Here is a 230686-nt window from a genome sequence, read left to right as displayed (position 1 = left end):
CATTTCCGATTCGATCAGATTCGGCGAGATCGCGCCGCAGTTGACGGCGAGGAACGCGTGCTTGCGGCGCAAGCTCAGTTCATGCAGCGTCTGCGCGGCGACTTCCTTACCGGTGCCCGACTCGCCCACCAGCATCACGGAGGCCGCGGTCGGCGCGACGCGGCCGATCTGGTCGTAGACCTCCTGCATCGCCGGCGAGTTGCCCAGCATCAGCCCGAAGCGTCCCATGCGGCGCAGCTCGCCACGCAACGTGCCGATTTCCGCCTTCAGGTCGCCGGCGCGCGGCAAACGCGACAGGATCGCCTTCACGCGCTGCATGTTGATCGGCTTGACCAGGTAGTCGGTGGCGCCCATCTTCAGCGCGTTGACCGCCGACTCCACCGTGGCGTGGCCGGTAATGACGATCACCTCCACGCCGGAGCGCGGATCCAGATCTTCGAACAGATCGACCCCGCTGCCATCGGGCAGCTTCAGGTCCGTAAAAACGACGTCCGGCATCTGCCGGACCAGTTGAATGCGCGCTTCGCGCAAATCGCCCGCGGTGGCGGTGGTCAGACCGTCTTCCCCGATGATGGCGGAAAGCGCCTCGCGGGTACCGGCATCGTCGTCGACAATCAGTACATGTGGCATCGCGTCTCGAAAACCTGCAAGCGTGGGTAGGGAAGCATGCCAATGCGCATGCTGAAAAGCGGGCCGGCGGTGGCGCGCCGTACCGCGGCGCGCGCTGGATATGACGAACGCACTGACTTTCCGCGCGCGCACCCGCCGGTGACTTCATACAATATTGCAACAATAACCAGGGAATTCCCGATTATCACCGCAGCATTGTTGTGTATTTGCCCATTATACGGCTTTATCCAAACAAATTAACCTTTTGGCCGGGCGCGCCGCGCGTCGATGTGAGATGGCGGCGATACGGGGCAGCCACCGCCTTAACTGCGCGGAAACGGCCACGCCCGGCCATCGCCATTCGTATGCGCCGAGCCGTTCGCTGCGTGCGCGCCCGGGCTCGCACTTGCCGTTGTCAGGTCGGCTGTGGGGGATGCGGGCGTGGCGACAGCGCCGCCCTCGTCTTCCCAGCGGCTCAATTCCCGCGCGGACGGGAACTTGGCCGTGCGCTTGCTCTGTACATAACGGACTGCCAGAAAGCCGCCCAGCGCCATCAATGCACCGAAGATGCCAATTGGTCGTGCCATCGTGAACTCCTTGTGGTCGTGAAGCGGATAAGAGCCGGACCGCGCTCGCCACTCAGCGCGCGGTCAGGACGCCCAGCAGAAAGCCTACACCCGCCGCGATACCGATCGCGCGCCATGGGTTGTGCCGCACGTAGCGCTCCGCGCTGACGGTGGCTACCCGGTAACGCCGCTGCGCGTTGTGCTGCGCATCGCCCAGCGCGGACTGCAACGTCTCTACATGCGTGCCCAGCCTGTCGCGCAGCGCGTCCACGCCCTCGCCCGGGACGTTGGCGGCGAGCCGCAGCATTTCCTCCGAGTCCTTCAGCAGCACCCGCAGATCCTCGACAATCTTCTGGCCGCCGAGTGCAAGTTGTTGCGTGGTGTCAGTCATCATTCACTCCTCGTCTAGATTCGGCGTTCGTGTGCGCACCGGGGCATCAAGGGGCTTCGCACCCTCCGTCGATGTTCGCCGCGGAAAAGCACACGCGTGTCGGGCCATTGACGCAAACGGTGTGCCCGGTAAATGGGGCCCTCCAGGACGCCCTGCTCGTTGCGTCACGCACATTCGACCGATCGCGCGAATGTCCGTCGCACTGTGTCAGTTAGATTGCCGGAAACCGTGTCGAAGTGGTTAAATCGACTTCTGCGAGATATCGGCTGGACCAGTCTGTCTCGCGTCCAAGGCCTGCGCGCCGTAACAACACACTCATTTGCACAGGACCGTCTATGGCGTCAATCGATCTGGACTCGCCCACCGTCTCCGCCGGCGGCAATGCTTCGGCACAGGCGAAGCAGCGCGTCGCGGACGGCGTCGCGGGACTGAAATCGTACGGGCTGCTGTACGGCTCGTCGCCGATCATGCTGGATCTGTACGAGCAGATCGAGCGCGTCGCCAGCACCGACGCGACCGCGCTGATCATCGGTGAATCCGGCACCGGCAAGGAACTGATCGCCCGCACGATTCACGATCAAAGCAGCCGCAAGGACGCCGCGTTCGTCGCCGTGAACTGCGGCGCGATTCCCGACGAACTCATCGAAGCCGAGCTGTTCGGCCACGAAAAAGGCAGCTTTACCGGCGCGGTCCAAGGCCGCGTCGGCTACTTCGAACACGCGAACGGCGGCACGCTGTTCCTCGACGAAATTACAGAAATGGCGCCGGTGCGCCAGGTCAAACTGCTGCGCGCGCTCGAAACGGGCACCTTCTACCGGGTCGGCGGCACCGACCTGATCAGCGGCAACGTGCGCGTGATCGCCGCCACCAATCGCGACCCCGCGGTGGCCGTGAAGGAAAACGGCTTGCGCGAAGACCTGATGTACCGGCTCGCGGTGTTCCCTTTGCGCGCGCCGCCACTGCGCGAGCGCGACGGCGACCGCGAACTGCTCGCGCAACACTTCCTCGTGCAATTGAATCAGCAGGAAGGCACGAGCAAGAGCTTCAGCAAACGGTCGATCGAAACGCTGCGCACCTGGTCGTGGCCGGGCAACGTGCGGGAGTTGAAGAACGCGGTGTACCGCGCGTTCATTCTCGCGGAGAAGACCGTCGAGCTGCCGCATCCGCATCTCGCGTCGCGGGTTAAAAAACCCGTCACGCAGGGTGACGCGATGAGCGTGTGGATCGGCACGCCGCTCGCCGATGCGCAAAAGCAGATCATCCTCGGTACGCTCAAGTATTGCGGCGGCGACAAGCGGCGCGCGGCCAAAGCGCTCGGCGTGAGTTTGAAGACGCTGTACAACCGCCTGAGCGCATACGGCGACGAAGGCGCGGAAGAAGAAGCCGAACAGTAAGCGTTTTGCAAGACGTGCCCCTGCGCAAAACTGAACCAGCTGCCTTGCCTGGTACTCACGCGATCCCGACAATGTGGATGCATCGGGCGAAGCAGCCGGCTTCGCATTGCTTCGTGCATTGCTTCGCATTACCAGGCAAATTCCTGGTTTCGTTCACCAGAAACCGGTTTGGTCTGCATCATGTTTTGCAATTTCTTGCACTTTGCCACTGCCAATTACAAAACGCATCCTGCAAAATGCGGCAGCGTATTGGAACGACGTGCCGCTCGTTCGCTCTCGCGTGAATGAAAGGCACTTGCACGAGCAGAGACAGGGAAATGCAAAAGAACACGGTGTGGGCCGGCAGGGCAAAAACAACGGCCAGATGCGCACGTCAGCGTGCAACGGCGCTCGTCGCATTCGCGCTCGTTGCGTCGTCGGCATTGAGCGGCTGCAGCTCGCTTTACTCCGAAGGTGCCGTGGCAGGCGCCGGTATCACGGGCGCGGCGGTCGCGACGAAAGTCACGAGCAACGCGGCAGTCGCCACCGGCATCGGCCTCGGCGCAGTGGCGGCGGCCCGCGCCGGCGTGCAGTACTCGGAACGCGTAGTCCATCGGAATACGCAGGACAGCATCGCCAGAGCGGCCGGGCCGCTCGAGGTCGGCGCGGTCGCGCCATGGGGCGTGACCCACTCCTTCCCGATCGAAGACGATCAGCACGGACGCGTCACCGTCAGCCGCGCGATCAGCACGGGCGCGCTCGACTGCAAGGAAATCGTCTTCTCCGTCGACGAGACCGCGACCAAAAACGTCCCCGCGAGCAGCGCGTTCTTTGTCGCGTCGGTCTGCCGTGACGGCGAGAACTGGAAGTGGGCGTCGGCCGAACCCGCCACCGAACGCTGGGGCGCGCTGCAATGAAGACGCTCTCGCTTCGCGTCTCGCGCGCGGCGGCTCGCGCACGTGTCGCGCGATTGTCCGGCAACCGTCTGCGGCTGATCGCGGCCGGCGCGCTCTGCGTCGGCGCAAGCCTGCTGACGAGCGGCTGTTCGTCCGTCGGCGCCGCGAGCGGTGCGGCGGCGGGCGTTGCATCGGGTCTTGTGACCTCGAACCCGGCCGTCGCGATCGGCGTCGGTATCGCCGTGCAGGCCGCGACAGACGAAGTCGTCGGTCGCTACATGCGCAGCATGCACAAGGACCAACAGGACCTGATCGCCGCGTTGGCAGGCGCGATGCCGGTCGGCGAGACGCGGCCCTGGTCGGTCAAGCACACGCTGCCCATCGAGAACGGGCACGGCGAGGTGCGCGTGACGCGCGCGTTCGGTTCGGCGCTCGCGCTGTGCAAGGAGTTCGTGTTCTCGGTGAAGGACGGCGACGGGCCGAACGCGCCGCAAGCCTGGTTCACGGCGAGCGCTTGCCAGCAGGACAAAGGCTGGAAGTGGGCTTCGGCCGAACCGGCGGTCGAACGCTGGGGCAATCTGCAATAAAAAAGCGGCGGGGTCTCCCCTGCCGCTTTCGCATGAACCGCCTTGTCTGTCTGAATCAACCAGACCCGCTACGCCTCAAGACTCCACGTCTTCCAGACTGAAGATTTCGGTCTGGTCGTTGTACGAGAAGATCTCGCCATAACGGCCCCAGTTGATCACCGCGTCGAGCGTTTCTTCCGCCGCGCTGTCCGACAGAAAATCTTCCAGCTCCTGCTCGAAGCGCACGCGCGGCGCGCGATGCCCCGGCCGCTCGTTCAACACCTTCTTGATCCGCGCGGCGAGCGGCACGTGCCGCAGCAGATGCTCGGCGAACATCATCTTGCGTTCCTGCGTGCCGAATTCGGAGAACACGCGCGCGGGCGGCGTCAGGAAAATATCGCCTTCGCGCACGTCGGCAAAACCCAGATGCTGCAGCACTTCGGCCACCGGGAACAGGTCGTCCACCTCCAGATGCAGCGAGCGCGCGATTTCCGGCATGTCCGCGCGGCCGTGATACGGCGCGGCGGCCAGCGTCTCGATCAGACCGGCCATCAGGTTAGTCGACACATGCGGCAGCCAGCTATGCAGCTCCAGCCCCTTCTTGGTCTTTTCGTCGGTCTGACGCGCGGTCATCTTCGCGTAGATGTCGTCGACCAGACGCCGGAACGCCGGGTCCAGCCGGTTGCGCGGATGCTTGAACGGCACCTTGATCTCGGCGATCACGCGGCCCGGATTCGACGACAGCACCAGAATCCGGTCGCACATGAACACCGCTTCCTCGATGTTGTGCGTGACGATCAGCACCGCCTTGATCGGCATGCGGCCTTGCGTCCACAGATCGAGCAGGTCGGTGCGCAGCGTTTCGGCGGTCAGCACGTCGAGCGCGGAGAACGGCTCGTCCATCAGCAGCAGCGTGGGGTCGACCACCAGCGCACGTGCAAAGCCGACGCGCTGCCGCATGCCGCCCGACAACTCGCGCGGATACGCGTTTTCGAAACCGTCCAGACCGATCAGGTCGATCGCGGCCAACGCGCGCGTGCGCCGCTCGGCGGCGCCGACGCCTTGCGCTTCGAGACCCGCTTCCACGTTCTGCAGCACGGTCAGCCACGGGAACAGCGCGAAGGTCTGGAACACCATCGCGACGCCCTTCGCCGGGCCGTCGAGTGGCTTGCCCATATACGTGACTTCGCCGTCGGTCGGCTCGATCAGACCGGCGATGATGCGCAGCAGCGTCGACTTGCCCGAGCCCGAACGGCCCAGCAATCCGACGATCTCGCCTTCGCGCAACGACAGGTTCGCGTCGTCGAGCACGAGCAGCTCGCCCTGCGTCTTGTTGAAACCACGGCACACGTCCTTGACACTCAGGATCTCTTCGCCGAGGCGCGGCGGCTTCGGCGGCGTCTGGGTCGGCGCGGCGGTCATAGCAGCTTTGGGATTTTGCATCGCGTTATGCCTTCATATCTCAATCGAGCCGGAGCTTAGCTTCGGCGTAGGCGTACATCGGACGCCACAGCAGGCGGTTGAACAGGGTCACGAACAGGGACATCACGGCGATGCCCACGATGATCTTCGGATAGTCGCCCGCCGCGGTGGTCTGCGCGATGTACGCGCCCAGCCCGTGAGCGGCCACCTTCGTATCGCCCCACTGGACGAATTCGGCCACGATGCTCGCGTTCCATGCGCCGCCCGACGCGGTGATCGCACCGGTCACGTAATAAGGGAAGATGCCCGGCAGCATCGCCTGACGCCACCACTGCCAGCCGCGGATGTGGAAATTCTTGGCCGCCTCGCGGTAGTCGTTCGGATAGGAGCTCGCGCCGGCGATCACGTTGAAAAGGATATACCACTGCGTGCCGAGCACGATCAACGGCGACAGCCAGATGTCCGGGTTCAGATGGAAACGCACGATCGCGATCACGAACACCGGGAACAGCAGGTTCGCCGGGAACGCGGCGAGGAACTGCGCGAGCGGCTGGATCTTTTCCGCCAGCGCCGGGCGCAGGCCGATCAGCACGCCGACCGGCACCCAGATCACCGAGGCGATCGCGATCAGCACCACCACCCGCAGCAGCGTGATGAGCCCGAGCACGAGCACGTGGCCGACCTCTTCGAGCGTCACGCCGGTGCGCACATAGAGGAACACGCGATACACCACGTAGACGGTAGCGATCAGCACGAACGCCGCCCACAGCATGTCGCCGAGCTTCGAACTCTTCTCGCGCTGCGGAATCTGGAAGCGCGGCGCGCTGAACGCCGGCAACTGGAAGCGCACCCGCGCGGCCTTCGCGAACATCCAGCCGATCGGCACCAGCAGGCGGTGAATCAGGCGCGTGCGGCGAATCAGGTCGAGCAGCCAGGACTCCGGCGCGTCGCCCGAACTGGTGGTTTCCATGCGGAACTTGTCGGCCCACGCGACGAGCGGACGGAACAGGAACTGGTCATACGCGAGGATCACGACCGTCATCGCGAGGATCACCCAGCCGATCGCATGCAGGTTCTTCTCCGAGATCGCCTGCGCCAGAAACGCGCCGATGCCCGGCAGCGTGATCGTGTTGTTGCCGACCGTGATCGCTTCGGAGGCGACCACGAAAAACCAGCCGCCCGACATCGACATCATCATGTTCCAGATGAGGCCCGGCATCGAGAACGGCACTTCGAGCTTCCAGAAGCGCTGCCACGAGGTCAGATGAAAACCGCGCGACACTTCGTCCAGATCGCGCGGCACCGTGCGCAGCGACTGATAGAAGCTGAACGTCATGTTCCACGCCTGGCTCGTGAAGATCGCGAAGATCGCCGCGAGTTCGGCGCCGAGCACGCGGCCCGGAAACAGCGCGAGGAAGAACGTGACCGTAAACGAAATGTAGCCGAGCACCGGCACCGACTGCAGGATGTCCAGAATCGGCACCAGCACGAGGCCGGCGCGGCGGCTCTTGGCCGCGAGCGTGCCGTAGACCAGCGTGAAGATCAGCGAGGCGACCATCGCCGCGAGCATGCGCAGCGTGGTGCGCATAGCGTACTCGGGCAGGTTCGCCGGATCGAGCGAGATCGCCTGGGTCTTGAGCGTCGACATCGGCGCAAGGGTTTCGTGAAAGCCGATCGCCGCCATCGCGATCATGCAGATGATCAGCGGAAAGGCGACGAAGTCCCAGCGATTGGGCAGCACCCGCCATGCCGACGCATTGGCGGTGCGCTTCAGGTTAAAACTGAAATCCATCAGATGCCCTCCCCTTCGATGCAGGCACTGGTTCGCTCGAAGGAGGCCGCGGCTTCGGCGCGGCGGTCTGAAGATCGGTCCGGAAAGCGGAAATCATGCATGGCAAAACGCGTGTGCGCGGTAAATCGTTAGCGTTGGAGACACGTGGGCCGGTAACGGACGTGCCATGGACGAGCCGTCCAGGACCACCTCATCACGCCGGACTCCTGTCGCCGCAGGCGCCGCCCGAAGGCTGGCGAGCTTTCCTTGTTTTGGACGGCACGACAGTACACCATCCTATGTTTCAGGCACAACCTTTCACGGCAAATCGTGATGAATCGCCACCGGCCCCCGCCACGCCGGCCTTGGCCGGCGCCGCGGCACGTTGGCGCGAACCGTCGATCGTGGTGCGTGAGCCACATCGCGGCTCATCGCAGCCACGCCGACCACACGCGGCGAACCACCCAGACGACCCACGCAGCCATCAAGAATCCGGCTCGCGTGCCGTTAAGAGCCAGACGGCCTTCGTTCATGCACTTCGCATTCCCGCAATAACGGTGGCGTCTGGCCCCATGCCGGTTAAAATCAGAGCATGTTTGTCAGCGCGCGGTTTATCCCGGGCCGCAGCGGCGGCGCGGTAGCCGCTTCCTAAGGGTCGACACAGCGCCTGCGCGCTGCCACGAATGAGCTAGTTGCATGTCACAGCCAGACGGATCAGAGGGTCGATGAACGGGACAACCTTGCGCCAGGTAACCGGGCCGGTCAGCTTCGTGCTGATCGTACTGGTTTGCTGGTTTGTGGCCGGCATGGTCGCGGACCGGATGGTACAGCAAGAGCTGGACGCGGCGCTGCGCGCGCAGCGGCAAATGTCCGCGTCGATCGTCGACAACATGGCCGAGGTGATTGCCAGCGACCTCGCCATGTCCCGCGCCATCCCCGCAACCATGGCCGAAATGGACGTGGTCCAGCGCGCCCTGGTGCAATCCCAGAATTATGCCGCGAACAGCGAGGCGGCGGAACCCGCCCTGCGCGCCGCGCTGCTAAAAGATGCGCAAATGACCACGGTCAGCCGCTTCCTGCACGACGCACAAGGTTTCTCCGGGCTCGACCAGGTCTGGCTCGTGAACGCCAACGGCATCTGCGTGGCGTCGAGCAACGCGATCGACAACCCGCTCGCGGCGGAGCACTCGTTCGTCGGCGTCGACATGCGCATGCGCGGCTATCTGACGAGCGCGCTGCTCGGCGCGTTCTCGGAAGCCTATGGCGTCGGCCGCACGAGCGGCGAGCCGGGCATCTTCATCGCCGCGCCGGTTTACGCGGAGGGGTTGCTGGTCGGGGCGGTGGTCGCCAAAGTGGGGATCGCGCGGCTGCGCCACTGGGTTGCGCACGCGGGCACCTTCGTCGCCGACGACAACGGCGTCATCATCATGGCGCACAACAGCGAACTCGAAGGCCATACGCTGCCGAACTCGCGCGTCACGCAGATGAGCCCCGCCGAGCGCAGGCTCGTCTACCACCGCGAAACTTTCCCCGGCATGCAGATTCGCGTCGCCGCCCAGGTGCGCGAACAGGCGCCGTGGGTGCCCGCGGCGGTCGCCGGCCAGTTGTTCGGCACGAGCGAGCAGCGGACGCCGGCGCTGTATCAGGACCGCGTCGGCCTGAATTCGGGGCTCTCCGCGCATCTGGTCGACCCGCTCGCGGCCTGGCCGGAACTGCTGCGCAATCACAAGCGCGACCATCTGCTGGTGTTTCTGACGCTGGCTGGCACGGTCGCGCTGGCGTGGGTGATCACCGTGTCGTATGTGCGCGAGCGGCGCCACCATCGCGCCACGCGCGACCTCGCCGAGCAGTTGCAGGCGGCCAATACGCTGCTCTCGGCCGAAGCGCGCCACGACGTGTTGACCGGCGCGCTGTCGCGGCGCTATTTCCTCGATCTGCTGCGCCACGAGATCGAACGCGCGCATGCGAACAACGAGCCGCTGTGCATGGCGATCGCCGACCTCGATCACTTCAAGCAGATCAACGACCGCTTCGGCCATGCCGCCGGCGACCGCGCGCTCGAACATTTCGTCGACACCTGCCGCGCCGAACTGCGCGGCGCCGACGCGATCGGCCGGCTCGGCGGCGAAGAGTTCGGCCTGCTGCTGCCGGCCACCGGCCTCGCCAGCGGCCGCGACGTCGTGGAACGCTTGCGTCTGCGTCTGAAAGCGGTGCCCTCGCCGAAGCTGCCGCCCTCGGTGGGCTTGAGCGTGAGCATCGGCATCACCGAACTTTCGCCGGACGATCTGCCCGAGCGCCTCATGAGTCGTGCCGACACCGCGCTCTATGCCGCGAAAACCGGCGGCCGCGACCGCACCGAAGCGCTGCCGCCCGACGACACCGCACCGCCCGCACGCACGGTAGCGAACGTCTGGTAAAGCGCCGGCTGGCGCCCTCCTTGCGCCCTTCTCCCCTGCCGCTCCCGCGCGCCGATGTGTGCTTCGACTGACATAGCGCAAGCGCGCAGCGCGGGGCTTTCCGTAGCGAAGCAGGTATGATCGACTCTGACATCGAGGTTGACGCTACCGCTTTAACGGGAGATTCGCATGAAGGGAAATTTGGTCATCGTCTGTCGCGATCAGGATGCTGACGCGTTCGATCATCTGCTGGCGGAATACGGTGCGTTCCAGACGCGTCTGTCGTCTACCGCGTGGTACCTGAAGCTGGACGTCGCGCCGGAGCTGATTCAGGAAGAGATCCTGGCGCGCCTTGGCAAATACACGACGCACTACATTTTCGAAGCCGAAACGGTGACATGGAACACGGTGGACAGCGACGCGGCAAATGCATTGAACACGCTGTTCTCGGACTAGTACCCGCTTGACCGCCACGCCTCCGAACGTTGCGTCCGGGGTTCATCAAATCGACTATCAATACGGTGCAGACGCATCGCGTCCGCACCGCCTGGCATTGACCAGAGAACTACCACGCGCTTTCCGAAGCCGCCGCCACGCGCGGCAACGCCTCGAACGGAAAGCTCATCAAAACCCGCAAGCCACGGCCGCCGTGGTTGCCGATCTCCCACTCCCCGCCCGCACGCCGCACCAGCCGCTCGACGATCGCGAGCCCGAGTCCGCTATGGCCGTTGCCGCCGCGCGCCGGATCGAGCCGCACGAACGGCCGGCTCGCGTTGAACAGATCCTGAGCGGCGATGCCGCTGCCGTTGTCGCTCACCGACAGCGTGAAGCCTTGCGCCGTGCGCGCGGTGGCGACGGTGACCGGCGGCGCGCCGTACGCGTGCGCGTTGTCGAGCAGGTTCGACAGAATCCGGTCGAGCGTGGCGGCGGGCAGCAGGAACGCCGGCCCCGCGTTCAGTTCGGTCAGCACGCTGGGCGCACCGGCGGCCACCGCGCGATAGCTGCGCACGACCCGCTCGCACTGCGTGTCCACTTCGACGGCTTCGCTGCGATCGGCGCCGTCATGCGCGAACACCAGAAACTGTTCGACGATATGCGTCATCGAATCGACGTCGCGCACCACGCCGTCGCGCATCTTGACCTCGTCCATCATTTCCGCGCGCAACCGCAAACGCGCCAGCGGCGTTTTCAGATCATGCGCCACACCGGCCAGCATCACCGCGCGGTCGTTCTCCGTGCGCGCCACTTCCTGAACCATCTGATTGAAGCCGTGCGTGAGTTGCCGCAATTCGCGCGGACCGCGCTCCGGCACCGGCGGCACCGGCAGGCCGCGGCCGAAGCGCGCCACCGCCTGAGCCAGCGAGCGCAGCGGCTGCTGCAACGCCCAGGCGGCGAACAGCGCCGCCATCACCGCGAACGAGAAGATGATGACGAGCCACAGCACCGTACGGTCGAGCGAGCGCGGCATGCGCAACGGCTGCATCGGCACGACGATCCAGCTGTGATCGTTGGCCGCGCGCACCCATAGCGTGGGCGGGCGGCCCGGCATGCCGACCCGCACCTGGGTATCGGAAGGCATGCGCTCACGCACGTCCTCGACGAAACGTTCGAGCGGCGGCGGCATCTCCGTACTCTCGGGCGGCACGTCCGGGCTCGCCGGGTCAACGAGTTTGACGCGCGACGGCAACGGCTGGTCCGGCGTACGGGCGACATGCTGGCGCACCGCGTCGACGAGGAAGGTCGCTTCCTCGACCGCGTAGCGCGTTTGCAGTTGCGAGCGTTCGAGCCGCATCAGCGCGTACCACGCGAAGTGCGACAGCAACAGCACCGCGACGACTAGCAGCGCGAGTCGTCCGAACAGCGAATCAATGGGCCGGCGCATGTTGCTCGCCGTCGGGCACGAACACGTAGCCGCGCCCGCGCACGGTCTGAATGAAGCGCGGTGTGGACGGGTCGGTTTCGAGGATACGGCGCAGGCGCCACACCTGCACGTCGATGCCGCGGTCGGTGCCGTCGTATTCGGGACCGTGCAGCAGTTCGAGCAGGCGCTCACGCGTGAGCGTGCGCATCGGGTGATTGACGAAGATCTTCAGCAACGCGAACTCGCTGCCGGACAGCGTGAGCGGCTTGTCTTCCAGATGCAGCGTGCGCGACTGGAAGTCGAGCGTGAAGCGACCGAAGGTGAACGGTTCGCGCTGCTCCGGCGCCGCCGCCGACGGCAACGTACGGCGCCGCCGCAGCACCGCCTGCACGCGCGCGAGCAACTCGCGCGGATTGAACGGCTTGCCGAGGTAGTCGTCCGCGCCGAGCTCGAGGCCGACGATCCGGTCGACGTCGTCCGCGCGCGCCGTGAGCATGATCACGGGAATGTCGTCGCCCGACGCGCGCAGCTTGCGCAGGGCCGTGAGTCCGTCGACACCGGGCATCATCAGATCCAGCACGATGAGATCGGGACGTTCGCGTTCGAGCCTGCGCTCGAGGGAGCCCGCGTCGTGCAGCACCGACACTTCGATGCCCTGGCGGGCCAGATAGTCGCGCAGCAGGTCGCGCAATTCGACGTCGTCGTCGACAACAAGTATTTGAGTAGCCATGGAATGAAGTTTAACGCGCAGCAGGAAGGGTTTTCGTTAACCGATGCCCCTCAAGGGTTACTGGGTGTTACCGTGAAAGGCACACGTAATGGTCCGTAATAGCCGCATCAAGCCACGTAACACAGCGATCAGCGAGCTTCTCTACGCTGTGCCTTACCGAATGCACGCAGTCCACATGAGCGGTTGCATCGTCGGCTATTCCATTACAAGGAGCCTTATATGTCCATCAAAAAGATGTCGCGCGTTCTCGCCGTTGCCACCACCGCCCTCGCCATCGGCACGGGTGCCGCCTTTGCCGCACAACCCGCCTCGCCTGACGGCCACGGTGGTCCCGGCGGCTGGCATGGCCACTTCATGAAGCAGCTGACGCAACTGCACGACCAGTTGAAACTGAACGCGGATCAGGAAAAGCAATGGCAAACCGCGCTCGACACGATGAAGCAGGGCCACGAAGCGATGCGCGCCAATCACGAGCAGATCAAGAGCCAGTTCAAGGCTGCGCAGCAACAGCCGATCCTCGATCTGAACGCGATGGCCGCCGCGCATCAGCAAGTCGAGCAGAAGGACGCGCAACTGCGTCAGCAAACCACCGACGCATGGCTCAAGTTCTATGACGGCTTGAACGATCAGCAGAAGACCACCGTCAGCACGGCGCTGAAGCAGCGCTTCGCGAAGATGGAATCTCGCCACGAGAAGATGCGCGATCGCTGGGAGCATCACAAGGGCGCGGCGTCGGCGCCGGCCGCGAATCAGTAAGCGGCGCGAGCGAGCAGCGAGGCGGGCCTGTGCGGCCGTCTTGTTCCTGACGATGCAAATAGAAACGCCACGGAAAATATCCGTGGCGTTTTTGCGTGGTGCTGCCGGCTTCTGTTTTGCGACGGCAAGCTCGTTGCACTTCCATTCATTAGCGCAACGAAGACCCGCCGAAACGATCCGTCGCTCAGCCGTTCAACTCAGTTCAGTTGACCGAGATCAAACAGCAGCACTTCGGCGTTCTCGCCCTTGTCGAGCGTCACCGTATCGGTTTCGCTGAGCTTTGCGGCATCGCCCGCCTTAAGCGCTTGCCCGTTCACCGTCAGCGCACCGCGCGCCACGTGTACGTACGCGAGACGCCCCTTCGGCAACGCGAACGTGGCCGCTTCCGCACCGTCGATCAAACCCGCATAGATCGAGGCATCCGCGTGAATCGTCACCGAACCGTCACGGCCATCGGGCGACGCGACCACACGCAGACGGCCGCGCTTGTCGGCGGCGTCGAAATGCTTTTCCTCATAGCCGGGCTGGTCGCCCGCGCGCTTCGGGATCACCCAGATCTGCAACAGATGCGCGGGCTCGTCCTGCGATGCGTTGAACTCGCTATGCTGCACGCCGGTGCCCGCGCTCATGCGCTGCACGTCGCCGGGACGGATGGTCGAGCCGTTGCCCATGCTGTCGCGATGGGCGAGCGCGCCTTCCAGCACATACGTGACGATCTCCATGTCGCGATGGCCGTGCGTGCCGAAACCCTCGCCGCCGGCGATGCGGTCTTCGTTGATCACGCGCAGCGGGCCGAAATGCACGTGCTGCGGGTCGCGATAGTCGGCAAACGAGAAGCTGTGATACGAGTCGAGCCAGCCGTGGTTGGCGTGGCCGCGTTCTTCGGAACGGCGAATCTCGATCATGGAAATACTCCCGGTATGTAAATAGCGATGACGAGAATGTAGGGGCAGCGCGGCCGCCAAACAATCGGGCGCGAGTGCACCGGATCGTTCCATAAATACGGGCAATCGGACGCGGGCGGGGTGGGCGGACGTTCGGGCCAGGACTGCGACGGCTAACGAGCCGCCCTCGCCGCGAAACCGCCAAGCCGCCAAGCCGCGCGAGACCCGCAAACCTCGCGCAGATCCCATACGCGAGCCGGAGCCCGGCCGGCGCAAACGCAAATCCGCACAGGAGCAAATCCACGCGGGGCACAAACCTGCCCAAAACCAGCCTACGCGAAAAGGACCGCGCCATCGCCACGCTCGCGCAACCGGGCAAACCGCCCCGCAACGTCGCGCACGCACAACGCCAACAACGGCCAGTTAGCCGTCATCGGCGTCCCGGCCTGACGCCTTGCCTCTGTTCGGGTAAAATACCGCGCTTTTCAAGATGCGTGGGCGCCCAAGTGCGCCAGCGGACCCGGCACGGTTGGCCGCGAGGCGCTCGCGGCAGGCTTCAGGTCCGCGCCGGGTTTCCTCGACGCCTCGAAAATGCCGCCCGCCAAAGCGCAGCAGCATCCCGCGCGGCGCAACAATTTTGACCGCCTAGAATAGCGACGGCCGGCCCAGCGCCGGCGGTCGCCGGGTCACCCACGACGATCAGTTTGATCCAGGAGAAACATGAAGAAGTTCGCACTGTGCGTGGCGCTTGCGCTCATGGCCACCGGCGCGATGGCGAAAGAGTGGAAGACCGTGCGCATCGGCGTGGACGCCAGCTACCCGCCGTTCGAATCGAAAGCGCCGAGCGGTGAGGTCGTCGGCTTCGACGTCGATCTGACCCGCGCGCTGTGCGCGAAGATGAACGTGAAGTGCGTTTGGGTCGAACAGGATCTCGACGGCATCATTCCCGCACTGAAGGCCCGCAAGTTCGACGCGATCGTGTCGTCGCTGACCGTCACGGACAAGCGCCGCGAACAGATCGACTTCTCCGACAAGATGTTCGACGCCCCCGCCCGCATGATCGCCAAGGCTGGCTCGCCGCTCCTGCCCACGGTCGAGTCGCTGAAGGGCAAACGCGTCGGCGTCGAGCAGGGTTCGACTCAGGAAGCCTATGCCAAGGTCTGGTGGGAGCCCAAGGGCGTGATCGTGGTGCCTTACCAGAACCAGGACCAGGTGTACGCCGATCTCGGCTCGGGCCGCCTCGACGCCGCGCTGCAGGACCAAATCCAGGCCGACGCCGGCTTCCTGAAGACGCCGCGCGGCAAAGGCTTCGGCTGGGCCGGTCCGGCGGTGCAGGATCCGAAGACGATCGGCGACGGCACGGCCATCGGCCTGCGCAAGACCGACGCTGATCTGAAGGCGATGTTCAACAAAGCGCTGGCGCAGGTCCACCAGGACGGCACCTTCAAGAAGCTCGAAAAACAGTACTTCGACTTCGACATCTACCCGGGGCATTAAGCCGGGGCGCCGGGCGGTTGCCGCGCAAGCGGCCCGCAGCGGGTAGCAAGCAGCACAACATAAGCAGCACGCAGCATCCGCGAGACTCGGGGCTCGCCCGCATGGGCTTTCCCGGGGCTTCGTACTAGAGTCGGAAAGTCAGTCAGTCGGCAGTAGATTCAAAACGTTTCGAGACAAGTTTCCCAAAAAGCGCGCTGCAAGGCCGGCAACGTCCATGCAGTCATGATTTGCACAGCGGTGCGCTGTGCGCCGCAGGTCACAGCGAGCATTCGGCTCGCGGCAAACGCGGCGCAGAGCTGGCCGCGTCTTTCGCGGTGCGTCGCAAACGCATCGTCAAGGACCCCATATGTTTCTTCAAGGCTACGGCCCGCTGCTTCTCAACGGCACCTGGCAAACCGTCAAACTGGCGGTGTTGTCGCTGGTGTTCGCCTTCGTGCTGGGCCTGCTCGGCGCGGCGGCGAAACTGTCGAAGAACCGCCTTTCCTACGGCGTCGGCACGGTGTACACGACGCTCGTGCGCGGCGTGCCCGATCTGGTGTTGATGCTGCTGCTGTTCTACAGCATCCAGATCTGGCTGAACAACCTGACCGACATGCTCGGCTGGGACCAGATCGACATCGATCCGTTCGTGGCGGGCGTCGCGGTGCTCGGCTTCATCTACGGCGCGTACTTCACCGAGACCTTCCGCGGCGCGTTTCTGGCGGTGCCGCGCGGCCAGCTGGAAGCGGGCTCGGCCTACGGCATGACGAGCTGGCAGGTCTTCAGGCGCGTGATGTTCCCGCAGATGATGCGCTTCGCGCTGCCCGGCATCGGCAATAACTGGCAGGTGATGGTCAAGGCCACCGCGCTCGTGTCGATCATCGGTCTCGCGGACGTCGTCAAGGCTTCGCAGGATGCCGGCAAGGGCACGCTGCGGTTCTTCTTCTTCACTTTGCTCGCAGGGGCGATCTACCTCGCCATCACCACCGTGTCCAACTTCGTGCTGATGTACCTCGAAAAGCGCTACTCGACCGGCGTGCGAAAGGCGGATCTATGATCGCGATCATTCAGGAATACTGGCGCAACTATCTCTTCACCGACGGCTACCGCTTCACCGGCCTCGCGATCACGCTGTGGCTGCTGGTGGTGTCGATCGGTTTGGGCTTCTGTCTGTCGATTCCGCTCGCGGTCGCGCGGGTGTCGAAGAAGAAGTGGCTCGCCGGCCTCGTGTGGCTGTACACGTATATCTTTCGCGGCACGCCGCTCTACGTGCAGCTGCTGCTCTGCTACACCGGCCTGTACAGCCTCGAAATCATCCGCAATAACGAGCTGACCAACGCGTTCTTTCGCGACGGCATGCATTGCACGCTGCTCGCCTTCACGCTGAACACCTGCGCGTACACCACCGAGATTTTCGCCGGCGCGATCAAGGCGACGCCGTATGGCGAGATCGAAGCGGCGCGCGCGTACGGGATGTCGTCGTTCACGCTGTACCGGCGCGTGATTCTGCCGTCGGCGCTGCGCCGCGCGCTGCCCTATTACAGCAACGAAGTGATTCTGATGCTGCACGCCACCACGGTCGCCTTCACCGCGACGGTGCCGGACATCCTCAAGATCGCCCGCGACGTGAACTCCGCGACTTATCAGTCGTTCAACGCGTTCGGCATCGCCGCACTGCTCTATCTGTGTATTTCTTTCGCGCTCGTATGGCTGTTCCGCCGCGCCGAGCGCCGCTGGCTCGCTTACCTGCGGCCGCAAGGCAAGTAAAACCGGGCACCACCGTGCCCCTGGCAAGTAAGCTCGTCAAGGATCCTGATGAACACCAAGAAGCAAAAGCTCTTCGTCGACGAGCTTCACAAGCAGTACGGCGATAACGAAGTTCTCAAAGGCGTGTCGCTCAAGGCCAACGCCGGCGACGTGATCAGCGTGATCGGCTCGTCCGGCTCGGGCAAGAGCACGATGCTCCGCTGCATCAACTTTCTCGAACAGCCGAACTCGGGGCGCATCTTCGTCGACGGCGAGGAAGTGCGCACGCAGATCGGCAAGGCCGGCGCGCTGCGCGTGTCGGACCCGAAGCAGTTGCAGCGCGTGCGCACCAAGCTGTCGATGGTGTTCCAGCACTTCAACCTGTGGTCGCACATGAACGTGCTCGAGAACATCATCGAGGCGCCGGTCAATGTGCTGGGGTTAAAGCGCAGGGACGCCGAAGAGCGCGCCCGCGAGTATCTGGAGAAGGTCGGCCTCGCGCCGCGTCTGGAAAAACAGTATCCGTCGCATCTGTCGGGCGGCCAGCAGCAGCGTGTCGCGATCGCGCGCGCACTGGCGATGCATCCCGACGTGATGCTGTTCGACGAACCCACCTCGGCGCTCGACCCGGAACTGGTGGGCGAAGTTTTGAAGGTCATGCAGACGCTCGCCGAAGAAGGCCGTACGATGATCGTCGTCACGCATGAAATGGCATTCGCGCGCAACGTGTCGAATCACGTAATGTTTTTGCATCAGGGCCGCGTCGAAGAAGAAGGCCATCCCGACGAGGTATTCAAAAACACGAAAAGCGAACGCCTCAAACAGTTCCTTTCCGGAAGTCTCAAATAATGACCGCTCAAAGCCCGATATTTGGGCTTTAACCGCATTAGCATTACAAGGCGCTTACGAGCGCTTTTTTTGCTTTTCGCCGCGCATTTTTGCCGTAGGGGCCGCGAAACCCGCTTCGCACCGGCCTCGCCCCTCGCCAGACCGCCCTACTCTGCCACTTTAAAAGCGTCAATAGTGGCAATCCTTAATCTTGCCCCCGCCGAACCATGATTCCCTTGCCGGATAAGGGTTTGCACGCTTTTCCCAGCCTACGCAACGAGTCATTGCACACATTCTTATTGCAATTTGGAGACACCACCAAATGCCGGTACTAATTTCTTCTCCCACTCCAGGGTATTTTTGATAAATTAGTAACCAAAGTAGCAAAACAAAGTTGATTAAAAGTAGTTTCACTTCAAAGCACAGAGGAGAACCGGTCGGCGAGGGATCGGCATGACGAGCAGATAGCCCGAAGGCTACACGTCACGGCAGGAGACCCAATCCACCCGCTAATCTCCCTGGTACCACCGATTTCTGTTCGGCACGGCTCGTGTCCGAACACCATTCGCAGTACTGGGTTTCATTTTTTGACAGGGTATGGAGGAGAAGATGAAGAAAGCTTTGCTCGCCGCTGCGCTGATGTCGGCCGGGGTTGTCGCACACGCTCAAAGCAGCGTCACGCTGTATGGCCGCCTTGATGCGGGCATCGAATACATGTCGGGTGTTCCGTCCGGTTCCAATGTCAACGGCGCGGCAACCCAGAGCAACAGCCGCTGGAAAGCAGAAAGCGGCGACTGGGGTACCAGCCTGTGGGGTTTGAAGGGTGTTGAGGACATCGGTGGCGGCAACAAGGTCCTGTTCCAGTTGGAAGGCTCGTTCAACACGATGACGGGCGCAGGCCCTGGCGGCGGCGGTCTCTTCAATCGTTGGGCAACCATCGGTCTGGCGAACGACCAGTACGGTACGTTCACGATGGGCCGCATGCTCTTCATCTCGAACGGCGTGTGGGACTTCGACCCGTTCGGTCAATCGAACTGGTCGTCGGCATCGCTGGTGCGTGGCCGCAATTGGCCGCAATCGAGCAACAACTTCGCGTACCAGTCGCCGAAGATCGCGGGCTTTGACTTCTACGGCCAATACGCACTGTCGAACGCGACGAACTGGAACGGCAACGGCACGACCGCACAAGGTCGCGAAGCCGGCGCACAGATCACGTACACGACCTCGCTGTTCCAGATCCGCGGCATGTACGACGAAATCCGCAACCCGGCTAACGGTAACCTGTACGGCCCGCAAGTCGGCACGATCAACACGGGCAACGCGGACGGTGGCGTGTTCTCGGCATCGCGCGAATACTCGGCGATGTTCAACGTCTTCCTCGGCCAGTTCAAGATTCAGGGCGCTTACCAGGCGGTCCGTTCGGCGAGTGCAACTGGCGTTCTGCCGGGCCAGCCGACCACCCTCGATCACGAATGGGGCGGTGTGACGTGGCAAGCAACGCCGGCTGCAGCGCTGATTGCTGCGGTCTACCACGTGAACGGCAACAATGGCGCAGGCAATGCGACGATCTACACGGTCGGCGGTTCGTATAACCTGTCCAAGCGCACGTTGTTCGACCTCCAGGTTGCATCGGTGCGTAACAGCAGGAACGCGAACTTCGGTTTGAATGCGAACAACCCGGGTCTCTCGGCCGCAACGGATAACCCGCTGCCGGGTCGCGCACAAACCGGCGTGTACGCAGGTATTCAACACTCGTTCTAAACGAAACGAAGCCCCCCGAAAGAATTTCCTTCGGGGCGCATTCAAGAGTACTTCAAGAGAATCTTTTTCACGCTGCTGCGAGAGGCGCGTATCGGTGCGATATCCGCAAGGGTATTGCACCGTTTTTTATTTGTGCGCGCGGTATTGCCGTGGTCCCGACGCACCGGCTCGGTGCGTGCGTGGATCAGAGAGGGCAAGACCGGCGTTTGCTACCTTGTTCTTCGATACGACGATTTTGCGAAGCCGCACGCCTGCCTCAGACCGCCGCTTCGTTTTCTTCGCCGGTACGGATACGGATCACGCGCTCCACGTCCGCGACGAAAATCTTGCCGTCGCCGATCTTGCCCGTGCGCGCCGCGCCGATGATCGCGTCGATGACCTGGTCGCACTGATTGTCCGCGACCACCACTTCGATCTTCACCTTCGGCAGAAAATCGACCACGTACTCTGCACCACGATAGAGCTCGGTATGGCCTTTCTGCCGGCCGAAGCCCTTGACCTCGGTCACGGTCAGCCCCGTGAGGCCGACTTCAGCGAGCGCCTCGCGCACTTCGTCGAGTTTGAACGGTTTGATGACTGCAGTGATGCGCTTCATGGCGGACCTCGTCTCGTGATTGGAAGAGTGAAAGGGAATGGATGATTTTTATTCTACGCCGCGCCGGATGCATTGCGGCATTCCGGCGTGCTTCGGATTTGCTTCGCGTGCGGCAGCAGTGCTGCGCCGCATCTCACTCTACCGGCTCGGTATAGCGTGAGGTGATCGGATAGCGCCAGTCGCGGCCAAACGCGCGATGCGTGACGCGAATGCCGATCGGTGCCTGACGGCGCTTGTACTCGTTGATCTTGATCAGGCGCGTGACGCGTTTCACGTCGTCGGCGGCATAGCCCGCGGCGATGATTTCAGCGAGCGAGCGATCCTCCTCCATGTACATGCGCATGATCGCGTCGAGCACTTCGTATTCGGGCAGGCTGTCCTGATCGGTCTGGTTTTCGCGCAGTTCCGCCGACGGCGCGCGCGTCAGAATCCGCTCGGGAATCACATCGCGCTTCTCGAACGTCGTCGCTTCGTTGCGATAGCGGCACAGGCGGTACACGAGCGTCTTGGCGATGTCCTTGATGACCGCGAAGCCACCGGCCATGTCGCCGTACAACGTGCAGTAACCGACCGCCATCTCGCTCTTGTTGCCGGTGGTCAACACGATCGAGCCGAACTTGTTCGACAGCGCCATCAGCAACGTGCCGCGAATGCGCGCCTGAATGTTCTCTTCGGTGGCGTCTTCAGCGCGGCCCGCGAATTCCTCGGCGAGCGAGCCGCGGAACGCGTCGAACATCGGCGCAATCGCGATTTCGTCGTAGCGCACGCCGACACGGCGGGCCATGTCGGCGGCGTCGGTGGTCGAGATGTCGGCCGTATAGCGCGAGGGCATCATCACCGCGCGCACGCGATCCGCGCCGAGCGCGTCGCACGCAACGGCCAGCACCAGCGCCGAATCCACCCCGCCGGACAAGCCGATCAACGCGCCAGGAAAACCGTTCTTGTTGATGTAGTCGCGCACGCCCATCACGAGCGCCGCATATACCTGCGCTTCGAGCGACTGCTCCGCGGCGATCGCGCCAGGCACCGGCACACCGTTGTCAAATTCGACGATCGCGGTCGCTTCCTCGAACTGCGCCATCTTCGCGATCAACGCGCCTTGCGCATCCAGCACGAACGAACCACCGTCGAACACCAGCTCGTCCTGCGCGCCGACCATATTCACGTAGACCATCGGCAGGCCGGTTTCGCGAATCCGCGCACGCAGAATGTCGAAGCGCACCGCTTCCTTGTTCAGGTGATACGGCGAGCCGTTCGGAATCAGCAACACTTGCGCGCCCGCCGCCTTCGCCATCTGCGCGGCCGATGCATGCCACGCGTCTTCACAGATCACCACCCCGTACTTCACGCCGTCGAGATCGAACACGAACGGCTGCGGGTCGGACGCGAAGTAGCGCTTCTCGTCGAACACTTCGGTATTGGGCAAATCCTGCTTGCGGTAGGTGCCCTTCACTTCGCCGTCGACGATCAGCGACGCCGCGTTGAACGTATCGACCGGCGGCACGCCGCGCTCGATCGGCGCGTTTGCATTACCATGGCCGTGCGCTGCGTCGCGTGAAGGATGGCCGACGATCACATGCAAGCCGCTGAACGGTTTGAGTTGCACAGCGAGATCGGCCAACGCCGCCGCGCTCGCGGTATAAAACGCGGGACGCAGCAACAGGTCTTCGGGCGGATAGCCGGATAGCGCGAGTTCAGGCGCGATCAGCAGCTTCGCACCATCGTTGTGCGCCGCGCGTGCGGCGGCGACAATCTTGGCGACGTTGCCGGCGAAGTCGCCGACAGTGACATTGATTTGAGCAAGAGCGATTCGGGTCTTCATGGCAGGATCGACAGGCAAGCCAGGTGGCTTGCGAGTACCGCGGCTGGTTGGCTCGACGGAACGGACAAATCGGATAAACAAACGACGCGGTCATCACGACACCGCGCCGCTCATTGGGAACAGTCACACAGATTGAACCAGGAACGCTTCGATTATCGCACGGGCATTCTGGCGTCGCCCTCCGAGGTGGACGCCGCCGAATGGAATGCCCTCCTCGCGCAGCAGTCGCAACCCACGCCGTTTCTGCGGCACGAGTTTCTGAGCGCGCTGCATGCGAGCCAATGCGCGGTCGCCGATACCGGTTGGGCGCCGCAATTCGTCACGCTCACCGACGCCCGTACGGGCAAGCTCGCGGCCGCCGCGCCGGTGTATCTGAAGGGGCACTCGTACGGCGAGTATGTGTTCGATTGGGCATGGGCCGATGCGTACAAGCGCAATGGCTTGCCGTATTACCCGAAGCTGCTGTGCGCGGTGCCGTTCACGCCGGTGCAGGGCAACCGCTTGCTATCGACGGATGCGCACGCCTTGCGGCATCTTGCGGCCACGCTGATGGCGTTCGCGGAGCAGGCCGACGTGTCGTCGCTGCACGTGCTGTTTCCCACCGAGACCGAAGCGGACGCGCTTACCGGCATGGGCATGATGCAGCGCGAAGGCGTGCAGTTTCATTGGCTCAACGACGGCTATCGCGACTTCGACGACTTCCTCTCGACGCTCGAACAGAAAAAGCGCAAAAACATTCGCGCCGAGCGCCGCAAGGTTCACGAGGCGGGTGTGACGATGCGCCGGATTCGCGGCGAGGACATCCAGGACGCCGACTGGCGTTTCTTCAGCAAGTGCTATCGGCAGACGTACCGCGAGCATTTTTCGAGTCCGTATCTGAACCTCGATTTCTTCCGCATGATCGGCGCGACGATGCCGGAGAATCTGCTGCTCGTGATCGCCGAATACGCAGGCAAGCCGATTGCGAGTTCGCTCGTGGTGTATCAACGCGACGCGGCAACTGGCGGCGCCTTGTATGGCCGCTACTGGGGCGCGTTGGAACACGTACCGTGCCTGCACTTCGAAACCGCGTACTACCAGCCGCTTGAATTTTGCATCGAGGAGAAGCTCGGCGCGTTCGAAGGCGGCGCGCAAGGCGAACACAAGATGGCGCGCGGTTTTCTGCCGACGGTGACGCGCTCCGCGCATTGGCTCGCGCATCCCGCCTTCGCCGATGCGGTCGGCCATTTCCTCGACAACGAAAAGAACAGCATCCACGCCTACGTGGATGAGCTGCGCGAACACAATCCGTTCAAAGGGTAAAGCGCGTTTATGGCGTGGTTTCTTTATCTGCTCGAATGCTCGGACGGCAGCGTCTATACCGGCATCGCCGTCGATGTGCAGGCGCGTTTCGACAAGCACATGAGCGGCATGGGCGCGCGTTATACGCGCTCACGAAAACCGGTGCGGGTGCTGGCGTCGTTCGAACTCGCGGACCGCTCGAGCGCGTCGCGGGCGGAGTATTGGGTCAAGCGCTTGTCGGCGGTCGATAAGCGCGCGCTGGCGGCGGGGTTGCGGACGATCGAATCGGTGATGCCGGTGGCGGAGCCGGTCGCTGAAGAGACTGAAGAGACGCGTGAGGAAAGCGACGCCGCGTGATGACGCTGATTTGACGTATTGCCGCGCCCTCACCCACTACCCCCTCGCCTCCCGCATCCTCTCGGTCAACAATCGCTGCATCCGCGCCAGCTCGCCCACTGCATCGGCTTCGAGCGAAGTCAGCGTATCCCGCGCGGGAAGCTCATGCCGAACCGGCCGCAAGGTCCGGTTTAACGCCGCATCGATATCGGCGCTCACCTGCGCGACCCATTCTCCAAGTCCATCGTGCCGGTCGCGCCGGTTCGTGCTCAGACGCAACTGCGTCGCGGTGCCGGCCATTCTGCGCAACAGGCTCAGAACCGTCAGCGTCACCGTATCGACCATCGTATCTTCGAGTTTTTCGAGGCGAATCCGTCCGATCGCTTCTTCGGCGTTATTGCTGCCAAGACCGGCCGCGCGGCGCAAACGCTCCATGTCCTTCGCGCTGCGATGTGGCGACTCCAGTGCGGCACGCAGATATGCCACATTCGCACGCACCGCCTCGCTCAGATAGGCGCGGTAGTCGGCCTTTTCACGCGTCGGCCACAGATAAAAAGTCGCGAGCAGCGCGAGCACGCAGCCGAGCACGTTATTGCCGAGCCGCGTGAGCGCGAATGAGAATTCGTTGGCGCCCGGCGTCGCGAAGTCGGCGACGAGCACGAAGGTCGGCGTGAGAAACAGCACGAAGAGGCTGTAGCTGACGGGCCGCAATGCCATCGTCGCGATCACCAACGGAAAGACCGCGAGCGATATACCGAGCGGCGAATGAATCGCGTAGCCGATCCCCGCCGCCAGCACGCCGCCGACGATGCTGCCCGCCGCGCGCTCGATGCTGCGCGGCCACGTCGCGGCAATCGACGGTTGCAGGATCAGCAGCGTCGCCATCGTGGCCCAGTAGCCGAACGGCATGCCGAGCGCACGGATCACCAGAAAACCCGTCGTGGTCGTCACACCGACGCGCGCCGCGTGGCGCAAGCCAACAGACTGACTCGACAGATTGGCCTTGAACGTCGCCCACGCGCGCGCCGCGAGACGGGTCGCGCCCTCCGTCCAACGTTCGGGCTTTGCATAGCGCGGCGCGAAGTCGACCAGCTCGAAATCGGACTGCAGCTTCACGGGTTCCATCAGCGCGCTTTCGAGGCGCGTCGCAAGACGGCGCAAGCGCGCCTGCAAATCCGCGAGACGCTCCCAGCGCGCGTCATTGGCCGCCGTGGCGATGCCGCGCAACACCTCGCCGAGCGCGCTCAACAGGCGGGCTGCGCGCTTCGCGCGCCAGGCGTCGTCGGGGACTTTCTCACTCGCGCCGGACACGGCGATCAGATACGCGAACAGCGCTTCGCCATCGGTCAGCAGGCCGAGCAGCGTGTCGTAGGCCGGCCGGCCGTTCGTGCGCGACGCGGGCACCTTCGCCAGCGCCTCGCGCGAGCGCTCCAGCGCGGCGCGCGCATCGGCGCGGAATTTCGCGGCATGCGTGGCCCAGTCGCGCGGCGGCGCGCGACGCTCCAGCAAACGCGCGCTGTCCAACGCGATGTCGGCGAGCCGCAGATACACGGCGCGCAGCGTCGAACGGCTCGCGCCGAACGGATGAATGCGCCACACGCTCAAACTGAGCGCAACGGCAAACAGGCAGCCGACCAGGTAGACGCCGAGAAACGCGATGCCGGCGCGCACGTCGTGCATCGGCCGGTCGACCATCACCACGCAGGCGGTCGCGGCGAGAATCGTCACCTGCGCGGTCGCCGCGCCCCAGATGCGGCCGAATGCGCCGAGCGCCGTGAACACGAGCACCGCGAGCGCCGCGAACTGCGCCCCGGCGCCGGAGGCGAACGAGGTGAGGCCGCCGCACAAAGTCGACAGCAACGCGAAGCCCATCATCGACGCAAAGCGCGCACGGTTGGAACCGGCGGCGTCGGCGAGACAGGTCCAGAAGGCGCCGATCGCGGCCCACGCGAAGACCGGATCGTGCAGCACGTTGCCCACCGCCAGCATCGCCGTGGAGGCGCACGCTGCTCTCAAGCCTTCCGACAGACTGGCCTCGCTCGTCGCGAACGACACCATCCAGACCGGCCGCTTGCGATAGATCGCAGTGACGATCGCATACAGCCGGCTCGACCAGCGTGGCGACGACGGGTAGGACTTGCGGTTCACCATCCGGACGATGTGCTCCTGAAAACGCTCATCAAGCGTTGCGTTTGGCGCGAGGTCCGCGCTTCGATCCAGCCGAGCGCAATTGCACACGGAAGGTGGTCAATGTTACGGGTTAACACCTAAATATGAAAATGCCTTCGCCTCATCCCCGCGATGCACTGCGTCTATACGCTCGGCCATGCCATCAAGATCGATCTGCCTGCTTGGACCATCGTGTGGCGGGATGAGCCGAGGCTCGCTGACGCTTGCGGGGTAGAACATTCAATTGCCTTTCGGCGTCATCGTCTTTAGTGGATTCCGCTTGGATTGTGGCGTCTTGCTTTGAAAATCCGCGGAGCAACGTCTAGTGTTCAGCAATAGGTCGTGATACTCGACAAGCAATGCCGACGTTCGAAGCAACGAACGACTGCAGACAAACCATAGTATTTTTTCGCCGTGCCCTATACGGCGAGCTTCACTTAACGAGCTTCAATAACAATTCGAGTGAGGTTTTCGTGAGACATGCTCTGATGCTGACGGTTGGTCTGGCAGGCGCCCTCTTCGTCAATTCAACCCGAGCCGCTGACATTAGCGGTGCAGGCAGCACCTTCGCCGCGCCCATCTACACCAAATGGGCAAGCGCTTACTTGGGCACGGGCGGCGGCAAGGTGAGCTATCGCGGTATCGGCTCAACGGACGGTGTCAGACAAATCGTCGCAAGTCAGGTCGACTTTGCCGGTACGGACGCACCGCTCAGCGCAGCCGAACTCGCAAAGAACGGCTTGTTTCAGTTCCCAACGGTTATCGGCGGCGTCGTTCCGGTCGTTAATCTTCCCGGTATCAAGTCCGGCGAATTGACGCTCACTGGCCAGGTGCTCGGCGACATCTTCCTCGGCAAAATTATCTACTGGGATGACCCTGTCCTCGTTGCACTCAATCCCAAAGTGAAAATGCCCGATACGCCGATAGCCGTGGTCCGCCGTCTCGACGGCTCTGGCACGACACTTATCTGGACGCATTTTCTCTCGCAGGTCAATCCCGAATGGAAGAGCAAGGTCGGCGAGGGAACTTCGGTGCACTGGCCTCGCGGAATAGGAGGCAAAGGTAATGAAGGCGTAGCGACCTTCGTGAAAATTCTGCCGGGGGCAATTGGTTATGTTGCATGGGACTTCACGAAACAGAACCACATGTCCTATGTCGCCATGGACAATGCGTCCGGCGTGGCGGTTCAACCCGGGCCGGAAACATTCAAAGCGGCTGTCGCCAGTGCCGATTGGTCGAAATCACTCGTCCCGATTCTGACTAATGAACCGGGAAAGAACGCGTGGCCGGTCGTCGGTGCGACGTTTGTATTGCTTCACAGTACGCCGGCGATGTCGCAGCGCGGCGATGAAACGTTGAAATTTTTCGACTGGGCACTCGCGAACGGCCGACAGGCCGCGGAGGATCTGGACTACGTTCCACTTCCCGCAGCTGTCGTCGACGAGGTCCGTGCTCAACTACGCAGCAAGATCAGAAGCGCGTCGGGCAAGGCAATTAGCGCGCAGTGACTTTCCCTGGGCGTTCATTCGATTGAGGAGCAAGAAAATCAGTGACGAACTTTACACTCGAATTGTTGACGTGCGTCACCCATGTGGGTATGTTCCAGCCCTCAAAATTACCAGGAGCCGCGTCGATGGTCGAAGACTATGAAACAACACAGGAAATCGAGATTGAATTCAACGGCGTCTGGTTTCGAGGTCGATATCGCGTCATGAATGGTACCGTTATCGTTTATTTCGAGAATGAAATAAAGTTTGCCAGTCACGACATGAACCGACCCGATATGGTCGCCAGATGGCTGCTGACCGACCTGGCGCGCCGCGTCGAGTCAAGGAAGCGCAAGGCAGTCAGTGGCGGACACTCGTCCTGAGTAAGAGGCGCGGCGTGCGCGATTGTCCTCCGCAGTCGTTGCTGCTCCTCGCGTGGCTCCTCCAAATAGTGAACTGCCTTCTTCAACGTATGCGGCTCGTACGCGCCACTTCCGCATTTTCTTTAACGCGGCCAGTACACTCGTCGCAACCCGTGCGTCCCGAAACGCATCTGGCTGGCGACGCAATAGCTTTCGCTGGTCACTTCAACCGCTTCTGAATCCTTTTGCCCCTTTGCAGACTTAGGTTGCTTCTTCGACAGTTCCTGTTATGAAGCAGCGTTTCAGTGCGTGATGCCACAAAAATGTCACATGAGAAAATCATCATTGCCCGTGGGCCACCGGCAGCCGATGAACTGCATGGCGGCAGCGGCATACTGCGTGTCGCAGGCAACTCCCAGGAATACACAGAATTCGCGAAAAAACGCGGAACCCAAGCGCTTCAGAAGGCAAATCAAAGAAGCGCTTACTCATGGAAGAGACGATGTGAAGCAGCGAGCAACCGTTGTGTGTCAGCTTGGCACAAGAATTCTGCTGGTTGGCAAGGAAGGCTCGCGGTGGTCGTTGCCGGGCGGCAAAGCCTCGGCCGGCGAAGGCCTGCACGAAGCCGCAATCCGCGAGTTAAAGGAAGAAACGGGTCTGAATGCGGCATGCATGCGGTATCTGTTTAACTTCACAGGCGTGCGCACACGCCATCATATTTTTTCGGCGCAGATTGAAGACCGGCAGACGCCTGTGCCTGGCAACGAGATTTCACGCTGTCGCTGGGTCAAGGTGACGGACGTGGCTCACTACGAGACAAGCACCTGTACCCAGGGAATTATCGAAATTCTGTCCATGGGTGCGCTTCGGCCCGCTCAGGCGGCGAGTCGCTATCAGCGGAGGCAGGCCTTCGTTCTGAACCTGCGAGCGGCCTACCCAGACTCAATTTTCTGCGGATAGCGAGCGATCGCAACTTCAGCAACTGCACGGCGCGACGGCATCCAGACCTGTGGATGCCATGGCCGCTGTTTCACCGGGGTGAAGTGTGTCGATAGTCGGCGCGATTGCGCGCGCCGCTGTCAGGTAGCGAGGAAGCTCCACGAAGAGGCCGATCCGGCGAACCATCTGCCGGAAGACTTGTTCGAACGAGCGTTCGCGCTCGCGTTGAGTCATCCCTTCGGCGAGCGGGTCGGCGAAATGCCACGTGCAGAATGAAGGCGCACCCGGGAAGGATGGTGCGTGGTACTCGTCGAGGCGCTCGTCCAGTGCAACGATGAGGTCCATCGTCGGTGCCCGCTCGCCGATAAATTCCATCCAGTTTTTGGGGATAAGTGTGGCCAGCGTCGAGATGCCGGGCCGCAGCTGCGCAATCGTCAACGGATGCAATCTGGTGGCCGGCCTGTCGCCAGCGCTGAATGCATTGAACCGCTCTCCGGCCAATTCCCGAAGAAGTGCTTCAGCCATCATGCTTCTGGCCGAATTTTCCCGGCACAGAAACAACACGTTATATTTCCTCCACATCGACATCCCCGTACTATGCTTTTTGACTAGCCGTGGATTTTGACTGGCGAGTCTTGCACGTCTGTGACGGACGCCGGTCTGCGCCCCTGCGCTTTCGGCGCGACGCCAATCCCAACCTATCTTTCGAGTCGCCGCTAGATGTCTGACAAATCGCACCAGCCCGGGCGGTCCCCCGAGGCCATCGACCAAGACTTTGCCGACCTGATGGCATCGAAGATGCCAAGCGCGGTTGCGCGCGACAAATTCGAAAGGCTCTGGGACGAGGTTAATGCGATTGCAGTGAAAACCGTTCACACGGCTGAAGGGCAACGATACATCTCGCTGCTCAAGCGAATGCACCAGACATTCGAAGATCGCTATCCCGTTGGTGGCGTCGTGAACGGTCACGGCAAGCGAGGCTCGTAGCAGTCGACGAACCCTTAAACTTGCCCGCTCCTCGCAGGAGAGTCGCTTCTACGCGACTCATGTCCTGCGACGAGTGAGGCGAGTGCGACGACCTTTGACGACAGTCGCACTCAGCCGGCTCAGGATTTTGCTGGCCGCCCGGTCTTGACTTGCTCCACCGCGGACACGGCGGCCAGCAGTCGCTTGGGTGCCGCCGATTCGAGCATCAGCAGACCCGCGCGCAAGAGTTCGCTCTTCTTGATAGAAACGCCCGCCGCCAGGCACTTGAGCTTAAGCGCTGCGATTTTCTCGTAGTCGGACTGGGGCATGGTGAAGCTGTCGCGTACGACCTTATCCTTTTTCGCCCGCTTGGCTTTGACCTCAGCATTGGCTTTGGACGGCTTGGTCTTCACTGTCGCGCTGGGCTTGGTCTTAGCTGTCGCGCTGGGCTTGGTCTTCGACGATTTTTTGACCGTTGCCGCCTTTTTCGGTGCGCTCACCTTCGGCGCTGCCGCTACCGCCTCGTCCTCAACTGCGGTAGTGCTATCAGCGGCCTTGGGGAAATGAAATGCTTTCTTGGTTGCTTTTTTAATGGTGGGTTCGCTCATGCTCGTCTTCCGTTTGATGTTCGGTATAAACAGTATATACGGTTTCTGAGGGATAACCTGCTTTGGGTCAGGTCACCATGCGGACCGCGCCCTCCATCAAAACCGGAGCGCAAAACTAAAAAGCCGCAGGAAATCAAAGGCAAAGAAAACGCTCCCGAGGGAGCGTTCTGTCAGCAAACCAAGTTTTCTGATTGCCGGACTTTACTTCGAGAAGTTCGCAACGCCTTCGCTGATTTCCTTATGCGCGGCTTCGATGCCCGCCCAGCCCTCGACCTTCACCCACTTGCCCTTCTCCAGCGCCTTGTATTGCTCGAAGAAGTGCTTGATCTGGTCTTTCAGGTACGCCGGGACGTCGTCGATCGACTTGAGGTCGGTGGTCATCGGGCAGACCTTGTCGTGCGCGACGGCGACCAGCTTCGCGTCCACGCCCGATTCGTCGGTCATCTGCAGCATGCCGAGCGCGCGGGCGCGCACCACCGAGCCTGCCAACAGCGGGAACGGCGTGATGACGAGCACGTCGACCGGGTCGCCGTCGCCCGACAGGGTTTGCGGAATGTAACCGTAGTTCGCCGGATAGCGCATGCCGGTGCCGATGAAGCGGTCGACGTGAAGCAGGCCCGTTTCCTTGTCGGCCTCGTACTTCACCGGATCGCTTTGCGCCGGGATTTCGATGATGACGTTGAAATCGTGCGGAAGGTCTTTGCCTGCGGGGACGTGATTGAAGCTCATGAGCGCTCTCTGATCAGGATGGAAGTCGGGACACGGCGTGCGGCGCGCAGGCTCGAGTTTACAGGTCCCGCGTGAATTTCGTGTGGACCTTGCGTCGAGCGGCATTGCGCACCGAACAGTGCGGAATGCGCCATTATAGCCGCTCGGCCGTTGCCACCGGGCCGGGGATCGGCGCGATAATCGTTCTGCGTCTACCGTTCGCTTCAACCATTTGCGTCACCGGTTAGCGTCACCCGTTAGCGTCTCTCGCTTGTGCCTCACTTGTATCTCTCGTTTGTGAACACCGCGTCGCCGGACACGGCTCGCGCGAAACATCAAGGAGCATGCATGGAAGAAGCCCGACACTTCATCGGCGGCGAGTGGTCCGCCGCATCCGGCGGCGACACGATCGCCGTGCTCGATCCCTCGGACGGCCAGCCGTTCACGCGCATCGCACGCGGCACCGCGGCCGATATCGACGCCGCCGTGCACGCCGCCCGCCGCGCCTTCGAAGGGGCGTGGGGCGCGGCGAGCGGGGCCGAACGCGGACGCGTGCTGTACCGGCTATCGATGCTGGTGGCCGCCCGCCAGGAAGAACTGGCGCAGCTCGAAGCACGCGACACCGGCAAGCCGCTCAAGCAGGCGCGCGCCGATTCGGCCGCCCTCGCCCGCTATTTCGAGTTCTACGCGGGCGCCGCCGACAAGCTGCACGGCGAAACGCTGCCTTATCAGAACGGCTACACGGTACTGACGATCCGCGAGCCGCACGGCGTGACCGGCCACATCGTGCCGTGGAATTACCCGATGCAGATTTTCGGGCGCAGCGTCGGCGCGGCGCTTGCCACCGGCAACGCGTGCGTCGTCAAACCGGCCGAGGACGCGTGCCTGTCCGTGCTGCGCGTCGCCGAACTGGCCGCCGAGGCGGGCTTGCCGGCCGGCGCGCTGAACATCGTCACCGGCTATGGATACGAAGCGGGCGCCGCGCTCGCGGGCCATGCGGGCATCGATCACATTTCGTTCACCGGGTCGCCGGAAACCGGCAAGCTCGTCGCGCAAATGGCCGCCGAAAACCACGTGCCCGTCACGCTGGAACTGGGCGGCAAGTCGCCGCAAATCGTTTTCGCCGACGCCGACCTCGACGCGGCGCTGCCCGTGCTGGTCGCGGCGATCGTGCAGAACGCCGGGCAAACCTGTTCGGCGGGCAGCCGCGTGCTGATCGACCGAGCGATTTACGAACCTCTGCTCGACCGCTTGAGCGGCGCATTCAATGCGCTGCGCGTCGGCCCTTCGCAGGCCGATCTCGACTGCGGTCCGCTGATCAACGCGAAGCAGCAGCAGCGCGTGTGGGACTTCCTCTCCGATGCGCAGCACGACGGCATCGCGATGGCCGCGCATGGCGAAGTGATTCCCGAGGCGCCGGAAAGCGGCTTCTATCAAGCGCCCACGCTGCTGCGCGACGTGCCTGCGAGCCACCGCCGCGCCCGCGACGAAGTGTTCGGCCCGGTGCTCGCCGCCATGTCCTTCAGCGACGAAGACGAAGCGCTCGCGCTCGCCAACGGCACGCAGTACGGACTCGTCGCCGGCATCTGGACCCGCGACGGCGCACGCCAGATGCGACTCGCGCGACGCGTGCGCTCCGGCCAGGTGTTCATCAACAACTATGGCGCGGGCGGCGGTGTCGAATTGCCGTTCGGCGGCGTTAGACATTCGGGCCACGGACGCGAGAAAGGCTTCGAGGCGCTGTACGGCTTCACCGTGCTGAAGACCATCGCGATCCGGCACGGCTAAGGGCATCCCGATTCGATTCGATTCATGCAGACAGGCAACACCATCCACAACAAGCAACGGAGACATCATGCGGTTGACAGGTAAAACGGCCATCGTCACGGGTGGCGGCTCGGGTTTCGGCGAAGGCATCGCGAAGACCTACGCGCGCGAAGGCGCGAACGTCGTGGTCAACGATCTGAACGGCGCGGCCGCCGAGCGTGTGGCGAGCGAAATCGCGCTGGCCGGCGGCAAGGCCATCGCGGTGGCGGGCAACGTCGCGCAGCAAGACGACTGGCGCACACTGCGCGAGGCCGCGCTCGAAGATTTCGGCAGCGTGCAGATCGTCGTCAACAACGCGGGGACCACGCATCGCAACAAGCCGGTGCTCGAAGTGACCGAAGCCGAGTTCGATCGCGTCTACGCGGTGAACGTCAAAAGCATCTACTGGAGCGTGCAGGCGTTCGTGCCGTATTTCCGCGAGCAAGGCGGCGGCTGCTTCATCAACATTGCGTCGACGGCCGGCGTGCGGCCAAGGCCGGGGCTCGTCTGGTACAACGGCAGCAAGGGCGCGGTGATCATCGCGAGCAAGTCGCTTGCGGTCGAACTCGGCCCGGACCGGATTCGCGTGAACTGCGTGAATCCGGTGATCGGCGAAACGGCGCTGCTCTCCGAGTTCATGGGCGTCGAAGATACGCCGCAAAACCGGCAGCGTTTTCTTGCGGGCATTCCGCTCGGACGATTTTCGACGCCGCAGGATATTGCGAATGCTGCGTTGTATCTGGCGTCGGACGAGGCGGAGTTTATTACCGGCGTGTGCCTCGAAGTGGATGGCGGGCGCTGCGTGTAACGGCGTGCGGGCCTGACGTGAGCCGGTCCGTTCGCGCGGGCCGCTCATGTGTGGCCGCGCGGGCGTCAGTGTTTTCCCCCGGTATTGATTCGTCATGCAAAGCACCGGGCGCGGCTAGAATCGGTCCCAGTCGTTAGCGCTTCAATTCCACAAGAAAAGAGGAGACATCATGGCTAGTCCCGCAAATCCGCTTCAGCATCCCGGCGCAGAGGCGCCGTCCACCTTCGAAGAGGCCACCTACCGCAAGGTCAGCTGGCGGCTCGCGCCGCTTCTGATGCTCTGCTACGTGGTCGCGTATCTGGACCGCGTGAACGTCGGCTTCGCCAAGTTGCAGATGACGAGCGACCTTGGCCTGAGCGATGCGGTGTACGGCTTCGGCGCGGGGATTTTCTTCGTCGGCTATTTCATCTTCGAAATTCCGAGCAACGTGATCCTGCACAAGGTGGGCGCGCGGGTGTGGATTGCGCGGATCATGGTGTCGTGGGGCGTGATCTCGATGCTGACGATGTTCGTCACCACGCCGACCATGTTCTACGTGATGCGCTTTCTGCTTGGGCTGGCCGAAGCGGGGTTCTTTCCTGGGATCATCCTGTATCTCACGTACTGGTATCCGGCGCATCGGCGCGGGCGCATGACGACGTGGTTCATGACGGCGATTGCGCTGTCGGGGGTGATCGGCGGGCCGGTGTCGGGTTATATCCTGAAGAGCTTTAACGGCATGAACGGATGGCATGGCTGGCAGTGGCTGTTTCTGCTCGAAGGGATTCCTTCGGTGATCGTCGGGATCATGGTGTTTGTGATGCTGGATGATCGGATTGCGAATGCGAAGTGGTTGACGAACGAAGAGAAGCAGTTGCTGGAGCGGCAGGTGTCGACGGAGGAAGCGACCAAGCATGACATGCCGATTCGTCAGGTGCTCACGAATGGGCGTGTGTTGATGTTCAGCCTCACGTACTTTTCGTTCGTGATGGGCTTGTATGGGGTGAGCTTCTGGTTGCCGACGATTATCAAGGCGACTGGGGTGACTGATGCGTTCATGATCGGGCTGTTGTCGGCGATTCCGTTTGCGGCGGCTGTTGTCGCGATGGTGCTGGTTGCGCGTAGTGCGGATCGGCAGCGCGAGCGGCGCTGGCATATTGCGTTGCCGGCGTTTGCGGGGGCTGTGGGCTTGGTGCTTTCTGTCGTGTGGGCGCATAACACCGTGCTGGCGATGGCGTCGCTCACGCTCGCTACGATGGGGATTCTCACTACTCTGCCGCTGTTCTGGAGTTTGCCTACGGCGATTCTCGCGGGGACGGGGGCGGCGGCTGGGATTGCGATGATTAATTCGATCGGAAATCTTGCCGGTTTCTTGAGCCCCTATGCCGTTGGGTGGTTGAAGCAGGCTACTGCGGCTAATGATTCGGGGATGTATACGTTGGCCGCATTTATGATTCTTGGTGGGCTGCTTGCGATTAGTGTGCCGGCTAGGATGGTTAATAAGTGAGGGTAATCTTGGCCGTGCTCGGTAGTTGGAGCTTTACATTCGTGCCAGCTAATCAAGCGTCCAAGTTTCGGCGGCTACCGCCTTAAATTGTGGCGACGTTGGCACTCGTCGGACCATGTAATCGCGAAGCGGTTGTTGAACAATTATCCTCTTCGACGCGCTTCGCTTTCAAACTTGTTGCCGATAAAGTCGTAGCGTCGCGACAGGCGTGCGAGGCAACGCAGATTTGTACTCAAGCGGCCTTGATGTGCCTTAGGATCTGAACCGGCAGAAGCGCATGCCTTTTTCTGCAAGTTCGAGCGGGGGATCCGGCATGCCCGTCACAATTGTCCACAAGATTTGACGCCCTTCCTTAGACCCTGCCTCCGAACGTAGGCCACTCACCTTAGATTTTGACGTTGCACGTAGAAATCAAGTTTTTCCAAATGCCAGCTTGATTGAAAACTCACTTCTCGGTTCTATCGGACATTAGCCCCTTGGGTTTCGCTAGTGCGCAAAATTCCTCTGCGGAGTACTTCATGGTCAGGGCCGCAATTCCACTGGCAAGGAGCGGCACTCCGATCTTAAAGTCGCCCATTGTCGTCACAACTGCTGCCGAAAAATAGCCTTCATTGAATACCTTCGGCACTTTTTTCGACCAAAGCACATAAATCGGGCTAGACGGCTTGCAGAATGTTTTCCATGCAATGCGCCGAAGAAGTGCAAATGTGGTACGACCGATCTGCTTTGGCTCCGCGGCCTTTTCAGGTGCTGGCAACAGCTTTCTATCAGCGGCAGGAAGTTGTTTTACTGAAAAAGAACGTACATCGCTGAGCAAATTCAAGCTTGCGACTGGTACGCTATTGCCGATGAATTTAAATATTTCATCGTCGCTACTATGTTGCAGGAGAAATACAGCTTTCGCCTGAATTTCAGCGGGATTCATCGCCTGATCGCCAAATCCAATAAGCTCAGCAAATACGCACTCTTCTTCGATTCGCTCAACGAAAATTTTCTGAAAGCGGTGACGCGTTCGATCCGACTTAATGTTGTTAAGCTTCGAAACAACTTCTTTTATTAATTTCTTTGAATCATCGACTTTTTTTAGTCGAAGGAGGCAAATCGCGAGTAGAGAACTCGCCTCCAAATAAAGCCGCGTGTCTGGATTAGATAGCTTTCTCACGCCAATCAGTCCGGTTTCTGCGTATGTCAGGCGATTAGCGTCAACGCACGCTTCAAATGCCCATAATTTCGCTTGCAAAAGACGATGATGAGCTCGGTCATTTGGAAACAACGCTTGAATTTCGGTTGCAATTTCAACCGCCAATTCCGACTCGGCTTCGCGAACGGCCTGCTCTAGTCGCTTCTCCAGTGGCCTCAGCTTGGCAAGTTGCTCATCACTCAGTTTCGAATTCGACATTTTCATATAAGGAAGGCAGGGACGGCGCAAATTATGAGGTTTGCGGTCGAGGCCCGCAAGGGCAGTATTTCACAACCACCTGCGGCTGAGATCTCGCAGGAGGACTGAGAGAAAGCGAGGTCAGTCCTGCACTCGCCGCTAACTCGACCTTTAGCGAATCGCCATCGGAGAGAACGTCAACAATTGTGTCGGCCAATCCATCGTCGCCAATTTGCTCGTGAAGTCGGACGAAACACCGAGCCGCCCTTCGTTCAGAGTCGTCTGATTTTCGAGAGTCGGACATCTAAGTATGCTGCATCGTCGAAATTCGACGCAACGAACGGAGGATTGAATGCCAAACAGTGGTCGATCTGAATTTCTATTTGCCACTGTCGGCTCGCTCAGTGAGCGCGGCGGACGCATTACCTGCGTGTCCACCAGCGCAACCATTGACGACAAGGGCCTTGCTGTCGTCGGCGATATCGTGACGTATCAAGATGGAACAGAAGCAACGATCATCGACGGCGCTGGCTTCGCGGCGATGTGGAGCAACAAGCCATTCGCGCTCGTTGGCTCACGCTTGAGTAACGGCGACAGGATCATCTCCGCACCTCAGGATTCTTTCGGCATCACCGTGCGGGACGGGGAAGATATTCCCGGTCTTTTCGATCCCTTGTATGTACCGCCTGAGCAGATTGACGACAGATGTGGGGAGGACCGACGTGCGTAAGGCTGCGGTATGTAGTGGTCTAATTTCCTCGGACAGGTCGATAGGGGGACAATCCGGAATCGACGAGGAAAAAGAGCAGGATGACAAGAAGGCGCCGACAATTTGACACCAGCTTCAAGCTGGAAGTGGTACGGATGGTACGGGACCAGGGGTTATCGGTCAGCGAAGTCTGCCGGTCGATGGACCTTGTTGAGACAGCCGTGCGGCGCTGGGTGGCCCAGTACGACGCAGAGCGTGCGGGCGGCCCCGGCGAGGGCAAGCCGTTGACGGCGGAACAGCAGCGCATCCGGCAACTTGAAGCGGAGAACCGGCAATTGCGCGAGGACAATGCGCTGCTAAAAAAAGCGTCGGCCTTCTTTGCCCGGGAACTGAAGTGAGTTACCGCGTGGTAACTCACTTGCAACAGGAGGCCGTATCGGTCAGTCACGCCTGCCGGGTGTTGGAGGTGAGTCGCTCTGGCTACTATGCGCACCAGCGCGCTAAGCCGAGTGCAAAGAGTCTGCAGGAGCGGACCCACGTCAAGGCAGCATTCGTCGCCAGTGGCGCGAGCTATGGCAGCCGCCGTGTGATGCATGCGCTGCGGGAGCATGGGCTGCATATTGGTCGCTACCGGGTGCGGACGCTGATGCGCGAAGCGGGCCTGCGCACGAGCTGGAAGCGCAAGTTCGTCTCGACGACCGACAGCAGGCATACGCTACCTGTCGCGGAGAACGTGCTCGACCGGAAATTTGAGGTCGCCGAGCCCAACCGCGCGTGGGTTTCGGACATCACGTATATCCGCACGGCGCAAGGCTGGCTGTATCTGGCGGTCGTACTGGACCTGTACTCACGCAAGGTGGTCGGCTGGTCCATGGCGCCGACCATGCCGGCCGCACTGGTCATTTCGGCACTGACCATGGCGCTGCAGCAGCGTCGGCCAGCGTCAGGCCTGCTCCTGCATTCGGACCGGGGCAGCCAGTACGCGAGCGATGAATACCAGGCCTTGCTCAAGCAGCATCACGTGGTTTGCAGTATGAGCCGCAAAGGAAATTGCTGGGACAATTCGGTAATGGAGCGGTTCTTCCTGAACCTGAAAATGGAGCGCGTGTGGCAGCGTCAGTACGCCAACCACGATGAAGCACGGCGCGACATCAACCAGTACATCGTCGGTTTTTACAACGCAGTACGCTTGCATTCGACTTTGGGCTATCTGTCGCCCGTTGCCTACGAGGCAAAACCGACAGTAAAAGAACCTATCAGCCTGTCCGAAATAACTTGACCACTACAGTACGACATGGCGATCCGACCACGACACACGGATTTGTCATCGCCTTTTCTTCCACGATCTATGACGACAGCAAGAACGTGGCACTAAGCGGAGACGAGGCGACGTGTGGCAACTGCAAGGGCACGTTCAAGATATTCGGCACAGGGCAAGGAATGTCTGAAAAGGGACGAGTTGTCGTAGTTGACGGCGATCTTGTGCTTTGTCCTTGCAACCGGAATCGCGTGATCGTCGGCAACAATCCCGGCATCTTTCTCCAGTGCGACGATGGCCAATCTAGCGGTACACACATCCGCAAAACCGCCACGGTCGTAGCTTCGTCATCGGCAGTGTATGACGAACAGGTATGCGCCACCGCGCCGGGCACCCTACTCGCTGGCTACCCGTATTACGTTGAAGTCGCAGATGGGCGTATCGAGTCCGGCCGGATCGACACAAGCGGCCGGTTGCCACGTATCGTCACCGGCAACAACTCGGACAGCTACACCGTCTTTTGGGGCGATGAAGCTCTCGCAAAACAGTTTGGAGTTTGAGTTGTGCCGAACACAAAAACTGTGGTTAGAACCAACTCTACGCCGAACTCAATCAAACGGGTTCAGTTAAATGCGGTGACATTCCAGCAACTATGGAATAACTACCCATCGCGCGATCCGTACGACAATCCAGACTACCCTGACCAGTGCGCCATTCGCATGAGTGTGACCTTCCATCGTGCTGGTGTCGAGATGAAGTCGTTTTCATCAAAGCTGGTCAAGCCGCTTGGAGGACAGGCGAGCATCGGGCGTATCCTTCTCGACGGATACGTAACGGCGACGCGAGCCAACGAACTTGGAGAGTGGTTGAAGCTTCAGCCTATCGCCGGCATCGGTAAGCCCGAGAACGTTACCGGGGCCGACTGGGTATCCAAGGTCAAAGGTCGCACCGGCATCATAATGTTTGACGGCTATTGGGCACGCGACGGCGAGACAACTGGTAATGCAAGCGGCGGGCACATCGATCTATGGAACGGCGATAAACTGACCGGCACCGGCACAGGGTTGCGAGTTACGTGGAACATTGTGATCCCCGGCATCTGGTCAGATTTTCGAAAGTCAAAAACGATTCTTTTCTTTCCCGTGAAATGAAACTAATGCGGATCGCCGTTGGAATCACAGCTGGGGCAGTCCTGGCTACTGCCGTTGCTTTGGTTGGCCTGTATCTGTTCGGTGTTCTCGTGCTGCACGGCAAAGGGAGTTTGTTCGACGCGTCCCGCTCGGCAGAAAACACCTTCTTTGTTATCTGGGTTGCATTGACAGCCGCCTTCGCAATTTTGGGCGGATATGCAGGCTACGCAAATGACGCCAGCCGAAAAAAGAAATAAGCGATAGGACGATCGGATTGCGAAGGCCAAGTGGTTGACGAACGAAGAGAAGCAGTTGCTGGAGCGGCAGGTGTCGGCGGAGGAAGCGACCAAGCATGACATGCCGATTCGTCAGGTGCTCACGAATGGGCGTGTGTTGATGTTCAGCCTCACGTACTTTTCGTTCGTGATGGGCTTGTATGGGGTGAGCTTCTGGTTGCCGACGATTATCAAGGCGACTGGGGTGACTGATGCGTTCATGATCGGGCTGTTGTCGGCGATTCCGTTTGCGGCGGCTGTTGTCGCGATGGTGTGGGTTGCGCGTAGTGCGGATCGGCAGCGCGAGCGGCGCTGGCATATTGCGTTGCCGGCGTTTGCGGGGGCTGTGGGCTTGGTGCTTTCTGTCGTGTGGGCGCATAACACCGTGCTGGCGATGGCGTCGCTCACGCTCGCTACGATGGGCATTCTCACTACCCTGCCGCTGTTCTGGAGTTTGCCTACGGCGATTCTTGCGGGGACGGGGGCCGCGGCCGGGATTGCGATGATTAATTCGATTGGCAACCTTGCCGGGTTTCTTAGTCCTTATGCGGTGGGGTGGTTGAAGCAGGCTACTCAGGCTAATGATTCGGGGATGTATATGCTTGCGGCGTTTATGGTGCTGGGTGGGTTGTTGGCTATTAGTGTGCCGGCTAGGATGGTTAATAAGTGAGGGGGTGCCCTTGAGCTTGACGGGTAACTACCGCTGACCCTTGAAGGAGCGACCGTTAACCGCAATTGAAAGCGGCCGTCTACCCGAACAAGCATCGAGCGACGGATGCGGGCCGACTACTGCTAAGGTTATGAAGCAGTAGCCGGCCAGGGACGACCCTTAGAGTTTTTGCTTCGTAGCGACCCATTCACTCACACAACCTGAAATAGAGGCGAGGAACTTCGCACCGACCCATCTATTTTTTCGATGTGGCCCCCAACGTTACCGGTGCGTACTATCATTGCTCGTGTCGACATCTGTTTAAGCATGAAGTCGAGCGATGTGTTTTCTTGGCTGATGTGTTTTCCGATTACCTATGACCGGACCTCCAGCTCTGCGAGATAACAATTTTGATGCCAAATTAGAGAGGATGTGATTCGTGGCTGAAAACTTACCGTATAGCACGTCAGTGGGCACACTCGAAAATATGCTTGAAAAGATCAAGTCCGCTTCCGTGCCCGAAAGATTTACCCAAGACTTCGTGTCAACCAAACTCGCAATGAAGGGTGGCACTGCTGCATCATGCATCCCATTTCTTAAGAAAATGGGATTTGTAGCCAGCGATGGAACGCCAACTGATCTGTATAAAGAGTTTAGAAATCCGAAAAAATCGAGGCTAGCAGTCGGCAAGGCTTTTAAAAAACTTTACCATAAACTTTATGAAATGAACGAATATGTTCACGATGCCAAAGATCAAGACGTATTGGGGCTAATTGTCGAATGCACGGGTGGTGAGAAGGATTCGGCGACGACAAAATACACTTTATCGACATTGAACATGCTTCGACGAATCGCAGACTTCGATAGCGAAAGCGAGGTAGATGTTGAAATGCCTGACTCGTCGAATGGTCATGCTGCGCCCATACAACCGAACATCCAAGCTACGCCTCAGTTCCAGATCGCCCCACGCGGTCAGGTTGGAGGAAAAGGAATAAACCTCTCTTACACTATAAATTTAAATCTTCCATCGACCAAAGATATTGAAGTTTTCAATGCAATTTTTAAAAGTCTAAAAGAGCATCTCCTTGGAGATTGAGCATGGCATTCGAGGACAAAGTAAAGGCATTTGGCATGACCAATATGCTGATTGAATCAGAAATCGACCAACTGGAGCGCGACCTATCTATCGAGTTACGTAGCGAATCCAATAAAGAGGCATCCGAAAACGCCATTGAACGAGCCTACTTCCCTCAATTTGCTGAGAACTTGCGACAAGAGGCTGCTCAGATGGCTCGAAGCTACGAACTTTTCTATTGCCTCGAAAAGACAATCAGAAGGCAAATTGCCGAACTTTTGGAATCAAACAAAGGTTCTGATTGGTGGACTGATAGCGTAATTCCGCAGCAGATATTTTTAGACGTAAAAAAAAGAATTCAAAGAGAACGTGAATCGGGCATCACCCCCCGTTCAAGCGACCAGCTTGATTACACGAACTTCGGAGAACTTGGAGAAATAATAAAAGCGAATTGGCAAATATTCGCAAGCATTTTCAACAATATAAAGGCAGTCGAAAAAATCATGTCCAACCTAAACTCGCTGAGAAATCCAATTGCACATTGCAGCATGCTCGCCGAGGATGAAAAACTCCGGCTGGAGCTAAGTCTTCGGGACTGGTTTAGGTTGGCGGAGTGAATCTCGCAGTTGGACACGGTCAGTCTGCTTAATAATCCCGATCCTGGGGCGTACGTTTTTGCAACCGGACTGGGTCCGCTCACAATCGATTTTTGTCCTCCCAATTGTCTGATCGCGGCTATTCACGAGGTTGCGATCGGGTGGAGCACCACAGGTCACAGCGACCGATCAGTCGTCTATCAAATTGTGTCGGAAATGAGCAAAGCGCCGACCGATCACCCTCTTGCCCTACTCGCCCTTATCCGTTCGGCCAACCGTCAAACATTTAACAAACAAGGTTAAATGCGAGATAGCCCGCTCCCTTATAATTACCAAGTCGCCGGGAAACACCCAGCGATCAGGTTTGACAGCCTGTCCACTAAACCCGCACGCCTGCTCAGTCAGGCCGTGCGTCTGCCTCTGCGCGTCCATCTTCTATGGGCGGGTCGTGGTGGGAGAGCCGCAAGGCTCGCTGGTTTGGTTTAGTGCCAGTCTGTCAATCCCGCCACGTGCCCGCTCACCCCTTCCGCAAACAAGGCAAGTGTCCGGGCGACCCCAAGAACCAACAGGGAGATCACCCCATGCCCAGGCCCATCAAAAATCAACCGGCTTCGCGTCCGCCAGTCGACGCACTCCAGTACGAAAAGCTTGCCCTATCCGCGTTCGATTTATGCGACCGGCAGGTGGGTCAACTGGACACCTTGATCACGCTCGCGTCCTCAATAGTTAGAAATCCTGCCCTTACGCGCGACGAAAGAAAGCGCCGCCAAACGCTGCTCGAATTGCTGCTGGACACGGCCGAGCAGTATCAACAGGAACTCGAATGCGACCGCGAGTTGTTCCAGGTGATTGCACTCGACGCGAAGGGCGTCCCGCGCAGCCGCATGACGGCGCAGCATGCGACGAAGTTGCTGGCCGAAGCATCGCAGAGAGCAAAAGCGCCCATCGAAGAAGCCAACGCTTCGCCCCGCAAAAAGCCCTCCGCGAAAAGCACGATCACGTTGACCTCAACCGCCCTGCACCAACCGTCCACCGCCCCACACTAAGCAATCAAATCAGGCACCCCACAACAGGCAACAGCCAGCACAAAAACAAATGGCCGCAGCATCAGCTGCGGCCATCGACTATCGCTTCGAGAGGCTTAAAACAGTGCGCCAGAAATCAAGAACGAACGCACAAACGCACGCACCACCACCAACCCCTCAAACAATATTCATCGCCAACGCACTCTCCCGATAATGCTGGCTAGCCTTATCGCTATCGCCAAGCTGCTCATGCAACCGCGCCAACGCACGATGCGAGCGAATCCTCAGCGTCTCGTTATCGGCCAGCTTCAACGCCCGCTCAAGGAACGACTGCGCCTTCCCCCACAACTGCTGATGCAGGCACAACCGCCCCAACGCAAACATCAAATCCGCATCTTCCGGCCGATCCTTCTGCCACCCCTCAGCCTTCTGAATCAGCGGCAACGCATCGCCCGCCGTCGTATCCGGATAACGCCGCAACAACCGCGCATCCCAATTCTGCGCAAGCGCTTCCTCGACGATCTTGCGCGCTTCCTGCGGCCGGTTCAGCGCCACCAGCAATTCAGCGGCGAGATCCGCAAGACGCGGCGAATGACGCTCGGTCGCCGACAGCGAATTCCACAACTCCAGCAACGCATCGGCGTTATGACGCCGGTCGCGCAACAGGTTCTCCGCCGCCAGTTGACGCAGACGCACCGCCACCGCCGGATGAATCGCCTCGCGCTTTTCCAGCGTCTTGACGAGCTTGAGCACTTCGCCCCAGTTCTTCAATTGCTGCTGCGCGCGCAACATGATCTGCTGCGCGTGAATGCGCCGCGCGCCCTGCGATTGCATTTCGGTCAGCGCGGTCAAGGCGCCGTCCGCGTCGCGGCCGTCGGCGCGCATGTCGGCGGTGGCCATCAGGCGCGCGTCCTGCCAGTCGGCCTCGTCGATCTTCGCGAGCCATTCGTCGCGCCGCGCATATTCATGCATCCGATGCGCTGCCGTGGCCGCGATCAAACCGGCCGCGCCCTTGTTGTCGCCGTTCGCGAGCGCATCCTTCGCGGCTTTTTCGGCGCGCGAAAAACGTCCCGCGTACAGGTTGCCGATCGCGTCACGCAGCGCGGCGTGCGCCTTCGCGACACGCGCACGCGCACGGTACGCGGCCACGCGCTGCGGCATGCGCCAGATATTGCGGATGATGCGCAACAGCGCATACAGCAGGATGAACAGCACCACCAGCCCGACCACGAACAGATTCAACGAAATGTCGACGCGGTACGGCGGATAGATCAGCAGCACCTGTCCGGTGTCGAAGCGCCCCGCCACCGCCAGCACCACCGCGATGGCGAACAGAAACGCGAGCCATAGAAGTCCCCGGATCGCCATGATTAACCCCGGCTCCGGTATTGATTGACGGCCTGCAGGCTCGTGTCCAGATTCGGCAGCGCGACCGCGGCCGAACCGGCATCCACCTGCTTGACCAGATCGAGCACGGTCTGCGTCTGTTTCGACGAGTTGTCGAAGTAGCGCGTGAGCGCGTTTTGCGCCGCCAGCAGGTCCGACTTCAGCGTGGTCTGGTTGCGCGAGAGCAGTGCGAGTCGCGCGGACAGCAAACGCAGCTTCACGTTCTGCCGCACGAAGTAGCCTTGATCGGGCGCGGTCAGCATCGCGTCGGCGTTATCGATGCGGCGCACGTGCACGAGGCTCGTCAACTGGTCGCCGATGCCGGCGGTCACTTCCTTCAACCACACTTCCCAGCGCGGCTTGCCGGTGGCCGCGGCCACCTTTGCGGTGTCGGCCCACGTGGCCGCGCGCGGCGTCGCGTGCGGGATCGGCGCTTCGCCGGAGAGCGGCAGGTCGTCGATGTGGTCGATCGCGTCGTCGAGCTTGATCGCGAGACCGGTGAGGTCGGTGGAAGGCGCGGCCTTCAGCTTGTCGATGTCTTGCGCGATGGCCTTGCGCACGGCGACCGCCTGCGTGCTGTCCGACGCGGCGAGGCGCGTGTCCGCGCTTTGCAGCGCGAACAGCGCGAGCTGCGTGTTGCCGGTGAGCTGCAACTGCTGGCTCGCGGCCGACAGCATCTGCGCGACTTCGGCGAGCGTCCAGTCGTCGCGATTGCGCGCGAGGTCCGTGTACTGCTGTTGCAGCGCCTGCTGCGCGGCTTGCGTATCGGCGAGCTTGCCGGTCACCTGCGCGACCTGCGAATCCGCCTGATGCACGGCCGCGAGCGCCTGCTCGATCTTGATGCGCAGTTCGTTGGCCTGGGTGTCGTTGGCTTGCTGGCGCTGCGCGAGCTGCTGCTCGGTGCGCTCCAGCTTGCGGTTCAGCGCAAAGCCCGCCACGCCCACCGCGCAAGCGATGATCACCACCACGAACCACAAGAGCGGCATGCTCGCGTTGCGGCGCTTTTGTGCTTCGTATGGCGTGAAGGGTTGATTCGGCGGCAACGGGGTGCTCGCGGCCGGCTGGGGAGAAGCGTTCTTGGATTCGTTCGTTTCAGTCATGCGTGATTTAGCCGGTGATTGAGCCGGGTTGGACGGTACCGGTTGAACTACGGGCGGAACGGCGGCAAGCAACGCGCGGACAATGCGCTCGTCGCCCGCACCGGACACCGTCATCCTATCAAAACCCAATGCCCGCGCGGTTTGCGAGATACGGGGATGCGGCGTGACGAGCGGCGCGTGTTTTAGTTGCACGATTTCGTCGGCGGTCAGGTGCTCCTGCGCGAGTTCGTGCAGGTTGCGCACACCTTCCGAACTGGTCAGCAGCCACGCATGCGGCGCGCCCGCGAGCAACGCGTGCACGCGCGCCCAGCCGCCGATCGACGGTTCCGGCACGATGCGCCGGTAGGCGGCGACCGCTTCGACTTCGGCGCCCGCTTCGCGCAGACGGTCGGCGAGCCATTCGCGGCCGCCGTCGCCGCGCACGATCAAGACGCGCTTGCCTTCGAGACTCGTTGCGCCGAGCGATGTCTCGATCGCGGCATAGAGACCTTCGGAGTCGAAGCTCGTCGATTCGTCGTCGGTGGCGGAAGCGGGGCTGATCACCTGATGCGCCGGGGCCGCGACGCCATGGCGTGCCAGTGCCTGCACGCTGCCCGGCCCGACCACGCCGACCGGCAACGCATGCGGCCAGATGCCGTCGCGGCGCGCGAACGCTTGATCGACGGCGTTCGGCGACACGAACACGACCAGCGCATAGCGTTCGAGCGAGGCGAGCGCCGCGCGCAAGGGGGCGTCGTCTGCCACAGGTGCGATGTCGATCAGCGGGAATTCGAGCGAGGCGACACCCGCAGCGGCGAGCAGTTTGATCAACTCGCTCGACTGACCGGCCGGTCGCGTAATCACGACCGTGAACGCCGCCTTGCCGGCGGAGGAAGTCGCGTTGCCCGGGATGTCGGCTGCCATCACGCGCCGGTCGCCGCGCTGTCGTCGCGTGATGCGGCGGCGGGCCCGCTGGCGGTGCTGAGCGCGCGCACGATGTCCATCGCGCCTTGCCGTTCAAGCTCGCTCGCCACTTCCTGGCCGAGCGCAAGCGCACGTTCAACGGTAGGCGCGCTCGCCGAGGCCTGCGCACTCAACACGCGCTGCCCATCCGGCGTAGCGACGATGCCGCGCAGATGCAGCGCGCCGTCGTGCCAGCTCGCGTACGCGGCGAGCGGCACTTCGCAACTGCCGCCGAGCGCACGCGACACCATGCGCTCCGCTTCGACGGCCGCCGCCGTGTGTTCGTGATGCAACGGCGCGAGCCACGCGGCGAGGTCCGCGCGATCGGCACGAATCTCGATGCCGAGCGCGCCCTGCCCCGCTGCGGGCAAGCTGTCTTCAGGATCAAGCAGCGCACGGATGCGATCGCCGAGACCCAAGCGCTTCAAACCGGCCGCAGCAAGAATGATCGCCGCGTAATCGCCGCGATCGAGTTTCGACAGACGCGTATCCAGATTGCCGCGCAATGGCCGCACTTCGAGATGCGGATAACGCATGCGCAGCATCGCCTCGCGCCGCAGGCTGGAGGTGCCGACCACGGCACCAGCGGGCAGCGCGGCCAGCGCGTCGTATTCGTTGGACACCAGCGCGTCGCGCGGGTCTTCGCGCTCCATGATGGTGGACAGCGCAAAGCCCTCGGGCAACTCCATCGGCACGTCTTTGAGCGAGTGCACCGCGAGATCGGCGCGGCCATCGGCCAATGCGGCTTCGAGTTCCTTGACGAACAAACCCTTACCACCGACTTTCGACAAGGTGCGATCGAGAATTTGATCGCCACGTGTCGTCATTCCGAGGATTTTTACATCGCAAGATGGATATAATTTGTGCAGCGCACCTCGCACATGCTCCGCTTGCCACATGGCCAGGCGGCTTTCTCTCGACGCAATCACAAGCGTGTGGGGTGGCGTGGAAAACGTCTCGGTGTTCATTAGCTTGCTGATCGAATGACGGGATGTAATAACAATCAATGTTAGCACGCGCCCTGGTGTCTTCCTTGCCTCTCAAGACACGGCAGAGCGCCGTGCCGGCACGGTATCGATGGAGGAGACGGGCTTCGCGCGGCGCGCGCCTGCCCCATCCCGCTTATGTTCACGCACGGTCGTTCGCGCACCGTGCCCCGGCATGCGGGATGATGCAATGCGGCGCAACCTGCGTCGCCTGCATGCGTACATGTCTTCGCGCGTGGCGCGTAGCGTGGGGTGTACTCAGCGAGTGCGCCTCGCGTGGTTCGTGCAGTTCTTGCGAACGCGCGGCTCCCTCTCCGGCGTAGTGCCATCGGTCCAGACCGGTTCGTGCAGTTCACGTTGCAGTTCCAATGCAGTTCCGCAGTAGCAGTTCATCACTTAACAGACCCTGGCTTCCCTGAGGAAACCCATCGTGACGTCTTCCGGATCGGCGCGCCCTGCCCGCCGCAACACTGCATCGCCCAACGCACGCGCGGCCGACGCCGCTGCGCCCTCGAATTCCGCCGCCACCGCTGCCGAGATCGGCAGCGCAGCCCAGGCTGCGTCGACAGCCGGCCAACGCGCCGGCAAAACCGCGTTGGCCGCCAAAGCCCCCAAGGCCGCGAAGACCTCCACACCGGTCAAGGCGAACAAAGCGCTGAAGACCGTCAAGGTGAATAAAGCAGACAAAGCGGCCAAGCCGGCCAAGGCCGCCGCGTCCGCGAAAGTGAAAGCGGTGGCGACCAGCGCCGTCGCGGAACCCGCGAGCGCGCCGGCATTGCAAGCCGTGTCGGCCGACACGCCCATAGCCGCGCCGAAAAGCAATGGCCGCACGCGTGAGAACAAGGACCATCCGCTGTTCCAGGACATTCGCTATCTGGGCCGCCTGCTCGGCGACGTGCTGCGCGAGCAGGAAGGCGACGAGGTGTTCGACATCGTCGAAACGATCCGTCAGACCGCCGTGCGTTTTCGTCGCGAGGACGACAGCGCCGCCGCGCAGACGCTCGAGAAGAAGCTGCGCTCACTGAGCCCGGAGCAAACCGTCAGCGTGGTGCGTGCGTTCAGCTACTTCTCGCATCTCGCGAACATCGCCGAAGACCGTCACCGCAACCGCCGTCACCGGATTCACGCGCTGGCCGGTTCGACCTCGCAGCCGGGCACGATCGCCCATGCGCTCGAACGCCTGGTCGAAGCGGGCGCGGCCGCCACGCCCGTGCTGCAGCAGTTCTTCAACGACGCACTGATCGTGCCTGTGCTGACCGCTCACCCGACGGAAGTCCAACGCAAGAGCATTCTCGACGCGCAGCACGACGTCGCGCGTCTGCTCGCCGAGCGCGACCAGCAGTTGACCAGCCGTGAACGCGCGCACAACGAAGCGATGCTGCGCGCGCGCGTCACGTCGCTCTGGCAAACGCGGATGCTGCGCGGCTCGCGTCTGACCGTCGCCGATGAAATCGAAAACGCGCTGTCGTATTACCGCGCGACCTTCCTCGAAGAAATCCCGGCACTCTACGCCGACATCGAAGAGTCGCTCAAGGAGCACGGTCTCGAAGCGCGACTGCCGCCGTTCTTCCAGATGGGCAGCTGGATCGGCGGCGACCGCGACGGCAATCCGAACGTCACCGCCGAGACCCTGGAAAACGCGATCACGCGCCAGGCTGCGGTGATCTTCGAGCACTACATGGAGCAGGTGCACAAGCTCGGCGCGGAGTTGTCGGTATCGAACCTGCTCGCCGGCGCGAGCGACGCACTCAAGGAACTCGCGGCCACCTCGCCCGACCAGTCGCCGCATCGCACCGACGAGCCGTACCGGCGCGCGCTGATCGGCATGTACACGCGGCTTGCGGCGAGCGCGCGCGTGCGTCTGGGCGAAGGCAGCGTGCCGGTGCGCAGCGCGGGCCGCGGCGCGGCGCCCATTCGCGCGAAGCCCTATGACGACTCGTCTGAATTCGTACGCGACCTGCACGTGCTGATCGATTCGCTCGCCGAACATCATGGCGCGCCGCTCGCCGCACCGCGTTTGTCGCCGCTCGCACGCGCCGCCGAAGTGTTCGGCTTCCATCTCGCGAGCATCGACTTGCGGCAAAGCTCGGACATCCACGAAGCGGTGATCGCGGAACTGCTCAAGCACGCGGGCGTCGAGAACGACTACGCGGCGCTCTCCGAAGAAGACAAGCTCAAGGTGCTGCTCGCCGAACTCGCGCAGCCGCGCCCGCTGCGTCTGCCGTACGCCGAGTACTCGGACCTCGTGAAGAGCGAACTCGGCGTGCTCGAAGAAGCGCGCGTCACACGTGAGAAGTTCGGTGCGCGCGCGGTGCGCAACTACATCATTTCGCACACGGAGACCGTCAGCGATCTGGTCGAAGTGATGCTGCTGCAAAAGGAAACCGGTCTGCTGCGCGGGCGTCTGGGCGACGCGAACGATCCGGCTCACGCAGGCCTAATGGTGATCCCGCTGTTCGAAACGATCCCCGACTTGCGGAATGCGCCGCACATCATGCGCGATCTGATCGCGCTGCCGGGCGTCGATGCGCTGATCGAACATCAGGGCAACGAGCAGGAAGTGATGCTCGGCTACTCGGACAGCAACAAGGACGGCGGCTTCCTCACGTCGAACTGGGAGCTGTATCGCGCGGAACTCGCACTGGTGTCGCTGTTCAACGAACGCGGCGTGACGCTGCGTCTGTTCCATGGACGCGGGGGCACCGTCGGCCGTGGCGGCGGCCCGACCTATCAGGCGATTCTGTCGCAGCCGCCGGGCACCGTCGATGGCCAGATCCGCTTGACCGAGCAAGGCGAAGTGATCGCGAGCAAGTTCGGCAATCCGGACATCGGCCGGCGCAATCTGGAAACGGTGGTGGCCGCGACGCTCGAAGCGTCGCTGCTGCCGCACGGCAATGCGCCTGAGCAACTGCCCACCTTCGAGGAAACGATGCAGCAGTTGTCCGACGCGGCGATGGCTTCGTATCGCGCGCTGGTCTACGAAACGCCCGGCTTCAAGGAGTATTTCTTCGAGTCGACGCCGATCGCGGAGATCGCCGAGCTGAACATCGGCAGCCGGCCGGCTTCGCGTAAATTGCAGGACCCGAAGCAACGCAAGATCGAAGACCTGCGTGCGATTCCGTGGGGCTTCTCCTGGGGGCAATGCCGTTTGCTGCTGACCGGCTGGTACGGTTTCGGCAGCGCGTTGGCCGCGCATCTCGACAGCGCGCCGAGCGACGCTGAACGCGCACGCCGTCTCGCGCTTCTGAAGAAAATGCACAAGACGTGGCCGTTCTTTTCGAACCTGCTGTCGAACATGGACATGGTGCTCGCCAAGACCGACCTCGCGGTTGCGTCGCGCTATGCGGCGCTCGTGTCAGACAAGAAGCTGCGCAAGCACGTGTTCGAGCGGATCGTCGCGGAGTGGGAGCGCACGTCGAAGGTGTTGTCGGAGATCACCGGCAAGAGCGAGCGGCTCGCGGAAAATCCGCTGCTCGCGCGGTCGATCAAGAACCGCTTCCCGTATCTCGATCCGTTGAATCACTTGCAGGTGGAACTGCTCAAGCGGCATCGCGCGGGCGATACCAATGAGCGCGTGCGGCGCGGGATTCATTTGAGCATCAACGGGATCGCAGCGGGGTTGCGCAATACGGGTTGAGTCCGCGCACTACCGTCTAAGCGGCGTGCGCTGATTGGGCGCCGCGCAGGGTCAAGGTGGTTCGCTGCGGCGGAATGTCGGTTTGTCGGCATCCCGCCGCTTTCGTTTTTTCGTTTTTTTGTTTGCGGCGGCGCTTACTGCGCGGCGATCATCAATGCGTCGAGCTTGAAAGAGTGATCCGCCTGCACGTCGAAATACTGCCGCACTTCATCGGGCGCACCGTCCCACAGCGAGTGGATCGCCACCACACGCGGCTGCGGCGTGCGCATGCGCGCGACCCACGAAGCGAACTCGATATCGATGCGCCAACGCTCGCGAATCGCCGCCTTGAACCCCGCCGCTTCGAACAACGCAACCCATTCGTCGGCGCGGTAATCGCGGATATGCGAGCCGTCGCGCAGCAACTCGATCGCCTGGATATGCGTGTCGAGCAACGGATGATCGATCCCGGCGATATCGACGAACAGCACCTTGCCGCCCGGCTTCAGCACGCGCCGCACTTCGGCGAGGGCGGCCGGCACATCGTGCCAGTGATGCGCGCTCATGCGGCTGATCACCCAGTCGAACGAATGGTCGTCGAACGGCAGCGTTTCGGCCGCGCCTTGCTGCGTGCGGATGTTGGCAAGGCCGCGCTCCTTCGCCGCGCCGTCGACTGTCGCGAGCATTTGCGGCGCGATATCGTAGGCGACCACATCCTTCGCATGGGGCGCGACGGCAAAACTCGCATGCCCCGCGCCACAGCCCATGTCGAGCACCGTCGCGCCCGGCGTCGCGGCAATCGACTCGGCCAGCATCCGCAGATCGGCGCCGGTTGCATGGGTTTGACTCGTCAAATACGCGGCGGCGGTCGAGCCGAAGGCGTCGGCGACCTGATCGTGATGCTTCATGGGGAGGCTCCGGTTATGAGTTGAAAAGCGGATTGGAAACCGCGCCGCAAGCATGCTGGGAGGCGGTTTGCCGTTCCAGTCGCTACAATAGGCCCCGTCGTGTACCAGTACAAGTTGAGCAAGTATTCTGGTATATCTATTACTACCCCGAATCCACGCCCTACTCGCCACCCGATCAGCATGACCACGCCGTCTTCCGCCGACCACCCGCCGCCGCTCGACGCCACTCCGGCCCGCGCGCTCGGCGACTTCATCCGCGCGCATCGCGAACGGCTCTCGCCGCAAGCGGTCGGCCTGCCGCCCGGGCCGCGCCGCCGCACGCCCGGCTTGCGGCGCGAAGAGGTCGCGCAGTTGTGCGGCGTGAGTCCGACCTGGTACACGTGGATCGAGCAGGGCCGCCCGGTTTCGGCCTCCGCCGACGCGCTCGCGCGTATCGCGGTCGCGCTGCAACTGTCGCGCGCGGAGCGGGCTTATCTGTTCGAGCTGGCCGCGCAGCGCGACCCCGCCGAGCCCGACCCGGCCGCCGCCGACGCGCCCGCCACACTGCTGGAAACGGTGCAACTCGTGAACGCGCCGGCCTATGTGCTCGACCGGCAGTGGAACGCGCTCGCCTGGAACGAGCGCGCCGCCGATCTGTTCGTCGGCTGGCTGGACGGCGCGCACGACCGCAATTTGCTGCGCTATACCTTCACCGAGCCGGCCGCGCGCGCGTTGATCGTCGATTGGGAAACGCGGGCGCGGCGGCTCGCCGCCGAATTCCGCGCCGACTCGATCCGCCATCTGAGCGACGCGCCCACGCGCGCGCTGATCGACTCGCTGAGCGCCGCGAGCGACGCGTTTGCGCGTTTCTGGGCGTCGCAGGATGTGGGCGGTCGCGAGGGCGGGCGGCGCGAGTTCAACCATCCGCGCGATGGGCGCATCGTCTACGATCAGATCACCTTCAAACCCGCGCACCGCGAGGATCTGAAGCTGGTGGTGCTGGTGCGTGAATAGCGGCGAGGCGTCTTGAACGCCCATGGCCAGTGTTAAAATCCCTGTCTTTCCTCGCTTCGGCGCCACCTTTGCACCGTACGTGGCGTGCATGACGCGCCGACAGCCTGTTCACCGCTCGCTCAACTGCCGCTTAACTGCCCAACACCATGACGTCCCAACTGCACAAAAAAGGCGAAGCCTGGTCGGCTCGCTTCTCGGAGCCGATGTCGGAGCTCGTCAAACGCTACACGTCGTCGGTTTTCTTCGACAAGCGTCTGGCGCTCGTCGATATCGAAGGGTCGCTCGCGCACGCCTCGATGCTGGCCGCGCAGAAGATCATCGCCGCCGACGACCTCGCCGCGATCCAACGCGGCATGGCGCAGATCAAGGGTGAAATCGAACGCGGCGAGTTCGAGTGGCAACTCGATCTGGAAGACGTGCACCTGAACATCGAAGCGCGCCTGACCGCGCTGATCGGCGATGCGGGCAAGCGCCTGCACACCGGCCGCTCGCGCAACGACCAGGTCGCGACCGACATCCGTCTGTGGCTGCGCGGCGAGATCGACCGGATCGGCGGCTTGCTGACCGAGCTGCGCACCGCGCTGCTCGACATGGCGGAGAAGAACGCGTCGACCATCATGCCGGGCTTCACGCATCTGCAGGTCGCGCAGCCGGTCACGTTCGGCCATCACCTGCTCGCCTACGTCGAAATGTTTTCGCGCGACGCCGAACGCATGCTCGATTGCCGCAAGCGCGTGAACCGCCTGCCGCTCGGCGCGGCGGCGCTCGCCGGCACCAGCTATCCGATCGACCGTCATGCGGTGGCGAAGACGCTCGGCTTCGACGGCATCTGCGCGAACTCGCTGGACGCGGTCTCCGACCGCGACTTCGCAATCGAATTCACGGCGGCGTCGGCGCTCGTCATGACGCACGTGTCGCGCTTCTCGGAAGAACTCGTGCTGTGGATGAGCCCGCGCGTCGGCTTCATCGATCTGGCCGACCGTTTCTGCACCGGTTCGTCGATCATGCCGCAAAAGAAAAACCCGGATGTGCCCGAGCTCGCGCGCGGCAAGACCGGCCGCGTGAACGGCCATCTGATGGCGCTGCTCACGCTGATGAAAGGCCAGCCGCTCGCGTACAACAAGGACAATCAGGAAGACAAGGAACCGCTGTTCGACACCGTCGATACGGTGGCCGATACGCTGCGGATCTTCGCTGAAATGGTCGCCGGTATTTCCGTGAAGCCGCAGGCGATGCGCGACGCCGCGTTGCAAGGCTTCTCCACGGCGACCGACCTTGCCGACTACCTGGTCAAGCGCGGCCTGCCGTTCCGCGACGCGCACGAAGCGGTCGCGCTGGCCGTGCGTATCTGCGCGGATCGCGGCTGCGATCTCGCGGACCTGACGCTCGAAGAAATGCGCGCCGAGTTGCCGAACGTCGCGCATCTGATCGGCGAGGACGTGTTCTCGTACCTGACGCTCGAAGGCTCGGTCGCGAGCCGCAATCATCCGGGCGGCACTGCGCCGGAGCAGGTGCTCGCGGCGGTGGAGGCAGCACGTGTGGCGTTGAAGTAACGAAAGTGGCAGGCGGCGCGGCAGGTTAGCGAGCGCCGCTTACCATTTGCATCGCGCATGCTTGAGGAAGGCGGGCCCGTCAGCGGGTTCGCCTTTTTTATTTGCCGGGCCGGGTCGGCCCGCAGCAGTCTGTGCGAACGCGTCGCCGCGCAAAAAAATAAAGCCCGCACGAAGCGGGCTAAAAAAAGACTTCCACCGATGCCTCCCGAAGGAGGCCATCGAAGTGTAGGCGTGTTCGGTCCGCCGACCAACCCGCCTCATATTTCCGGCTATTACACGTGAGCGCGGCGGTACGTCGACACCCGCTGCGGGCGAACGCCAATTGCATCCTGGCAGGTTTTGACTACCATCAAATCGGGTCCTCTCCATGCTTCTCGCCGACCATGTTCACCCGCTCGCTTCACCCTCTCCGCCTGACCGGACGCCGCGCAGCCTGCGTGGGCGCGGCGCCATCGCGCATGCGACAGGCGCTGCTCACCATGGCGCTGGCCGCCGCCGTGGGCGGCTGCACGATCACGCTGCCGCCGCACGAGGCCGCCGTCAAAACACCGGTGGCCGCAATCAACAGCGTGACGCTCGATCAATATCGCGAGGCGGTCGCGCGGCGCATCACGGACCGCAATCCTTCTTACGTGCTGCGCGGCACGCCGCAGGCGATGCTGCGTTCGCTGGTGGTGGTGTCGTTCACGGTGGATAGCAACGGGCACATCGTGGAGTCGTCGGTGTATCGCACCAATGGCGACGACGAAACCGAGAGCACCGCGCTCGCCACGCTGCGGCGCGCCGCACCGCTGCCGCAACCGCCCGGCAAGCTGCTGAATGGGCGCGGTCAGCTCGAACTGTTCGAAGACTGGCTGTTCAACGACGACGGCAAGTTCCAGTTGCGCGAACTTGCATCGCCGCAAGCGCAGACGATCGATTGAAGGCGAGTGGCCTTGCGGCGCGCGGCGCGACTGTGCACGTCAGACCGACGTCGTAACGACTGCGTCGCCTGGCCACCGCCTCGCACAATTCAACCGCACACGGCGATCCTCACGCCGCCATTGCTGCTCGACGCCCGCGCTCGCTATAATTTTCCGATTCCCTGCGCCGGAGCCTTCCGGCATGGCTCACGCCGCCCGCCTACCCGCCGGCGCGGCGCGACGCCCGATTGCAACGCCGCCGCGCCATCCGCGCGCGCCGTCTGCTTGATGTGCGATGCACGCGACGCCTGATGCTCAGGTTTGACGCCCGGCGGCTCATACCGGCAGTCAACGCGTCGTGCCGCACCGGCCGCCTCGTCATCCGCACGCGTCACGCAACCCACCTGGTTATTCCCCTGGTAGGGCCACTGTCGCGCGCGACCCGCGCGGGCTGCCGTTGTAAGCTGTCGCTTCATCGCCCGCGACGCACGTGGCTTCACTCAGCCAGCGAACGGCGCCGGGCTGGCGAACCCCAAAAAGATGCCGCCCGGCACGCGCCGTCGCGCTTCGACGTATTTCGACGCACGGCGCCCCGGCGGCCCTACGACACCTGGAGACCCTGCATGTCCACATCGCCGATTTCCTCGGCCCAGCCCAACGCAAGCGGGCAGAACAGCAGCGCGCGGATCATCTTCGCGAGCTTCATCGGTACCGCGATCGAGTTCTACGATTTCTACGTCTATGCGACCGCTGCCGCGCTCGTCATCGGACCGGTGTTCTTCCCGCATAGCTCGACGACCGCCCAGGCCTTGTCGGCCTTCGTCACGTTCGGCATCGCGTTCATCGCGCGGCCGATCGGCTCGTTCCTGTTCGGTCACTTCGGCGACCGCATCGGCCGTAAATCGACCTTGGTCGCCTCGCTGCTGGTGATGGGCCTATCGACCACGCTGATCGGCTTCGTGCCGGGCTACGACTCGATCGGCAGCCTCGCGCCGATCCTGCTGTGCGTGCTGCGCTTCGGCCAGGGCATCGGCCTTGGCGGCGAATGGGGCGGCGCGGCGCTGCTCGCCACCGAAAACGCGCCGGCCGGCAAGCGCGGGTGGTTCGGCATGTTCCCGCAGCTCGGGCCGTCGATCGGCTTTCTCGCATCCAACGGCCTGTTCTTTGCACTGGCGACGTCGTTGAGCGACGAGCAGTTCCGCAGCTGGGGCTGGCGCGTGCCGTTCATCGTCAGCTCGGTGCTGGTCGTGCTCGGCCTGTACGTGCGCCTGAAAATCGCTGAGACGCCGGCCTTCCAGGCCGCCATCGAGCGCAAGGAACGCGTCAAGGTGCCGATCGCCACGCTGCTGTCCCAACACTGGGTGCCGACCGTGCTCGGCGCACTCGCGATGGTGGTCTGCTACACGCTGTTCTACAACGCCACCACGTTCTCGCTCTCGTATGGCGTGTCGGTGCTGCATATTCCGCGGCAAACCTTCCTCGGCCTGCTGTGCATCGCGGTCGTGTTCATGGCGCTCGCCACGCCGCTGTCGGCGCGTGCGAGCGACCGCTTCGGGCGCAAGCCGGTGCTGATCGTCGGCATCATCGCGGCGATTCTCTCCGGCTTCACGATGGCGCCGCTGCTCGGCAGCGGAGAAACGCCGCTGGTGCTGCTGTTTCTCGTGATCCAGCTGTTCCTGATGGGCGTCACCTTCGCGCCGATGGGCGCGCTGCTGCCGGAGCTGTTTCCAACCAACGTGCGCTATACCGGCGCGGGCGTCGCCTATAACCTGGGCGGGATTCTCGGCGCCTCGGTCGCGCCGTATATCGCCCAGCTGCTGTCCGCGCACGGCGGGCTGCCGTGGGTCGGTATGTATGTGTCGGTGGCTGCGGCGGTCAGCCTGATCGGCGTACTGTGCATGCGCGAAACGCGCGACACGCGCCTGATGTAATGCCGTAGCCGGTATCGGCGCGCCGATCCTCTGCCGATGCCCCCGAATGCAACGCCGCCAGGCGCGTGATGAATGCGCCGTGGCGGCATCCGTTGCCCCTTCCGCTCAAGCTCGGCTTTCGTTCTGCTTACCGGGCATTCTCTGGGTAAATTCCCTGCCTTGCGCCTTTTTGACTTGCCTATACTCAGCTTGAATAACCCTAAGGCAAGCAGGGAGGCTCGGATGAACATTCATCTCCACAACTCGGACATTGTGATGATCATCGCGCTCGCGCTGCTCGGTGCGCTGCTGCTCGCGTTGCGTTTTCGTCCGGCGACATGGAAGGGTGTCGTCGTCGAAGCAGTGGCTGCGAACGCGGCTGCCATTGCCGCGGTAGTCGCGTTCGAAATGCTGATGGCTTGAGCGGCGTATCCGAGGTGGCTTACCGGTAGTAATAGCCGCCGTGATGGTAGTAGCCGCCGCCGTAGTAGCCCGGCGCCGGGGCAACGATGCAGCCGCCAAGTGCCGTTGCGAGGAGCGTGCCGGCGGCGAGGGTCAAGATCAGGCGTTTCATATTGTTCTCCATCGAGTCGAGATTCATTCGAGCCAAATCCCCGAATGACCCGATTGGACACGACCTCGACCCGCAGGAACGTTGCGATTTGTAAGGGAACATCACGAACGCGTTACAGGAGCGGTGCGAGAAACTCGCCCGCTCCGAAGCATCGGAGGATCGCTTCAGGCCGCCGGAAAACAGCGCCTATACTGCGTTGAACGTGTTCAAGAAGTGCGCGCCCCCGCTGGCGTGGCGTAGGCTGTTCAAGGCGCTGCGGGTGTGACGGGGTTTGCGCTGCGGCGGCGCACGCGAGGCCAAAGTCAAAGCCGCCGGACATGTGAACCCAGCCGGTATAAGCAATGAGGCACTCAACGAAAAGCGACAGATTTAACAGGCGTGTAATGTGCGAGGAGCACTGCGAATCTCACGCAGACCGACATTGAGATCGGAACGTGTAGCCGGACCGCTGCGTCAGGCAGCCAATGCAGGCTCAGATTTTTTGCAACGATTTCCTCTCCGCCCGCTGTTCCCCGACGCGGGCGTTTTCGGAGGCGTTACGTGGCAGCGCCCGTTTGACTGGGCGGATGCGCGTCACGCCTCTTTTCTTTTTGAGCAAACGATTGCGCATCAGCAGGACGCCGCCGCGCCACGCTCATGCTATGGCTGCATGCGGCTCGCTGGGGCGCTCATGGGCCTTGCCGTGCACGTAGTCGATCGCGTCGAGTGCGGCGCTGACCGGCGGCACCGACTGGCCGTCACCGATCGAGATGGAGCGATTCGGCGATTCGACGCCGCAATGCGACGGCGACGTCGCCACGAAGATCATCACAGTGCGCTTCTGCAATGCGTGAGCAAGATGGACGAAGCCCGTGTCGGTGCCGACCACCAGCGCGCACGCGTCGATCATCTGCGCGATTTCGGTCACGCTCATTTTCGGCAGCACATTCGCGCCTGGCACCTGCGCGGCGATCTTCTCCGCCTCGACGCGCTCGGCGTCCGAACCCCACGGCAAGACCACGCGAAAACCGCGTCCCGCGAGTTCGAGGCCGACCGCGACCCAATGGCTCAACGGCCACTTCTTGTCGTCTTTGGAGGTGGCGTGGAAAAACGCCGCGACCGGCGCGCTGTCGGCGGCGAACGGCGGGCTGGCCGGTTCAGGCAGGCGCAGATTGTAGACAGCCGGGCCGTCCACCTCGTAGCCGAGCGCCTCGCCTGCGCTGATGCGCATGCCGTGCCAAGCATTGCCTTGCGGACGCGGGCCGAATCGCCCGGTGTACGCGAAGGCAGCGCCCCGCTCGCCCAGATCCTGGGACTGATAGCCAATACGCCGCGACGAGCGCGCGAGGAACGCGATGATCGCGCTCTTGTAGACACCGTGAATGTCGATGATGGAATCGTAGCGATACGCGCGCAACTCGGCGATGGACGCCCAGATGGCCTTGAGGTCGCTCCAGTTGCGCGCTTTCTTGAAGCGGCGCAACGGCGCGCACAGCACGCGGTCCACGCTTTCGCTCCAGTGCACGAGTTCGGCGAAAGCCTCGTCTGCCGCCCAATCAACCTGAACGCCCGGAAACGCGCGCTTGATATCGGCGACGACCGGCAGCGCCTGCACGATGTCGCCGAGTGAGGTGACCTTGACGATGAGGACTCGCTTCATTGAAGACCTGTTAGTTGTTCAAAAATGACATCATTTTAGCCGACGATTGATATTTCTTGCCAAATCGCCTTGGCCCGCACGCCGCATTCGCAATATCGCGCATTACGTCGCGCGTCTGGGACGCGGCGATTCTGCGGCATTCAAAAAAACTTCCATACGCGTTTGCACGCCCGCCGCGCTCTATACTTTACGCTTTTGCGCCGGCCCGCCATGCCCAAGCTCTTCACTCTCCAACCTTCCGTCGTCCTGCGTCGCGCGAGACGCCTCTGGCGGCAGTACGGCATTTTCTGGCTCGGCGCGATCGCCGTCGGCCTGATTGCGGTGCTGTATGCCCGCCTGATCGATTGGGGCTACGCCGAATTCCGCACCTTGCAGAAAGGGTACGCGTGGGCCCCGCTCATCGTCACGCCCGCGGTCGCGGCGCTCGCCGTCTGGCTCACGCGCACCTTCTTTCGCGGCGCCGAGGGCAGCGGCATTCCGCAAGTGATTGCCACGCTGCATTCGAAACCCGGTCCATACGGCGAGCGGCTGTTGTCGTTCCGGATTCTGTTCGGCAAGATCGCCGTGTCGTTTCTGGGGATTCTGGGCGGCTTCACGATCGGCCGTGAAGGACCGACCGTGCAGGTCGGCGCGGCGCTCATGTTCAATCTACGGCGGCTCTATCCACGCTCGAATGCGCTGATCGAGCGGCAACTGGTGCTGGCCGGCGCGGCCGCAGGCTTGTCCGCCGCGTTCAATACGCCGCTCGCCGGCGTCGTGTTCGCCATCGAGGAACTGACGCGCAGCTTCGAGGCGCGCGCGAGCGGCGTGCTGATCACCGCGATCATCATCGCCGGCGTGGTCGCGCTTGGGTTGAACGGCAACTACACGTATTTCGGCACCATCCAGATTGGCGTGCACTTCCCCGACCTACTCGCGCTCGCGGTGCTGCTGACCGCGGTCGTCACCGGTATCGCGGGCGGTGTGTTCGGTTGGCTGCTGCTGAACACCGCGCGCTGGATTCCCGCGCCGTTGCGTCAATTGCATCGCGAACGGCCGGTCGTGTTCGCCGCGTTGTGCGGTTTCACGATCGCGGTGGTCGGGCTGATTTCGGGCGGCACGACCTTCGGCAGCGGTTATGCGGAAGCGCGCGGATTGCTCGACGGCCATGAGCGCCTGTCGGTCTTCTATCCGTTCCTGAAGATGATCGCGATGATCGGCTCTTACCTGCCCGGCATTCCGGGCGGCATCTTCGCGCCCTCGCTGTCGATCGGCGCGGGCTTCGGCAATCTGCTGCACATGGTGTTCGATTCGATGCAGTTGCCGATGCTGATCGCGCTCGCGATGGTCGGCTATCTCGCCGCCGTCACGCAGTCGCCGATTACGTCGTTCGTGATCGTGATGGAGATGATCGACGGCCACGCGCTGGTCATTTCGCTGATGGCCACGGCGTTGATCGCGAGCCGCGTGTCGCGCCTGTTCGCGCCGCCGCTATACGAGTCGCTGGCGGAGCGTTATATCGCGCCGCTGCCGCAGCCGATGCCCGCACCAACGCCCGAGGTACCCGAGGTGCTCGACGTGCCCGGGCCGGCAACGGCGCCGGTCGACGGCGGGCCGCCTGCCGAAGACAGCGCCGACACGCCGCGTCAATAAACAACGACGCGCGGCGCGTGCACGTACAACGGCCGGGCCGGCACGATGACACAGCCGGCCAGCATCACGGCCAGCGCGGCAAGCAGAAGTAGATTCTTTTTCATCACGTGTTTTCCTGAAGCCACGGGCGCGCGCTACGCGGCGCCCGTGTTGTCGAGCTGGTGAAGGCGGCGCGAGCGATATCGAACGCGCCGCGCTTGCCAAACGCTCTCGCGTTACGCCCAGTGCCCTTGGACCCAGCGGTAGTTCGGACCGTGCGAGACCCAGTGGCCCGGCACCCAGTGATAGCCGACGCGCTCGGCCTGCCAGTGTCCCGCGACCCAGACGTAGCGGCCATGATCCCAGCGCCAGTGGCCGTGGTCCCACACGTAGCCGGCTCGCGCCGCGGGCACGGCTTCGTAGCGCACAGGCGGCGGCGCGGACGGTGCGATCACGACCACTTCCGCGGCCGACGCGGACGCCACAGCGGCGGCACCGGCCGCGATCAACACGGTATGGGCAAGCAGCAAGCGAAAGGTTCTGTTCATGATTTCCCTCTGTGATTGAACACCGGATACGGCGTTATCCATTTAATGCGCGAGGGCTGCGACCGGCTGACGGTGGGCGTGTAACGGCGCACGCTGAAGTGCAACGGTTTATTTCGACGCAAGGACTGCGCATGGGAAAGCGTCATGACGGGCTTGCGCGACGCGTAGAGACGCGGCTCGGCACAGCGACGCAGCGCGGCTCGCGCCGCCCGAAGAAAACGAGGGAGGGAAATGAAACGGCAGGGAAACGACGGGGCAGCCGCGCACTCGACAATCACGCAGCGAATACCGCACGGCGTCGCGTCATCTCAACGCAGCACCGCGCGGCGCACATCGGCTGAAACCAGCCGCACAACAGAACCGCTTCCGGCCGATCAGGCCTGCGGTATTTCGATCTTGACCTCGAGCACTTCGAGATCGTCCTGACGCTCGAGACTCACGCGAATATCGTCATCGGAAATCTTCACGTACTTCGAAATCACGGCTACCAGTTCACGTTGCAACGCAGGCAGATAATCGGCGGGCGCGTGGCCGCCGGCGCGCTCGTGCGCGATGATCAACTGCAGGCGTTCCTTCGCTACCGACGCGGACTTCTTTTTCTCGCCCAGCAAAAACGAAAGAATCGACATTACGTGCGCTCCCCTTACTTGGTGCCGAAGAGGCGCTGCAGCAGCCCGGGCTTCTGGTAATCGGTAAAGCGAAGCGACTTCTGCTCGCCGAGGAAACGCGACACGACGTCCTTATAGGCTTCGGCCACATCGGTGCCGTCCAGATGCACGGCGGGCAGACCCTGGTTCGACGCATGCAGCACCGCTTCCGATTCCGGAATCACGCCGATCAGATCGATGCGCAGGATTTCCTGGATGTCGGTGAGCGACAGCATTTCGCCTTCGCTGACGCGCTTCGGGTTGTAGCGGGTGATCAGCAGGTGTTCCTTGATCGGCTCCTTGCCTTCGATCGCGCGCTTGGTCTTCGACGACAGGATGCCGAGGATGCGGTCCGAGTCGCGTACCGACGACACCTCGGGATTGGTCACGATCAGCGCTTCGTCGGCGAAGTGCATCGCGAGCAGCGCGCCCGATTCGATACCGGCCGGCGAATCGCAGACGATGTATTCGAAGTCCATCGCGATCAGGTCGTTGATGACCTTCTCGACGCCTTCCATCGTCAGCGCGTCCTTGTCGCGCGTCTGCGAGGCCGGCAGGATGAACAGGTGCTCGCACTTCTTGTCCTTGATCAGCGCCTGGTTCAGGTTGGCTTCGCCCTGGATCACGTTGATCAGGTCGTACACCACACGACGCTCACAGCCCATGATGAGATCGAGGTTACGCAGGCCGACGTCGAAGTCGATCACGGCGGTTTTGCTGCCACGCAGTGCGAGGGCCGATGCAAAGCTCGCGCTCGTGGTCGTCTTGCCCACGCCACCCTTGCCCGAAGTCACCACAATGATTTTTGCCATTACCCTTACCTTGTGTTCGTCAAATTCATCAATTATGTGCGGCCATATTTGCCGTGAAACGCCGCGCGCCGGATTCGTTCAGCGCCGCATCCGTTTCCCGTCGCTTACGTGAGCCGCAGCGGTTCGATCATCAGTTTTTCTTCTTCGAGCCAGATCTGCACCGGCTTGCCGAGTACATCGGACGGCAGCGGGTTCTCGGTCGTTCGATAGATGCCCGCGATCGAGATGAGTTCCGGTTCGAGACACGTGCAGAAAATGCGCGCGTCGTGATTGCCCTGCACGCCGGCCAATGCGCGGCCACGCAGCGGCGCGTAAATATGGATGTTCCCTTCCGCGATCACTTCCGCGCCGTAGCTCACGAGACCGAGCACGACCAGATCGCCCTTTGCGTAGATGCGCTGGCCGGAGCGCAACGGCTTCTCGACCACCATCGTTTGCGACGACGTGGCGAGGCGCACGGGTTCAGCCGCGACAGCCGGCTCGAGCGCAGCGGGGGAGCCGGATTCGGGGACGTCGGGCGGAAGCAGGCTCGCCTGGGCCGGCGCGTCTGCCGTCGGCGCAGCGCCGCTCGTGCCGCTCGCCGCGTCGGTGCTGCCTTCGTCGGCAGGCTTCGACACCGCGCCGCGACGATCGCGCGCTTCGAGCAACGGCAGCGCCGATTGCGCCGCCCACGTCTGCTGCGCGTTGGCGACCACGCCGACCGGACGCATGCGCACGCTGTCGAGCAGTTGCGCGATGTCGGCGAGCCGCACGCGTTCGTTGTCGGCGAGACGCCGCACGTCGATCGCGACGACGTCGTTAGCGAAAAACTCGGGGGTCGCCTCGAAGCGCCGGGTCAGCTCGGCACGCATGGCATCGAGGTCGGTAGTCTTGACCACGAACAGGAGCGTATCGACCGAGCCGCTGCGGAGTTCGAAAAAAGGCGATTTCTTGGGCGACATAGCGTTCGGCAAAAAATTTTGCGTATTTTACAGGCGTCCACGCGCGCGGCCAGCTTTTTTGCCGGTGAATGCACGACCTCGACGAGCCACCTCGATCGACGCAACCACGCACAGGGCATTCAGGCCGCGCCATGGCCAACGATCGGGCCGCTCGCAAGACCGGCGAGCCGGCCACGATTGCTGGACTGACGCGGAGGGGAGTCGAGCGGCAGACTGTTGCGCCGCTCGCGAGATCACTGCTGGAGCGCCTGTGATGTGCTCGGCACGTGGCGCACCAGCAGACTTTCGACTTGCTCGGGCGCGCGTTCGACACGCCGGTGTTCGCCGGTCGGACCGAAGCCGAGCGCCTCGTAAAAGCGCATGGCGTTGCGGTTGGCGTCGGCGACCCACGCGTAGATTTCCGTCGCGCCTTCGCCGGCGAGCCAGTGTCCGGCCGTGTCGACCAGCAGCTCGCCGCCGCGCAGATGACGCACGGCCGGCGCCACCCACAACTCGCAGACGAACGCGCGGCGCGCGGCGGTGTCGTCGAAATGCGCTTCGATCAGGCCGGCCGGATGGCCTTCGGTGTAGAGGATGAAAGTGGCGACGGAGAACGAAACCGCGCGTTCCGTGGCGGTGGTGTCGAAACTGGCTGCATCGGCCGACAACGCGTCTTCGAGCGTCGCGCCGAAGGCATAGGGCGCCTCCCGTAGCGACGCAGTACGGAGTTCGCGAAAAACGGCGCCCTGATCAGCGGCGATACGGCGAACGGTCAATGACGGACTCATGCAGACGGAAACCCCTTGAAACCCTAAGGCGTAGCTTTAACCGAACCGGCGCGCGAGTCAATTCATTATTGACCAGACCGCGCCATCGCTCGACGTGTTCGTACGCGGCACGCACAAAGCCACGGCATGGCATGCCGGCGGCATGGGTTGCTAGCTGCAAGCAGCCCGATGTTGCGCGCGCTGCGTGCTCACGGCGCTTCGTAGCTACCGGTGCCATCCGGCCACGGCGTCAGCAGTTCATAACCGTCGTCCGTGACGGCAATCATGTGCTCCCATTGCGCGGACAGCGAGCGGTCTTTCGTGACCACCGTCCAGCCGTCGCGTTGCACGCTGGTGCCGGCGCGGCCCGCGTTGATCATGGGCTCGATCGTGAAGACCATGCCCGGCTTAAGGCGCACGCCTTGCCCCGGCTGGCCGTAATGTAGCACCTGCGGGTCTTCGTGATAGACCTTGCCGATGCCATGCCCGCAGTAGTCGCGCACGATCGAGAAGCCGTCGCGCTGCGCGACTTTCTGGATTGCGTGGCCGACGTCGCCGAGCGTCGCGCCCGGCTTCACTTCGCGGATGCCGGCGAGCATCGCCTCGTAGGTCGTGTCGATCAACTGGCGCGCCACCGTGCTCGGCTGGCCCACGCAATACATGCGGCTGGTGTCGCCGAAGTAGCCGTCCTTGATGATCGCGACGTCGATGTTGATGATGTCGCCGTCCTTCAGAATCTCGCCGCGATTCGGGATGCCGTGGCACACCACCTGGTTGACCGACGTGCAGACGGTCTTGGGAAACCCCAGATAGCCCACATTGGCCGGAATCGACTTTTGCGTGTTGACGATGTAGTCGTTGCACAGCGCGTCGAGTTCGTCGGTGGAGACGCCGGCCTTGACGTGCTCGCCGATCATCGCCAGCACGTCGGCCGCGAGGCGGCCGGAAATGCGCAGTTTGGCGATGTCGTCGGGAGTCTTGTAAGTAATGGCCATGAATTCAATCGGTGTGATTCGGATGGGGTTCGAGGTTCGGCGCAAGACGCCGAGCCGCCGTAAGCGGCACGGCGAAAACAGGCTCACGCCGGCGATCGATCCGGCCAATTGTACAGAGGATCGCCGCCCGAGCCCGGCAAAATGGGCCGAACGGGCTAGCCGGGCGATTGTGTGGCGGCGGTGGATGGCTGGTGAAATCCATCGCGCCGCCCGTCCGCGCTTCATGCGACGAGTCTCGCACGTCGTATGTCACTTCGCCAATCGGCACACGCGCTGCTCGCCCACAGTACCGGCACGAGAACCGCCGAAAGCGCGCAGGTCAGTTGGCTTTGGCGAGTGCGAACTGCAGCACGTCGGTGCGTCGTTCGTCGAAGCCCGCTTCGCAATACGCCAGATACAGCACGCCACGTGCGCACGAAAATCTCGTCGAAGCCTTGCGCGCGGATCGTATCGAGTTGCGCTTCGAACGCGCCGCGCCAGCGGCGCAAGGTCTCCGCGTAATCGTGGCCGAATGCCAGCGACGTGCACGCCATCAGCCTGGCACGCCATGCCGCGTCGGGGAAACGCTGTGGGCTCGGCAACATGCCCCCGGGAGAATGAACTCACGGATAAAGTCGCTCGTCGCGCGATAAGCGGCGAAGTGCGAGTAGTCGATCGTGATGATTTGCATCAGCGCGCCCACCGGGACGCAGACACTCGCGCAGCATGCCGAAGTACGTCGGCCAGAAGGTCTCGCACTGCCGTGCCGAGGCGGACATCGTCGAGCGTGCTCGTCATGCACCTCACGTACTCCCGGCCGCCGCCGACCACGATGCGCCATTGCGGCCGGCGATTCACCTGCAGCAACGCGTGATTCAGAAAGAAACACAGGAAAGTGGTCGCCGGGAACACGAGGATGTCGGCGGTGGCGCTTGAGCAGATGGCGGCCGCCGGCAGTTCGCCCATCGACGCGCGCGTTTGCATCGCGATTTCGAGGTTGTGCTCGGCGCCGCTGTTAAAGCGCACGATGTCGCGCAGCATGCCGATGAAGGTCGGCGAAAACAGGTTGCGGCGCTGCGCGAAGACGGTGTTCAGGCTCGTGCCGGATCATTCGAGACGGCCTTCGTCGAGCGAGACTGAGATGCTCATGTCGCTCGGATGCGACTGGACGCGGAGTTCGCCGAACAGCGCGATCAGTTTCGGGTAGGTGCGGTCGTTGAACACCAGGAAGCCCGGTATCGACGGGATGCATGTGGTCGTCGAACGTGACGTCGACGGTGTTGGTATGGCCGCCCGCGTAGGCGGCCGATTCGAATAGCGTGACGCGGTGGTGGCGCGCCAGCAGGTACGCGCTGGCCAGGCCAGAGATGCCGGCGCCTATGACCGCGACCCGCGAGCCGCGCGGTAGTGAGGAGGTCGATGCGGGGGTGAGGCATGGCGCGTCTCCTGGGGGACGCGCCGGGGTCGCGTGTCCTTGAGGGGATTTGCGCAGCGGGAGCGGGAATGGATGCCTGTTGCGTTAGGCCACAGGGCACGGTCGAAACAGTCGAACGTCCCCAACTTCCAAAAAGCAAAACCCCCGCAGAACTTCCGTTCAGCGGGGGTTTTAAATTTGGCGGAAAGGGTGAGATTCGAACTCACGGTACCCCTAAAGGTACACTGGATTTCGAGTCCAGCGCATTCGACCACTCTGCCACCTTTCCGTGATTTCCAACTCACAGCGATGAAGCTGCGTCGTCAGAACCAAGCGGGTCGTTGCTTGGGAGAGAAAGATTATAGAACAGCTAAGCCCATTTTCCAAGCCCCTCGTCAAAAAATTTTCAAAGAGGCTGGGCAACCACATGGCGCGCCGCGGCGTCATTGCAGGCAGATCAGCCCGCCGTTACTTCCAGCCGCTCCACACCGCCGAGGTACGGCCGCAACGCCGTCGGCACCGTCACCGAGCCATCGGCATTCTGGAAGTTCTCCAACACGGCCACGAGCGTGCGGCCCACCGCCAGCCCCGAACCGTTCAACGTATGCACCAGCTCCGGCTTGCCCTGGGCGTTGCGATAACGCGCCTGCATGCGCCGAGCCTGGAACGACTCGGTGTTCGAGCAGCTCGAAATCTCGCGGTAGGTGTTCTGCGCCGGCACCCACACTTCCAGGTCATAAGTCTTCGCGGCCGAGAAGCCCATGTCGCCCGTGCACAATGTGATCACGCGATACGGCAGTTCCAGCTTCTGCAAAATCGCCTCGGCGTGGCCGACCATCTGCTCCAGCGCGTCGTACGACGCTTCCGGCGCGACGATCTGCACCATCTCGACCTTGTCGAACTGATGCTGGCGGATCAGGCCGCGTGTGTCGCGGCCATACGAGCCCGCTTCCGAACGGAAGCACGGCGAATGCGCGGTCAGCTTGATCGGCAATGCGTCCGCTTCGACGATGCTCTCGCGCACCGTATTCGTCAGCGAAATCTCCGACGTGGAGATCAGATACTGCGTGACCGTGTTCTCGTCGCCGCCCTTCTCGACGCGGAACATGTCGTCGGCGAATTTCGGCAGCTGGCCGGTGCCGTACAGAATCTCCGGATTGACGATGTACGGCGTGTACACCTCGGTATAGCCGTGCTGTTGCGTGTGCGTGTCGATCATGAACTGCGCGAGCGCGCGATGCAGCCGCGCAATCTGTCCGCGCAGCAGCGTGAAGCGCGCGCCCGACAGCTTAGCGCCGGTCTCGAAGTCGAGCCCGAGCGGCGTGCCGACATCCACGTGATCCTTCACCTCGAAATCGAACTGGCGCGGCGTGCCCCAGCGGCGCACTTCGATGTTGCCGGCTTCGTCGTCGCCGACCGGCACGCTTTCGTGCGCGAGGTTCGGCACGCCGAGCAGCAGGTCCGACAGACGCTTCTGGATATCGTCGAGCTTCGCGGCCGACGCCTTCATCTCGTCGCCGATGCCGCCGACTTCGGCCATCACCGCCGAGGTGTCCTCGCCCTTGCCTTTCATCGCGCCGATCTGCTTCGACAGACTGTTGCGGCGCGCCTGCATTTCTTCGGTACGGGTCTGGGTGTCGCGGCGTTCCGCTTCGAGCGCGGTGAACGCTGCCGCGTCGAAGGTATAGCCGCGGTCGGCGAGGCGTTTGGCGACGCCGTCGAGGTCTTTGCGCAGCAGCTGAATGTCGAGCATGGGATGGGACGGGTATTCGTTGTATGAAGGTGGGATTTTAGCGCACCGACGCGCGCGGCCGGTGCGTTCGATGGTCGACGCGCGCGGATCGCCGCTCGGCCGACACCGCCGCGAGCGCAATGGCGCAACTGGGCCGCGCCGGAAAACGGCAAGGCTCAGCTCTTCTTGCGCTTGTTCTCGCTGCGCCATTGCGCATCCAGTTCGGCCAGACGCGCCATCTTGTCGCCGATCTTGCCTTCGAGCCCGCGCGGCGTCGGCTCGTACCAGTGCGGATCGCGCATGTTCTCCGGCAGATAGGTCTCGCCGGCCGCATACGCATCGGGCTCGTCGTGCGCGTAGCGATACTCGTGGCCGTAGCCAAGCTCCTTCATCAGCTTGGTCGGCGCGTTGCGCAGATGCACCGGGACGCCGCGCGACTGATCCTTGCCGACGAAGCGACGCGCTTCGTTGTACGCGTTGTACCCGGCGTTCGACTTCGGCGCGACCGCGAGATAGATGATCGCCTGCGCCAGCGCCAGCTCGCCTTCCGGCGTGCCGAGGCGCTCGTAGGTTTCGGCGGCGTCGAGCGCGATGCGCGCGGCGCGCGGGTCGGCGAGGCCGATGTCCTCCCACGCCATGCGCACGATGCGGCGCGCCAGATAACGCGGGTCCGCGCCGCCGTCGAGCATCCGGCAGAACCAGTACAGCGCGCCGTCGGGGCTGCTGCCGCGCACCGATTTATGCAGCGCGCTGATCTGGTCGTAGAATGCGTCGCCGCCTTTGTCGAAGCGGCGCAGGTTTTCCGCGAGCGCGCTGCCGAGCAACGCGCCGTCGATCTCCGTGGTCTTTTGCTGCGCGGCCGCGCGCGCGACGATTTCGAGGTTGTTCAGCAGCTTGCGGCCATCGCCGTCGGCGGAACCGATCAGCGCGTCGCGTGCTTCGTCGGTGAACGTGAGGCCGCCGAGTTCCTGTTGCGCGCGCTCGAGCAGTTCGCGCTGTTCTTCGTCGGTGAGGCTCTTGAGCACGTAGACCGCGGCCCGCGAGAGCAACGCGCTGTTCACCTCGAACGACGGATTCTCGGTCGTCGCGCCGACGAACACGAACAGCCCTGACTCGACGTGCGGCAAGAACGCGTCCTGCTGGCTCTTGTTGAAGCGATGTACTTCGTCGACGAACACCAGCGTCTGATGGCCGTTCGCGCGATGAATCTGCGCGGTCTCGACGGCTTCGCGGATATCCTTCACGCCCGAGAGCACCGCCGACAACGCGATGAACTCGGCGTGAAACGCATCGGCCATGAGCCGCGCGAGCGTGGTCTTGCCGACGCCCGGCGGGCCCCAGAGGATCATCGAATGGGCTTCGCCGGATTCGAACGCGACCCGCAACGGCTTGTTCGGGCCGAGCAGGTGCTTCTGGCCGATCACTTCGTCGATATTGCGGGGCCGCAGGCGTTCGGCGAGCGGAACATTGGCACGGGTTTCTTCAAACATGACGTTTTGGGGATAATCTCGGCTTTTCCGGACGCGGTCCGTGGGAAGGCGGCGTGCTGCCGGACGAGCGCAAAGCCGGCACGTGAAGGTGCGGGCAACGTCCTGCATTATGACAGTGACGGCGTGCGCACGAGGATCGCGCGGCGCGGCGGCATGCCCCGGGCGGCAACGCGCGCCGGAAGTTCGGCCATGAAGACCGCAGCCGCGCAGGCAACCGCGGCGTGACAGACAAATGCAAACATAACAGGACAGGACAAGCCGCCCGGCACGCACGCCGCCGGGCGGCATGGCAAGCAACACCGCAACACCAACAGGGACAACTACAGATGGCACACGATCCACTCGCCGGCGACGCCGGCTCCACCTACGCGCCGCTCACGCCGGTGCCCGACGCGCGCCGCGCGTTCCGCACCGGCGACGCGTTCGCGCTCTGGTTCTCGCTCGGCATCGGCCTGCTGGTCGCGCAGGCGGGCGCGCTGCTGGTGCCGGGATTGTCGCTGCCGCACGCGCTGCTGGCGATCTTGATCGGCAGCGTAATCGGCGTGGTGCTGCTGGCGCTGGCCGGCGTGATCGGCACCGACACGGGGCTCGCGGCGATGTCGTCGCTGCGCCCGACGCTCGGCGTGCGCGGCGCGTCGGTGCCGGCGGTGCTGAACGCGGTGCAACTGGTCGGCTGGGGTTCGTTCGAAGTGATCGTGATGCGCGATTCCGCCGACGCCCTCGCCAAACAATCCTTCGGCCTTTCGATGCCGCTGATCTGGACCGTCATGTTCGGCCTGCTGGCGACGCTGCTGGCGATCAGCGGCCCGCTGTCGTTCGTGCGGCGCTTTCTGCGCAAGTGGGGCATCTGGCTGCTGCTCGCGGGCGCCGCATGGCTCACGTGGAATCTGCTCGCGCGCCACAACCTGGCCGAGCTGATGCGCCGGCCGGGCACCGGCGAGATGTCGTTCGGCGGCGCGATCGACCTCGTGGTGGCGATGCCGCTGTCGTGGCTGCCACTGATCGCCGACTACACCCGCTTCGGCCGGCAACCCGGCGAGACGTTCCGCGGCACGCTGCTCGGCTACGGCATCGCGAACATCTGGTTCTACGCGCTCGGCGCGGTCTACGGCCTCGCGGCCGGCGGCGGCGACGCGCTGCTCACCAGCGCGCTGGCCCAGGCGGGCGGCGGCCTTGCGCTGCTGCTGATCCTGACCGACGAAATCGACAACGCGTTCGCCGACATTCACTCTGCCGCCGTCTCGACCGGCACGTTCTGGACGCGCGGCAGCGTGCCGTTGCTGTCGGCGGCGTTCGGCGCGCTATGCACGCTGATCGCGCTGCTCGTGCCGATGGCGAAGTATCAGAACTTCCTGCTGCTGATCGGCTCGGTGTTCGCGCCGCTGTTCGGCGTGGTGCTGATCGATCACTTCATCGTGCGCAAGCGCCGTATCGAGGCCGCCGTGCTCGCCGACGTGCGTGGCCGTTACGGCTTCTCGGGCGGCTGGCATCTGAGCGCGTTCATCGCGTGGGCGATCGGCATCGCCTCGTATCAGGTGATCAATCAATGGCTGCCGAATCTCGGCGCGACCTTGCCCTCGCTCGTGATCGGCGCGGTGTGCTACTACCTGTTTGTGTCGGCGCGCAAGACGGCTTACGCCTGACACATCGGGCGTGTTGTCAGCGCGAGTCGGTTGACGAAGAAAAAGCCTGCATTTGCAGGCTTTTTCTTTTGCGCATGACGCTCCACGCGTTCAGTTCAGTGCAGTTCACTTCAACGCGCGGCGGCGCGATATTCGACACCCGGCAGCACGCATAGCAGCTCAAACGCGAGATTGGCGCCGAGGAGCGCGGTCGTGCCGAACGGATCGTACGGCGGCGCCACCTCGACCAGATCGCAGCCGACGATGTTCAAGCCGCGCGCACCGCGAATGATCTCCAGCGCCTGCGGCACCGTCAGCCCCGCGATCTCCGGCGTGCCCGTGCCCGGCGCGAAAGCCGGATCGATCCCGTCGATGTCGAACGTGATGTACACCGGGCCATCGCCCATCCGCTCGCGAATGCGCGTCATCAGCGGCGCCAGCGACTGATTCCAGCAGGCCTCCGCCTGCACGACCTCGAAGCCCTGATCGCGGCACCAGTCGAAGTCTTCCGCCGCGTAACCGGTGCCGCGCAAACCGATCTGCACGACCCGCTCGCAATCGAGCAGCCCCTCCTCCACCGCACGGCGAAACGGCGTGCCGTGTGCAATCTTCTCGCCCATCATCGTGTCGTTGACGTCGGCGTGCGCGTCGACGTGAATCAGCCCGACCTTGCCGTGCTTGCGATGAATCGCGCGCAGGATCGGCAGTGCGATGGTGTGATCGCCGCCGAGCGTGATCGGCTTGCAATCGTGCTGGAGGATTTCGTCGTACGCGGTTTCGATCCGCGCGATCGAGTCGTGCAGGTTGTACGGATTGATCGCGACGTCGCCGAGGTCGGCCACGCGCAGCGAATCGAACGGCGCCGCGCGGGTCGCCATGTTGTACGGGCGCAGCAGCACCGATTCGCTGCGGATCTGGCGCGGCCCGAAGCGGGCGCCCGTGCGGTTCGACGTGCCGAGATCGAACGGCACGCCGACGAAGCACGCGTCGAATCCGGCAGCCGAGCCGACGTTCGGCAGCCGCATCATCGTCGCGATACCGCCGCAGCGTGGCATCGCGTTGCCGGATAGCGGTTGCGGCCGTTCGCCGGCGTCGGGGGAAATGAAGGAGGAAGTATTCATCGTGGCTCGGCAATGAAAGAAATTCGGCACAAAAAATGGGCGGAAATCGGCCAAAACACGGGCAGAACAGCGCGCCTTCAAAGGAACTCCAATTCTTGAGCCATTTCCCGCCAACGTAAATACCGGTGGCGCATCCTTCACATTGATCTACAGCGATGTATGCTGAAGCATGTTCTCCCAACTCACCGATCTTGACCTGCGGCTGATCCGCGTCTTTCTCGCCATCGTCGACGCGGGCGGGGTTTCACCCGCCCAGGCGACGCTCAACATCGGCCAGTCGACCATCAGCACCCAACTGGCGACGCTCGAAACGCGCCTCGGCTACCGCCTGTGCGAGCGCGGCCGCAGCGGCTTCAGTCTGACCGCGCGCGGCGAGCAGTTCATCGAGGCCGCCCGCGCGATGCTGTCGGCCGTCGACACCTTCGGCATGCAGGCGCGCAACGTGGGCCGCAAGCTGGTCGGCACGCTCGACATCGGCATGATCGGCCATACGCCGGTGTCGGCGAGCGCGCGCATCAGCAACGCGATCGGCCGTTTTCGCGCGCGGGATCAGTCGGTGCGTTTTTCGATTCTGGTGCGCTCGCCGGGTGAGTTGGAAGAACTGCTGCTCAATGGGCGGATTCAGATCGGCATCGGCTATTTCTGGCATCGCGTGCCGTCGCTGGAATATATCGAGGTGTTCGCCGAGGAGCAGTTTGCCTACTGCGCGAAAGGTCACCCGTTGTTCGCGCAGGCGGGCAACGTGTCACCCGAAGAGGCCGCGCAACACGAATGGGCATGGCGCAGTTATCCGTTGCCCGAAGCGCAGAGTTCGGCCATGCCGCAGAACGTCACCGCGGTCGCGGACAACATGGAAGCGGTTGCGATGCTGGTGCTGTCATCGCATCACCTCGGTTATTTGCCGGGGCATTTCGCGGCGCCGTTCGTCGCGCAAGGGCTGCTCGCCGCGTTGAATCCGGTGCAGATGCGCTACCGCGTCGCGTTTCACATGGTCACGCGCACGCGTCAGCATCGGTCGGAGATCGTCGAAGCATTTATCGACGATATGAAAGCCGCACATGCGCTACAAGTTCCGATGGGGGACGAGTAGCGCGTCCTCGAGCGCTCGTACTCGCGACGAGCACCCGGAAATTAAAAAGCCGCGCCCGAAGAGCGCGGCTTTGTTGTTGCCTGCGTGCAAAGCTATGTCAATCAGCAGGGCTTATCCGTTGATCACATCCGCGCCCTTCGGCACCGTGAACTTGAATGCATCGGCGGGCAGCGGCGGGTTTTTCTGGATGTTCGAGAACGTCAGCAGCGTCACGTTGCCGAACACGTCGTGCAATTCCATCGCTTCGAGATTGCCGTCCTTGAAGCCGATGCCGACGCGTTGAAACTGCGTGTCCTTCGCCTTCGGCGTCAGTTCGAGCCAGTCGATGCCGGCCTTCACGCCCGCATCGTGCAGCGTGAAATTCTTGTCCAGATCGTTGCTGCCGAACAGGATCGCCGCCGGACTCGCGCCGAGCGCGCCGCCGAGCGCACGCACCGTCACCTGGTTCAGATCCTTGTCGTACACGTAGAGCTTGTCGCCGTCCGCTTGCAGCAGTTGCGCGTAGGGCTTCTCGTATTGCCAGATGAACTTGCCGGGGCGCGCGAACGTAAAGGTGCCGCTCGACGTGCCGGTCTTGCCCGCGCCGCCGGTGGACAGCGCGCCGCTCGCGCCCTGCGCCTTGCTCGGCGCGCGCACTTCCTGCTGCACGAAGGTGCCGCGCGCGGAGTGCACCTGCGCGACGAACGCCTTCAGTTGCTCGGTGCCGCTCGCGAATGCCTGCGACGCGACGAGCATGGACGCGCCGATCGCCACGCTGCCGACGCTACGCGCGATAGTCCGCGCGAGTTGGCCGAAGCGGCTGGCTTGAGCGCTGTGTCGAGTGCGCTGCTGCGCGAATAGCTGCATGTAGTTTTCTCCCTTGATTGAATTCGATGAGCGGGGGGCGGACGGCGGTGAGGCCGGGCGATGGTCGCTTTCGGTGGCAGGACCGCGCTCGATGCATTGCCCGACACGTCGAGCGGTCGACCTTTAGGGCGCGTTGCAAACCTTCTGCAGCGAGCGCTTGCCCGCAGACTGGCCCGCCGCGCACCTCACCGCCCGGCTTCGCCACGCGATAGCGCCATCCGCCTATTCCGCTTCCCGCGCCGGCGCCAGGATCTCGCGATTGCCGTTCGACGACATCGCCGACACCACGCCCGAGTTTTCCATCTGCTCGAGCAAACGCGCCGCCCGGTTGTAGCCGATGCGCAAATGCCGCTGCACCAGCGAGATCGACGCGCGACGGTTCTTCAGCACCACGTCGACCGCCTGGTCGTATAACGGGTCCGACTCCCCATCGGCCGATCCGGTTCCCGCCGAGCCTTCGTCGCCCTCGCCGGTCACGCCGCCTTCGAGAATGCCCTCGATGTAGTTCGGCTCGCCCTGCTCCTTGAGTTTGTCGACGACGCGATGCACCTCTTCGTCCGACACGAACGCGCCGTGCACCCGCACGGGCAAGCCGCTGCCCGGCGGCAGATAGAGCATGTCGCCCATGCCGAGCAGCGATTCCGCGCCCTGCTGGTCGAGAATGGTCCGCGAGTCGATCTTCGACGACACCTGGAAGGCCATCCGCGTCGGCACATTGGCCTTGATCAGACCGGTGATCACGTCGACCGACGGACGCTGTGTGGCGAGAATCAGATGGATGCCGGCCGCGCGCGCCTTCTGCGCGATCCGCGCGATCAGCTCTTCGACCTTCTTGCCGACCACCATCATCAGGTCGGCCAGTTCGTCGATCACGACCACGATATTCGGCAGGCGCGTGAGCGGCTCCGGCTCTTCCGGCGTGAGGCTGAACGGATTCGGCAGCTTCTCTTCGCGCTTGGCCGCTTCGTCGATCTTGTTGTTGTAGCCGGCGAGGTTGCGCACGCCGAGCTTGCTCATCAGCTTGTAGCGGCGTTCCATTTCGGCGACCGCCCAGTTCAGCGCGTGGCCGGCCTGGCGCATGTCCGTGACGACCGGACACAGCAGATGCGGAATGCCTTCGTAGACGCTCATTTCGAGCATCTTCGGATCGATCAGGATCATGCGGACCTGCTCGGCGCTCGCTTTGTAGAGCAGCGACAGGATCATCGCGTTGATACCGACCGACTTGCCCGAACCGGTCGTACCCGCGACCAGCAGGTGCGGCATTTTCGCGAGGTCGGCGCATACCGGCTTGCCACCGATGTCCTTGCCCAGGCCCATGGTCAGCGGCGACGCGGCGTCCGCATAGACCGCCGAGCCGAGAATCTCCGACAGGCTCACGGTCTGGCGGCGCTGATTCGGTAACTCCAGCGCCATGAAGTTCTTGCCCGGAATCGTTTCGACCACGCGGATCGACACGAGCGACAGCGAGCGCGCGAGGTCCTTCGCCAGATTGACGATCTGGCTGCCCTTCACGCCCGTGGCCGGTTCGATTTCATAGCGCGTGACGACCGGACCCGGATAGGCGGCCACCACGCTCACTTCGACGCCGAAGTCCTTGAGTTTTTTCTCGATCAGACGCGACGTGAATTCCAGCGTGTCCGCGGAGATGGATTCCTGCGCGGCGGGCGCGGGGTCGAGCAGCGCAATGGGGGGCAACGTCGAGTCGCCCGGCAGGTCGGTGAAGAGCGGTACTTGCCGTTCCTTCTCGACGCGCTCCGATTTGGCCGGCGTGACGACCGGCGGCACGATCACGACCGGCTCGTGCTCCTCGATCCGCACGCGGCCCTTCTCGACCTTGCCTTCGCGCTTCACCGCGGCCGCTTCGCCGAGCTTGCGGTCGCGCCCGGCCTCGCGGCGCAGCTTCGCGAAAGTCACCGCCGAAATGATCGACTCGCCGACTTTCTCCGACACCGACAGCCACGAGAAACGGAAGTACAACGACAAGCCGATCGCGAGCGCGATCAGCAGCGCGAGCGTGCCGCCGGTGAAGCCCAGCGCATGCGACACCCCGCGCGCGACGGCTTCGCCGACCACGCCGCCCGGCGCGCGCGGCAACTGCACTTTGAGCGACCACATGCGCAGCGCTTCGAGGCCGTTGCACGCGAGCAGCACGAGCAGGAACGCGGACGCATCCGCGAGCCAGCTCACGCCGCGCGGCTCCTCGTCCTGCTCGTCTTCGTGACGGGTGATGCGCTTGTAGTTGCGGGAAATGTGACGGCCGAGCAGCACGATCCACCAGTAGGCGGACAGACCGAACAGCAGCAGCAGGATGTCCGAGGTCCACGCGCCGACGCGGCCCGCCCAGTTGGAGATGTGGTCGACCTGCGCGGCATGGGTCCAGCTCGGGTCGCGCCTGCTGTAGCTGACGAGCGCCATGAGCAGGAATACGCCGAGCGCCACCTGCAGGATCCAGCGGATTTCGGTGAAAAGGCGCGACATGCGGTGCGGCAACGCCTGCGCGCTCGCGGAATAGGGAGCTTTTGCCATTGATCCTGTTGCGTGGGTAGCCGGTTGCCGACCGGAAGCGCGGCCAGAGCCTCGCCCAGCGTGGCTTCGGGTCCGATCCCGGCGACCGGAAACGTCGATCCGGGCTATTGTAAACGCACTGTCCCGCGCAAGGCTGTAAATGACGGTAACTTGGCCGATTGGCCACAGAGCGGCACCCCGAATGGGCCACGGCGCTATCGCGGCGATCGGAAAGCTTCATGGAGCAGCCTCGCGCCACGCCCTTTATAATGCCGCACTGGCACCCATCTACAGTGACAGCTTAAGTCGCACGGCCTCGCATGGGCGAGCCCGGCGCCGTACAAGGATTCAATCATGCCCGCAACTTCAACGAAACACGCCAAGGTTCTGATTCTCGGTTCCGGTCCGGCCGGCTACACGGCTGCGGTCTACGCGGCGCGCGCCAACCTCGCGCCGGTGCTCGTCACGGGTCTCGCCCAGGGCGGCCAGCTGATGACCACGACCGACGTCGAAAACTGGCCCGCCGACGCCAACGGCGTGCAAGGCCCGGAACTGATGGCGCGCTTCCTGGAGCACGCCGAGCGCTTTAACACCGAGGTCATTTTCGACCACATCCATACGGCCAAGCTGGATGAGAAGCCGATTCGCCTGATCGGCGATTCGGGCGAGTACACCTGCGACTCGCTGATCATCTCGACCGGCGCATCGGCGCAGTACCTCGGCCTGCCGTCCGAAGAAGCGTTCATGGGCAAAGGCGTGTCGGCTTGCGCGACCTGCGACGGCTTCTTCTACAAGCAGCAGCACGTGGCCGTGATCGGCGGCGGCAATACCGCGGTCGAAGAAGCACTGTACCTGGCCGGCATCGCGAAGAAAGTGACCGTGATCCATCGCCGCGACAAGTTCCGTGCCGAGCCGATCCTGATTGACCGGCTGCTCGCGAAGGAAAAGGAAGGCGTCGTCGAAATCAAGTGGAACCATACGCTCGACGAAGTGACCGGCGACCAATCCGGCGTGACCGGCCTGCGTATCAAGCACACGCAAACCGGCGAGACCACCGACATCGCGCTGCAAGGCCTGTTCGTCGCGATCGGCCACAAGCCGAATACGGACATTTTCGCGGGCCAGCTGGAGATGAAGAACGGCTACATCATCACCAAGGGCGGTCTGAACGGTTTCGCGACCGCCACCAGCGTGCCGGGCGTGTTCGCTGCGGGCGACGTGCAGGACCACGTGTACCGTCAGGCGATCACCAGCGCGGGCACCGGCTGTATGGCGGCCCTGGACGCGCAACGCTACCTGGAAACCATCAACGAGATGGTCGGCGAGCATGCGATGAGCCAGGAAGCCGAGCGCTGATCGGCGGCGCCGAACTGCGACGTTGGGCGCGACGGTAAAATAGCGGCTGGGCGCGACCCGGCCGCTTGCTTCAGAGAAGGCCGCGGCTGAAAAGCCCGCGGCCTTTTTTGCGTTCAGGCGGTTGGTGTGGGGGGGTGGCTTTGCCTTGCGGGTTTGCAAAGCTTTGCAACGCGTCAGCACCACCCACGTTTGCATCGCGCCCCGGCGGACCGTTTTGCAGTGCATCCGCTGCGGGTCCACGCGCTGTCGGGCGCTTCACCGCACGCCAATCTCACTACCCGTTTCGCAGCCCCTAGAAAAACCCGTCGCGCGACCGATCCACATTTTCTGCGTGTATTACCGATATGCCGAAGAATCAGCCCCACCCAAGCGAACCGAAGCGCGCGCGCGCCGTCGCCACGCCCGCGCCCGAACCGGCCGCGCCCAAAGCCAAACCGAAGCTCGATCCCGCAGCGGGTCTCGCCGGACTCGGCGCATTGCGCGACGCATTGAAGGTCGATACGCAACGCCGCGAGCGCGAACGCGCGGCCGCGGCGGCCGCGCAGCGCGAAGCCGCGGCGGATGCCGATCTGTTTCGGCGCGAGATCGGTTCGGTGGCTCCCCTCGTGTCTCCCCCGCGCGCGAGCTTGCCGCGCAACCCCCCGCCGCCGCTGCCGGTGCAAACCCTGCTCGACGAGGAAGCCGTCCTGCACGAAGCGATTTCCGACGAGTTCGACCCCGAAGTGCTGCTCGAAACCGACGAAACGCTCTCCTATTGCCGCCCCGGCGTGAGTCAGGAAGTCGTGCGCAAGCTGCGGCGCGGCGACTGGATCGTGCAGGCGCAAATCGACCTGCATGGGATGAGGCGCGACGAAGCGCGCGAGGCGCTCGCCGAGTTCATCCGCGAATCGGTGAAGCGGGGCTTGCGCTGTTTGCGCGTGATTCACGGCAAGGGCTTGGGATCGATCGGCAAGGAACCGGTGCTCAAGGGCAAGGTGCGCGCGTGGCTGGTGCAGAAGGCCGAGGTGATCGCGTTCTGCCAGGCGCGTGCGCACGACGGCGGCGCCGGCGCGGTGGTCGTGCTGCTGCAGCCGGGCGTGTTGCCGCCTCACGCCAAGCCCTGACGGAGTCACAGTGATCCATCCGAGGCTGACACTGGCGCTGACCATCATGGAAGCGCTGGCTATTTTCGCGTACGCCATTTCCGGCTTCATCGAAGCCCGCAGCCGCCGGCTCGACGCGGTGGGCACGTTCCTCGTGGCGATCGCCACGGCGTTCGGCGGCGGCACGTTGCGCGATGTGTTGCTGGAGCGCCGGCCGTTCTACTGGGTCGAGCATCAGGTCTATCTGATCGCGATCTTCGTGATGTCCCTGTTCGCGCCGACACTGCTGAAAATGACCTCGCGCCTGCTCTCCGAGCGGGTGCTGCTGGTGGCCGATGCCATCGGGCTGGGCCTGTTCAGTATCGCGGGGACGTCGATCGCGCACGACGCGCAGATGCCGTGGTTCACGTCGGTGATGATGGGCGTGCTGACGGGGGTGTTCGGCGGCGTGATCCGCGACGTGCTGTGCAACGAGGTGCCGTTGATCCTGCGCGATTCGCGCCCCTACGCGACCTGTGCGTTCGTCGGCTGCTGGCTGTATGTGTTGCTGGACTATGTGAACTTCGACACCGTGTATAGCGTGCTGGTCGCGACCGCGTTTATTCTGCTCGCAAGGCTGGTGACCTACCGGTTCGATGTGCGCTTGCCGCATTGAGCGCGCAATGGTGTGGGTGTTCGGGCTGGGTGCGCAGGCTCGTGGATGCCGATTCGCGGAGGTCGTGGCGTTAGCCGCACCGCACCCCTGCCCCATGACTGTCGATTTTCACCAGCGTCGTTCGTCGTGAGGTAAACGGCCCTTGCGGCCGTCGTTGCGCCACGGCGCGCCCTGCAACCGTCAAAGGTGACCGCGATGCCCCTGAAGCTTTATGCCCACCCGTTCTCTTCGTACTGCCAGAAGGCCCTGACGGCGCTTTACGAAAACGGCACACCGTTCGAGCTGCGCCTGCTGGCGCACGACGACCCGCTAATCATGGCGGAGTTCGCCGCGCTCTGGCCGATCAAGCGCTTTCCGGTGCTGGTGGACGGCGAGCGGACCGTGGTCGAGGCGAGCATCATCATCGAATACCTCGGCCTGTATCATCCGGGGCCGGTGCCTCTCTTGCCCGCCGACGCCCGCGCCGCGCTGGAAGTGCGCAGCATGGACCGCTTCTTCGACAACTACATCTCGACGCCGCAGCAAAAGATCGTCTACGACCACATGCGCCCCGAGCCGGAGCGCGATCCGCGCGCGGTGGCCGACGCGCGGGCGATGCTCGACACCGCCTACGGCTGGCTCGACAAGGTGATGGCCGAGCGCGAATGGGCCGCCGGCGACGCCTTCAGCCTCGCCGACTGCGGCGCCGCACCGTTTCTCTTCTACGCCGACTGGACGCATCCGATCGATCCCGCCTTCACGCATGTGCGGGCCTACCGTCAGCGGCTGCTGGCAAGGCCGTCGTTCGCACGCGCGGTCGACGAAGCGCGGCCGTATCGTCCGCTGTTTCCGCTCGGTGCGCCGGAGCGTGACTGACAGCGACTGAGCGACACTCACGCACGCAAGCCTCGCGCGCGCACCGGCGCAATGTGCCGTGCGCCACGCGAGGCGGCCTGGCGGAATCCGCAAACAGGCTTTCCCGCCCGCCCGTTCGGGCCATCGGCCGGAATCCGCCCCAAACAGAACCGCGCAACACCGCATCCCCCCAGCGCGACAACAACATTTCCACCCTGTAAACTCCACCTCAAAAGCCACTTCCGGCCATCACTCATAAGGCACACCATGGACCGTTTGGAAGCGATGGAGATATTTACGCGTGTGGTCGAGGCGAACAGCTTCACCAAGGTATCCGAATCGCTCGACCTGCCCCGCGCCAAAGTCAGCCGCACGATCCAGGCGCTGGAGGAGCACGTCGGCGTGCGCCTGCTGAATCGCTCGACGCGCCAGGTGAGCGTCACTGAAGACGGCGCGTCGTTCTACGAGCGCTGCGTACAGATCCTCGCTGAAGTCGCCGACGCCGAATCGTCACTGTCGAACAAGCGCGAAAATCCGGCCGGCACGATCCGCGTCGATACGTCCGGCACGCTCGCCCGCGCGCTGCTCCTGCCCGCGCTCGACGACTTCTACCGGCAATACCCGGAGATCGACGTGCGGCTCGGCCTCGCCGATCGCAACATCGATCTGATCCAGGACGCTGTGGATTGCGTGATCCGCATGGGCACGCCGGAGGAATCGAGCCTCGTCGCGAAACGCATCGGCGAGGCGCGCATCGTCACGTGCGCGTCGCCCGCGTATCTGGAGAAATACGGCACGCCGACCACGCTGGAAGAACTCGCGGAACATCGCGCCGTCAACTATGTGTCCGCACGCACCGGCCGGACCTTCCCGTTCGAATTCCAGGTGGACGGCGAGATCGCCAAGGTGACGATGAAAAGCGTGCTCGCGGTCAACGACGGCTCGGTCTACATCGGCGCGGGCGCGCTCGGCCACGGCATCATCCAGCCGTCGCGCTTCATGGTCGCCGAGTTGATCGAGCAAGGCGCGCTGAAGGAAATTCTCACCAACTACACGAGTCCCGGCACACCGCTGTCGGTCCTCTACGCGCACCGCCGCAATCTGAGTTCGCGGCTGCGCGCGTTCATCGACTGGGTCAGCGAGCTGTCACGTAACAATCCGGACCTGCGCATCCCGGACGCGTAAGCGGCCACAAAGCAGGCGCCCAAAACAAAGCCCCATGCGTAACGAAACGCATGGGGCTTTTTTCAAAGCGTCAAACTACGCGGCGAAGCACTCGCCTCAGGCAATCCGCTCTTCGTTCGACGGATCGAACAGCACCGCCTTCGACGTATCGAACAGCAGCGTCGTGTTCGTCATCGGCTGCGGATTCGACGCCGGGTGCACACGGCTCACGATGCGCTTGCCGTTGACCTGCGCGAACACCAGCGTATCCGGGCCGGTCGGCTCGATCACGTCGACCTTCACTTCGATCGGCTGCAGTTGCACGTTGTCGCCGTGCGCGCCGCGCGCGTCGGTGATGCGTTCCGGGCGCAGGCCGAGAATCACTTCGCGGCCCACGTGCGACCTCACCTTCGCCGAGTCGAACGGCAGGTTCAGCACCTTGCGCGCAACGCCCGTATCCAGTTCGACGCCGACGCCCGCGCCCTGCTCCACCAGCTTGCCTTGAATGAAGTTCATCGGCGGCGCGCCGATGAAGCCGGCCACGAACAGATTCGACGGCGAGTCATAGATTTCCTGCGGTGCGCCGAACTGTTGCACGATGCCGTCCTTCATCACCGCAATGCGGTCGCCGAGCGTCATCGCCTCGATCTGATCGTGCGTCACGTAGACGATCGTCGTGCCGAGGCGCTGATGCAGCAGCTTGATTTCCGAACGCATCTCGATACGCAGTTTCGCGTCGAGGTTCGACAGCGGTTCGTCGAACAGGAACATCACCGGATCGCGCGCGAGCGCGCGGCCCATCGCCACGCGCTGACGCTGGCCGCCGGACAGCTGGCCCGGCTTGCGGTCGAGCAGGTGCGTGATCTGCAGCGTGTTCGACACGCGATCGACGATCTGCGCCTGCTCCTGCTTCGGCACCTTGCGGATGTTCAGGCCGAACGAGATGTTCTCGCGCACCGTCATCGACGGATACAGCGCGTACGACTGGAACACCATCGCGATATCGCGATCTTTCGGCGACAGGTTGTTGACCGTCTTGCCGTCGATCTGGATCTCGCCCTTGGTCACGGTCTCGAGGCCCGCGATCATGTTGAGCAGCGTCGACTTACCGCAGCCCGAGCCGCCGACCAGAATCAGGAACTGGCCGTCTTCGATGTCGATATCGACACCCTTCAGAACCGGCACCCCGTTCGGGTAGGTCTTGTACACGTCACGGATGGAAAGGCTTGCCATGCTGTGAATCCTCTTGTCTCTGGTACTGCCTGAAAACGTCTTGTCGGGTGACGGCGGCGCATTTTCTTGAAGCGCCGCCGCGCTCGGATGGTTTGGCCCGCGGCCCGGGGTTTAGCCCTTGACCGCGCCGGCCGTCAGGCCGCGCACGAAATAGCGTCCAGCGATGATGTAGACCAGCAGGGTCGGCAACGCGGCGATAATCGCGCCGGCCATGTCCACGTTGTATTCCTTCACGCCGGTCGAGGTGTTCACGAGGTTGTTCAGCGCCACCGTGATCGGCATCGAATCGACGCCGGAGAACACGATCCCGAACAGGAAGTCATTCCAGATCTGCGTGAATTGCCAGATCAGGCACACCATGAAGATCGGCAACGACACCGGCAGCAGGATCTTCGTGAAGATCGTGAAGAAACCCGCGCCGTCGATGCGCGCCGCCTTCACGAGTTCAGCCGGAATGCTGACGTAGAAGTTGCGGAAGAACATCGTGGTGAACGCGATACCGTAGATCACGTGCACCAGCACCAGACCGGTCGTCGTGTTCGACAGGCCCATCATGCCTTCGAAGCGCGCCATCGGCAGCAGGATCGCCTGGAACGGAATGAAGCAGCCGACCAGCAGCATCGTGAAGATCGGGTCTGCGCCGCGGAAACGCCAGTGCGTGAGCACGTAACCGTTGAACGCGCCGATGATCGACGAGATCAGCACGGCGGGAATCACCATGCGCACCGAGTTCATGAAGAACGGCTGCATGCCGTCGCAACGCACGCCGGTACAGGCGCCGCTCCATGCCTTGATCCACGGATCGATACTCCAGTGCGTGGGCGGCGTGAGCAGGTTGCCGGTGCGCAGCTGGTCGATGTCCTTGAAGGACGTCGACAGCATCACGTACAGCGGGAACAGGAAATACAGGGCGAAAAGAAGCAGGGCCGCGTAAATGACGGCACGGCTGATCGTCATCTTAGGCTGCATTGCGGGTGCTCCTCGATTCCAGATACATCAGCGGCACGAGCACGGCTACAACGGTGGCGAGCATCATTATCGACGATGCCGCGCCGACGCCGAGCTGCCCGCGATTGAACGAAAACGTGTACATGAAAATAGCCGGCAGCGAAGACGACGTGCCCGGACCGCCCGCGGTCAACGCGACGACCAGGTCGAAGGTCTTGATGGTGATGTGGCAAAGAATCAGCAGCACGGAGAAGAACACCGGGCGCATGCTCGGAATCACGATCTTGCGGTAGATGGTGGGCAGGTTTGCGCCGTCCATCTGCGCGGCCTTGAAGATTTCACCGTCGACACCGCGCAGGCCCGCGAGGAACAGCGCCATCACGAAGCCGGTGGATTGCCATACGGCCGCGATCACGACGCAGAAAATCGCCCGGTCCGGATCGCCCAGCCAGCCGAACGAAAAGCTCGTCCAACCCCAGTCGTGGAACACCTTTTCGAGGCCGACGCTCGGCGTCATGATCCATTGCCATGCCGTACCCGTCACGATGAACGAGAGCGCCATCGGGTACAGGAACACGGCGCGCAATGCGCCTTCGTTGCGAATCTGCTGATCGAGCAGGATCGCGAGAAAGAGACCGAGGCCGATACAGATCGCGATGAACGGAATGCCGAACCAGCCGAGGTTGGCCGCCGAAGTCCAGAACACGTCGTTGTCGAACAGTTCCCGGTAGCGGTCCAGACCGGCAAATTCATACCGGGGCATCAGCCGCGACGTGGACAGCGACAGAAAACCGGTGATTGCGATGAAGCCATACACGAAGATCAGGCTGATCACGACGCTGGGTGCGAGCACCAGCTTCGGAATCCAGCGATCGGCAAGGGCCGCCATGGGCGACGCGCGGCGGGCGGCGCTGGCCGTTTTCCCGTTTCCGCTGATAGAAGCAGTCACTACTCGACTCCTGCTGAAACTGTACCGCCGGGATGCTCGCGCACGAATGACGCGAGGCGGCGACGGCATAGGTGTGACTCGATGAAACCAGGGTGAAGCCGCCTGCAAGCCGCACGCAACGCACGAGCGGCAACCGGCGGCCTGAAGAACACGCCCGGCGCTTCCTCAGGAAGCCACCGGGCGCGCCGCTTCGCTTACTTCACTTACTTGGTCTTCGCTGCCTTCGCGAGCGCCTGGACCGCGCTCTTCGAATCTTCCTGCGAGTTCATGAACTTCGTGACCACGTCGGAGATCGCGCCGGCTGCTGCATCCGGTTGCGCCATGCCGTGCGCCAGCGACGGCACATAGCCGCCCGCCTTGATCGCGATCTGCTCATCCGCGTACGACTTCTTCGCGCAGTCGTCGAACTTGTCCATCGACACGCCCAGACGAACCGGGATCGAGCCCTTGTACAGGCTGAACTGTTCCTGGAATGCCGGCGACATGATTGTCTTGGCGAGCGCCAGCTGACCCGGCGTGGCGGTCTTCTGGCCTTTCTGCTGGAAGAACACGAACGAGTCGACGTTGAACGTGTAGGCCTTCTCCGTGCCCGGCACCGCGGCGCAGATGTAGTCCGAGCCCGACTTCTTGCCGGCGTTGGCGAATTCGCCCTTCGCCCAGTCGCCCATGAACTGCATGCCGGCCTTGCCGTTGATGACCATTGCCGTAGCGAGGTTCCAGTCACGGCCCGTGCGGCCCGCGTCGAAGTAACCCTGGATCTTGCGGACCGTGTCGAACACGCCGACCATCTTGTCCGAAGTCAGCGTCTTTTCGTCGAGGTCGACCAGCGCCTTCTTGTAGAAGTCCGCGCCTTGCGACAGCACGACGTCTTCCCACAGCGTCAGGTCTTGCCACGGCTGACCACCCATCGCGATCGGCTGGATGCCCGCGGCCTTCATCTTGTCGGCCACCGCGAAGAACTCAGGCCACGTGGTCGGCGCCTTGCCGCCTGCCTTGTCCAGCGCTGCCTTGTTGATGTACAGCCAGTTTACGCGGTGCACCGAGAACGGTGCGGCGACATAGTGACCGCCCGCGTGCATGATCTTGTCGATCTCCGGCGGCAGATTTTTCTTCCAGTCGCCCGCGACCGAATCGATCGGCACCAGCACGCCCTGCGAAGCCCAGTCCTGGATCAGCGGACCCTTGATCTGCGCGGCGCTCGGCGCATTGCCCGAGATCACCTGCGTCTTCAGAGCCGTCATGGCTGCCGCGCCGGCGCCACCCGCAACCGCGAAGTCCTTCCACGTGTAACCCTGCTTCGTCATGTCGTCCTTGAGGACGCCGACGGCTTTCGATTCGCCGCCCGAGGTCCACCAGTGCAACACTTCGACCGACTCGGCAGCCTGCACCGCCGAGACGCCACACATCAGACCCGCAGCGCACAAAGCGCCCATGATCGCGCGAAATTTCATTGCTTATCTCCTCCAGACACCTGAACAAAAAACAAATGGCCCCTGATGTCGCCAGGGTGCTGTGGTTGGTTCAAACAGGCAAAACACTGGGCGATCGAGCACGGTCGGGCGCATGCGCGAGGCATGTGCCGGCGGACCGTTGTCCGGCCGCTAGAAGCTCAAGAGATGAGTGGTTTGGGATGCAACTGTCTGTCTCCTCTTTTGATTTTTGCCTGCCCGCGTCGCGCGCGGCAGACTCGAGGTGCCTTGCAAGTCAACCCGGCCAGCCACCCGCCAGCCGCTTCACTACCCGGACTTCCGTCAGGGCTGCCGGGCAGGCTGGCACGTGCCGACAGGCAATGTCCGTTAACATGCAGGGACGCCCGCCGATTCGAAAAACCGCGCAAGTTGCCGAACAGCGCACGCTTTTTTCATCGAATTAGCGCTACCTCTTGATTTGGATTGTAGTTAAACTACAATTCAGTGTCAAAAAATATTTTATCGGACTACGGTCGCCCTTTTCGAACACTGCGCGCTCGGCGCGGCGGCCCCCAGGACATCGACGGAGACTCATGCAAACCGATTCAAGCTTCACCTTCGTTCTCTTCGGCGGAACCGGCGATCTGTCGATGCGCAAGATCCTTCCTGCACTGTTTGAAGCGCACCGTGCGGGCGGCATGCTCGCGGACAGCGGCAAGATCGTCGCGGTGGCGCGTCACGCGGCGAATCGCGATGAGTATCTGCAGTGGGTGAACGAACACGTCAAGCCGCATGTGTCGAAGGACGGTCTGGACGAAGCCGCATGGACGAGCTTCCTCGCGCGCATCGAGTTCGTGAAGATCGATCTCGGCAACCCCGAAGACTTCGTGCAATTGCGCGATGCGATCAAAGACCTGCCCGGCATCCGCGTGTTCTATCTGGCCACGGGTCCGTCGCTGTTCGTGCCGATCTGCCACGCGCTCGCGTCGGTGGGGTTGAACGAGAACGCGCGCATCGTGCTGGAGAAACCGCTCGGCTACGACCTGAAGTCGTCGAATGCGATCAACGACGCGGTCGGCGAAATTTTCGCGGAAGAGCAGATCTACCGGATCGACCACTACCTCGGTAAGGAGCCGGTGCAGAACCTGCTCGCGCTGCGCTTTGGCAATGCGCTGTTCGAGCCGCTGTGGCGCCGCGAGTGGGTCGAGAGCATCCAGATCACGATCGCCGAGGAACTCGGCGTCGAAGCGCGCGGCGACTTCTACGACAACACCGGCGCATTGCGCGACATGGTGCAAAACCATTTGCTGCAGCTGCTGTCGATCGTCGCGATGGAGCCGCCCCATTCGATGGACTCGGATTCGGTCCGCGACGAAAAGCTGCGCGTGCTGCGCGCGCTCAAGCCGATCGATCCGAACGAAATCGGCAAGGTTGCGGTGCGCGGCCAGTATCATGCCGGCGGCATCCGCGGCAGCACGGTGCCGGGCTACGCGACCGAAGCCGGCGTGAAGCCGGACAGCACCACCGAAACCTTCGTCGCGCTGAAAGTCGAGATCGAGAACTGGCGCTGGGCCGGCGTGCCGTTTTTCCTGCGCACCGGCAAGCGCCTCGCCGATCGCGTCGCCGAGATCGTGGTGAATTTCCGCCCGGTGCCGCATTCGGCGCTGGGCGCCTCCGCGCTGCGCGCCGGCGCGAACCGTCTGGTGATCCGCCTGCAGCCGAACGAAACGATTCGCCTTTACTGCCTCGCGAAGCAACCAGGCGAAGGCATGAACCTCGCGAGCGTGCATCTCGACCTCGCGTTCGACAAGTTCTTCCGCGAAGGGCAGATGGAGGCGTATCAGCGGCTGCTGCTCGATGTGATCCGCGGCCGCCTCGCGCTGTTCGTGCGGCGCGACGAGCAGGAAGCCGCATGGCGCTGGGTCGAACCGATCCTGAACGAATGGAAGGCCTCGACCAAGCCGCCGAAGCCGTACGCGGCGGGCACGTGGGGACCGGCCGCGGCGAGCGCGATGCTCGCGCAGCACGGCACCTGCTGGCTCGAAGAAGAGAATTGATGCACGGCGCGTGTGAGCTTCGAGCGAAGCTCACACGCGCCCGAGTAAGACCCACCGACGAACTGAACGGAATGGCGCCGGTATCGCGAAGGCGCCTGCAAGTCATCCCACTTGCAGGCGATGTGCGAGCGCAGTACGGCAGATTCCGCAGATCTAACAAAAAAGCAGCACGGAGGAGAAGTGATCGAGCTTCACGCTTTCGACGATCAACGCGCCCAATCCGACGCGTTGGCGAAGGCGGTTGGCGACGCGTTACATGCGTCGCTCGCCGCACAGGCGGCCGCGACCGGCGCGCCCACTACTAGCGCACGCCCCGCCATGCTTGCCGTGTCCGGCGGCAGCAGTCCGCGTCCGTTCCTGCAAACGTTGTCCACGCAATCCTTCGACTGGTCGCGCATTGCCGTGACGCTGGTCGACGACCGCTGGGTGCCCGAGACCGACAGCGCGAGCAATTCGCAACTGGTGCACGCGACGCTGTTGCAGAACGCCGCGAAGGACGCGACCTTCTGGCCGCTCGTCGACACCGCGCAGGATCTGCACGCGCATGTCGCCGCGCTGAACGCCGACGCACGCTTTAGCGCCGTGCCCGACGTCGCGATTCTCGGCATGGGCGAGGACGGCCACACGGCGTCGATCTTCGCGGACGCGCCCGAATGGGATCACGCCATCACCACCGCCGAGCGCTTCGTCGCGGTGCATCCGGGCAGCGCGCCGCATGCGCGCGTGAGCTGGTCGCTCTCCGCGCTGAAGGAAGTGAAGCACCTGTTTTTGCTGATCGCAGGACCGCGCAAGATGGACGTGCTCAATGCAGCCGCCGCTTCGCTACAAAAAAATGCCATCTCGCAGTTGGCAAACGACAAGGGAGTGAGACTCGATGTCTACTGGTGTGCAAACTAAGGCTGTACCGGGCGCGGGCCAGCACGCCGACGGACCGAGGCTTCTGGCCGACATCGGCGGCACCAATGCGCGCTTCGCGCTGGAGACGGGCCCGGGCGAAATCGGCTCGGTGCAGGTCTATCCGTGTGCGGACTATCCGGGTGTCGCCGAGGTCATCAAGAAGTATCTGAAGGACACCAGGATCGGCCGCGTGAATCATGCGGCGATCGCGATTGCAAACCCGGTCGACGGCGATCAGGTGAGCATGACGAATCACGACTGGAGCTTCTCGATCGAAGCGACGCGCCGCACGCTCGGCTTCGACACGCTGCTGGTGGTGAACGATTTCACCGCGCTGGCGATGGCGCTGCCGGGCCTCACCGACGCGCAACGCGTCCAGGTAGGCGGCGGCGCGCGTCGTCCGAACAGCGTGATCGGCCTGCTCGGGCCGGGCACCGGCATGGGCGTATCGGGCCTGATTCCCGCCGACGACCGCTGGATCGCGCTCGGCAGCGAAGGCGGCCACGCCACCTTCGCACCCGCCGACGAACGTGAAGACATCGTGCTGCAGTACGCGCGCAAGAAGTGGTCGCACGTGTCGTTCGAACGCGTGGCCGCGGGCCCCGGCATCGAAGTGATCTACCGCGCGCTCGCGGGCCGCGACAAGAAACGCGTGGCGGCCAACGTCGAGACGATCGAGATCGTCAAGCGCGCACTGGACGGCGAGCCGCTCGCGGCCGAATCCGTCGACGTGTTCTGCGGCATTCTCGGCACCTTCGCGGGCAACATCGCGGTGACGTTGGGCGCGCTGGGCGGCATCTACATCGGCGGCGGCGTCGTGCCGCGCCTCGGCGAATTCTTCGCACGCTCGTCGTTTCGCCAGCGCTTCGAAGCGAAGGGCCGCTTCGAGGCGTATCTGCAGAACGTGCCGACCTATGTGATCACCGCCGAATATCCGGCCTTCCTCGGCGTCTCCGCGATTCTCGCCGAGCAGTTGTCGAATCGCGCGGGCGGCAGTTCGTCGGCGGTGTTCGAGCGGATTCGCCAGATGCGCGACGCGCTGACGCCGGCCGAGCGCCGCGTCGCCGATCTCGCGCTGAACCATCCGCGCTCGATCATCAATGATCCGATCGTCGATATCGCGCGCAAGGCCGACGTGAGTCAGCCCACGGTGATCCGCTTCTGCCGTTCGCTCGGCTGCCAGGGCCTGTCGGATTTCAAGCTGAAACTCGCGACCGGTTTGACCGGCACGATTCCGGTGAGCCACAGCCAGGTGCATCTCGGCGACACGGCGACGGACTTCGGCGCGAAGGTGCTGGACAATACCGTGTCGGCGATTCTGCAGTTGCGCGAGCATCTGAACTTCGATCAGGTCGAACGCGCGATCGATCTGTTGAACGGCGCGCGCCGCATCGAGTTCTACGGGCTCGGCAATTCGAACATCGTCGCGCAGGACGCGCACTACAAGTTCTTCCGCTTCGGCATTCCGACCATTGCGTACGGCGATCTGTACATGCAGGCAGCCTCCGCTGCCTTGCTCGGCAAGGGCGATGTGATCGTGGCGGTCTCGAAGTCGGGCCGCGCGCCCGAGTTGCTGCGCGTGCTGGATGTCGCGATGCAGGCCGGCGCGAAGGTGATTGCGATCACGTCGAGCAATACGCCGCTCGCCAAGCGCGCCACCGTCGCGCTCGAAACCGATCACATCGAAATTCGCGAGTCGCAGTTGTCGATGATTTCGCGGATCCTGCATCTGGTGATGATCGATATTCTCGCGGTCGGCGTGGCGATTCGTCGCGCGGTGCCTGCAGCGGATGTCGCCGAGACGGTCGCCAAGGCGCGCGAGGGCGCCGACGACGACGCCACTGCCGTGCTGGACTGGCTGAGCCACGGCGCGGCCCCGTCCGCCCGCGATTGAGCCGGTGAAGGTGAATGGCCCACGGCGTGCGTATCGAATGTGATGCGCGCGCCGTAGGCCATCTTCGTCGTTGCCCGCTTCATCGCCCGCATTGCGTCAGGTCCGCCTGAAGCGCGTGCCCGCACGGCGCCCCTGTCCGGACAACAAGCGATAATAGACGCTCTATCGCTCGAGACCGACGGCTCAACCCAATGATCATCCGCCCGCATCTCCATTGGTTCCGCATGCTGCTCGCGTGGCGGGGTTCGGTTCTTCCACAGTTGCTGCCGCGGCTCTCGCTGATCTTCTGCATCTCGATCGTCGCACTGGCCGCCCACGATCACCTGCTGCCGATCTCGCTGAACCTCAACACGACCGCGCCCTTCTCGCTGATCGGCATTGCGCTCGCGGTGTTCCTCGGCTTTCGCAACAACGCCAGCTACGATCGCTGGTGGGAAGCCCGCAAGCTGTGGGGCCAACTGCTCAACGAGTCGCGCTCGCTCACGCGCCAGGTCTTCACGCTGCCGTCCGGGCCGTTGCCGAAAGAAGACCTCGAAGCATTTCTCGCCGCGCTCGGCGCGCTGCCTCACGCGCTGCGTCACCAGCTTCGCAAGAGCGATCCCCACGACGACCTCGCCGCACGCTTGCCCGCGCCGCTGTTCGAGCGCGTCATCGCCTCGCGCTACAAGCCGGCGACCTTGCTGCTGTATCTCGGCGAATGGGTACAGCGCCAGGCACAGGCCGGCGCGATCGAGCCGATGGCGGTGCTCGCCTTCGACCGGAACCTGAATGGACTATCGGATGTGATCGGCGGATGCGAGCGCATCGTCTCGACGCCGCTACCGTTCGCGTACTCGGTGATGATTCACCGCACGGTGTATTTCTTCTGCGCATCGCTGCCGTTCGGGCTGGTCGACAGCATCGGCGTTTTCACGCCGGTGTTCGCGGTATTTGTCGCTTATACCTTCATGGCGCACGAAGCCATCGCATCGCAGCTCGAAGAACCCTTCGGCACCGACGACAACGACCTCGCACTCAACACGATGTCCGCCATGATCGAGGATGCGCTGCGCGATCTGCGCGGCGAGCCGGCACGCACGTTGCCGAGCCGGCAAGCGGAAGACTATCTGTTCGATTGACCGTGCGCGAGGCGCAGGCGAGATGCGCGCTCAGTCGTTGCCGACCGTCTCCGACAACCGCTTGAGCGTCGCCACCCGCGCGCCGATGATGTCGATGCGCCCGCGCTCGTCGACCACCGGCGTGGTGGCGGTGAGATACGCAGTCCAGGCTTTTTGCGCACGCACGAGCGTGGCACGCGAATGCACCGGCATCTTCGACTGCAAGCGGCGGTAGTAGCGGTTCAGATCGAACATCGCGTGCTCGCATTGCGCGTCGGCCCTACAGGCGCGCGGACGACGCGGCGGCGGGCTCCCGGCGTTGCCCACCGCGCTGCGCAGCGCGAGCGCGCGGTCGCGCACCGGCTGCAACTGCATGTCGGCCTCGGCCAGCACGTACATCGTGCCGCGCGTCGTCGCGAACACCGCGGCCAGCAACTGCTTCTCGGCCTCGCGCGAGGCGAGCCAGCTTGTCTGGCTCTTTTCCCACAGCTTGCGCCGCGCGGGCGGCAACTTCGCCTGAAGCTGCTGCCACGCGCTGTCCAGAGCGGCCTTCCAGCCGATCCGCGCGTTGTCCATGCACTGCACCTGTCCCACCGTCGTCGACATGTCGCTGCGCGCGAGACATGAGCGCATCGACGCATCGATCGGATCGGCGGCCGCGACCTCGGCATGCGCCGCGGGCGACAGCGCGCCGAAGAGCGCCGCCGACGCCAGCGTCATCGTCAGCGCGCCGGCTATGCGCCGCCAACTAGCGGCGCCCACCCAGGACTTCAGACCTCCCATCGTCAGGCGCGAACGCAATCGACGAAATATTCGATGCGCCCGTTGATCATTTCACCGACCAGCCCGTGGATGTCCGTATGGAAACCAGGGAAGCGCTCGTTGAACTCGCGCGCGAAACGCAGATAGTTGACGATGGTCTTGTTGAAGCGCTCGCCCGGAATCAGCAACGGAATGCCCGGCGGGTACGGCGTCAACAGGATCGACGTGACGCGGCCTTCGAGTTCGTCGATCGGTACCCGGTCGATCTCGCGGTGCGCGAGCTTGGCGAACGCGTCGGACGGCTTCATCGCCGGCTCCATGCTTGACAGGTACATCTCGGTCGTCAGGCGCGCGATGTCGTTCGCGCGGTAGACGCTGTGAATCTGCTGGCACAGATCGCGCAAGCCGACGCGCTCGTACATCGGATGATGCGCGACGAACTCGGGCAGCACACGCCACAGCGGCTGGTTGTTGTCGTAATCGTCCTTGAACTGCTGGAGTTCGGTGACCATCGAGTTCCAACGGCCCTTGGTGATGCCGATCGTGAACATGATGAAGAACGAATACAACCCGGTCTTCTCGACGATGATGCCGTGCTCGGCCAGGTACTTCGTGACGATCGCGGCCGGAATGCCGGTCTCGCCGAAGCCGCCGTCCATGTCCAGACCCGGCGTGACGATGGTCGCCTTGATCGGGTCGAGCATGTTGAAGCCTTCGGCGAGCGGGCCGAAGCCGTGCCACGCGTCGTTCGGACGCAGCATCCAGTCTTCGCGCGAACCGATGCCCTCTTCCGCGAACTGGTCCGGGCCCCACACCTTGAAGAACCAGTCGTCGCCGTATTCGGCGTCGACCTTGGTCATCGCGCGGCGGAAGTCGAGCGCTTCGGCGATCGACTCTTCGACGAGCGCCGGGCCGCCGGGCGCTTCCATCATCGCCGCGGCCACGTCGCACGACGCGATGATCGCGTACTGCGGGCTCGTGGACGTGTGCATCAGATAGGCTTCGTTAAAGCGGTGCTTGTCGAAGCGGCTGTTCTTCGAATCCTGCACGACGATCTGCGAGGCCTGCGAAATGCCGGCCAGCAGCTTGTGCGTGGAGTGCGTCGCGTACACCATCGCGCCGATGCGCGGACGGCCCGCGCCGATCGCGTGCATGTCCTGATAGAACTCGTGGAATTCCGCGTGCGGCAGCCAGGCTTCGTCGAAGTGGAGCGTGTCGAGCCAGTCGCCCAGCATCTCCTTGATCATTTCGACGTTGTAGATCACGCCGTCGTACGTGCTTTGCGTGATCGTCAGAATGCGCGGCTTGAGGCCCGGGTTCTTCGCGAGTGCTTCGCGCGCGAACGGGTTCGCCTCGATCTTCTTGCGGATGTTTTCCGGCTCGAACTCGCTGCGCGGAATCGGGCCGATGATGCCGAAGTTGTTGCGCGTCGGCGTGAGGAACACCGGGATCGCGCCGGTCATCGTGATCGCGTGGAGGATCGACTTGTGGCAGTTGCGGTCCACCAGCACGATGTCGCCCGGCGCGACGGTGCCGTGCCAGACGATCTTGTTCGACGTCGACGTGCCGTTGGTCACGAAGAACACGTGGTCAGCGCTGAAAATGCGCGCGGCGTTGCGCTCCGAGGCCGCCACCGGGCCGGTGTGGTCGAGCAGCTGGCCGAGTTCGTCGACCGCGTTGCAGACGTCGGCGCGCAGCATGTTCTCGCCGAAGAACTGATGGAACATCTGGCCGAGCGGGCTCTTCAGGAACGCGACGCCGCCCGAGTGGCCGGGACAGTGCCACGAGTACGAACCCTCTTCCGCGTACTGCACCAGTTCCTTGAAGAACGGCGGCGCGAGCGAGTCCAGATACACCTTGGTCTCGCGGATGATGTGACGCGCGACGAACTCCGGCGTGTCCTCGAACATGTGGATGAAGCCGTGCAGTTCGCGCAGGATGTCGTTCGGCAGGTGGCGCGAGGTGCGCGTCTCGCCGTACAGGAAGATCGGAATGTCCGCGTTGCGACGGCGCACTTCGGTCACGAACGCGCGCAACGCGACGATCGCCGCGGCCAGCTCCGGCGTCTCGCCTTCCACGACCACGTTGTCGACGTACGGCAGCAGTTCATCGTCGTCGATCGACAGGATGAAGCACGACGCGCGGCTCGATTGCTGCGCGAACGAAGTCAGGTCGCCATAGCTCGTCAACCCGAGCACTTCCGCGCCTTCTTTCTCGATAGCTTCGGCCAAAGCCCGGATGCCGGAACCCGAGATGTTCTCGGAGCGGAAATCTTCGTCGATGATGACGACGGGAAAACGAAACTTCATGGGCGATTCTCCAAAAAGAACGACCGCTGCATTCTGAAAATTGCAGCGGTCACCCGAATAGCTGATGGGTCAGTGCGCTGCCGACGTCACGTCCTGGGCAACGTGACGCCGTGCTGACCTTGATATTTGCCGCCGCGATCCGCGTACGACGTTTCACAAATCTCGTCGCTTTCGAAAAACAGCACCTGGGCGACGCCTTCGTTCGCGTAGATTTTCGCAGGCAAAGGTGTCGTATTCGAGAATTCGAGCGTGACGTGGCCTTCCCATTCCGGCTCGAACGGCGTCACGTTGACGATGATCCCGCAGCGCGCGTACGTGGATTTGCCCAGACACACCGTCAGCACGCTGCGCGGAATGCGGAAGTACTCGACCGTGCGCGCGAGCGCGAACGAATTCGGCGGGATGATGCAGACGTCGCCCTTGAAGTCGACAAACGACTTCTCGTCGAAGTTCTTCGGGTCGACGATGGTCGAATTGATGTTCGTGAAGATCTTGAATTCGTCGGCGCAGCGGATGTCGTAGCCGTAGCTCGACGTGCCGTAGCTGACAATCTTCCGGCCGTCTTCGGAAACGCGAACCTGATCGGGCGCAAACGGCTCGATCATGTTGTGCGACTGGGCCATGCGCCGGATCCACTTGTCGGATTTGATGGTCATAGGTGAACGCTGCTCGACGTGAATGACAGGTGTGTGACGGATAACAACCCGGCGAAACCGGGCGACTTTCGGGTAATAAGGCGCTGGCTTCGGGGCGCCTTCGAGGTCTGCGCCCTGCGCGGCGCGCCGCTTGAACGGGCCTTGCCACGCTCCCGCACCGGGTGCTCGACGCCGGCTTCAACTGCGGGTTCCTGCCGGGCATCCCAACGGAAGGCGCTTATTTTACGCGATCACGAGGATGCTGCCGCGGGCAATGTCTGAAGGGCTCGCCGCTCACTGGCGAATCACACCGCAGGCGATGGCGGAACCGGCGCCATGCGGCGGATAAGCGTAGGGATCGGCCGCGTCGTGATGCAGCAGCACAGCGCGCTGCAATACCGAACGGATACCGTCGAGCGAGACATCCGGCGCGACGATGAAGCCGGTGGCCACGCCGTTCGCATCCGCATGAATGTTGGCCAGGTCGCCCTCGGCTCGCGCACCCACCTTGAGACGCTCGGCCGCCGGCGAAAAGATCGCGCCCGCGCTGGAGCCGTCGGCGGCATTGCAGTCGCCGCGTTCGTGGACCTGCAATGCGTGGTCGCTATTGGGCGGCAAGCCCGCGAGGTTGTAGGTGACCTGCACGCCGTCCGAGCGCTCGATAAACGTCACGAGGCCGTGCGCCTGATTGCCCACGGTGGGCAGCAACTGCGCGTCGGCGCGCTTTTCCTGTGGTCTCAGGAACGCGCTGCAGCCGCTCAACAGCACACAACTGGCAGTCAGGACGATGAACATATGCACCGCCTGCCCGTCGATTCGTTTTCCCATGCGATCCTCTTGCCGGCCGACGCTCGCCCCTGCGGCCGCCGAGCCGAACCTGTGAAGTCGACATGATACCGCGAGACCAGGCGCAAATAGGCGCCTTGGCCCCTTGTCCGAATGGCTGTTCAGGTGTTCTGCACGACGATGTTGGGAAACTTCGACGTCATGTCGCGAGCCCGCTCGGCGATATGGATCGCCACCTTGCGCGCGATCGAGCGATAGATCTCCGCGATGCGCCCGTTCGGGTCCGCCACCACAGTGGGCTTGCCCGAGTCGGCCTGCTCACGGATCGCGATGTCGAGCGGCAGGCTGCCGAGCACGTCCACACCGTACTCCTTGCCCATCCGCTCGCCGCCGCCGGCGCCGAAGATATGCTCTTCGTGGCCGCAGTTCGAGCAGATATGCATGCCCATATTCTCGACGATGCCGAGGATCGGAATGCCGACCTTCTCGAACATCTTGAGACCCTTCTTCGCGTCGAGCAGCGCGATGTCCTGCGGCGTCGTGACGATCACCGCGCCCGTCACCGGCACGCGTTGCGAGAGCGTGAGCTGGATATCGCCGGTGCCCGGCGGCATGTCGACGATCAGATAGTCGAGGTCGTGCCAGTTGGTCTGTCGCAGCAACTGTTCGAGCGCGGAAGTGGCCATCGGGCCGCGCCACACCATCGGATTGTCCTGCTCGATCAGAAAACCGATCGAGTTGGCCTGCAGGCCGTGGCCGGTCATCGGGTTCATCGATTTGTCGTCGGGCGACTCGGGACGGCCGGTGATGCCGAGCATCATCGGCAGTGAGGGGCCGTAGATGTCCGCGTCGAGCACGCCGACCGACGCGCCTTCGCTCGCCAGCGCGAGCGCCAGATTCACGGCGGTCGTGCTCTTGCCGACGCCGCCCTTGCCGGACGCCACCGCCACGATATTCTTGACGCTCGGCAGGAGTTTCACGCCACGCTGCACGGTATGCGCGGCGATTTGCTGGGACACTTCGACACGCACCTCGCCGACGCCCGGCACGTTGCGCAGCGCGTCGGTGAACTGGGCGCGAATCGCTTCGAACTGACGCATGGCCGGATAGCCGAGCACCACCTGGAGGCTGACGGCGTCGCCTTCCACAGCGACGTTGCGGATGTTCTTGGCGGCCGCGTACGGCAAGCCGGTGTTGGGGTCAGTGACGGCTGCGAGGGCAGCGTCGACCAATGCCCGATCGATACTCATTGACACTCCGTGGGGAACACGTACGGCACGGTGGAATCGAAGTTTCCGCCACGCGCCGGAATTTGAAAGAAATTGTTAGGCAGGATTGCGAAATCCAGACGGCCCGGGCACCCTTCGGGCAGGCGGGACGCCATGGGGTCGCATCACTGCGTGACTTCAGCCTTTATTGTAGTGGCTCACGCCGTGCGCTGCCGTAAGACCCTTCTTCACTGTCGGACCGGAGCGAAGAGAGGGTAGGATTTCCTGTTTCGCGTGCTCTACCGTACCGCCGTAATGTTGCTTAGATAGATTGACGGCTATTAGCCGGTTTATTCGCTTCAAATCAAGAGGAATCGAAAATGAATGCAAAAATCATGACCCGCCTGGCGGTCTTCGCCGTTGCGGGCTCCGTGCTGGCAGGCTGTGCCACGCAACAGGGCACTAACACCGCCGTTGGCACGGGCGTGGGCGCCGGCACCGGCGCGGCGCTGGGCGCGATCTTCGGCGGCGGCAAGGGCGCGGCGATCGGCGCGGGCGTCGGCGCAGCGGTGGGCGGCGTCACCGGCTACAACTGGCAAAACATTCGCAACCGCATGTCGGGCGCCACCAAGGGAACCGGCACCGAGATTACCGAGCAGCCGGACGGTTCGCTCAAGCTGAACATCCCGAGCTCGGTCACGTTCGACACCAGCAGCTACGCGATCAAGCCGTCGTTCGCACCGGTGCTCGACCAGCTCGCGCAAACCATGCAGCAGAATCCGGAGATCGTCGCGTCGGTGGTCGGCCATACCGACAGCACCGGCTCGCCGCAATATAACCAGACGCTGTCGGTCAACCGCGCGCAAAGCGTGACGGGCTATCTCGGCCAGCACGGCGTCGCGCCGCAGCGCCTGTCCGCCACCGGCATGGGCCAGAACCAGCCGATCGCCGACAACAACACCGAAGCCGGCCGCGCCGCAAACCGTCGCGTGGAAATCTATCTGCGCGCTACCGCCCAGCACGCACCGCAATAAGGACGAGGCTTCAGGAGAATGCCGCGAGCGGGCGCCGGGGCTTTGCCTGCGACGCCCAGCCCGGCGTAAAAAGCGGAGGAAAGAAAATCTCGCACGGGAACGAAAAAAATTTCGAACTCTGCCGAAAATCCGCGGTCTGTCTTTACGGTACGTGGCTGGCGAAGCCGCCGCGTCACCATTCTCCTCTTGTCGTTGTTGCTCCGGGGTTTAATCACCCCGGTTTTTTTTTGCGCGCACGGCATCCCCCGCTTTTCGCGCGCTTGCGCGCCGCGACCCACCGGCCCCGCGCCCGCGCGGCCCATCCCGCGCAGGGCGGCCGCCCTGCTAGAATCAACGTTTCGTCCCACCGCAGGCTCCCACCACCCTTATGTCAGCACCCGCCACCGATCTCGCCGCAGGCGCGCCGTCAGGCCATCGCCAGATTCTCGTCACGTCGGCCCTTCCGTATGCGAACGGGCAAATCCATATTGGCCACCTGGTCGAATATATCCAGACGGACATCTGGGTCCGGACGTTGCGAATGCACGGGCACGAGGTCTACTACGTGGGCGCCGACGACACGCACGGCACGCCGGTCATGCTGCGCGCGGAACAAGAAGGCCTCACGCCGAAGCAGCTGATCGACCGCGTCTGGCAGGAACACAAGCGCGATTTCGACAGCTTCGGGATTTCGTTCGACAATTATTACTCGACCGATTCCGAAGAGAACCGCGTTCTCAGCGAAAACGTCTATCTGGCCCTCAAGGAAGCGGGCCTGATCGAAGCGCGCGACATCGAACAGGCGTATGACCCGGTCAAGGAAATGTTCCTGCCGGACCGTTTCATCAAGGGCGAATGCCCGAAGTGCGGGGCGAAAGACCAGTACGGCGACAGTTGCGAAGTATGCGGTTCGACGTATCTGCCCACCGAACTGGTCAATCCGTATTCGGTCGTCTCCGGCGCCACGCCGGTCCGCAAGACGTCGACGCATTACTTCTTCCGTCTGTCCGACCCGCGCTGCGAGAATTTCCTGCGCGCGTGGGTGGGCGGCCTGGCGCAGCCGGAAGCCACCAACAAGATGCGCGAGTGGCTCGGCGACGCGGGCGAAGCCAAGCTCGCCGACTGGGACATCTCGCGCGATGCGCCCTACTTCGGCTTCGAAATCCCGGGCGCGCCGGGCAAGTATTTCTACGTGTGGCTGGACGCGCCGGTCGGCTACTACGCAAGCTTCAAGAACCTCGCCGAACAGCGCGGCCTCGATTTCGACGCGTGGGTTCGCCAGGGTTCGAAGGCCGAGCAGTACCACTTCATCGGCAAAGACATCCTGTATTTCCACACGCTGTTCTGGCCGGCCATGCTCGAATTCTCGGGCCATCGCACGCCGACCAACGTGTTCGCGCACGGCTTCCTGACCGTGGACGGCGCGAAGATGTCGAAGTCGCGCGGCACCTTCATCACCGCGCAAAGCGTGATCGACACGGGCCTGAATCCGGAATGGCTGCGCTATTACTTCGCGGCCAAGCTGAACAGCACGATGGAAGATCTCGACCTGAACCTCGACGACTTCCAGGCGCGCGTGAACAGCGACCTGGTCGGCAAGTACGTGAACATCGCGAGCCGTGCGGCCGGTTTCCTGATCAAGCGCTTCGACGGCCGCGTGCAGGACAGCGCGATGCAGCACCCGCTGCTCGCCACGCTGCGCGCCGCCGTGCCGCAAATCGCCGCGAACTACGAGGCGCGCGAGTACAACCGCGCGCTGCGTCAGACCATGGAGCTGGCCGACGCGGTCAACGCATACGTCGACACCGCCAAGCCGTGGGATCAGGCGAAAGACCCGGCGAACGCGGTCGCGCTGCATGAAACCTGCAGCGTGAGCATCGAGGCGTTCCGCCTGCTGTCGCTCGCGCTGAAGCCGGTGCTGCCGAAGCTGGCCGAAGCGGTCGAAGGCTTCCTCGGCATCGAGCCACTGGTGTGGGCCGACGCGAACGTGCCGCTCAGCTCCGCACGTCCGATCAACGCGTACAAGCACCTCATGACACGTGTCGATCCGAAGCAGGTCGAAGCGCTGCTCGCGGCCAACCGCGACTCGCTGCAAGCCGCGCCGGAAGCGGCCGCGCCGGCCGATGCGAAAAACAAGGCGAAGGCCGCGAAAGCCGCCGCCAACCACGACGACACCGCCGGCGTGATCTCGATCGACGATTTCGCGAAGATCGACCTGCGCATTGCGAAGATCGTCGACTGCAAGGCGGTGGAAGGCTCGGACAAGCTGCTGCAACTCACGCTCGACGTCGGCGAAGAGAAAACCCGCAACGTGTTCTCGGGCATCAAGTCGGCGTATCAGCCGGAGCAACTGGTCGGCAAGCTGACGGTGATGGTCGCGAACCTCGCGCCGCGCAAGATGAAGTTCGGCCTGTCCGAAGGGATGGTGCTGGCGGCGTCGGCTGCGGACGAGAAAGCCGAACCGGGTCTGTACGTGCTCGAACCGGATAGCGGCGCGAAGCCCGGCATGCGCGTGAAGTAACGCGCGGCGGCCTCGCTCGCGGCGTTCGGCGCTGCGGGCTTGCATGAAAAAACGGCACGCCTTTCAAAGCGTGCCGTTTTTTATTCGGCGGGTGGCGATGCGCGCGGCCGCATTCCACGTCATCGGCGCAACCGCGTCACCACAACGACTTGAACCGGTCGAAGCGCCGCGTGTACAGCACGTCGGCCCCATAGAACGTGCCGCCGTAAGCGACCACCGACCAGTAGCGCGTCAGGTTGACGGTCGCCTTGATCGCATTGCTCGCCGATTGCAGCCCTTGCTCGTAGCCGATCACGAGCCACTCGTTAATCGCCTTCGACACCATCACCACCTGCGGGTCGGTTAGTCCGACATCGCTTCGGCCGATCGAAAACTCGTCGAGCCCGACCGTCTCCGCGATTCGCTTGCCGGTCGCGCTGCCGAGCAGCGCGAGCGCGGTCGTCATTGTGCTTTGCTGGCCCAGGTTGTTGCCCTGATCCGTGCCATGTCCGAACAGCAGCCACGAGAGCTTTTCGTTGTCCGGCACGCTCGGCTCCGACACCAGCCGCGCCACCGGCGACTGAACCGTGCCGGTCACCTGCACGCCCGCCTCGACCTGCTGGTTGCGGCGCATCGCCAGAATATTGATGCCGGGGTTCGTCACCGGACCGTTGAACGTGAAGAAACCATTCTCGATGGTCAGCTTGCGGCCGAACGCGGTATAGGTCGAACCCTGCGTGACGCGCACGTTGCCGACCGCGCGCAGCGGCGTGTTCGGCGCGCTCATCGCGGTGATCGTGCCGGTCAGGCCGAGATCCGCGCCCTGCCCGCGGAAGCGGAAGTTATTGCCAAGGCTGATGTCGATATTGGCGTGCGGCGTGAACGGACCGACCGGCTGGGTGCCGCCCGCCACCGGTCGTGGCCGGCCGCCTGACGTGGTGCCGTCCGGGCGTACGATCACGACGTCGTCGCCGAGACTCGGCGCGGCCTGCTCCGGCAGGTCGAACAGCGCGTGGTCGACAACGAATTTACCGTTGATCGCCATCCCGCGCTGCGCGCCGCCGTTGGCGATGCTCGCGCTGCCCGTCAGCGACAGGTTGCGATCCGGCGACGCGAACAGTTCGAGCTTGTCCGCGACGATGCTCGCGGTCAGGTCCGGCTCCGCGCTGTCCAGCCGCACACGCCCGGTGGCGCGCAGCGTGCCGCTCGCGCCGCGGAACTCGACCTGCTGGAAGTCCACCAGATTCTCCGACAGCGCGATGCGCACCACGCCGTCCTTCAACTGCACGCCCTGGTCGACCATCGTCGCGGACAGGCCGTCGCCGACCAGCGAGCCGGTCAGGCTCGGCTTGGCGACCGTGCCGCCGAGCGCGAGCTTGAGCGCAAGATGGCCGTCGAGCAGATAGCTCGGGCCGAGCAGGCCGCCGGTCGTTCTCAGCGACGGCACGTTCGCGTTCACGCTGCCGGACAGCGCGCCCTCCGGATTGAAGGTCAGCAGGCCGTCGCGCATCACCAGCGTGGTGTGCGCGTCGGCATCGATGCCGCCGAGCCGGCTCGCCTGTGCGTGCAGCGTCGCGTTGAGCCGGTTGCTGCCGCTGAATTCGGCGCGCGCGCTGATATCTGAGATGCCCGTCGACGCGAGCCCGCGGCCGATCTCGACCGTGACGTCACCGCTGCGCCGCCGCAACTGGATGTGGCCGCTCGCCGTGGCGCCGAGCGAGAAATCCCAGTCGCCGTCGAACACCAGATCGGTTCTGACGGCCGGCGGCTCGCCGGTGATCTCATGGCGCAACTGCTGCAAACGCGCGAGCGAAATGTCGGTCAGGCTGCCCGCGGATTGGATTTTGCCGTGGTCGAATGCGAACGACTTCAGACTCAGCACCGAGCCTTCGAGCGTCAGCCGCGTCGCGCCGAGCGTCAGGCGGTTCGGCGCGGCGCTCACCGCAAGCGGCGACTCGAGATTGAACGCCGGCGTGCCGCGGTTCTGCAGACGCGTCACGCTGCCGTCCCAGCGCGTGCCGTCGCGCGCTTCGGTCAGCTTGCCGTTGGCGGCGAGCGTCAGATCGAGCGGCCGGTCCTGCAGCTTGCCGGTTGCCGCCGCTTCGAACGTGTGATTGGCGCGCGTGCCGGACAGGCGCGCGGTGAGCGTGGTCAGGTCGACGCCGCCCGCGCTGAGATTGCGCGCGTCGGTGGTGAAGGCGAGCGCGCCGTTTGCGCCGTCGCGCAGCTCGGCGCGTCCTTCCGCATGGCCCACGCGGTTGCTGCCGAACACCACGCTGTCGGCCTTGTAGCTCAGCGTGACGTTCGGGTGCGCGAACGAGCCGGTGACGTCGCCATCGGCGGCGATGAGCCCTGCGAGGCCGAAACCGAGCCGCTCGAGCTGCGGCGCGTCGACGCGAAACCGCAGCCGGTCACCGCTCGCGCCGAAGCTGCCCTGCAAATCGACCTGGTTGCCCGCCACCGACAGATTCGCGCGGCTCGGCAGAATTCGCGAGCCGGCCAGCTGAATCGTACCGCCGCCGGTCAGCGGCAGATTGTCGTAGACACTCGGACCCAACTTGAATTCGGCCTTGGTCGTGAAGACGGGACCCAGCACGCCGGCTGCCGTGAGCGTGCCGTTCACTCGCGCTTCGATCTTGCGCGCGGCAGGCGCGGCGCGTGTGGCGGCATGAGTGGCGGCGCGAGCCGGCGCGGGCGTCCTGCGCTGCACCACCTCGGTCTGCACCGCGGCTTTGGCGGTGTTTTTCGCTATCGCGGCGGCCTGGTCGCCCGGCGCCGCGCTCCTTGCGCCGGCGGTGCTGCCGGCTAGCGCCGCCGCCTGCGCGGTGCGCGCGCGCTGAGCGCCGCTCGCCGCGGGCGCCGGCCCCGCGACCGGCGTGCGCGACGGCATCTGCGAAGCCAGCGTCAGCGGGTCGAAATCGGTCAGTTGCGCTTTCAGGTTGTAGGTGGAATTCGCGTCGTGCTTGAGCGCGCCGGACAAATCGATGCGCCCGCGTCCCGACGTGATGCGCAGGTCGTTGAAGCTCATCCGGGCGGGATCGAATGTCACTTTGCCCTGGGCACGCAGCGCCGCGCGCGGATCGGCGAGATCGAGCGTGAGGCTCTGGATGTCGTCGTTCAGGCGGATGCCGATGGTCCCGGCGAGTTGCGTGGGCCGCACCGTCGCTTGCAGCGCATTCAGGTCGAGCCCGGCTACGCGCAGATCGAACTGCCCGCGCCGGCCGGTCAACGCGCCGCCGCCGGTGATCGTCGCGTTGCGGACGATCCGCACGTTCAGGTTCGAGATGCGCTGGGCCTGGGCGTCGAGCCGCACATCGGCGTTGGCGTCGATCAGCGGCAGCAGGTTCTGGTCGATCGCACCGGGTTTGGCATTGACGATCGATACGTGGCCGGCAACCGCGAAGCCTGCGGCGCCGGTTTGCGCGGCGTCGTGTTTGCCGTGGCCGGTGGCGTGGTTCGCCGTCGCGCTGCCGCCTGGAACGACGGCGCTGGCCTGTCCCGGTGCGCCGCCCACCGCGCCGCTGGCGGCATCCGTCGCACCGCTCGCACGACCCGCGACCGTCCCGCTGGCAGCGCTCGCCCCTGCGAGACCGACCGCGCCCGGGACCCCCGCCTCATCCTGCCCCACCGGCTGCAACTCCGCGCGCACGGCCAGATCGGCCAGCGGCGCGCCGGGCGCGAAGGCTTGCGGATTGACATGGTCGAAGCTCAGCGTCGCACGTTGCAAGGGCACCGCGGCGAACGGCGTAGCCTCGACCCGCGCATGGCCGGCGAGCTTCATACCGGTGGCGTCGAGCTCGGCGACAAGCTGTTCGAGCGAGCCGCCCAGATGCCCGCCCACCTCCACCGCCTCGTTATTGACCTTGCCCGAATAGCCGACCTCGCCGGTGAGCGGAAACGGCCGCACGCCGTCGAGCTTCGCCGACGCGGTCACCGCGCCGAACGGGGTATCGAGCCGCTCGATGGCGGCCTCGTGATGGCGTCCGTCGCTGCGTCCATGAAATGCGAAGCGCGACAGCTCGGTGGTCGATGCGCCCTGGTGCAGCAGCAGCTTGTCGACCTGCACGTCGCGCACGTCGAGCTGCATCGGCAAGCGCAGGTCCTGCGGCAGCTTCAGCGGTTCACTGCTGCTCGACGACGACGCGCCGATCCGGGCGTCGATCGTGCCGACATGCAGGTAGTCGATCGTGAAGCGCCACGGTTCGCGCGCGAGCGCCCAGCGGCCGGCGACGCGATCGATCTGGATGTCGGTGCCGCTGCCGTCGAGGCTGCGCCAGCGTACCTGTCGCAGTTGCACGCCGTTCGCGAGCGTGCCGCCCTCCAGCGTGCCGCCCAGCCGACCGTCCAGCAGCCTGACCGCCGCCTGCCACGCATAGGCGGTGCCGCGCTCGGTGGTCAGCGCGCCATACAGCAGGCCGACCGCCAGCCCGACCAACAGCACCAACACCAGCACCGTCGAGACGAACGTTTTCAGCAGCACGCGGCCGAGCCGATGCCTGCGCGGCGGCGGCTCGGGCGGCGGCTGTCCGGGCGGATTGGCGCCGGGCGGCTGCGGGTTGGGCGGGTCGGCTGCGTCCGTGGTCATGCGCAAATCATGTCAAAACAGGTTTTCATCAGAAGGCGATACCGAGCGTCAGATAAGGCCGCACGCGGTTGTCACGGATCCCATAAGCGATATCGACATTGACCGGGCCGACCGGACTGCGCCAGCGCGCCCCGATGCCGACGCCCGGATAGAAGACTTTTTCACCCCAGGTGTCGGTGGCGGTGCCGATGTCGAAGAACGCGGCCGCGCCCCAGTCGTGCGAGAACCAGTGCTGATACTCGGCCGCCGCCGTCACGAGATATTTGGTGGGCAGCACCGAACCGCCGACGTTGTTGCCGATGCTCTGGAAACTATAGCCGCGCACCGAGTTCGATCCGCCCGCCCGAAACAGCAGCGACGCCGGTATGCCGCTCGACGGACCGCTCGTGAACACGCCGCCGAGCTCGGCGCGGATCAGCACGATGTCGTCCTTGCCGATCGGCAGGTATTGCTGGCCGCGCGCGTAGCCGCGGATAAAGGTCTGATCGGTCAGCACACCCTTGATCGCGAAGCCCGCCTCGGCGTGAATCAGATTGCCTCTGCGCGGGAACAACGGGTCGTCCGTGTCGCGCCGGGTCCAAGACCACGCGGGCACCAGCGCGCGCGCCGTGGAGGGCGGGGCCGTGTTCTGGTCGAGCCGGTCCTGGTAGTACAGCAGCGAGTAGTTGTAGTCGAGGAACTGTGACGTGCGGGCGCGCTGCACGCCGCCCCGGATGCTATAGATGCGCGTGTCGGACACGTCGGTGGTGGTGTAGGACGCCAGCACGCTGTTGGTCCACCCGCGCAGCCCCGGGGGCATCGAGAGCTGGATTTGCCCGTATTTCTGGGTCTGGTCCGCGCGGCCTTCGACGGTGAACGGCCATGCCTTGCCGAACGTGTTCAGATAGCTGTACGAGCCCTGGACGAGGGGGCCATTATCGGTCGAGTAGCCCACCCCGCCGCGGAAAGCATGAAACGGAAATTCCGAGACCTTCACATGGACTGGTGTGTTGATTGGCTTGGTCGGGTCGTTATCCAGGTCGATCGCGACGCTCGCGAAGTACGGCGTGTTCTGCAACTGCCGCTGCAATTCGGCGACGCGGCGCGTGTCGTAGATGTCGCCGGGCGCAATCGGATTGACGTTGTGGACGATCCGCTCGGGATAGCGCCGCGTGCCCGATACGTCGAGTTCGCCCATCGTGAAGGTCGGCCCGCTTTCGTAGGTGACCGACAGTGTCGCCTCATGCGTGCGCGGATCGACCCGCGCCTCGGAGTGATAGATCTTCGCGGCCAGATAGCGGCGCGAAGAGAGGACTCTGAGCGACGCGTTCTTGGCGTCGTCCCAGGCGCTCTGCGAGAACGGCTCGCCCTCATGCAGCGAAAATGCGGAGCGCGTGGCTTTTTCCTGCTCCGGGTCTTCGGTGAGCACCGCGCCGCGAAACGTCAGCGTCACCGACTTGACGATGGTTTGCGGGCCCGGATCGACGTTGACCGTGACGCGCCGTGTGTCGTCGACGGTACGCACATCCGTGCTGACGACCGGCGTGAAGTAGCCCTGCGTCGCGGCCAGATCACGCACCTGCTGCGGCGTGGCGGTAATCAGGAAGGCGAACTGGTCGGCGCTGACGTCGGGGCGAGTGGCGAAGCGGGCAATGTCCAAGTGTGCTTCGAGCAGCCGGCGCAGCGAACGCGGCGTGGCCACGACGTCGACCTTGTAGCTCGCCGCCGCGCGCGCGGCGTGCGCGTCGCCGGCCGCCAGCGTCAGCATGACGATCCCGAAAGCCAGCCACGCGCGCAGCCGGCACAGCACGGACGCCGCACGTCCGCGCCGCGAGCCGGCCTTGCCGCGCCGCAGACGCGGCTTGTCGATCGCACCTCCCGCCAAACGGGACCTCCCAGCCATGATTGATGATTTTTCCCGCCTGGCCGCGCGGCGGCCGTGGCATGCTATTTGACCACATCGGCGCAGGCCGCGAGATCTCAAAAAGGGCCAATCTCGCCGTTTTTCGACCGCGCGCGGCGCATGCGGTAAAATTCCGAAATAACGGCGCTGCGCCTTGCCAGGTTCCTGCCGGGCAGCCGCCCACTCACCCACCCACGGACGTCGAGCCATGTATCAATCGGACATCACCCAGTTCCTGAACCAGCTCAAGCAACAGAAGCCCAATCTGGAAGCCGAGCAGCGCCGCGGCCGCGCGCTGCTGTGGGACAAACAGCCGATCGATCTCGAAGAACGCGCCGAGCAGAAAGCCTCGCGCGTGGAACAGACGTCTTACTCGTACTATCAGAACTTCTAAGCGCCCCATCGCCGCGATGACTCACGCCGACGAGGTACACGGCCCCGCGCCGGCCCCCGCCGACGCCGCGCTGGCCGCGCCCGCCACCGACTCGACGACCGACACCGTCGACGGCATCGCATTCGCGCGTCTGTATGGCGAACCGCTGTTCAAGCTGCCGACCGACCTGTACATCCCGCCGGACGCGCTCGAGGTGTTCCTCGAAACGTTCGAAGGACCGCTGGATCTGCTGCTGTACCTGATCCGCAAGCAGAACTTCAACGTACTCGACATCCCGATGGCGGACGTCACGGTGCAATACCTCGGTTACGTCGACCAGTTGCGCCAGACCAATCTCGAACTCGCGTCCGAATATCTGCTGATGGCCGCGATGCTGATCGAGATCAAGTCGCGCATGCTGCTTCCGGTGAAGAAGGCCGACAGCGGCGAGGAAGCCGAAGATCCCCGCGCGGAACTGGTGCGCCGCCTGCTCGAATACGAGCAGATGAAGCTCGCCGCGCAACGCATCGACCAGTTGCCGCAACTCGGGCGCGACTTTCTGCGCGCCGAGGTCTACATCGAGCAGAGCATCACGCCGCGTTTTCCGGACGTGAACAGCGAGGACCTGCGCAGCGCCTGGGCCGATGTGATCAAACGCGCGAAGCTCGTGCAGCATCACAAGATTTCGCGTGAGGAGCTGTCGGTGCGCGAGCATATGAGCTCGATCCTGCGGCAACTGCAAAACGCGCGCTTCATCGAGTTCTCCGATCTGTTCGACACCAGCAAGGGCGTGCCGGTCGTGGTGGTGAACTTCATCGCCGTGCTCGAGCTGTGCCGCGAGTCGCTCGTCGAAATCACCCAGGCGGAGCCGTTCGCGCCGATCTATGTGCGGCTCGCCTATTTGCCGGCCTGACGCCGTCAATGCCACGCGCGCCGGAGCCGCTTGCGCCGGCGCACCGGCGGCGGCTTCACGAGCTTGCCTCGTTTCGGTGCGCCAAGCTCACAAATCCACTACAATCCCGCGCTTCAAACCCGTCATCGTCAATGAGACGGCGGCCCGCGCGATGCCCTGAAGCCTTGCGCCAACCGAGTCGCGCGCCGCGCGAGGAAATCCCTGTCCGATCATGAAAGTCATTAGCTCGATCCATGAATTGCGCGACCAGTTGCGCGGCCAGAATCGCACGGCCTTCGTGCCGACCATGGGCAACCTGCACGAGGGCCATCTGTCGCTGATGCGCCTCGCGCGCCAGCACGGCGACCCGGTGGTGGCGAGCATTTTCGTCAACCGGCTGCAGTTCGGCCCGAACGAAGACTTCGACAAATACCCGCGCACGCTCGAAGCCGACATCGACAAGCTGCAGAAGGAAGGCGTCTACGTGCTGTTCGCGCCGACCGAGCGGGATCTGTATCCGGAGCCGCAGGAGTATCGCGTGCATCCGCCGCACGATCTGGGCGACATCCTCGAAGGCGAATTCCGGCCGGGCTTCTTCCAGGGCGTGTGCACCGTGGTGATGAAGCTGATGTCGTGCGTGCAGCCGCGCGTCGCGGTGTTCGGCAAGAAGGATTACCAGCAGCTGATGATCGTGCGCCGCATGTGCCATCAATTCGCGCTGCCGACCGACATCATCGCCGCCGAAACCGTGCGCGATGCCGACGGCCTCGCGCTCAGCTCGCGCAACCGCTTTCTGCAGGCCGCCGAACGCGCCGAGGCGCCAGCGCTGGCCGCCGAACTCAATCGCGTGCGCGACGCGGTGCTGTCAGGCGAGCGCAACTTCGCGAAACTCGAACAGGCGGCGATGGCGGCCCTCGCCGCGCGCGGCTGGCAGCCCGATTACATCGCGGTGCGCAAGCGCTCGGACCTGCTGCCGCCCGGCGCGCAGGACGCGAACGCGGAACTGGTCGTGCTGGCCGCGGCCAAGCTCGGCGCGACCCGTCTGATCGACAACCTCGAAATCTGAAGCCGTCACCGAAAGCCGTCACTGAAGCCATACAGGATTGGTCATGCAACGCAACATGCTGAAATCGAAAATCCACCGCGTCGCGGTCACGCACTGCGAACTGCACTACGAAGGTTCGTGCGCGATCGACGAAGATCTGCTCGAAGCGGCGAACATCGTCGAAAACGAACGGATCGACATCTGGAATATCAACAACGGCGAGCGTTTCTCGACCTACGCGATCAAGGGCGAGCGCGGCAGCGGCATGATTTCGCTGAACGGTTCGGCCGCGCGGCGCGCGCAACTGGGCGATCTGGTGATCATCGCGGCCTTCGCGGTGGTCGATGAAGCGGAACTGAAAGCGGGCTGGAAGCCGGACCTGGTGTTCGTCGACGACAACAACAGGATCAAGGGCAGCCGCGATCATGTGCCGACGCAGAACTGGACCTGAGCGGGGCGGTCGTTCGTCTCTTTTCGGTCGGCAGGTTGTGGGTTTGCTTTGCACGCGCGTTGCTTTTTGACGCGCGTTTTCATTTCACCGACATGCGCCCGAGATTATGCAAGCGCGTGGTGAGCGGGCGGCCATAGCCGCCTGCTCCGCCTCAACCCTTGCGCGCGGCCCCATTCGTCCATTCGACGATCGGCTGCCACTGCTCGAGGTCCTTCTCGACACGGCTTTTCGCGACATCCCACAGGGTCAGCCCATGGGCCGCCAGTTGCACGTAGTTCTGCGTGTCGCGCAGAAAGCCGAGCACCGGCAGCTTGAGGCCCTCGACAAAGCGATGCAGTTGCTCCGCCGAACGCGTGCGCGCATCGACGCGCATGCCGACCACGCCGACTTCGATCGCGCCTTTCCTGACCGCTTTTTCCTTCGCGAGCCGCTCGAGAAAATCCTGGGTGGCAAGAATATCGAACATCGACGGCTGCAGCGGCACGATCACCTTGTCGGCCAGATCCAGCGCGATGCTCAGGCGATGGCCGTGGAGGCCCGCCGGCGTGTCGATGACCGCATGCTCCAGGCCTTTCGGCGGTTTGGCCGGCGCGTCCTGGTTGACTTCCCATGTCTCGATGGCCGGCAACGTGTCGGGCCGCAATGCCAGCCAGGCGTGCGCGGACTGCTGCTTGTCCAGGTCGGCAAGCGCCACCCATTCGCCGGCCGCGGCGAAATAGCCGGCCAGATTGGTCGCAAGCGTGCTCTTACCCACGCCGCCCTTTGGATTCGCCACCACGATCACCGTCATGAATGCTCCCGGAAAAGAAGGCTGGTCGCCGCCAGCCGGTTTGCCGCGCGATTGCTTATTGCTGTGACTTGCGCCGGCGGGTTCCGATCCGTACCGTTTTCGGGTTCGCCCGCCGATCCAGGCGTTGATAATATCGACAAATGCACTGCGGCGAAGCCCCCACATGGCGAATCAGGGCTAATCGACCGCTTTGCCCTGTCGTTTTATTCAATCAAGGACCCGAATCCCATGAGCAAACTCCGCCCGGAATACACCGTCGAACGCCTCCACGAACGCCAGCAGGGCAAGCTGCCAGGCTTGCTGGGCGTACGTGTGCTGTCGCTGGAAGAAGGCGTTCTGACCGCGGAATTGACCGTGCGCCCCGAGTTGCTCGCGCCGAACGGCTTCCTGCACGCGGCTACGGTGATCGGTCTCGCGGATACCGCGTGTGGCTACGCTTGCCTCGCGCACCTGCCGGAAACGGCGCGCAGTTTCACGACCATCGAACTGAAAAGCAATTTTCTCGGCACGGCGACTGAAGGGACGATCCGCACGGTCGCCAAGGGTGTGCATCTGGGACGCAGCACGCAGGTATGGGATGCGACCGTCACCGACCCGAACGGCAAGACGATGGCGCTGTTCCGCTGCACGCAGATCGTGTTGTATTGAAGGGTTGAGCGCGGCTCGGGGCACTGCGGAATTTAACCCTTCACCTCGAACCGATCCGGCTCAGCCAATTGCCGCAAAAAGCTTCGCCAGGTCGAGATGGCCGGCCAGCGTATCGGCGAGGCGCTCCAGCGACGCCTCGCGCAGCGCCCGGTAGTCGATCTGCTGCGCGTCGCTCAGACCCGCCCACGCCAGCAACGCGGCGCACGCGGCCGGCGTGTCGAACAGGCCGTGCACGTAGGTGGCGAGGATCTGGCCATCGGCGGACTTTGCCCCGTCGGGATGCGCCCCCTGCGCGGTTTCCAGACGCAGCGCGGGCGTGTCCAGCGCCGGGCCATGCGTCTCGCCCATGTGAATTTCGTAGCCGGCCACTTCGGGCGATCCCGGCAGCGCGAGGCTTCCGGTCACGTTCTTCAACGTCTTTTCCCGTGTGAGCACCGTCGAGTAATCGAGCCAGCCGAGCCCCGCCCACGTCCCTGGCGCGCCTTCCACGCCATGCGGGTCGGCCACTTCGCGCCCGAGCATCTGCATGCCGCCGCAAATGCCGATCACACGCCCGCCATAGCGCAGATGCCGCTGCAGCACCGCGTCCCAGCCTTGCGCGCGCAGGAACGCGAGGTCCCCGGGCACGTTTTTCGAGCCCGGCAGGATGATCAGATCGGCCGGCGGCAGCGGCGTGCCACTACGCACATAGTGAAAGTCGACCTGCGGGTGCGCGCGCAGCGCATCGAAATCAGTGTGATTGCTGATGTGCGGCAGCACCGGCACGACGACCCGCAGCATTCGTCCCGCGTCGCTGTGCGCCGCGCGCAGCTCGGGCGGCAGCATGTCTTCCGCGTCGAGCGTCAGCCCGTGCAGATAGGGGACGACACCGAGCACCGGCTTGCCGGTCTGCGCTTCGAGCCAGTCGAGCCCCGGCTGCAGCAAGCTGATGTCGCCGCGAAACCGGTTGATGATGAAGCCGCGCACTCGCGCCTGCTCGCTCGCCGACAGACACGCGAGCGTGCCGGTCAGATGCGCGAACACGCCGCCGCGATCGATATCGGCGACCAGCACCACCGGGCAATCGACGGCTTCCGCGAAACCCATGTTGGCGATGTCGCGCTCGCGCAGATTGATCTCGGCGGGACTGCCCGCGCCCTCGACGAAGATCGTGTCGTATGCGGCCTGCAGACGCGCATACGACTGCAGCACCGCTTCGAACGCGACGGGCTTGTAGTCGTGATACGCGCGCGCGTCGAGATTCATGCGCGCCTTGCCGTGGATGATCACCTGCGCACCGCGATCGCTGGTCGGCTTGAGCAGTACCGGGTTCAGGTCCGTGTGCGCGGCAATCCCCGCGGCCACCGCCTGCAACGCCTGGGCGCGGCCGATCTCGCCGCCGTCGACGGTCACCGCGCTGTTGAGCGCCATGTTCTGCGGCTTGAACGGCGCGACCCGCACGCCGGCGCGGCGCGCGAGCCGGCAGAGACCCGCGACCAGCGTGCTCTTGCCGGCGTCGGACGTGGTGCCCTGGATCATCAGCGTGCCGCGCGGCACGGGGACGGCGTCATGCGGGAGCGGAAGCGAAGTCGAAGTGGTGGTCACGGGAGGTCGGGGGTCGGCAGTGAAAAGGCAGTGAAGCAAAGGGTGGTGAAGGTCGTAGCGAAACGGCAAGCGGAGTGCGTGCGGCGATGAGGCGGTAAGGACGCGGCACGACATGACGCCGAAATCGCACCGGACAAACAGATCGCGTGGGGCGTTGAGGCACAACGTGTACTTCGGCGCTCAGACCGCCGCGCCGCGTGTCTCTCCCACCCCCCCACACATCGCCACGCCCGCCGCATTATCCCATCGCGCCGGCCCACGCTGCACGCCGGTACAATCACGCGATGACTCCCCGCGACCTCACTTTCGTTCTCGGCGGCGCCCGTTCGGGCAAGAGCATGCACGCCGAGCAGCTTGCCGACGACAGCGCTCTCCCCGTCACCTACATCGCCACCGCGCGCGTGGCCGACGACGCCGAATTCAGCGCGCGCATCGCGCATCATCGCGCGCGGCGTCCCGCGCATTGGCAGTTGCTCGAAGCAGGCGTCGACCTCGCGGGTGCCGTCACGCGAAGCGACGCCCCCGGCCATTGCCTGCTGATCGACTGTCTGACCCTGTGGCTCGCCAATCTGCTCTGTCCGGCCGAAGGCGAAGCGCTGCCGATCGATCGTTATCATGCGCAGGTCGCCGCACTCGAAACGGCGCTCGTGAACGCCCACGGCAAGATCATCGTGGTCAGCAACGAAATCGGCCTGGGCGTGGTGCCACTCGGCGCGGCCACGCGTCTTTATGTCGACGAGCTCGGCCGCCTCAATCAGCGCATCGCCGCATTGAGCACCACGGCCACGATGATGGTCGCCGGCTTGCCGCTCGCGCTGAAAACAGCGGGCCTCGCATGATGCTCTCGCTTCCTCTTCTCGTGACGCTCGCGACCGCGGGCGTGGTCATCGACCGCTGGTTCGGCGAGCCGCGCGTCGCGCATCCGCTGGTGGGTTTCGGCAACTGGGCGAAGCGTCTCGAGAAGCGCTACAACACGGGCCGGCGCTTGCGGCTCAAGGGACTCCTCGCGTGGGCGCTGGCGGTGCTGCCGCCGGTGCTGATCGCGTGGTGGCTGGTCGCGGTGCTGCCGTTCTTCGCCGCCTGCGCGGTGCACGTCATGCTGCTGTGGTTCGCGCTCGGCGCGCGCAGCCTGCACGATCACATTGCGCCGATCGCGCGGGCTCTTGTGCAACGCGATCTCGAAGAAGCGCGCCAGCTGACCGCGCGCATCGTGTCGCGCGAAACCGCGCATGCCGATGAAGCTGCGCTCTCGCGTGCGGCCGTCGAATCAGCGCTCGAAAACGGCAACGACGCGATCTTCGGCGCGCTGTTCTGGTTCGCGATCGCGGGCGGCCCGGGCGCGCTCGGGTTTCGTCTGGCCAACACGCTCGATGCGATGTGGGGTTATCGCACGCCGCGCTATCTGCGCTTCGGCTGGGCCGCGGCGCGCCTCGACGACGTGCTCAACTGGATCCCCGCGCGTCTGACCGCCGCCAGCTATGCATTGCTCGGCGACACGCACACCGCCTGGCGTTGCTGGCGCGAGCAGGCACCGCGCTGGGACAGCCCGAATGCGGGACCGGTGATGGCCTCCGGCGCCGGCAGTCTGAACGTGCTGATCGGCGGGCCGGCGGTGTATCACGGCACGCTCGAACAGCGTCCGACCCTCGGCTTCGGCCACCCCGCCAAGGCCAGCCACGTGACGGCGGCACTGGCGCTGGTCGAACGGACGATCATTCTGTGGCTGGCTGTGCTGATCGTGCTGGCGTTGCTGAGCGTGCCCTTTCATGGTTGATCACATGGCGGACCACCCGAGCAGCGCGGCGAACGACCTCGTGGTCCACGGCGGCAATCTGCACGAAGCGGCCGAACGCTACGGCATCCCGTACGCGCAGTGGCTCGACCTCTCGACCGGCATCAATCCGCACGGCTATCCGGTGCCGCCGGTGCCCGCCGATGCGTGGCGGCGTCTGCCCGACGAAGGCGACGACTTCGCCGCCTGCGCCGCGCGCTACTACCGCGCGCCCGATGCGGCGCACGTGCTGCCCGTCGCCGGCAGCCAGGCGGCGATTCGCGCGTTGCCCGCGTTACTGCCGCGCGCGAGCGTCGGCATCGCGCCGCTCACGTACAGCGAATACGCGCCCGCATTCGCACGAGCCGGACATCGCGTCGCGCCGCTCGACGTGTGCTGCGAGCGTTTGCCGGTCGCGTTCACGCACGCGATCGTCGCGAATCCGAACAATCCGACGGCCGCGCATCTGAGCGCCGACAAATTGCTGCACTGGCATGCGCAATTGCGCGCACGCGGCGGCACGCTACTGGTCGATGAAGCTTTCGCCGATACGATGCCCGAGGCGTCGCTCGCGGCCAGCACGCACCTCGACGGACTGATCGTGTTGCGCTCGCCGGGGAAATTTTTCGGGCTCGCCGGCGTGCGCGCGGGCTTCGTGCTCGGTGCGCCCGCGTTGCTCGACACCTTGCGGCGCACGCTGGGCGCGTGGACGGTCAGCGGCCCGGCGCGCCACGCAGTCAAGGCCGCATTCGCCGACGAAGCGTGGCAACGGCAAATGCGCGCGCGACTCGACGGCGAAAGCGCGCGACTGGTCGAGCGATTGCACGCTCACGGGTTTGCCACACACGGCACGCCGCTTTTCGCATGGACCGATGACGCGCGCGCCGCCGCTTTGCACGAAGCGCTGGCGCGGCGTGGCGTATGGACCCGGCTCTTCGCCGCGTCGGGCAGCGTGCGTTTCGGTTTGCCCGCTAGCGAAGCCGAATGGACACGCTTCGAAGCAAGCCTGCGCGAAGCGATGCAGGCACTCGATATCGCGAGAGCCGGTTGACGTAGCGAGGCAGGCGCGACCCTGCAGCACCCCCTCATGCCCTTCACGCACACCAACCTCCTCGCCCGATGACCCGACCCGCCCGCCTCATTCCGTGCTTCATCGCCGCGTTGCTTTGCGTGAGCTCGCTGCACGCCCAAGCCGCGATCACCGTCACCGACGACACCGGCGCAACCGTCACCTTGCCCGCTCCGGCGCAGCGCGTGATCAGCCTCGCGCCGCACGTCACGGAGCTGTTGTACGCGGCGGGCGGCGGCGCAAAAATGGTCGGCGCGGTGTCGTACAGCGACTACCCGCCGCAAGCGCAGCAGCTGCCGCGCGTCGGCGACAACAAGGCGCTCGACCTCGAGCGCATCGTCGCGTTGAAGCCCGATCTGATCGTCGTCTGGCGGCATGGCAATGCGCAGCGTCAACTCGAACGCCTGCGCGAGCTGCACGTGCCGCTGTTCTTCAGCGAGCCGCATCATCTCGACGACGTGGCCGTTTCGCTGACGAAGCTCGGGCAATTGCTCGGCACGTCGCCGGCTGCGGATGCCGCGGCGGCCGCGTATCGTCAGGACATCGCACGGTTGCGCACGCGGTATGCGAGCCGGCCGCCGGTCGGCGTGTTCTATCAGGTATGGGACAAGCCGCTGATGACGCTCAACGGCGAGCATATGGTCAGCGACGTGATCACGCTGTGCGGCGGCCGCAACGTGTTCGCGGGACTTCAGCCGCTGGTGCCGACCGTCTCGATCGAAGCGGTGCTCGCCGCGAATCCGGAAGCGATCGTCACGTCGGCGCCCGGCGCGACGCAGCCCGATACGCGCTTGCCGCAACTCGACACATGGCGCGCGTGGCCCGCGCTCACGGCTGTCGCGAATCAGAACCTCTTCGCCATCGACGGTGATCTGATCAACCGGCCAGCCCCGCGCATCGTGCAGGGCGCGCAGCGGCTATGTGAAGATCTGGAGACGGCGCGCTCGCGCAGGAAGCCGGGGGCGCAGTGATGTGAAGGCATGCCGACGCGCGGCGCGAGAGTGATCGCATAACGGCATGCCGATCGTCGCGCGATCAACCCAACCTCCGGCAGAAACCACGCACCTCGCAATCAGCGCCGCGTGAATCGCACCGCCCGTCCCACCACCGTCACGCATTCCACCGCACCAGCGACCAACGCTGTGCGTCATCATTGCGGCGCAACCAGACCACCCCCGCCATTTCGAGCGACCATTTCAGACACCGCTCCAGCGGCACGTCCAGCACCAGCGACGCGATCACGCGCATCACGCCGGCATGCGTGACCACATAAGCCGGCGACAGCTCGCGCGTCTGCACGAACGCATCGACCCACGCGCGCACGCGCTCGACGAATTGCGCCACGCTCTCGCCGCCATGCGCACGCGCGTGTTCGAAATTCGCGGCCCAGTCGTCGAGCAGCGTGCGATCGATCTCGTCCCAGCGCTGTGTTTCCCATTCGCCGAAGTTCATTTCCATCAGCTGGTCATCGTGACTGAGCACGCAGCCGAAGTCGTTCGCTATTTCGGCGGCGAGCGCCGAGCAGCGCGTGAGCGGACTCGAAATCAACACGCGCGGCGCCGGCACCTGCAACTTCGCGAGCTTCAACGCGAGCGCGCTCGACGAAATCGCGGCGTCGGCGGCGAGCGCGACGTCGCTGTGGCCGTAGCACACGCCCGCATCGAGCGCCACGGCGGGATGACGAATCAGGACGATATCCATGCAAGCCCCACCAGGTAGATGATCAATTCGAAGATCTGCTGCGCGAAGCCGAGGCAGTCGCCGGTATAGCCGCCAATGCGTTTGACGAAATAGCGGCCCAGTGCAAACCGCAGCGCGATCAGCACCGCCAACGTCACGGCCGCGAAGCGCCAGTCCGGCACGCCAGGCCCATTCGGCCACAGCAGCCAGGGTAAGCCGAACAACGCCGCGCACAGCAACGCAGGGCCGCTCAGGCGCTGCGCGACCGGCTTGGCCTTGCCTTCGGCGCGAACATAGTCGAGCGTGGCCAGATAGCTGATCGCGCACGCGCGGCTCGCCGCATGTGCGGCAATCATCAGACTTGCGGCACGCAACGGCGGCAATACCGCGAGCGTCTGCCACTTCAACGCGAGCGCGATCACCAGCGCGATGGCGCCGAAAGCGCCGATGCGTGAGTCATGCATGATGCGCAACGCATCGCTGCGGTTATATGCGCCACCGAACGCATCGACGCAATCGGCGAGACCATCCTCATGAAAGGCGCCTGTCGCCAGTAGCGACGCGGCCATCGACAGCAATACCGCCACGCCCGCCGGAAACACGCGCAGCGCCGCCAGATAGACCAGCGCGCTGAACGCGCCGACCAACGCGCCGACCAAAGGGAAGTAGCGCGCGGCCGCATTCAGATAATGCGGCTCGTAGCCGACCCAGCGCGGCACGGGCACGCGCGTGAAATAACCGAGCGCCGTAAAGAAATAGCGCAGTTCCGCGAGCGGGTTCATGAATGGGGCGGGTGTCTGGCGTATCTGCGGGTAGCTGCGAGCGCTGGTGCGTCACCGTGAAACGGTTCACGCATCGCGATTCGCGACGCCCGCCGAATCGAAGCTCGCCATTTCGTTGACGAATGCCGCGGCAGCGCGCAAGAGCGGCACCGCGAGCGCCGCGCCGGTGCCTTCGCCCAGACGCAGGTCGAGCGACAGCAATGGCAGCGCACCGAAATGATCGAGCATGCGCCGGTGCCCCGCTTCATTCGACGCATGCGCGAACACGCAGTACTCGCGCACGCTCGGTGCGAACGCATCGGCGATCAGTAACGCGGAGGTCGCGATGAAACCGTCGACGAGGATTGTCATCCGCGCTTCGGCGGCCGCGAGATACGCGCCGGCCATCATTGCGATCTCGAAACCGCCGAAGGTTGCGAGCACGTCGAGCGGCGCGGTGGCTCCGGCATGCTGCGCGAGCGCCGCTGCGAGCACGTTGCGCTTTTTTGCGAGCCCCGCGTTGTCGAGACCGGTGCCACGGCCGACGCATTCGTCGATCGGCACGTTGCATACACGGCTCATCAGACACGCGGCCGACGAGGTGTTCGCAATCCCCATCTCGCCGAAGCCGATCACGTTGGTGCCGAGCGCCGCGTGATGACGCACGCGCGCCGCGCCCGCCTGCATCGCGGCGAGCGCTTGCGCATGGGTCATCGCGGGTTCGTGCGCGAAGTTGCGCGTGCCGCTCGCCACCGGAATATCGACGAGGCCGTCGGTCGACGGCAACGGCGTCGCGATGCCCGCATTGACCACTTCGAGTTCGATACCGGCGACCCGGCTCAATGCATTGATCGCCGCGCCGCCCGCGAGAAAATTGGCGACCATCTGCGCGGTCACCGCTTGCGGATACGGGCTCACGCCTTCCGCGGCAATGCCGTGGTCGCCAGCGAACACGATCATCGCCGGGCGCTGCACCGTCGGCTTCGTGCTGCGCTGAATCAGGCCCATCTGACGCGCGAGCGTTTCGAGCCGCCCCAGACTGCCCGGCGGCTTGGTCTTGGTATCGATGATGTGCTGCAGCTCGGCGCGCAGCGTTTGATCGAGCGGTGCGACTTCGGGCAAACCGGCCGGGCGTGGCAAAGAGGTCATAAGCGTGGTCTGAAATGAGAGTGTTTTGATCGGGTGATTATCCTGCCGGCGTGTCATCGCCGGCGGGCGATCCGTGACGCGCACGCGGCGCAGGAATCAGCGCCTCGTGTTCGCCGTCGCGGATCAGAATCAACGGATAGCCGAATGCGCGGCTCGTCAGCGTGGGCGTAAGCACGTCATGCACCGGCCCGGCATACGCGCCGCCCGCGCCGTCGAGCAGCAGCGCGTGCGTCGCGAAGCGGCGCGCCAGATTCAGGTCGTGGCACGAGAACATCACGGTGCGGCGCGGCTCGCGCGTCCATGCGGCGAGCGCGTCGAGACAGTCGATCTGATGATGCAGATCGAGATGCGACAACGGTTCGTCGAGCAGCAACAATGGCGCGTCCTGACACAGCACCGCCGCCAGCGCGACGCGTTGACGCTCGCCGCCCGACAATGACAGCACGTCGCGCGCGGCGAAGTCGGCGAGGCCCAGCAGGTCCAGCGCGGCACGCGCGGCAGCGCGATCCGCTTCGCGCTCCCAGCCCCAGCCGCTCAGATGCGGAAAGCGATTCAGCGTCACGATGTCGAGCACGCTCGCGCTGAACGCATCGGGTGCGCTTTGCGGCATCAATGCACGACGCTGGGCGAGCGGCAGCGGCGGCCAGTCGGACAGGCGCAGGCCATCCAGTTCGACATGGCCCGCCGCGGGGCGCAACAGACCCGCGAGCGTGGACAGCAACGTGGTCTTGCCCGCGCCGTTGGGGCCCGCGACGCACCAGATCTCGCCGGCATGGAACGTATGCGTGAACGCATCGAGCAAGGTGCGCGCGCCGGTGCGCAAGGTCAGGCGTTGCGCGCTGAGCGCGGCGGGTTCGAGGTGGGTATGAGCGTGCGTCATCGGCGTTTGCGCAACAGCATCCACAGGAACACCGGCACGCCGACGATCGACGTGATCGCGCCGACCGGCAATTGCGCCGGAGCAATCACGGTGCGCGCGATCAGGTCCGCGCCCATCACCGCGACGCCGCCGCCGAGCGCGGCCGCAGGCAACAACATGCGCTGATCGTTGCCGAACGCGAGCCGCAACATATGCGGCACCACCAGACCGACGAAGCCGATGGTGCCCGCCGTGGTGACTGCGGCCGCCGCCGCGAGCGACGCCACCAGATAGACGCGCAAACGCAGCGGCATCACCGCGACGCCCAACGCTTGCGCAGCCGCGTCGCCACGCAGCAGCAGGTTCAGGCGCGGGGCCACCGGCACGATTGCCAGCAACGCGACGATCAAAGCAACGAGCGCGGTCCACGGCAGCGCGCCGCCATTGAGGTCGCCGGTCAGCCAGAACAACATGCCGCGCAAACGGCTGTCGGGCGCGAGGTTGAGCAGCAGCGTGATGAGCGCGCCCCACCCCGCCGCGATCACCGCGCCCGTCAGCAGCAAACGCGGCGACGTGTCCTGCGGCTCGCCGCGCCACAATTCGCGGCGCGCGAGACCGAGCACCAGCAGGATCGATACGAAGGCGCCGGCGAAGGCGCTGGCATCGACGATCCACCATGCGCTGCCGGCGATCATCGCGAGCAGCGCGAAGCTCGCCGCGCCACCCGACACGCCCAATATGTACGGTTCGGCAAGCGGGTTGCGCAACAGCACCTGCAACAGCGCACCGGCCAACGCCAGCAACGCGCCGCATGCGAAGCCGGCCAGCGCGCGCGGCAAACGCAGCGTGCGCACGATCTCGCTCGCCAGATCCGCCGACCCGCCCGGCACCCCAGGCAACCCGTGCGACGGCAGCAGCGCCGCCAGCACGCGCGACGGCGCGAGCGACACGCTACCCAGCGCGAGCGACGCCATCAGCACCGCCAGCGCGAGCACCGCAAGTACGAGCCAGATGGCGGCCGCCCGCTTCGCGTTCATCACGCGCACGGCGGCCGGCATCGAACCAGGATGCCGGCTCATTCGCGCACGCTCAGCGCGGCGCAGCCATCACTGCTGCTGCCAACCGATCGTGACATACGCGCCGCGTCCCGGCGAGTTATACGAGTAGGCCGTTTCATAGTCCTTGTCGAACAGGTTCTGGATTTGCGCGGTCACGTACCACGCTTTCGTGATGTTGTAGCGCGCCGACAGATTCACGACGCCGTAGCCGCCCAGCTTGCCGCTGCTGTCCTCGCGCGGGCCGCTCACGATCCACTCGCCGCCGACGCGCCATCCCGCGATGCTGCGATTCACCGTCAGCGAGCCGAAACGCCGCGCGCGCCGCACGAGGTCGACATCGTTGTCGAGGTCGACGGGATTTTGCAGCGTCAACGACGCGCGCACGTCCGTCTTGCCGACATGTCCGCTCCACGATCCTTCGAGCCCCTGTACCTTCGCACGGCCGACGTTCTCGGCCAGATAGATGCCGGGCGTCACCTGCGCGTAGTCGATCAGATTCGAATAGCGCGTCTGGAATGCGCTCAGACGCATCACGCCGAGCGCGTTCGACGCGTACTGCACCGCCGCTTCGAGCGAATGACTGTGCTCGGGCTGGATCGACGCGTTGCCGCTGAGCGGATAGTACAGATCGTCGAAACTCGGCGCGCGAAACGAATCCGAATAGCTTGCGGTTGCCTTCCAGTGTTCGGCGATGTCGAAACCGTAGCCGAGATAGTAACTGTTCGCCCCGCCGAAATCGGAATACTGGTCGTGCCGCACGTTGGCCTGAATCTGGTTGCGCCCGAAGCGTCCCGTGTAGCCGATGAAGCCCGAGTCCACATGACGGTCCGGCGCCGCGAACGTATCCGAGTCGAGGCTCTGATCGAGATGCTCGTAGCCCACCTGCAGTTTCTGCCGCGCGGCCAACGCGAAATCGTTCTGCCAGGTGTACTGGCGATTGTCGGTATCGAAGCGGCCGTTGTAGATGCCGTTGGTCTTCGACACGCTGCGGTCGTCGCCCTCGGAGACGATGAAGTGCGTGCTCCACCAGTCGGTCAGCTTGCCGTTGGCGAACACCGACGCCTGGCGCACCTTGCTGTACAGGTTGTTCAGATCGGTCGGCGCGCCGTACGCGTTGTCGTAGCTGTTATTGCCGTTCGACTGGAAATAGTTGACGCCCGCGTCCCAGCGGTCGGTGAACTTGTGACGCAACGACGCCGTGATGCTCTCGTTCAGATAGCCGTTCGCGTTCGGATTGGCGCCGGGCGCCGGCTGCGGATCGAGCGACGAAAAGCCGTCGTCCTTCGAACGCGCGAGCGAGAGGCTGAAGGTCGTGCGGCCGTCTTTGTCGAGTGCGCCGTTCACGCCTGCCTGCTGCGTCTGCGTGTGATAGCTGCCGTAGCCCGCCGAGAAATTGAAACGCGGCGGATGATCGCCGCCCTCCTTCGTGAACACCTGCACCACCCCGCCAATCGCGCCCGAACCGTATAACGCGGACACGTTGCCGTTCACTACTTCGACGTGATCGATCTGGTCGAGCGGAATCTGCGCGAGCTGTGGCGCACCGAGGCTCACCGAGTCGACGCGCACGCCGTCGATCAGCAATAGCGATTGCGTCGACGACGCGCCGCGCAAATAAAGGCTCGTCGTCGAACCAGGACCACCCGTGCGCGAGATTTGCGCACCGGGCGCGAGTTGCAGGAGGCCGGGCAAGTCGGTCGCGGTGGTGTCGGCGAGATCCTGCTGATCGAACAGCGAGGTCTGCGGGATTGCGTCCGCGAGCGCTTGCGGCCCGCGCTCCGCGGTCACGACGACCGGTGACAACACGGCGGGCACGGCATTCTGAGCGGCGGCGCTCGCTTGTGCGTCGGTTTCTGCGTCGGCATCGGAGGCGGACGAAGCACTGGCCGATGCAGCAGACAAATCAGAGGACGAACCCGGCGACGAGTCGGCGGTGTGCGCATGCACGACGAGCGGCAAGCCCGCAAAAGCGAGCAGCGCCGCGCGGGCGATGGGGGACAGCATGGGATGACGATTCCTGTGGATAGCTCGCGCGGCCCGCTTCCCCGCAGGCCGATGCATAACGAAGCGCCCACGCTTTTTTGCATTTCGCGGGGGACGTGCCTCTCCCTCTGGCCGGTATCCGGGCTAACGACACATCGATCCCGCCTTCCCACGCGTAACGCGCAGTGGCACACTCGCATGTTGAACTTTCAGGCACGCGATCAGGATCGACCTGCATGACGAATGCGGTCGCTTACCGTTGCGGGGGCAGCGCAGGTTCGCGCGTTCAGTTCGATCATGGCGCGCCCTGCTTCCCGTTTAACTGCGCGCACTGTGAACAGCGGCGCGGGCACCAGAGTGCCGGCAGTTTAGGAGCGCCCTCGACGTGCGTCAAGAAAGGTCAAACCCGGCGCAATCCGTTCTGTTAAGTGCAGGTTATTGTCCGATGGGGGAATACTTTTTCATCATATGGTCGGGAAAAGCCTGCACATAGCGATGTTGTTACGTCTCGAAACGAGACAATTGTCGGAACCTGCCATATTCCGCGCTAAAATGCGATGTCTTTAGAGGACGCAGCACATGCTCACCGAACTCGAATCACTCTCACAGAATATCGGCAAGCTGATTGCGATCAGCCAGCGCCACAATGAAGCGCGGCTCGCGCTCGAAGAGCAACTCGCCCAATCGCGTGCCGAAGTGGAAGCCATGCGCACGGAACTTGCGCTGCTGCGCGAGGAGCGCGATGCACTGCAAGCGGAGCGCGACACGCTGTCTGCCAAGATCGACGACGCTCAGGTGCGCCTGAATGCGATTCTCGAGAAACTGCCGCGGGCCCGCGCGAGTAGCGAGCCTGACAACCAGCTCGATCTGCTCGAGCCGGTTCAGGACACCGCCGACGCGCAGAGCGAGGTTACCCGCCACGGAGAAAACGCATGACCGCCAAGCAGATCGAAGTATCGATTCTCGACGTGCCCTATCGCCTCGCGTGCTCGCCGGAAACGGAAGGCGCGCTGCTCGAAGCGGTGGCACGCGTCGACGCCGAAATGTCGAAGATCCGCAATAACAGCAACGTGCGCGGCACGGATCGCATTGCTGTCATGGCTGCGCTGTCGCTGGCATCGGAACTGCTTAAGCTGCAATCGAGCGTACGACACGGAGAAGCATTTCCCGCTGAGGAAATCCGGCGTACAATGCAGCAAATGAACGAACAACTGGGTACTGTGATTGAGCAGTACAGCATGCAGTAAGTATCGGCCGGTCCTGAGATCTGCCGCGAATTCAAACGAAGCGAAGTTGAAAGCAGGTGCATGAGCCAAGTCTGCGCAAACGTTTGAGTTCTATCGTTTAAGCTTCATCGGTTTAGCTTCCCTGCCTGGTTCGCCAAGGTCATATATTCCTTGAACCAATGCCATGTGCACGGTTGCGGAAATTTGTAGCACGGGTGTGCGCGTCACTCTGTCTGATGTACCCGAAGTGTTGCTAACTGCGACCAATTCTGAACCCCCGGTTCAGGATGCCGGCCTAGCGGCTAAGGCGGGGACCTTATCTAGAACGGCATCGGACTTCGGTTCGATGCCGTTTTTTCTTTGTGCGTCCGCTGGCGTGTCTGTGAGCGCGCCTCGCCTCATCGGCTTCGATTTTTTTCACATCGTCCAACCCTTAACGTTCAATTCGATTCATGCGCTACTGGCTAATGAAGTCCGAACCGGACGAGGCGAGCATCGACCATCTCGCCCACGCACCACACCGCACGTTGCCGTGGACCGGCGTGCGCAACTACCAGGCGCGTAACTTCATGCGCGACATGATGCAGGTCGGCGACGGCGTGCTGTTCTATCACTCGAGTTGCCCTGAACCCGGTATTGCGGGGCTCGCGCAAGTGTCGTCCACCGCGTATCCGGACCCGACCCAGTTCGATAAAAAGAGTCCGTACTACGACGCGAAGTCGTCGCAGGAAACGCCGCGCTGGGTGCTGGTCGACGTGGTGTTCAAGAAGAAAATCCCGCTGATTCCGCTGGCCGCGCTGCGCGAGCATCCGGAACTGCAGAACATGCGCGTGCTCGCCAAAGGCAATCGCCTGTCGATCACGCCCGTGACCGAAGCCGAATGGCGCTTCATCACCACGCGGCTCGCCTGAAGGCTCGCTCACTCGGGAAACGTCGAACGCTGAGCTTCGACGAGCCGTCGCGACTGACCGCCAACATTAATCAGGGAACCAAGCTCCGGTTACAAGCGCCTAACAGGCGCACAAACGAGCCCGCAAACGTCATGCCACCACTGCATGGCGTTCGCGCCAATCGTGCACAACCCTGTTCAAGCTAGGAGTCCAGCAATGTCGAACAAAACCGCACGGGCACTCGCACTCGCTCTCGTCTGCACCGCGCCTGTCGCGCTCGCGCTCAGCCCGGCCATGGCTCGCGCGCAGGGCGTCATGCAGGCCCAGCCATCGGGCGTGCTGTCGCTGAACGCTCAGGCCAGCGCGGAAATTCCGCAGGACGTCGTCGATATCACGCTGTTTTATGAGCAGGAAGCGAGCGACCCGTCCGCGCTCACCGCCACGCTGAATCAGCGCGCCGACGCGGCGTTGCAGAAAGCGCGAGGCGTGAGCGGCGTAACGGCCCGCACGGGTTCGTTCGCCATCTTCCCGTCCACCGATCGTGACGGGCGCATTTCCGCGTGGCGCGGCCGCACGGAGGTCGTGCTCGAATCGCACGACTTCGCCGCGGCGTCGAAGCTCGCGGGACAAATGGCCTCGGTCATGCAGGTCGGCAACGTGCAGTTCTCGCTGTCGCCGGAAGCGCAACGTGCCGCCGAGCAAAAGCTCACCGGCGAAGCGATCCGGTCGTTCCGCGATCAGGCTGCGTCGTCGGCGCAGGCATTCGGCTTCAGCGGCTATTCGATTCGCGAGGTCAACGTGAATCACGGCGGTGTGATGCCCCGTCCGATGATGATGATGAGCGCGCGCGCCATGAGCGCCGACGCGAAGACCATGGCGCCGATGCCGCTCGAAGGCGGCACGTCGACGGTGACGGTCAACGTATCGGGCTCGGTGCAGATGAAGTAACGCTAGCGCGCGGCCGCGTTTGCGCGCTCAGCATTTCTCGTGCTGCACAAGAAAACGCCACGGCATGCCGTGGCGTTTTTTCATCATGCGCTCGCTACGACAAACCGTAGCGCTCAGCTCGCGTTGACCGCCTGCGCCGGCTCACGGCGCGCACGGCGATACGACCACACCAGCATGCCGATGCCCGCGAGGATCATCGGCAGCGACAGCCATTGGCCCATCGACAGGCCCATCGCCAGCAGTCCGAGGAAGTCGTCCGGCTCGCGGGCGAATTCGACCGTGAAGCGCGCGAGGCCGTAGCCGATCAGGAACACCGCGGAAATCGCGCCCAGCGGCTTCGGTTTGCGCGAGAAGAAGAACAGCACGAAGAACAGTGCGACGCCTTCGAGCGCGATCTCATACAGCTCCGACGGATGCCGCGGCAGCATGTGATATTGCGCGAACACCTCGTTCAGATGCCATTGCGCGGCCAGTTGCGGATGCGCGGCGAGCCAGGTGGCATCGTCGGGCGCGGCGCCGGGAAACAGCATCGCCCACGGCGCGGACGGATCGGTCACGCGCCCCCACAACTCGCCGTTGATGAAATTGCCGAGGCGCCCTGCCGCGAGCCCGGTGGGCACCATCGGCGCGACGAAGTCGGTGACCTGCAGCCACGAGCGTTTGCGCTGATACGCGAACAGCACCATCGCCAGCGTCACGCCGAGGAAGCCGCCGTGGAACGACATGCCGCCCTCCCACACCTTGAAGATGTCGAGCGGATGCGCGAAATAAAAGCTCGCCTTGTAGAACAGCACATAGCCGAGCCGCCCGCCGAGGATCGTACCCAGCACGCCGTAGAACAGCATGTCGTCGATATCCCTGACGGTCCAGCCTTGCGCCGCGACAAACGGCAAACGCAGCCGCAACCGGCCGACGACGATCGCCGCGATGAACGCGACGAGGTACATCAGTCCATACCAGCGCACGGCGAGCGGCCCCAGATGAATGGCCACAGGGTCGAAATTCGGATGAATGAGCATCGTGTTGTTATGGGCAGTTCAGGTTCAGAAGCGGGGTTGGTGTAATCGGCCGGATTGCGTGCGGCTGGTTAGTCGTTCGTCAGCGGTTCGCGCATTATCCGGCGCATGCATTGGACGGTGCGGGCCGCGATGCGTTCGCCGCGGCGCCGTTAATCGCCTGGCGCGAGACCCTGCGCGCCGACGGTGGCGGCATACGCGCGCACGATGTCGATGAAACCGGCCAGCACCGGACTCACCTCGTCGGTGCGCCACGCGAGCCCCGTCTCGATCGCGGGCACCGACTCGGATAGGGGCCGGTACACGACCCCCGTGCGGCGCAGATTACGTAACGATTGCGGCACCAGTGCGACGCCCATGCCGGCCGACACGAGGCTGACGATGGTCTGCATCTGGATCGCCTCCTGGCCGATCCGTGGTGCGAGGCCCGCGACGCCGTAGCAATCCATAATGATGTCATAAAAGCCTGGCGCCAGACGTCTGGGGAAGATCACGAGCGGCGTGTCGCCGACATCGCGCAGGCTGATCGGCGTGTCGAGCCATTCGGCGCGCGGGTCCGAGCCGGTGGCGTGGCTCACCTGCTCCGCCATGTCCGCCGACATCGCGATCACCAGCGGCTCGCGCACGATCGGCAGCCACGCGAGTTGCGCGGCGTGACGCGACGGCAGCGGCGCGATCACGAGGCCGGCGTCGATGCGGCCGGCCGTCAGCTCGTCCAGTTGCACATCGCTGGTGGCCTCGGTCAATTCGAGCCGCACCCGCGGATAGCGCGCGCCGAAATCCCGCAGCAGCGGGGGCAGCAAGCCGTAGTCCGCGGTGGACACGAACGCCAGCGACAACACCCCCGCCTCGCCGCGCGCGAGGCTCTGCGCGAGCGGTCGCAAGCCCTCGGCGCTCGCCAGCAGGCGCCGCACCTCGGGCAGCAGATCCGCGCCGACCGGGGTCAGTTCGACCGAGCGCTTGGTGCGCGCGAACAGCTCGACGCCGAGCGTCTCTTCGAGCGCGCGAATCGCCTGCGACAACGGCGGCTGGGTCATCGCGAGGCGCGTAGCCGCGCGCCCGAAGTGCATCTCTTCGGCGACGGTGACGAAATAGCGCAACTGGCGCAGGTCGGGAACGGCAGGCGGCATGATTAATACATTTTACGACCTAATTACGCCTGAATAATATATTGGACACCCAGTTTGCAAAACTGCATCCTTGCTCCACGCTGCGGAACTACACTGAACTGGCGCACCGGCCAGCAAAGCGGCCAATCCGGCGACACCGGCGACACCGGCAAATCGCAGTGCATACAGCACGCAGCGCGGCTCAAAACAAAACAGATTGGAGATTCCCCATGGCATACAACCGTCGTTCGAAGAACATCACGCAAGGCGTGGCGCGTTCGCCGAACCGCTCGATGTACTACGCGCTCGGCTACCAGAAAGACGATTTCGACAAGCCGATGATCGGCATCGCCAACGGCCACTCGACCATCACGCCATGCAACGCCGGCCTGCAGCGTCTGGCCGACGCTGCGGTGGTCGCGGTCAAGCGCGCCGACGCGAACCCGCAGATTTTCGGCACGCCGACCATCTCGGACGGCATGTCGATGGGCACCGAGGGCATGAAGTACTCGCTCGTGTCGCGCGAAGTGATCGCCGATTGCATCGAGACTTGCGTGCAAGGTCAATGGATGGACGGCGTGGTCGTGATCGGCGGGTGCGACAAGAACATGCCGGGCGGCATGATCGGCCTCGCCCGCATGAACGTGCCGGGCATTTATGTGTACGGCGGCACCATCCGTCCGGGCAACTGGAAGGGCACCGACCTGACCATCGTATCGTCGTTCGAAGCGGTCGGCGAATTCACGGCGGGCCGGATGTCGGCAGAGGATTTCGAAGGGATCGAGAAGAACGCGTGCCCGTCCACCGGCTCGTGCGGCGGCATGTACACCGCCAACACGATGAGCTCGTCGTTCGAGGCGCTCGGCATGTCGCTGCTGTATTCGTCGACGATGGCCAATCCGGATCAGGAAAAGGTCGACTCGGCCGCCGAATCGGCGCGCGTGCTGGTCGAAGCGGTCAAACAGGACCTCAAGCCGCGCGACATCATCACGAAGAAGTCGATTGAAAACGCTGTCGCGCTGATCATGGCGACCGGCGGCTCGACCAATGCGGTGCTGCACTATCTGGCGATCGCGCACGCGGCCGAAGTGGCATGGTCGATCGAGGACTTCGAGCGCATGCGCAAGAAAGTGCCGGTGATCTGCAACCTGAAGCCGTCCGGCCAATACGTCGCGACCGATCTGCACAAGGCCGGCGGCATCCCGCAAGTCATGAAGATCCTGCTCGATGCGGGCCTGCTGCACGGCGATTGCATCACGATCACCGGCAAGACGCTGGCCGAAGAACTCAAGGACGTGCCGGCCAGGCCCCGCGCGGATCAGCAGGTGATTTTCCCGATCGAGAAGGCGCTGTATAAGGAAGGCCATCTCGCGATCCTGAAAGGCAACCTCGCCGTCGACGGCGCAGTCGCCAAGATCACCGGCCTGAAGAACCCGGTCATCACGGGGCCCGCGCGTGTCTTCGACGACGAACAAAGTGCGCTGGAAGCGATTCTGGCCGACAGGATCGTCGCTGGCGACGTGGTGGTGCTGCGCTACCTCGGCCCGAAGGGCGGCCCCGGCATGCCGGAAATGCTCGCGCCGACCTCGGCGATCATCGGCAAAGGTCTCGGTGAAACCGTCGGCCTGATCACCGACGGCCGCTTCTCGGGCGGCACGTGGGGCATGGTGGTCGGCCACGTCGCGCCGGAAGCGTTCGTGGGCGGCACGATCGCGCTCGTGCAGGAAGGCGACTCGATCACGATCGACGCGCACAAGCTGCTGCTGCAACTGAACGTCGGCGATGCCGAATTGCAGCGCCGCCGTACCGCATGGCAGCAACCGCAGCCGCGTTACACGCGGGGCGTGCTGGCGAAGTATTTCGCGCTGGCACAGCCGGCGAACCGGGGCGCGGTGACAGGCTGAGCGCACGCACGTGAACTGTCGGCCCGCCCGGTTTTCAGGGCAAGGTCGACGCGGCATTGACGGCGGCAAAGTGTCTGCGGGCGCTACGTAAAAGCGCTAGGGGGCGCACGGGAAACGTGCGCCCCTTTCCTTTTATAATGCTCGCACCACGAGTCGGGCACCTGCACCGACGGAGACCACAATGAAATCAATGTCGTATGCAGCGGTCGCAGCAGCCGTCATGCTGGGCGCCACGTTGAGCACCGGCAGTCCGGCGGCGCATGCCGCCGCCGGTCTCGTGTTGGCCCAGCAGCAGAACTGCATGAGTTGCCATTCGGTCACGCGCTCCTTCATGGGGCCGGCACTGCACGAGGTCGCGGCGAAATATGCGGGACGCGAAGACGCCGCGCTTTACCTGAAGCGCAAGATTCTGGAGGGCAGCACGGGCGTGTGGGGTCCGGTGCCGATGCCCGCGAATACCCAACTCACGCCCGATCAGGCGGCCACGCTGGCGGCCTGGGTGCTGACGCTCAAATGAAACGGGCGCCGCATGAAGGCGCCCGGTGCGAGCGTCCTTAGCGACGCCGCCTTGTACGATCCGCCGCGCACGCCTAGCCGCGGCCCGCGCGCCGCGTGATCTCCTCTTCCACCGCTTCACGCACCCAGCCGGCCATTTCGGTTTCCAGCGTCAGCGCCACTTCGCGCGTGATCTGGCTGACGAGCAACGTGGTGTGCTCCTGCAAGGCATCATGGCAACGCGCTTCGATGATGCCGCGTCCCTCGCCCGTCAGGAAACCCGCGAAGCGTCCGCGCAGACGCTCGGCGATCGCGTCCGCGTCGAGATCCTGCTGCGGTGGCGCGGCGACTGCGGTTTCGTGAGCGATGTCCGGCGGCACGATCGTGCCCGCTTCGAGCGGCGCGCCCGGTTCGGCTCGGTCGAAAACACCCGGCGATACATGCCCGTGATCTTCGCGCTCAGTGCCGTGATGCAGCCGCAAACGCCTCTTCGGATGAGCGTGCTCCACCGTATGCAGCGCTTGCGGCTGCGGTTCGAGCACGGGCTCCGCTGGGTGTGCGGCTTGTGAGGCAGCCAAAGAGGCCGGCGTGAAAGCGGGTTCTGCCGCATGCGCAGGCTCTGGCGCAAGAACCGGCTCCGGCGCGCGCGTCTGCTCCGGCGCCAGCACCGGTTGCGGCGCCAACGCGGGCTCCGGCGTCAGGCCGGGTTCGTTCGCCTGCACCGGTTGCGGCGCAAGCGCGGGTTCCGCCCTGAAACCGGGTTCCCGCGGCATGTCAGATTGTTCAGGCGCCGGCTGAGCCGCCGGTGCATCAGCGGTTCCTTCGCGCGCCTGGGGCACGCGGCCCGGTACGAGAATCTCATGCAGAACCGGAATCGAATTATCGTTGGGGTCGGACACGTGCGCTCTCCGTGTTTGAGTCGAAGCCGAAGCAGGATGCCAGCAAATCGCAACCGTCGGTCATGCCACTCCGCACGACGAACCCGGCGCGATGCAGGCGGATGAAACCTAACTGCCTTGCTTGTAGTTGTTCAAAGCATAGCCGCGATCGCGATAGAAGCGATATCGCTCGCGGCCCGCAACGAGTTCTTCGTGTGCGTTACCGACCACTTCCAGCAATCTTTCGAAGCGCGCGAACTGCGCCGGCACCGTCGCCCCGAGATTGAGCAGTATCTGGTGATGCGGCACGTCGTCGAGACTCGTGGTCAGCACGATCGGGGTTTGCGCGGCGAGCGGCGTGCCGGCCATGCAGTGCGGCACGAAGTCGAGCGGCGAGAAGGTCCACAACTGGTCGTCGAGCGCCCGCAGGCGCGCAGGCTCGGCCAGCACGATGGTCGGCTGGCCCGCCTGATACGCCTTGCGCAGCAGCCGGCACGCATACAGCAGCGAGTCGCCGACGTTCGAGTGAAAATCGATTCTCGTCATCGGCGGCTCTTCCCTGCTTCTGCCTCGGCGGTTGTGACTGCGCCCGCAGGCTTACTGCAATGCGTCATTGTGCAGTGCGACCGTCAGCGGCCCTGTCGATCAGGAACTGCGCGAGCAACGGCACCGGACGGCCGGTGGCGCCCTTCGCCGCGCCGCTCTTCCACGCGGTGCCGGCGATATCCAGATGCGCCCACGGATAAGCGTCCGTGAAACGCGACAGGAAGCAGGCCGCCGTGACGCTGCCCGCCGGGCGGCCGCCGATGTTGGCGATATCGGCGAAGTTCGACTTCAGCTGGTCCTGATACTCGTCGTCGAGCGGCAGACGCCAGGCCGGGTCGGACGCTTCACGCGACGCGTCGAGCAGTTCGCCCGCGAGCGCGTCGTCTTTCGAGAAGAGGCCGCTGTTGTGATGGCCGAGCGCGATGATGCACGCGCCCGTGAGCGTGGCAATGTCGATCACCGCGGCCGGCTTGAAGCGCTCGGCGTAAGTCAGCGCGTCGCACAGGATCAGGCGGCCTTCGGCGTCGGTGTTCAGCACTTCGATCGTCAGGCCCTTCATGCTGGTGACGATGTCGCCCGGCTTGGTGGCGGTGGCCGACGGCATGTTCTCGACCGCCGGGATGATGCCGACCACGTTGATCTTCAGGCCCATTTCGGCCACCGCGCGCAACGTGCCCAGCACCGAGCCGGCACCGCACATGTCGTACTTCATCTCGTCCATGCCCTCGCCCGGCTTCAGCGAGATGCCGCCGGTGTCGAACGTGACACCCTTGCCGACCAGCACCACCGGCGCGGCCTTCGCGGCGCCGCCCTGGTACTGCAGTACGATGAACTGCGCCGGTTCGACCGAGCCGGCCGTGACCGACAGGAACGAGCCCATCTTGAGCGCTTCGCATTGTTTCTCGCCGAGCACTTCGACCTTCAGCTTCCAGTCCTTGGCGAGCTTCTTCGCGGTGCTGGCGAGGTAGCTCGGCGTGCAGACGTTGCTCGGCAGGTTGCCGAGGTCGCGCGTGAGGTCCATGCCGTTGGCGAGCGCCGCGCCCTGCTTCGCGGCCAGCTTGGCGGCTTTCTCGTCGCCGGTGTTCACGCTGAAGACGATGCGCTTCAACGCGCGCGCCGAGTTGTCCGGCTTGCTCTTCATCTGCGTGAACTTGTAGGTCAGCTCGCGCAGCGCGAGGATCGCGGCGCGCACGCCCCAATCGGCGGTGCGCTCGAGCACCGGCAACTGGGCCAGCGTGAAGGTGACCTGGACGATCTTGGTGGACAGCAGCGCGCGCCATGCGGCCCGCACGGCGTCGCCGTAGGCTTTCTGGTTGAAGGCATCCTGCTTGCCGAGGCCGACCAGCAGCACGCGCGACGCGCCGATCCCCGACACTTCGTGCAGGAACAGCGTGGTGCCGGCCTTGCCGTCCATGTCACCGGCCTTGATGATGCGGGTCAGCAGGCCGCGGGTGGCCTCGTCGATCTCAAGTGCCGCGCCCGAGAGCGTTTGCGACTCGAACACACCGATTACGATGCAATCCGACTTCCCGGTCAGGAAACCGTTTGACGAGCCTTTGGTCCAATCACAGGCTTTTATGCTAAAGTCCATCGCGCTTGTCCTCGGATAAAATCTGGGCTTAGGATGAAAGCCGCAATTATCCGCTATTTTTCCCGCGGCGGCTGCACCGGAGGCGTGACGGGAACAAACCCGCGCGTCTCTGAGAGCGCCCCCTCTCGTCATCAATAATGATCTTCGAACGCTCCCTCCAGCGCGAACTCGCGTATACGGCTGGTGCCGTGTTCATGGTTCTCCTCACGCTCGTGTTGACGACGATGATGATCCGCATCGTCGGCTTCGCGGCCCAGGGCGAGATCGACCCGCGCGACGTGCTGGTCCTGATCGGCCTCACCGTGATCGGCTATCTGGCGATCATGCTCGTCGCGACCCTGTTCGTGTCGATCCTGTTCGTCCTCACCCGCTGGTACAAAGACTCCGAGATGGTCGTGTGGCTGTCCTCGGGCGTGAGCCTCACGCGATTCATCAAGCCCATCGGTATTTTTGCCACGCCGATCATCATCCTCATCATGTTCTTCGTGTTCGTCGGCTGGCCGTGGTCGAACCAGCAGAGCAAGCTGATCCGCGCGCGCTTCCAGCAGCGCGACGAGGTCTCGCTGCTCGCGCCGGGCCAGTTCCGCGAGTCGGCTGCGAGCCACCGGGTGTTCTTCATCGAGAAGATGTCACCCGACCAGGGGCGCGTGGAGAACGTGTTCGTGACCAGCACGGAAGGCGGCAAGGTCAACGTGGTGGTGTCGAAGTTCGGCCATACCGAGACGCACAAGAATGGCGACCGCTTCGTCGTGCTGGAGAACGGGCGGCGCTATGACGGCGAGCCTGGCCATCCCGACTTCCGCATCATGGAGTTCGAGCGCTATGGCGTGAAGATCCAGAGCCAGCCGGTCGTCAATACGCCGACCACCACCGGCACGCCCACGCTCACGCTGCTGCGCAATCCGACCAAAGAAAACCTCGCGGAATTCGCCTGGCGCGCGGGGCTGCCGCTGATCGCGATCAACCTGATGCTGCTCGCCATTCCGCTTGCGCATCAGAATCCGCGTCGCAGCCGCACCATCAATCTGGTGATGGCCGTGCTGATCTATCTGACGTATTCGAATCTGCTGAACGTGGTGCAGTCGTGGATCGAGCAGGGCAAGATGTCGTTCGGCGTGGGCCTCGTGATCCTGCACGTCATCGTGGCGGCGATCGTCGCGTTCATCTTCTGGCTGCGCGTGCGCAACCGCCCGCTCTTCACGCGGGCCATGTTCAGCCGTTCGCAGGGAGCCTGAGCGATGCGCATCTATGAAAGGTATTTCGCGCGTCAGATCTATCTCACGTTCATCTTCATTCTGTTTGCGTTTTCGGGTCTGTTCTTCTTCTTCGACCTGATCAACGAACTGAACTCGATCGGGCACGGCAACTACAAGTTCCAGTACGCGGTGCTGCGCGTCGCGTTGCAAACGCCGTCGCGCTTCTACGAAATCATTCCGGTCGCCGCATTGATCAGCGCGATCTACGTGTTCGCGCAAATGGCGGCGAATTCCGAGTACACGATTTTTCGCGTGTCCGGCCTCGCCACCAATCGGGCGCTGCGCTCGCTGATGAAGATCGGCATTCCGCTCGTGTTCCTCACGTATCTGATCGGCGAAGTGGTCGGCCCGTACACGGATCAGTTGTCGGAGCGGGTGCGGCTCGAGGCGCTGGGTTCGTCGGTGTCGTCCAACTTTCAGTCGGGCGTGTGGGTGAAGGACACGCTCACCGCGCGCGCAGACGGCGAGCAGGTGACGCGCTTCGTGAACGTCGGCGAGTTGAAGCCGGACGCGACGATCGCCAACGTGCGGATTTACGAGTTCGATTCGAAGTTCCGGTTGTCGAACGTGCGGACCGCGCAGAGTGGCCGCTTTCAGCCGCCGGGGCACTGGCAGCTGACGGGCGTGACCGATACGCAACTGATCGATGTGCCCCCTCCTCCCGGCACGCCGGCCGATGCGCTGAATCCGGTGTATCGCGCGAAGCAGGTGTCGTTGCCGGAATACTCGCTGCGCTCGGAATTGACGCCGCAGATTCTGTCAGTGCTGCTCGTGGCGCCAGATCGGATGTCGATGTTCAATCTGTTCCGCTATATCCAGCATTTGACCGAAAATCATCAGGACACCCAGCGTTATGAGATCGCGCTGTGGCGCAAGGTGTTGTATCCGTTTGCGGTGTTCGTGATGCTGGTGTTGTCGTTGCCGTTTGCGTATTTGCATACGCGGGCGGGGGTTGTAGGTGTGAAGGTGTTCGGCGGGATTATGCTCGGCATGAGCTTCCAGTTGTTCAATACGCTGTTCTCGCATATCGGGACGTTGAATACCTGGCCTGCGCCTTTGACTGCGGCTACGCCTGGGCTCGTTTATCTGGTGCTTGGGTTGGTCGGGTTGAAGTGGGTTGATCGGCATTAGGGGTTATCGTCATGGCTATGCATGGGTTGGTTCTGTTTGGGCATGGCGCGAGGGATGGGCGGTGGCGGGAGCCGTTTGAGAGGTTGGCTGACAAGCTGCGGGCCGTGCGTGGCTCTGGCGATGCGGCCGGGCCTGTGATGTTGGCCTTTCTCGAGTTGATGGAGCCGGATTTGCCTACCGCGGTGGGTGGGCTTGTTGCTCAGGGCTGTGATGTGGTCACCGTTGTGCCTGTTTTTTTTGGGCAAGGTGGGCATGTCAGGAAGGATTTGCCTGAGATCATCGAGCGGTGTCGGGCGTTGTACCCCTCTCTTGAGATCAAGTGCGCAGTCGCTGTAGGGGAGGAGGAGTCGGTTCTCGACGCCGTCGCGCAATATTGTTTGCGGCTAGTTTGAGGCTTGTTTTTGTCTTTCTGCGACGCGCTTTTGCGGTGCTCTTAAGGCGTTGGCCTTTCCTTGAATTCTCATCGGTCTATTAGCGTTGCCCCTGTGCGGGGCGGCACTTACTTTCTTTGCATGCCGCAAAGAAAGTAAGCAAAGAAAGCGGCTTTAAACCGCTAATTCTTAAGCGGGTCCCCTGGCTTGGAGGGGGCAGTGGTGCATCTGGAATCTGTGTTCCCGCACACTCCGCGTCAGTGACAAAGCAGTCATTCTTCCGGCGGCGCTGCGCGCGCCGTCGCGGTACTTCATCAACCATCCCCTACGTTTTTCGCCGAAGTTTTTACTCGGCGCAGTGGCTTTCATTCATGCGGCCATTCGGAAATTTCAGAAATGTTGGCTTCGCACGCTCTTTAGCGTGAGCACGCAATCACTATCTGAGTGATACGTTTTAAACTCATTTTGCCGTCAAGACAGCGACGGTCAGGCTTGGCAGTCTGCCTACAGTAGATCCCGCCGGTCTGTGCTTACAGACGGGCATTAGCCTCTGCACGTCCTCTTTCAATGGGCGGGCCGTGGCAAGGAGACTTTCGAGTCTGCCGGTTATGGGTTCTACGCCGGGCTGCCAACCTTGTCACTGTGCCCGCTCACCCCTTGCAAGCGAGTGTCGGGCGATCCAGTCAAGTTTCAGGAAGATCGCACATGAGTAAATCCGCCAAGCATTTTCGAACCGCCTCGCGCCCACCTGTCGACGCTCTCCAATACGAAAAACTCGCGCTATCCGCTTTCGGACTCATCGAACGACAGATAAGCCAGCTGGACAAGCTGGTCACACTCGCAGCATCAATCTACAGAAGCCCCGCTCTGACGCGTGACGAAAGATCCCGCCAGCGGAGACTGCTGGGGCTGCTGATCGATACCGGTGAGGATTACCAGCGAGAAGTCGAGACTGACCTGGAGTTGTATCAGGTCATCGCGCTGGATGCGAAGGGAATTCCTCAAAGCCGAATCACCGCCCGCCGCGCAACAAACCTCCTGGCAAAATCGACGAGGGCGGCATCAGAGAGTCGTAAGCGGATCGGCGCATCCAAGGCCGTGCAGATCAAGCAGGTGCGCTTCAAAACCGCCCCGCGGACCATCGCTACAGCACACTGACACAAGCTCGCTGCGCCCGACCCCAGATGTGAAAAAAGGCGCAATCAATGCGCCTTTCCCGTAGCAAGCGATGTCGCCGAACGCCGATCACTCCGGCAACGCGGGCAACACAAAACTACGCCGCTACCAACATCCCATCCACGATTCGCACCACCGCCTGCCGCGGCTCAGCAAACGCCTCGCCGATCATCAGCAAACTAGGCTGCGAGGCGTCCACCCACCGTTGCGCCTCACCCGCAGCCAAGTCCTCGAGCGTCAGCGTCAACATCCGCTCGCGCTCCGTGCTACAAGCCTCGACGATCGCGACTGGCGTCGTTACCGGCTTCCCGGCATCGATCAGTTGTTGCGCGATCTCCACCCCGCTATCGCGGCCCATGTAAAACACGAGCGAGTCCGCATTCACCTGCTCGCGAATCTCATCGGACCCGGGCGCACGGCTGAACGTCGCCAGCGCCACACTGCGCGACACGCCCCTTAGCGTCAACGACCGCTTCAGCGAAGCCGCACTCGCGAGCGCCGCGGTAATCCCCGGCACCACCTCATACTCGATGCCCGCCTCCTCCAGCGCCCGCATTTCTTCATCGGCTCGGCCAAACAGCATCGGATCGCCGCCCTTCAGACGCACCACGACCTCGTGCTCCAAAGCAGCATCGACGATCTGCTTGTTGATGAACTGCTGAGCCGTCGACAGTTGCCCGCAACGCTTGCCCACCGCAATCCGCTTCGCGTGCGAAGGCGCATAGTCGAGCATGGCCGGCTCCACCAGCGCGTCGTGCAGCACGACGTCGGCGGCGCCGAGCAGCCGCGCGCCGCGCACCGTAATCAGGTCCGCCGCTCCCGGCCCCGCGCCGATCAGATAAACCTTTCCCATTTGCATCAACCTGTTGGTTAGGGCGCCAGCGCCGAGCCACGACGCATCACATCGCTGCATCGCGCCGCCGGCCGCCCCTCGCCGCTTACGCCGAAAACGCCCGGATCATCCCGGCCGCGACGGTGTGGTGGGTCGCTTCGTCGATCAGCACGAATGCGCCCGTGCCCTGATGCGAGTCGTACACGTCGCACACCAGCGGCTTCTGCAACGTCAGCGCCACGCGGCCGATATCGTTCATCGCGAGTTCCTTGCGATCGGTCGCCTGCGACAGCGTATGCACGTCGAGCACTTCCTTGATCGCACCGATTCGCGCGAACACCGTGTTGGTGGTCTGCTTCAACAGATACTTGCGTTGCGTCGACAGCGGCGTGTCGTCGAACCAGCACAGGTCGGCTTCGAGCTTCTTCGCCGGTTCCGGCGCCGCTTCACGCAGCACGAAGGTGTCGCCGCGCGACACGTCGACGTCTTCCGCGAGACGGATCGTCACCGTCTGGCCCGCGAACGCGCGATCCACTGCTGCCGTGCCGCCCACCACCGGCGCGATGATCTCGGCAACCGTTGCTTCGCGATTGGCCGGCAACACGACGATCGTATCGCCGAGCTTCACTTCGCCCGCTTCGACACGGCCCATGTAGCCGCGGAAATCGTCGGCCTGGCTGCCGTCCTGGCGCGCCACCCATTGCACCGGGAACCGCAGCGCCTGACCGGTCGGCACTTCGACCGGCAGCGCTTCGAGCAGATCCAGCAGCGGTTCGCCCGCGTACCACGGCATGCTTTCGCTCGCCGTCACGATGTTGTCGCCCTTGAGCGCCGACACCGGCACGAAGCGCACGTCGGTCAGGCCCAGTTGGCGCGCGAGTTCGACATACGCGTCACGAATCTCGTTGAAGCGTTGCTCGCTGTAGTCGACGAGGTCCATCTTGTTGATTGCGACGATCGCGTGCTGCAAGCCGAGCAGCTTGACGATCGCGCTATGACGCTTGGTTTGCGGCAACAATTGCGCGACGCCGTCGACGAACGTCACGCGCGTCGCGTCGACGAGAATGATCGCCGCGTGCGCGGTCGACGCGCCCGTCACCATGTTGCGCGTGTACTGCTCGTGGCCCGGCGTGTCGGCGATGATGAACTTGCGCTTCGCGGTAGCGAAGTAACGGTACGCGACGTCGATCGTGATGCCCTGCTCGCGTTCGGCTTCGAGGCCGTCGGTCAGCAACGACAGATCGATTTCATCGCCGACGGTGCGCTTGTTCTTCGCGCGCGACAGTGCCGAGAGCTGGTCGCTCAGCACGGCCTTGCTGTCGTACAGCAGGCGGCCGATCAACGTGCTCTTGCCGTCGTCGACGCTACCCGCAGTGATGAAACGCAGCACGCCGAGGTCTTCCGGTTGATGAATACTGCTCATGATTGTCTTACCCCGTGTGCTTAGAAATAACCTTGCTTCTTACGCTGTTCCATCGCGGCTTCGGAGACCTGATCGTCCATCCGCGTCGCGCCGCGTTCCGTGATTTCGGTCACGGCCGTTTCGGCGATGATCTTCTCGATATCGTCCGCATCGCTCTCCACCGGGCACGTGCAGCTGATGTCGCCGACGGTGCGAAAACGCACCTGCGCGTTTTCGCTGACCTCGCCTTCACGCATCGGCGTGAGCGGCGTGACCGGCACGAGCAGGCCGTTGCGGCGCACGATCTCGCGTTGGTGCGCGTAGTAGATCGACGGCAATTCGAGCTGTTCGCGAGCGATGTACTGCCACACGTCGAGTTCGGTCCAGTTCGAGATCGGGAACACACGCAGATGTTCGCCGTTATGCAGACGCGCGTTGTACAGGCTCCACAGTTCGGGGCGTTGCGCCTTCGGGTCCCATTGGCCGAACTCATCGCGGAACGAGAAGATGCGTTCTTTCGCGCGGGCCTTCTCTTCGTCGCGGCGCGCACCGCCGATCAGCGCGGTATAGCCATACTGTTCGATGGTTTCGAGCAGCGTCACCGCTTGCGCGGCGTTGCGCGAATCCGTTTCGCGGCGCAGACGCACGGTGCCGCGCTTAATCGAATCTTCGACGTGGCCCACCACCAGCTCCGCGCCAATCTCCTGCGCGCGGCGATCGCGGAAGTCGATCACCTCGTCGTAGTTGTGACCGGTGTCGATATGCACGAGCGGGAACGGCAGCACGGTCTTGCGATTCGCGCCGATGCCGAAGGCCTTCAGCGCGAGGTGCAACACCACGACCGAGTCCTTGCCGCCCGAGAACAACAGTGCGGGCTTGCTGCATTCGGCGACCAGTTCGCGCAGGATGTGGATCGACTCGGCTTCGAGCCAGTCGAGATGATCCATACGGTTCGCCGTGTTGGTAAGCGGAACGTTCACAGTGGAGTCGAGCGTGGTGCTCATGTCGGGTCCTTCGTTGATGGCCCGGCGAGCGGTTGCGCGCCGGAGCACAAGTATTCAAATCGATCCGGGCGGCGTTCAACCCGTTCAAACCGGGAGCCTGCCCTCAGTGTAGCGAGATATCAGATCGAAGCGTTTTCGCTGCGTTCGACCGGGATCGGGGTAATCGTCGTGATGTGCAGGCCGCATTCCTTCGTATCGCGCGACTCCCACCACCAGCGCCCTGCGCGGCTGTCCTCGCCGGGACGGATTGCGCGCGTACACGGCTCGCAGCCGATGCTCGGATAACCGCGCGCATGCAGCGGATTGACCGGCACGTCGAACGCTTTCAGGTAATCCCACACCTCGGCTTCGGTCCAGTCGGTCAGCGGATTGAACTTGGCGATGTCGCGCGCGGCATCGTGCTCTTCCGTGTGCAGTTCGGCACGCGTCACCGACTGTTCACGGCGCTGGCCCGTCACCCAGGCGCTGACATCCGACAACGCGCGATTCAACGGCTCGACCTTGCGAATCTCGCAGCAACGCTTGCGCAGATCGACGCTCTCGTAAAACGCATTCAGCCCGTGCGAGCCGATGTATTCCTCGACTGCCGCTGCCTGCGGATGAAACTGTTCGATCTCGTAGCCATAGCGCTCTTTCACGCGATCGAGCATACCGAGCGTTTCCGCATGCAAGCGGCCCGTGTTCAGCGAGAAGATGCCGATCTTCACGCCGCGCGAGAGGATCGCGTGCGTGAGCAGCATGTCTTCGGCTGCGAGGCTGCTGGCAAGCTTCACATTCGCGTGACGCGCGGCGATCGAGTCGAGCAGGGCATCGAGGCGCTCGACCTTCGCGGCGAGTTCCGGCGTGAGCGTGGGGGCGTCGCTCATGCTGACGCCTTTTGCAGTTCGCCCGCCTCGCGGCGGCGGAACAGCGGCGACGAATTCACCGCGCCCTGATAGTTGAAGCTGAATTCGTCGAACGCTTTCAGCGCATCGTCGAAGTCCTTGTCCGCGCGCAGTGCATAGGCGTCGAAGCCGCAACGGAACATGAACGTGATCTGATCGCGCAGCACGTCGCCGATCGCGCGCAGTTCGCCCTTGTAGCCATAACGTTCGCGCAGCAGGCGGCCGATGCTGTAGCCACGGCCGTCGCGGAATACCGGGAAATCCACGGCGATCAGCGCAATCTTGTCGAAGTCGGCGACGATATCCGCCGGTTCGCTGTCCGGCGCGAGCCACACCCCGATCTCGGCGGCACTGCGCGACGCAGCGAGCGCTTCACGTTCGGCCTGCCACAGCGCAAGCGGCACCAGCAGTTTGCCGGCCGGCAATTCGTTCACCGCGGGCAGCGCGCCGTCTTCCGCCGGACGCACAACGGTCCAGTCATCGTTGACGATTGCGCGGTTCTTGATGATAGAAGCCATCTGTTCAGTATCCTTTTCGCGGTTACGCGTGAGCCGGTTGACGCGAGGCGTACACACGTTCCTTGAACGGGGCGATGCCAATGCGGTTGTACGTTTCGATGAAGCGCTCGCCCTCGTGGCGGTTTTCCACGAAGGTGTCGATCACCTTGCTCATCACGTCCGGCATTTCTTCCGCCGAGAACGACGGGCCGATCACGCGGCCGAGGTGCGCGCCGGTGGCGCCCGTGCCCTGCTCGCCGCCGAGCGTCACCTGGTACCACTCCGAGCCGTCCTTATCGACGCCCAGAATGCCGATGTTGCCGACGTGGTGGTGACCGCAAGCGTTGATACAGCCCGAGATGTTCAGCGACACGTCGCCGAGGTCGTACACGTAGTCGAGATCGTTGAAGCGTTCCTGGATCGCCAGCGCGATCGGAATCGACTTCGCATTCGCGAGCGAGCAGAAGTCGCCGCCCGGGCACGCGATGATGTCGGTCAGCAAGCCGATGTTCGGCGTCGCGAAACCTTGCGCCTTGGCCTTTTCCCACAGCGCGAACAGATCGCGCTTCTTGACGTTGGCAAGGATCAGGTTCTGTTCGTGCGACACGCGGATTTCGCCGAACGAGTATTCGTCGGCCCAATCGGCGACCGCTTCCATCTGCGTGTCCGTCGCGTCGCCCGGGGCGATCGTGGTCGGCTTCAGCGACAAGGTCACCGATGCGTAGCCCGACACCTTGTGCGGCCGCACGTTACGCTCGACCCAACGCGCGAACGCGCGGCTTTCCAGCAGATGGTTTTCAAACGAAGCGTCCGTGTCTGGCAGCTTGTCGTAGACCGGCGGCTGGAAGTACTGGGCCACGCGATCCACTTCAGCCTGCGTGAGCGTCGACGGACCGTCCTTCAGGTGCTGCCATTCCTCTTCGACCTGCGCCGAGAACTTCTCCGGGCTCAGCGCCTTCACGAGAATCTTGATGCGCGCCTTGTACATGTTGTCGCGGCGGCCATAGCGGTTGTACACGCGCAGCACGGCTTCGCAGTACGTCAGCAGGTGCTGCCACGGCAAATCCTTGCGGATGATCGCGCCGATGATCGGCGTGCGGCCCATGCCGCCGCCCGCCAGGATGTCGACCACCAGCTCGCCCTGCTCGTTCTTCTTCAGATACACGCCCATGTCGTGAATCTGCACGGCCGCGCGGTCTTCCTTCGAACCCGACACGGCGATCTTGAACTTACGCGGCAGCCACGCGAATTCCGGGTGGAACGTCGACCATTGGCGCAGGATTTCCGCCCAGGGACGCGGATCGACGACTTCGTCGGGCGCGACGCCGGCGAACTGGTCGGCGGTGATGTTGCGGATGCAGTTGCCCGAGGTCTGAATGCCGTGCATTTGCACCGCGGCGAGCTTGCGCAGAATTTCCGGCGTTTCTTCGAGCTTGATCCAGTTGTACTGGATGTTCGAGCGGGTCGAGAAATGGCCGTAGCCGCGGTCATGTTCACGCGCGATCTGCGCGAGCACGCGCATCTGGTCGCTGCGCAGGTTGCCGTACGGAATCGCGATACGGTGCATGTACGCGTGGCGCTGGTAGTACAGGCCGTTCTGCAGGCGCAGCGGACGAAACTTCTCTTCGCTCAATTCGCCCGACAAGCGGCGGCGAACCTGATCGGCGTATTGCGCGACCCGTTCATCGACGATGGTCTGGTCGTACTGATCGTATTGGTACATTCGGGGACCCCAATTTTTGGCGTGACACACGGCGGTCCGGTTCCGCCGCGCCTTGCATATCTGTCTTGGTCAGCAACCGCAAACGAGCGTTTAGACCCATCTCTCATTTGCTTATGACAAATACAGATATCCATATTGAAAAAGATGGACAGATCGTAATAAACTCGCCTTATATTTCAAACGACTAAAAAATTCTTTTTATATGCGGAGAGGTTATATATGAACCTGCATCAATTCCGCTTCGTCCGCGAGGCTGTGCGGCAGAATTTCAACCTCACCGAGGCCGCGAAGGCGCTGTTTACCAGCCAGCCGGGCGTTTCCAAGGCGATCATCGAGCTCGAGGACGAGCTGGGCGTCGAAATCTTCACGCGGCACGGCAAGCGCGTGCGCTCGCTGACCGAGCCGGGACGCATCATTTTGCAGTCGGTCGAGAAGATCCTCCAGGAAGTCGAGAGCTTAAAGCGGGTCGGTAAAGATTACGCGGCGCAGGATCAGGGCAATCTCGTCATCGCCGCGACTCATACCCAGGCGCGCTACTCGCTGCCGGCCGCGATCGCCGAGTTCAAGAAACGCTTCCCCAAAGTCCACCTTTCAATCCTGCAAGGCAGCCCGACCCAGGTCGCCGAAATGGTGCTGCACGACCAGGCCGATCTCGCGATCGCCACCGAAGCGATCGCCAACTATAAGGAACTGGTGTCGCTGCCCTGCTTCCAGTGGCACCACATCGCGGTCATGCAGCCGGATCATCCGCTGCTCGACCGCAAACTTTTGGCGCTGGATGATCTGACCCAGTATCCGCTGATTACGTACGACAATGCGTTCGCCGGCCGCACCAAGATCAACGAGGCGTTCCGTCTACGCGGGCTGCATCCAGACATCGTGCTTGAGGCGATCGACGCCGACGTGATCAAGACCTATGTGGAACTGGGCCTTGGCGTCGGCATCATGGCGGATATCGCGTTCAACGCCGAGCGCGACCGCCATTTGCGCGCAATGCCGGTTGGGCACCTGTTCGGCAGCAACGTGACGCGGGTCGCGCTCAAACAAGGCGCCTATCTGCGCAGCTATGTGTACACGCTCGTCGAACTGCTATCGCCGAGCATGAACCGCAAGCTGATCGAACAGGCGCTCAAGGGCGAACACGAAACCTACGAACTTTGATATCACCCTGCTTCCTGCTACGGAGACCCTTCTCGATGAAGTCGCATAACAACAAACTTCGCGGCATCGCCGCTCTCGGCGCGCTATTGCTCGCCACCGCAGCCCATGCCGAGCTCAAGGTCGGCATCGATCTGTCGAGCACGGGTCCTGCGGCCGTGATCGGCATTACCAGCAAGAACGCGATGCTGATGTGGCCCGCGACGATCGCCGGCCAGAAAGCCGACTACATCTTCCTCGACGACGCATCCGACCCGGGCGCGGCTGTGCGCAACATCCGCAAGCTGATCAACGAGGACCACGTGGACGTGATCGTCGGCCCGAACATCACGCCGGCCGCGATGGCCGCGCTCGATCCGGTCGCCGAAAGCCAGACGCCGATGATCACGCTGATCGGCTCGGCCAGCGTGGTCGAGCCGCAGGAAGGCAAGAAGGTGTGGGCCTACAAGATGGCGCAGACCGACGGCGCGATGGCCGACGTGATGACGCGCTACATGGCCAATCACAACGTGAAGACGGTAGGCTTCATCGGGTTCGCTGACGGCTACGGCGAGAGCTGGCTCAACGAGTTCAGCAAGTTCGCGGCGCTGCGCCATATCCAGCTGGTTGCGACCGAGCGCTATAACCGCACGGACGCGAGCGTCACCGGGCAGATTCTCAAGCTGATGGCCGCGAAGCCCGATGCGATCCTGATCGCCGGGGCCGGTACGCCGACGGTGCTGCCGCAGCGCACGCTGATCGAACGCGGCTACAAGGGGCCGATTTACCAGACGCACGGCATCGCCACGCCCGAGTTCATCAAGCTGGGCGGCAAGGACGTCGATGGCACGCTGTTCCCGACCCAGCCGGTGGTGGTCGCGCGCACGCTGCCGGCCGATCATCCGGCGAAGAAAGCGGCGCTCGCCTTCACCAACGAGTATGAAGCGAAGTACGGCGCAGGCAGCGTGACCCAGTTCGCGGGCGACGCGGCAGGCGTCTATCCGCGTTTGCAGGACGCGGTAGCGCGCGCGCTGAAGACCGCGCAGCCGGGCACGCCGGCGTTCCGCGTCGCGTTGCGCGACGAATTGGAGCATGCGCATGAACTGGTGGTGCCGAACGGTGTGGTGAACACGAGCCCGAAGGACCACGTCGGTCTGGATCAGCGCGCGAGCGTGATGGGCACCATCAAGAACGGCAAGTTTGTTTATTTGAGCCAGTAAGCAAACGGAAACGCCCGTGCGACGTCGAGCGCCGTGCCGGCTACCTTCGACTTGACGGCAGCCTGCGTGAGCGCGCGCAGCGAGCCAGTCGACGCCAAGCTGTTCGACGCTGGTGGTCGCGCCGGTGGTTTATACGGTGCTGGAGGATCGGGCGGATTGGTTGCGGGCGGTGTTCCGGCGTAAGGGGTAGCCAGGCGCTCAGGCGCTGACGCCATGCCGCGCGGCGTCGGCGAAATTGTTAAAGTAGCAGTCTCTCCCCGATCAGCAGTCCCACACCATGCGCACCACCCGAGCCATCCACGCCGTCGAACGGCTGAAAGCGCGCAGCGGCAATCCGCTGTTCGCCGCGATCAGCCTGTCCGGCGGCCTGTTCTATCTGGTCGACAAATCGAGCGGCTCCGACAAGAAAGTCTCCGACCCGTTGACACTCGACGACTTCGTCAAGTTCGTCGACGCGTACGGTCCGCAGAAACCACGCAAGGCTAGCAAGCTCGATATCGCGTTCGAAGAGCAGATCAAGAAGAGTAAGGGCGGCTAAGCGGCCCCCTCCGCTTTAACGCCCCCTTCGCTTTACGCCCCTTCAATCTCGCGCCACTGCCCATCCGCCGCGCTACTCGCGAGCACGGCATCGATGAAGCGCAGCCCCGCGACACCATCGTCCACCGTCGTCAGCAGCCGGCTTTCGGCAGGCAACGTGCGGCCTTCGTCCAGCGCTTCGATCTGCAACGCCGCATCCTTGTACAACTGCGCGAACGCTTCCAGATAACCTTCGGGATGGCCCGAGGGCACGCGCGTCGCGTGCGCGGCGAGCGCGCTTTGCACCCGCCCTCGCGTCAGTCGCTGCGCCAGCCCGCCTAACGGCGTGAGCCACAATTCGTTCGGCTGCTCCTGATCGAATGCGAGGCCGGCCTTCGTTCCATACACCCGCAGACGCAGCGCATTCTCCGCGCCGCTCGCCACCTGGCTCGCCCACAACATGCCGCGCGCGCCGTTCGCGTAACGCAGCATCGCCTGCACGTGATCGTCGATGCGGCGTCCCGGCACGAACGTGTGCAATTCTGCCGACAGCGCCCGCGGCGTCATCCCCGTGACGAAGGACGCGAGGTGATACGCATGCGTGCCGATATCGCCGAGACAGCCCGCTGGTCCCGCCAGCGACGGGTCCGTGCGCCAGCCGGCCTGTTTGTTCGCGCCGCCCGTCTCGACCGGTTCGGCCAGCCAGTCTTGCGCGTATTCGACCTGCACCACGCGAATCTCACCCAGCTCGCCGCGCTCGACCAGTTCGCGCGCATGACGCACCATGGGATAGCCGGAGTATGTGTGCGTCAGCGCGAAGAGCTTGCGTTTGTCGCGTGCGAGCTTCGCGAGCGCTTCGCCTTCGGCGAGTGAAATCGCCAGTGGCTTGTCGCATATCACGTGAATGCCCGCTTCGAGGAACGCCGTCGCCACCGGTGCATGCAGATGGTTCGGCGTGACGATTGCGACCGCGTCGATGCCGTCGTCGCGGGCGGCTTCGGCGCGCGCCATCTCGCGCCAGTCCGCATAGCTGCGCGCGATGCCCGCCTCGGCGGCGCTCGCCTGCGCGCGCTGCGGGTCGGACGACAATGCGCCCGCCACCAGTTCGAAACGATCGTCGAGCCGCGCCGCGATCCGATGCACCGCGCCGATGAACGCGCCCTGCCCGCCGCCGACCATGCCCAATCCAAGCCTTCTGTGTGGCATCGCGTTACTCCCCATCAAAGCCCCAGCACACGCTTCACCTGCGCATCGTCCACGCCACTCCCGGCAAAATCATCAAACGCATGCTCGGCCACGCGAATGATGTGCCGGCGAATGAACTCCGCGCCTTCACGCGCGCCGTCGTGCGGATGCTTCAGCGCGCACTCCCATTCGAGCACGGCCCAGCCGGAGAAATCGAATTGCGCCATCTTCGAGAAGATCGCGCCGAAGTCGATCTGGCCGTCGCCGAGCGAGCGGAAACGCCCCGCCCGTTCGACCCAGCCGCTATATCCGCCATACACGCCCTGCTTGCCGTTTGGCCGAAACTCCGCATCCTTCACATGGAACGCCTTGATGCGCTCGTGATAGATGTCGATGAACGCAAGGTAGTCGAGCTGCTGCAAAACGAAATGGCTCGGATCGTAGAGGATGTTCGCACGCGCGTGCTGCCTGAGCGCGTCGAGAAAGCGCTCGAACGTCACGCCGTCGTGCAGGTCCTCGCCCGGATGCAATTCGTAGCAGACATCCACGCCGGCCTCATCGAACGCATCGAGAATCGGCGTCCAGCGGCGCGCGAGTTCATCGAAGGCAGCTTCGACGAGGCCTGCCGGACGCTGCGGCCACGGGTACAGATATGGCCACGCCAGCGCGCCGGAAAACGACACGTGCGTGTTCAGGCCCAAGCGCTGCGACGCCTTCGCCGCAAGCTTCAGCTGGTCGATCGCCCACTGCGTACGCGCGGCAGGATCGCCGCGCACCTGCGGCGCGGCGAAGCCGTCGAACAGCGCGTCGTACGCCGGATGCACGGCGACCAGTTGCCCCTGCAGATGCGTCGACAGTTCGGTGATCGTCACGCCCGCATTGTCCGCGGTCTCGCGCAACTCGTCGCAATAGGCCTGGCTCGCGGCCGCCTGCTCCAGATCGATCAGGCGCGCGTCGCACGGCACCTGAATGCCCTTGAAGCCGAGACCCGCGGCCCAACCCGCCAGATGCGCGAGATTGTCGAACGGCACCTCGTCGCCCATGAACTGGGCCAGAAAAATCGCCGGCCCTTTGATGGTTTTCATCGTACGGTTCCTCGAACGATCATGCGCTCGCCGTGCATGTGCTGCAAAACCACGGCGAGCGCGCTGACTCAGCACTCACGCTCAGAACGGCGAGTCCGGAAAGTAGAACTGCTGCGCGTTTTCCTTCGTGATCAGCACCGACGGAATGATCGTCGTCGCCGGCAACTTGTCGCCCTTCAAACGCGCTTCGGCGGTGAGCTTGATCGCGTCGTAGATGAATTTCGGCGAGTACGACACGTCGGCCTTGATCATCGGCGCGCCGTCCATCACGTTCTTCACCATGCCCTTCGAGCCCGCGCCGCCGAACACGATCTTGATGTCGGTGCGCTTGGCCTGATCGATCGCCTTGATGACGCCGACCGCCATGTCGTCGTCGGCGGCCCAAACGGCGTCGATGTGCTTGAAGCGCGTCAGGTAGTCCTGCATCACCTTGAACGCGTCGTCGCGATTCCAGTTCGCGTACTTGCCATCGAGAATCTTGATCTCCGGATAGTTCTTCAGCACGCCGGTGAAGGCGGCCCAGCGCTCGTTGTCGAGCGTGGTCGGAATGCCGCGCAGCGCGACGATGTTGCCCTTGCCGCCCAACTCCTTCGCCAGAAACTCGGCGGGAATCTTGCCGAACGCGGTGTTGTCGCCCGCCACGTACGCGTCCTGCGCGCTGGTGTCGGTCAGGCCTCGATCGACCACCGTCACATAGACACCTTTCTTCTTCACCTGCGCGACCGGCTGCGTGAGCGACGCCGATTCGAACGGGAAGATCACGAGCGCATTGATCTTGTTGACCGTGACGAGATCCTGCAACTGGTTCGCCTGTTCGGGCGCGCCGGCCGCGGTCTTGACGATCACCTTCAGGTCGGGATGCGCTTTCTCCAGATCGGCTTTCGCCTTGTTCGCCCACCAGACGATGCCACCCGTGAAGCCGTGGTCGGCTGTCGGAATCGCCACGCCCAGCGTGACCTTGTCGTCAGCACGCGCAACGCCTGCCGTGCCCAGTATCCCCAACGCCAGCATGCCGGCGCCGACCGCTCGAATGACGTGTTTCATGGTTGTGTCTCCATCCAGTTGGTGAGGCGTTCCGGCGCCCCGATTTTTGGACCTGCTGGTTTTGCCTGCTATTGCCTGGTATTGCAGCTTGAAACACCAAAACTATCGCCGTCCGCGCTGCACGAACGCGACGAAAATAATCACCACGCCCTGCACCGCCGCGTTCAGATACACGCTGATGATGCTGGTCAGATTCAGAATATTGGCGATCACGGAAAGCAGAATCGCGCCGATCACCGTGCCGATCACGCGCCCTTCGCCACCTTTGAGCGCGGTGCCGCCGACCACCACCGAGGCGATCGCCTCCAACTCCCATAAGAGCCCCGTGGTCGGCGTGGCCGAACCGAGCCGCGGCACATAGAGCACGGTGGCGACGCCGACGCAGATGCCGAGCAGCACATACGTGACGATCTTCACGGTATCGACGCGAATCGCCGCATAGCGTGCGACCTGTTCGTTCGAGCCGATCGCCTGCACATGCCGGCCAAACGCGGTGCGATTGAGGATCAGCGCGCCGCCCGCGGCCATCACGAGAAACACCCAGATCGGCACCGGCACGCCGAACAGGCTCGCGTAGTACACCGGCCCATAAAGATCGGACAACGAATTATCCAGAGTCAACGCGCCGCCGTCGGCGAGCCACGTGAGCACCGCGCGAAAGATTCCCAACGTGCCCAGCGTGACGATGAACGGCTCGATGCGTCCTTTGGTAATCAGCAACCCGTGCGCGCAGCCGAACAACCCGCCCAGCACCAGCGCCGCGACGATGCCGATCGTGACGATCGCGAGCGGCGCGAACGTGTGCCCGGCTGCGCCCGACGCGAGCCCGTTCATCAGCCAGATCATGCTGCCCGCGATCAGCGCGGCCATCGAGCCGACCGACAGATCGATACCGCCCGAAATGATCACGAAGGTCATGCCGACCGCGATGATGCCGATGAACGACGTGCGCGTGAGCACGTTCATCATGTTGTCGACGGTCGCAAAATCGCGGTTCAGCAGCGTGCCGGTCACACACAGCAGAATCAGCCCGACGAGCGGCCCGAGCGCATACAGACGATGCGCGACGCGCAGCGCGCGGCCGGATTGCACGGCATCAGTGGGTGCCGGTCGCATGAGCGATCAACTCCTCTTCGGTCAGATGGTCGAGTGTCAACGTGGCTTGCAGGCGTCCCGCGCGCATCACGGCGACGCGGTGGCACAAGCCGATCAGCTCGATCAGTTCGGATGAAATGACGATCACCGCGCGGCCTTGCGCGGCGAGCCGGTGAATCAGGAAATAGATGTCGCGTTTCGCGCCGACGTCGACGCCGCGCGTCGGCTCGTCGAGCACGATCACGTTCGGATCAGGCTGCAGGAATTTGGCGAGCGCGAGCTTCTGCTGATTGCCGCCGGACAGCGTGCGCGCGCGGCTCGACAGGTCGCCGGTGCGGATGCCGAATTCGCCGACCGCCTTCGTCAACGCCGCGCGTCCGGCCTTCAGATCGAGCAGTGGATGCGTGTAGCGTTCGAGCGTCATCAACGTGACGTTGTCCTGCAGGCTCAGGTTCACGTGCAGCCCTTTGCCCTTGCGATCCTCGCTGAGATACGTGAGGCCGTGTCCCATCGCGTCGCGCGGGCTCTTCAGATCGGCGCGCTTTCCCGCGATTTCGATGCGCCCCGCCGTGCGCTTGCGCAAGCCGATGATCGCCTCGAACGCCTCGGTGCGGCCCGCGCCGACCAGCCCCGCGAAGCCCAGCACTTCGCCCGCGCGCACGTCGAAGCTCAGGTCCTCGACCCAATCGGGCACCGCGAGCCCTTCCACCTTCAGCGCGAGCGGCGCGTCGGCGGGTACGGTCAGCTTGTCGGGGAACATGTCGGACAGCTCGCGCCCGACCATCAGGTTCGCCATCTGCTGACGCGCGAGCCCCGCCGTCTCGCCGCGCGCGACGAAGCGGCCGTCGCGCATCACGATCACCTCGTCGGTGATGCGCTCCACTTCGTCGAGCTTGTGCGAGATGTAGATGATCGTCACGCCATCGGCCTTGAGCTTCGCCATCAGCGTGAAGAGCCGCTCGGTTTCGGACGGCGTGAGCGTGGCGGTCGGCTCGTCCATGATCAGCAGACGCGCGCGGCGCGATAGCGCCTTCGCGATCTCCACCATCTGCTTTTCCGCGACGATCAGTTCGCGCACCTTCGTATCCGGCGTTTTCTCCAGCCCGACCTGCGCGAGATAGCGCGTGGCCTCGGCGCGCATGGCGGCGTCGTCGACGAACCAGCCGCGCCGCTTCTCGTGGCCGAGGTACATGTTCTGCGCGATCGTCAGATGCTCGGCGAGGTTGAACTCCTGGTGGATCAGCACGATGCCCTGCGCTTGCGCGTCGCGCGAACCGGTGAAGCGCTGCGCGTGGCCGTCGACCAGCAAGCTGCCGGAGGTTGCCGTTTCATAGCCGGCGAGAATTTTCATCAGCGTCGATTTGCCCGCGCCGTTCTCGCCGAGCAGACCGTAGATGCGCCCCGGCGCAAGTTCGAAGCTCACGCCGTGCAGCACGCGCACCGGCCCGAAGTCTTTGCGGATGTCGTCGAAGCGGATCGCGAGGCTCATGTCACGCGCTCCCGCGAATCACGAGCCGATGCGGCAGCAGCACGCCCGGCACGTTCGCCAACGGATTCGCGAGCCGCTGCAACAGCAGCCGCGCGGCGGTTTCGCCGAGTTCGCGCATCGGCTGCGCGATGGTGGTGAGCGGCGGGTCGATTTGCGCGGCGAGCGAAATGTCGTCGAAGCCGACCACCGCGACGTCGTCGGGCACGCGCTTGCCGGCGCTGCGCAAACCGTGGATCACGCCGATCGCCAGCGTGTCGGACACCGCGAAGATCGCGCTCGGCGCGTCCGGTTGCTCGGATAGCGTGATGGCGGCGGACGCGCCCGCCTGGTAGTCGAGGCTGTTGAGGTTCATGCGCCAGCGCGGATCAGGCGAGATGCCGGCTTCGGTCAGCGCATCCACATAGCCCTGCTGACGCTGCCGCGCGTACAGGTAATCGACGTCGGAATTGATCAGGCCGATGCGCCTATGGCCGCGCGCAAGCAGGTGCCGCACCGCGTCGCCGGCCGCGCGGTAGTTGTCGATGCCGACGTACGGCACGCCGACCGCCGGATCGAACTCGCAGCACGCGACCCACGGCAGCGCGTGCGACGCCTCGCCGAGCGCCTGCTGGATGGTGGCCGGGTCGAGACAGATCGCGCCGTCGGCGCGGCGGCGGCGCAGCAGGTCGAAGTAGCTGCGCTCGCGCCCCGGGTCGGCGCCCGTGTCGCACAGCAGCATGAAGTAGCCGTGCTGACGCGCGACGCTGTCGATGCCGCGCACGATTTCCGCGTAAAAGGGATTGCCGACGTCGGGCACCATGGTCAGCAGCAGCCGGCTCTCGGCGGTGCGCAGATTGCGCGCGAGTTCGTTGACGCGGTAGCCGCTCGCGTCGATCGCGGCGAGCACCTTGTCGCGCGTGGCGGGCCGCACGTTCTCGTGACCGTTCAGCACGCGCGACACCGTCGCGACCGAGACCCCCGCCTGCTCGGCCACCCCGGCGATCGACAGACCATCGGCCGCGCGCAGCGGCCGAATCCCGGGCTGAGGTCGCGCCCCGGACAGGGGTGCCGGGGCCGCTTTGGACGACGATCTGGTCAAGTGAGTTCGCGCCGAAATGTAATCGATTACATTTTTGGGCGATCGAAGCACGAAGCGCAAGGACGGATCGCTAGGGATTAACACGGAGGCCCTCGCGGTTGACGACGCGCCACGTCGGCGCGCGAGCCGTGTGCCGCGCAGCCCGTCGCCCTGCCGGCGAGAACCCGGCTGCGCCCCGCCATTTGGTACAATTCCGCAGTTACCCTGGCGCGGCATGCATCCTGAATCGTTTTCGCGAGGCGGCCGGTCAGAGGCAAAAAGTCAGCGGCGGCGTTGGTCGGGCTCGGGGGGCAAACCCCGGTCGAACCTAGGTCAAGCTCGTCGCCCGCTCGCCAAACCAAACCCGCCGAATCCACCATGAACATCGAGCAAGCGCGTTTCAACATGATCGAACAGCAGATCCGCCCCTGGGAAGTGCTCGACCAGGACGTGCTGAATCTGCTCTCAATCGTCAAACGTGAGAATTTCGTCCCCGCCGCGTACCGCGAGCTGGCCTTCGTCGACTTCGAAGTGCCGCTGCCGGCCGGCCAGCACATGCTGGCGCCGCGCATCGAAGCGCGCGTACTGCAGGAGCTGGCGGTGAAGAAGCACGAAAGCGTGCTCGAAATCGGCGCGGGCTCGGGTTATATGGCGGCCCTGCTCGCGCATCGCGCGCAGCACGTGCTCACGGTGGATATCGAACCCGAACTGGCGGAACTGGCCAAAAGCAACCTGATCGCCAACGGCGTGCTGAACGCCGAAGTCGTGACGGGCGACGCGTCGCGCGGCTGGGCTGGCGCCGCGCCCTACGACGTGATCTGCGTGTCGGGCGGCCTGCCGGTGCTGCCGCAGGAAATCCTCGAACACCTGAAGATCGGCGGGCGCCTCGCGGCCTTCGTCGGCACCGCGCCGGTCATGAAGGCGCAGATCATCACGCGTATCGACGAGAAGCAGTACCGCATCGCCGACGTGTTCGAAACCTATGTCGAGCCGCTGATCAACGCGGTGCAGCCGCCGCGTTTCAAGTTCTAGGCGATACTCACGCTATACGTCGATCCGCACGGCCGCCACGCGGCCGTCATCTGAACTGGATGTCCCGCTGATGCAAAATCTGACCGCTCCGGCACTCGCCGAATGGCTTGCCGACACTTCGCGTCCCGCGCCCGTGCTGCTCGACGTGCGCGAGCCGTGGGAACTGCAGACGGCGTCGATCGCCGGCGCCGTGTCGATTCCGATGCGTGAAATTCCCGCGCGCAGCGAAGAACTCGACGACGATGCGCAGATCGTCTGCGTCTGCCATCACGGCGCGCGCAGCGCCCAGGTCGCGATGTTCCTCGAATCGCGCGGCCATACCAACGTGTTCAATCTGCAAGGCGGCATCGACGCGTGGTCGCGTCAGGTCGATCCGTCCGTTCCCACCTACTGAGCTCACTGCCGCGATGACGCGCCAGCGGGCGCCGATCCGCGCGGCCGTTCTGGCGCTGACGCTGGCCGGCGCGTTTCACACGCTGCCCGCGCAGGCCGTCGGCCTATCCTAGTTCTACGAAGGCGCTCGCCGGCGACGCGCAACTGCAAAGCGCGCGCGCGGCGCTCGCCGGCGACAGCGAAGAACTGCCGCTCGCTCGCGCCAGGCTGCTGCCGCAAGTCTCTGCATCGCTCACTGGCAGCCGCCAGGACACCGATTTCGGCGGGGGCTTTCCCGCTTCTTCCGGCAATAGCAACGGGCTATGTGATCTCGCTCACGCAGCCGCTGATTCACGTCGATAGCTGGTACGGCTAGGCGCAGGGCCAGCTCGCGGTGGACTCGGCGCAGGCGTCGGTTGCGCAGGCCCGCCAGGATCTGATCGTGCGGCTCGGTCAGGCTTATTTCGACGCGCTCTCCGCGCAGGACAGCCTCGCCATCGCGCGGTCGCAGAGGGTGTCGATCGCGCAGCAGCTCGAATCGGCGCGGCGCTCGTTCGAGGTCGGCAACACCACCATCACCAATACCAACGAAGCGCAGGCCAAATACGATCAGGCCGTGTCGCAGGAAATCGCCGCGCAGAACGATCTCGCGGTGAAGCTGGCGGCGTTGCAGCAGATCGTCGGCCACCCGGTCGAGCAGGTGGACGGGATCGCGGCCGGCGCGCCGCTGTCGCCGCCCGTGCCCGCCGATATCAACCAGTCGGTCGATGCGGCGAGCGACGCGAACTATCAGGTCGTGCTCAGACAGATTGCGCTCGCCAACGCGCAGCGCGAAACGTCCAAGGCCCGCGCCGGCCACCTGCCCACCGTCGATCTGGTGGCGAGCCGCTCGCGCAGCAGCCTCGGCGCAGCGGGTGCGGGCAACTTCGGCGGCAATTTCGGCGGCGGCTTCGGCAGCGGCGCGAACACGCTGTCGTTCTTCCACAGCCGCACCGTCTATTCGCGGAATGGCAATGTGAGGATCGGCCAGCCGAGCGGGCCGTTTGTCGCATTCTGAAGACAGCATGAATGCGGGAGCGCCGCTAGCCAATCGCATCATCCAACGCCCTTTCCCATTCTCCATTCGGAGTTTTCCTGCAATCCCAATAACGGCCCACGGGCACCATGCTCCGATCTGTTTCCGGAGTATTGAGATGAAATTTTTGAAGATCGCACTAGCGCTCGCGGCGCTGGCGCCGCTCGCCGCTTACGCGACATTGGGCGCGCAGCCAGTCGCGCGTACGCGTGCGGTTGCGGCGTCGCGGTCGTTGCTGCAGTCGTCGGTGGCAACCGGCGCGTCGGCCGCGTCGTACACGGTGCGCGAGGCCAAGGACGCCGACGGCGTGACGATCCGCGAATACGTGTTGCCCACCAACGTGGTGTTTGCCGTCTCGTGGCAAGGTCCGGTGCGCCCGGACATGAGCGAACTGCTCGGCAGCTACTTTCCGAACTTCGCCAACCCCGGCGAAGGACGCGCGCAAGGCATCGGCCCGATGGTCCAGCACAACAGCGCGTTCCATATCGAGTCGGCCGGCCATACAGGCTACTTTTTCGGCAAGGCGTATCTGCCGCGCCTCGTTCCCGCCAATGTCCGCATGGAGACTCTGCAATGAAGCGGCGCGTGCATTCATCGAACGGCAACTCCATGACCTTATTCAACAAGAAACTTTGCTGCGCGCTTGTGAGCGCCAGTGTGACGCTGTCCGCGTGCGGGGGTGGCGGAGGCGATGACGGCGGCGGTCAGCCGGCGACGGCGCCGCCTCCGCCTCCGCCTCCGACTCCAACTGCAACTCCAACCTCAACTCCGAATCCAAGCCCAAGCCCAAGCCCAAGCCCAAGCCCAAGCCCAAGCCCAAGCCCAAGCCCAAGCCCAAGCCCAAGCCCAAGCCCAAGCCCAAGCCCAAGCCCAAGCCCAAGCCCAAGCCCAAGCCCAAGCCCAAGCCAAGCCCAAGCCCAAGCCCAAGCCCAAGCCCAAGCCCAAGCCCAAGCCCAAGCCCAAGCCCAAGCCCAAGCCCAAGCCCAAGCCCAAGCCCAAGCCCAAGCCCAAGCCCAAGCCCAAGCCCAAGCCCAAGCCCAAGCCCAAGCCCAAGCCCAAGCCCAAGCCCAAGCCCAAGCCCAAGCCCAAGCCCAAGCCCAAGCCCAAGCCCAAGCCCAAGCCCAAGCCCAAGCCCAAGCCCAAGCCCAAGCCCAAGCCCAAGCCCAAGCCCAAGCCCAAGCCCAAGCCCAAGCCCAAGCCCAAGCCCAAGCCCAAGCCCAAGCCCAAGCCCAAGCCCAAGCCCAAGCCCAAGCCCAAGCCCAAGCCCAAGCCCAAGCCCAAGCCCAAGCCCAAGCCCAAGCCCAAGCCCAAGCCCAAGCCCAAGCCCAAGCCCAAGCCCAAGCCCAAGCCCAAGCCCAAGCCCAAGCCAAGCCCAAGCCCAAGCCCAAGCCAAGCCCAAGCCCAAGCCCAAGCCCAAGCCCAAGCCCAAGCCCAAGCCCAAGCCCAAGCCCAAGCCCAAGCCCAAGCCCAAGCCCAAGCCCAAGCCCAAGCCCAAGCCCAAGCCCGACACCAAGCCCGACACCAAGCCCGACACCAAGCCCGACACCAAGCCCAACCCCGACACCAACTCCCGTCACCAACACCGTCCCCCTGACCGTGGAACGATGGACGAGCTACGTCAACATCCCCTATGTCAGCGTCACGATCTGCATTCCAGGGGGCCAGGGCGCGAACCAGTGCGCGACGATCGATCACATGCAGGTCGACACCGGCTCGGTCGGCGTGCGCGTGCTCGCCAGCGCATTAGGTTCGGCGCTCACCGCCAGCCTGCCAGCGCAATCGGGCGCCACCGACGATCCGACGGGTAGCGCAGCGATCGCCGAATGCGCGCAGTTCAACACCGGCTTTACATGGGGAGCAGTCAAACGCGCCGACGTAACGATCGGCAGCAAGATGGCGGGCAACCTGCCTATCCAGGTAATCGCCGACGGCAAGTACTCAACACCGTCGGACTGTCTGTCGCGCGGCGGCACCAACCTGGACACGAAGGCCCGGATGGGCGCGAACGGCGTAGTCGGCATCTCGACGGCACTGCGCGATTACGCGGCGGCCGCGAACACCGCGCTGCCGGCAACGTATTACTATTGCTCGTCCGCGGCGGCGTGCACGAGCACGCGAGTGCCGCTCGACATCCAGGTCATGAATCCGGTCGCCAATTTCACGTCGGATAACAACGGCACGATCATCCGTCTGCCGGCGTTGCCGGCGGGCGGCCAGGCCAACGCGACGGGTGAACTGGTGTTCGGCATCGGCACGCAGGCGAACAATGCGCTGCCGTCGAATGCGAACATTCTCACGCTGAACCAGTACGGCTATTTCACGACCACGTACCAGGGCTACTCGTATCTCAGCGCAATCGACAGCGGCTCCAATGCGAACTTCTTCACGGACTACACGACGCCTTATTCGGGCGACTGGTTCGTGCCGATCACCACGCTCAGTCTGTCCGCGACTCTCGTTGGCGCCACCAGCGGATCCAAGCCGGTGAGCGTGCCGTTCTCACTGGCGAACGGCTTTACGCTATTGGCTAATCCCTACGCGGCCTATGACAGCCTCGGCTCGCCCATGTACAGCATGTTCGTCTGGGGACTGCCGTTCTTTTACGGCCGCAGCGTCTACACCGCACTCAACAACGCAACGATCGGCACCCATACGGGGCCCTTCATCGCGTTCTGATCGGGCGGCGCAAGCAAGGGATCGAAACGGAAAAGGCCGGCGCCTCACGGCGCCGGCCTTCTCGCCAGCAGCACCATCGCATCGTCCACGACAAGCACGCGCGGATCACACAAGAGCCATCCCTATTCGAATCGCGACGACCACATCTACTCCGTCTCCCTCAACACCTCCGCCACCGTCCCGAAGATCTCCTCGAGCTGCGCCTCCTCGACGATCAACGGCGGCGAGAACGCCAGAATATCCCCGGTATAACGCGTCAACACTCCCTTCTCGAAGCAGCGCACGAACACGTCATACGCACGCGCGCCCGGCGCGCCGTCGCGCGGCGCCAACTCCACGCCACCGACAAGACCCAGATTGCGCACGTCGATCACATGCCGTTCACCGCGCAGCTTGTGGATCGCGCTTTCGAACAGCGGTGCCATGCGCGCGGCCCGCTCGAACAGTTGCTCGCGCTCATACAGATCGATCGTTGCGCACGCCGCGGCGGCCGCGATCGGATGCCCCGAATACGTATAGCCGTGAAACAGCTCGATACCACCCGGCGCGCCGTTCACGATCGCGTCGTGTATCTTCGCGCTCGCCGCGACCGCGCCCATCGGCGCGGCGGCATTGTTGGTGCCCTTGGCCATCGTCAACAGATCGGGCGTGACGCCGAAGTACTGCGCGGCGAACGGTGCGCCGAGGCGTCCCCAGCCGGTGATCACTTCGTCGAAGATCAGCAGGATGCCGTGCCGGTCGCAGATCTCGCGCAGCCGCTGCAAATAGCCTTGCGGTGGAATCAGCACGCCCGTGGACCCGGCCACCGGCTCGACGATCACCGCGGCGATCGTCGACGCGTCGTGCAACGTCACGAGCCGCTCGAGTTCGTCGGCGAGATGTGCGCCCCACGCGGGTTGTCCCTTCGAAAATGCCGCTTCCTCGAGGTTCAGCGTATGCGGCAGGTGATCGACCGCCGGCAGCAGGCCGCCTGAAAACGCCTTGCGGTTCGGCGCAATGCCGCCCACCGAAATGCCGCCGAAGCCGACGCCGTGATAACCGCGCTCGCGTCCGATCAGGCGCGTGCGCTGCCCTTCGCCGCGCGCGCGGTGATAGGCGAGCGCGATCTTCAGCGCGGTATCGACGGCCTCCGAGCCCGAGTTGGCAAAGAAGATGTGCTTCAGATCGCCCGGCGTGTGGCGGGCAATTTTCGTCGCGGCTTCGAAGGCCTTCGGGTGGCCCATCTGGAAGGTCGGCGCGAAATCCATTTCAGCCGCCTGCGCCTGCACCGCCGCGACGATCTCGTCGCGGCAATGGCCCGCGTTCACGCACCACAGCCCGGCCGTGCCGTCGAGAATGCGCCGCCCATCGTGCGATGTGTAGTACATCCCCTTCGCGCTCGCCAGCAGGCGCGGCGCGCTCTTGAACTGACGGTTCGCGGTGAAGGGCATCCAGAAAGCGGACATATCGGGTGGGCCGACGGCGCGCTCGTTCATGTTCGTGTCTCCTCGCGTGAGTGGTCTTTCAGTGTAGGCAGAGCGCGGCGCATGCACAAAGGAGCGGCGGCCATGCACCGCTGACGCCCGCTGGCGGATACGGGCGCTTCGTTGCGGCGCGACGCGCACCCGAACGAAGCGCTTGCCGCGATCCTGCACCACTTTCGCGCGGCCGGGCGCCCCGCTGCCTCGGCGTGCATCCGCGCCATGGCGCGCTGCCTATGCAATTCGAGTCGAAATTGCCGCATGGCATGTGGCTTGCAGTACAAGAGCGGCAAGTCATGCGGGATAAGCCCTGCTGGCTGAAATCGATGCCCATAACAGTCACCATCAACGGCAAGGGGAAACACATGAAACGTCGCAGTCTGTTGAAGTTCGGCTCCATGTCCGGCGCATTGGCGCTTGCTGGTCAGGTGCCGTTCGCGAATGCGCAGTCCGGCAGTGGTCCGATCAAGGTGGGCATTCTGCATTCGCTGTCGGGCACGATGGCGATCTCCGAAACGTCGCTGAAGGACACCGCATTGATGACCATCGCGGAGATCAACAAGAATGGCGGCGTGATGGGCCGTCAGCTTCAGCCGGTGGTGGTCGACCCGGCGTCCAACTGGCCGCTGTTCGCCGAGAAAGCACGTCAACTCATCACGCAGGAGAAGTGCGCGGTGGTGTTCGGCTGCTGGACTTCCGTGTCGCGCAAATCGGTGCTGCCGGTGTTCGAGGAACTGAACGGCCTGCTGTTCTATCCAGTGCAGTACGAAGGCGAAGAAATGTCGCGCAACGTGTTCTACACGGGCGCAGCGCCGAATCAGCAGGCGATTCCCGCGACCGAATATCTGATGAGCGCCGAAGGCGGCGGCGCCAAGCGCTTCTTCCTGCTAGGTACCGACTATGTGTATCCGCGTACGACCAACAAGATCCTGCGCGCGTTCCTCAAGTCCAAGGGCGTGCAGGAAGCCGATATTCAAGAGGTCTACACGCCGTTCGGCCATAGCGACTATCAGACCATCGTCGCGAACATCAAGACCTTCTCGCAAGGCGGCAAGACCGCGGTGATCTCGACCGTCAACGGCGACTCGAACGTGCCGTTCTACAAGGAACTCGGCAACCAGGGACTGAAGGCCTCGGACGTGCCGGTGGTCGCGTTCTCGGTCGGTGAAGAGGAACTGCGCGGCATCGACACGAAGCCGCTGGTCGGCAACCTCGCCGCATGGAACTACTTCATGTCGGTGCGCAGCCCGGCCAATGAAAAGTTCAAGAAGGAATGGGCGACCTGGGTCAAGGACAACAACCTGCCGGGCGGCTCGAAGCGCGTGACCAACGACCCGATGGAAGCGACCTTCGTCGGCATCCACATGTGGAAGCAGGCGGTCGAGAAAGCGAAGAGCACCGACGTCGACAAGGTGCGCGTGGCGATGATCGGCCAGACTTTCGCGGCGCCCTCGGGCTTCACGCTGGAGATGGACGGCAACCACCATCTGCACAAGCCGGTGATGATCGGCGAAGTACGCGCCGACGGCCAGTTCAACGTGGTGTGGCGGACCAAGACCGCGATTCGCGCCCAGCCGTGGAGCCCGTTCATCGCCGGCAATTCGAGCAAGCCGGATGTGGTCAGCTCGATTCCGGCGTTCCTGAAGCGCTCGCGCATCGCCTGAGCGGACTGACAGGACGGCGCGGCGGTGCGGTTGGTTAGCCGCCTCGCCGTGTAGCGAGCCGATGTATGTGATTCCAGCGGGGGCGCGCTTGCCGCACCGCGCGTTCAGCCTCGTGAAGCGGGTTAGGCCGTGCGCCTGTGCATTCGCATCGTCGGTCTGGATTGGCGCGGTTGAATTCGCGGAACTCACGCCCTTGCACGTACCCGCCGGCTGCGTCTGCGCAGTCGCGGCGGCCGAAGCGGATTCACGGCGCGCACCCGCGCAGCAGCAACCCGACAGCGCGGCACGACCGCTTGTGTTGCATCCACGCCGCGCTGCCGGTTTTCTTCAAAGGCCACCATGGCGTTTTCATTTTTCACAGACGCACGGCGATTCGCACGACGGCTTGCACGGCGCAGTATCGCCGGTGCTGCGCTGGTGCTCGTCGCCGGCGCCCCGCTCGCCGCGTTCGCGCTGACTCCCGCCGATGTCGCGCCGCTTGCCGGCGACGACTTCGACGCCAAATCCGCGGCGATCGACAAGCTGATCGCCAACCACGACAAGGAATCGCTCGCGGTGCTCAAGGCGCTGTCCGACGACAGCGCGCTCGCGACCGACGCGGGCGCCGTGCTGCTGCAGGACGGCGACACCGCACGCGATGCCGTCACCGGCAAGACGGTGGCCGCCGGCGACGCGCAGCCGGTCACCCTGAACAACCTGCTGCGCTCGAAAGTGTCGGGCGCACTTGCAGGCCTGCAACTCGACTCGCCCGACCGGGCCACCCGCGAAGCCGCGATCGGCGCGCTGTTGCAAAATCCCGATCCGGCGATCAAGCCGCTGGTCGACGCGGCCCGCGCGAAGGAAACCGATCCGGCGCTGAAGAAGCGCCTCGACACGCTGTGGGCGATGACCGCGCTGCACGACGCCGACCCGGCCAAACGGCTGGAGGCCGTGCAACTGGTGGCCGCGCGGCACGACCTCGACATGAACGAACTGCTGCGCCCGCTGGTCGCGAAGAAAGCGGACGGCAGCTTCGCCGAAGCCGACGAGCGCGTGCGGGCCGCCGCGCAAACGGGCATCGACGAACTCGATGCGATCCAGCGCCGCGGCCAGATCGCCGGCACGCTGTTCGCCGGGTTGTCGCTCGGCAGCGTGCTGCTGCTCGCCGCGCTCGGCCTTGCGATCACGTATGGGCTGATCGGCGTGATCAACATGGCGCACGGCGAATTCCTGATGATCGGCGCGTACGCCACTTACGTCGTGCAGAACCTGTTTCAGCGCTTTGCGCCGGGCGCGTTCGACTGGTATCCGCTGCTCGCGGTGCCGGCGTCGTTCATGGCGGCGGCGCTGGTCGGCATCGTGCTCGAACGGCTGGTGCTCAAGCATCTGTATGGGCGGCCGCTCGAAACGCTGCTGACCACCTTCGGCGTGAGCCTGATCCTGATCCAGGCGACGCGCATGCTGTTCGGCGCGCAGAACGTCCAGGTGATCAACCCGGCCTGGATGAGCGGCGGCGTGAGCGTGCTGCCGAATCTGATCCTGCCGTACAACCGCCTCGCGATTCTGGCGTTTTCGCTGATCGTCGTCGGCATTGCGTGGGCGGTGTTGACCAAGACGCGCCTCGGCCTGTTCGTGCGCGCGGTTACGCAGAATCGCCGGATGGCCGCGTGCGTCGGCGTGAAGACCGCGCGCGTCGATTCGTATGCGTTCGCGTTCGGCGCGGGCATCGCGGGTCTCGGCGGCTGCGCGCTGTCGCAGATCGGCAACGTCGGGCCGGACCTCGGCCAGAGCTACATCATCGATTCGTTCATGGCGGTCGTGCTCGGTGGTGTCGGGCAGCTGGCGGGCACTGTCATCGGCGGCTTCGGGCTCGGGCTCGTCAGCAAGGCGATCGAGCCGTTCTGGGGCGCGGTGCTCGCGAAGATCGCGGTGCTGGTGCTGATCGTGTTGTTCATCCAGAAGCGTCCGCAGGGCATGTTCGCCCTCAAGGGCCGTAGCGCGGAGGCATGAGATGACTTCTGCTACTTCGACGACTTCGTCGGCTCACGGCGGCGCGACGAGCGGCGGCGCGGCCGCCGCACGCGACGCGCAGTCCGGCTTCGCGCTCGGCCTGCCGCCGCGCCCCGCGCTGCTGTCGCGGCGCGCGTGGCTCGCGCTGATGGCACTCATCATCGTGTTCGGACTCGGCGTGCCGTTCGCCACGCTGGTGCTGCCGGAGACGAGCCCGCTGCATCTGTCCGCTTACGCGACGACGATCACCGGCAAGTTCATGTGCTACGCGATCGCGGCGCTCGCGCTCGATCTCGTGTGGGGCTACTGCGGCATTCTGAGCCTCGGCCACGCGCTGTTCTTCGCGCTGGGCGGCTACGCGATCGGCATGTACCTGATGCGCGCGATCGGCCACGACGGCAAGTACGGCAGCGATCTGCCCGACTTCATGGTGTTTCTCGACTGGCATCAACTGCCGTGGTACTGGCAGGGCACGCAGCATCTCGGCTACGCGCTCCTGCTGGTGGTGCTGGTGCCGGCGGTGGTCGCGTGGGTGTTCGGCTTCTTCACGTTCCGCTCGCGCGTGAAGGGCGTGTACCTGTCGATCATCACACAGGCGATGACCTTCGCCGCGATGCTGCTGTTCTATCGCAATGAAACGGGCTTCGGCGGCAATAACGGCTTCACCGACTTCAAGCGCATCGGCGGTTTTCCGATCACGCATGCGGGCACGCGCACCGCGCTCCTGCTGATCACGTTCGCGGTGCTGATCCTCGCGTTCCTCGGCGCGCGTGCGATCGTCACGTCGAAGCTCGGCCGCGTGGTCACCGCCGTGCGCGACGGCGAAACGCGCCTGATGTTCCTCGGCTACAGCCCGCTCGCCTACAAGCTGTTCGTGTGGACCGTGTCGGCGGTGCTGTGCGGGATCGCGGGTGCGCTGTACGTGCCGCAGGTCGGCATCATCAATCCGGGCGAGATGTCGCCGGGCAACTCGATCGAGATGGCGATCTGGGTGGCGGTGGGGGGACGCGGCACGCTGATCGGGCCGATCATCGGCGCGTTCGCGGTGAACGGCGCGAAGAGCTTTTTCACGGCGAATTTCCCCGAATACTGGCTGTTCTTTCTCGGTCTGATCTTCGTGCTGGTCCCGCTGCTGCTGCCCAACGGCATCATGGGACTGTTCGAACTGGTGACGCGCAAAAGGAACCGCTCATGAACGAAAACCCGATGGTTCCTGATCTGGCTTTACCGGAAGCGCCCGCCGAGCATTCGCTGAGCGGCGTCGCGAACATGGGGCACGTGGTGGTGCCCGGCGAGATCGACGTGTCGCACGGCACGATCCTGTATCTCGAAGACGTGACGGTGAGCTTCGACGGCTTTCGCGCGTTGAACGCGCTGTCGCTCTCGATCGACGCCGGCGAACTGCGCTGCATCATCGGCCCGAACGGCGCCGGCAAGACGACGATGATGGATGTCATCACCGGCAAGACCGAGCCGGACTCCGGCAAGGTCTTTCTCGGCCAGTCGATCGACCTGACGCGGATGAACGAGCCGTCCATCGCGCGGGCGGGGATCGGCCGCAAGTTCCAGAAGCCGACCGTGTTCGAGCAACACCCCGTGTGGGAAAACCTCGAACTGGCGATGAAAACCGACAAGGGCTGGTTCGCGTCGTTGCGTGCGCGGCTGGATCGCGAGGCGCAGGCGCGCATTGAAGAAACATTGGCGCTGATCGGTCTGGAAAGCGAAGCGCGGCGCTCAGCCGGCGAGCTGTCGCATGGACAGAAGCAGCGCCTCGAAATCGGCATGCTGCTCATGCAGCAACCGGCGCTGCTGCTGCTCGACGAACCGGCCGCCGGCATGACCGACGACGAAACCATGCAGCTGGCCGAGTTGCTCAACCATTTGCGCGGCACCTGTTCGATGATGGTCGTCGAACACGACATGGAGTTCGTGGCGGCGTTGTCGGGCGACACAGGCAAGGTAACGGTGATGGCCGAAGGTCGCGTGCTCGCGCACGGCACGCTCGACGAAGTCAAGCAGGACGAGACGGTCATCGAGTCGTACCTGGGTCGATGAGCGGCCAATGAGTATGCCGATGAATCAAAGCTTCGAACGGATAAAACGACCATGCTGGAAGTAGACAAGCTGAACCAGTACTACGGCGGCAGCCACATCCTGCGCGATGTGAAGCTCACCGTGCCCGACGGCAAGCTCACTGTCCTGCTGGGCCGCAACGGCGTCGGCAAGACCACGCTGCTGCGCTGCCTGATGGGCGTGGTGCAGACGAGGAGCGGCTCGATCGCCTGGCGCGGCACGCCGATCACCAAACTGCCGACCTATTCGCGCGTCGAACGCGGGCTCGCCTATGTGCCGCAAGGCCGCGATATCTTTCCGCGGCTGAGCGTCGAGGAGAATCTGCTGGTCGGCGCGGCCAGCAAGAAGGCGCCGAAGAAAATCCCCGACCGTATCTACGAACTGTTCCCGGTGCTCAAGGACATGCGCAGCCGGCGCGGCGGCGATCTGTCCGGCGGTCAGCAGCAGCAGCTCGCCATCGGCCGCGCGCTGATGAGCGATCCGCAATTGCTGATTCTCGACGAACCGACCGAAGGCATTCAGCCTTCGATCATTCAGGACATCGGCCGCACGCTGCGTCAACTGGTGGAGGAAATGGGCATGACGGTGCTGCTCGTCGAGCAGTACTACGACTTCGCGAAGGACATCGCCGATCGCTACTGGGTGATGAGCCGCGGTGAGATCGTGGCGGGCGGCGAAGGCGCGAATATGGACACGGATGGCGTGCGCGCGTTGATCGCGGTTTGATCATCGAGTCATCGTCGTGCGACCGGCTCGCGCCAACGCGCATGCTATTCTCGCCGCATCGCCAGGCGGCGCGGCTCGCGTCCGCGTAACGGGCGCAAGTTCGCTTCGCCTAACACGGCGCCTTCATACGCCGCTTCAACACGTCGACCGCACGCCCATTCGCATGTCGCTTCACGAAAATCACGCCACGCTCGCTGGTGCGAAACCTGCGGCACAAGCCGCCGCGCAGACCGCCGCGCCTTCGTCATGGCACGCGCGTCTCGAACTCGGCTTCGCCAAACGGGACACGCGCACGACGCTCGTGCACCGGCGGCATCACGGACCGTTGCGCGTGCAGCGCACGCTGCATCCCGAAGGCGAGGCGATCTGCCATGCGGTGATCGTGCATCCACCCGGCGGCATCGCCGGCGGCGATCAGCTCGATATCGACATCGCGCTCGGCGCCGGTTCGCATGCGGTCATCACCACGCCCGGCGCGACCAAGTGGTACAAGGCCAATGGCCGCGCCGCGCGCCAGCAGATCGCGGTGCGTGTCGGCGAGCATGCGAAGCTCGACTGGCTACCGCAAAACAACATCGTGTTCGACCACGCGAACGCGCATCTGGACTTCTCGCTGACGCTGGCCGAAGGCGCCACCGCGTTGGGATGGGATGCGACCCAGCTCGGGCGCCAAGCCGCCGGTGAATGCTGGTCGGATGGCCGCTTGCGCGCCGTCTCGCGGATCGTGGGTCCGCAAGGCGAGCTGTTGTGGCTCGAACGCGCGTCCCTCGACGCCGACGATCCGCTGCGCAATGGCCCCCAAGGGCTGGCAGGCTTTCCCGCCTATGGCACGCTATGGGCCGTCGGCGCCGCGTGCGACGACGCGCTCGCCGAGTCGCTCACCGCGCGGTTGCCGTTCGACGATTCGCTGCGCGCCGCCGCTTCGTGCGTAACGAACGGCGTGCTGCTCGTGCGCGCGGTATCGCGTTCGATGGAAACACTGCAGCACGCATTGACGGGCTGCTGGCTGCAACTGCGGCCAATCGTGCACGGCGTCGCGGCAAAGCCTTTGCGAATCTGGTCGACCTGAACGATCCGGCGAGGGGTTTGCCCGTTCGCACAGCCTCTCACCTCTGCAAGGCCACTCGCGCACCACGCCGGCGCAGCCGCTCGCCCCAATCGGGTGCGCCGCCCGCTTTTTCGCCCGCTTCCCCAAGCTGCACCGCGATGGCACACACCTTGCGTCGTCCAACGCCACGATGCTGCCGCGCCTCGACGGCAGCCGGCCGGCTCACCGCCGTCACGACACCATCACCACACCGCGCCACCGCTCACGACCATGAAACTATCGCTTACCCGCCCCACGCGCCGCGCGTTGCTCGCCGCGCTGCTGTCCGTGCCCATCGTCGCGCACCTCGCCTTTCATGCGGTCGCCGCTCACGCGGACACGCTCGACAACATTGCCAAGGCGGGCGTGCTGAAAGTAGCCGTGCCGGAAGACTATCCGCCGTTCGGCGCGGTCGGCCCCGACATGAAGCCGCAAGGCTATGACATCGACACCGCCGCGCTGCTCGCGAAGTCGATGAACGTGAAGCTCGAACTCGTGCCGGTCAACAGCGCGAACCGGATTCCGTATCTGCAAACGGGCAAGGTCGATCTGGTGATCTCGTCGCTCGGCAAAACGCCGGAGCGCACGAAGGTGATCGACTTTTCGAGCGCCTATGCGCCCTACTATCAAGGCGTGTTCGGCCCCGCCGACATCAAGGTGAGCGGCCCCGCCGATCTGACCGGCAAGACGGTCGGCGCGACGCGCGGCGCGCTCGAGGAAATCGGCCTGTCGCAGATCGCGCCGAACGCCACCATCAAACGCTTCGAGGACAACAACGCGACCATCGCCGCGTTCCTGTCGGGCCAGGTGCAATTGATCGCCGCGGGCAATATCGTCGCAGCCGCGATCATCGCGAAGAATCCGCCGCGCCGGCCCGAGCCGAAGTTCGTCATCAAAAATTCGCCGTGCTTCGTCGGCATGAACAAGAACGAGCCGCGCCTGCAGCAGAAAGTGGACGCGGCGATCGCCCAGGCCAAACACGACGGTACGCTCGACACGATGTCGAAGAAGTGGTTCGGCGCGCCGTTGCCGGCCGACCTGTAAGCGAGCCCCGTTTGTAAGCGGGCCGTTAGCCGGACTTGTTACCGTGAGCGGCCTGGCGAGTTCATCCGGCTTTGCCTGCGTCGCCGGCTCGCCGCGTTCGCATGGCGCGCTCGCGGCCGCGACGCACAACGCCTATCATGGTCGCGGCCGGTGGTCCCTGCGGGGACCGCCCTGACGACCTGTCCGGACCATCACCCCGACCGTCCCAACCGAACCCATACATTCGATGAAGCTCACACCTCGCGAGAAGGACAAGCTGCTGATCTTCACCGCCGCGCTGCTTGCGGAACGGCGCCGCGCGCGCGGCCTCAAACTCAACTACCCGGAAGCGATCGCGTTCATCACCGCGGCGCTCATGGAAGCGGCCCGCGACGGCAAGACCGTCGCCGAGGTCATGTACTACGGCACCACGCTGCTCACCCGCGACGACGTGATGGAAGGCGTGCCGGAGATGATCCCCGACATTCAGGTCGAAGCCACCTTCCCCGACGGCACCAAGCTCGTCACCGTTCATCACCCGATCCCTTAAGCGTACAAGGCAAGCCCCATGATTCCCGGCGAACTCATCACCGACGACGGCGAACACGAGCTCAACGCAGGCCGCGCGACGGTCACGGTGGTCGTGTCGAATACCGGCGACCGCCCGGTGCAGATCGGCTCGCATTATCACTTCTACGAGGTGAACGAGGCGCTCTCGTTCGATCGCGACACGGCGCGCGGCTTCCGGCTGAATATCGCGGCGGGCACCGCCGTGCGCTTCGAACCCGGCCAGGAACGCACCGTCGAGCTGGTCGCGCTGGCGGGCGAGCGCGTCGTCTACGGTTTCAACGGCAAGGTGATGGGCAAGCTCTGACGCCCGCATGCGTCCTATGCGCCCGACTGCCCGAACCGCCCTGCTCCATTCCGGACTCACACCATGACCTTACGCATTGACCGCCGCGCGTACGCGGAAATGTTCGGCCCCACTACCGGCGACCGCGTGCGTCTCGCCGACACCGAGTTATTGATCGAAGTCGAACGCGATTTCACCACCTACGGCGAAGAAGTGAAATTCGGCGGCGGCAAGGTGATTCGCGACGGCATGGGCCAGTCGCAACGCGTGCATGCCGACGTGGTCGACACCGTCGTCACGAACGCGGTGATTCTCGACCATTGGGGCATCGTCAAAGCCGACATCGGCATCAAGGACGGCCGCATCGCGGCGATCGGCAAGGCGGGCAATCCCGACATCCAGCCGAACGTGACGATCGCGATCGGCGCGTCCACCGAAGTGATCGCGGGCGAAGGCCTGATCGTGACGGCGGGCGGCATCGACACGCACATTCACTTCATCAGTCCGCAGCAGATCGAGGAAGCGCTCGCGAGCGGCGTGACGACGATGCTCGGCGGCGGCACGGGCCCGGCCACGGGTACGAATGCGACCACCTGCACGCCGGGTCCGTGGCATCTCGAACGGATGCTGCAGGCCGCCGACGGTTATCCGATGAACCTCGGTTTTCTCGGCAAGGGCAACGTGAGCCAGCCGCAACCGGCGCTGGAGCAGATCGCCGCAGGCGCGATCGGCCTCAAGCTGCACGAGGACTGGGGCACGACGCCGGCCGCGATCGACAACTGCCTCTCGGTTGCGGACGACACCGACACCCAGGTCGCGATCCACACGGATACGCTGAACGAAGCGGGTTTCGTCGAAGCGACCGTGGCCGCGTTCAAGGGCCGCACGATCCACACGTATCACACGGAAGGCGCGGGCGGCGGCCACGCGCCGGACATCATCAAGGTGTGCGGCGAAGCGAACGTGCTGCCCTCGTCGACCAATCCGACGCGCCCCTACACCGTCAATACGCTCGAAGAGCATCTCGACATGCTGATGGTGTGCCACCACCTGGACCCGTCGATCGCGGAAGACATCGCGTTCGCCGAATCGCGCATCCGCCGCGAGACGATCGCCGCCGAAGACATCCTGCACGATCTCGGCGCGCTGTCGATGCTGTCGTCGGATTCGCAGGCGATGGGGCGCGTGGGCGAAGTGATCATCCGCACGTGGCAGACCGCGCACAAGATGAAGGTGCAACGCGGCGCGCTGCCTGAAGACACCGCGCGCCACGACAACTTCCGCGCGAAGCGCTATGTCGCCAAGTACACGATCAATCCGGCGATCACGCACGGCATCGCGCATGAGGTCGGCTCGATCGAACCGGGCAAGTGGGCGGACCTGGTGTTCTGGGAGCCGGCGTTCTTCGGCATCAAGCCGTCGCTAATCCTCAAGGGCGGCATGATCGCGATGGCACAGATGGGCGACCCCAACGCATCGATTCCGACGCCGCAGCCGGTGCATTATCGCGAGATGTTCGCGACGCGCGGCGGCGCCTTGGGGCGCACCTCGCTGACCTTCGTCTCGCAGATGGCCGCCGATGCCGGCGTGGCCGAGCGCTATGGGTTGAACAAGCGTATCGTGGCCGTGAAGAACTGTCGCAACATTTCGAAGGCCGACATGATTCACAACGCCTGGCGCCCGGCGATCAGCGTCGATCCGGAGACCTATCAGGTGATCGCCGACGGTCAGTTGCTGACCTGCGAACCGGCCACCGTGCTGCCGATGGCGCAACGCTACTTTCTGTTCTAACCATGCGTACTCTCGACAAACTGCTGGCGCCGCATCTGAAGCTCGCGCCGGTGCTGATCAAGCGGGCGCCGTCGCTGACCCTCGCTTTCGACGAACGGCGCAAGAGCCGCCTCGCGGCCACGCTCGATAACGGCGAAGAAGTCGCGCTGCTGCTGCCGCGCGGCACCGTGCTGCGCGACGGCGACGTGCTGGTCGCCGACGACGGCGGCCTCGTGCGCGTCGTCGCCGCGCCGGAAGCCGTGCTGTACGTGCGCGCGAAAGATGTGTTGACGCTGACGCGCGCCGCGTATCACCTCGGCAATCGTCATACGCCGGTGGAAGTGGGCGCGGATTATCTGAAGCTCGAATACGATCCGGTGCTGGCCGACATGCTCAAGCGCATCGGCGCGACGGTCGATCAGGTGTCGATGCCGTTTCAGCCCGAGTCCGGCGCGTATGGCGGCGGACACAAGCATGGGCATGACGAGACGTTCGCCGAGGACTATGCGCTCGCGCAGCAGGTGTTCGGCGAGCATCATGGGCATGCGCATGAGCAGGGTCATTCGCATGACCACGACCATGATCATGCGCACGGTGACGCTCACGGTCACTCGCACTCGCACGACCACGACCACGATTCCAGCGGTCACGTCCACGACGAATCCTGCGGCCACGCGCATCACTCGCACCATGCGCATCGCTGAACTCACCGCGCTGCTGCATCTCGCGTCGCCGGCGTTGCCGATCGGCGCGTTCAGCTACTCGCAGGGTCTCGAAGCGGCGATCGAAGCGCAGCTGATCACCGACGCCGACTCCGCGCGCGCGTGGATCGAACGCGGTCTGAGCGACGTGCTCGCGCACGGCGAACTGCCGTTCCTCGCGCACCAAATGGAGCGCTGGCGTTCGCATGACGCCGCCGGCCTCGCTGAGGCCAACCGCGAATTCCTCGCGAGCCGCGAGTCCGCGGAACTGCGCCGCGAAACGGAACAGATGGGCTGGTCCCTGCGGCAGTTGTGCGTGTCGCTCGAATGGGGCGATGCGGCAAGACGCGCGACGCTCGCCTCGCTCACGCCGCTCGCGCAGCCCACCGCGTTCGCCTTCGCCGCCTACGCGCACGACGCCGCCGTCGATGCCGCGCTCGCCGCTTACGCATTCAGCTGGGTCGAGAACCAGGCCGCCGCCGCATTGAAGGCCGTGCCGTTGGGACAGCTCGCGGGTCAGCGCATCATCGTCGCATTGCGCGAGCCGATCGATGCCGCGCTCACGCGCGCGCTGGCCACCTCGCCCGAGAACATCAACACGTTCGCGCCGCAACTCGGCATTCTGTCGGCGCGTCACGAGTCGCAATATTCGCGGCTTTTCCGCTCATAAATCGATCCATCATGAACGCACCCCATCAGCCCGCCCACTCGTCCGTCCGTACGAAGAAACTGCCGCCGCTGCGCGTGGGCGTCGGCGGCCCGGTCGGCTCCGGCAAGACCACGCTGCTCGAAATGCTTTGCAAGGCAATGCGCGAGCGCTACGACCTCGTCGCGATCACCAACGACATCTATACGAAAGAGGATCAGCGTCTGTTGACCGTGGCGGGCGCCTTGCCGGCCGAGCGGATCATGGGCGTCGAAACGGGCGGCTGCCCGCACACGGCGATCCGCGAGGACGCGTCGATCAATCTCGAAGCCGTCGACCGCATGCTGACGCGTTTTCCCGATGCGGACATCGTGTTCATCGAATCGGGCGGCGACAACCTCGCGGCAACGTTCAGCCCGGAACTGTCGGACCTGACGATCTACGTGATCGACGTCGCGGGCGGCGAGAAGATTCCGCGCAAGGGCGGGCCTGGCATTACGAAGTCGGATCTGCTGGTGATCAACAAGACGGACCTCGCGCCGATGGTCGGCGCGAATCTCGACGTGATGGCATCGGACGCGAAGAAAATGCGCGGCGAGCGGCCCTTCGTGATGTGCAATCTGAAGGCGCTCGACGGGTTGGATCAGGTGGTGGAGTTTATCGAGCGCAAGGGGTTGTTGAAGGTTTGATGTCGTGGGCTCGATGGACGGGTCGTGCTTATCGCGCCCCGTCCCCTCACTCCGGCAGCAACGCCATCAACACGTCCACCGTGCGCGCCGTCGCCCCGCGATGCCGCGCGGCGAATGCCGACGCCGCACCGCCCATCGCGAGCCGCCGCGCCTTGTCGCCGAACAGTTCGCACAATGCGCGCGCAAGATCGGCCGGGTCTTGCACCTGCACCGCGGCGCCCGCCGCGACCGCGTCCGCGGTGGCCTGCGTGAAGTTGAACACGTGCGGCCCGATCAGCACCGGTACGCCAACGGCACACGCTTCGATCAGATTCTGGCCGCCGAGCGGCAGCAGACTCCCGCCGATAAACGCCAGGTCCGCGGCGGCATAGTAGGCGCCCAATTCACCCATCGAATCGCCGAGCAGCACCGTCACTCCGGCCGGCAACGCCGGCACGGCGCCCCCCGTCGCCATGGCCGCCGACGCCACCTTCGCATCCGGGGCCCACGTCGAGCGCCGTTCGAGCCGCAGCCCCGCTTTCTCGACCAATGCCGCCACTTCGTTGAACCGCTGCGGATGACGCGGCACCAGAATCAGCAGCGCGTCCTCGACGTTGAGCGCCGCGAATGCCTGCAGCACCAGCGCCTCTTCGCCCTCGCGCGTGCTCGCCGCAACCCACACCGGCCGCGTGCCGATCGCCGCACGCCACGCATGACCGCGCGCCGCCAGCTCCGGCGGCGTGCTCATGTCGAACTTCAGATTCCCGAGCACCGCGACGTTGCGCGCGCCGAGCGCGGTAAGCCGCTCGGCATCCGAGGGACTCTGCGCGAGCACGCGCGAGAAACCGCCGAACACATCCTTCGTCGCGCCGCCGAATTTGGCCGCGCGTTTATACGAGCGCGCCGACATCCGCGCATTGGTCAGCACGAGCGGCACGTCCGCGCGACGGCATTCGTCGATCAACGTCGGCCACACTTCGGTTTCCATCACCAGACCGAGCGACGGCCGCCACGCACGCAGGAAGCGCCGCACCGCATGCGGCATGTCGTACGGCAGATAGCTGCGCAACACGCGCTCGCCGAAAACCTCCATGCCGGTGGCGCGGCCGCTCGGCGTCATGTGGGTCAACAGAATGCGCGCGTCCGGACGCGCCTTGATCAGCGCTTCGACCAGCGGCTGCGCGGCGCGCGTCTCGCCGACCGACACCGCATGCACCCAGATCAACGGCCCGTTGTCCTCGGGCAAGCGCCCGCGCGAATAGCCGAAGCGCTCGCCGATATGCTCGCGATAACCGCGTTCCTTGCGCGAACGGATCAACAGACGCAGCACGGCGAGCGGCGCGATGATCCACCAGAGCGCGTTATAAATCGCCCTCAGCATCGGCACTCCGGGAAGGCGAAAGCCGCAGCCTCCCGCGCATATTCCGCATTCTTCACGCGCTCGAACGCACAGGCGCGCGCCCCTAGCCCCACCATCGGCAAAGCGGCGCTCAAACCAGCGCCCTGCCCTTCAGGCGTTCGAGAATGCCAAGCGGCGCGCATTCGGGCTGCGCCATCGCCTTGACCGGCAGGAAGAAGGTCTGCTCCAGCATGAACTGGCCGGACATCACCGCGTGCGAGGTCTGGTCGGAGAAACACACCCACACGCAGCCCGGCGGAAACGGCATGGTCTGCTGCGGGCTCGACTTCTGATAGTCGAGATCGGCCTTCATACCGTCGTGCAGATGCAGCATCAGATGGTCGTACTCGCTGCGCGGCGACTTGGTCACGTGCAGCAGATTCAGCAGCCATGCCGAGCCGGGCATCTGCGGCTTGATGCGCGGCAGGAAGCGTTTGGCCATGTCCTCGAACGGCTCGCCGACGCGCCACACGCGCGGCGCGCCATGCGGGTTGACGTTGGTGAACACGCGCAGAATCCGCTCGCCATAGTTGGGCCGCGACGGAAACGCGTCGACGTGCAGACGGCTGTCGTCCTTGCGCCATGAGGTTTCGCGCGTTTCCACCTGATGCAGCCGCAAGCTGGTCGGCGCGACGCGCAGCCGGCCGTTGTATTCGGGAAAGAGACCGTCGACCAGCGTGCGCGCATTGGTCTGATACCGCGCGATCAACGCGCGCACTGCGGATTGCGTGACGGCGTCGCCGGCCACACCGTGCAACGCGCCGCCGTTGGGTTCGAGGCTGATGTTCTTGCGGCTCGGATCGGCGAGCGCGGGATCGAGCAACGCCTGCTCGCCGCCTTCGATCGCAAAGCGCAGGTTCGGGAAGTACAGCACCTTGCCACGCTCGACGCCGGCAAGCAGCATCTCGCGCGGCACGGACAGATTGCGTGCGTGCCAGTCGGCGTTCGCTACTTCGATGATCTGGGTTTCGTTCATGGTCGCCCTTGAGAACGGAAGGTACGCAAGGCGAAGCGCACCGACGGGTTACAGCAGGCCAAAACCGGCCAGCGCCGACTTGACCTGCTGCAGCGTGGGCGGCTGCCCGGCCGAGCCGAGATTGACGACGTTCGGCGACCAGTATCCGCCAGTGCGCCACGCGGTCGAGAAATTGTACAACTCGACCGTGGGCCGCTTCAGCGCCGCCGCGATGTGAACCAGACCTGTGTCAACGCCGACCGTCGCCGCCGCGCCTTCGATCAGGCCGACCACCGCGGGCAACGACAGCTTCGGCGGGACGATCGCCGCCGCGCCGAATTCCTTCGCGAGACGCTCGCTGGTTGCGCGCTCGGCGTCGCCGCCCCACGGCAGCACGATCGATGCGCCACGCCGCACCAGCGACTGCCCCAACTCGATCCAAGCGGTGTCGGGCCATTGCTTGTCGGCGCGCGAGGTCGCGTGCACGAACACCACGTACGGCACCGGCAGGTTCAGATTCGCCTCCGACAATGCCAGCGCCGCGCGCCCGGTGTCGAGGCCGAAGTCGATTTCGTCGGTGGGTTGCGGCTGTGGGTCGTTCAGCGCCGCGGCGACCAGTTGCCGCGTGCGTTCGACCACATGGGTGCGCGGCTCGATCGGCACGCGCTTGTCGTAGAAGAAACGCACCGGCCATTCGAAGCCCGCGCCGTCCGTGCGGTTGGCGAGGCCGACGAGCGGCCCTCGCGCCATGCTCGCCAGCCACGCGGTCTTGATGAGCCCTTGGCAGTCGATCACGAGATCATAGTGCTCGGCCGCGAGCGCGCGCCGGAACGCGCCGATTTCGCGCCAGTTGTCGACCGACAGGATGCGCTTGCGCCAGCGCCGCAATGAAACGGGAATTGCCCGTCGCACGCCGGTGACGAGTTGCACGAGCCCGACGAAGCTTTCTTCGACGAGCCAGTCGATCTGCGCATCCGGATGGCGGCGTCGGATGTCGGCGATCACCGGCATGTTGTGAACGACGTCGCCAAGAGACGACACCCTCACGATGAGTATCTTTTGCACGCTCAAGAGTGGGAAAACCGGCTATCCGGCCCGAAGATGCGTTGAGAGATGCCCCAACCTGCCGCGGCGCGTCAGGCCCCCCGAGGGATGAGAAAGCCTGGGACGGCCCGGCGCTTTCTCACGAGGACCGCAATTTTAACGCGTCGCATGTCAATGGCATGAAAAAACGCGGCGCGGTAATAAACCCGCGCCGCGTTCGACCACGGCGGCGCTTCAGGCCCGGCGAACCCAGCCGAACCGCGCCACCGCTTCAGCCGTCAGAACGGCAGTTTCGCGTCGGCCTTCTCCGCGAGGATCACGCGGCGGAAGTCTTCCTGGATGCGTTTGAGCGCCGCGTCGTTATCGGCTTCGAAACGCATCACCACGACCGGCGTGGTGTTCGACGAACGCGCGAGACCGAAGCCGTCCGGATACTCCACGCGCAGGCCGTCGATCTTCACGACGTCGTCCGCGCCGGTGAACGTCGCGTTCTGCTGCAAGCGCGCGATCAGCTCGAAGTTCTCGCCTTCTTCCAGCTTCAGTTGCAGTTCCGGCGTGGAGTTCGAGTTCGGCAGCGAGTTCAGCAGCTTGCTCGGATCGGCGACGCGCGTGAGGATTTCGAGCAGGCGCGCGCCTGTGTACAGGCCGTCGTCGAAACCGTACCAGCGGTCCTTGAAGAACACGTGGCCGCTCATTTCGCCCGCGAGCGGCGCACCGGTTTCACGCAGCTTCGCCTTCACGAGCGAGTGGCCCGTTTTCCACATCAGCGGTTCGCCGCCCTTGTCCTTCACCCACTTCGCGAGGTTGCGCGTGCACTTCACGTCGTAAATGATCTGCGCGCCCTTGTTGCGCGACAGCACTTCTTCGGCGAACAGCATCAGCTGACGGTCCGGATAGATGATCTGGCCATCTTTGGTGACGACGCCGAGGCGGTCGCCGTCGCCGTCGAACGCGAAGCCGATTTCCGCATCCGTTTCCTTCAGCGCGCGAATCACGTCCTGAAGGTTTTCCGGGTGCGCCGGGTCCGGGTGATGGTTCGGGAAGTTGCCGTCGATTTCAGTGAACAGTTCGACCAGTTCGCAGCCGAGCTTCCTGAACAGCTTCGGCGCGAGGCCACCGGCGACGCCGTTGCCGGTGTCGACGACGATCTTCATCGGGCGCGCGAGCTTGATGTCGCCGGCGATGCGATCGAGGTACGCATCGGCAATGTCGTATTCGGTGTACGTGCCGCTGCCGTCGCTGAAGTTTTCGTCGACGATGCGCTGATGCAGCGCGAGAATCTGTTCGCCGTAAATGGCCGCGCCGCGCAGGACCATCTTGAAGCCGTTGTAGTCAGGCGGATTGTGGCTGCCCGTCACGACGATGCACGAGTCGACGCGGCGTTCGCCGCCCGCGAGCTGCAACGGCACGCTGGCCGCGAAGTAGCCAACAGGCGTCGGCACCATGCCGACGTTGACCACGTCGACACCGGCCGCACGCAGACCGTCCGACAGAGCCTGAATCAGCTCGGGACCCGACAGGCGTCCGTCGCGCGCGACGACGACCGCGTCGCCGCCTTGCGCGCGCACTTCGCTGCCGAATGCGCGGCCAATGGAGCGTGCGGCATCGGCGTCGAGCGTCTTGCCGATCACGCCGCGAATGTCATACGCCTTGAAAATGGATTTGGAGATCATGTTGGCTCACTTACGTGCATGGAAAATTTTGACCGGCGCACCGCTGAACATCGGTAAAACTAGCGGCAAAACGAGCGATGAAAAGTAGCCCTGACATGCTGCGGTGCGCCCTTGCCGGAAGCGATCCGGTTCCAACTTATAATTGCGTTCTTCTGACCCGCCTGAATAACGCCATTCTAATGCTTAGACGCCCTCCATTTGTAAAGTTGCCGCTGCAGTCGGCCAGGTGGGCGAACGCGTGCAGTGCCGCTGCGCAATCCGCATACGTGTACCGGCAAACGGCCAGCGGATGCTGACGCTCAAACGCTTCGCCAATCCCGACGTCACGCGCGCATTCACGAATATCGTCTGGCTCGGGCTCGAGAGACTCACACAAATCGGTGTCGCGATCGTGATCAGCGGCATGCTGGCGCGCTACTTCGGCCCGGACGTATTCGGCAAATGGCAATATGCGAACACGCTGCTGCTGGTGCTCTCGCCGATCACCTGGGTATGCGGCGCAGAGATTCTCGTGCCCACCATCGTCAACCGGCCGCCCGCGCAGCTCGGCACCGTGCTCGGCAGCGCGTTCGTGCTGCGCTTCACCGTGTCGGTCGGCGCGCTGCTGCTCACGTGGCTCGGCATCGCGCTGCATGTCTTCGAGCCGCTTGTCGGCGCCATGCTCGCGGGCCTCGCGGTGACGATGCTGTTTCGCGAGCCGTTCGTCGGTGTGATCAACGCGTGGCTGCAAAGCATGACCTACAGCAAGCCGCAGTTGCTCACCAGTATGAGCACCGCCGTGCTCAAAGCCGGCTGCGTCTACCTGCTGGTGCGCGCCGCGGCGGCGCCCGCGCGCTTCGGCTGGCTGTGGGCGCTCGAATCCATGGCGATCGGCGCGGTGCTGCTGATCTACTTCATGCGCCGTCATGGCGGCCGGCTGAACTGGCACTTCGACCGTTCGCTCTTCACGCATTTCGCGAGCGCGGGCACCGTGTTCTGGCTCGGCCTGATCTGTATGTATCTGTTCCTGAAACTGGACCGGCTGATGCTCGAGCGGGCGATCTCGTTCGCCGACCTCGGACGCTACTCCGCTGCCCAGCAGTTGAACGAAAACTGGATCACGCTCGCGCTGATGCTCGCCCAGACCATCGCGCCCGCCTTCGTCTACCGCGTGCAGGAAGCCACGCGACTGCGCCGCAACATGTGGCGGCTCACCGCGATGACCGCCGCGTTGATGGTTAGCGGCGCGATCGTGCTGGATCTGCTCGCCGGTTTCATCATTCGCCACGTGTTCGGGCCGGACTTCGAAGGCGCAATCGACATCTTCCGCTGGGCCGTGTGGCTGTCCGTGCCGGCCGGCATCGAAGCGATCGGCAATCTTATCGTCCTGAAGTATCAGGCGAGGTTCGTGTTGCTGTCCAAATGGCTGCTCGCGCTGGCCGTCGCGTTCGTCGTGAATCTGCTGGCGATCCCGCGGCTCGGCGCATATGGCGCGCTGGCGGGTCTCGCGGCCGGCTATCTGGCGGCCGCGTCGGTTAATCTTTATTACATCCGTTTCAAATTGCGCCCATGACGAACGCATCCGCCGCCGCGCAATCCGCTCTCGACGACGTCGCGGTGCTGATGCCCGCCTACAACGGCCAGGCCGACGTCGACCTCACGCTCGCCTCGTTCAGTGAAAGTGCGCTGGTACACGTACTGATCGTCGACGACGGCAGCACGCCGCCGATCGTCGCGCCGGCGCTCGCCAACATGAAGATCGACGTGCTGCGCATGGCACAGAACGGCGGCATCGAGCGCGCGTTGCAAACCGGCATCGACGCGCTCGCGCAGCGCGGCTTCCGCTATGCCGCTCGAATCGACGCGGGCGATCGCAGCGTGCCGCAACGGCTCGCGAAGCAGCGCGCGTTCATGCAAGCGCATCCGCACGTGGCCGGCCTCGGCATGTGGACCCAGGTCGTCACGCGCGCGGGCGAGCCGCTCTTCATGCTGACGCCGCCCGCCGAACCAAACACGATCCGCCGCATGCGCTTCTTCCGCTCATGCTTCGCGCATCCTTCGATGATGCTGCGCATCGACGCCGTACGCGCGGTCGGCAACTATCGCGCCGAGTATCGCTCCGCCGAAGACCTCGATCTGTTCGTACGTCTGATGGAGCGCTACGACTGCGCGAATCTGCCGGAACTCGGGCTCTATTACGAGCTGAACGAAGGCGGCATCAGCGCGACCAAACGGCGCCGCCAGATCACCTCGACAATGCGTTTGCAATTGCGCTACTTCAACGCCGCCAATCCGTACGACTGGCTCGGTCTCGCGAAAAATCTGCTGCATCTGGTGATGCCGTACCGCGCGCTGCAGCGGGTCAAGCGCGTGCTGCTCGCGCCGCGCGCGAGTCACTGACCGTCCACCGTCCCATTCACCGCCGAATCCGCTCCCGCATGAAGCCTGCCTTGAAGTCGACGCCCGCGCTGCGCATTACACTCGTTTGCAATACTGCCTGGGCAATCTATACCTATCGGCAAGGACTGATCCGTATGCTGGTGGGGCGCGGCGTCGACGTGACGGTGCTCGCGCCGCGCGACCGCACGTTCGAGCTGCTCACCGCGATGGGCTGCCGCTGCATCGAACTGCCGGTCGCCTCCAAAGGCACCAATCCACGCGACGATCTGCGCACGCTTGTCTCGCTCTACCGGCAATACCGGACGATCCGCCCGCACGTGGTGTTTCACTACACGATCAAGCCGAACATCTACGGCTCGATCGCCGCGAAGCTCGCGGGCGTGCAGTCGGTTGCGGTCACGACCGGGCTCGGCTACGTGTTCATCCAGCAGAGCCGCGCCGCGCAGGTGGCGAAAAAATTGTATCGTTTCGCGTTCCGCTTCCCGCGCGAAGTCTGGTTTCTCAATCGCGACGACCAGGCCGCGTTTGTCGAGCAGAATTTGTTGGTGCATCCTGAGCGGGCGCGGCTGCTGCACGGCGAAGGCGTCGATCTCGAACAGTTCGCGTTCGCACCGTTGCCTGAGCGGCCGGCGTTTAAATTCGTGCTGATCGGGCGGCTCCTGTGGGACAAGGGGGTCGGCGAATATGTGGAGGCCGCGCGACGTTTGCGTGAACGATATCCGCACGCGCGGTTCCAACTGCTCGGCCCGGTGGGCGTCGACAATCCGAGCGCGATCACGCGCGACGAAGTGGCGGCGTGGGAACAGGAAGGCATCATCGAGTATCTTGGCGAGGCGCACGACGTGCGTCCCTTCATCGCCGATGCCGATTGCATCGTGTTGCCGTCGTATCGTGAAGGCGTGCCGCGCACGCTGATGGAAGCGTCGGCGATGGGCCGGCCGATCGTCACGACCGACGTGCCGGGTTGCCGCGAAGTGGTGGCCGACGGCGTCAACGGTTTGCTATGCGAAGTGCGCAGCGCAGAGAGCCTCGCCGCGCAACTCGCGCGCATGCTCGACATGGGCCACGCCGAACGCCGCGCGATGGCGGAACGCGGCCGGCAGAAAGTCGCACAAGAATTCGACGAACGGGTCGTCGTCGAAACATATAAAGACCTGGTGCAGAAAATGACGGGTGTCTTACTTTAACGGAGCAAACAGCATGACCACGAAGGGCACGATTCTGGTAACGGGCGGCGCCGGCTTCATCGGCTCGCACACATGTGTCGAACTGCTCAACGGCGGCTACGACGTCGTGGTGATCGACAATCTCGTGAACAGCAACCGCGAATCGCTGCGGCGCGTGGAGAAAATCACCGGCCGCGCCGTGACCTTCTACGACAACGACGCGCGCGACGTCGACGCGCTCAACCGTATTTTCGATGCGCACCCGATCACGGGCGCCATTCACTTCGCCGCGCTGAAGGCCGTGGGCGAATCGGTCGCGAAGCCGATCGAGTACTACAGCAACAACGTCGGCAGCCTGCTGGCACTGCTCGGCGTGATGCGTGATCGCAACGTCAGGCAGTTCGTGTTCAGTTCGTCGGCGACGGTGTACGGCGTGCCGAAAAGCTCGCCGATCGATGAATCCTTCCCGCTGTCGGCCACCAATCCGTACGGGCAGTCGAAGCTGATCGCCGAGCAGGTGCTGCGCGATCTGGAACTGGCCGATCCGTCGTGGCGCATCGCCACGCTGCGCTACTTCAATCCGGTCGGCGCGCACGAGAGCGGTCTGATCGGCGAAGATCCGGCCGGCATTCCGAACAACCTGATGCCGTATGTCGCGCAAGTGGCCGTCGGCAAGCTCGACAAGCTGCGCGTGTTCGGCGGCGACTATGAAACGCCCGACGGCACCGGCGTGCGCGACTACATCCACGTGGTCGATCTGGCGCGCGGGCACCTCGCCGCGCTCGACGCGCTGGTCAAGCGCGACGCGAGCTTCGTCGTGAACCTCGGCACGGGCCAGGGCTATAGCGTGCTGGACGTGGTGCGCGCGTTCGAGAAGGCGTCGGGCAAGCCGGTGCCGTACGAGATCGTCGCGCGCCGTCCGGGCGACATCGCGTCGTGCTTCGCCGATCCCGCGGCCGCCGAGAACATCATCGGCTGGCGCGCGCAGTTCGGCATCGAACAGATGTGTGCGGATCACTGGCGCTGGCAGTCGAGTAATCCGCGCGGATTTGCCTGACGCGGCCAAGGCAACCACCGGTTGCAGAAAAAATCGACGGGGCGCGAGCGGGTCCGGCAAGTTGTGCCGCACGGACTGCGCCGCCGTCGATTGCGGGATTGCACCAAGCGGGTAAGTCCGAATATTACTAATACTTTACGATTTCCTATACTGCCTCACCGACGCGACGGTCAGGCTTCCTAAGAACGTCCGTTCGGCGCGCATGGGAGCCGCATCGAGGCTCCGTGCAAGAAAAGACATGCTACGGAGACTGCTATGGGAATTCGCTTGAAGAGCGTGATGAGCGCGCTCGCGCTGTGTGCCTTCGCCAACGTCAGCTACGCGGCCGACCCGATCAAGATCGGCGTCGACGGACCCTTCACCGGCGGGTCGTCTTCGATGGGCGTGAGCATGCGCGACGGCGTGCGTCTTGCCGCCGCTGAAATCAACAAGGGCGGCGGCGTGCTGGGCCGTCAGATCGTGCTGGTCGAACGCGACGACGAAGCGAAAAACGAACGTGGCGTGCAGATCGCGCAAGAGCTGATCAACAAGGAAAAAGTCGTCGCGGTGGTCGGCTACATCAATACCGGCGTCGCGCTCGCCTCGCAACGCTTCTTCCAGGAAGCGAAGATTCCCGTCTTCAACAACGTCGCGACCGGCAGTATCGTGACGAAGCAGTTCACCGATCAGCCCGACAACTACGTGTTCCGCAACGCCGCCGCGGACCGCATTCAGGCGCCGATGATCGTCGACGAAGCCGTCACGAAACGCGGCTTCAAGAAAGTGGCGATTCTCGCCGACTCGACCAACTACGGCCAGCTCGGCCGCGAAGACCTCGAAAAAGCGCTCGCCGCGAAAGGCGTGAAGCCGGTCGCCGTCGAGAAATTCAACATCAAGGACGTCGACATGACCGCGCAGCTGCTCAAGGCCAAAGAGGCCGGCGCAGAAGCGGTGCTGACGTATGGGATCGGGCCGGAACTCGCGCAGATCGCCAACGGCATGGCCAAGCTCGGCTGGAAAGTGCCGCTGATCGGCAGCTGGACGCTCTCCATGGCGAACTACATCGACAACGCGAGCACCAACGGCGAAGGCGCGCGCATGCCGCAGACCTTCATTCAGGAAGCCAATACGCCAAAGCGCAAGGCGTTCATCGACGCGTACCTGAAGGAATTCAAGCCGAAGAACAATCGCATCGACTCGCCGGTCTCCGCCGCGCAGGGCTACGACTCGGTCTACCTGCTGGCCGCCGCGATCACTCAGGCCGGTTCGACCGACGGCCCGAAAGTGCGCGCCGCGCTCGAAAACCTGGGCACCAAGGTGGAAGGCGTCGTGATGGTCTACGACAAGCCGTTCACGCATGACGACCACGAAGCGATCAGCCCGAACGTGCCGGTGGTCGGCGAGGTCAAGGGCGGCCGCGTGATCTATGCGTACGAAGCCGACCGCAAGGGCGGCAGCCAGTTGCGCACCAAGCAGGCGTCGTCGAACTAGGCGCGCGCCGACGCGAGCCCGGCGCGCACCTCGCGCCGGCCGCGTGGCAAGCCGCGCGCACAACGCGCGGCAGCATGCTCCGGGAGCCGCACCCGCCTCACGGCGGGCGCGGCTCTGCCTCATAAGCGGTGAATACGAAGGCGCTCGACGATGGCCATTCTTCTGCAGCTCATCTATAGCGGCATTGCGCTCGGCATGATCTACGCCGTGATCGCATTCGGCTATCAACTCACGTTCGCCACGTCCGGCACGCTGAACTTCGGCCAGGGCGACGCGCTGATGCTCGGCGCGCTGGTCGGCCTCACGCTGGTGTCATTGGGCGTCAACTACTGGCTGATGATTCCGCTCGTCTGCCTGTTCGGTCTGCTGCAAGGCGCGTTCGTCGAACGGATCGGCGTGCGGCCCGCGATCAAGATCAAATCCGAATTCGGCTGGATCATGTCGACCATCGCGCTCGGCATCATCTTCAAGAACGTCGCGGAAAACGTCTGGGGCCGCGACGATCTGCGCTTCCCGTCGCCGCTGCCGGAAGCGCCGCTCAAGGTGCTCGGCGCGAACGTGCTGCCGATGGAACTGCTGGTGGTCGGCGGCGCACTCGTGATGATGCTGGCCGTCGAGTTCTTCAATCGCAAGACGATCTTCGGCAAGGCGGTAGTGGCCACCGCGAACGACCGCGACGCCGCCGCACTGATGGGCATCAACACGGGCCTCGTGATCACGTTTTCGTATGCGCTGTCGTCGCTGACGGCGGCGTTCGCCGGCGTGCTGATCGCCCCGCTCACGCTGACCGGCGCGACGATGGGCGCGGTGCTCGGGCTCAAGGCGTTCGCAGTGGCGATCATCGGCGGGCTGTCGAGCGGACTCGGCATCGTGGTCGGCGGCGTGATTCTCGGGATTGCGGAGACCACCACGGGCTTCTACATCTCGACCGGCTACAAGGATGTGCCGGGGCTCGTGCTGCTGCTGATCGTGCTCGCGCTGAAACCCGCCGGCCTGTTCGGCAAGACCTCGATCAAGAAAGTGTGAGGCCCGCCGTGAATCTGAAGAAACTCATTGCGTCGGCTCTGGCGCTGGTCGCGCTCGCGGTGTTCCCGCTGCTGTCGGGCAATCCGTACTACATCCATCTGTTCGAGACCATCATGATCTACGCGATCCTGCTGTTCGGTCTCGACATCGTGGTCGGCTATACCGGCCAGGTTTCGCTCGGTCATGCGGGGTTGTTCGGGGTCGGCGCTTATACGGCGGGCGTGCTGTTCATCAAGCTCGGCATGCCGTTTTTCGTCACCGCGCCGCTCGCGATCCTGATCACGGCCGGCTTCGGCGCGATTCTCGCGCTGCCCGCCTTGCGCGTGTCCGGCCCCTACCTCGCGATGGTCACGCTCGCGTTCGGCACGATCCTGCAGATCCTCATCAACGAGATGGATTTTCTGACCAACGGGCCGATGGGCGTGAAGATCCCGAAGCCGTCGTTGGGCGGCCGGCCGATGAACGAAGTCGAATACTACTGGCTCGTTGCGGCGCTGCTGGTGGTGTCGCTGATCGTCGTGCACCGCGTGCTCAAGTCGCACCTGGGCCGCGCGTTCGAAGCGCTGCGCGACAGTCCGATCGCCTCGGACTGCATGGGCGTGTCGGTGTACCGCTACAAGGTCTACGCGTTCGTGATCAGCGCGGGTTTTGCAGGGCTCGCCGGCTGCCTCTATTCGTATTCGGAGCAGTACATCTCGCCGAATACCTACAACTTCGAGCTGACCATCCTGTTCCTGCTCGCGATCATCATGGGCGGACGCAAGACGCGCAGCGGCGCGCTGCTCGGCTCCGCGATCATCGTGCTGCTGCCCAAACTGCTCGACGATATCGACATGTTCCGCACCGTCGCGTCGGTGCTGGCGGCGGTGGTCGTGATCGGCGCGGGCGTGGCGCTCACGCGCAAGGTATCGACGCCGCGCAAGGTGGCGATTCCGGTGCTCGGCACGCTGGGGCTCGCCGCGTTCTCCTACCGCATCGACACGCTCGCCGACTGGCGGCTGACGATCTTCGGCCTGATGATCCTGCTCGTCGTGTACTACCTGCAGGACGGCGTGGTCGGCTTCGTGCGCAAGATCGTGCTGCACGGCCGGGTGCGCACGGTCACCGTCGACACCACGGCGCCCACGACGGTCGGCGGCGATGCGATTCAGGCGGTGCAAGCAGGCGGCACGCAAGACATCCTGCAGTTGCGCGGCATCCTGATGCAGTTCAGCGGCCTGAAGGCGCTCAACAATGTCGATCTCACCGTGCGGCGCGGCACGATTCACGGCCTGATCGGCCCGAACGGCTCCGGCAAGAGCACGATGATGAACGTGCTGACGGGCATCTACGTACCGACCGCCGGCACGCTCGACTATCGCGGCACGTCGCTCGCGGGCAAGACCTCCGCGCAGATCGCGCTGGCGGGCATCGCGCGCACGTTCCAGAACGTGCAGCTGTTCGGCGAGATGACCGCGCTCGAAAACGTGCTGGTCGGTCTGCATCACACGTTCCGCGCCAATCTCGCCGACGTCGGGCTGATGTCGCGGCGCTACCGGCGCGAGGAAGAGGCTGCCCGCGAGCGCGCGTTCGGCATGCTGCGTTTCGTCGGGCTGCAGAACGTGGCCGGCGAGGAAGCGCGCAACCTGCCCTACGGCAAGCAGCGGCTGCTCGAAATCGCGCGGGCGCTCGCGCTCGATCCGCAAGTGCTGCTGCTCGATGAACCGGCCGCGGGCCTCACCGCGCCGGACATCAAGGAACTGATCGCGATCATCCGCAAGGTGCGCGATCACGGCATCACTGTCGTGCTGATCGAACATCACATGGACGTCGTGATGAGCGTGTGCGACCGCGTGTCGGTGCTCGACTTCGGCCAGAAGATCGCGGAAGGCAATCCGGCCGAAGTCCAGTCGAACGAGAAAGTCATCGAGGCTTATCTCGGCGGCCAGGCGGCCGGGCAAGCAGCCTGAGTCGCGCAGACAGGTCTTGAGACGCACAGGAACACACAGGAACACACAGGAACACACAGGAACACACAGGAACACACAGGAACACACAGGAACACACATGCTATCGATCAGAAATCTGCATGCGGGCTACGGCAAGGTCAAAGTGCTGCACGGCATTTCGATCGACGTGCCGAAGGCGTCGGTCGTCACACTGATCGGTTCGAACGGCGCGGGCAAGACCACCACGATGCGCGCGATCTCCGGGATGATCCGTCCGAGCGCCGGTGAAATCACGATGGGCGTGGGCGCAAGCGCGAAGCGGATCGACTCGCTCGACTCGCACCGCATTGCGCGGCTCGGCCTCGCGCATTCGCCGGAAGGCCGGCGCGTGTTCGCGACGATGAGCGTAACCGACAATCTGATTCTCGGCGCGTTTCCACGCCTCACATGGGCACGGCCGCGCGGCGACGTGAACGCCGATCTGGAGCGCGCGATCGAACTGTTCCCGCGTCTGAAGGAGCGGCGCAATCAACTGGCCGGCACGCTGTCCGGCGGCGAGCAGCAGATGCTGGCGATGGCGCGCGCGATCATGCTCAACCCCGAACTCGTGCTGCTCGACGAACCGTCGATGGGGCTCGCGCCGATTCTCGTCGAAGAGGTGTTTCGCATCATCGAGAATCTGAAGGGCCAGGGCGTGACGATGCTGCTGGTCGAGCAGTTCGCCGCGGCGGCGCTCAATGTGGCTGACTACGGCTATGTGCTGGAAAACGGCCGGATCGCCGCGCATGGGCCGGCGCTGCAATTGCGTAACGATCCGTCGGTGAAGGCGGCCTATCTGGGCACGAGTCATTGACTCGACGGGCATGAGCCGCCATCGAGATGGCGGCCCCGACTGCGGGCCGCTGTCGACGGGCCTGTCGGGCCCGCGCTGCCACGCGGCGCCCTCCGCCAGCCCGCGAGCGGTACGACTTGCCTACGCCGACAGCGCGTCGAGCTGAAACACCGCGACGGCGTCCTTCAGAATCGCCGCCTGCTCTTCCAGCGACTTCGCCGCGGCCGCGGCCTGCTCGACGAGCGCCGCGTTGTGCTGCGTGACTTCGTCGATCTGCGAGACCGCCTTGTTGACCTGCTCGATGCCGTCGCTCTGCTCCAGCGCGGAGGCCTCGATCTCGTTCATCACGCCGGTGACGCGCTCGACCGCGCTCATCGCTTCGTGAATCGTCTTCTGCGCGTCGGACACGAGCGAGGCGCCCTCCTCGACCTTGGCCGCCGATTCGCCGATCAGCTCCTTGATCTCCTTGGCCGCCGCGCCCGAGCGCTGCGCGAGACTGCGCACTTCCGAGGCCACCACCGCGAAGCCGCGCCCCTGTTCGCCCGCGCGCGCCGCTTCCACCGCCGCGTTCAACGCGAGAATATTGGTCTGAAACGCGATCCCTTCGATCATGCCGATGATCTCCGTCACCTTGCGTGAGGACTCGCTAATGCCGTCCATCGTTTCGGTGACGCGCGACACCACCGTGCCGCCGCGCGTGACCGTATCGAGCGCGCCGTGGGCAAGCCGGTTCGCCTGCTTGGCGTTGTCGGCGTTCTGCTTCACCGTCGCCGACAACTGCTCCATGCTCGCCGCCGTCTGCTGCAACGCGGCCGCCTGCTGCTCGGTGCGCGCGGACAGGTCCGCGTTGCCCGACGCAATTTCGTTCGCGCCCTGGGTGATCGCGCTCGTGCTGCCGCGCACCTTGGCGACGGTTTCGACGAGGCCGTCGCGCATCTTCGTCAGCGCGCCGAGCAACTGGCCCATCTCGTTGCGCGAGCGCACCTTGATGGCGACCGTCAGATCGCCGGCGGCGATCCGCTCGAAGTGCTTGACGGTCGCGTTGACCGGCTTGATCAGCGCCGCCGACAGCGCCATGCGCGCCGCCACGCCGATCACGAGCGCAATCACGCCGATTGCGACGAACAGCAGCGTCGCCAGCTGGAAGCGCTGCGCGCCGGTGGCGGCCTGCTGGTGCTGACTGTCGATCTGCGCGCTTTCGAGTGCGTCGATCGCTTTCGAATAGGTCGCGTAGAAGCTGTTCGCGGTATCGCCCTGGATGTTGCGGAAGGTGTTGAAGTCGAAATCGGTGAGCGCCTTGAATTCCGGCTCGATCGCCTTGTCGACCAGCGCGGCGCGCGCCTGCTCGACGCTTTGCGCGAGCTTGCGCTCGGCGTCGCTCGCGAACGGGCCCGCCATGTAGTTGCGGAAGTCCTTGTTCGATTCGACGAGCACCTTGTGCGCGGCCGGCAGCAGATCGTCGGTCTGCTTGCCGACGCTAAAGAGCGTCTGATACGTGCCCAACGCGAGCTGCACCTGCAGAAGCTTTTCGGAACTCGCCTTCAGATGCGATAGCGCGACCGCGCTGCGCTGCGTATCGTCGAGGCTGCTGTTGGCGAGTTTGAGCGCGCCATAACCGACAGCGATCACCGTCAGAAGGAAAGCGACGAATACGCTGATTACCAGCGTCAGGCCGCCACGAATTGTGATGTTATTTAGCATTGGGTCTCCGGAACGTCTTGCCGATCTGCGGCGAAACAGGTTGGCAGTTGCACGCGCCGCCGCTTGACGGTGACTCGTTGCGCGTGACTTACACTTCGCCGCATCCAGGTTAACGACCGCGCGCCGGCTGCGCTGGATAGGTGAAATCCATGACGGGCGCGCCTTTGCGCCCGCTTTGCACCTCACTATCTGGGATCGGCCGCGCGTTGCGCGACAATGGCAGGTGGCGCGCCGCCCGGCCGGCGCCCGACGTTTCGTTTGTATAATTCGCCGTCTTCGCTCAGGCCCACTTTCATGCTTAGTTTTGCGCTCGGCTTTCTCGTTTCACTGCTGATCACGCTGTTGATCGTGCGCTATGCGCATCTGCATGAAAAACTCTCCACCGATACCGATCTGGCCGGCGTGCAGAAATTCCACGTGCGGCCGGTGCCGCGCATCGGCGGGACCGGGATACTGCTCGGGCTGATTGCCGCGGCGGTGCAGTTGCATCGTGCGTATCCGGCCGTGTCGGGCGGCATTCTCGGGCTGATCGCGTGCGGCATGCCGGCGTTCGGCTCGGGTCTCGTCGAGGATCTGACCAAGCGCGTGTCGCCGCTCGTGCGCCTCGTCTGCACGATGGTGGCCGCCGCGCTCGCTTTTTTCCTGCTGGATATCGCGGTCACGCGCATCAGCGTGCCGCCGCTCGACTTTCTACTCTCGTACGCGGTGGTCTCTTTCGCGGTCACGGTGCTGGCCGTTGCGGCGCTCGCCAACGCGATCAACATCATCGACGGCTTCAACGGCCTTGCGTCGATGGTCGCGTTCATGATGTTCGCGTCGCTCGCCTACGTGGCGTTCCAGGTTCATGATCCGATCGTGCTGTCCGCGTCGTTCATGATGATGGGCGCGGTGCTCGGCTTCTTCATCTGGAATTTTCCGGCGGGGCTGATCTTTCTCGGCGACGGCGGCGCGTACTTCATCGGCTTCATGCTCGCCGAACTGTCGATCATGCTGGTGATGCGCAATCGCGACGTGTCCGCGTGGTATCCGGTGCTGCTGTTCATGTATCCGATCTTCGAGACCTGCTTCTCGATCTACCGGAAGAAGTTCATTCGCGGCATGTCGCCGGGCATTCCCGACGGCGTGCATCTGCATATGCTCGTGTATAAGCGGCTGATGCGCTGGGTGGTCGGCACGCGCACCGCGCGCGAACTGACGCGGCGCAATTCGCTGACTTCGCCGTATCTGTGGCTGCTATGTCTGATCGCGGTGGTGCCGGCCACGCTGTTCTGGCGGCATACGCTGCATCTGTTCTGCTTCGTGGTGGTGTTCGCGGCGACTTATGTGTGGCTGTATGTGAGCATCGTGCGCTTCAAGTCGCCGCGGTGGATGGTGGTGAGGAAGGGGAAGCGGTAAGCGTCGAACCGGCGAGCTGTCTGCGCGAGCGCAGGCGGGACTGAGCTCGCCGGCGTGTTTCCGATGATCAGGCAGAGGCTGTCTTGATGTGGCAAGTTCATGTTCTCGCGCTCGGTGTTCTGGCGGCCAGCCTGCCCGCGTTCGCCAACACGGTGTCGGACAACAATATCGTCTGGAGCGTGAAGCCGGCGGCGACAGCAAGCGCACGGCCCGAATGTACGGCGTACCCGGGCCGGCAGGTGAGCGATGCAAATGAGGCAACGTCGGACCCGCTTGCGACGACGCTGAAAGTGGCCGGAACGCTCGCGGCGCTCGCGGCGTTTTCAGCGGCGACCAAAGCCACCAGCGTGAATGGGCCGAATCCTTGCCGCAGGTTTTGATGGTCCGCTGTGGTAAGGCGGACGAGGGATGGCAATGAAAAGGCGCCCGAGGGCGCTTTTTTTACGACCAGATGCGGGACCGCCCCCCGCCCGACTCACGACGCCCGCGTCACCGGCGTCACGCTGCGCAGCGCGGTAGCCGTGGCCGGCTGATATTCGGGCACCCAGCGGCGCAGATCGCGGCGCACTTCATCGTCCGACGGCACGCGGTGCTGCATCAGCCACGGCAGCAGATTGTCGATCATGGAGTCGGGCACTTCGCGCGCCCGCGCGATGCGCAACTTCGGATGCGGTGTGCGCGTGGTCGTTTCATCATCGGCCAGCAGTTCTTCGTACAGCTTCTCGCCGGGACGCAACCCGGTGAACACGACGCGAATCTGCTCTTCGGTAAAGCCATACAGACGGATCAGATCGTGCGCGAGATCGGCGATGCGCACCGGCTTACCCATGTCGAGAATGAAAATTTCGCCGCCGCGTCCCATGCTCGAGGCCTGCAACACCAGTTGCGACGCCTCCGGAATCGTCATGAAGAAGCGGGTGATCTCCGGGTGCGTGACCGTGACCGGACCGCCGCGCGCAATCTGCTCCTGGAACTTCGGAATCACGCTGCCGGCGCTACCGAGCACGTTGCCGAACCGCACCGTTTCGAACTGCGTGCGCCGCGAGCCCTGCGCCTGCAGCGCTGAGCAGGCCATCTCCGCGAGACGCTTGCTCGCGCCCATCACGTTGGTCGGGTTGACGGCCTTGTCGGTGGAAATCAGCACGAAATGGGCGACGTCGTGGCGGATCGCCGCGCGCCCCACGCGATATGTGCCGAGCACGTTGTTGCGCACGGCCTGCCACGTGTTCACCTCTTCCATCAGCGGCACGTGTTTGTAGGCCGCCGCATGAAACACGATATGCGGACAGTAGCGCGCCATCACCTGATCGAGCAGCAGCGAGTCCTTCACGTCGCCGATGATCGGCACGACCGACACTTCCGGATACTTGTCGCGCAGCTCTTCGTTCAGCCGATAGATCGAGAATTCGGAGATGTCGAACGCCACCAGTTGCACCGGACCGAAGCGCAGGATCTGCCGGCACAGCTCCGAGCCGATCGAGCCGCCCGCGCCGGTCACCATGACGACGCGGTTCTTCAGCAGCGCTTCGACGTGTTCCGTGTCGATCGTCACCGGATCGCGGCCCAGCAGGTCTTCGAGATCGATCTGACGCACCCGCGACAGAAACGCCTGGCCCTGCGTCAGCGGCGTCAGCGCGGGCAGCGTCATCGCCCGCACGCCCGCGCGCACGCACAGCGTGGCGATGCGCCGGTGCGCTTCGACGGAAGCGGACGGCACCGCGATGATGACGTGCTCCACTTTCAGTTCGGCGGAAATTGTCTGCAGATCGCTGATCGCGCCGAGCACGCGATAGCCATAGATTTCGCGGCCCTGTTTGACCGGATCGTCGTCGAGCAGTCCCGCGAGGCGCCATTCGCCCGAGCGCTTCAGCTCGCGCACGAGGTTCGCGCCGGCGTTGCCCGCGCCGAGCACCAGCACCGGCTTGCCCTGCCCGACCAGACCGCCGTAGCGATAGAACTCCTTGGCCGCGCGATAGAGCGCGCGCGAGCCGCCCATCGTGAGGAACAGCAGCATCGGCGAGACGATCAGCACGGAGCGAGGCACCACGGGCGCCGGCTGCAGTAGCGCGGAGCCGATCACGACGAACAGCGCACCGACGCCGATCGCCTTCGCGATACGCACGAGATCGGGCAGGCTGGCGAACACCCACATGCCGCGATAGAGCCCGTAGCTGCGGAACATCACCGCGTAGATCAGCAGCACCCACACGAGCGCGTGCAGACCGCTCGACCAGAACGCGGCGGGCACCGGACCGTTGAAACGGATCACGTACGCCAGCATCCAGGCCAGAGCCACCGCGCACAAGTCGAACGCAAACGCACTGAACGAAAGCCATCGGGCTTTAAATCTTTTCATTGCGCAGAACCTCAGGATTGCCCGGAACGGGGCGCGCGGCGCCGCCAGCGGCGATCAATGCACAGCCCGGCGACCGCCAGCACGGCAGCCCAAACGACAACAACCAGCCATTGATACAGGACGGCAAATCGTAGTGCCGATATAGCAAGCATTATGCCCGCCGCCATGAACAAATACCAAACCCATGCCGTCGATGCGTGCCCCAAACCGGACTGCACCAGTCTTTGATAGTAGTGTTCGCGGTGCGCTTCCCAAAATTTTTCACCGCGCAGCAGGCGTTTGAGCAGCGTCACCGACGCATCGCCGATGAACGGCGCGAAGCACAGCGCGGGAAACCACACTGGCCACACGCCTTCGCGCCAGCCCCAGTAGCCGAGCGCGCCGGCGAGGAAGCCGAGCGGGATCGAACCGGCGTCGCCGAGAAAGATGCGCGCGGGGTGGAAATTGAACAGCAGGAAGCCCGCCGCCGCCCCGGCCACCACCACGCTGGCCAGCGCGAGCGCGACCTCGGGATGCGCCGCGGGGCCCGCCGGCAGGGACGCGGCGATGGCGTAGCCGCCGAAGCCGAACAGCGCCATGCCGCCGGCGAGCCCGTCCGAGCCATCCATGAAGTTGTACAAATTGACCAGCCAGACGAGCAGAACCGCCATGGCCGCCAGCGCCCACCAAGGCACGTCGGCGGGATAGACGGCGATCAGCGCCGCCACCGCCGCCGCGTGGCCGCCGAAGCGCACTCGCGCGGGCAAGCCGCGGCGGTCGTCGATCTGCGACAGCGCGGCAAGCAGCGCCGCCGCCAGCGCGGGCAGCCAGAGCGACGGCGCGACCAGCCAGATCAGCGCCACGCTCACCGGCACGATGCCCCAACCGCCGACGCGCGGTGTCGGCCGGGTGTGTAGCGAGCGGTCGTTGGGGATGTCGGTGGCGAGCCGCCACGCGAGACCGCTTCTGAGGAGCGCCCACAGGATCGCCGCGCACGCGCCCAGCGCGAGCGCGCCGCACAGCAGCAGATGGACCACCGGGTAGGCGGAAAGTGAAGACATCGGGAGCAGGTTCAATGCAGGTCAGTGCGTTCAGTTCTATGTGATCAATGTGTGGAGCGATACCAGGCGGCAGTCTCCAGCAGGCCATGCTCGACGGTGTGCGGCGGATACCAGCCGAGGCACTCGCAGATATGCGAACTGTCGAGGCGCAATTCGCCAACCAGCCGCTCGACCTGCGCCGAGCGTCCCGTCAGACGGCCCGCGAGCCGCAGCACGCCGACCGGCACCGGCACGAGACGTTGCGGTGCGTGCAGTTGCGTGGTTAGCGCCCGCGCCAGTTCCGACACGCTCAGATCGCGGTTGTCGGTGACGTGGAACGTGTGGCCGGCCGCGCGCGGATCGGTGCTGCAATGCACGAGGGCGTCCGCGAGGTTATCGACGAACACGAGGCTGCGGCGCGCGGCGATCGCGCCGAGCGGCAGCGGCACGCCCCGGGCGATCGCGCCCATCAGCTGCAGGAAGTTCGCGCGCACGCCCGGGCCGTAGACCAGCGGCGGCCGCACGATCACGATCTCGAGACCCGACTCGCGGCCGTATGCGAGCAACGCCCGCTCGGCTTCGAGCTTGGAGATGCCGTAGGGATCGGACGGCGCGGGCGGATCCGTTTCCTTGATGGGCCGCCCGCTGCTGCTTTCCGCCATCGCCTTGATGCTGCTGACGAACACGAAGCGGCGCGCGCCCGCGCGACGGGCCGCGGCGGCGACGCGCAACGCGCCGTCGACGTTGGTCGCGCGATAGGCGGCGAGCGGCTCGGCGGTCGTGTCGTGCATCACGTGGACGCGAGCGGCGAGATGGATGACCACATCGCATTGCAGCGTGACAGGCCAGCGTTGCTCGATGCCCTCAAAGTCGTCCGCGTCGAGCAGCCATTCACGCACGCCTTGCGCCGCGGTCTGGGCGCGGCGTACTGCGCCGACGACCCGGTCGCCGCGCTGCAGCAAGGCTTTGCAGACCGACTTGCCGACGAAGCCGTTGGCGCCGGTGATCAGAACCGTATGACTCATGTTTTATCCACCAGGACGATCGGGTTGCGCAGCGCGGTCATGCCACGCCAGGCGGCAATTCGAACGTAAACGCCGCTGCGCGCTCACGCTTGAGGAGCTGCCAGCGCGTCCCCGGACGCGCACGGTCTGGCGCACGGAATGGCAAACGAAGCACGGTACAATACGGCATCTGTAGGGTCGAAGGCGGCATGCCGCTATGAGTTCAGGCCGCATATTGTAAGCGGGTTAACTCCCTGGCAAACGTTGTCGGGCAATTCGAGAGATCGAGGACATAAGCTCATATTTATGAAAGTGCTGTTTGCAACGTACCCCATGGCTTTCCACACACCTGGCGGTGGAGAGATACAGTTGCTTGCGTATCGCAAACATCTTCCGGCGCACGGCGTAGAGGTCGACCTGTTCGATCCTTGGAATCCGCGCTTTCTCGAGCATGACGTCGTGCACTTCTTCTCGTGCGTCGGCGGCTCCGTGCACTTCTGCAACTTCGTCAAGCAGTTGGGCTTGCCGCTCGTCGTGTCCTCCAGCCTGTGGATCACCGACGCGACAAGGCACCTCTATCCCGTCGACGAAATCAGGCATCAGTTCACGCTGGCCGATCGCGTGGTGGCGAATTCGGACATCGAGTGCGACACGCTCGCGCAGGTGTTCGGGCTGCCGCGCGAGAAATTCGTCACGGTCTACAACGGTGTCGAAGAAACGTTTTACGAGCCGGTGCCGGCGCACCTGTTTCGCGATCATTTCAATCTTCGCGAACCCTTCGTGCTCAACGTCGGCAATATCGAACCGCGCAAGAACCAGCTTGCGCTCATGCAGGCCATGAAGTCCATGCCGGAGCGCAAGGTGGTCCTGATCGGCCATCAGCGCGACCCCGAGTATGCGCGCGCATGCCTCGAAGCCGGCGGCGACCAGGTGATCTATCCCGGCGTGCTGCCGCACGACTCGCCGCTGCTGCGCTCGGCCTACGCCGCATGTGACGCGTTCTGCCTGCCGAGCACGCTGGAAACACCCGGGCTCGCCGCGCTCGAAGCGCATGCGGCCGGCGCGCGCATCGCCGTCACGCAGATCGGCTCCACGCGCGAGTATTTCGCGGATCAGGTGGCCTATCTCGATCCGGACGACGTCGCAAGCATCACGCGATCGATCCGCGAAGCGTTGACACTCGAACGCGGCACCCGCCGGCACGATCGCGATCTGCGCTGGCAGGCGGTGCTTTCTCCATTGAAAGACCTGTATGCATCGCTGTCGGTGCAATGACGTTCGGGCTTGGCTCAAATAAATCCGCCGTGCGTACCCGGCTTTCCACGGCGGCCAGGCGGCGATGATCCACTATTCGAATTGACCTGCGAGGAGAGTTCGCCAAGCAACATCGTACCCGTGCCGTTCGACATTGACCTCTCGATGCTGGCCACATGCCCGACAATGTCGTCCATCATAGATATATAGCCAAAGCTCCTCATTCAACATGAAACTTGAACTGCAACCACTCAATAACGTTGAAGTATTCCCGGGTGACGAATACCAATGGAACGCAACGACAAACGATCCGCAGTTTGCCATTGCGGGTTGGGAGCACATGCGTGGACGCACCGTACATCTGTCTTTTACGCTAGCGACGGGCAAGGCGCCGAAGACGCCATGCATGCTGTATGTCGACAAGGGCGACGGCATGTCGGAACAGGGTGCGGTCTGGCTCCGCGCAGACGCCAACAACCATGTGGACCAGAGCATCTCCTTCCCGTGGACGCTGCGTGCGGTGCGCTTCGATCCGCTCGCGTTTCCCGGACCGTTCTCGTTGAACGACTTCGCGCTGGTGGTCGACGAAAACTCGTTGCCGTTCGGTCAAGCGGACGAGGCCGCACTTGCCCAGGCCGACGCGGTGGCCGCGCTCGGCACCCCGCTGCCGGCTACCTACGAGAACTGGATTGCGATCAACGAGGTGGCGGCGGAACGCTATCCGAGTCTGATGGAGGCCGCGCGCGAGTGGCAGCGCCAGCCGCTCATCAGCATCGTGATGCCGACGTACAACTCGCCGGCCGAGTATCTGCGCAAGGCCATCGATTCGGTCGTCGCTCAGATCTACACGAACTGGGAACTGTGCATCGCGGACGACAGGTCCACGCAGCCCCACGTGAAGGAAATTCTCGACGAGTACGCGGCGCGCGACCCCCGCATCAAGATCACCTACCGCACGGCCAACGGTCATATCAGCGCGGCGAGCAATAGTGCGCTGGCGTTGGTCAGCGGCGAATACACCGGCCTGCTCGATCACGACGACGAGTTGCATCCGCTGGCGCTGTACTACGTGGCGGAGTTGATCGAGCGCGAGCCGCAAGCCGCGTTGATCTACAGTGACGAGGACAAGGTCACGATCGAAGGCAAGCGCTACGATCCGTATTTCAAGTGCGATTTCAATTACGACCTGTTCCTCAGCCAGAACATGATTTCGCATTTCGGCGTCTACAAGACCGCCGTGCTGCGGCAGGTCGGCGGCTTCCGCGAAGGCCTGGAAGGCTCGCAAGACTACGATCTTGCGCTGCGTGTCATGGAAGCGGCCGGCCCGCAGGCCATCCACCATATCCCGCGCGTGCTGTATCACTGGCGCGTGCTGCCGGAAAGCACCGCGTCGGGCGCGGAAGCGAAGCCCTACGCGACGATCGCCGCGGCCCGCGCGGTCCAGGAGCACCTCACGCGCAGCAAAATCGCCGGGACGGTGCAATCCGCTGACGACGCGGTGATGTACCAACGGATCGTCTACGCGTTGCCCGAGCAGGAGCCGCTGGTCGAAATCATCATTCCGACGCGCGACGCGGCGGGCCTCGTCAAGCAGTGTGTCGACTCCATCAAGGAGCGCACCACGTACCAGAACTATCTGATCACGATCATCGACAACGGCTCGGTCAAGCCCGAAACCTTCGAGCTGTTCAAGAGCTACGAAGGCGACGCGCGCATTCGCGTGGTGCGCGACGACTCGCCGTTCAACTACTCGGCGCTCAACAACCGCATCGCGCTGGCGAGCAAGGCCGAGTTCGTCTGTCTGCTGAACAACGACATCGAAGTGATCACGCCGCAATGGCTGAGCGAACTCGTTTCGGTCGCGCTGCAAGACAATGTGGGCGCGGTGGGCGCGAAACTGCTCTACCCCGACGACACCATCCAGCATGCCGGCGTGTTTCTCGGCATGGGTGGGCTGGCCGGCCACGGCCACAAGTACCTGCCTCGCAATGCGCCGGGCTACTTCTGCCGGGCGGTGCTGCGCAATGCAGTCAGCGCGGTCACTGCGGCTTGCCTCGTGATCCGCACGAGTATCTATCGTGAAGTGCGCGGACTCGACGAGGGTCTGGTCATCGCCTTCAACGACGTCGATTTCTGCCTGCGCGTGCGCGACGCCGGCTACCGCAACGTGTGGACCCCGTTTGCCGAGTTGTACCACCACGAGTCCGCTTCCCGCGGCTATGAAGATACGCCCGAGAAGATGGCGCGCTTTGTCGAAGAAATCGAGTTCGTGAAGAAGCGCTGGGGCGATGCCTTGTGGAACGACCCGTTTTACTCGCCCAATCTGTCGATCGACTCGACCGACTTCGTGATGACCATGAGCCCGCGTCTCGCGTGCCATCAATAATACCATGCCATTGACAAAAGATTGGGCCACGGAGTGCCGGCATCCGTCTCCCACCGTACTGTTTGCGCTTCCCAACGCAATCTATTTTCTGTTGAAGTTCCGGTCCGACCTCGCATCGTTCGAGCATCAAACGATCGAAAGCCGGATCACGCTGTATTTCTGGTGGAAGGCATACGGCGAGCGCGACTATCCGGATTTCGAGTGGGTGCTCGGCGAGGCGGATGTCGCGTATCTCGCACAACTGGACACGCAGACGCTGGTCGACAAGTTTCCGCAGGCCGTCAGCTTCTGGCTGGCCGGCAATGCGCCCGATATTCTGGATGACAAAGCATTGCTCGAGACGCTGCTGCGCAGCGATCTGGCAATCGGGCCGACGCGCGCCCGGCTGCCGCGCTTCATGACGCTGCTGGTCAACGCGCGCGCGGACCTGCGCGCCAACCTCGATCTCGACGCGTTCTCGGGTCAACTCGCCGCTTTGAGCTGGTGGGAAACGCATGGGCAGTTCGAATATCCGCGCCTGTCATGGTCGCCGAATCCGGTCTGGGACAGCCTGAACGAACTGGGTAGCGAGCATCACCCCACCCAGATCGACGTCCCGGCCTTCCTCGAACTGTTGGTCAATAGCCGCCCCGACCTGCGCTCCAGCATGGACATGACAACGTTTGCCGGACGTCTTGGCGCATTGATCTGGTGGGACGAACACGGCAAGTTCGAGTACCCGAGGCTGGTCTGGCAAACCTCCACCGCCATTCTTCAACTGAACGAGATCGAGCACGACGAGACGGGCACGCTGATCGATATTCCGCGTTTCGTCGCGCCCCTCGTCAGCGGTCGACCTGACCTGAGGAGCATGATCGACCTCAGCAGCTTCAAGGGCCGCTTCAGCATGCTGTTGTGGTGGGATACGCACGGCAAGCGCGAATACCGCCGGCTCGACTGGCCGACGGCGAAGATTTTCGACCGCCTGAACGAGCTCGATAACGGCGATGCACGCGGGCTGCTCAAGACACCGCATTTTCTGCCGCTTCTGATCGACAGCCGGCCGGATCTGCAGGCGCTCTTCGATCTCGACACGTACCTCGGCCGGCTCGACGTGATGCAGTGGTGGATGGGCGGCGGCAAGCTGGAATATCCGAGTCTCCATTGGCCGATTCAGGAAACGCTCGACGACCTGCTGCGCACGGACTCGATGCCTGCCACGGCAATCGCGTTGCCCCGGCTGCTGCTCGGCGTCCGTGAGAACCGACCCGACCTGACCGAGGCCTTCGACATCACGACGCTGCAAGGTGCGTTGGGCCTCGTTGCGTGGTGGTACACGTCCGGCCGGCTCGAATATCTGCAATTGCGGCACCTGCGTATCGTGCCGAGCGAGATCCGCGATCAGGCGGCAACGCAGCTCAGAGACCAGCAGCCCCGCATCCAGATGCGGCCGTTCGGCGTGAATATCGTGGGCTTCCCGCAAGGCGTGCTCGGTCTCGGCGAGGACGCGCGCATGGCCGCGCAAGCCATGCAGCTCGGCAATATCGACGTTGCGCTCATCAATGCGCCGATGAGTGGACCGGCCCGGATCGATACGTCGATCAACCACCTGCTGCGCGACGAACTCGACTATCAGGTCAGCCTGTTCTGCCTGCCGCCGCCGGAGATGGTGCGGCTCGCGCTCGAAGGCGGGCGCCGCATGATCGAGTCGGACACGTACAGGATCGGTGCATGGCCGTGGGAACTGCCTCACTGGCCGAGCGCGTTCGGGCAAGCCCACGCGTTCGTCGACGAGATCTGGGCGCAAAGCCGTTTCGTTGAAGCCGTGTATGCGAAACTGGGCCGCACCAAGGTGCGGCACATGCCCATGGCCGTGGTCATTCCGACGCCGCAATCCATTGACCGCCAACGCTATGGCCTGCCGAAGGACGACTTCCTGTTCTATCTGATGTTCGACGGCAATTCGTGGCTGACGCGCAAGAACCCGGTCGCCGGAATCATGGCGTTCAAGCAGGCTTTCGCGAAAGAAACCAGCGGCGTCGGCCTCGTCATCAAGGCGATGAACGTTCGCGCCGACGACCCGACATGGCGGCAGGTGCTCGAACTGGCGGCTGCGGACGAACGCGTCCATATCGTCTCCGAGCGGCTGAACCGGCAGGACACGATCGACTTCATGGCCTGCTGCAACGCGTACATTTCGCTGCATCGCAGCGAAGGCTTCGGCCGCGTGATTGCCGAGGCAATGGCCTTGGGCCAGCCGGTCGTCACCACCAATTTCTCGGGCAATGTGGACTTCTGCGACGAGCAGACCGCATTCCTCGTCGATGGCGAACTGGTGCCGCTGCGCCCTGGCGACTACCTGTTCCACGAAGGACAGTACTGGTGCGATCCTGACGTAGGGATTGCCGCCGGCCAGATTGCCCGCGTCTTCGGCGACGCCAATCTGCGCGAAGGCATTGCCCAGGCGGGTCGTGAACGTATCGAAAGAGACTATTCGATGGCGGCGGTGGCGCGCGCGTATGCGCAGCGTCTCGATGAAATTCGAAAAACAGTGAGCGCGCGATGAGACTGCTGATCTGTGCACCGGACATCTTTGAAGGCGACGCCGTCGGCAACCATTGCCTCGGGCTGGCTGCGATGGCTGAGCGCGCAGGTTGGGAGTCGCGCGCGTACGCGAAGCACTTCGACGCGGCGATCTCGCAGGTGCGCCCCATCGAAACGCTCTTCGCGGAAGCCACCAGCGAGGATCTTCTGTACGTCAGCTATTCGATCTTCGCGCCGAACCTCGATCGATTGCTGGCGTTGCCGTGCAGGAAGATCTGCTACTACCACGGCATCACCGATCCCGCCTTGCTGCGTGAATTCGAGCCGGTGACGGCCGACTTGTGTGAGCAGGCCTTTTTGCAGCTGCCGAAGTTGGCGGGCTTCGATCTCATCGTCACCAACTCGAAACATGTGGCGCAGGATCTCGCGCCGTATGTCGACATCGCGAGCATCGTCGTCATTCCACCCGTATTCGAGACGCTGCCCACTCTCGCGGACAGCGCGATCGCGCGCCCTGCCCCGGAGCTCTTCAACATGCTGGTGCTGGGCCGTGTCGTGCCGCACAAGCGGGTCGAAGATGCGATCGAAGTACTCGCGCATGTCGTCGAAGGTGGCGTCGATGCGACGATGACGATCGTCGGCAGCATGCCGAACTACGATTACAGCAAGTTCCTGCTCAAGCGCGCTCGCGCGCTCGGCGTGCTGACGCGGATTGATTTCACGGGCATGGTCGACGATGCGGATCTGCTGTCGAGTTATGACCGCGCTTCGCTGTTACTCTCGATGAGTCGCCACGAGGGCTTTTGCATCCCCGCGCTGGAAGCGATGCATCGCGGCATTCCCGCGGTGGTGCGGGCCGGTCACGCGGCCGCCGAAGTGGTCGACGACGCCGGATTGGTCAGCGATACACATGAGACAGCGGAGCAGATCGCCGCGCGCATTATTGCGCTGCGCAACGATGCGTCGCGTTGGAACGCATTGACACAGCACGCGCGCGAACGCGCCGGCAATCTGCTGCAACTCACGTCCTGGCGGCATTGGTTGGAAGTGTTCGACGCGGCTCGTCGCGGCACGCGTTCGTGAAGAGTCGCGTAACGAGTGTCGGCCCGAGGGTCAGCGGCGCCGACGCTCGTGCCCCATCGAACAATCAGCACGAGAATTGCTCCATTAGAAGAAGCGGCTCACACTTCTGACTGCGCGCCCCCAATCAGCAAGCGACTCGTTAGCATCGGCAATGAAAGCTCAACCCAAAATTCTGGTTACCACTTACCACTCCGCTTTTCTCGCGAAAGGCGGGGGCGAGTTCGAAATCGTCAGCCTCGTCGACAGTCTGAAGAAACAAGGCTACATCGCCGATATTTACGGGCCGTTTTCGCAGTCCATCGACAACTACGACGTCGTTCTGCATTTCTCCGTGCATGGTGGCGGACTTGAATTGCTGCGCTCCATCGCGGCGGCGGGCAAGCCGATCGTGCTGTGGCCCAACCTCTGGATCAACGCCGAACAACCACCGCCCCCGGAGATGATCGCTGAGCACGTCAGGCTCGCGAAATACATCGTCTTCAAATCGGTCGCGGAGAAGGAGCATTTCTGCTCGCACTTTCCCGCGCCCGAAGAAAAGATCCGGCTGGTGCCCGCCGGCGTCGACGTCGTGTTCACGAAAGATGCGCCGCCTGGGCTGTTCCGCACCATGTACGACCTCGACGAATACGCGATCTGGTTCGGCGTGATCGAGCCCAGCAAGAATCAGCTGCTGGCGATCCGGGCGCTACGCGACAGCGGCACGCCGCTGGTGTTCGTCGGCCGCTCGCGCAACCGCGCCTACTATGAGATGTGCCGCCGCGAAGCGCCGGCCAATTCCCTGTTCATCGACGGCCTGCCGTATCGGTCGGAAATCATGCGCGCGGCGTTGCAGGAAGCGAGCTACTACATCGAGATTTCGAAAGAGCCGGCCGGCCTGTCGGCGATTGCCGCGGGGCTCGCCGGTTGCCGGCTGGTGTTAAGCGACTCGGCGTGGACGCGCGAACACTTCGACGGCTTTGCGCAGTTCGTCGATCCCGACTCCGAGACCAGTGTGCGTAGCGGCGTGGCGGCGAGCCTCGCGTCGAATCCGCACATGGCGGAGTTGCGCCGGCATTTGCAGAAGCACTGCCTGCCGGACGCCATCATTCCGCTGCTGAATGTCTTCGACGAAGCGGTGGCGTCATCATGATGCTCTACCTGTTCCGTCATGGGAAATCGCACGCAAACACCGCGCGGCTCGTCACCGGCACGCCGGCGGATACGCTCGTCGACGAAGGCCGGCGCCAGGCCGAAGCAATGCAACGCTGGCTGGATCAGGTGCAACTGGACGCGGATCACTTCTTCACCAGCACGTGGCGGCGCGCGCAGGAAACCGCGCGCCTGATGTTTCCGCGAGCCGAATGGCGGATCGACGCGCGTCTCGGCGAGACCGATGCGGGCTCGGTGGCCGAATGGCCGCTCGCGGAATTCGTCACGCAGCAGCCCCAGTTCTACCGCAACAACGCGACGCCCTACCCCGGCGGCGAGTCTCATGAAGCGCTGAACCGGCGCGTGATGAACTGGCTCGATGAACTGCTGGCGCAACAGGCGGCCGACGCGCGGATCGTGGTGGTCGCGCATTCCGGGCCGATCGCGTGTCTGATTCAGCATGCGCTCGGCATCGGCATGGAGCGGTTTCCGGCGCTGCTGCCCGCGCATGCGAGCCTGACGGTTATCGAGTATGCGCACGGCGGCGCACACGCCGACGCGAACGCGCGCAAGGCGACGCTGAAGGGCTTCTCGCTGACGCCGGCCGAAACCGCCGGCCCCACGCTGACCCCAACGAGGCAATGAGAAATGATGAAGGTGTTGGCACTCCAGCGGGTTTCCCACGTTGCGGCGGATGCGCTGTCGCTGTCCGTGGAAGCGCGTGTCACCGAGGCATTGGACTACCTGACCGATCAGGGTCAACTCGTCTATGCCGCGATCGCTGAGAACCATGATCGCGCGCACGCGGCGCTGAACTGGGCCGATGTGCTCATTCTGAGCAAGCACAGTTCGCAGGCCGCCGTGGAAATCGCCACGCAGGCGAGGAAGCGCGGTCTGCGCGTGATCTACGACGTCGACGACTGGATCTTCTCATTCCCGTCGTATAGCAACGCAAAGAAGATGTCGCGACAACTCGATGCGATTCAGGCGCTGATCGGACTCGCGGACGTCGTGACCGTGGCGAACAAGAATCTGTATGCCGGTATCAAGGAGTATTGCGAGCATCCCGTGCTGCTGCCGAACGGCATGTATGTCGAGAAGTACATTCCGGAGAAGCGGGGCTGGGAGAATGCCGAGTCCGATCCGCCGAGAATCGTGTTCACGAATGCGGATCTCATCAAGGTGCACAACAGCAAGGAAGTGCTGCTCAGAGTGTTGCAGGACTTCTTTCATCTGCACCCGGAATACACGCTGGATTTCTATGGCGACCCCTTCCCGGAAATCTTCTCGCTGCCCTTCCTGCACTACACGAGCCGCAAGCAGTACGCCGATTACGTGCAATCGCTGATCGCGGGCAATTACGCGTTCTCGATCACGCCGCTGGGCGGCGCGGAAGACGCGGAGAGCCTGTTCTTCAACAGTTGCAAGAATCCGTTCAAGTACCTCAATTACGGCACTGCGCGAGTCGCGGGCATCTATTCGCGCAGCCCGATCTACGAAGACTGCATCGAGCACGAACGGACCGGCCTGCTGGTCGACAACACTTATGAGGCCTGGCTCTCGGCGATGGAGTCGATGGCGGCGGACGCGCAGTTGCGCCGCGACATCCGCGAACGGGCTTACCAGGACGTGCACGACAGGCACCATATCCGCTTCAGCGCTGAAGTTCTGACTTCCGTGTTGACGAACTGAAGCCGGAGAGACGAGATGCGTAAATACGGTATCTACGAGCCGCTCTATCAGCCCGGGCAGCAATTGTCGAGCGACGCGTTCCTGCCGCTCGAGATTCGCGACAACCGGGCGGCGGCGTGGCGCGAGTTCAGGATGCTCGTCGATCTGTACCGCAGCGGGGTCCATTTGAAGCACGCCGCCACCGGGCTCTTTTCACCGAAGTTCACGCTGAAGTCCAGGATTAGCGCCGAGCAATTCACCGCGTTCGTGGATGCGCAGCCTGGCTGCGACGTGTGGTTCATCAATCCGTTTCCGCAGCTTGCGTATTGGTCGTTCAATGTGTGGATGCAGGGCGAGCACGCGCATCCCGGCTTGCGGCAAGCGGCCCAGGCGCTCCTGGATGCGTCGGGAATCGACTGGCAGTTGAACGAAGTGCCGCGTCAGGGCAACAGCACGCTGTCCTACTGCAATTTCTGGGTCGGCTCGCCGAGCTTTTGGGATGCCTATGTCGGACAGGTCCTCGTCCCTATCGCCGACTTTCTGGAGAACAACGCGGATCACCCGGCCGCGCGCGCCGTGATGCTGGACACTACGCACACCGATCCGGCGCCGTTCCTGCCGTTCCTCGTCGAACGGCTGTTCAGTACTTATCTGTCGCTGACGCCGCAATGCAAGGTGGCGTCATATCCGATTTCCTGCGAGCAGGTCGCGGACTACTGCATCGACGACTTCGAACGCCTGCTGGTTCGCAACATGCGACCGCTGGTGGAGCGCGCCGACATGTCTGGCGTCTTCGATCAGCGGCTCACCGGGCAGATGGATTTCATGTGCGCCATCTGGCAACAGCATTTTTTCGACGTCTACACGCAAACGCCCCACCCGCACACCGGCAGATTAATCGCGCCGCCTGTTTGACAGCTTAGTTCGGCTATGATGAGGGCTCGGTAAGAATCTGGAAGTCTCTTCAAGCAGGAGAGCCCGATGTCTGCATGCCGTACTCCCCTCACCCGCAAGCAAAAGCTGCTCGCCGGGTTGGATCAGAAAAGCAGTCTTGGCCTGGAGATCGGGGCGCTATGCCGCCCGTTTCTTCTCAGGGACGACGGGCCCGTCATTTATGTCGATCACGCCAACACGCAAACACTGCGTGAAAAATACCAGAACGACCCTAATGTGAACGTGGACGCCATCGTCGACGTGGATGCCGTATGGGGCGCCAATACGCTTCTGCAAGCATTGGGCGGCAGGCACGTCGACTACGTGGTCGCTTCGCATGTGGTCGAACACGTGCCGGACCTCATCGCGTGGTTGCACGAGCTGCGCTCGGTGTTGAATCCCGGCGGCGAGGTCAGGCTGATCGTGCCGGACAAACGCTTCACGTTCGATTACTTCCGCGAAGAAACCCGGATCGCGGCGGTCCTGCACAGCAACCTGGTGGGCGCACGGGTTCCGCAACCGCAGGTCCTGATCGACTACTGCATCAACGTCGCAAAAGTGGATTGCGCGTCAGCCTGGAGGGCGCCGCTCGACCCGTTCGCGGTCGAACGACATCACAATCTCGACACCGCATTGGGGGTGGCGCAGGATTGTCTGCAGAATGGCGCCTATCACGACGTGCACTGCTGGGTATTTTCGCCGCGTTCGTTCGCACGCCTGTTTCGTGAAATGGCGGAACTCGGGCTGATCGACTTCGCATGCGGCAACTTCTTCGACACCGAGCGAAACGATATGGAGTTCTTCGTTTCGCTCAAACCGTCGAACGACAAGTCCCAGACGGTCGAGAGCTGGCGCCGGATGGAAACGCAAGCTCGTGACGATGCGCCCGGTCGCCCGTTCTGGAAAACTCGGCGCGCATTGCGATTCGCAGTCCAACGCTGCTGAGTATGGCCGGTGAGCCGGAGCCGGTGAGCCCGGCCGCCGGCAACCAGAAGCGGCCGGTACGAACACCCGCCTAGCGGAAAATATTGCGCTGATACAGCGCCACGTTCCTGATGCCGAATGCACCGCACGCGTTCGGGTCGGCAAGCGTCATTTGCAGCCCCTTGACCTTTTCGAGCGTGAGCCAGCGAGGATACGCGTCGAGCGGGACGATCAGCACTCCGTCGTCGGCCGTGAAGGTCAGATGGGCTGCATCGGCCGGACCCTGTTGCTGGTCGCCCCACCACGCTATTTTGAATCGCGGCGTCGCGCGGCGGTCCACGCAGGAAAATTCGAAACGAAGCATGCCTGCGGAATGACCGGAAACGCCGAGCGCGGACAGGTCGAAGCTCAATTGCGAATTGCCGCCGGTGACCTTATAGAGGCCGGCTTCCTGAGCCAGATCGCGCAAGGTCGGGGCCGGCGCGTCGAGCGACGCCACCCGTGTCATTTTCTTCGACAGCGACTTGTCCGAACGTCCCCAGGCCACCGGAATCTTGCCCAGCTCAGGCGTCGCGAACGACGCATCCTGCAACGTCAACCGGTACTCCGCTTGCAGCGCGGGTTCAAGCGTCACGTCGACGACGCCGGGATAGCCTGCCTGTGCAGGATCGAGCGTGCCGCCGTCGAGCCAGATCGCATGCTGTTCGGCGGATATCTTCGTGACGCTGCGTGTCTCGCCATTGCGCAAACGAACCGGCGTGCCCGGCGCGAACGCGACCATTGGCGTGCTCGAGTCTAGCGACAATGCGGCTTCGCTACGGCTGACGCCTCTGTCCCACTTATCGTCCGTCAGGTTGCGTATTCCAGCCGTCAACCGTTGTCCCTGCTGCGCGATCATCGCCGGTGCGCTCAAGCCGAGAATGACGCCGTCCGCCCACACCGGCGTGTAGTGATCCATCACGAACCGGTACAGCACGGGGTCTCGCAATGCGAGTCCGCCGCCGTCATACGTAATGTTGTCCGCCGACAGCAGCGCGATGCTGGGCAAAGCGCGCTCCAGCCTCGCCACCGCTTGCTGTTGCTGCCGAACCGGCGCCATGTTGTATGCCGCCGTGACGGGCATCGTCACCGGCCGGCCGAAATAGAAAGTCTGTGCGTTGTGCGAGGTCAGATCGAGATAGCCCACGCCCGGCGCTAGCTTGCTATTGAGCAGCGTGTTGAGCTTGACGAGCCGCGCCCATTGCTCGTCCTGCACCATCCCCTGGCCGACGTTGGGCATCCCCCAATCCACGCCGTTTTTCATCGGCAACACGGGAATGGACGGCGCCGCGGAGAACACCGCCGTGTAAAACGCCAGGGTCGTGTAATTCAGCGTCGCGCTCATTCCCGCGACGAGCACGATCAACGCAGTGCGGTTGAACCGCAGCGTCGAGTGCCACGCGACGACCGGAATCAGTACCGACCAGCCGAAAATGGCCGCGAGCCCCGCACGGGACATATCGCCCGCATCGATGCGTCCCATCGAATAAGGCGTCAGCAGCAGCGCGAACAGCATCACGACCACAGCCGGCAAGAACGCCGCACTGCGCGTGGCGCGATTCCTGATGCCGGTGTAGACCATGATCAAACAGAAAGCGGGCGCGCCGAGCCACAACATCCGGATCGTTTCGAAAACCAGGCCGGACTTCGGGCTGCCGGGATTCCAGCTGATCTCCCACGGAATACCATACGCGACCTGATTGATCGGACCGTTGTCGAGTACATAGCGGATCGCGCCGATCAACATGGCGCCCAACGGCGTCACCACCGCGAGCACGAGCAGCACGACGCAGACCGTCGCGAGCGTCTTCCAGCCTTCGCGCTCGTCACCCCGCCACATGCGCCATACCGCTTCGAGCGCGAGGATGCCGGAGGCGGCGGCGAGCAGCAGACCTGCGGGCGGCACGCTCAGCACCACGATCGTCGCGCTCACGAGCCACACCGCGAGCCAGCGGGCCGGCCGCGCTCGCAGCGAACTGCTGAACCACAGGCACATGAACGGTGTGAAAAACAGAAAAGCCGTTCTGCCGCCGATGAAGAAGGTCGATACCAGCGCCAGCCCCAGGCTGCCGGAAAACCTATAAAGCGCAAAGAAAGCAACGAGCGCGAGCAGCGTCGAACTCAGCCGGGTCGCATCGAAAATACTCGTCGCCGTGCCGTCGTAGAACACGACCGACAGCAGTCCGGGCAGATCGTCCTCCATGAAGCCGTGAGGAGAGATATAGCCGACATACGGCACCACACCCTTCAGATACGACCACCAGCCGAGCAGGTTCTGGCCGAACTCGTAGTCGTTCGGCGCCAGCGACGGGCCGAGCGTGTTGCCGAACTTGAATGCGATCAGGAGGCCAAACAAAGCGAGCGGCGAGAAAAGGACTTTGTAGCTCTGCCGCTCGTCGCGGCAATAGCCGACATAGCGCCGGAAAACATCGATGACGCCCGCGACGGCCAACGCAATCACGAGCCCCTTCAACGCCCAGGTCGTCGGGTATTTGGTGAGCGCTCCGTCAGGTAGCGCGAGCCGCGCCGGATACAGCGCCAGGAAAAACAGCGGCAAGCCCAACTGGCCGATCAGGATGCTTTTTGGCAAGACGCGCAACGTCAGTCGCGGCGTGAAGGCCGACGCCAGCACTGCAACAAAGAGCACGCCGATCAGCAGATGCGATACCCTGGCGTAGCGTGTCACGTCCACATGGCCGCTCATGCCCACTGGCAAGCGGCCCGTCACGAGCGCAATTTCAAGCGGCACGAGTGCGATCAGAAACGCCGAGAACAGGCTCAGCCCGGTCAGCCATGGCGACACCCGCTCCGGCTTTTCCGCCTGCAACCATGCCGACACGCCGAGCACCAGCAAGCCCGCCGCGGAGACAAGCAGGATGGTTCGGTCGATCGACGCGCCAGTGATCAGACCCGCGACCACCACCACTGACGGCACCGACCACCACAGCAACTGTTCCGCAAGATCACGCGCATACGACCCCTGCGTGGCGTGGTTCGTCAGGGTCCTGATCTGCGCCGACAGAAAGGCGAGACCACCGAGCAGCACCGCCATGAAAAACAGCGGCGCGAACAGATCCTGAAACTTCGTATTCGCGCTCCAGGTGATGTTCCCGACGATGAAATCCGCGTACGCCGGCGCCAGCGTCAAGCGAAGACCCAGCGCCAGGGCGGTGGCGGCCAGAGAGGCCGACGCCACCACCACGCTCGTTTTTTCTGTGTTTGTCAGTTGGTTTGGCATTGAACATCTCTTTCATCGCAGATCAGGCGCGTGCGAGCCGCGCTAGCACTTCACGACGGGTTATAAGCGCCGAAGCACGCCTTGAACAAAACTTGCAACACCGAGAGATTGCCCTTCACGCTGCTGATCTTCGTGGGCACTTCGCCCTTTGGATAACGACGCGTGGTCGCGACTTCGAGGCAGCGGTAGCCGAGCTTCGGCGCACGATACGACAGGTACGCGAGCAGCTCGTAGGTATCGAACACGTCGCGAAACGGCGCGACGCGCGGGTCCAGCAGCATCTTGCGGCTGTAGGCCCGGAAACCCTGGGTCGTATCGGTCCAGTGAAAACCGGAAAAGAGGCTGAGCATCGGCGCATGAATCAGCCGGATCGCCAGATCGCGCGACTTCGGCGTGTTCTCCGCGACGCCGCCGGACAGGTAGCGCGACGCCTGCACGAAATCCACGCCGCGCTTCAATTCTTCGATGAAGCGCGCAATCGCGTCGGGATCGTCTTTGTCGTTTCCGTCGATCGTGACGATGCCCTCATAGCCCTGGTCCAGCGCGAACGCGTAAGCGCAGCGCAACTGCGCACTCAGCTTGCCGGGCCCCGTCTTGAGCAGCAGCGTGTGCACGCCCTGGCTCTTCAGGAACTCGAGATCGAGCGAACCATCGGTACTGCCGCCGTCGACGATGATCACATCCGCCGTGGCGTGAATGCCCAGCGCCGCCATCCGCTCGAGCAGATTGCGGATGCGCGCGCCCTCGTTGATCACCGGGATCACCACACACCACGGACTACGCGGCTCCGACGTGAGCTGAATTCTGAAAGCGGGCACCTGCCAGGTGGCGCGGGCCTCTTGGGACATATCGAGTTTCATTGAAGTCTGTGATCCATTTTTATTTCACGCTACGCGGGCCGTGATCAGTGCAACGCCCGCGATGATGAACAAGATCCCCGCGCCGACGGTCCAGGGAAAAGGTTCACGGAATATCACCACCGACAGGATCGCCACGGTCGCGATCGCGCCGGCGGTCAGTACCGGTTGAGCAACGTTCAGCGGCAGCCTGCCGAGCGCCGCCGCGTAGAGCAGAAAAGCCGCGCCGTACAACGCGAGACCGAGCCAGAAAGGTCCGTTCTTCAGCGCGCCGACCGGATCGCTGAGACTCGGAAATTGCCTTGGCGGCATCATCGCGATTTTCACCAGCACGCTTGCAGACGCATTCGACGCGATACCCAGCACCAGAATGAGCCATTTCATGCGGACGTTGCGCCGTCGGCGCGGTAGCATCGAACGGCCTCGCCGACAGCGCGACGCACCGCGTCCACCGCCGAGCCGGATTTCGGCGCCAGCATTTCGATCGACACCACCTGCCCGGGCAACAACTCGGCCAGCACCTCGGCTACCGCGCGATGATTCGTCCCGCCCTCGCCGAGCGTGACGAGATTCGGTTCGCTCGCGTGCACGTGGCCGATCAGGTGCGCGTATCGGGTGACGACGTCGCGCGCATCTTCTTCGTTGATCGTGACCGCACCCGTATCCAGTTGCATCCGGATTGCCGGATGCGCGACCGCCTCCACGACCGTCGCCGTATCGCGGCTGTTCGTCATGAAATTGGCGCCGTAGCACGGCGGATTGGGTTCGAGACAAACGAACACGCCCTGCCCGGCAGCTATGTCGCCCAGGCGGCGGAAGAACGTCACCGCGATATCGTGCGCGGCATCGTCGGCAAGACCCGTGCGATCACGATTACGCGGCGACCCGAACACGAGCCGCTGTGCGCCCAGGCCCGAGCCGATGCGGCACACGGCACGCAAATGCTCCAGCATCGCTTGCTGCGATTCGGCCGTGCCGAACAGATTCAGCCCGGTTGTCCCGAACAGCAGCGACTGCATCCCCGTGATTGCGATGCCGCGATCGGACCACCACGCGCGAACGCGTGCGATGTCCGCCGCCTCGGCGGTCTTCGGGTCCGGAAAATATTTGCCGGGCGCAACGTCGATCGCGTCGATGCGATGCTGCTGCAAAATGTCCGCGACCAGTTGGTCGTCGGCGACTTCCCAGGCGATGTTCGAAATGGCGATTCTCATGCCTTCCCCGCCGATTCGACTGCGGCCTTCAGCGGCTCGGATTGCGCATAAGAGCGCACGGCCTGAATGGTTTCGCGCTTGCTGTACTGATACGAGCCCGTGGCCCCGAACAGACCGGCGTGCACGGTACGGAAGTCGTAGCGGGCGGGGTGCGTCACCGTCGCCTGATCGAACGGTTTGCCAAAGCCGGCTTCCGAGACCTCTGCCACGGTGACCGGCTCGGCGGTCAGATGCACGAGCTTCAGACCGGCCGCGAGAGCGGTCTGGATGTCATCCCAAAGGTTCACCATCGGATAGAACTGGAACGAGCCCCGGCTATCGATCGCGTGCAGATTGTTGTTGTTCAGGAGATCGAAAATAACGTTCTTGCGCAGCCCCGGCCCGACGAGTCCAGGCAGACGAACGATCAAATGACGGGGAAAGTGCGACTCGACGAATTTCTCCAGCAGGCGCCGGTGCAGCCCATAGGCATGCAGCCCTTCCTCGTCCACCGGCGTGTTCTCATCGACGCCGAGCGGATTGCCGAACACGTCGACCGTGCTGATCAGCACGAACGTGTCGCACTGAACCGTCGACAGATGATCGATCAGCCCTTCGATCTTTTCGCGGTCTGCTTCCGGTTGCGCATTCGCGATCCACTTCTGAGCCGGCGCTCCCGCACCGACCACGAGGCCAAACGACGACCCGCGAATCTGCTCGATATTGGTCGAACGGAATTGCGCATCGAAATGCTTTTGCTTCAACAGGGTCGATCCCACAAACCCCGTATATCCAATCAGTGCATCGCTCATTTGCGTGTTCCCAATACTGTTTGCGTTTGCGAAATAGAAACGAAGGTCTCCGCGTCCAGCTTCTCAAGCACGTCGTAGATGTTGTCGATCTTGCCGCCCAGGATCGAATACAGGCCATCGGACGCGGCGTATTTTTCGAACAAAATCGGACGACCGTCGTCTCCTTCGTTCTTCACGAGAACCGTTTTGACCTCAAACAGCGATTCGACGTAACGCGCATCATAAACCGCGGGAAAGTAGCGCCCCACATCCCGCACCATGCGGTCCACGCGGCTGTCGCGCGGGTACTCGTTCAATCTCTTGTACGGGTCCTCGCCGGGCGCGTCCATCCAGCTCGAATGCGGCGTGTAGCGTACGTGCGAGAGCGTATGAAGGCCACGGGCCGGAAACGGCATCATCGAGAAAAACGGACCGTCCATCACGGTCACGCCAAGCCCGCGCAATTCGGGCACGGTCTCGACCAGCGCCATCTCGGTGATCTCGTGCTTCAGCTTCGTTTGCGTGCCGCGAAAGTCGCCGGCGAACTGATTCAGGCCACTATACGTGCAGTTAAAGACATATTTGGCCTGCAGGGTCGGATGGTTCGCATCGTTGCACGCCAGCGCGAAACCTTCGTCAAGCCGATGAATGTGCTCGACTCGCGTGTTGAGCCTGACATCGATATCGAACTCGGCCAGCTCGCGCCTCGCCCAGTCCGCAAGTTTGGTGGAATCGAACGCATACTCTTCCACCAGAAACACCTGCTCGATCAGACGCGGTTCGAACAGATCGCGAATCTGCTGCGGAGCCGTTTCGAGGCTCGCGCCGATCTCGCGGCAAAACCGCTCGAATTGCCGCGCCGTCACTTTGGAATTGCGCCGCGCGATCGCGTAGACCTTGGTGAAGTCGCGCTTCACCACATCGGGAAAATCGTGGACGAAACGAGGCAGGTTGATACGGCTGCGGAACGCGGTCGTGAAGCTGCGCGGATAGTGATAGCCGTTGTGAACGCGCGCCTGATTGTTGTACGAAGCACGCGCCAGCAATGCCGGCTCGCGCTCGATCAATGTCACCGTTTTCAGGCCGCGCTGCTTCTTGAGGTAAATCGCGATCGCCGTTCCGTAGAAGCCACCGCCAATGACCACAGCATCTTGCATGAGCAGATCCTCCCGCTTACTCAGGAGGAATGCATGGAGTCGTTCACATCCGCGCGGTGTGGCTCAGGCAATCTGACGTCTTCGATATTCAGTTTCTGGCGACGCGTCATCACGCTGCTCGTGAATTCCTGGGCAACATGGTACAGAGGACCCTCGTTGCTCAGTCGCGCCATTTGCAGGATGTACTCGCCAAGCACCAGCAGCACGAGCGAGATCAGAAAGAACATGCCGGATTGCTGCAGCGACAGCGTCACCCAGCCTGGCGCCACGTTCGACTTCATCAAGCCGATCGCGATCACGTAGATCGAGTAGACCAGATTCGACACCGCACCAAACAACGAAAGCGCGGTCACGAGTCGCATCGGCGCCTTGGTGGTCGACACGAGCAGGCGGATGCCGCGATCGATACTGTGCGACAGGCGCTTCGCTTGCGCGGCCTTGGGCAGCGCGCTGTAAGTCAGGTTCACGCGTGCAAAACCACCGGTGGCCGGCAGATAGCGATAAGTCATCGCGGGCATCGGATGCTGCAGCATGAAATTGATCACGCGTTTGCTGAGCAGCCGGTACTGAGGCGCGTCTTTGGCCAGATGCACGCCGTTGGACCATTTGTACAACGCATTAAACGCTTTCAGGCAGGTGCGATAGGCCCAGCTTTGCACAGGCTGCTGTTCGTTCGCGGCAAATACGACGTCCGCGCCGCTCGCGGCTTTGTCGAGCATGGTCGGCAGGAACCGGATGTCGTCGGCCAATGGGTCGACGACCGCAACGAAATCGCCGAGAGCATTTTCCAGACCCACCCACGAAGCCGTATCCGAATCGACCTCCTTGGTCAACGCGTACACCTGCAAATTCGGCAAGCCGCGATCGCCCGCAAGCTGCTTGAGTGCGGCGACACTGTCGTCCTCGGACGCGTTGTCCACGACAATCAGTTCGTAGTCGCTGACAAGCGTGCTCAGGACCGAGGCTGCGTCCATCAGGATGGCTTCGATATCCCGCGCCTGATTGCGAACGACAAATACAACGGACAAAAACACCGGGAAAAACACTACCTGCCTCCTTGGCAATAACCTGGCCTGCGACACCCCTCCTTGAATTTCCGGCGTCGACATCGTGCAACACATTCGAACGGCACGATCGACATCTTTACGGACGTGACAGAAGAGTGCAATGCGCAATATATGCGGGCCTGGGACGGCTGTGGCCGCTTGGGCCGTCATGCACGTTTCGTGCAAACAGAGTTGGGAAATGGCTTCCGGAACCTCGCCAGGCCGGAAATTTTGAGTCTAACTATGCCGTCACCGGCTCTTTATCGCAAGTTGTTTCAAACTGTAAGCGGACCGCGCAACGCTGCACGCAGGCGTGTCCGCAAGCGCCGTTATCGCTCCAATATCTGTTCATAAAGCGCCCGATACGCATTGCCCAGCGCCGGCCCGGAGAAAAGCCGCTCATACCGCTCACGCGCCGCCGCCCCCATCGTTTGGGCAAGCGCCTCATCCCGCACGAGTTCGTTGACCGCCGCCGCAAACTCCACCGGCGACTCGGGCGGCGCCACGAAGCCCGTCACTCCATGCTCGTTCACATACGACGTGCCCGAGCCCACCTCGCAGCAGACCATCGGCTTGCCGAACATTTCCGCTTCGACGAGCACCATGCCGAACGCCTCCGAGCGCAAATGCGACGGCATCACCAGCGCACGGCAGCCGCTCAGCAACGCGACCTTCTCTTCGTGCGACACCTGCCCCGCGAACACGACGTTCGACGCGCCCACCTGCTTCGCCAGCTCCGTCAGCCGCTCCATTTCCGGCCCCGACCCGGCGATGACGATCTTGCAGCCGATCGACGGCGCCGCCTCGATCAACGTGTGCAGCCCCTTGTAGTAGCGCAGCACGCCGAGGGCGAGCACATACGGCTCACTGCCGAGCTTCAGCCGGTCGAGGCATTGCGGCGCGAAACGGCCTAGTTGCGGATCGTCACGATAGTCGATGATGCCGAGCGGAATCGCCTTCAGACGCTCGCTGTCGACCACGCTGGTCAGCACGGCGCTGCTGCGCGCGTAGACGGCCGAGGTGGCGACCACCGCCGACATCGAACGCAGCATCGAGCGCATCAACGGCCCGTATACATAGCCGAGCGCGCGCTGACGCACCACGTCGGAGTGATAGGTCATCACCGCCGGCTTTTTTACGCGTCCCAGCAGATGCAGCACGTCAGCGAACGGCCACGGAAAATGGAAATGCAGCACGTCGGCCTGTTCGGCCTGCGCGCGATACTGCCGCAGCGACTCGAAGCCGCCGAGGTCGCACGAAGCAGGCGCGGCCCATGAGCGCGAGCGCGTCACGACGCCTTCGGGAAACTGGATGTCGCGCGGCACCGGATTGGGCGACAACGTGAAAATCCGCGGATCGACCCCGCACGCCCGCGTCGAGAGGCTGATCTGGCGAATCGCTTCCTGAAGTCCGCCGGGCGGGTCGGGAAAATACGTGCGATAAACGTGAAGAACTTTCATACCCGCGCCGCTCATGCAACCGCGTCCAACGAAGCCGGACTGCCGTTGCCGGCGGCATGGCCGCCAAACGTAATTCGCAGCATCTTGTCGAGCCGCGCTTCCCACGTGTTCTCACCGACCGCCGCGCGTGCTTCGTCCGCGCTCAGCTTGCCGCGCGCCAACTGCTTTTCGATGGCCGCGACGAACGCGTCGAGCTCCCCGCCCACTTCGAGACCCACACGCGGCTCTTTCGCGAAATCGAGCGGCGTCGACACGACCGGCAGACCGGCCGCGAGGTATTCATAGAACTTCATGGGAAACATGGAACGGGTGTAGTGGTTGAGCAGCGTCGGCAGCACGCCGACCTGCATGCCGCGCAAGTACTGCGGCAGAATGCGATACGGGCGATAACCGAGCAGATGCACGTTCGGCAGGCGCGCCAGTTGTGCGAGCAGTTCGCTGCGCTGCCCCTCGCGCTCCTCGCCGATGATGATCCACTGCCAGTGCGGCCGCGCCTGCGCGGTTTGCAGCAGCAACGGAAAGTCCACCTTGAAGTCTGACAGCACGCCGTGATAAACGAGCCGCGGTTCGGGAATCGCGGCAAGCTCGGCGGGCAGCGGACCTTCGCTGCGCGCCTCGCCGAAGTGCGCGTCGTCCACCACGTTGCCGAAAAAATGCGTGTTGCGGTTGAACGGCAAGCACACTTCTTTGAGCGACATCGCGGTCGTGAACACCGCTTCGCAACTGCCGAGCAGCGCTTGCTGCGCGTTGCGGAACGCCACGACGTCGACGCCGGGAATCTCGGCGATATCGTCGACGCAGTGATACACGAGCGGCCCGCGCGGCAGCGTCTCGATCGCATCGAGCATGTACGGGTGATACGTCCAGACCACCGGCTTCCTGAAGCGCCGCGATCTCGCGAAGCGCGTCACGGAAAAGCGCAGCAACGCCTGATTCAACGCGCGCACGAACGGCAGGTGATGGCCGGCCGGCACCATCAGCGGCGACAGCACCCAGACGTTGTCCGCGCGGCGTGGCGGCCCCAGCACGAGCGACTGCACGCCGCGCCACAGGCGGCGCCACAAACGCTGCCAGTCGCGGCCGCTGCCCACTTTCGGCGAACGGAAGCCGACGCTTTCCACATACAGAATCCGCCAGCCGCGCGCGGCGAGAATGCTCGCCGTGTGCTGCTTGTTGGTCCAATACGGTTCGTCCCAATCGGCGGTGGAAAACAGTACGCAGTCCTGGGCGGCCAATACGCTGTCGTTGCCCTGAAACTTGCCCTCAACCAACGAACACCTCGACCGCGCGGCCCTGCAGACTCTGGATGATCCGCTGCGATGCCAACCCGTCGCCATACGGATTCGCGCGATTGCGCAACGCGGCGCGCCGCGCCGGATCGTCGAGCCAGCCGCACACCGCGCTTTCGATACTCGCCGCGGCTTGGCCTGCCAGCGTCGCGAAGCCGGCGTCGACGCCTTCGCGGCGTTCGGTGTGGTTGCGCATCACGACCACCGGTACGCCGAAGGTCGGCGCTTCTTCCTGAATGCCGCCGGAGTCGCTGACGACGACTGCGCTGCCGCTGATCAGATAGAGGCTCGTCGGGTAGTCGACCGGTTCGATCAGCGCGAGGTTCGCGATGCCGTCGAGTTCGCGATGCACCGGCGCGCGCACGGACGGATTCAGATGCACCGGGAACACCCAGCGGTAGTCGCTATAACGCTGACAAAGATCGCGCAGCACGCGGCAGATGTCCTGCAGCACGTCGCCGAAATTTTCCCGCCGATGGCAGGTGACGAGCACATGCTGCTTCTGCGCACCATGCCATGCGGGCAGCGGACTTTGCGGCGGGGTCGCGTTCCAGCTTTCTCGCACCGCGCCGATCGCATCCACCACCGTGTTGCCGGTCACGACGATCTTCTGCGCGGCCACGCCTTCGCTCAGCAGATTGCGGCGCGCCAGTTCGGTAGGCGCGAAATGCAGCGTCGCGATGCGGCTCAGCAGACTGCGGTTCGCTTCCTCGGGGAACGGGCTCGCGAGATCGCCGGTGCGCAGGCCCGCTTCGACGTGACCCACGCGGATGCCGCGATGAAACGCCGCGAAACCGGCGCAAAAGGCGGTCGTCGTATCGCCCTGGACGATCACCCAGTCGGGTCGCGCTTCGTCGAGCGCGCGGTCGAGCGCCGCGATCAGGCGCGACGACAACGCGTTCAGCGACTGCCCGGGGCTCATCGTATCGAGCGTGATGTCCGGTTCGATGCCGAAGAATTGCAGCGCTTGCGCGGCCATGTCCTTGTGCTGCCCGCTCGCGCAAACGACCGTGTCGAATTCGCCGCGCAACGCTCGCACGACCGGCGCCAGCTTGATCACCTCGGGCCGCGTGCCCATCACCACCATGACTTTCATTGCAGTGCTTTCCCCGACTCGACCTGTGTGTGTGCGCCCCGGAACTCGACGCCGAGCGTCAACGGGGTCGTTTGAATGGATGGTGTGACGACGCGAAACGCGCCGCCCTCTTCGACGATCTGCGTGAGCGACCTGAAGCGCAGAAAGTCGAGCGCGGCGTCCTCGTGCAGGAACAGCGGCCGGCGCGCCTTGCTGCGCATGTACGCGATGAACTGCTCGTGCGCGTCGATCCGCGACGCCTCGTCCTTCCAGCCGTATGCATAGCGCTCGGAGAACGGATGGTCGAGATAGCCGAACAGCGTATTGGTCGCGTACGCGTAGTCGAAGGCCTGCTTGAACACGGCGAGCGGATCGCCTTCTTCGAGCATGCATTCGCCATGCAGCATGCACTGCTGGCTGTGGCCGACGAAGCCCGTCGGCATGCCGGCCAGCGCGCCGCCGCGTGCGCTCAGAAACTCCGGATCGTTGCGGATGATCCCGCCGACGCAGCCGTCATAGCCGGCATCGGCAAGGCCTCGCATGGCGTACGGCGGCGAGTGGTGAAACGGCGACACCGCGTAACGGACCGGCACGCCGGTCACCGCCTCGATGAATTGCGCCGACTGGCTGCCCTCGGCGAGCGCGCACTCATAACTGCCGCCCCAGTTCGGCGCGTGCGTGGCCGTGTGCGACAGCACCGCGCCCTGTTGCCGGTCGGCGAGCAGTTCGCGAAGAATGCCGTGATGTTCGGTGCGATCGAGGTTCTGTGAGTTGACGGCGAGACTGAACGGCACGCCCATGCGCTGATACGCTTGCCACAGTGGACGCGCCGACTCGATGTCTTCGTCGCAATCGAGCCGCGACGTGATCGCCGCGTCGTAGCCCCATGGCAGCTCGCTCAGCACCGGCTGACACGGCAGCGTGTCCGCGCGGTAGCCCGACACGAATTGCTCGACCATGCGCCATTCGAACGAATCGCAGGGGCCGACCGGCCGGTTGAACCACAACACGCTCGCGCCGTCGACATCCCACAGCGCGGCGTAGGCGAACTGCCGCTCGCCCGCCACCTCGACCGCTGCGAGTTCCGCTTCGGCGGGCACCTGCACCGCTTCCCGGAGCGACCAGATCGAGCCGTCGCAACGAATCGCGCCGTAGCCGAGGTTGTTCCACTCGTCGGTGAAATCGAAGCGCTCGAACGGACGATGCCACGGCGCGCCGCCGAGCGTTTGCGCCAAGGCGCCGTAGCGCACCGCCGCCGCGCTCTCGCGCGATGCATGCGCCGGCGCCGCCGCGCTGCGGCTCGCGGCTGGGAGGTTCTCCGGCAAGCCGGTCGCCTGATAGCGCAGCATATCGGCGAGCGCGCTCGGCATGTGGCCGAACACCACCAGCTTGCGCGGCCGCGCGCGCAACCAGGCGATCAGGTCCGCGCTCCAGCCATCGGGCGCGTCGACCGCGACCACGAGGTCCGGCGCGCGCTCACGCACCGTGCTGCGCGTGATCGACTGCGCCTGGGTCGCGCTCACCGAGCGTTGCAGCGCCGCCAGCACGTACTGGCCGGCTTCGGCCGCCGCGTTCGGAAACAGAACGCCGATCATGCGCTCACCACGTGACGGAACTTCGCGCGGCTGCCGACCCGCACGAAATCGTCGTGGCCGACGTAGGCGATCGTGAACGCGTCCTGCCAGAAGTGGCGCAGCTTCGCGGTCGTCTCGTCCGCGTTGGCCGACGGTTCGAGCACGATGCGCAAGGTCGGCGGCGTCGTGCGCAGATCGATCTGGAATTCCTGAATTCCGCCGACGCGATGGTCCAGCATGTCCTGGATGTGATGGGTCGGATGCGCGACACCGTTGATCGGCACCACGTCGTGAATCCGCCCGACCACGTCAGTCAGGAAGAAGCCTTTGGCCGTTTCCTGCACGCGCGCGAGGTCGCCGGTCGCGTAACGGATCAGCGGCATCAGCCTGTTGCGGAAACCGGTGAATACGAGTTCATGCGCGCCGTCCGGGTTGTCTTGCACGACGCGGCTTTCCGGCCAGCCTTCCGATTCGAGAATCTGGAAGCCTCCTTCATGGCCGTCGAGTTCGTACGCCATCACACCGAGTTCGGCGAGACCATAGCGATCGATCACCCGGCAACGCAGCGCCGACGCGATCATCTCGCGCGCATGCGGTTCGAGCAGCTCGCCGCTCGATTCGAACACCTGGAAGGCCTTGCCGCCGCCGTACTTGCGCTGCACGTAGCAGGCGAGCGCGTACATGGTCGATGGATGCGAGTGCGCGAGATACGGCTTGCGGCGCTTGAGCGTGCGCCACATCTCTTCGAGGCCCTGATCGTCGATGCGGTCGAAGAAAATGTTGCTGCGGTTCATCGCGAAGCATTTGAAGTCTTCGCGCGACGGCCACTCGGGCATCACCTGGTCCGGGAAGCGGCACGCGAAGTGCAGCTCCGAACGATGCCGCAGCTTGCCGATCCGCTCACGGCAGTAGCTGGTGACCGCCGACGAGTAATCCGCGCCCTCCTGGTCGTAATAGATCGTGGTGGAGAGCCCCGTCGAGCCGCCGGTCTTGCACGCGTGATGCCGGCCCGCTTCGAGCGGCCCGGACAGCAGGCGCGGCCCCTGCTCGCGGATGATGTCCTTGGTCAGATACGGCAGTTCTTCCAGATAACGCGCATCCTGCTTGACCTTGGCCGGCTCGAACTGCAAAGCCTTGAACAGGTCGCGGTAATACGGCACCTGCGCACCGGCGAATTCGAGCATGCCGGCGAGGCGTTCGAGCGCGATGCGGCGGCGATGCGGCATCGGCAGCGTGTAGTGCTCGCGCAGTTCGCGGATTTTGGCCCGCACGTTGCGTTTTTCGCGGTTCTCGGCAATCGGATACGCGATATAGCCGCCCGCGAAACCCTTTAAGGTGCGCAACGGCTGACGCACGAGCAGGGATTCGGAGTAGCGCAGAAATGGGTGATTAGCTCGCATGAAGTTCGAACCTTGTTACGCCTGTGGCGCGTCTATGTCGCGCCGCGGGACGCGCCTCTGGGGTGCGCTTGTGGGTTACGCCCTGTCCGGCTCGCGCCGGACGCGCCGCGACGCATTCGCAGGCGCCTTCCTGGCAGTGATTGTAGGGGCCGCGAAGCCTCGCCGGGAAACGGCAAATTCGCTATGCACGGCGCACGTCAGGTCATGCGTGCAACGGACGACGGTGCGATGTCCGGCACCATACCATCCGCTGCATCCGCTCGGGACGGCAGCCCGTGCTGTCAGTGCGGCAATTGCGCGGTCTGGCTGACGAGCGGCCCGTCGCTTTCCTGCGGCGGGCTCACCGGTTCGTCCGCGACCATCCGGCCGTGCTCCATCGAAATCTTGCGATTGCACACCCGTGCCACCAGCTTCGGATCGTGCGACGCCACCACCAGCAGCGCGGCCTTGCCGACGAGGCTCTCCAGCCGCTCGGCCGCCTTGATGCTGAACTCGGCGTCGCCCACGCTCAGCCACTCGTCCATGATCAGGATATCGGCTTCGACGCTGGTCGAGATCGCGAACGCGAGACGCAGCATCATCCCGCTCGAATAGGTGCGCACCGGCAGATTCAGGTAGTCGCCCAATTCGCTGAAATCGGCGATCTCGTCGATCTTGCTGCGGATACGCGCCGGCTTCAGGCCGTCGAGAATGCCGCGCAGGTAGATGTTCTCGAAACCGGTGGCGTCCGGGTCGAGACCCATCGACACGTCCAGCAGCGATGCGATCTTGCCCTGCACCTTCAGTTCGCCGCGCACCGGCGCGTAGACACCCGAGAGCGTGCGCAGCAGTGTCGTCTTGCCGGAGCCGTTGTGGCCGATCAGACCGACGCGCTCGCCTTCGGTGAAGCTGAAGCTGAGGTCGTCGATCGCACGGACGATCGCATGGCGGCCTGCATCCTGGCCGATCCGGCCACCCGTCGTCAGATTGAGCACCGCCTTTTTCAGCGAGCGGTGAGAGTTCTCGTAAATCGGAAATTCGACGGAGATGTTACGAGCGACAATGGATGAAGAACTCACAATATCAAAGCCAGTAAGGAACGCGATTACGGAAACGCTTCATCAGGAATTGCGCGAACGCAAAGCCGACGATCAGCAAGCCGATCGACCAGGCCCACGATTCCCAATGGGTCGGACGGTTGGTCAGCGGCGCACGCACTGTTTCGATCAGGTGATACAGCGGGTTGTATTCGGCGACCCACGCGCGGTCTTTCAGAATCTCCGGCGACCACATGACCGGCGTGAAGAAGAACACGACCTGGATCAGATTGGTGACGATCGGCGGAATGTCGCGAAAGCGCGCGCACAGCACGCCGAGCGTCACACCGAGCCACACGCCGTGCAGCAACAGGATCAGCAGCGCGAACGGCACCAGCACGAACTCCCAGCCGGGCCAGTGGCCGAAGATGAGCAGCAGCACCACGACCACCGGCAGGCTGTGCAGCAGGATCACGAAGTTGCGCCACGCAATCCGGCACACATGGACGGTGAGCGGTAGACGGATCTGCTTGATCAGATACGCGGCGCCTATAAAGGCCATGCAGCCTTCATTGGCGACCGAGGCCAGATAGGCCCACACGACCAGCCCCACCGCGAGATACGGCAGATAGTCGGAGATTTCCTGGTGCAACAGCGTGGAGTACAGCGCGCCGAGCACGACGACCATGATGACCGTGCTCAGCGTGAACCAGAACGGCCCGAGCACCGAGCGGCGATAGCGCTGCCGGATGTCGTGCCAGCCGAGCGTGCCCCACACGCGCACCGATTTCATCCCAACCATCAGGTCGTCGTTCTCGGTGTGGCGCGTCAGATCTTCCGAGTCGTTAGTAAAGCTGATATCCATCTCAAGTACGTCCGTAAATGTCTTCAAAGCGAACGATGTCGTCTTCGCCCAGGTATTCGCCGCTCTGCACTTCGATCATCACGAGCTCGACCACGCCGGGATTTTCGAGGCGATGTTTGTGACCCGCCGGAATATAGGTCGACTGGTTGGTCGACACGAAGAACTCGTTGTCTCCGTTGACGACCTTGGCCATGCCGCTCACCACCACCCAATGCTCGTTGCGGTGATGATGCATCTGCAAGCTGAGGCTCGCGCCCGGCTTGACTTCGATGCGTTTGATCTTGAAGCGCGGCCCCTCTTCGAGCACCGAGTACGTGCCCCAGGGACGATGCACCGTGCGATGCACCTTGTAGGTTTCATGGCCGCGCGACTTCAGTTCGGCGAAAATCTGCTTCACGTCCTGTGCACGGTTTTTATCTGCGATCAGCAACGCGTCGGGCGTGTCGATCACGATCAGGTTGTCGACGCCCACCGCGCCGATCAGCCGCTCGCCGCCTCGCAGATAGCAGTTCTCCACGTCGATCAGCAACGCTTCGCCTTCCACGCGATTACCGCACGCATCCGCCGGCGACAGGTCCGACAGCGCGGTCCACGAGCCGACGTCGGTCCAGCCGATGTCGCAACGCACGACCGCCGCGTGTTCGCACTTTTCCATCACCGCGTAGTCGAACGAGAGTTCCGGCACCGCGCCGAAGCTGCCCGGTTCAAGCCGCACCTGCGCGCCGTCCTTGCCGGCGGCGGAGGGTGACTTCTCCATGCACGCGCTCGCCGCGTCGAGAATGTCCGGACAGTGCTGCCGCATTTCCTTCAGGATCGTGCCCGCGGTGAAGCAGAACATGCCCGAATTCCACACGAACTTGCCCGACGCCAGATATTCGCGAGCCTTGTCGAGCGACGGCTTTTCGACGAAGCGCACGACCTCGTTGCCATTCGCTTCGATGTAGCCGTAACCGGTTTCCGGCGTCTCAGGATGCACGCCGAAGGTCACGACCTTGCCCGCTTGAGCGAGCTTCTGCGCTTCTGCCACGGCCACCGCGAAGGCAGCCTGGTCGGCGATCAGATGATCCGCAGCGAGCACCAGCATGACGGTTTGATCGCCGTGCACGCTGGCCGTATGCAATGCCGCCGTGGCAACCGCCGCAGCCGTGTTGCGGCCGAACGGTTCGAGGATGAACGAAGTGGCGTAGCCTTTCGCGTTCACTTCGCGGAAATCGTCTTCGGTCTTGAAGAACAGATCGCGATTGGTTACCGTCAGCACTTCCTTCACGCCGGGCAGTGCCACCGCGCGCAGGAAGGCTTTTTGCAGCAGGCTTTCGCCGTCCGCGAGCCGGATGAACGGCTTCGGATGCAGTTCGCGCGAGACGGGCCATAGTCTCGACCCCGCCCCGCCACACAGGATGATCGGTAACAAACTCACAGCGTCCTCTCAGTACCGTATTTATTACGCGGCTCCTGGCCGCACCGGTGATGGCTAGTCGGCACGACCCTCGAACCACGCGGGTCGTACGGCCATACGCGCCGTGACTGTTCGCGCGCCGTACCCATCGGCGGACCAGCGCGAGTCTCCTTCGTCGAACGGTATTCTACCCCCGCCCCCTTTCGCTATCGTCAGACAGAGTGGTGGCGGCGATGCGGCAGAGCGCGGTGGATCAAGCCCGTCGCCTCGCGCATCGCATCACAAAAGCCCATGCCGAAACCGCGCGTCAGGAACGAGCGGCGGGCGACTGCGGAAAACCGTCCGTCAGACACAGCTTCAGCGCGTCGCGCCAATGCGGCGCGGCCAGCCCGAATACACGCCCCAGCTTCTCGTTCGACATTCTCGAATTGGCGGGACGTGCGGCGGGCGTCGGATAGTCGGCCGCCGGAATCGGCAGCGTGTTCGGCTTGTTCGGCAGGTCGGCGAGTTCGAAGATCGCCGATGCGAAGCCGTGCCACGAGGTCACGTCGCCGGCGCACAGGTGATAGACGCCCGAGCGCTCGCTCCACCACTTCGCGCCGTCTTCGGCGGCAAAGGCCTGGGCGCTCAGGTGCGCGCTCAGCGTGGCGATCGTGTTGCACCACGTGGGCGCGCCGAACTGGTCGGCGACGACCTTCAGCTCGGGCCGCTCGGCGCCCAGCCGGAGCATGGTGAGCAGAAAATTCTTGCCGCGCGTGCCGTACACCCAGCTCGTGCGCAGCACCAGATGATTCACCCCGGTTGCCGCGATCGCCTGCTCGCCCGCGAGCTTGGTGCGCCCGTAGGCGTTTTGCGGATCGGTCGGGTCATCCTCGACGTACGCGCCGTCCTTCTCGCCGTTGAACACGTAGTCGGTCGAATAGTGAATCAGCGCCGCGCCCAGCTTCTTCGCTTCCTCGGCGAGCACGCCCGGCGCTTCACCGTTGATGCGCATGGCGAGGTCGAACTCCTGCTCCGCCTTGTCCACCGCCGTATAAGCCGCGGGATTGACGATCAGCGCGGGCCGCACGTCGCGGACTACGGCGCGAATCTGCTCGGGATTCGACAGATCCAGCCGCGCGCGGTCCACCGCGACCACGGTGCCGAGCCCTTGCAGCGTGCGCGCAAGCTCGTAGCCTACCTGGCCGTTTACACCGGTGACGAGAATCGTCCGCGTGGCATTGTGTGCGCTCATCCGGCCACCCCCTTATGCGTAGACTTCGGCATCGACCAGGCGCTTGCCCGCCGCGTCTTTCGCGGCCAGCAGCGGTTCGAAGTGGAACGGCCATTCGATGCCGATCGCCGGATCGTTCCAGACGATGCTGCGCTCGTACTCGGGGAACCAGTAATCGGTGGTCTTGTAGAGAAATTGCGCCGATTCGGATAGCACCACGAAACCGTGCGCAAAACCGGGCGGCACCCACAGTTGCCGCTGGTTCTCCACCGACAGATGCACGCCCACCCACTTGCCGAAATTCGGTGAGCTCTTGCGAATGTCGACGGCCACGTCGAACACTTCACCTTCGACCACGCGCACCAGCTTGCCCTGCGCATTCTGGATCTGGTAATGCAGGCCGCGCAGCACGCCCTTCGCCGAGCGCGAGTGGTTGTCCTGCACGAACTCGACGCCTGCCTCGACCTTCTCGGCAAACTCGATCGCATTGAAGCTCTCGAAGAAAAATCCTCGCGCATCGCCGAACACCTTCGGCTCGATGATCTTGACTTCGGGCAGCGCGGTAGCGATTACTTGGATGGCCATGCCACTTGGTCCGTAAGAATGTTTTGCAGATACTGCCCGTAGGCGTTCTTGGCGAGCGGTTTGGCGAGCGCCAGCAGTTGCTCGTCGTCGATCCAGCTGCGCCGGTACGCGATTTCTTCCGGGCACGCGACCACCAGACCCTGGCGCTTTTGCAGCGTCGCGATGAACGTGGCCGCTTCGATCAG

Annotated in this window: 204 protein-coding genes, 1 tRNA gene, 1 other RNA gene, 3 pseudogenes and 1 riboswitch (2 of these 210 only partly in view); of the genes and pseudogenes, 109 read left to right on the top strand and 100 right to left on the bottom strand. The window is 63.9% G+C overall.

What is annotated here, in order from left to right:
* From B0G69_RS10775 to B0G69_RS10765, 3 genes are all read right to left on the bottom strand, one after another.
* Positions 1–630 carry the beginning of a sigma-54 dependent transcriptional regulator gene (locus tag B0G69_RS10775; protein WP_121316865.1) on the bottom strand. 771 nt of this gene lie to the left of the window's left edge, so the window shows 630 of its 1401 coding nt (coding positions 1–630); the start codon lies at positions 628–630; the stop codon falls past the left edge of the window.
* Between the two features lie 302 nt (positions 631–932).
* Complete coding sequence (locus B0G69_RS10770; protein WP_121316864.1) at positions 933–1196, bottom strand: hypothetical protein; 264 nt, start codon at positions 1194–1196, stop codon at positions 933–935.
* Positions 1197–1248: 52 nt separating this feature from the next.
* Positions 1249–1566, bottom strand: coding sequence for a DUF883 family protein (locus B0G69_RS10765; RefSeq protein WP_121316863.1), 318 nt, complete (start codon positions 1564–1566; stop codon positions 1249–1251).
* 335 nt (positions 1567–1901) lie between these two features.
* Here B0G69_RS10765 and B0G69_RS10760 point away from each other — a divergent pair, with 335 nt between their 5' ends.
* The 3 genes from B0G69_RS10760 (at position 1902) to B0G69_RS10750 (ending at position 4422) form a co-directional block, all read left to right on the top strand.
* Positions 1902–2960, top strand: coding sequence for a sigma-54 dependent transcriptional regulator (locus B0G69_RS10760; RefSeq protein ID WP_121316862.1), 1059 nt, complete (start codon positions 1902–1904; stop codon positions 2958–2960).
* A gap of 317 nt (positions 2961–3277) precedes the next feature.
* Positions 3278–3856 carry a hypothetical protein gene (locus tag B0G69_RS10755; protein ID WP_121316861.1) on the top strand — a complete coding sequence of 193 codons (579 nt, stop codon included), beginning with the start codon at positions 3278–3280 and terminating at the stop codon, positions 3854–3856.
* Positions 3853–4422 carry a hypothetical protein gene (locus tag B0G69_RS10750; protein ID WP_241991300.1) on the top strand — a complete coding sequence of 190 codons (570 nt, stop codon included), beginning with the start codon at positions 3853–3855 and terminating at the stop codon, positions 4420–4422. Before B0G69_RS10755 ends, B0G69_RS10750 begins: the two co-directional genes overlap by 4 nt.
* 75 nt (positions 4423–4497) lie before the next feature.
* Here the strand turns inward: B0G69_RS10750 and B0G69_RS10745 are convergent, their stop codons facing one another.
* Together B0G69_RS10745 and B0G69_RS10740 are read right to left on the bottom strand one after the other, a co-directional pair.
* Complete coding sequence (locus B0G69_RS10745; protein WP_121316860.1) at positions 4498–5844, bottom strand: nitrate/sulfonate/bicarbonate ABC transporter ATP-binding protein; 1347 nt, start codon at positions 5842–5844, stop codon at positions 4498–4500.
* Positions 5845–5863: 19 nt separating this feature from the next.
* Positions 5864–7615, bottom strand: a complete 1752-nt coding sequence (locus tag B0G69_RS10740) for an ABC transporter permease subunit (RefSeq protein WP_121316859.1) — start codon at positions 7613–7615, stop codon at positions 5864–5866.
* Between the two features lie 704 nt (positions 7616–8319).
* On the opposite strand from B0G69_RS10740, the gene B0G69_RS10735 reads away from it, so the two are divergent.
* Positions 8320–10011, top strand: a complete 1692-nt coding sequence (locus tag B0G69_RS10735; protein WP_121316858.1) for a sensor domain-containing diguanylate cyclase — start codon at positions 8320–8322, stop codon at positions 10009–10011.
* 168 nt (positions 10012–10179) lie between these two features.
* A complete protein-coding gene (locus B0G69_RS10730; protein WP_007175813.1) occupies positions 10180–10446 on the top strand; it encodes a hypothetical protein in 267 nt (88 codons plus the stop codon).
* A 109-nt stretch (positions 10447–10555) separates the two neighbouring features.
* Here B0G69_RS10730 and B0G69_RS10725 read toward each other — a convergent pair whose 3' ends face one another.
* Together B0G69_RS10725 and B0G69_RS10720 are read right to left on the bottom strand one after the other, a co-directional pair.
* A complete protein-coding gene (locus B0G69_RS10725) occupies positions 10556–11872 on the bottom strand; it encodes an ATP-binding protein (protein ID WP_121316857.1) in 1317 nt (438 codons plus the stop codon).
* The gene (locus B0G69_RS10720; RefSeq protein WP_121316856.1) at positions 11856–12581 is read right to left on the bottom strand and encodes a response regulator; all 726 of its coding nucleotides are present in this window, start codon (positions 12579–12581) and stop codon (positions 11856–11858) included. Before B0G69_RS10720 ends, B0G69_RS10725 begins: the two co-directional genes overlap by 17 nt.
* Before the next feature lie 219 nt (positions 12582–12800).
* Here B0G69_RS10720 and B0G69_RS10715 point away from each other — a divergent pair, with 219 nt between their 5' ends.
* Positions 12801–13337: a periplasmic heavy metal sensor gene (locus B0G69_RS10715; RefSeq protein ID WP_121316855.1), complete on the top strand. Its 537-nt coding sequence runs from the start codon at positions 12801–12803 to the stop codon at positions 13335–13337.
* 197 nt (positions 13338–13534) lie between these two features.
* Here B0G69_RS10715 and B0G69_RS10710 read toward each other — a convergent pair whose 3' ends face one another.
* Positions 13535–14242: a pirin family protein gene (locus B0G69_RS10710; RefSeq protein ID WP_121316854.1), complete on the bottom strand. Its 708-nt coding sequence runs from the start codon at positions 14240–14242 to the stop codon at positions 13535–13537.
* 699 nt (positions 14243–14941) lie between these two features.
* Between B0G69_RS10710 and B0G69_RS10705 the strand changes: the two genes are divergently transcribed.
* From B0G69_RS10705 to B0G69_RS10685, 5 genes are all read left to right on the top strand, one after another.
* On the top strand, positions 14942–15718 hold the full coding sequence (locus B0G69_RS10705) for an ABC transporter substrate-binding protein (protein ID WP_121316853.1): 777 nt from the start codon (positions 14942–14944) through the stop codon (positions 15716–15718).
* Between the two features lie 346 nt (positions 15719–16064).
* The gene (hisQ, locus tag B0G69_RS10700; protein ID WP_121316852.1) at positions 16065–16754 is read left to right on the top strand and encodes a histidine ABC transporter permease HisQ; all 690 of its coding nucleotides are present in this window, start codon (positions 16065–16067) and stop codon (positions 16752–16754) included.
* Entirely contained in the window at positions 16751–17464 is a 714-nt protein-coding gene (locus B0G69_RS10695; RefSeq protein ID WP_121316851.1) for an ABC transporter permease, read from the top strand. Before hisQ ends, B0G69_RS10695 begins: the two co-directional genes overlap by 4 nt.
* 48 nt (positions 17465–17512) lie before the next feature.
* Positions 17513–18292 (top strand): ATP-binding cassette domain-containing protein, encoded by a 780-nt coding sequence (locus B0G69_RS10690; protein ID WP_121316850.1) that lies wholly within the window; start codon positions 17513–17515, stop codon positions 18290–18292.
* Positions 18293–18880: 588 nt separating this feature from the next.
* Positions 18881–20032 carry a porin gene (locus B0G69_RS10685; protein ID WP_121316849.1) on the top strand — a complete coding sequence of 384 codons (1152 nt, stop codon included), beginning with the start codon at positions 18881–18883 and terminating at the stop codon, positions 20030–20032.
* Between the two features lie 256 nt (positions 20033–20288).
* On the opposite strand, the gene glnK is transcribed toward B0G69_RS10685, so the two are convergent.
* Positions 20289–20627: a P-II family nitrogen regulator gene (gene glnK / locus B0G69_RS10680; RefSeq protein ID WP_006048444.1), complete on the bottom strand. Its 339-nt coding sequence runs from the start codon at positions 20625–20627 to the stop codon at positions 20289–20291.
* A gap of 133 nt (positions 20628–20760) precedes the next feature.
* The gene (locus tag B0G69_RS10675; protein WP_121316848.1) at positions 20761–22449 is read right to left on the bottom strand and encodes an NAD+ synthase; all 1689 of its coding nucleotides are present in this window, start codon (positions 22447–22449) and stop codon (positions 20761–20763) included.
* Between the two features lie 132 nt (positions 22450–22581).
* On the opposite strand from B0G69_RS10675, the gene B0G69_RS10670 reads away from it, so the two are divergent.
* Both B0G69_RS10670 and B0G69_RS10665 read left to right on the top strand, forming a co-directional pair.
* Positions 22582–23751, top strand: coding sequence for a GNAT family N-acetyltransferase (locus B0G69_RS10670; protein ID WP_121316847.1), 1170 nt, complete (start codon positions 22582–22584; stop codon positions 23749–23751).
* Between the two features lie 9 nt (positions 23752–23760).
* Positions 23761–24087, top strand: coding sequence for a GIY-YIG nuclease family protein (locus tag B0G69_RS10665; RefSeq protein ID WP_121316846.1), 327 nt, complete (start codon positions 23761–23763; stop codon positions 24085–24087).
* Positions 24088–24123: 36 nt separating this feature from the next.
* Here the strand turns inward: B0G69_RS10665 and B0G69_RS10660 are convergent, their stop codons facing one another.
* Positions 24124–26217: an FUSC family protein gene (locus B0G69_RS10660; RefSeq protein WP_121316845.1), complete on the bottom strand. Its 2094-nt coding sequence runs from the start codon at positions 26215–26217 to the stop codon at positions 24124–24126.
* A 506-nt stretch (positions 26218–26723) separates the two neighbouring features.
* On the opposite strand from B0G69_RS10660, the gene pstS reads away from it, so the two are divergent.
* The 3 genes from pstS (at position 26724) to B0G69_RS10645 (ending at position 29044) form a co-directional block, all read left to right on the top strand.
* A complete protein-coding gene (gene pstS / locus B0G69_RS10655; RefSeq protein WP_121316844.1) occupies positions 26724–27743 on the top strand; it encodes a phosphate ABC transporter substrate-binding protein PstS in 1020 nt (339 codons plus the stop codon).
* A 125-nt stretch (positions 27744–27868) separates the two neighbouring features.
* Entirely contained in the window at positions 27869–28105 is a 237-nt protein-coding gene (locus tag B0G69_RS10650; protein ID WP_121316843.1) for a hypothetical protein, read from the top strand.
* Between the two features lie 309 nt (positions 28106–28414).
* Positions 28415–29044 carry an NUDIX domain-containing protein gene (locus tag B0G69_RS10645; protein ID WP_241991299.1) on the top strand — a complete coding sequence of 210 codons (630 nt, stop codon included), beginning with the start codon at positions 28415–28417 and terminating at the stop codon, positions 29042–29044.
* 15 nt (positions 29045–29059) lie between these two features.
* On the opposite strand, the gene B0G69_RS10640 is transcribed toward B0G69_RS10645, so the two are convergent.
* Positions 29060–29605 (bottom strand): low molecular weight phosphatase family protein, encoded by a 546-nt coding sequence (locus tag B0G69_RS10640; protein ID WP_121319294.1) that lies wholly within the window; start codon positions 29603–29605, stop codon positions 29060–29062.
* A 138-nt stretch (positions 29606–29743) separates the two neighbouring features.
* On the opposite strand from B0G69_RS10640, the gene B0G69_RS10635 reads away from it, so the two are divergent.
* Positions 29744–30010 (top strand): hypothetical protein, encoded by a 267-nt coding sequence (locus tag B0G69_RS10635; RefSeq protein ID WP_121316841.1) that lies wholly within the window; start codon positions 29744–29746, stop codon positions 30008–30010.
* A 119-nt stretch (positions 30011–30129) separates the two neighbouring features.
* Here the strand turns inward: B0G69_RS10635 and B0G69_RS10630 are convergent, their stop codons facing one another.
* Both B0G69_RS10630 and ppa read right to left on the bottom strand, forming a co-directional pair.
* Complete coding sequence (locus B0G69_RS10630; RefSeq protein ID WP_121316840.1) at positions 30130–30597, bottom strand: hypothetical protein; 468 nt, start codon at positions 30595–30597, stop codon at positions 30130–30132.
* Positions 30598–30798: 201 nt separating this feature from the next.
* Positions 30799–31326, bottom strand: coding sequence for an inorganic diphosphatase (ppa, locus tag B0G69_RS10625; protein WP_121316839.1), 528 nt, complete (start codon positions 31324–31326; stop codon positions 30799–30801).
* Between the two features lie 327 nt (positions 31327–31653).
* Here ppa and B0G69_RS10620 point away from each other — a divergent pair, with 327 nt between their 5' ends.
* The 3 genes from B0G69_RS10620 (at position 31654) to B0G69_RS10610 (ending at position 35405) form a co-directional block, all read left to right on the top strand.
* On the top strand, positions 31654–33093 hold the full coding sequence (locus tag B0G69_RS10620) for an aldehyde dehydrogenase family protein (RefSeq protein ID WP_121316838.1): 1440 nt from the start codon (positions 31654–31656) through the stop codon (positions 33091–33093).
* A gap of 67 nt (positions 33094–33160) precedes the next feature.
* A complete protein-coding gene (locus B0G69_RS10615; protein WP_121316837.1) occupies positions 33161–33919 on the top strand; it encodes an SDR family oxidoreductase in 759 nt (252 codons plus the stop codon).
* Between the two features lie 169 nt (positions 33920–34088).
* Positions 34089–35405, top strand: a complete 1317-nt coding sequence (locus B0G69_RS10610) for an MFS transporter (RefSeq protein WP_121316836.1) — start codon at positions 34089–34091, stop codon at positions 35403–35405.
* A 445-nt stretch (positions 35406–35850) separates the two neighbouring features.
* On the opposite strand, the gene B0G69_RS40615 is transcribed toward B0G69_RS10610, so the two are convergent.
* Positions 35851–36810, bottom strand: coding sequence for a hypothetical protein (locus B0G69_RS40615; protein ID WP_147440719.1), 960 nt, complete (start codon positions 36808–36810; stop codon positions 35851–35853).
* A gap of 325 nt (positions 36811–37135) precedes the next feature.
* Here B0G69_RS40615 and B0G69_RS10600 point away from each other — a divergent pair, with 325 nt between their 5' ends.
* The 9 genes and pseudogenes from B0G69_RS10600 (at position 37136) to B0G69_RS10560 (ending at position 43521) form a co-directional block, all read left to right on the top strand.
* On the top strand, positions 37136–37513 hold the full coding sequence (locus B0G69_RS10600; RefSeq protein ID WP_121316834.1) for a PAAR domain-containing protein: 378 nt from the start codon (positions 37136–37138) through the stop codon (positions 37511–37513).
* 80 nt (positions 37514–37593) lie between these two features.
* Positions 37594–38771 (top strand): IS3 family transposase gene (locus tag B0G69_RS10595; RefSeq protein ID WP_199731125.1). Its coding sequence is split into 2 segments (ribosomal slippage): positions 37594–37861 and positions 37861–38771, totalling 1179 coding nucleotides; the frame shifts between segments, so codons are not numbered across the junction.
* Positions 38768–39310, top strand: coding sequence for a PAAR domain-containing protein (locus tag B0G69_RS10590; protein WP_121316833.1), 543 nt, complete (start codon positions 38768–38770; stop codon positions 39308–39310). The genes B0G69_RS10595 and B0G69_RS10590 overlap by 4 nt, the downstream gene beginning before the upstream one ends.
* A gap of 3 nt (positions 39311–39313) precedes the next feature.
* Entirely contained in the window at positions 39314–39901 is a 588-nt protein-coding gene (locus B0G69_RS10585; RefSeq protein WP_121316832.1) for a type VI secretion system amidase effector protein Tae4, read from the top strand.
* A 5-nt stretch (positions 39902–39906) separates the two neighbouring features.
* Positions 39907–40137: a hypothetical protein gene (locus B0G69_RS10580; protein ID WP_147440718.1), complete on the top strand. Its 231-nt coding sequence runs from the start codon at positions 39907–39909 to the stop codon at positions 40135–40137.
* Positions 40138–40144: 7 nt separating this feature from the next.
* A pseudogene (locus B0G69_RS10575) lies at positions 40145–40825 on the top strand (MFS transporter); the annotation flags it as partial.
* A gap of 418 nt (positions 40826–41243) precedes the next feature.
* Positions 41244–41900 carry a DUF5343 domain-containing protein gene (locus tag B0G69_RS10570; RefSeq protein ID WP_121316830.1) on the top strand — a complete coding sequence of 219 codons (657 nt, stop codon included), beginning with the start codon at positions 41244–41246 and terminating at the stop codon, positions 41898–41900.
* A 2-nt stretch (positions 41901–41902) separates the two neighbouring features.
* Positions 41903–42496, top strand: coding sequence for a Swt1 family HEPN domain-containing protein (locus tag B0G69_RS10565; protein ID WP_121316829.1), 594 nt, complete (start codon positions 41903–41905; stop codon positions 42494–42496).
* 560 nt (positions 42497–43056) lie between these two features.
* Positions 43057–43521, top strand: coding sequence for a hypothetical protein (locus B0G69_RS10560; protein WP_121316828.1), 465 nt, complete (start codon positions 43057–43059; stop codon positions 43519–43521).
* A 156-nt stretch (positions 43522–43677) separates the two neighbouring features.
* Here B0G69_RS10560 and B0G69_RS10555 read toward each other — a convergent pair whose 3' ends face one another.
* From B0G69_RS10555 to hemC, 3 genes are read right to left on the bottom strand one after another with little or no spacing between them, the layout of a single operon-like run.
* A complete protein-coding gene (locus B0G69_RS10555) occupies positions 43678–44868 on the bottom strand; it encodes a heme biosynthesis protein HemY (RefSeq protein ID WP_121316827.1) in 1191 nt (396 codons plus the stop codon).
* 2 nt (positions 44869–44870) lie between these two features.
* Positions 44871–46889, bottom strand: coding sequence for a fused uroporphyrinogen-III synthase HemD/membrane protein HemX (hemDX, locus tag B0G69_RS10550; protein ID WP_121316826.1), 2019 nt, complete (start codon positions 46887–46889; stop codon positions 44871–44873).
* Positions 46889–47896, bottom strand: coding sequence for a hydroxymethylbilane synthase (gene hemC, locus B0G69_RS10545; RefSeq protein ID WP_121316825.1), 1008 nt, complete (start codon positions 47894–47896; stop codon positions 46889–46891). The genes hemDX and hemC overlap by 1 nt, the downstream gene beginning before the upstream one ends.
* Positions 47897–48344: 448 nt before the next feature.
* On the opposite strand from hemC, the gene ppc reads away from it, so the two are divergent.
* Positions 48345–51551, top strand: coding sequence for a phosphoenolpyruvate carboxylase (gene ppc / locus B0G69_RS10540; RefSeq protein WP_121316824.1), 3207 nt, complete (start codon positions 48345–48347; stop codon positions 51549–51551).
* A 134-nt stretch (positions 51552–51685) separates the two neighbouring features.
* Here the strand turns inward: ppc and B0G69_RS10535 are convergent, their stop codons facing one another.
* Complete coding sequence (locus tag B0G69_RS10535) at positions 51686–52438, bottom strand: class I SAM-dependent methyltransferase (RefSeq protein ID WP_121316823.1); 753 nt, start codon at positions 52436–52438, stop codon at positions 51686–51688.
* Positions 52439–52618: 180 nt separating this feature from the next.
* Between B0G69_RS10535 and B0G69_RS10530 the strand changes: the two genes are divergently transcribed.
* The 5 genes from B0G69_RS10530 (at position 52619) to B0G69_RS10510 (ending at position 58219) form a co-directional block, all read left to right on the top strand.
* Positions 52619–53431 (top strand): helix-turn-helix transcriptional regulator, encoded by an 813-nt coding sequence (locus B0G69_RS10530; protein ID WP_121316822.1) that lies wholly within the window; start codon positions 52619–52621, stop codon positions 53429–53431.
* A 146-nt stretch (positions 53432–53577) separates the two neighbouring features.
* Complete coding sequence (gene argH, locus B0G69_RS10525; RefSeq protein WP_121316821.1) at positions 53578–54984, top strand: argininosuccinate lyase; 1407 nt, start codon at positions 53578–53580, stop codon at positions 54982–54984.
* Positions 54985–55442: 458 nt separating this feature from the next.
* Complete coding sequence (locus B0G69_RS10520) at positions 55443–55907, top strand: energy transducer TonB (protein ID WP_241991298.1); 465 nt, start codon at positions 55443–55445, stop codon at positions 55905–55907.
* A gap of 602 nt (positions 55908–56509) precedes the next feature.
* Complete coding sequence (locus B0G69_RS10515) at positions 56510–57817, top strand: MFS transporter (RefSeq protein WP_121316819.1); 1308 nt, start codon at positions 56510–56512, stop codon at positions 57815–57817.
* A gap of 222 nt (positions 57818–58039) precedes the next feature.
* Positions 58040–58219, top strand: a complete 180-nt coding sequence (locus tag B0G69_RS10510; protein WP_121316818.1) for a hypothetical protein — start codon at positions 58040–58042, stop codon at positions 58217–58219.
* A gap of 19 nt (positions 58220–58238) precedes the next feature.
* Here B0G69_RS10510 and B0G69_RS42685 read toward each other — a convergent pair whose 3' ends face one another.
* Both B0G69_RS42685 and waaC (B0G69_RS10505) read right to left on the bottom strand, forming a co-directional pair.
* A complete protein-coding gene (locus B0G69_RS42685; protein WP_277873534.1) occupies positions 58239–58370 on the bottom strand; it encodes a hypothetical protein in 132 nt (43 codons plus the stop codon).
* Between the two features lie 634 nt (positions 58371–59004).
* Positions 59005–60009, bottom strand: coding sequence for a lipopolysaccharide heptosyltransferase I (gene waaC / locus B0G69_RS10505; protein WP_121316817.1), 1005 nt, complete (start codon positions 60007–60009; stop codon positions 59005–59007).
* A 210-nt stretch (positions 60010–60219) separates the two neighbouring features.
* On the opposite strand from waaC (B0G69_RS10505), the gene B0G69_RS10500 reads away from it, so the two are divergent.
* Positions 60220–61641 carry a chloride channel protein gene (locus B0G69_RS10500; RefSeq protein WP_121316816.1) on the top strand — a complete coding sequence of 474 codons (1422 nt, stop codon included), beginning with the start codon at positions 60220–60222 and terminating at the stop codon, positions 61639–61641.
* A gap of 215 nt (positions 61642–61856) precedes the next feature.
* Here B0G69_RS10500 and B0G69_RS10495 read toward each other — a convergent pair whose 3' ends face one another.
* The 11 genes and pseudogenes from B0G69_RS10495 to B0G69_RS10445 all read right to left on the bottom strand — a co-directional run bounded on the left by B0G69_RS10495 (position 61857) and on the right by B0G69_RS10445 (position 70924).
* On the bottom strand, positions 61857–62168 hold the full coding sequence (locus B0G69_RS10495; protein ID WP_121316815.1) for a YXWGXW repeat-containing protein: 312 nt from the start codon (positions 62166–62168) through the stop codon (positions 61857–61859).
* A gap of 374 nt (positions 62169–62542) precedes the next feature.
* A complete protein-coding gene (gene minE / locus B0G69_RS10490; RefSeq protein ID WP_008922443.1) occupies positions 62543–62797 on the bottom strand; it encodes a cell division topological specificity factor MinE in 255 nt (84 codons plus the stop codon).
* A 14-nt stretch (positions 62798–62811) separates the two neighbouring features.
* Positions 62812–63627: a septum site-determining protein MinD gene (gene minD, locus B0G69_RS10485; protein WP_121316814.1), complete on the bottom strand. Its 816-nt coding sequence runs from the start codon at positions 63625–63627 to the stop codon at positions 62812–62814.
* Positions 63628–63731: 104 nt separating this feature from the next.
* A complete protein-coding gene (gene minC / locus B0G69_RS10480; RefSeq protein WP_121316813.1) occupies positions 63732–64568 on the bottom strand; it encodes a septum site-determining protein MinC in 837 nt (278 codons plus the stop codon).
* Positions 64569–64801: 233 nt separating this feature from the next.
* A complete protein-coding gene (locus B0G69_RS10475) occupies positions 64802–65335 on the bottom strand; it encodes a GNAT family N-acetyltransferase (RefSeq protein ID WP_121316812.1) in 534 nt (177 codons plus the stop codon).
* 188 nt (positions 65336–65523) lie between these two features.
* Positions 65524–66309: a type I methionyl aminopeptidase gene (gene map, locus B0G69_RS10470; RefSeq protein WP_121316811.1), complete on the bottom strand. Its 786-nt coding sequence runs from the start codon at positions 66307–66309 to the stop codon at positions 65524–65526.
* A 319-nt stretch (positions 66310–66628) separates the two neighbouring features.
* Positions 66629–67043, bottom strand: a pseudogene (locus B0G69_RS10465) (class I SAM-dependent methyltransferase); the annotation flags it as partial.
* A pseudogene (locus B0G69_RS10460) lies at positions 67042–67669 on the bottom strand (NAD(P)-binding protein); the annotation flags it as partial. The pseudogenes B0G69_RS10460 and B0G69_RS10465, both read right to left, overlap by 2 nt.
* Before the next feature lie 232 nt (positions 67670–67901).
* Positions 67902–67991, bottom strand: a tRNA-Ser gene (locus B0G69_RS10455).
* A 168-nt stretch (positions 67992–68159) separates the two neighbouring features.
* Positions 68160–69455: a serine--tRNA ligase gene (serS, locus tag B0G69_RS10450; protein WP_121316810.1), complete on the bottom strand. Its 1296-nt coding sequence runs from the start codon at positions 69453–69455 to the stop codon at positions 68160–68162.
* A gap of 155 nt (positions 69456–69610) precedes the next feature.
* Positions 69611–70924: a replication-associated recombination protein A gene (locus B0G69_RS10445; protein WP_121316809.1), complete on the bottom strand. Its 1314-nt coding sequence runs from the start codon at positions 70922–70924 to the stop codon at positions 69611–69613.
* Positions 70925–71250: 326 nt separating this feature from the next.
* Between B0G69_RS10445 and cytX the strand changes: the two genes are divergently transcribed.
* Positions 71251–72567, top strand: coding sequence for a putative hydroxymethylpyrimidine transporter CytX (cytX, locus tag B0G69_RS10440; protein WP_121316808.1), 1317 nt, complete (start codon positions 71251–71253; stop codon positions 72565–72567).
* A gap of 110 nt (positions 72568–72677) precedes the next feature.
* On the opposite strand, the gene speB is transcribed toward cytX, so the two are convergent.
* The gene (gene speB / locus B0G69_RS10435; RefSeq protein ID WP_121316807.1) at positions 72678–73667 is read right to left on the bottom strand and encodes an agmatinase; all 990 of its coding nucleotides are present in this window, start codon (positions 73665–73667) and stop codon (positions 72678–72680) included.
* Between the two features lie 169 nt (positions 73668–73836).
* On the opposite strand from speB, the gene B0G69_RS10430 reads away from it, so the two are divergent.
* Positions 73837–74757 carry a LysR family transcriptional regulator gene (locus B0G69_RS10430; RefSeq protein WP_121316806.1) on the top strand — a complete coding sequence of 307 codons (921 nt, stop codon included), beginning with the start codon at positions 73837–73839 and terminating at the stop codon, positions 74755–74757.
* Between the two features lie 111 nt (positions 74758–74868).
* Here the strand turns inward: B0G69_RS10430 and lolA are convergent, their stop codons facing one another.
* On the bottom strand, positions 74869–75603 hold the full coding sequence (gene lolA, locus B0G69_RS10425) for an outer membrane lipoprotein chaperone LolA (protein WP_121316805.1): 735 nt from the start codon (positions 75601–75603) through the stop codon (positions 74869–74871).
* Between the two features lie 222 nt (positions 75604–75825).
* Positions 75826–78132 (bottom strand): DNA translocase FtsK, encoded by a 2307-nt coding sequence (locus tag B0G69_RS10420; RefSeq protein ID WP_199731179.1) that lies wholly within the window; start codon positions 78130–78132, stop codon positions 75826–75828.
* 333 nt (positions 78133–78465) lie between these two features.
* Here B0G69_RS10420 and trxB point away from each other — a divergent pair, with 333 nt between their 5' ends.
* The 5 genes from trxB (at position 78466) to B0G69_RS10395 (ending at position 83223) form a co-directional block, all read left to right on the top strand.
* Positions 78466–79467 carry a thioredoxin-disulfide reductase gene (gene trxB / locus B0G69_RS10415; RefSeq protein WP_121316803.1) on the top strand — a complete coding sequence of 334 codons (1002 nt, stop codon included), beginning with the start codon at positions 78466–78468 and terminating at the stop codon, positions 79465–79467.
* Positions 79468–79811: 344 nt separating this feature from the next.
* Positions 79812–80570: a Smr/MutS family protein gene (locus B0G69_RS10410; RefSeq protein WP_121316802.1), complete on the top strand. Its 759-nt coding sequence runs from the start codon at positions 79812–79814 to the stop codon at positions 80568–80570.
* A gap of 13 nt (positions 80571–80583) precedes the next feature.
* Positions 80584–81204, top strand: coding sequence for a trimeric intracellular cation channel family protein (locus tag B0G69_RS10405; RefSeq protein WP_121319292.1), 621 nt, complete (start codon positions 80584–80586; stop codon positions 81202–81204).
* A gap of 195 nt (positions 81205–81399) precedes the next feature.
* On the top strand, positions 81400–82059 hold the full coding sequence (locus B0G69_RS10400; RefSeq protein WP_121316801.1) for a glutathione S-transferase family protein: 660 nt from the start codon (positions 81400–81402) through the stop codon (positions 82057–82059).
* Positions 82060–82305: 246 nt separating this feature from the next.
* Positions 82306–83223, top strand: coding sequence for a LysR family transcriptional regulator (locus B0G69_RS10395; RefSeq protein ID WP_121316800.1), 918 nt, complete (start codon positions 82306–82308; stop codon positions 83221–83223).
* Positions 83224–83319: 96 nt separating this feature from the next.
* Here B0G69_RS10395 and ugpC read toward each other — a convergent pair whose 3' ends face one another.
* From ugpC to B0G69_RS10375, 4 genes are all read right to left on the bottom strand, one after another.
* On the bottom strand, positions 83320–84435 hold the full coding sequence (gene ugpC, locus B0G69_RS10390) for a sn-glycerol-3-phosphate ABC transporter ATP-binding protein UgpC (RefSeq protein ID WP_121316799.1): 1116 nt from the start codon (positions 84433–84435) through the stop codon (positions 83320–83322).
* 111 nt (positions 84436–84546) lie between these two features.
* Positions 84547–85404, bottom strand: coding sequence for a carbohydrate ABC transporter permease (locus B0G69_RS10385; RefSeq protein ID WP_121316798.1), 858 nt, complete (start codon positions 85402–85404; stop codon positions 84547–84549).
* Positions 85394–86332: a sugar ABC transporter permease gene (locus B0G69_RS10380; RefSeq protein ID WP_121316797.1), complete on the bottom strand. Its 939-nt coding sequence runs from the start codon at positions 86330–86332 to the stop codon at positions 85394–85396. Before B0G69_RS10380 ends, B0G69_RS10385 begins: the two co-directional genes overlap by 11 nt.
* A 203-nt stretch (positions 86333–86535) precedes the next feature.
* Entirely contained in the window at positions 86536–87783 is a 1248-nt protein-coding gene (locus tag B0G69_RS10375) for an ABC transporter substrate-binding protein (protein ID WP_121316796.1), read from the bottom strand.
* Positions 87784–88334: 551 nt separating this feature from the next.
* On the opposite strand from B0G69_RS10375, the gene zwf reads away from it, so the two are divergent.
* From zwf to B0G69_RS10355, 4 genes are all read left to right on the top strand, one after another.
* Complete coding sequence (gene zwf, locus B0G69_RS10370; RefSeq protein ID WP_121316795.1) at positions 88335–89798, top strand: glucose-6-phosphate dehydrogenase; 1464 nt, start codon at positions 88335–88337, stop codon at positions 89796–89798.
* Between the two features lie 180 nt (positions 89799–89978).
* Positions 89979–90695 carry a 6-phosphogluconolactonase gene (gene pgl, locus B0G69_RS10365; protein WP_121316794.1) on the top strand — a complete coding sequence of 239 codons (717 nt, stop codon included), beginning with the start codon at positions 89979–89981 and terminating at the stop codon, positions 90693–90695.
* Positions 90673–92589: a bifunctional transcriptional regulator/glucokinase gene (locus tag B0G69_RS10360; RefSeq protein ID WP_121316793.1), complete on the top strand. Its 1917-nt coding sequence runs from the start codon at positions 90673–90675 to the stop codon at positions 92587–92589. Before pgl ends, B0G69_RS10360 begins: the two co-directional genes overlap by 23 nt.
* Before the next feature lie 191 nt (positions 92590–92780).
* Entirely contained in the window at positions 92781–93707 is a 927-nt protein-coding gene (locus B0G69_RS10355) for a bestrophin family ion channel (protein ID WP_121316792.1), read from the top strand.
* A gap of 30 nt (positions 93708–93737) precedes the next feature.
* On the opposite strand, the gene B0G69_RS10350 is transcribed toward B0G69_RS10355, so the two are convergent.
* The 5 genes from B0G69_RS10350 to apbC all read right to left on the bottom strand — a co-directional run bounded on the left by B0G69_RS10350 (position 93738) and on the right by apbC (position 99428).
* Positions 93738–94406 carry a lysozyme inhibitor LprI family protein gene (locus B0G69_RS10350; RefSeq protein ID WP_241991358.1) on the bottom strand — a complete coding sequence of 223 codons (669 nt, stop codon included), beginning with the start codon at positions 94404–94406 and terminating at the stop codon, positions 93738–93740.
* A gap of 65 nt (positions 94407–94471) precedes the next feature.
* On the bottom strand, positions 94472–96757 hold the full coding sequence (locus tag B0G69_RS10345) for an arginine/lysine/ornithine decarboxylase (RefSeq protein ID WP_121316790.1): 2286 nt from the start codon (positions 96755–96757) through the stop codon (positions 94472–94474).
* A gap of 86 nt (positions 96758–96843) precedes the next feature.
* Positions 96844–97413 carry a dCTP deaminase gene (dcd, locus tag B0G69_RS10340; protein WP_121316789.1) on the bottom strand — a complete coding sequence of 190 codons (570 nt, stop codon included), beginning with the start codon at positions 97411–97413 and terminating at the stop codon, positions 96844–96846.
* A 273-nt stretch (positions 97414–97686) separates the two neighbouring features.
* Positions 97687–98220: a superoxide dismutase family protein gene (locus B0G69_RS10335; protein ID WP_121316788.1), complete on the bottom strand. Its 534-nt coding sequence runs from the start codon at positions 98218–98220 to the stop codon at positions 97687–97689.
* A 119-nt stretch (positions 98221–98339) separates the two neighbouring features.
* Positions 98340–99428, bottom strand: coding sequence for an iron-sulfur cluster carrier protein ApbC (apbC, locus tag B0G69_RS10330; RefSeq protein ID WP_121316787.1), 1089 nt, complete (start codon positions 99426–99428; stop codon positions 98340–98342).
* 338 nt (positions 99429–99766) lie between these two features.
* Here apbC and B0G69_RS10325 point away from each other — a divergent pair, with 338 nt between their 5' ends.
* Both B0G69_RS10325 and metG read left to right on the top strand, forming a co-directional pair.
* Positions 99767–100420 carry an OmpA family protein gene (locus B0G69_RS10325; protein ID WP_121316786.1) on the top strand — a complete coding sequence of 218 codons (654 nt, stop codon included), beginning with the start codon at positions 99767–99769 and terminating at the stop codon, positions 100418–100420.
* A gap of 367 nt (positions 100421–100787) precedes the next feature.
* On the top strand, positions 100788–102920 hold the full coding sequence (metG, locus tag B0G69_RS10315; RefSeq protein ID WP_121316784.1) for a methionine--tRNA ligase: 2133 nt from the start codon (positions 100788–100790) through the stop codon (positions 102918–102920).
* 136 nt (positions 102921–103056) lie between these two features.
* Here metG and B0G69_RS10310 read toward each other — a convergent pair whose 3' ends face one another.
* On the bottom strand, positions 103057–107484 hold the full coding sequence (locus B0G69_RS10310; RefSeq protein ID WP_121316783.1) for a translocation/assembly module TamB domain-containing protein: 4428 nt from the start codon (positions 107482–107484) through the stop codon (positions 103057–103059).
* A 28-nt stretch (positions 107485–107512) separates the two neighbouring features.
* Positions 107513–109348: an autotransporter assembly complex family protein gene (locus B0G69_RS10305; protein ID WP_121316782.1), complete on the bottom strand. Its 1836-nt coding sequence runs from the start codon at positions 109346–109348 to the stop codon at positions 107513–107515.
* A gap of 226 nt (positions 109349–109574) precedes the next feature.
* Between B0G69_RS10305 and B0G69_RS10300 the strand changes: the two genes are divergently transcribed.
* Together B0G69_RS10300 and B0G69_RS10295 are read left to right on the top strand one after the other, a co-directional pair.
* Positions 109575–109760 (top strand): DUF3460 family protein, encoded by a 186-nt coding sequence (locus B0G69_RS10300; RefSeq protein WP_121316781.1) that lies wholly within the window; start codon positions 109575–109577, stop codon positions 109758–109760.
* Between the two features lie 16 nt (positions 109761–109776).
* The gene (locus B0G69_RS10295; RefSeq protein WP_121316780.1) at positions 109777–110652 is read left to right on the top strand and encodes a ScpA family protein; all 876 of its coding nucleotides are present in this window, start codon (positions 109777–109779) and stop codon (positions 110650–110652) included.
* Between the two features lie 87 nt (positions 110653–110739).
* Here B0G69_RS10295 and B0G69_RS42680 read toward each other — a convergent pair whose 3' ends face one another.
* A complete protein-coding gene (locus B0G69_RS42680; RefSeq protein WP_277873530.1) occupies positions 110740–110874 on the bottom strand; it encodes a hypothetical protein in 135 nt (44 codons plus the stop codon).
* Between B0G69_RS42680 and panC the strand changes: the two genes are divergently transcribed.
* Both panC and panD read left to right on the top strand, forming a co-directional pair.
* Positions 110864–111697, top strand: a complete 834-nt coding sequence (gene panC / locus B0G69_RS10290; protein ID WP_121316779.1) for a pantoate--beta-alanine ligase — start codon at positions 110864–110866, stop codon at positions 111695–111697. The two genes, B0G69_RS42680 and panC, sit on opposite strands and share 11 nt — an antisense overlap.
* A 43-nt stretch (positions 111698–111740) precedes the next feature.
* The gene (gene panD, locus B0G69_RS10285) at positions 111741–112127 is read left to right on the top strand and encodes an aspartate 1-decarboxylase (RefSeq protein WP_007175926.1); all 387 of its coding nucleotides are present in this window, start codon (positions 111741–111743) and stop codon (positions 112125–112127) included.
* Positions 112128–112278: 151 nt separating this feature from the next.
* On the opposite strand, the gene B0G69_RS10280 is transcribed toward panD, so the two are convergent.
* A complete protein-coding gene (locus B0G69_RS10280; RefSeq protein WP_121316778.1) occupies positions 112279–112917 on the bottom strand; it encodes a ParA family protein in 639 nt (212 codons plus the stop codon).
* 228 nt (positions 112918–113145) lie between these two features.
* Here B0G69_RS10280 and B0G69_RS10275 point away from each other — a divergent pair, with 228 nt between their 5' ends.
* Complete coding sequence (locus B0G69_RS10275; RefSeq protein WP_121316777.1) at positions 113146–113565, top strand: PaaI family thioesterase; 420 nt, start codon at positions 113146–113148, stop codon at positions 113563–113565.
* A 60-nt stretch (positions 113566–113625) separates the two neighbouring features.
* Here the strand turns inward: B0G69_RS10275 and B0G69_RS10270 are convergent, their stop codons facing one another.
* Complete coding sequence (locus tag B0G69_RS10270; RefSeq protein WP_241991357.1) at positions 113626–115083, bottom strand: cobyric acid synthase; 1458 nt, start codon at positions 115081–115083, stop codon at positions 113626–113628.
* A gap of 350 nt (positions 115084–115433) precedes the next feature.
* On the opposite strand from B0G69_RS10270, the gene cobU reads away from it, so the two are divergent.
* The 4 genes from cobU to B0G69_RS10250 all read left to right on the top strand — a co-directional run bounded on the left by cobU (position 115434) and on the right by B0G69_RS10250 (position 118960).
* Entirely contained in the window at positions 115434–115988 is a 555-nt protein-coding gene (gene cobU, locus B0G69_RS10265; RefSeq protein ID WP_121316775.1) for a bifunctional adenosylcobinamide kinase/adenosylcobinamide-phosphate guanylyltransferase, read from the top strand.
* Positions 115988–116923, top strand: a complete 936-nt coding sequence (cbiB, locus tag B0G69_RS10260; RefSeq protein WP_121319290.1) for an adenosylcobinamide-phosphate synthase CbiB — start codon at positions 115988–115990, stop codon at positions 116921–116923. The genes cobU and cbiB overlap by 1 nt, the downstream gene beginning before the upstream one ends.
* A gap of 4 nt (positions 116924–116927) precedes the next feature.
* Positions 116928–117971 (top strand): threonine-phosphate decarboxylase CobD, encoded by a 1044-nt coding sequence (cobD, locus tag B0G69_RS10255; protein ID WP_121316774.1) that lies wholly within the window; start codon positions 116928–116930, stop codon positions 117969–117971.
* A gap of 68 nt (positions 117972–118039) precedes the next feature.
* The gene (locus tag B0G69_RS10250) at positions 118040–118960 is read left to right on the top strand and encodes a cobalamin-binding protein (RefSeq protein ID WP_121316773.1); all 921 of its coding nucleotides are present in this window, start codon (positions 118040–118042) and stop codon (positions 118958–118960) included.
* A 139-nt stretch (positions 118961–119099) separates the two neighbouring features.
* Here B0G69_RS10250 and cobC read toward each other — a convergent pair whose 3' ends face one another.
* The 6 genes from cobC to B0G69_RS10220 all read right to left on the bottom strand — a co-directional run bounded on the left by cobC (position 119100) and on the right by B0G69_RS10220 (position 125500).
* Positions 119100–119690 (bottom strand): alpha-ribazole phosphatase, encoded by a 591-nt coding sequence (gene cobC / locus B0G69_RS10245; RefSeq protein ID WP_121316772.1) that lies wholly within the window; start codon positions 119688–119690, stop codon positions 119100–119102.
* Positions 119675–120451 (bottom strand): adenosylcobinamide-GDP ribazoletransferase, encoded by a 777-nt coding sequence (locus tag B0G69_RS10240; RefSeq protein ID WP_121316771.1) that lies wholly within the window; start codon positions 120449–120451, stop codon positions 119675–119677. The genes cobC and B0G69_RS10240 overlap by 16 nt, the downstream gene beginning before the upstream one ends.
* Before the next feature lie 66 nt (positions 120452–120517).
* Positions 120518–121579: a nicotinate-nucleotide--dimethylbenzimidazole phosphoribosyltransferase gene (cobT, locus tag B0G69_RS10235; protein ID WP_121319288.1), complete on the bottom strand. Its 1062-nt coding sequence runs from the start codon at positions 121577–121579 to the stop codon at positions 120518–120520.
* Positions 121580–121616: 37 nt separating this feature from the next.
* Positions 121617–122459 carry an ABC transporter ATP-binding protein gene (locus B0G69_RS10230; protein ID WP_121316770.1) on the bottom strand — a complete coding sequence of 281 codons (843 nt, stop codon included), beginning with the start codon at positions 122457–122459 and terminating at the stop codon, positions 121617–121619.
* Positions 122456–123517 carry an iron ABC transporter permease gene (locus B0G69_RS10225; protein WP_121316769.1) on the bottom strand — a complete coding sequence of 354 codons (1062 nt, stop codon included), beginning with the start codon at positions 123515–123517 and terminating at the stop codon, positions 122456–122458. The genes B0G69_RS10230 and B0G69_RS10225 overlap by 4 nt, the downstream gene beginning before the upstream one ends.
* A gap of 27 nt (positions 123518–123544) precedes the next feature.
* On the bottom strand, positions 123545–125500 hold the full coding sequence (locus B0G69_RS10220; protein WP_121316768.1) for a TonB-dependent receptor: 1956 nt from the start codon (positions 125498–125500) through the stop codon (positions 123545–123547).
* 91 nt (positions 125501–125591) lie between these two features.
* Positions 125592–125851: riboswitch (cobalamin riboswitch) on the bottom strand.
* A gap of 207 nt (positions 125852–126058) precedes the next feature.
* Between B0G69_RS10220 and B0G69_RS10215 the strand changes: the two genes are divergently transcribed.
* The 5 genes from B0G69_RS10215 (at position 126059) to B0G69_RS10195 (ending at position 128543) form a co-directional block, all read left to right on the top strand.
* Entirely contained in the window at positions 126059–126415 is a 357-nt protein-coding gene (locus B0G69_RS10215; protein WP_121316767.1) for an ATPase, read from the top strand.
* Positions 126412–126726 (top strand): cell division protein ZapA, encoded by a 315-nt coding sequence (locus B0G69_RS10210; protein WP_121316766.1) that lies wholly within the window; start codon positions 126412–126414, stop codon positions 126724–126726. The genes B0G69_RS10215 and B0G69_RS10210 overlap by 4 nt, the downstream gene beginning before the upstream one ends.
* Before the next feature lie 115 nt (positions 126727–126841).
* Positions 126842–127023, top strand: a non-coding RNA gene (gene ssrS / locus B0G69_RS10205) — 6S RNA.
* Positions 127024–127157: 134 nt separating this feature from the next.
* A complete protein-coding gene (locus B0G69_RS10200; RefSeq protein WP_121316765.1) occupies positions 127158–127616 on the top strand; it encodes an EVE domain-containing protein in 459 nt (152 codons plus the stop codon).
* A gap of 195 nt (positions 127617–127811) precedes the next feature.
* A complete protein-coding gene (locus B0G69_RS10195) occupies positions 127812–128543 on the top strand; it encodes an SIMPL domain-containing protein (protein WP_121316764.1) in 732 nt (243 codons plus the stop codon).
* A gap of 113 nt (positions 128544–128656) precedes the next feature.
* Here the strand turns inward: B0G69_RS10195 and lgt are convergent, their stop codons facing one another.
* Both lgt and B0G69_RS10185 read right to left on the bottom strand, forming a co-directional pair.
* Entirely contained in the window at positions 128657–129562 is a 906-nt protein-coding gene (gene lgt, locus B0G69_RS10190; protein ID WP_121316763.1) for a prolipoprotein diacylglyceryl transferase, read from the bottom strand.
* 149 nt (positions 129563–129711) lie between these two features.
* Positions 129712–130689, bottom strand: a complete 978-nt coding sequence (locus B0G69_RS10185; RefSeq protein WP_121316762.1) for a LysR family transcriptional regulator — start codon at positions 130687–130689, stop codon at positions 129712–129714.
* A 209-nt stretch (positions 130690–130898) separates the two neighbouring features.
* Between B0G69_RS10185 and ilvD the strand changes: the two genes are divergently transcribed.
* Together ilvD and B0G69_RS10175 are read left to right on the top strand one after the other, a co-directional pair.
* Positions 130899–132572: a dihydroxy-acid dehydratase gene (gene ilvD, locus B0G69_RS10180; RefSeq protein WP_121316761.1), complete on the top strand. Its 1674-nt coding sequence runs from the start codon at positions 130899–130901 to the stop codon at positions 132570–132572.
* Positions 132573–132753: 181 nt separating this feature from the next.
* Positions 132754–133089, top strand: coding sequence for a c-type cytochrome (locus B0G69_RS10175; RefSeq protein WP_121316760.1), 336 nt, complete (start codon positions 132754–132756; stop codon positions 133087–133089).
* 73 nt (positions 133090–133162) lie between these two features.
* On the opposite strand, the gene B0G69_RS10170 is transcribed toward B0G69_RS10175, so the two are convergent.
* From B0G69_RS10170 to B0G69_RS10160, 3 genes are all read right to left on the bottom strand, one after another.
* Complete coding sequence (locus B0G69_RS10170) at positions 133163–133966, bottom strand: DUF2486 family protein (RefSeq protein ID WP_121316759.1); 804 nt, start codon at positions 133964–133966, stop codon at positions 133163–133165.
* A 108-nt stretch (positions 133967–134074) separates the two neighbouring features.
* Positions 134075–134491, bottom strand: a complete 417-nt coding sequence (locus B0G69_RS10165) for a DNA polymerase III subunit chi (protein ID WP_121316758.1) — start codon at positions 134489–134491, stop codon at positions 134075–134077.
* A gap of 64 nt (positions 134492–134555) precedes the next feature.
* A complete protein-coding gene (locus tag B0G69_RS10160) occupies positions 134556–136082 on the bottom strand; it encodes a leucyl aminopeptidase (RefSeq protein WP_121316757.1) in 1527 nt (508 codons plus the stop codon).
* Positions 136083–136219: 137 nt separating this feature from the next.
* Between B0G69_RS10160 and lptF the strand changes: the two genes are divergently transcribed.
* The 4 genes from lptF (at position 136220) to B0G69_RS10140 (ending at position 139998) form a co-directional block, all read left to right on the top strand.
* A complete protein-coding gene (gene lptF / locus B0G69_RS10155) occupies positions 136220–137317 on the top strand; it encodes an LPS export ABC transporter permease LptF (RefSeq protein ID WP_121316756.1) in 1098 nt (365 codons plus the stop codon).
* Positions 137318–137320: 3 nt separating this feature from the next.
* Positions 137321–138469: an LPS export ABC transporter permease LptG gene (gene lptG / locus B0G69_RS10150; protein ID WP_121316755.1), complete on the top strand. Its 1149-nt coding sequence runs from the start codon at positions 137321–137323 to the stop codon at positions 138467–138469.
* An 11-nt stretch (positions 138470–138480) separates the two neighbouring features.
* On the top strand, positions 138481–138861 hold the full coding sequence (locus B0G69_RS10145) for a CbiX/SirB N-terminal domain-containing protein (protein WP_121316754.1): 381 nt from the start codon (positions 138481–138483) through the stop codon (positions 138859–138861).
* A 684-nt stretch (positions 138862–139545) separates the two neighbouring features.
* Positions 139546–139998 carry a hypothetical protein gene (locus B0G69_RS10140; protein ID WP_121316753.1) on the top strand — a complete coding sequence of 151 codons (453 nt, stop codon included), beginning with the start codon at positions 139546–139548 and terminating at the stop codon, positions 139996–139998.
* A gap of 115 nt (positions 139999–140113) precedes the next feature.
* Here B0G69_RS10140 and cobA read toward each other — a convergent pair whose 3' ends face one another.
* The 6 genes from cobA to B0G69_RS10110 form a co-directional block, all read right to left on the bottom strand.
* Positions 140114–140869, bottom strand: a complete 756-nt coding sequence (gene cobA / locus B0G69_RS10135; protein WP_121316752.1) for a uroporphyrinogen-III C-methyltransferase — start codon at positions 140867–140869, stop codon at positions 140114–140116.
* An 85-nt stretch (positions 140870–140954) separates the two neighbouring features.
* Entirely contained in the window at positions 140955–142271 is a 1317-nt protein-coding gene (locus tag B0G69_RS10130) for a GTP-binding protein (protein WP_121316751.1), read from the bottom strand.
* A 20-nt stretch (positions 142272–142291) separates the two neighbouring features.
* Positions 142292–143254, bottom strand: coding sequence for a sulfate adenylyltransferase subunit CysD (cysD, locus tag B0G69_RS10125; RefSeq protein ID WP_121316750.1), 963 nt, complete (start codon positions 143252–143254; stop codon positions 142292–142294).
* A 119-nt stretch (positions 143255–143373) separates the two neighbouring features.
* Positions 143374–144120 (bottom strand): phosphoadenylyl-sulfate reductase, encoded by a 747-nt coding sequence (locus B0G69_RS10120; protein ID WP_121316749.1) that lies wholly within the window; start codon positions 144118–144120, stop codon positions 143374–143376.
* Positions 144117–144656: a DUF934 domain-containing protein gene (locus tag B0G69_RS10115; protein WP_121316748.1), complete on the bottom strand. Its 540-nt coding sequence runs from the start codon at positions 144654–144656 to the stop codon at positions 144117–144119. The genes B0G69_RS10120 and B0G69_RS10115 overlap by 4 nt, the downstream gene beginning before the upstream one ends.
* Positions 144657–144678: 22 nt before the next feature.
* Positions 144679–146358, bottom strand: coding sequence for a nitrite/sulfite reductase (locus B0G69_RS10110; protein ID WP_121316747.1), 1680 nt, complete (start codon positions 146356–146358; stop codon positions 144679–144681).
* Between the two features lie 219 nt (positions 146359–146577).
* Here B0G69_RS10110 and B0G69_RS10105 point away from each other — a divergent pair, with 219 nt between their 5' ends.
* The 3 genes from B0G69_RS10105 (at position 146578) to B0G69_RS10095 (ending at position 149253) form a co-directional block, all read left to right on the top strand.
* Positions 146578–147519 (top strand): CysB family HTH-type transcriptional regulator, encoded by a 942-nt coding sequence (locus tag B0G69_RS10105; protein WP_121316746.1) that lies wholly within the window; start codon positions 146578–146580, stop codon positions 147517–147519.
* A gap of 35 nt (positions 147520–147554) precedes the next feature.
* A complete protein-coding gene (locus B0G69_RS10100) occupies positions 147555–148715 on the top strand; it encodes an ABC transporter substrate-binding protein (protein WP_121316745.1) in 1161 nt (386 codons plus the stop codon).
* Positions 148716–148992: 277 nt separating this feature from the next.
* Entirely contained in the window at positions 148993–149253 is a 261-nt protein-coding gene (locus B0G69_RS10095) for a hypothetical protein (RefSeq protein WP_121316744.1), read from the top strand.
* A 32-nt stretch (positions 149254–149285) separates the two neighbouring features.
* Here the strand turns inward: B0G69_RS10095 and B0G69_RS10090 are convergent, their stop codons facing one another.
* The 6 genes from B0G69_RS10090 to B0G69_RS10065 all read right to left on the bottom strand — a co-directional run bounded on the left by B0G69_RS10090 (position 149286) and on the right by B0G69_RS10065 (position 156207).
* Positions 149286–150437 carry a Gfo/Idh/MocA family oxidoreductase gene (locus B0G69_RS10090; RefSeq protein WP_121316743.1) on the bottom strand — a complete coding sequence of 384 codons (1152 nt, stop codon included), beginning with the start codon at positions 150435–150437 and terminating at the stop codon, positions 149286–149288.
* A gap of 14 nt (positions 150438–150451) precedes the next feature.
* A complete protein-coding gene (locus B0G69_RS10085; RefSeq protein ID WP_121316742.1) occupies positions 150452–151501 on the bottom strand; it encodes a sugar phosphate isomerase/epimerase in 1050 nt (349 codons plus the stop codon).
* Positions 151502–151582: 81 nt separating this feature from the next.
* On the bottom strand, positions 151583–152545 hold the full coding sequence (locus tag B0G69_RS10080) for a substrate-binding domain-containing protein (RefSeq protein WP_121316741.1): 963 nt from the start codon (positions 152543–152545) through the stop codon (positions 151583–151585).
* Positions 152546–152647: 102 nt separating this feature from the next.
* Positions 152648–153661 (bottom strand): ABC transporter permease, encoded by a 1014-nt coding sequence (locus B0G69_RS10075; protein ID WP_121316740.1) that lies wholly within the window; start codon positions 153659–153661, stop codon positions 152648–152650.
* Complete coding sequence (locus tag B0G69_RS10070; RefSeq protein ID WP_121316739.1) at positions 153642–155129, bottom strand: sugar ABC transporter ATP-binding protein; 1488 nt, start codon at positions 155127–155129, stop codon at positions 153642–153644. Before B0G69_RS10070 ends, B0G69_RS10075 begins: the two co-directional genes overlap by 20 nt.
* A gap of 1 nt (position 155130) precedes the next feature.
* Entirely contained in the window at positions 155131–156207 is a 1077-nt protein-coding gene (locus tag B0G69_RS10065) for a LacI family DNA-binding transcriptional regulator (protein ID WP_121316738.1), read from the bottom strand.
* A gap of 357 nt (positions 156208–156564) precedes the next feature.
* Here B0G69_RS10065 and B0G69_RS10060 point away from each other — a divergent pair, with 357 nt between their 5' ends.
* The 4 genes from B0G69_RS10060 to B0G69_RS10040 all read left to right on the top strand — a co-directional run bounded on the left by B0G69_RS10060 (position 156565) and on the right by B0G69_RS10040 (position 159242).
* Entirely contained in the window at positions 156565–157218 is a 654-nt protein-coding gene (locus tag B0G69_RS10060) for a protein-L-isoaspartate O-methyltransferase (RefSeq protein WP_121316737.1), read from the top strand.
* Positions 157219–157288: 70 nt separating this feature from the next.
* The gene (locus B0G69_RS10055; protein WP_121316736.1) at positions 157289–157612 is read left to right on the top strand and encodes a rhodanese-like domain-containing protein; all 324 of its coding nucleotides are present in this window, start codon (positions 157289–157291) and stop codon (positions 157610–157612) included.
* A gap of 372 nt (positions 157613–157984) precedes the next feature.
* The gene (locus tag B0G69_RS10045; protein ID WP_121316735.1) at positions 157985–158647 is read left to right on the top strand and encodes a TolC family protein; all 663 of its coding nucleotides are present in this window, start codon (positions 157985–157987) and stop codon (positions 158645–158647) included.
* 136 nt (positions 158648–158783) lie between these two features.
* The gene (locus tag B0G69_RS10040; protein ID WP_121316734.1) at positions 158784–159242 is read left to right on the top strand and encodes a DUF2844 domain-containing protein; all 459 of its coding nucleotides are present in this window, start codon (positions 158784–158786) and stop codon (positions 159240–159242) included.
* 42 nt (positions 159243–159284) lie between these two features.
* On the opposite strand, the gene B0G69_RS41370 is transcribed toward B0G69_RS10040, so the two are convergent.
* Positions 159285–160220, bottom strand: a complete 936-nt coding sequence (locus B0G69_RS41370; RefSeq protein ID WP_199731279.1) for a hypothetical protein — start codon at positions 160218–160220, stop codon at positions 159285–159287.
* Positions 160221–160261: 41 nt separating this feature from the next.
* Here B0G69_RS41370 and B0G69_RS10025 point away from each other — a divergent pair, with 41 nt between their 5' ends.
* Positions 160262–161341, top strand: coding sequence for a DUF3443 family protein (locus B0G69_RS10025; RefSeq protein ID WP_241991297.1), 1080 nt, complete (start codon positions 160262–160264; stop codon positions 161339–161341).
* A 146-nt stretch (positions 161342–161487) separates the two neighbouring features.
* On the opposite strand, the gene B0G69_RS10020 is transcribed toward B0G69_RS10025, so the two are convergent.
* On the bottom strand, positions 161488–162816 hold the full coding sequence (locus B0G69_RS10020; RefSeq protein WP_121316733.1) for an aspartate aminotransferase family protein: 1329 nt from the start codon (positions 162814–162816) through the stop codon (positions 161488–161490).
* 350 nt (positions 162817–163166) lie between these two features.
* On the opposite strand from B0G69_RS10020, the gene urtA reads away from it, so the two are divergent.
* The 13 genes from urtA to ureG all read left to right on the top strand — a co-directional run bounded on the left by urtA (position 163167) and on the right by ureG (position 176022).
* The gene (gene urtA, locus B0G69_RS10015) at positions 163167–164465 is read left to right on the top strand and encodes an urea ABC transporter substrate-binding protein (RefSeq protein ID WP_121319284.1); all 1299 of its coding nucleotides are present in this window, start codon (positions 163167–163169) and stop codon (positions 164463–164465) included.
* A 339-nt stretch (positions 164466–164804) separates the two neighbouring features.
* Positions 164805–166454 carry an urea ABC transporter permease subunit UrtB gene (gene urtB, locus B0G69_RS10010; protein WP_121316732.1) on the top strand — a complete coding sequence of 550 codons (1650 nt, stop codon included), beginning with the start codon at positions 164805–164807 and terminating at the stop codon, positions 166452–166454.
* A gap of 1 nt (position 166455) precedes the next feature.
* The gene (urtC, locus tag B0G69_RS10005; protein WP_121316731.1) at positions 166456–167649 is read left to right on the top strand and encodes an urea ABC transporter permease subunit UrtC; all 1194 of its coding nucleotides are present in this window, start codon (positions 166456–166458) and stop codon (positions 167647–167649) included.
* Positions 167646–168509, top strand: a complete 864-nt coding sequence (gene urtD, locus B0G69_RS10000) for an urea ABC transporter ATP-binding protein UrtD (protein WP_121316730.1) — start codon at positions 167646–167648, stop codon at positions 168507–168509. The genes urtC and urtD overlap by 4 nt, the downstream gene beginning before the upstream one ends.
* A gap of 51 nt (positions 168510–168560) precedes the next feature.
* A complete protein-coding gene (gene urtE, locus B0G69_RS09995; RefSeq protein ID WP_121316729.1) occupies positions 168561–169253 on the top strand; it encodes an urea ABC transporter ATP-binding subunit UrtE in 693 nt (230 codons plus the stop codon).
* Positions 169254–169416: 163 nt separating this feature from the next.
* A complete protein-coding gene (locus B0G69_RS09990; protein WP_121316728.1) occupies positions 169417–170322 on the top strand; it encodes an urease accessory protein UreD in 906 nt (301 codons plus the stop codon).
* Positions 170323–170571: 249 nt separating this feature from the next.
* Positions 170572–171384 (top strand): transporter substrate-binding domain-containing protein, encoded by an 813-nt coding sequence (locus B0G69_RS09985; protein ID WP_121316727.1) that lies wholly within the window; start codon positions 170572–170574, stop codon positions 171382–171384.
* Positions 171385–171610: 226 nt separating this feature from the next.
* On the top strand, positions 171611–171913 hold the full coding sequence (gene ureA / locus B0G69_RS09980) for an urease subunit gamma (RefSeq protein WP_042327793.1): 303 nt from the start codon (positions 171611–171613) through the stop codon (positions 171911–171913).
* A gap of 18 nt (positions 171914–171931) precedes the next feature.
* Positions 171932–172237, top strand: a complete 306-nt coding sequence (locus B0G69_RS09975; protein ID WP_121316726.1) for an urease subunit beta — start codon at positions 171932–171934, stop codon at positions 172235–172237.
* A gap of 63 nt (positions 172238–172300) precedes the next feature.
* A complete protein-coding gene (gene ureC / locus B0G69_RS09970; RefSeq protein ID WP_121316725.1) occupies positions 172301–174007 on the top strand; it encodes an urease subunit alpha in 1707 nt (568 codons plus the stop codon).
* Positions 174008–174009: 2 nt separating this feature from the next.
* Complete coding sequence (gene ureE / locus B0G69_RS09965) at positions 174010–174690, top strand: urease accessory protein UreE (protein WP_121316724.1); 681 nt, start codon at positions 174010–174012, stop codon at positions 174688–174690.
* Positions 174677–175357 (top strand): urease accessory UreF family protein, encoded by a 681-nt coding sequence (locus tag B0G69_RS09960; protein WP_121316723.1) that lies wholly within the window; start codon positions 174677–174679, stop codon positions 175355–175357. The genes ureE and B0G69_RS09960 overlap by 14 nt, the downstream gene beginning before the upstream one ends.
* Positions 175358–175368: 11 nt before the next feature.
* Entirely contained in the window at positions 175369–176022 is a 654-nt protein-coding gene (ureG, locus tag B0G69_RS09955; RefSeq protein WP_121316722.1) for an urease accessory protein UreG, read from the top strand.
* 46 nt (positions 176023–176068) lie between these two features.
* Here ureG and waaA read toward each other — a convergent pair whose 3' ends face one another.
* The 4 genes from waaA to B0G69_RS09935 form a co-directional block, all read right to left on the bottom strand.
* Positions 176069–177382, bottom strand: coding sequence for a lipid IV(A) 3-deoxy-D-manno-octulosonic acid transferase (gene waaA / locus B0G69_RS09950; RefSeq protein ID WP_121316721.1), 1314 nt, complete (start codon positions 177380–177382; stop codon positions 176069–176071).
* 109 nt (positions 177383–177491) lie between these two features.
* Positions 177492–178376, bottom strand: a complete 885-nt coding sequence (locus tag B0G69_RS09945; protein WP_121316720.1) for a Kdo hydroxylase family protein — start codon at positions 178374–178376, stop codon at positions 177492–177494.
* 48 nt (positions 178377–178424) lie between these two features.
* Complete coding sequence (gene waaC, locus B0G69_RS09940) at positions 178425–179426, bottom strand: lipopolysaccharide heptosyltransferase I (RefSeq protein WP_121316719.1); 1002 nt, start codon at positions 179424–179426, stop codon at positions 178425–178427.
* A gap of 251 nt (positions 179427–179677) precedes the next feature.
* Positions 179678–181072: a phosphomannomutase/phosphoglucomutase gene (locus B0G69_RS09935; RefSeq protein ID WP_121316718.1), complete on the bottom strand. Its 1395-nt coding sequence runs from the start codon at positions 181070–181072 to the stop codon at positions 179678–179680.
* 289 nt (positions 181073–181361) lie between these two features.
* Between B0G69_RS09935 and B0G69_RS09930 the strand changes: the two genes are divergently transcribed.
* The 8 genes from B0G69_RS09930 to B0G69_RS09895 all read left to right on the top strand — a co-directional run bounded on the left by B0G69_RS09930 (position 181362) and on the right by B0G69_RS09895 (position 190951).
* Positions 181362–182624 (top strand): oligosaccharide flippase family protein, encoded by a 1263-nt coding sequence (locus B0G69_RS09930; protein WP_121316717.1) that lies wholly within the window; start codon positions 181362–181364, stop codon positions 182622–182624.
* Positions 182621–183451 carry a glycosyltransferase gene (locus tag B0G69_RS09925; protein WP_121316716.1) on the top strand — a complete coding sequence of 277 codons (831 nt, stop codon included), beginning with the start codon at positions 182621–182623 and terminating at the stop codon, positions 183449–183451. Before B0G69_RS09930 ends, B0G69_RS09925 begins: the two co-directional genes overlap by 4 nt.
* Before the next feature lie 38 nt (positions 183452–183489).
* Positions 183490–184638: a glycosyltransferase family 4 protein gene (locus B0G69_RS09920; protein ID WP_121316715.1), complete on the top strand. Its 1149-nt coding sequence runs from the start codon at positions 183490–183492 to the stop codon at positions 184636–184638.
* A 13-nt stretch (positions 184639–184651) separates the two neighbouring features.
* Positions 184652–185674 carry a UDP-glucose 4-epimerase GalE gene (galE, locus tag B0G69_RS09915; RefSeq protein ID WP_121316714.1) on the top strand — a complete coding sequence of 341 codons (1023 nt, stop codon included), beginning with the start codon at positions 184652–184654 and terminating at the stop codon, positions 185672–185674.
* A 255-nt stretch (positions 185675–185929) separates the two neighbouring features.
* A complete protein-coding gene (locus B0G69_RS09910) occupies positions 185930–187144 on the top strand; it encodes an ABC transporter substrate-binding protein (protein ID WP_121316713.1) in 1215 nt (404 codons plus the stop codon).
* Between the two features lie 150 nt (positions 187145–187294).
* Positions 187295–188170, top strand: a complete 876-nt coding sequence (locus B0G69_RS09905) for a branched-chain amino acid ABC transporter permease (protein WP_121316712.1) — start codon at positions 187295–187297, stop codon at positions 188168–188170.
* Positions 188171–188178: 8 nt separating this feature from the next.
* A complete protein-coding gene (locus B0G69_RS09900) occupies positions 188179–190119 on the top strand; it encodes a branched-chain amino acid ABC transporter ATP-binding protein/permease (protein ID WP_121319282.1) in 1941 nt (646 codons plus the stop codon).
* A gap of 97 nt (positions 190120–190216) precedes the next feature.
* Positions 190217–190951 (top strand): ABC transporter ATP-binding protein, encoded by a 735-nt coding sequence (locus tag B0G69_RS09895; RefSeq protein WP_121316711.1) that lies wholly within the window; start codon positions 190217–190219, stop codon positions 190949–190951.
* A 120-nt stretch (positions 190952–191071) separates the two neighbouring features.
* On the opposite strand, the gene B0G69_RS09890 is transcribed toward B0G69_RS09895, so the two are convergent.
* On the bottom strand, positions 191072–192631 hold the full coding sequence (locus tag B0G69_RS09890) for a methyl-accepting chemotaxis protein (protein ID WP_121316710.1): 1560 nt from the start codon (positions 192629–192631) through the stop codon (positions 191072–191074).
* Positions 192632–192925: 294 nt separating this feature from the next.
* Here B0G69_RS09890 and B0G69_RS09885 point away from each other — a divergent pair, with 294 nt between their 5' ends.
* Positions 192926–194026, top strand: coding sequence for a glycosyltransferase (locus tag B0G69_RS09885; RefSeq protein ID WP_121316709.1), 1101 nt, complete (start codon positions 192926–192928; stop codon positions 194024–194026).
* Positions 194027–194112: 86 nt separating this feature from the next.
* Positions 194113–194406: a hypothetical protein gene (locus B0G69_RS09880; protein WP_121316708.1), complete on the top strand. Its 294-nt coding sequence runs from the start codon at positions 194113–194115 to the stop codon at positions 194404–194406.
* A gap of 95 nt (positions 194407–194501) precedes the next feature.
* Here the strand turns inward: B0G69_RS09880 and B0G69_RS09875 are convergent, their stop codons facing one another.
* From B0G69_RS09875 to B0G69_RS09865, 3 genes are read right to left on the bottom strand one after another with little or no spacing between them, the layout of a single operon-like run.
* Entirely contained in the window at positions 194502–196382 is a 1881-nt protein-coding gene (locus B0G69_RS09875; RefSeq protein WP_121316707.1) for a nucleoside-diphosphate sugar epimerase/dehydratase, read from the bottom strand.
* Positions 196383–196393: 11 nt separating this feature from the next.
* Positions 196394–197422, bottom strand: a complete 1029-nt coding sequence (locus B0G69_RS09870; protein ID WP_121316706.1) for a glycosyltransferase family 4 protein — start codon at positions 197420–197422, stop codon at positions 196394–196396.
* Between the two features lie 44 nt (positions 197423–197466).
* The gene (locus B0G69_RS09865) at positions 197467–198426 is read right to left on the bottom strand and encodes an SDR family oxidoreductase (RefSeq protein WP_121316705.1); all 960 of its coding nucleotides are present in this window, start codon (positions 198424–198426) and stop codon (positions 197467–197469) included.
* A gap of 285 nt (positions 198427–198711) precedes the next feature.
* Between B0G69_RS09865 and B0G69_RS09860 the strand changes: the two genes are divergently transcribed.
* The 9 genes from B0G69_RS09860 to B0G69_RS09820 all read left to right on the top strand — a co-directional run bounded on the left by B0G69_RS09860 (position 198712) and on the right by B0G69_RS09820 (position 210328).
* On the top strand, positions 198712–199680 hold the full coding sequence (locus B0G69_RS09860; protein ID WP_121316704.1) for a glycosyltransferase: 969 nt from the start codon (positions 198712–198714) through the stop codon (positions 199678–199680).
* Positions 199681–199888: 208 nt separating this feature from the next.
* Positions 199889–202045, top strand: a complete 2157-nt coding sequence (locus tag B0G69_RS09855) for a glycosyltransferase family 2 protein (protein WP_121316703.1) — start codon at positions 199889–199891, stop codon at positions 202043–202045.
* Positions 202046–202049: 4 nt separating this feature from the next.
* A complete protein-coding gene (locus tag B0G69_RS09850) occupies positions 202050–204590 on the top strand; it encodes a glycosyltransferase (RefSeq protein WP_121316702.1) in 2541 nt (846 codons plus the stop codon).
* Positions 204587–205651, top strand: coding sequence for a glycosyltransferase (locus B0G69_RS09845; protein ID WP_121316701.1), 1065 nt, complete (start codon positions 204587–204589; stop codon positions 205649–205651). The genes B0G69_RS09850 and B0G69_RS09845 overlap by 4 nt, the downstream gene beginning before the upstream one ends.
* A gap of 151 nt (positions 205652–205802) precedes the next feature.
* Positions 205803–206780 (top strand): mannosyltransferase, encoded by a 978-nt coding sequence (locus B0G69_RS09840; RefSeq protein WP_241991295.1) that lies wholly within the window; start codon positions 205803–205805, stop codon positions 206778–206780.
* Positions 206777–207424, top strand: a complete 648-nt coding sequence (locus tag B0G69_RS09835) for a histidine phosphatase family protein (protein WP_121316700.1) — start codon at positions 206777–206779, stop codon at positions 207422–207424. Before B0G69_RS09840 ends, B0G69_RS09835 begins: the two co-directional genes overlap by 4 nt.
* Positions 207425–207427: 3 nt before the next feature.
* On the top strand, positions 207428–208471 hold the full coding sequence (locus B0G69_RS09830; RefSeq protein WP_241991294.1) for a glycosyltransferase: 1044 nt from the start codon (positions 207428–207430) through the stop codon (positions 208469–208471).
* A 15-nt stretch (positions 208472–208486) separates the two neighbouring features.
* Positions 208487–209365 (top strand): hypothetical protein, encoded by an 879-nt coding sequence (locus B0G69_RS09825; protein WP_121316699.1) that lies wholly within the window; start codon positions 208487–208489, stop codon positions 209363–209365.
* A gap of 66 nt (positions 209366–209431) precedes the next feature.
* The gene (locus tag B0G69_RS09820) at positions 209432–210328 is read left to right on the top strand and encodes a class I SAM-dependent methyltransferase (protein ID WP_121316698.1); all 897 of its coding nucleotides are present in this window, start codon (positions 209432–209434) and stop codon (positions 210326–210328) included.
* A 70-nt stretch (positions 210329–210398) separates the two neighbouring features.
* Here the strand turns inward: B0G69_RS09820 and B0G69_RS09815 are convergent, their stop codons facing one another.
* The 18 genes from B0G69_RS09815 to rfbA all read right to left on the bottom strand — a co-directional run.
* Complete coding sequence (locus tag B0G69_RS09815; protein WP_147440716.1) at positions 210399–213584, bottom strand: hypothetical protein; 3186 nt, start codon at positions 213582–213584, stop codon at positions 210399–210401.
* Between the two features lie 50 nt (positions 213585–213634).
* Complete coding sequence (locus B0G69_RS09810; protein WP_241991293.1) at positions 213635–214432, bottom strand: glycosyltransferase family 2 protein; 798 nt, start codon at positions 214430–214432, stop codon at positions 213635–213637.
* A 36-nt stretch (positions 214433–214468) separates the two neighbouring features.
* Positions 214469–214825 carry a multidrug transporter gene (locus tag B0G69_RS09805; protein WP_121316695.1) on the bottom strand — a complete coding sequence of 119 codons (357 nt, stop codon included), beginning with the start codon at positions 214823–214825 and terminating at the stop codon, positions 214469–214471.
* Entirely contained in the window at positions 214822–215655 is an 834-nt protein-coding gene (locus tag B0G69_RS09800; protein WP_121316694.1) for a TIM barrel protein, read from the bottom strand. The genes B0G69_RS09805 and B0G69_RS09800 overlap by 4 nt, the downstream gene beginning before the upstream one ends.
* Complete coding sequence (locus B0G69_RS09795; protein WP_121316693.1) at positions 215652–216446, bottom strand: NAD(P)-dependent oxidoreductase; 795 nt, start codon at positions 216444–216446, stop codon at positions 215652–215654. Before B0G69_RS09795 ends, B0G69_RS09800 begins: the two co-directional genes overlap by 4 nt.
* Positions 216443–217582: an FAD-dependent oxidoreductase gene (locus B0G69_RS09790; protein ID WP_121316692.1), complete on the bottom strand. Its 1140-nt coding sequence runs from the start codon at positions 217580–217582 to the stop codon at positions 216443–216445. Before B0G69_RS09790 ends, B0G69_RS09795 begins: the two co-directional genes overlap by 4 nt.
* Positions 217583–217602: 20 nt before the next feature.
* Positions 217603–218628, bottom strand: coding sequence for a glycosyltransferase (locus B0G69_RS09785; RefSeq protein ID WP_241991292.1), 1026 nt, complete (start codon positions 218626–218628; stop codon positions 217603–217605).
* 329 nt (positions 218629–218957) lie between these two features.
* The gene (locus tag B0G69_RS09780) at positions 218958–220088 is read right to left on the bottom strand and encodes a glycosyltransferase (RefSeq protein WP_121316690.1); all 1131 of its coding nucleotides are present in this window, start codon (positions 220086–220088) and stop codon (positions 218958–218960) included.
* A gap of 11 nt (positions 220089–220099) precedes the next feature.
* Positions 220100–221359: a glycosyltransferase gene (locus B0G69_RS09775; RefSeq protein ID WP_199731175.1), complete on the bottom strand. Its 1260-nt coding sequence runs from the start codon at positions 221357–221359 to the stop codon at positions 220100–220102.
* Positions 221352–222473, bottom strand: coding sequence for a UDP-N-acetylglucosamine 2-epimerase (non-hydrolyzing) (gene wecB, locus B0G69_RS09770; RefSeq protein WP_121316689.1), 1122 nt, complete (start codon positions 222471–222473; stop codon positions 221352–221354). Before wecB ends, B0G69_RS09775 begins: the two co-directional genes overlap by 8 nt.
* Positions 222470–224047 carry a polysaccharide deacetylase gene (locus B0G69_RS09765; protein ID WP_121316688.1) on the bottom strand — a complete coding sequence of 526 codons (1578 nt, stop codon included), beginning with the start codon at positions 224045–224047 and terminating at the stop codon, positions 222470–222472. The genes wecB and B0G69_RS09765 overlap by 4 nt, the downstream gene beginning before the upstream one ends.
* Positions 224044–225426, bottom strand: a complete 1383-nt coding sequence (locus B0G69_RS09760) for a phenylacetate--CoA ligase family protein (protein WP_121316687.1) — start codon at positions 225424–225426, stop codon at positions 224044–224046. The genes B0G69_RS09765 and B0G69_RS09760 overlap by 4 nt, the downstream gene beginning before the upstream one ends.
* Before the next feature lie 281 nt (positions 225427–225707).
* Entirely contained in the window at positions 225708–226484 is a 777-nt protein-coding gene (locus B0G69_RS09755) for an ABC transporter ATP-binding protein (RefSeq protein WP_121316686.1), read from the bottom strand.
* 4 nt (positions 226485–226488) lie between these two features.
* Complete coding sequence (locus tag B0G69_RS09750; RefSeq protein WP_121316685.1) at positions 226489–227307, bottom strand: ABC transporter permease; 819 nt, start codon at positions 227305–227307, stop codon at positions 226489–226491.
* Between the two features lies 1 nt (position 227308).
* Complete coding sequence (locus B0G69_RS09745; RefSeq protein WP_121316684.1) at positions 227309–228724, bottom strand: mannose-1-phosphate guanylyltransferase/mannose-6-phosphate isomerase; 1416 nt, start codon at positions 228722–228724, stop codon at positions 227309–227311.
* Positions 228725–229010: 286 nt separating this feature from the next.
* A complete protein-coding gene (gene rfbD, locus B0G69_RS09740) occupies positions 229011–229937 on the bottom strand; it encodes a dTDP-4-dehydrorhamnose reductase (protein ID WP_121316683.1) in 927 nt (308 codons plus the stop codon).
* A 12-nt stretch (positions 229938–229949) separates the two neighbouring features.
* The gene (gene rfbC, locus B0G69_RS09735) at positions 229950–230501 is read right to left on the bottom strand and encodes a dTDP-4-dehydrorhamnose 3,5-epimerase (RefSeq protein WP_121316682.1); all 552 of its coding nucleotides are present in this window, start codon (positions 230499–230501) and stop codon (positions 229950–229952) included.
* Positions 230486–230686, bottom strand: the 3' portion of a protein-coding gene (gene rfbA, locus B0G69_RS09730; protein ID WP_121316681.1) for a glucose-1-phosphate thymidylyltransferase RfbA. The gene runs 693 nt beyond the window's last position; only the last 201 of its 894 coding nucleotides appear in the window; its start codon lies beyond the right edge, outside the window; it ends in the stop codon at positions 230486–230488. The genes rfbC and rfbA overlap by 16 nt, the downstream gene beginning before the upstream one ends.

The organism is Paraburkholderia sp. RAU2J, from assembly GCF_003634845.1.
Lineage (GTDB): Bacteria > Pseudomonadota > Gammaproteobacteria > Burkholderiales > Burkholderiaceae > Paraburkholderia > Paraburkholderia fynbosensis.
The sequence above is the reverse complement of the archived record's forward strand: the minus strand, read 5'-3'. Positions and strand labels throughout refer to the sequence as shown.

Coding starts and splice junctions, on each gene's coding strand:
- B0G69_RS10770 (WP_121316864.1), bottom strand. CDS start 1,196: ATGGCACGACCAATTGGCATCTTCGGTGCATTGATGGCGCTGGGCGGC.
- B0G69_RS10765 (WP_121316863.1), bottom strand. CDS start 1,566: ATGACTGACACCACGCAACAACTTGCACTCGGCGGCCAGAAGATTGTC.
- B0G69_RS10760 (WP_121316862.1), top strand. CDS start 1,902: ATGGCGTCAATCGATCTGGACTCGCCCACCGTCTCCGCCGGCGGCAAT.
- B0G69_RS10755 (WP_121316861.1), top strand. CDS start 3,278: ATGCAAAAGAACACGGTGTGGGCCGGCAGGGCAAAAACAACGGCCAGA.
- B0G69_RS10750 (WP_241991300.1), top strand. CDS start 3,853: ATGAAGACGCTCTCGCTTCGCGTCTCGCGCGCGGCGGCTCGCGCACGT.
- B0G69_RS10745 (WP_121316860.1), bottom strand. CDS start 5,844: ATGCAAAATCCCAAAGCTGCTATGACCGCCGCGCCGACCCAGACGCCG.
- B0G69_RS10740 (WP_121316859.1), bottom strand. CDS start 7,615: ATGGATTTCAGTTTTAACCTGAAGCGCACCGCCAATGCGTCGGCATGG.
- B0G69_RS10735 (WP_121316858.1), top strand. CDS start 8,320: ATGAACGGGACAACCTTGCGCCAGGTAACCGGGCCGGTCAGCTTCGTG.
- B0G69_RS10730 (WP_007175813.1), top strand. CDS start 10,180: ATGAAGGGAAATTTGGTCATCGTCTGTCGCGATCAGGATGCTGACGCG.
- B0G69_RS10725 (WP_121316857.1), bottom strand. CDS start 11,872: ATGCGCCGGCCCATTGATTCGCTGTTCGGACGACTCGCGCTGCTAGTC.
- B0G69_RS10720 (WP_121316856.1), bottom strand. CDS start 12,581: ATGGCTACTCAAATACTTGTTGTCGACGACGACGTCGAATTGCGCGAC.
- B0G69_RS10715 (WP_121316855.1), top strand. CDS start 12,801: ATGTCCATCAAAAAGATGTCGCGCGTTCTCGCCGTTGCCACCACCGCC.
- B0G69_RS10710 (WP_121316854.1), bottom strand. CDS start 14,242: ATGATCGAGATTCGCCGTTCCGAAGAACGCGGCCACGCCAACCACGGC.
- B0G69_RS10705 (WP_121316853.1), top strand. CDS start 14,942: ATGAAGAAGTTCGCACTGTGCGTGGCGCTTGCGCTCATGGCCACCGGC.
- hisQ (WP_121316852.1), top strand. CDS start 16,065: ATGTTTCTTCAAGGCTACGGCCCGCTGCTTCTCAACGGCACCTGGCAA.
- B0G69_RS10695 (WP_121316851.1), top strand. CDS start 16,751: ATGATCGCGATCATTCAGGAATACTGGCGCAACTATCTCTTCACCGAC.
- B0G69_RS10690 (WP_121316850.1), top strand. CDS start 17,513: ATGAACACCAAGAAGCAAAAGCTCTTCGTCGACGAGCTTCACAAGCAG.
- B0G69_RS10685 (WP_121316849.1), top strand. CDS start 18,881: ATGAAGAAAGCTTTGCTCGCCGCTGCGCTGATGTCGGCCGGGGTTGTC.
- glnK (WP_006048444.1), bottom strand. CDS start 20,627: ATGAAGCGCATCACTGCAGTCATCAAACCGTTCAAACTCGACGAAGTG.
- B0G69_RS10675 (WP_121316848.1), bottom strand. CDS start 22,449: ATGAAGACCCGAATCGCTCTTGCTCAAATCAATGTCACTGTCGGCGAC.
- B0G69_RS10665 (WP_121316846.1), top strand. CDS start 23,761: ATGGCGTGGTTTCTTTATCTGCTCGAATGCTCGGACGGCAGCGTCTAT.
- B0G69_RS10660 (WP_121316845.1), bottom strand. CDS start 26,217: ATGGTGAACCGCAAGTCCTACCCGTCGTCGCCACGCTGGTCGAGCCGG.
- pstS (WP_121316844.1), top strand. CDS start 26,724: ATGCTGACGGTTGGTCTGGCAGGCGCCCTCTTCGTCAATTCAACCCGA.
- B0G69_RS10650 (WP_121316843.1), top strand. CDS start 27,869: ATGGTCGAAGACTATGAAACAACACAGGAAATCGAGATTGAATTCAAC.
- B0G69_RS10645 (WP_241991299.1), top strand. CDS start 28,415: ATGAGAAAATCATCATTGCCCGTGGGCCACCGGCAGCCGATGAACTGC.
- B0G69_RS10640 (WP_121319294.1), bottom strand. CDS start 29,605: ATGTGGAGGAAATATAACGTGTTGTTTCTGTGCCGGGAAAATTCGGCC.
- B0G69_RS10635 (WP_121316841.1), top strand. CDS start 29,744: ATGTCTGACAAATCGCACCAGCCCGGGCGGTCCCCCGAGGCCATCGAC.
- B0G69_RS10630 (WP_121316840.1), bottom strand. CDS start 30,597: ATGAGCGAACCCACCATTAAAAAAGCAACCAAGAAAGCATTTCATTTC.
- ppa (WP_121316839.1), bottom strand. CDS start 31,326: ATGAGCTTCAATCACGTCCCCGCAGGCAAAGACCTTCCGCACGATTTC.
- B0G69_RS10620 (WP_121316838.1), top strand. CDS start 31,654: ATGGAAGAAGCCCGACACTTCATCGGCGGCGAGTGGTCCGCCGCATCC.
- B0G69_RS10615 (WP_121316837.1), top strand. CDS start 33,161: ATGCGGTTGACAGGTAAAACGGCCATCGTCACGGGTGGCGGCTCGGGT.
- B0G69_RS10610 (WP_121316836.1), top strand. CDS start 34,089: ATGGCTAGTCCCGCAAATCCGCTTCAGCATCCCGGCGCAGAGGCGCCG.
- B0G69_RS40615 (WP_147440719.1), bottom strand. CDS start 36,810: ATGAAAATGTCGAATTCGAAACTGAGTGATGAGCAACTTGCCAAGCTG.
- B0G69_RS10600 (WP_121316834.1), top strand. CDS start 37,136: ATGCCAAACAGTGGTCGATCTGAATTTCTATTTGCCACTGTCGGCTCG.
- B0G69_RS10580 (WP_147440718.1), top strand. CDS start 39,907: ATGCGGATCGCCGTTGGAATCACAGCTGGGGCAGTCCTGGCTACTGCC.
- B0G69_RS10565 (WP_121316829.1), top strand. CDS start 41,903: ATGGCATTCGAGGACAAAGTAAAGGCATTTGGCATGACCAATATGCTG.
- B0G69_RS10560 (WP_121316828.1), top strand. CDS start 43,057: ATGCCCAGGCCCATCAAAAATCAACCGGCTTCGCGTCCGCCAGTCGAC.
- B0G69_RS10555 (WP_121316827.1), bottom strand. CDS start 44,868: ATGGCGATCCGGGGACTTCTATGGCTCGCGTTTCTGTTCGCCATCGCG.
- hemDX (WP_121316826.1), bottom strand. CDS start 46,889: ATGGCAGCCGACATCCCGGGCAACGCGACTTCCTCCGCCGGCAAGGCG.
- hemC (WP_121316825.1), bottom strand. CDS start 47,896: ATGAACACCGAGACGTTTTCCACGCCACCCCACACGCTTGTGATTGCG.
- B0G69_RS10535 (WP_121316823.1), bottom strand. CDS start 52,438: ATGAAGCATCACGATCAGGTCGCCGACGCCTTCGGCTCGACCGCCGCC.
- B0G69_RS10530 (WP_121316822.1), top strand. CDS start 52,619: ATGACCACGCCGTCTTCCGCCGACCACCCGCCGCCGCTCGACGCCACT.
- argH (WP_121316821.1), top strand. CDS start 53,578: ATGACGTCCCAACTGCACAAAAAAGGCGAAGCCTGGTCGGCTCGCTTC.
- B0G69_RS10520 (WP_241991298.1), top strand. CDS start 55,443: ATGCGACAGGCGCTGCTCACCATGGCGCTGGCCGCCGCCGTGGGCGGC.
- B0G69_RS10515 (WP_121316819.1), top strand. CDS start 56,510: ATGTCCACATCGCCGATTTCCTCGGCCCAGCCCAACGCAAGCGGGCAG.
- B0G69_RS10510 (WP_121316818.1), top strand. CDS start 58,040: ATGAACATTCATCTCCACAACTCGGACATTGTGATGATCATCGCGCTC.
- B0G69_RS42685 (WP_277873534.1), bottom strand. CDS start 58,370: ATGAAACGCCTGATCTTGACCCTCGCCGCCGGCACGCTCCTCGCAACG.
- waaC (WP_121316817.1), bottom strand. CDS start 60,009: ATGAAGCGAGTCCTCATCGTCAAGGTCACCTCACTCGGCGACATCGTG.
- B0G69_RS10500 (WP_121316816.1), top strand. CDS start 60,220: ATGCCCAAGCTCTTCACTCTCCAACCTTCCGTCGTCCTGCGTCGCGCG.
- B0G69_RS10495 (WP_121316815.1), bottom strand. CDS start 62,168: ATGAACAGAACCTTTCGCTTGCTGCTTGCCCATACCGTGTTGATCGCG.
- minE (WP_008922443.1), bottom strand. CDS start 62,797: ATGTCGATTCTTTCGTTTTTGCTGGGCGAGAAAAAGAAGTCCGCGTCG.
- minD (WP_121316814.1), bottom strand. CDS start 63,627: ATGGCAAAAATCATTGTGGTGACTTCGGGCAAGGGTGGCGTGGGCAAG.
- minC (WP_121316813.1), bottom strand. CDS start 64,568: ATGTCGCCCAAGAAATCGCCTTTTTTCGAACTCCGCAGCGGCTCGGTC.
- B0G69_RS10475 (WP_121316812.1), bottom strand. CDS start 65,335: ATGAGTCCGTCATTGACCGTTCGCCGTATCGCCGCTGATCAGGGCGCC.
- map (WP_121316811.1), bottom strand. CDS start 66,309: ATGGCCATTACTTACAAGACTCCCGACGACATCGCCAAACTGCGCATT.
- serS (WP_121316810.1), bottom strand. CDS start 69,455: ATGCTCGACATTCAGCTGCTGCGCAAAGACCTCGACGGCGTCGCCAAA.
- B0G69_RS10445 (WP_121316809.1), bottom strand. CDS start 70,924: ATGTTTGAAGAAACCCGTGCCAATGTTCCGCTCGCCGAACGCCTGCGG.
- cytX (WP_121316808.1), top strand. CDS start 71,251: ATGGCACACGATCCACTCGCCGGCGACGCCGGCTCCACCTACGCGCCG.
- speB (WP_121316807.1), bottom strand. CDS start 73,667: ATGAATACTTCCTCCTTCATTTCCCCCGACGCCGGCGAACGGCCGCAA.
- B0G69_RS10430 (WP_121316806.1), top strand. CDS start 73,837: ATGTTCTCCCAACTCACCGATCTTGACCTGCGGCTGATCCGCGTCTTT.
- lolA (WP_121316805.1), bottom strand. CDS start 75,603: ATGCAGCTATTCGCGCAGCAGCGCACTCGACACAGCGCTCAAGCCAGC.
- B0G69_RS10420 (WP_199731179.1), bottom strand. CDS start 78,132: ATGGCAAAAGCTCCCTATTCCGCGAGCGCGCAGGCGTTGCCGCACCGC.
- trxB (WP_121316803.1), top strand. CDS start 78,466: ATGCCCGCAACTTCAACGAAACACGCCAAGGTTCTGATTCTCGGTTCC.
- B0G69_RS10410 (WP_121316802.1), top strand. CDS start 79,812: ATGCCGAAGAATCAGCCCCACCCAAGCGAACCGAAGCGCGCGCGCGCC.
- B0G69_RS10400 (WP_121316801.1), top strand. CDS start 81,400: ATGCCCCTGAAGCTTTATGCCCACCCGTTCTCTTCGTACTGCCAGAAG.
- B0G69_RS10395 (WP_121316800.1), top strand. CDS start 82,306: ATGGACCGTTTGGAAGCGATGGAGATATTTACGCGTGTGGTCGAGGCG.
- ugpC (WP_121316799.1), bottom strand. CDS start 84,435: ATGGCAAGCCTTTCCATCCGTGACGTGTACAAGACCTACCCGAACGGG.
- B0G69_RS10385 (WP_121316798.1), bottom strand. CDS start 85,404: ATGCAGCCTAAGATGACGATCAGCCGTGCCGTCATTTACGCGGCCCTG.
- B0G69_RS10375 (WP_121316796.1), bottom strand. CDS start 87,783: ATGAAATTTCGCGCGATCATGGGCGCTTTGTGCGCTGCGGGTCTGATG.
- zwf (WP_121316795.1), top strand. CDS start 88,335: ATGCAAACCGATTCAAGCTTCACCTTCGTTCTCTTCGGCGGAACCGGC.
- B0G69_RS10360 (WP_121316793.1), top strand. CDS start 90,673: ATGTCTACTGGTGTGCAAACTAAGGCTGTACCGGGCGCGGGCCAGCAC.
- B0G69_RS10355 (WP_121316792.1), top strand. CDS start 92,781: ATGATCATCCGCCCGCATCTCCATTGGTTCCGCATGCTGCTCGCGTGG.
- B0G69_RS10350 (WP_241991358.1), bottom strand. CDS start 94,406: ATGACGCTGGCGTCGGCGGCGCTCTTCGGCGCGCTGTCGCCCGCGGCG.
- B0G69_RS10345 (WP_121316790.1), bottom strand. CDS start 96,757: ATGAAGTTTCGTTTTCCCGTCGTCATCATCGACGAAGATTTCCGCTCC.
- dcd (WP_121316789.1), bottom strand. CDS start 97,413: ATGACCATCAAATCCGACAAGTGGATCCGGCGCATGGCCCAGTCGCAC.
- B0G69_RS10335 (WP_121316788.1), bottom strand. CDS start 98,220: ATGGGAAAACGAATCGACGGGCAGGCGGTGCATATGTTCATCGTCCTG.
- apbC (WP_121316787.1), bottom strand. CDS start 99,428: ATGAGTATCGATCGGGCATTGGTCGACGCTGCCCTCGCAGCCGTCACT.
- B0G69_RS10325 (WP_121316786.1), top strand. CDS start 99,767: ATGAATGCAAAAATCATGACCCGCCTGGCGGTCTTCGCCGTTGCGGGC.
- metG (WP_121316784.1), top strand. CDS start 100,788: ATGTCAGCACCCGCCACCGATCTCGCCGCAGGCGCGCCGTCAGGCCAT.
- B0G69_RS10310 (WP_121316783.1), bottom strand. CDS start 107,484: ATGACCACGGACGCAGCCGACCCGCCCAACCCGCAGCCGCCCGGCGCC.
- B0G69_RS10300 (WP_121316781.1), top strand. CDS start 109,575: ATGTATCAATCGGACATCACCCAGTTCCTGAACCAGCTCAAGCAACAG.
- B0G69_RS10295 (WP_121316780.1), top strand. CDS start 109,777: ATGACTCACGCCGACGAGGTACACGGCCCCGCGCCGGCCCCCGCCGAC.
- panC (WP_121316779.1), top strand. CDS start 110,864: ATGAAAGTCATTAGCTCGATCCATGAATTGCGCGACCAGTTGCGCGGC.
- B0G69_RS42680 (WP_277873530.1), bottom strand. CDS start 110,874: ATGACTTTCATGATCGGACAGGGATTTCCTCGCGCGGCGCGCGACTCG.
- panD (WP_007175926.1), top strand. CDS start 111,741: ATGCAACGCAACATGCTGAAATCGAAAATCCACCGCGTCGCGGTCACG.
- B0G69_RS10280 (WP_121316778.1), bottom strand. CDS start 112,917: ATGACGGTGATCGTGGTGGCGAATCCAAAGGGCGGCGTGGGTAAGAGC.
- B0G69_RS10275 (WP_121316777.1), top strand. CDS start 113,146: ATGAGCAAACTCCGCCCGGAATACACCGTCGAACGCCTCCACGAACGC.
- B0G69_RS10270 (WP_241991357.1), bottom strand. CDS start 115,083: ATGATCCAGGGCACCACGTCCGACGCCGGCAAGAGCACGCTGGTCGCG.
- cobU (WP_121316775.1), top strand. CDS start 115,434: ATGACTCCCCGCGACCTCACTTTCGTTCTCGGCGGCGCCCGTTCGGGC.
- cbiB (WP_121319290.1), top strand. CDS start 115,988: ATGCTCTCGCTTCCTCTTCTCGTGACGCTCGCGACCGCGGGCGTGGTC.
- cobD (WP_121316774.1), top strand. CDS start 116,928: ATGGCGGACCACCCGAGCAGCGCGGCGAACGACCTCGTGGTCCACGGC.
- B0G69_RS10250 (WP_121316773.1), top strand. CDS start 118,040: ATGACCCGACCCGCCCGCCTCATTCCGTGCTTCATCGCCGCGTTGCTT.
- cobC (WP_121316772.1), bottom strand. CDS start 119,690: ATGGATATCGTCCTGATTCGTCATCCCGCCGTGGCGCTCGATGCGGGC.
- B0G69_RS10240 (WP_121316771.1), bottom strand. CDS start 120,451: ATGAACCCGCTCGCGGAACTGCGCTATTTCTTTACGGCGCTCGGTTAT.
- cobT (WP_121319288.1), bottom strand. CDS start 121,579: ATGACCTCTTTGCCACGCCCGGCCGGTTTGCCCGAAGTCGCACCGCTC.
- B0G69_RS10230 (WP_121316770.1), bottom strand. CDS start 122,459: ATGACGCACGCTCATACCCACCTCGAACCCGCCGCGCTCAGCGCGCAA.
- B0G69_RS10225 (WP_121316769.1), bottom strand. CDS start 123,517: ATGAGCCGGCATCCTGGTTCGATGCCGGCCGCCGTGCGCGTGATGAAC.
- B0G69_RS10220 (WP_121316768.1), bottom strand. CDS start 125,500: ATGCTGTCCCCCATCGCCCGCGCGGCGCTGCTCGCTTTTGCGGGCTTG.
- B0G69_RS10215 (WP_121316767.1), top strand. CDS start 126,059: ATGCTCACCGAACTCGAATCACTCTCACAGAATATCGGCAAGCTGATT.
- B0G69_RS10210 (WP_121316766.1), top strand. CDS start 126,412: ATGACCGCCAAGCAGATCGAAGTATCGATTCTCGACGTGCCCTATCGC.
- B0G69_RS10200 (WP_121316765.1), top strand. CDS start 127,158: ATGCGCTACTGGCTAATGAAGTCCGAACCGGACGAGGCGAGCATCGAC.
- B0G69_RS10195 (WP_121316764.1), top strand. CDS start 127,812: ATGTCGAACAAAACCGCACGGGCACTCGCACTCGCTCTCGTCTGCACC.
- lgt (WP_121316763.1), bottom strand. CDS start 129,562: ATGCTCATTCATCCGAATTTCGACCCTGTGGCCATTCATCTGGGGCCG.
- B0G69_RS10185 (WP_121316762.1), bottom strand. CDS start 130,689: ATGCCGCCTGCCGTTCCCGACCTGCGCCAGTTGCGCTATTTCGTCACC.
- ilvD (WP_121316761.1), top strand. CDS start 130,899: ATGGCATACAACCGTCGTTCGAAGAACATCACGCAAGGCGTGGCGCGT.
- B0G69_RS10175 (WP_121316760.1), top strand. CDS start 132,754: ATGAAATCAATGTCGTATGCAGCGGTCGCAGCAGCCGTCATGCTGGGC.
- B0G69_RS10165 (WP_121316758.1), bottom strand. CDS start 134,491: ATGACGAGAATCGATTTTCACTCGAACGTCGGCGACTCGCTGCTGTAT.
- B0G69_RS10160 (WP_121316757.1), bottom strand. CDS start 136,082: ATGGACTTTAGCATAAAAGCCTGTGATTGGACCAAAGGCTCGTCAAAC.
- lptF (WP_121316756.1), top strand. CDS start 136,220: ATGATCTTCGAACGCTCCCTCCAGCGCGAACTCGCGTATACGGCTGGT.
- lptG (WP_121316755.1), top strand. CDS start 137,321: ATGCGCATCTATGAAAGGTATTTCGCGCGTCAGATCTATCTCACGTTC.
- B0G69_RS10145 (WP_121316754.1), top strand. CDS start 138,481: ATGGCTATGCATGGGTTGGTTCTGTTTGGGCATGGCGCGAGGGATGGG.
- B0G69_RS10140 (WP_121316753.1), top strand. CDS start 139,546: ATGAGTAAATCCGCCAAGCATTTTCGAACCGCCTCGCGCCCACCTGTC.
- cobA (WP_121316752.1), bottom strand. CDS start 140,869: ATGGGAAAGGTTTATCTGATCGGCGCGGGGCCGGGAGCGGCGGACCTG.
- B0G69_RS10130 (WP_121316751.1), bottom strand. CDS start 142,271: ATGAGCAGTATTCATCAACCGGAAGACCTCGGCGTGCTGCGTTTCATC.
- cysD (WP_121316750.1), bottom strand. CDS start 143,254: ATGAGCACCACGCTCGACTCCACTGTGAACGTTCCGCTTACCAACACG.
- B0G69_RS10120 (WP_121316749.1), bottom strand. CDS start 144,120: ATGAGCGACGCCCCCACGCTCACGCCGGAACTCGCCGCGAAGGTCGAG.
- B0G69_RS10115 (WP_121316748.1), bottom strand. CDS start 144,656: ATGGCTTCTATCATCAAGAACCGCGCAATCGTCAACGATGACTGGACC.
- B0G69_RS10110 (WP_121316747.1), bottom strand. CDS start 146,358: ATGTACCAATACGATCAGTACGACCAGACCATCGTCGATGAACGGGTC.
- B0G69_RS10105 (WP_121316746.1), top strand. CDS start 146,578: ATGAACCTGCATCAATTCCGCTTCGTCCGCGAGGCTGTGCGGCAGAAT.
- B0G69_RS10100 (WP_121316745.1), top strand. CDS start 147,555: ATGAAGTCGCATAACAACAAACTTCGCGGCATCGCCGCTCTCGGCGCG.
- B0G69_RS10095 (WP_121316744.1), top strand. CDS start 148,993: ATGCGCACCACCCGAGCCATCCACGCCGTCGAACGGCTGAAAGCGCGC.
- B0G69_RS10090 (WP_121316743.1), bottom strand. CDS start 150,437: ATGCCACACAGAAGGCTTGGATTGGGCATGGTCGGCGGCGGGCAGGGC.
- B0G69_RS10085 (WP_121316742.1), bottom strand. CDS start 151,501: ATGAAAACCATCAAAGGGCCGGCGATTTTTCTGGCCCAGTTCATGGGC.
- B0G69_RS10080 (WP_121316741.1), bottom strand. CDS start 152,545: ATGAAACACGTCATTCGAGCGGTCGGCGCCGGCATGCTGGCGTTGGGG.
- B0G69_RS10075 (WP_121316740.1), bottom strand. CDS start 153,661: ATGCGACCGGCACCCACTGATGCCGTGCAATCCGGCCGCGCGCTGCGC.
- B0G69_RS10070 (WP_121316739.1), bottom strand. CDS start 155,129: ATGAGCCTCGCGATCCGCTTCGACGACATCCGCAAAGACTTCGGGCCG.
- B0G69_RS10060 (WP_121316737.1), top strand. CDS start 156,565: ATGAACATCGAGCAAGCGCGTTTCAACATGATCGAACAGCAGATCCGC.
- B0G69_RS10055 (WP_121316736.1), top strand. CDS start 157,289: ATGCAAAATCTGACCGCTCCGGCACTCGCCGAATGGCTTGCCGACACT.
- B0G69_RS10040 (WP_121316734.1), top strand. CDS start 158,784: ATGAAATTTTTGAAGATCGCACTAGCGCTCGCGGCGCTGGCGCCGCTC.
- B0G69_RS10020 (WP_121316733.1), bottom strand. CDS start 162,816: ATGAACGAGCGCGCCGTCGGCCCACCCGATATGTCCGCTTTCTGGATG.
- urtA (WP_121319284.1), top strand. CDS start 163,167: ATGAAACGTCGCAGTCTGTTGAAGTTCGGCTCCATGTCCGGCGCATTG.
- urtB (WP_121316732.1), top strand. CDS start 164,805: ATGGCGTTTTCATTTTTCACAGACGCACGGCGATTCGCACGACGGCTT.
- urtC (WP_121316731.1), top strand. CDS start 166,456: ATGACTTCTGCTACTTCGACGACTTCGTCGGCTCACGGCGGCGCGACG.
- urtD (WP_121316730.1), top strand. CDS start 167,646: ATGAACGAAAACCCGATGGTTCCTGATCTGGCTTTACCGGAAGCGCCC.
- urtE (WP_121316729.1), top strand. CDS start 168,561: ATGCTGGAAGTAGACAAGCTGAACCAGTACTACGGCGGCAGCCACATC.
- B0G69_RS09990 (WP_121316728.1), top strand. CDS start 169,417: ATGTCGCTTCACGAAAATCACGCCACGCTCGCTGGTGCGAAACCTGCG.
- B0G69_RS09985 (WP_121316727.1), top strand. CDS start 170,572: ATGAAACTATCGCTTACCCGCCCCACGCGCCGCGCGTTGCTCGCCGCG.
- ureA (WP_042327793.1), top strand. CDS start 171,611: ATGAAGCTCACACCTCGCGAGAAGGACAAGCTGCTGATCTTCACCGCC.
- B0G69_RS09975 (WP_121316726.1), top strand. CDS start 171,932: ATGATTCCCGGCGAACTCATCACCGACGACGGCGAACACGAGCTCAAC.
- ureC (WP_121316725.1), top strand. CDS start 172,301: ATGACCTTACGCATTGACCGCCGCGCGTACGCGGAAATGTTCGGCCCC.
- ureE (WP_121316724.1), top strand. CDS start 174,010: ATGCGTACTCTCGACAAACTGCTGGCGCCGCATCTGAAGCTCGCGCCG.
- B0G69_RS09960 (WP_121316723.1), top strand. CDS start 174,677: ATGCGCATCGCTGAACTCACCGCGCTGCTGCATCTCGCGTCGCCGGCG.
- ureG (WP_121316722.1), top strand. CDS start 175,369: ATGAACGCACCCCATCAGCCCGCCCACTCGTCCGTCCGTACGAAGAAA.
- waaA (WP_121316721.1), bottom strand. CDS start 177,382: ATGCTGAGGGCGATTTATAACGCGCTCTGGTGGATCATCGCGCCGCTC.
- B0G69_RS09945 (WP_121316720.1), bottom strand. CDS start 178,376: ATGAACGAAACCCAGATCATCGAAGTAGCGAACGCCGACTGGCACGCA.
- B0G69_RS09935 (WP_121316718.1), bottom strand. CDS start 181,072: ATGATCTCCAAATCCATTTTCAAGGCGTATGACATTCGCGGCGTGATC.
- B0G69_RS09930 (WP_121316717.1), top strand. CDS start 181,362: ATGCTGACGCTCAAACGCTTCGCCAATCCCGACGTCACGCGCGCATTC.
- B0G69_RS09925 (WP_121316716.1), top strand. CDS start 182,621: ATGACGAACGCATCCGCCGCCGCGCAATCCGCTCTCGACGACGTCGCG.
- B0G69_RS09920 (WP_121316715.1), top strand. CDS start 183,490: ATGAAGCCTGCCTTGAAGTCGACGCCCGCGCTGCGCATTACACTCGTT.
- galE (WP_121316714.1), top strand. CDS start 184,652: ATGACCACGAAGGGCACGATTCTGGTAACGGGCGGCGCCGGCTTCATC.
- B0G69_RS09910 (WP_121316713.1), top strand. CDS start 185,930: ATGGGAATTCGCTTGAAGAGCGTGATGAGCGCGCTCGCGCTGTGTGCC.
- B0G69_RS09905 (WP_121316712.1), top strand. CDS start 187,295: ATGGCCATTCTTCTGCAGCTCATCTATAGCGGCATTGCGCTCGGCATG.
- B0G69_RS09895 (WP_121316711.1), top strand. CDS start 190,217: ATGCTATCGATCAGAAATCTGCATGCGGGCTACGGCAAGGTCAAAGTG.
- B0G69_RS09890 (WP_121316710.1), bottom strand. CDS start 192,631: ATGCTAAATAACATCACAATTCGTGGCGGCCTGACGCTGGTAATCAGC.
- B0G69_RS09885 (WP_121316709.1), top strand. CDS start 192,926: ATGCTTAGTTTTGCGCTCGGCTTTCTCGTTTCACTGCTGATCACGCTG.
- B0G69_RS09880 (WP_121316708.1), top strand. CDS start 194,113: ATGTGGCAAGTTCATGTTCTCGCGCTCGGTGTTCTGGCGGCCAGCCTG.
- B0G69_RS09875 (WP_121316707.1), bottom strand. CDS start 196,382: ATGAAAAGATTTAAAGCCCGATGGCTTTCGTTCAGTGCGTTTGCGTTC.
- B0G69_RS09870 (WP_121316706.1), bottom strand. CDS start 197,422: ATGTCTTCACTTTCCGCCTACCCGGTGGTCCATCTGCTGCTGTGCGGC.
- B0G69_RS09865 (WP_121316705.1), bottom strand. CDS start 198,426: ATGAGTCATACGGTTCTGATCACCGGCGCCAACGGCTTCGTCGGCAAG.
- B0G69_RS09860 (WP_121316704.1), top strand. CDS start 198,712: ATGAAAGTGCTGTTTGCAACGTACCCCATGGCTTTCCACACACCTGGC.
- B0G69_RS09855 (WP_121316703.1), top strand. CDS start 199,889: ATGAAACTTGAACTGCAACCACTCAATAACGTTGAAGTATTCCCGGGT.
- B0G69_RS09850 (WP_121316702.1), top strand. CDS start 202,050: ATGCCATTGACAAAAGATTGGGCCACGGAGTGCCGGCATCCGTCTCCC.
- B0G69_RS09845 (WP_121316701.1), top strand. CDS start 204,587: ATGAGACTGCTGATCTGTGCACCGGACATCTTTGAAGGCGACGCCGTC.
- B0G69_RS09840 (WP_241991295.1), top strand. CDS start 205,803: ATGAAAGCTCAACCCAAAATTCTGGTTACCACTTACCACTCCGCTTTT.
- B0G69_RS09835 (WP_121316700.1), top strand. CDS start 206,777: ATGATGCTCTACCTGTTCCGTCATGGGAAATCGCACGCAAACACCGCG.
- B0G69_RS09830 (WP_241991294.1), top strand. CDS start 207,428: ATGATGAAGGTGTTGGCACTCCAGCGGGTTTCCCACGTTGCGGCGGAT.
- B0G69_RS09825 (WP_121316699.1), top strand. CDS start 208,487: ATGCGTAAATACGGTATCTACGAGCCGCTCTATCAGCCCGGGCAGCAA.
- B0G69_RS09820 (WP_121316698.1), top strand. CDS start 209,432: ATGTCTGCATGCCGTACTCCCCTCACCCGCAAGCAAAAGCTGCTCGCC.
- B0G69_RS09815 (WP_147440716.1), bottom strand. CDS start 213,584: ATGCCAAACCAACTGACAAACACAGAAAAAACGAGCGTGGTGGTGGCG.
- B0G69_RS09810 (WP_241991293.1), bottom strand. CDS start 214,432: ATGTCCCAAGAGGCCCGCGCCACCTGGCAGGTGCCCGCTTTCAGAATT.
- B0G69_RS09805 (WP_121316695.1), bottom strand. CDS start 214,825: ATGAAATGGCTCATTCTGGTGCTGGGTATCGCGTCGAATGCGTCTGCA.
- B0G69_RS09800 (WP_121316694.1), bottom strand. CDS start 215,655: ATGAGAATCGCCATTTCGAACATCGCCTGGGAAGTCGCCGACGACCAA.
- B0G69_RS09795 (WP_121316693.1), bottom strand. CDS start 216,446: ATGAGCGATGCACTGATTGGATATACGGGGTTTGTGGGATCGACCCTG.
- B0G69_RS09790 (WP_121316692.1), bottom strand. CDS start 217,582: ATGCAAGATGCTGTGGTCATTGGCGGTGGCTTCTACGGAACGGCGATC.
- B0G69_RS09780 (WP_121316690.1), bottom strand. CDS start 220,088: ATGAAAGTTCTTCACGTTTATCGCACGTATTTTCCCGACCCGCCCGGC.
- wecB (WP_121316689.1), bottom strand. CDS start 222,473: ATGAAAGTCATGGTGGTGATGGGCACGCGGCCCGAGGTGATCAAGCTG.
- B0G69_RS09765 (WP_121316688.1), bottom strand. CDS start 224,047: ATGATCGGCGTTCTGTTTCCGAACGCGGCGGCCGAAGCCGGCCAGTAC.
- B0G69_RS09760 (WP_121316687.1), bottom strand. CDS start 225,426: ATGCGAGCTAATCACCCATTTCTGCGCTACTCCGAATCCCTGCTCGTG.
- B0G69_RS09750 (WP_121316685.1), bottom strand. CDS start 227,307: ATGGATATCAGCTTTACTAACGACTCGGAAGATCTGACGCGCCACACC.
- rfbD (WP_121316683.1), bottom strand. CDS start 229,937: ATGAGCGCACACAATGCCACGCGGACGATTCTCGTCACCGGTGTAAAC.
- rfbC (WP_121316682.1), bottom strand. CDS start 230,501: ATGGCCATCCAAGTAATCGCTACCGCGCTGCCCGAAGTCAAGATCATC.